Consider the following 227,390-nt stretch of genomic DNA (forward strand, 5'->3'; position numbering starts at 1 on the left):
TCGTGGTCGGCCGCGCCGAAGCGGTGGCCGCCAAGAAGCCGGTCGGCCTCTCGGCGCTGGACGGCATGGCCATCGGCCTTGGCGCCACCGGCGTGATGGTGACGCTGGGCTCGATGCGCGAACTGTTGGGCAACGGTACGCTGTTCGACGGCGCCGACCAACTGCTGGGCGGCTGGGCCAAGTCGCTGCGCATCGAAGTGGTGCATTTCGACAGCCCATTCCTGCTGGCGATGCTGCCGCCGGGCGCCTTTATCGGCCTGGGGCTGCTGCTGGCGGTCAAATATCTGATCGACGAAAAAATGAAGGCGCGCAAAGCCCGCGCCGTGGCGGCGGAACCGCTGCTGGAACAAGGACGTGCTGAGAAGGCCTGATGAACAAGCAGAAGCGACTGGAAATTCTGACCCGGCTGCGCGACAACAACCCGCACCCGACCACCGAGCTGGTGTACACCACCCCGTTTGAACTGCTGATTGCCGTGCTGCTGTCTGCGCAGGCCACCGACGTGAGCGTCAACAAGGCGACCGCCAGACTTTACCCGGTCGCCAACACCCCCGCCGCCATGCTGGCGCTGGGGGTTGATGGCGTCAAGGAGTACATCAAGACCATCGGCCTGTTCAACAGCAAGGCCGAAAACGTGATCAAAACCTGCCGTATGCTGCTGGAGCTGCACGGCGGCGAAGTGCCGGAAGATCGCGCCGCGCTGGAAGCGCTGCCGGGCGTCGGCCGCAAGACCGCCAACGTGGTGCTCAATACCGCCTTCGGCTGGGCGACCATCGCCGTGGACACCCACATCTTCCGGGTGTGCAACCGCACCCACTTCGCGCCGGGCAAGAACGTCGATCAGGTGGAAGAGAAGCTGTTGAAGGTGGTGCCCGCCGAATTCAAGGTCGATTGCCACCACTGGCTGATCCTGCACGGGCGCTACACCTGCATCGCGCGCAAACCGCGCTGCGGCTCCTGCATCATCGAGGACCTATGCGAGTATAAAGAGAAGGTTTATCCAGAATCCTGAGTCTGACGGGTGCGGCAAACCGCACCCGTCGCCGCCACTCCCCCCGCCAGCGCCTCTTTTTTATCGGAAATGTGATATCGCGCAGCAGTAACCCCGGCGTTATCGCGGTTTTCAGTGAAAAACTCAGTGCCGCGTTATTTTCAAGCGAAAAATTAGTCAAAAATTGCGGTGAACGTCACGCTTTCAGGATCACAAGGCGTTCACAAATGCCAGCCCCGTTTTCCTAAATTTCTATAATTTTACAAAACGCTGCATATGCACAACATTCCAATGGATTAACAACCACACATACACTGATGCGCTAAAAAATAGCAATTCAGCAGAATATATCCCTGCTTAAAATCCGTATAGCTTTTAATCAAAACAAAAAATCGGCAAACCATTAAAACCCGAAAGTTAATACTGCATAACATTTGCAACATCGCAGCATAATCCTGCGAGCGTTAAATGTAACCGAATATGACAAACTGCTTGCCACGTTGACAAAGATAGTGAACATTAACCGCCGTCCCCATCCTATAACAACGCAAAAGGATGCCGTTCCGCATCAACTTTTGTACTTTCCCGTCCTCCAAAGACGGGCTGCGAAAAAACAGAGGTACCAGTGTCAACAGCAAACAACCAACACCCGGAGAGCGTTAGCCTTAACGCGTTCAAACAACCGAAAGCGTTCTACCTGATCTTCTCGATCGAACTGTGGGAGCGTTTCGGCTATTACGGCCTGCAGGGCATCATGGCGGTTTATCTGGTCAAGATGCTCGGCATGAGCGAAGCCGATTCCATCACCCTGTTCTCTTCTTTCAGCGCCCTGGTATACGGCTTCGTCGCCATCGGCGGCTGGCTGGGCGACAAGGTGCTGGGCGCCAAACGCGTGATCGTGCTCGGCGCACTGGTGCTGGCCGCCGGTTACGCCATGGTGGCCTACTCCGGCCACGACATCTTCTGGGTTTACATGGGCATGGCGACCATCGCCGTGGGCAGCGGCCTGTTCAAGGCTAATCCGTCCTCCCTGTTGTCCACCTGCTATGAGAAAGATGACCCGCGCATCGACGGCGCTTTCACCATGTACTACATGTCGGTGAACATCGGTTCCTTCTTCTCCATGCTGGCCACCCCGTGGCTGGCGGCGAAATATGGCTGGAGCGTGGCGTTCTCCCTGAGCGTGGTCGGCATGCTGATCACCCTGGTCAACTTTATGATGTGCCACAAGTGGGTGAAGGAAAACGGCTCCAGACCTGACTTCAAGCCGCTGCATCTGCCGAAGCTGCTGATGGTGCTGGTCGGCATCGTGGCGTTGATCGCCGTGTCCAGCTGGCTGCTGCACAACCAGGTGATCGCGCGCTGGGCGTTGGCCCTCGTTTCCGCCGGTATCGTTCTGGTGTTCGCCAAGGAAACCTTCGCCCTGCACGGCGCCGCACGCCGCAAGATGATCGTCGCCTTCCTGCTGATGCTGGAAGCGGTGGTGTTCTTCGTGCTGTACAGCCAGATGCCAACCTCGCTGAACTTCTTCGCCATCCATAACGTGGAACACAGCATCTTCGGCGTCGCCTTCGAGCCGGAGCAGTATCAGGCGCTGAACCCGTTCTGGATCATGCTCGCCAGCCCGATTCTGGCCGCGCTGTATAACAAAATGGGCGATCGCCTGCCGATGCCGCACAAGTTCGCTTTCGGCATGATCCTCTGCTCCTGCGCCTTCCTGGTGCTGCCATGGGGCGCCAGCTTCGCCAACGAACAGGGCATCGTGTCGGTCAACTGGCTGATCCTGAGCTACGCGCTGCAGAGCATCGGCGAGCTGATGATTTCCGGCCTGGGTCTGGCGATGGTGGCACAGCTGGTGCCACAGCGTCTGATGGGCTTCATCATGGGCTCCTGGTTCCTGACTACCGCCGCCGCCGCGCTGATCGCCGGTAAGGTTGCCGGTCTGACCGCCGTGCCAAGCGACATCAACGACGCGCACGCTTCGCTGGCCATCTACAGCCATGTGTTTATGCAGATCGGCATCGTCACCGCCGTCATCGCTATCCTGATGATGCTGACCGCGCCGAAGCTGTACCGCATGACGCTGGACACCACCGAAGACGCCAATCAGAAAGCGCAGGAAGCCACTGCGGCTCGCTGACCGCCGGCGGATTGAGCGTAAGTAAAAGACCACCTCCTGAGGAGGTGGCTTTACACGACGCCCCCTAAAAGGGGGCCATTTTCGAGTTAATCCTGCAACAGCTCCATCTGCTGTTCGATCTCTTGGTCCTTCTTATCCTGATACTTCACGTATCGCCTGATAATTTCTTCGTTTACCCCTACCGTATCGACAAAGTATCCCCTTGCCCAAAAATGATTGCCCCACAACTTCTTTCGTATATGTGGGAAACGATTGTAAAGCCGGATTGCACTGCGTCCTTTCAGGACGCCCATCAACGTCGAAATCGATAGCTTCGGGGGGACTATCACGACCAGATGCACATGATCTGGCTGAATATTTAGCTCAAGAACTTCACAGTCCTTCATGTTGCAGAGGATATAAATTGTTCGGTAGAGCTCTTTGCCCACCTTGTCGCGGAGGATTTTAAATCGATACTTTGGCGTCCAAACCAGGTGGTATTTGCAACGCCAGAACACATGTGATGAACTCCTGTATAAACCCATGTTGGTGATTTCCTTCTTACTTGTGGTGAGTAAGCTGGAATATTCCGGCATGGGTTTCCTTCAGGCTAGAGCCTCACAGGTTCAATCACCACCTCCTTAGGAGGTGGTTTAAGGCTTACAATAAAAACACCGGGGTTAACGCCCCGGTGTTTTTTTATGCCGCAAGAAAAAGGTTTACGCTGACTTGGGTTTGCCGCTCAGGTTGGCCCACATGAATTCGCTTACCAGTGCGCTGTGGAACGCCGCCTGCTGCTTGTCGGCGGCGGCGCTGTGCCCGCCTTCGGTATTTTCATAGAAATAGGCCTGCTGATACCCCATCGCCTGCATGCGCGCGGCCATTTTGCGGGCGTGGGCCGGGTTGACCCGATCGTCGCTGGTCGCGGTATAGAACAGCACCGGCGGATAGGCCGTCTGCGCCTGAATGTTGTGGTACGGCGAGAAGGTCTTGATGTAGGCCCACTCCTCCGGCTTGCTCGGGTCACCGTATTCGGCGATCCACGACGCGCCGGCGGAAAGCTGGGTATAGCGCTGCATGTCCAGCAGCGGCACTTCGCAGACGATGCAGCCGAACAGCTGCGGATACAGCGTCAGCATATTGCCCACCAGCAGGCCGCCGTTGCTGCCGCCGCGCGCCCCCAGATGCGGCGCCGAGGTCACCTTGCGTGCGATGAGGTCTTCGGCCACGGCGGCGAAATCCTCATAGGCGCGATGGCGTTTCTGCTTGAGCGCCGCCTGATGCCACGCCGGACCATACTCGCCGCCGCCGCGGATGTTGGCCACCACGTACACCCCGCCGCGCTCCAGCCAGGCCGGCGCCTTGCCGCCGAGATAGCCCGGCAACAGCGGCACTTCAAACCCGCCGTAGCCATACAGCAGCGTCGGCGTGCTGCCGTCCAGCTTGAGATCTTTGGCGGCGATCTGGAAATACGGCACGCGGGTGCCGTCCTTGGAGCGCGCGAAATGCTGGCTGACCTGATAGCCGGCGGCGTCAAAGTCCTGCGGCGCCTGTTTCAACAGCGTCGCCTCACCGCCGTCCAGATTGCCCATATACAGCGAGGTCGGCTGCAGGAACCCGCTGACGGTCAGGAAATAGGCGTTGCTCTCTTCGTCGATGCCGCCGGCGGAAAGGGTGCTGATGGCGCCGGGGTTGCCTAGCGGGCGACGTTGCCAGCTGCCGCCCTGCGGCGTCAGCACCTCCAGCCGGTTGACCACGTTATCCATGATGCTGAGGATCAGATGATCGCGGGTGCCGCTGTAGCCGCTCAGCGCCTGCTCGGTGGTCGGGGTAAACAGCAGCTGCAGCTCGCGCTTGCCCGCCAGATAGTCGTCGAAGTTAGCCGCCAGCAGTGCGCCGGACGGATAACGCTTGCCGCCCACTTCCCAGTCGCTGCTCGGTTTGATCAGCAGCCATTCCCGATGCGTGTCCAGCTCAGCGTCGGCCGGGATGTCGATTTTTTTCTGCCGGCCGTCCTGAGCCAGCAAGAAATAGTCACGGCGATAGAAGTCCAGGCTGCGGCCGACGAAATCGCGCTCAAAGCCCGGCGTGCGATCGTGATAGGCGAAGACCGCCATGTCCTCGGGCTGCGCTTCGTACAGCGTTTCGGCTGCGCTCAGCGGCGTGCCGCGCCGCCAGCGTTTGGCGATGCGCGCGTAGCCGGACTGGGTCATCGAGCCGGGGCCGAAATCGGTGGCGATGAACAGCGTGTCCCGATCGACCCAGGAAACCCGGCTTTTCGCCACCGGCACGTTGAAACCGTCTTTGACGAAACGTTTGGCAACCAGATCGAATTCGCGGATTTCGGTGGCGTCACCGCCGTCCGGCGACAGCTGCATCAGGCAGTAACGGTATTCCGGCGCCAGCGGTTGCGAGCCCTGATAAACCCAATCCTTGCCCTCCGCTTTGCCCAACGCATCGATATCCAGCACCGTCTCCCAGGCCGGTTTGGCCTTGCGGTACTCGTCCAGCGTGGTGCGCCGCAGCAGACCACGCGGGTTGGCCTGATCCTGCCAGAAGTTGTAATAGTACTCGCCGCGTTTGCTCACCCACGGGATCTGGGTGTCTTTATTGAGGATATCCAGGACTTCGCGCTCAATGCGCTGAAAGTCTTCGCCCTGACCGAAACGTGCCACGGTGCGCTGATTTTCCTGCTGCACCCATTGCAGCGCTTTTTTACCCTGCAGCTCTTCCAGCCACAGGAATTCATCGCCGGCGGCCGCGCCGCCCTCCGCCGCCATCGCCAGGCGGATACTGTTGGGTAATGAAGTCATCGCGAATACGGCTCCTGCGGTTTGCGCACTGAGTTTAATGAACTGACGTCGATTGGTGACCGGCAAAATCAAGCTCCTTTTGAGTCGGCTGCAACGCCGCCCCGTCATGGGCGACAGCCTGTGAAATAAGAGTCATTTTCAACAAGGTAGGCGTTTGGCGGCGCGGAGTCAAAGCCCACGGCCGCCGCGTTGAGTCAGGATTGAGGATAGTGGATCAGATCGTGGATACGCACCGTTTGTGAACCGGCGTTGCGGTAGGCATGCGGCCGATCTGCCTGAAAGCGCATCGCCTCGCCGGCCGCCAGGCTGTGCCACGCGCCGTCTATCGCCAATTCCAACCGGCCGCTGATCACGATCACATGCTCGATCACGCCCGGCTCATGCGGCGACGATTCGCTGAACGCACCCGGCGCGAGATCGATGACGAACATATCGAAACCCAGCTGGCGATCGTAGGGAAACAGCGGCACCACGCGCATGTCGGCGTTGTCCTGATCGTACACCGGCAGATCGCCATAGCGGTGCAACGTCGCCTGCTGCTGCGCGGGTGAGGCCTCAAGAAAGGCGGAAAACGCCACGTTGAAACCGGTGGCGATCTTCCACAGCGTCGCCACCGTCGGGCTGGACTCGCCGCGTTCAATCTGCCCGAGCATCGCCTTGCTGACGCCGGTGAATTCCGCCGCCTGCGTCAGGCTCCAGCCGCGCTGTGCGCGCAGCGTGCGAAGGGTGTGCGCCAAATGGCCGGCAAGTTCCTGCATCCAGTTCTCCTCTGCGTGTCGAGCCCGATTATACCCGCTTGTGCGCTATAGCGCACGATGCTATGCTGATTTCTTGCCGTGCGTTATAACGCACAACCACCGATTGGAGCTGCTCATGCGCCCTGCCGTCACCCTGCGTCATCTGACCCTGCCCGCCGTCATGGCCGGCTTTGTCGCCGTTCTGGTTGGTTACACCAGCTCTGCCGCCATCATTTTCCAGGCCGCCGCCGCCGCAGGCGCTACGCCGGCGCAGATCGGCGGCTGGCTGAGCACGCTTGGGATCGCAATGGGCGTCACTTCCCTCGGGCTGTCGCTTTACCATCGCACCCCGATCCTCACCGCCTGGTCGACGCCCGGCGCGGCGCTGCTGGTCACCAGCCTGCCCGGCACGCCGATCAACGAGGCGATCGGGGTGTTTATCTTCGCTTCCGGTCTGATCCTGCTCTGCGGCATCACCGGGCTGTTCGCTCGCCTGATGGATTATATTCCGCAGGCGATTTCCGCCGCGATGCTGGCGGGGATCCTGCTGCGTTTCGGGCTGGACGCCTTCGCTTCGCTGCAGCTCAATTTCCTCCTCAGCGCCGGTATGGGGCTGACCTATCTGCTCAGCCGCCGTTACCTGCCGCGCTACGCCATCGTATTGACGCTGGCGATTGGGCTGGCGATCGCCACGCTGCAGGGCGATATCCAACTGACGCAACAGACGCCGGCGTTCGCCGTGCCGGAATTTATCGCGCCGCATTTCAGCTGGCCGACGCTGCTCGGCATCGGCGTGCCTTTCTTCGTGGTGACCATGGCTTCACAGAACGCTCCCGGGATCGCTACGCTGCAGGCGGCGGGTTACCGTGTCCCCACCTCACCGCTGATCGCCTGGACGGCGCTGACCGCGCTGCTGCTGGCGCCATTCGGCGGTTTCTCGGTGTGCATCGCCGCCATTACCGCCGCCATTTGCATGGGGCCGGACGTGCATCCCGATCCGCAGCGGCGCTATATGGGCGCGGTGGCCGCCGGCGGCTTTTACCTGCTGGCCGGGTTGTTCGGCGGCGCCATCGGCCTGCTGTTCAGCGCGTTGCCGGTCGCCTTGATCCACACCATCGCCGGGCTGGCGTTGCTCGGCACCATCGGCGGCAGCCTGCAACGCGCGCTGCATGATGAAAAACAGCGCGACGCGGCGCTGATCGCCTTCCTCATCACCGCCTCCGGCGTCACGCTGCTCGGCATCGGTTCTGCATTCTGGGGCATTGTCGGCGGCGCCATCGCTCATCTGCTGCTGTCGCTGCCGCGGCGAACCTCCGAGGCGTAACGGGCGGTCTACATTGACAAGCGACGCCGTGGCGCCTTCACTTTCTCTGTCGTTTGACTGTCAATTCACCTAATAAGTGACGCCGTCACCAAGGAAGCTTATGACTGAGAAAGCCGCGCTGTTGGCTCAGCGCCTGATACGCAATGTCGAACAGGTAGAGATGAAACATGACCGGCGGCCGCCGTTGTATGACAGCGTCGGCGCCCGTCTCGGCACCGGCACCGCCGCCGACAAGCTGGGCGCCTCTTTCGATTGTGTGGCGCCGGGCATGCGTTCCTGCCCCTACCATTTTCACTACGCTCAGGAGGAAATGTTCATCATTCTGGAAGGCAGCGGTACGCTGCGGGTGGCAGGAGAAATGCTGCCGATCGTCAGCGGGGATGTCATTTTCATTCCGCCGGGCCCGGAATACCCGCACCAGATCATCAACACTTCCGATGCGCCGCTGAAGTACCTGTCCGTCAGCACGCGCGAACAGCCGGAGCTGGTGATGTACCCGGATTCCGGCAAATACCAGGCGATGGCGCGCAGCGCAGACGGCGAGCAGGTGCGCTACCTGCAGCGCCCTTCAACCTCGCTCGATTACTGGCAGGATGAACCCTGAATCGCCGTCCGGCAACGGGATATCCAACGCGCGCGCCGCCAGTTCGGCCACGCGAAAGTCAATGTCAGCCGCCTGCCCGTCTTCCATGAACCAGGCGGCGGAGAGCCCCGACCAGGCCAGGATCCATTGCAGCAAGCGCCGGCGATCCAACCCGGCCAACCGGCACACCTGTTCCACGCGGCGCTGGAAAATGGCTGGATCGGTGGCGATACCGTAGTTGGGATTGCAGAAGATATTGGCGTAATCGAAACCCCGTTCACCGTACAAACGCTTGGGGTCGATCGCCAGCCAGCCGCGTTCGCCAAAGTCGAGCACATTGTCATGGTGGATGTCGCCGTGCAGCACGCTTTCTTCTCGCGGGCTGCTGAGCAATTCCGCCGCCGTTGTGGCGCTGAGACGCAGCATGCCGCCGTGCGCCTGCGCCGCCGGCCACAGCGAGCTGAACCACTCCTGCAGCGGGATCAATTCGGGCAGCGGTGCCTCTCGCGGCGCATGCAAGGCGGCGATCGCCCGGCACAGGATCTGCGTGGCCTGCTCATCGTCGCCATCACGCACCAGCTGCGCCAACGAACCTTCGCCCTGCGCGCGCTCCAGCAGAATGCCGTCGTCGTGCCACGCCAGCACCAGCGCGGCGCCTTCCCCGCGCCACCAGCACATGAGCCGGCCACCGAAGCGCTCCTCCTGCTCGCGGGCGATCTTCAACATGGCGGCCTCGCCCCGGTAACGCACCGGCATCAGCAGACTGCTGTGGGTTTCGAAGGCTTTGCCATCCTGTTCCAGTTGCCAGCGTTGCAGGTAGGGAGTAAAAATCGGGTTCATCGTCTCATGCGTCCTTGTGGCCGAGCTGCGCCGCACTGTCACATTCGGGTGAAGACGACGTATAAAATAAAGAGGGATGATACTCTCAAATATCATCGGTGCGCGGCGCCTGGCCGCCGTTTCTTCAGTATCCTAACCAAGTTTGTCGATTTTATTAACCGGTCTTGCGCGGGGTTTGACCATGACATCATTAAAACGCACGAATTATCCGCAGTTGCCGACGCCGGGCGGCCCCTATGTGCATGCGGTGCGCCACGGCGATCGCTTATACGTTTCCGGATTGACGGCCTTCGCCACCGACGCTCAGGGGTTGAGCGCGCCGGAGCAAACGCAGGAGATCCTCGAACAGCTGGCCACCATTGCCGCCAGCGAAGGCGTCAACCTCAAGGCATTGATTAAAATCAGCGTGTTCCTGACCGACATCGCCGATCTGGCGGGCGTGCGCCCGGTGCTGTTTGACTATTTCGATGGCGCGCTGCCGGCCTGTTCACTGATGGCGGTCAGCGCGTTGTTCTCACCCGCGGTGTGTGTGGAAATAGAGGCGGTGATGGCGTTGCAGTAATGCGTGGCTAGAGCGCGCCCTCATCCGGCACGCAGGGGCCGATCTTGAACCAGGCTTTGGCGATCCGCCCCTGTTCCACTTCATAGATGGCGATGACATCCATTTTGCCGCGCCCCTGCGGGAAATTGCGCGTCACCACTTCCTGATCGACCACCATATTGCCTACCGCCATGCGTTTTATCCGTTCGCCATACAGACTCGGCTCCTGGAAACGCACCAGATGCCGTTCACGGATCGCCGCCTTGCCGCTGGCCAGCAGCGTGTCTGGATGCTCGTAATACTGGGCGTCGTCCGCCCAGCAGGCCATAAAGGCCTCGATGTCGCGGGCGTTATAGGCGTCAAGCTGTTGTTGAACCACATCCTGCGGGCGTGCCGTTTTATCGTTCATCACATCCTCCTGCCGAAGTTAACCGCCGCATACGTCGAACCCATCACGTTAACCGCCCAGTGCTGCAGCTTGATGACACGGCGAGATCTGAATAAAAACCCAAAAATAGCGAATAAATAACCTATCACGCCCAATGAACAATTCAAGCGCCCACGCATAAATTTTCTGCGCCGCGCCAGGGGCGGTGAAAACCGCATGACGCCGCGCGTTAATCTTTGCGACGGTGAGGGAAATTCTGCTAATTTAGCGTGAACAGCCTGACGATAACGAAACGCTATGCAGCAAAAACCGGTGTTGGACGAAGCCAGACAGTTAAAACGACTCAACGCCGCCACGCGGCGCCAATCCCATATGTACAAATGGATCGCGCTGATTGCGGCGCTGGATGCGCTGTTGGTGTTTTGGTATGACCGGGATATGCGCAACGTCACCTTCTCGGGAGCGGTTGCGCTGGTGTGCGGCTATTTGTGGATCCGCGATCGCAACAAGGCCCGGGGTTACCGGCGCGAGTTTGATCGCAAATTCGGCAAGCGCAGCGGCGATTAAGGCTGCATCGCCTCCAGCACTTTAGCACTGTCGACGATCTGCACGAACTTCACGATTTTGCCGGCGCGCAGCGTATAAATATGCGCAAAAGAGGCGCTGAAGGATTTGCCGGTGGCCCGGTAGGTGCCGTGATAAAAACCCTGAGCGATCACATTGTCGCCGGCGTCGTAAAAGTGATCGACGTCGGCGCGGTAACCTTGCCATTCGCTGCCCAGGCGCTGATGCACGTTCTTGATGATGTTCTCCGGGCCGATATAGGTACCGGCGTAAGGGAAACCGGCGGCTTCGGTCCACTCGGCATCGGGGGCCAGCGCCGCCAGCAGATTACGGCCGTTTTCTTCGGAGCTGCCTTCATAGGTTGCGCGCACTATTTCAAGAGGGGTTGGCATGTCTCTTCTCCCATGGCTGATGAGGATATTCCGGCCATCCCCGCGGACACAGGCTCTCACCAAGCGGAGACGGCGGAATTCGGCTATTCTAGGTTGCTTGTTTCGCTGCAAAAACCGCAGTTATGACAATAGTGGGTTGCACTTTAGTAAACAATAGCCGTTTTACTGTCATCCTCCCGGCATCCGGCACGGCTATGCTGATTGACCGATTTCCCCCAACAGGAGCTGAACGTGTCTTTACCCTCGCTGACGCAAGAGCTGTTACAACCTTTCTCCCCTTACCAGGCGCTGGCACAAACGTTGCTGCCGCTCACCCTCGAGTCGGACGACGGTTCGCATGACGTCGCGCACCTGCACCGGGTCTGGAAGAACTGCCGTCGGATCAGCAAGCTGGAAGGCGGCGACCAGCGCATTCTCTGCGCGGCGGTGCTGCTGCACGACGCCGTCGCGGTGGAAAAGAATTCGCCGCAGCGCCATCTGGCCTCGCGCATGGCGGCGGAGCAAGCCACGCTGACGCTGGCCCGGCTGGAATGGGCGCCGGCGGACATCGCGGCGGTGGCTCACGCCATTGAAGCGCACAGTTTTTCCGCCGGCATCCCGCCACAAACGCTGGAGGCGAAGATCCTGCAGGATGCCGATCGCCTCGACGCTATCGGCCTTATCGGCGTGGCGCGCTGCTTCTATATCGGCGGCCGCATGCGCAGCGCGCTGTATGACGCCGCCGATCCGCGGGCTGAACATCGCCAATACGACGACAAGCGTTTCTGCCTCGACCACTTCGAAACCAAACTGTTCAAGCTGCAAGACGGCTTCCAGACCGCCGCCGGGCGGCAGATGGCCGAACAGCGCACCGAACGCATGCGGCGCTTTGTCGACGATCTGCTGGAAGAGGTGTAATGCCGGCCTACGGGGCATTTTCGTTATGCCCATAACATTTTCGGTCATATAACGCCGCTAAACTGTAAGTCAACTTCACCGAACGGGCGGCACAGATGAAAAAGTTGACGTTGAAAGAGATGACGGAAAGCGAACAGCGGGAAGTGAAAACCGAATTGGACAAGGCGCGTAAAAGCCATGGCAGGCCGCTGACCAACGCCGAACAGCACAAGGTCAAGGATGAGGCGGTGGCGCGCATCATGGCCGCCAGAGCGAAGCTCGCCAAGGCGGAGCGTGCAGAACGCAAAGCCAACCGCTACCGGCCAAGTGGCGACACTTTCAGTTGGTCTGCCACCATCGGCTCCCGCCCGCCGCGCTGAGCCAACCCTCCCCGCCGCGGCGGGGATTTTTATTTATTAGCCAAACTCATCCTCACCGGCGAATCATGAATAACAATGTTATCAATCTGTTGTAAATTGACAGCCTGATGAAGAATATTCATTATCACCCCACTTCCCCTTTTCGCGAGACTGCCATGGCCTACCCACGCAACGCTGATATTCTGATGACGCCTGCGTTGCCCCTTGGCGGTTTGGCGGCGGTTACATCGAAGAAACAGACGCTCATTTGACCGGGGCGCGCTGTCCCGTCAGATGAGCTGACTGGATGGCACGCAACGCCCCGCCTTCAATTTTCTCATCTGGCTTCTCTGTCGGTCACACAGAAGGAATATTTTATGGCCTCATTTTCGGGTATTTGGGTGGCGATGGTTACCCCTTTCAATCACGATGCCGTCGATCTGCCGGCGGTGCAACGCCTGGCGCGGCACCTGCTCGACGCCGGCATCGATGGTCTGGTGGTCTGCGGCTCCACCGGTGAAGCCGCCGCGCTGAGCAAAGAAGAACAGCTGGCGGTGCTCGACGCCGTATTGGAAGTGGCGCCTGCACGCCAGGTGGTGATGGGCCTTTCCGGCAATAACATGGCCGCCACGCTGCAAATGCAGCAGGCCATTCAGCTGCGCGACATCGCCGGCGTGCTGATCCCGGCGCCTTACTACATCCGCCCTTCGCAATGCGGCCTGATCGACTATTTTACCCAGTTGGCCGACGCCTCCACCGTGCCGGTGATCCTGTATAACATTCCGCAGCGCACCGGCATCGTCATGGAGCTGGCCACGCTGCGCCGGCTCGCACGCCATCCGCGCATCACCGCCATCAAGGACTGCGGCGGCAACCCTGACACCACCATGGCGCTGATCGCCGATGGCGAAATCGATGTGATGACCGGAGAAGACAATCTGATCCTCACCACGCTGTGCCTCGGCGGCACCGGCGCCATCTCCGCCGCCGCGCATGTTCACCCGGAACGTTTCGTCCAGCTGGTGCAGCAGGTCGCCGCCGGCGATCTGGCTGCGGCACGCAGCAACTTCTATGAGCTGCTGCCGATGATCCACCAGATGTTCAGCTTCCCGAATCCGGCGCCGGTCAAGACGGTGCTGGCCCAGCAGGGGCTGATCGCCAACGAGTTGCGTTCGCCGATGCAGGTGGCGCCGCCGGCGCTGCAGCAGCAGATCGCCGCGACGCTGGCGCAGCTGCAGCCCGCCGAGGCGATCGTCGGTTAAATTTGTTAGCTAAGCCGCTGTAATTTTGGTGCTATGGGACTACGATGAGTGGTTAAGCATGCCCGTCATTCGTCATCAACAAGGAGCTTCCGATGAAACTGTTCTATAAAGCCGGCGCCTGTTCGCTGTCCCCGCATATCGTGCTGCGTGAGGCAGGGCTGGATTTTACGGCGGAGAAGGTCGATCTGGCGCAGAAGAAAACCGAGAGCGGCGCCGATTACCTCGCCATCAACCCCAAGGGACAGGTCCCGGCGCTGCTGCTGGATGACGGCAGCCTGCTGACCGAAGGCGTGGCGATCGTGCAATATCTGGCGGACCGTGTGCCGGATCGCAACCTAATCCCGGCGGCGGGCACCCTGTCGCGCTACCACGCGATCGAATGGCTGAACTACGTCGCCACCGAGCTGCACAAAGGGTTCAGCCCGCTGTTCAACCCGAAAACGCCCGAGGAATATAAAACCATCGCGCGCGCCAGGCTGGAGCAGCAGTTCAGCTATCTGGATTCGGTACTGGCGAAGCAGCACTTCCTGTTGGGAAGCCGTTTCAGCGTGGCCGACGCCTACCTGTTCACCGTGCTGCGCTGGGCATTCGCCCTGCAGTTCGATGTGCGCAAGCACGCCCATCTGGCGGCCTGGTTCGATCGCGTTGCGGCACGCCCGGCGGTAGATGCGGCGCTGAACGCCGAAGGATTGAAGTAAGGTTCAGCCCCGGCGGCTCTCGCCGGGGCCCGATGCCGCTTACAGTTTTACCGCTTTGAATTCGCTGCGCGGTTGCACGATCCGATCCTGCGCCGCCACTACTTGCAGCTCGTATTCTTCCATCGCCTGCGTGGTCAGCATCACCTCATACACGGCGGCGGTCACGTGCTCCAGCGCTTTATCCAGCGCCTCGCCCTTCAGCAGATCCACCAGCAGCAGACCACTGGTCAAATCGCCGACGCCGACCGGCTGACGCGCCCCGAAGTCCACCAGCGGCCGGCTGATGTGCCAGGCTTCGTCCGCCGTCACCAGCAGCATTTCAAAACAGTCGGCGTGATAGCCGGCCCGGGCCAGATGCTTGACCAGCACCAGCCGCGGCCCTTTGGCGATCAGCGCGCGGGCGGCCTGCACCGCATCGGCCACGTTGGCGACGGCCATCTGGCTCAGCATCTCCAACTCCAGCAAGTTCGGCGCCATCATGTCGCTGCACGGCAACGCCTGGCGGCAGTGAAACTCGGCCACGCCCGGCGCCACGATGCAGCCTTTTTCCGGATGTCCCATCACCGGATCGCAGAAATACCAGGCATTCGGGTTCGCCTGCTTAACCTGGCGCACGATCTCCAGAATATGGTCGCCCTGCTCCGGCGAACCGATATAGCCACTCAACACCGCATCACAGCGCTTCAGTTGATCGATATTGGCGATGCCCTGCGCGATCTCGGTCAGGTGATTGGCCGGCATGACGCAGCCGGTCCACTGGCCGTATTGCGTATGGTTGGAGAACTGTACCGTGTTCAGCGGCCAGACGTTGACGCCCATGCGGCGCATCGGAAATTCAGCCGCACTGTTGCCGGCGTGACCAAACACCACGTGCGACTGGATAGAAAGAATGTTTTTCATCGGAACAACTGACCTCGCCATGCCGTGTGCATCAGCCCGCGGCGAAATGATAATGGGTGCACAACGCGAAAACGTCATGCCGGCGCTGTTAAAAACAAGAAATAAGAGGAATTTTTATGCTTTCGACGGCGGCATATTGTAGCGAAAACACATCGGCAAAAAAAGCGCATATCCTACAGGTAACCGTACCAACGGCGTATGTGCACTCAAAACAACCGATTTGCTTTTTTGTCATTCTTGGCTGTACTTAAAGTTCACTGAGTCTTGCATTTGGGGAGGAAAAATGAATTTCATTTCATTACAACAAGATACAGCCATTATTTTCTATGCAATCATGGGCCGATATGCAGACAACCAAGAATTGACATACTTTACAAGGCAAATCGAGAAAGCGTTATACGACAATGTATATTTGGCTAACCAGCTTATTGACTCTCCCAGTGGCCATCTTCGCTATAACGGCTTAACTACTGTGCAAAAAGTAGAATATATCTATCATAATGCGACCGGCCAATCTCCTTCACCGACCAAGTTGGACTTGTTAGTCAATCAAGTCAACGCGGGACTCTCTTTAGGTCAGTTAGTCAGTAACTTAATTAACGACACTCGTCATTACATCGGCAACGACCCCACTACAACAGCTCAGCAAAAACACATGTTCGAGACTATTAACGCTACGCTATATCCAACACCAGCGACCTCGGCTACTAGTGCTGCAGCTGACGTACAAGGGATTTATTATACTATTGGCAGTCTATTTAATGCTGATGGCGTCAATTATTGGAGCAAGGCTATTGCGGATGGACGGGTTAGTGTTAATTATGTCGCTAATAACTTTGTAGAATCACGAGCATGGTTGCTTTCATTGAATAATGACGAATTCGTCAAGAGAATATACAAGTGCATTTACGACTTAACCCCCGATACTACAACCGTAGCTAAATACACCTCAGGTCTAAATAACAATAGCGAAACACGAGGCGACGTCATCATCCGTTTAATGACCGACGTTCGCAATGATGTAGATAACAGTATTGCCAAACAAAACTTTCTAAAAGCCACGCACGTCTATGGCTCTGGAGAATTCACGCCATTAAAGATGCAAGAAAATGTAGCGGTATTATTCCAATTACTGACGACAACTACCGGATTAGATGCCAGAGGACTTGACAGTTTTAGTAGAATGTTAGACAGTGGAAAATCTGAACTAGCATTATTGACACTTCTTACGCAGTCTACCTCACATTTTAGTTCCGCCTCAGATTTTAGTTCACTTTATATCAAACTATATGGCCAAGCTTTAACTAATGAGCAAAAAAACGTTATATTGCAACAAGCGGAGAACAACGCCTTACAGGCGACATTAAATATTATAGAGGCATATCGCAATGGGAAATCACCATTGAATGATGGCCCTCTCCCGCTAACCAAAGACATTGCCACACTTGAACAACAGATAGGCGAAAAATTAGGTTACCAGGAGAATGGAAAAATCACACTGGATCGAGACGGCGCATTGATTGGCGATATTAACTCAGGGAGCATTCATAGATTATCACATGCCGAAATTGGCGTCCTTAACTCTGCTTCTCTGGATGTTAATTATGCCAGCGCAATCGATCTTAGATTTGCAAAATCATTAAAAAACTTAACATTACAAGGCGATTACGCCGCCAATGCCATTGTTATTAACTCATTGAGTGGAAGATCGATAACTCTTTACCTCAACAAAAACAATCTGTTAAATGCAGACAATATCATTGAGCTCACCGAACTTGCCAGTAGCCGATTGATAGCCGATCAACTCAATATTGCCGACTCGAAAATAAATATGAGTCTCAGTGGAAACGAACTCACTCGATTGCTATGGAATGGCAATAGTATTGCAGGGGGAGCAAACGCTATCGATAAAGAGTTTCTGGCAACGTTTTTAGCCAAGTCTTCTTCTTCGCAGAGCAGTATTTCTGCTAATTTTATCAGCAAAAACGTATACTTGACATCTAACGGCGGCAATGGATATGACGCCGAAATTATAAGTAATATAAATCAGTTTTTGTATTTTGGCGGTATAGAACTTGGTGGTTATCGTGGTACAGGAAACATCTATCTTAACGGTGAGTTAATCTCAACCGAGGGAAAAAATATTTTTGATTTCGGTCTATTAAACCAAACTGCCAAGGTCTATGGCACTTATCCTCAGCCAATAAAGATTCTGGCTCAAGGTGAACTACCGAAAACACCTACCGATGGAGGTAAAGCCACTGGCTCTTCGGGATTAATCTTGTCCGGTATGGCTGATGATGTAAAGGTAATTAATACCAGTTGGTCCAGTATGCTTACGATAAATGGGGATGCCTCTGCTAGCAGTAAATTGACGCTTGAAATGGCAAAACACCTCGTCGATGATGCTTTCAAAATCAACATAGGCGCTAATAATGGCGGATGGATTAATGCAGGAGAAATAAATATAATTAGTCAAGATAAAACGACACAAGAAAGTCTGAAATTAGAGTCAAGTGGAAACACAATAAATACAATTTCACTCGGGGGAAGCGATAACAATATATCAAATATCACAGTTACCGCCAGTACACGACTATACCTAACCATTAAAGAGGATTTTAGTGATACGCTGCAATCCATAGAATTACCTGAAAATGATCCACGCCACAATGCCGTCATTGATCTTTTCCTCGAGAAAGGTGGTAGTGGTGGTGGCGCTTTCTATTCGCTTCTGTCTTCTCTAAACAACATATCCCCTTACGAGCATGTCATTAGCAGTCTTTTTGGTAACTTATTGGATATAGAAACCTTCAACGGCGGTAACTTTACGGTACATGGCAATACAATCATTGGAAACTCAACAACTGGCGTGCGAAACGTATCCTTCGAAAATAGTAATATAGAGAATTTGGTCACCTTAAATAGATACAGTTACGATCAAATACATGCTGGGTCAGCTGATAGAAAGTGGAATTTTGGGCCGAATGAAAAAGGTAACATTGAAATTTATGGTAACATTAGTCAACCTAATCAAATTAATACGTTATTTAATTCATTGGCAATAAATAACACTGATCGTGCGTTTGATGTTTTAGCCAAGGCAATGTCAAAAATCACCAAAGGTGCCAGTGAAAATAGTTTAGCTGAGGTGGGCGCAGTGGGAATGGGTGACAACATCTATGTTATTATCGACAAAAACCACAATCAGAAATTCGACGAAAATGATACTGTTTTTTCTATCGCAAATGAAAATATCTATTCATTAGCAAATACTCTTCATTATCAAGCTCCTACAATTGATCTTAACGGTTTTGCGCCGGACTATTTTGCTTAAAAAAATGGCCCGGAAATATTTCGGGCCATTCATATGGGACTATTTTATTTACTGCCAATCCACCAGGCAGTAATGCTTTTTGCCGCGACGCAACAGCGTGTAGCGGCCGAACAGACGGTCTGAATCGCTGAAGCGGTATTCGGCATCGGACTGCTTCTCGCCGTTGATGGTTACCGCGTTGGAGCCGATCATGGTGCGCGCCTGGCCGCGTGACGGCACCAGTTCGGCATTCACCAGCGCTTGCTGCAGATCGGCGTCGCGATCCAGTTTGATGGTCGGCATGCCGTCCTGCGCCAGCTGGGCGAAGTCCGCCTCGGTCATGTTGTGCAGCGCACCGGAGAACAGACTCTGGGTGATGCGCTTGGCGGCCGCCAGGCCTTCCGCACCGTGCACCATGCCGGTCACTTCTTCCGCCAGCACGTATTGGGCGCGCGGCGCCTTACCGCTGTTCTTGTCTTCTTCTTCCAGCGCGTTGATGTCTTCCAGGCTCATGAAGGTGAAGAACTTCAGGAAGCGGTAGACGTCGGCGTCGGCGGTGTTGATCCAGAACTGGTAGAACTTGTACGGGCTGGTTTTTTCCGGCGCCAGCCAGACCGCGCCGCCCTCGGTTTTACCGAACTTGGTGCCGTCGGCTTTGGTGATCAACGGCACGGTCAGGCCGAACACCTGCTTCTGATGCTGACGGCGCGTCAGATCGATACCCGAGGTGATGTTGCCCCACTGATCGGAACCGCCGATCTGCAGCTCCACCTGGTGGCGGTTATACAGCTCGGAGAAATCGTAGCCCTGCAGCAGGTTATAAGAGAACTCGGTGAAGGAGATGCCGGAGTCGTCGCGATTCAGACGCTGCTTGACCGCTTCCTTGTTGATCATCTGGTTAACGGAGAAGTGCTTGCCGATGTCACGCAGGAAGGTCAACACGTTCATGCCGCCGAACCAGTCGTAGTTGTTGGCCGCGATAGCGCTGTTGCTGCCGCAGTCGAAATCGAGGAACGGGGAAACCTGTTTGCGGATCTTCTCGACCCACTCGTTCACCGTATCGGTGGTGTTCAGCTTGCGCTCCGCCGCTTTGAAGCTCGGATCGCCGATGAGGCCAGTGGCGCCGCCCACCAACGCTACCGGCTTGTGGCCGGCCAGCTGGAAGCGCTTCAGGCACAACAGAGGAACCAGATGGCCCAAATGCAAGCTGTCAGCGGTCGGATCGAAACCGCAATACAGTGCAATTGGCCCTTGCGCCAGTCGCTCCGCTAACGCTTCCTCATCCGTAACCTGGGCAACGAGGCCCCGCTCTTGCAGTTGTTTAATCAAGTTGCTGCTTGCCATCAATGACTCCATGTATAAACGAATGCACCTTTGCCGGTACACGGCCTTTCGCCCAGTGGCGAAATAAAAATTCAGGGTAACGCATAGAATAAAGCGCCGGCGGCATCAGCACCAGCGCTTAGAGAGGATTTTCCGCCTTCAGGGTGCCAGTCGGTCAATTTTCCAGTCATTCCCGTCCCGCTGATACAGGAAACGGTCATGCAGGCGATGGGCGCCCCCCTGCCAGAACTCGACGGAGTCGAATTTCACGCGGAATCCGCCCCAGAAACTCGGCAACGGCACCTCGCCCTGCTGGAACTTCTGCTTCAGCTCGAGGAATTTGCTCTCCAGCACGCCGCGCGCGGAAATGCGCGACGATTGCTGCGAGACCCAGGCGCCGATCTGGCTGTCCTTCGGCCGGCTGTTGAAATACTTCAGCACGTCGAGCGTCGACAGACGCTCCGCCTGGCCGAGGAAAATCACCTGGCGATCGAGCATGTGCCAGGGGAACAGCAGGCTGATATGCGGGTTGTGCGCCAGCTGTTGCGCCTTGCGGCTGCCGAGGTTGGTGTAGAACACCAGCCCCTGCTCATCGAAATGCTTCAGCAGCACGATGCGTTGATAAGGCTGGCCGTGTTCGTCGACGGTCGCGACGCACATGGCGGTGGGATCCGCCAGGCGCGCGTCGCAGGCCTGTTTCAACCAACGTTCGAACAGTTCGAGCGGGCTGGCGGTCAGATCGTTGCGGCGCAGGCCGCCCCGGGTGTATTCACGGCGCAGGTCCGCAACATCAAACTCATTCTTTTCAATCATCTGGGTTATCGACCAACTGAAAAAATCCGTCGTTACATTCTGCGCCTGCGGCGTCAGGAACTCAATCGCTCCGACGCCGCCGTCAACCCTCACTCCGTCAACACGCAGTCGCTCATGACTACCTTGCCGTTGCGCTCAAGATAGGCGTTACGGTCTTTCGACCAAAAAGTGTATTTGCCGTCGCTGTATTTGGCGCCGGTCAGCGCCAGCACCTGCTTAAGATGCAGCTGCTCGCCATCCATCAGCAGGCTGACTTCACTCGCCTTGCCGTCGAGCGCCACCGTCAGCGGCGTGGTGCCACACTGATAGTGCATCGTCTGGCTGCTCTGCGGCAGGATGTAACTGCAGCCGGACAGCGCCAGCGCGCCGGCGACGAAAATGACTTTTTTCATGCTGTTGCTCCTTAGAAAAATCCTTCACCGGCTATCCTAACAGAGCTAACGGCCCCCCAATGGCAAAACCGGATAAATCCCACCCAGCACCGTTTCACGGCTGGCGCCGGTTACCGAAGGCAGGTTGCCGGCCTGGCCGGACAGCGTACGGAAGGCCAGCCAGGCAAAGGCCAACGCCTCCATGTCGTCACCGCTGACGCCGAAATCGTCGGTCAGCCCAACTTCCGTGCCCGGCAGCAGCGCCGACAAACGCGCCATCAGCAGCGTGTTGCGCGCCCCGCCGCCGCACACCAACAGACGTTCGCACCCGCCGGCCAGCTGCACCTGTTCGCTGATGCTGACGGCGGTCAGTTCCGTGAGCGTGGCCTGAACGTCGACCGGCGCCATCGCCGGCAATCCGGCCAGCTGCCGCTCCAGCCAAGCGATATTGAAATACTCGCGGCCGGTGCTTTTCGGCGCCGGCTGCGCGAAGTACGGATCCGCCAGCATCTGCTGCAACAACGGCAAGCAGACTCGCCCCTGCATCGCCCAGCCGCCGTCCTGATCATAAGGCTGCGCGCGGTGGCGCCACACCCAGGCGTCCATCAGCATGTTGCCCGGCCCGGTATCGAAACCGCGTACCGCCGTACCGGGCAACAGCAGAGAAAGGTTGGCGATGCCGCCGACGTTTAGCACCATGCGCCGCTCGACGGGATGCCCCAGCAGCGCCTGATGAAACGCCGGCACCAGCGGGGCGCCCTGCCCGCCGTACGCCATGTCGCGCCGGCGGAAATCGCCGACGGTGGTGATATTGGTCAGCGCGGCGATGCGGTTGTTATCGCCGAGCTGCATCGAGAAACGCGCGTCGCCTTCCGGCTCGTGCCACACCGTCTGCCCGTGGCAACCGATGGCGGTGACCTGCTCCGCGTCGATGCCGGTTTGCTTTAGCAGGCCGAGCACCGCCTCGCCGAACAGCGTACCCAACTGCGCGTCCAGCCGGCCGACGGCGGCCAACGTAGTTTGCTGCCCCTGGCACATCCCCAGGATCTCTTTTTTCAACGCCATCGGCATCGGATGGCTATAGCTGGCCTGCTGCGCCACCATGCGATCGTCGATCGCGGCCAATACCACATCGATTCCGTCCAGACTGGTGCCGGACATGACGCCTATATAGCGGCCTGACTTCATAGCAACATCCTCTAACCCGCGCAGTAAGCAAAATTTATCCTGACAAATAAACCAGAATTGCCGGATTAACGCCATGAATTATGATGCTTTTTTTACGCACCGTGAGCCAGATGCCTTCTGGCGCCGCTGTGGCACGGGCTATGTGTTAAACCGTGCCATAACAGGCGACGGAATGTCGCCAAGGCTGTCATAAAGGTAAACCGCGGTTTATTATTGGTTGAACAGAGAAAAGTTAAGCTGCATGCAGCGATGAAGCATGGCGGTGTGTCAACTTTCAGCCATACTTTGTCTATCATTTTCACTGAATCTTGCCTGGTGAGCATTGCCAGGCTATGGACTACTACCATCAGGAGTTTTATATGATCAAGCGTCTTCTCGTCGTCGCCGTCGCCGCCGTTACGCTGGCCGGCTGTGCCAATGAATCCATGTCCGGCGATGTCTACTCGTCCTCGCAGGCCAAGCAGGTACAGACCGTCACCTACGGGACGCTGGTTTCCGTGCGTCCGGTTAAAATTCAGGGCGGCGAAGGCTCCAACGCCATGGGGATGATCGGCGGCGCGGTGATTGGCGGGCTGTTGGGCAACACCGTTGGCGGCGGCACCGGTCGTACGCTGGCTACCGCGGCGGGCGCTATTGCCGGCGGCGCGGCAGGTAACAGCATCGGTGAAGTGGCCGGTCGTACCTCCGGCTACGAGCTGGAAATCAAGACCGACCAGAAAGAGAACATCGTGGTGGTACAGAAAGCGGGCGACAGCAAGTTCAGCCCTGGCCAGCGTGTGCGCATGGCGCGCATGGGCGACACCATCACCGTTTCCCCGCTGTAAGTCAGTCGGCGACAAACGGCAAACCGGAGGCAATCGCCTCCGGTTTTATTTCTGATGCTGTGAAACTGTAATCGTAGAAAATAAGAATATTATTATTTGTTCTGCAGTTCGGTGATATTTTGTTCTAACTTGCCAATCAGCCCTACCAACAGATGCACTTCGTCGGCGGTAATGCCGCTTAAAATCTCACTGCGTGTAGACGTGATCACACTGTCCACTTCCCTGATGATCGGATCGGCCGCTTCGGTCAGCTTGATGCGCTTCGCGCGGCGATCGTTGGCACAGGTGTGACGCGTGATCAGCCCCTTCTCCTCCAATTGGTCCAGCGTGCGAACCAGTGACGGTTGCTCGATACCGATCGCCTTGGCCAACTGGATTTGCGACTGCTCCGGCGGCAAACGATTGATATTGTGCAAAGTGACCCAGTGCGTTTGGGTCAGCTCCAACGGCTTGAGCCGATGATCGATGAGCGCGCGCCAAACACGAACTAATCGTGCTAAATCTGAACCTAATGTTGACTCCACTTCCCCCTCCTTATAATTAGCATGCTAACATTACCTCCCAGAGTTTAGACTATTTTGGGTAACTCACATTAAAAACACAAATGTATATAATGTATATTGTGGAAATAGCCACTATTTTCGGCCGTTATCGTTTAATCGTTATGCAAATATTCAACATATTCACCCTTAGGGATTGTTAATGTGAATACATCATGGTTACACACCTCATCCCCCTTACCCGATTTGGTCCTGGGGGCATCGCTTTATTTTCCACCTATATTTAAAGCTTTTTTACTAGGACTCGTCTTATGGCTGCTGATTCATCAACTGCTGAGAGACTGGATGTATTCCGGTGAAATCTGGCATCCCATGTTGATGGACCTGTCCATTTTCGTTCTGACCGTCAGCGGTTCCTTATGGATTTTAGCGAGTTGGTAACCCATGCAGCATAAAACATTAAAATACTTCTCTACGGTGATCGTCTGCGCCATTGCCGTCTGCGCCGGTTGGTGGCTCTGGAATTATTATATGCAATCCCCATGGACCCGTGATGGAAAAGTGCGCGCCGAACTCGTCAATATCACCCCTGAAGTCTCTGGAAGATTAGAGAAAATAAGCGCGAATGACAATCAGTTCGTACCTGCGGGAAGTCTGATTTTTACCCTCGACCCGGTGCCCTACCAGATCGCGCTGGACAATGCCGAGGCCGCGGTGGCAAAAGCGCAATCGGATCTGGCCAAAGCAGACCACGAGGCTGCCCGCCGCCGCGGCTTGCCGCGCAACGTTATTTCCGCTGAAGATTTGGATGAGTCCAATTTAGCCGCTCAGGCAATGAAGGCCGCCTATAAAGCCGCCCTGGCCAACTTGGAACAGGCCAAATGGAATTTGAGCAAAACCAAAATTTACGCGCCGACCGACGGTTATATCACCAATCTGCAGGCGCGGATCGGGAACTACGCCAACGCCGGCACGCCTTTGGTCGCGCTGGTGGATGTCCATTCGTTTTATGTACTCGGTTATTTCGAAGAAACCAAGCTGAAACATATAAAAGAAGGCAATAAAGCCGATATTGTCTTATATAACGGCAACACCCCGCTGCAGGGGGAAGTAGAGAGTATCGGCCGTGCCATTTACGATCAGAGCGTTGACAGCAACAACGATCTATTAATGGACGTTAAGCCTAATGTTCCCTGGGTGCGTTTGGCTCAGCGCGTGCCGGTGCGGATAAAATTGCTCAACGTGCCCGCCGATTTGACGCTGGTTGCCGGCACAACCTGCACCATTTCGATTCATCAGCGGAACTAAAGTGTGAACCTGCCCTTTCTGGAGTGGAGCCGTACCCCCTGGGGTAAGGCGACCGGCGGCCAATGGCGCTATGCGCTGCGCAACTCGCTGGCGATGTGTCTGGCGCTGTGGGTCGCGTTCGTGCTCGAGCTCGACGAACCCTATTGGGCGCTCACCTCCGCCGCGGTGGTGAGCTTCCCCACCATCGGCGGCGTGATCAGCAAAAGCATCGGCCGCATCTTCGGCAGCCTGGTGGGCGCCGCCGCCTCGGTGGCGATCGCCGGGCACTGCCTGAACGATCCCTGGCTGTTTACGCTGTTCATCGCCGCCTGGATCGGGCTATGCACCTACGTCTCCAACCATTACCAAAACAACGTCTCTTATGCCTTCGCGCTGGCGGGCTATACCGCCGCCATCATCGCCTTCGGCACGGTCAACGTCACCGATACCCAGCAGATCTTCGACATCGCCCAGGCGCGGGTTTGCGAAGTGATCACCGGCATTCTGTGCGGCGGGTTGATGATGATGATCCTGCCCAGCACCTCCGACGGCGAAGCCCTGCTGACCTCGCTGCGGCGCATGCAACTGCGCCTGCTGGAGCACGCCGCCATGCTGTGGCAGCCGGAGGTCACCGCGCAGATGCGCACCTCGCACGAAGGGGTCATCGGCCAGATCCTGACCATGAACCTGCTGCGCATTCAGGCATTCTGGAGCCACTACCGGCTGCGGCGGCAAAATAACCTGCTCAACTATCTGCTGCACCAGCAGCTGCGCATTACCAGCGTCATCTCCAGCCTGCGCCGCATGCTGCTGAACTGGCCGGATCGCCCCGTCAATCTGATGCCGGTGCTGACGCAACTGCTGGACGAGCTGCGCGATCCCGCCACCGATAAATATCGCTTGGCGCGCCTGCTCCAGCAGATCGCGCCGCACGATCCCGCGGACTATCGCCATCGCGCCTTCTGGCTGCGGTTGCGCGATTTCTGTTGGCTTTACCTGCGCTGCAGCCGCTGGCTGCGGCGGTTGGAAAGCGCCACGGCGGTCAGCGATCTCCAACCGCCGCGCGCCACTTCGCTGGCGCGCCATACCGACAGCTATGAAGCCGCCTACAACGGCCTGCGCACCTTTTTGTGCATCGTGATCGGCTGCGCCTACTGGATCAACACGCAATGGGACGCCGGCAGCGCGGCGCTGACGCTCACCGCCATCAGCTGCGTGCTCTACTCTTCCACGCCTTCGCCGATCAACAGCGTCAGCACCTTGCTCAAGGCGGTGCTGCTGCTCTCGGTCGCCTGCTTCGTGGTGAAATTCGGTTTGATGATCCAGATTGACGATTTCTGGGTGTTCTGCGCCTTCCTGTTCCCGATCCTGGTGACCATGCAGATGTTCAAGCTGCAGAACCCGCCTTATGCCGCGCTTTGGGGGCAGCTGATCGTCTTTATGGGCTCGTTTCTGACCGTCAGCAATCCGCCGAGCTATGACTACCAGTCCTTTATCAATGACAACATCGCTAAAGTCGTCGGCGTGCTGCTGGCCGGGCTGGCGTTTCAGATCCTGCGTCCCAGCTCGGACAAACGCAAAAGCCGCCGCATTATCCGCGCGCTGCGGCGCGACTTTATCGATCAGTTGAGCAAACGGCCGCAGCAGAACGAAAGCCAGTTCGAATCGCTGATCTACCATCGCATCAGCCAGCTCAATCAAAGTCAGGATCAGGAGGCGCGCACCTGGTTGCTGCGCTGGGGCGTGGTGCTGCTCAACTGCAGCCATATCGTCTGGCAACTGCGCGACTGGCAAACCCGCTCAGATCCGCTGTCGGCGGTGCGCAACGTCTGTATCCACTGCCTGCGCGGCATCATGACGGAGAAAGGCGTGCAGCACAGTTCGCTGGACGCCACGCTGCAGGAATTGCTGCGCATGAGCAACGCCCTGGCGCACCACCCGGAACAGGCGGCGCGCGATCTGGCCGGCCTGATTTGGCGGCTCTACTGCTCGCTGCAGCAGTTGCAACAGGCGATGGGCCAGTCCGCCGCCGCACCGGCCGTTAGCGGCGGGTGATCACTTGATCACGCCGCAGGCGAAGCGCGCACCGCCGCCGCCGAGCGGCTGTGGATGATCCGAGTGGTTATCGCCGCCGGCGTGCACCATCAGCGCCTTGCCCTCAATTTCGCTGATTTTTTTCAGCCGCGGCGCCAACACCGGATCGTTCGCCATGCCGTCGGCGGTTACATAGATGGCCGGCAAATCGCCCAGATGCCCGTCGGCATAGGGTCCGAGGTGTTTCCCGGTTTTTTGCGGATCAAAATGCCCGCCAGCCGCCAGCGCCGCCACCGCCTTGCCGTCCTTCATGCCCGGCTCGCAGCTGCCTTTCTCATGCACATGGAAACCGTGCACCCCGACCGGCAAGGCTTTCAGGCTCGGCGTGAACAGTAAGCCGTAAGGCGTTTCGCTGATGGCCACTTTGCCGATATCCTGACCGATACCCTGCCCGGTCACCAAATTCATCTCAACGTCGACCGTCGCCGCCTGAGCGACCCCGCAGGCCATCAGGCCAAGCGCCGCATACCAATAACGTTTCATCAATCAGTCTCCTTAATGACTATATCGAGTTATCAGTATAGGAGAGCCAACGCCAGCACTGTTAACCAACGCACAATCTCGCCAATTTGATTCGCGGGCCTAATATTTAGCACCAATAATAATTCTACCGATGTTGGTCCTCTGACCAGCTGTCGTTCGGCTAACGTTGTTTCCCTGTTTCCACCGCCGACGCGCGAGAGTTCACTTCCCGGCCAGGCGGCATACTTCATAAGGAACTGATATGGGCATCTTTAGCTATAAGGATCTGGACGAAAACGCGTCAAAGGCGCTGTTTTCCGACGCCTTGGCCATCTCTACCTACGCTTACCACAATATCGATAACGGCTTCGATGAAGGCTATCACCAGACCGGTTTCGGGCTCGGTCTGCCGCTGACGCTGATCACGGCGCTCATCGGTAGCACCCAGTCGCAGGGCGGCCTGCCCGGTCTCCCCTGGAACCCCGACTCCGAACAGGCCGCGCAGGACGCAGTGAACAATGCCGGCTGGTCGGTGATCAGCGCCGCGCAGCTGGGTTACGCCGGCAAAACCGATGCGCGCGGCACCTACTACGGCGAGACCGCCGGTTACACCACCGCGCAGGCCGAAGTGCTGGGCAAATATGACAGCGAAGGCAATCTCACCGCCATTGGCATCTCATTTCGCGGCACCAGCGGCCCGCGCGAGTCGTTGATCGGCGATACCATCGGCGATGTGATTAACGATCTGCTGGCCGGGTTCGGGCCGAAAGGCTACGCCGACGGCTATACGCTGAAGGCGTTCGGCAACTTGCTGGGCGACGTGGCGAAATTCGCGCAGGCCCACGGGCTGAGCGGCGAGGACGTGGTGGTCAGCGGCCACAGCCTCGGCGGGCTGGCGGTCAACAGCATGGCGGCGCAGAGCGACGCCAACTGGGGCGGCTTCTACGCGCAGTCCAACTATGTCGCCTTCGCCTCGCCGACCCAGTACGAAAACGGCGGCAAGGTGATCAACATCGGCTACGAGAACGATCCGGTGTTCCGCGCGCTCGACGGCACCTCGCTGACCGGGGCGTCGTTAGGCGTGCACGATGCGCCGCATACCTCCGCCACCAACAATATCGTTAACTTCAACGATCACTACGCGTCGGACGCCTGGAACCTGCTGCCGTTTTCCATTCTCAACATTCCGACCTGGCTGTCGCACCTGCCGTTCTTCTATCAGGACGGCCTGATGCGGGTGCTGAACTCCGAGTTTTATTCGCTGACCGACAAGGACTCGACCATTATCGTCTCCAACCTGTCGAACGTCACGCGCGGCAATACCTGGGTGGAAGACCTGAACCGCAACGCGGAAACGCACAGCGGGCCGACGTTTATCATCGGCAGCGACGGCAATGATTTGATCAAGGGCGGCAAAGGCAACGATTATCTCGAGGGCCGCGACGGCGACGATATCTTCCGCGACGCCGGCGGCTATAACCTGATCGCCGGCGGCAAAGGCCACAATATCTTCGATACCCAGCAGGCGTTGAAGAATACCGAGGTCGCCTACGACGGCAACACGCTTTACCTGCGCGACGCCAAGGGCGGCATTACGCTGGCGGACGACATCAGCACCCTGCGCAGCAAAGAAACCTCCTGGCTTATCTTCAACAAAGAAGTGGATCATCAGGTAACCGCCGCCGGATTGAAATCGGACTCAGGCCTCAAAGCCTATGCCGCCGCCGCCACCGGCGGCGACGGCGATGACGTCCTGCAGGCTCGCAGCCACGACGCCTGGCTGTTCGGCAACGCCGGCAACGATACGCTGATCGGCCACGCCGGCGGCAACCTGACCTTCGTCGGCGGCAGCGGCGATGACATCCTGAAGGGCGTCGGCAACGGCAACACCTTCCTGTTCAGCGGCGATTTCGGCCGCGACCAGCTGTATGGCTTCAACGCCAGCGATAAACTGGTGTTTATCGGCACCGAAGGCGCCAGCGGCAATATCCGCGACTACGCCACGCAGCAAAACGACGATCTGGTGCTGGCCTTCGGCCACAGCCAGGTCACGCTGATCGGCGTCTCGCTCGATCACATCAGCACCGATCAGGTGGTGTTGGCCTAAAGATCGGCATAAAAAAAGCCGGGCGCTTTCGCCGCCCGGCTTTCCTCTTTCTGCCCGCCTTAAGGCACGTCATACCCCAGCGCCGCCTTGCGAATGCGGAACCACTGCTGGCGGCTCAGCACCAGTTTCTGCGCCTTCAGCGCCGAACGCACCCGCTCAATCTTGCCGGAGCCGATGATTGGCAACGGCGACGACGGCAGGCGCATCACCCAGGCGTACACCACCTGCTCGATGGTCTCCGCGCCGATCTCTTGCGCCACCCACTGCAACTCGTCGCGCAGCGGCTGAAACTCGGCGTCGTTGAACAGGCGGCCGCCGCCCAGGCAGGACCAGGCCATCGGTTTGATGCGCAGCTGCTGGCACTGGTCGAGCGTGCCGTCGAGAATGGCCGGTTGGTGAATCGGCGAGATCTCCACCTGGTTGGTCGCCAGCGTGAACGGCAGACGCGACTGCAGCAGTTGGAACTGCGCGGGCGTAAAGTTGGATACGCCGAAATGGCGCACCTTGCCGCTTTTGTGCAACGCAACGAAGGCTTCGGCTACGTCGTCAGCGTCCATCAACGGATCCGGGCGGTGGATCAGCAGCAGATCGAGGTAATCGGTATGCAGATGGCGCAGCGACTGTTCCGCACTCTGCACGATATGATCGCGGTCGGTGATGTAATGCCCAATCGGGTTACCGGGCTTGGCGGTGGTGGCGATGCCGCACTTGGTCACCAATTCCAGCGACTGGCGTAGCGCCGGCTTCAGACGCAGCGCGTCGCCGAACGCCTGTTCGCAGGCATAGCTACCGTAGATATCGGCGTGATCGGCGGTGGTGACGCCCAGTTCGACATGCTGTTCGATGAACGTCAGCAGCTGCTGCGGTGACATGCCCCACTCCATCAACCGCCAGTAACCGCAAATCATGCGGGAAAATTCAGGCCCCTGCGGCGCGAGACGAATACGTTCTACCATTGCGAAAACCTCATGACATTAGTTGTCAGCCAGCATACACAAGCCGGTGAGGCACAGGGAAGCGGTAAGCCACACGAACGTGCGGCAGATCAGGAAAGGTTAAAACAACGACGGCTGCTCCGGCAGCGGCTCGTCGGGCGCTTTATTGGCGCGCTGCAGCCGCAGGAAGCGTTGACGGCACAGGCGCAGCACCTCGCGCTTTTGCGCATCGCTCATGTTCATCCAGCCGAAACGCTCCTCGCGGCTGCGCAGGCAGCCACGGCAGAACCCACGATCGTCGGCCTGACAAATGCCGCGACACGGGCTGGGGATGTCGAAAAACTCAAGCTGCTGCGCCACGGGGCTCCTCCTGCGTTCTCTTGCTAATTGAAGACGCCATCGCCGCCGCTGGCAAGTCCCTTTTCGCCATTGCGGCGAAAATAGTCGCGCAAATAGCGCAGCGCCTGGCGGCTTTTTTCCGGCACATTGCGTTCGAGCGTCAGCGCGTGCAGTCGCAGCGCCGCCGGCCGCCACTCCGGCAACAGCAGCAACAGTTCGCCGCGCTGCAGTTCGTCGCCAATTTCATACAGCGGCTGAACAGAAATGCCCAGCCCGGCGCGGGTAAAGGCGCGCATCACGTTCATGCTCTCGCTGACGATCTGTCCTTCCGCCAGCCGCAGCTTGACCTGCTGGCCGGACTGGTGCTGCAAATCCAGATGCGCCCCGCTGTAGCCGCTGGAGATCCAGCGGTGCTGTACCAAATCCTGCGGTTTTTCCGGCACCCCATGCTGGCTGAGGTAACGCGGTGCGGCGCACAGCACCATCGGCCACGCGGTCAGCGGATGCGCAATCATATTGGCGTCCGCCAGCTGCCGGTTGGCCCGCAGCGCAATGTCGACCCGCTGTTCTATCATATCGACGATGCGATCGTCCGCCAGCACTCGCAGCGTCAGCTTGGGATGCGCCTGCAACAGCGGCGACAACGCCTCCGCAAGCGATCGGCCGCCGATGCCGACCGGGGTGGCGATGCGCAGCTCCCCCACCAGCGTATCCCGCAGCTCCGCCAACCGCTGCTCCGCCTGCAGCGCCTGTTGCAGCATCGCCTCGCAGCCGGGATAGAACGCCGCTCCCGCCTCGGTCAGCGCCAGACGGCGGGTGGAACGATGCAGCAACGGCACCCCAAGCGCCTTCTCCAGCGAGCGCATGTGCTGGCTGACCGCCGACTGCGTCATGCCCAGCCGCCGTGCCGCACCGGCCAGCGAGCCCTCCGCCACCACGGTGGCGAATACCGCCATTCGATTGAGTTTATCCACGATTATGAAGTTTTACTTAATCAAGAAAGCATGAATATGGCACTAATCACGGCTATTGTTAAGGACTAGAGTAGAAACCACGCGGCAGGCACCTCGGCCTGCCTCACGATACTGAACCTATCCCCGAAGGAGCATACAGATGAAAGTAGCCATTATTGGAGCAACCGGTTTTGTTGGCCGCCGCGTGGTGGATGAAGCGCTGGCTCGCGGTATTCAGGTGACGGCAATCGCGCGCCAGAAAAAAGAGTTGCCGGAGCACGCCAATCTGACCGTCGCACTGGGCGACGTCGCCGATACGGCTTGGCTGGCGGGACAATTGCGCGGCCAGGACGCGGTGATCAGCGCCTACAACCCCGGCTGGGGCGAAGACAACCTGTATGAGAAAACCACCCGCGGCGCCCAGCAGATCCTCACCGCGGTCAAGCAGGCCGGCGTCAAACGCCTGTTGGTGGTCGGCGGAGCCGGCAGCCTGGAAGTGGCGCCGGGCGTTGAACTGGTGGATACGCCGCAGTTCCCGGAAAATATCCGCCCCGGCGCGCAGGCGGTGCGCGATCTGCGCAACAAACTGCGTAACGAGTCGGCACTCGACTGGACCTATCTTTCGCCGGCCGCCCTGCTGGAGCCGGGCAAACGTACCGGCCAGTTCCGCCTCGGCACCACGCAACTGCTGATGAACGGCGAAGCGCCGGCCAGCATTTCGGTGGAAGACCTGGCGGTCGCTATCGTTGATGAGATTGAAAAGCCTCAGTTTATTCGCGCGCAATTCACCGCCGCCTACTAAACCGCCCCGCCGCCAGGCCGCTCGGCCTGGCGTTTTCCGCGTATTCTCCGCCGCCAGTAATCTGAGTTTCTAAGGTTTTCTTAAGTTTCATCCGGTAGATTTCAAGGCATTATCTACTTTCAGGATCCCGATTTGGCAATGTGGTTACGTCAACGCTTACGGTGCAACAGCCTCGGTTTTACCCTCGCCGCCGCCCTGTTCTTCACTTTATTTCAGAACGCCTTATTCCTGCAGCGCGCCTGGTCGTATATCACCTTCGATAGCGCCCACAGCGTGATTTTCGCCGCCAGCATGCCGGTGGTGATCTTCTGTGCGTTGAATATCATCTTCAGCGTGTTGACCGTGCCCTACCTGCGCAAGCCGCTGATCATCTTTTTCTTGCTCGGCAGCGCCGCAGCCAACTATTTCATGTTCAGCTATGGTGTGGTGATCGACGGCAACATGATGCAAAACGCCTTCGAAACCAACCCTCAGGAGGCGACCGCGCTGCTGACGCCGCGCATGGGATTGTGGCTGACGCTGCTCGGCATTCTGCCGGCGGTGGCGGTCTGCTTCACTCAAATTCGCCAAACTCGCCCCTGGTGGTACATGGTCGGACTGCGCGCCGCCAACGTCATGCTGTCGTTGGTGGTGATCCTGATCGTCGCCGCGCTGTTCTACAAAGACTACGCTTCGCTGATCCGCAACAATAAAAGCGTGGTGAAGATGTTGACGCCGTCCAACTTCGTGGCCGGCACCATCAAGTTTACCGAACAGCGTTACTTCACCCGCAATCTGCCGCTGGTCAAGATCGGCGAAGATGCGCGTAAAGGGCCGCTGATCGCCAGGCAGGCCAAGAAAACGTTGGTGATCCTGGTCGTGGGCGAAACCGCCCGCGCCGAAAACTTCTCCCTCGGCGGCTATGAACGCGAAACCAACCCGCGCCTGAAGCAGGACGACGTGGTCTACTTCAAAAACGCCAGCTCCTGCGGCACCGAAACGGCGATCTCCGTGCCCTGCATGTTCTCCAACATGCCACGCAAGGAGTACGACGCGACTCAGGCGACGCACCAGGAAGGCATGCTCGACGTGCTGGCGCATGCTGGCGTCAATGTGCTGTGGCGCGATAACGACGGCGGCTGCAAAGGCGCCTGCGACCGGGTGCCGCACATCGACATGACCAAGCTGAAACCGCAGCAGGACTGCGACGGCGAGGTTTGCATGGACAACGTGCTGTTGTACAAGCTGAACGACTACATCAATAGCCTGAAAGACGACGGCGTGATCGTGCTGCACCAGATGGGCAGCCACGGCCCGGCTTACTACCGCCGCAGCACGCCAGAATTCCAGGCGTTTTCGCCGACCTGCAACAGTAATCAGATCCAGGATTGCAGCCATGAACAATTGGTGAACACCTACGACAACTCAATCCTGTATACCGACGCGATGCTCGATGCCACCATCAAGCTGCTGCGGCAGTATGACGACCGTTTCAATACCGCGCTGGTCTATTTGTCCGATCATGGCGAATCGCTGGGGGAAAACGGCATGTATCTGCACGGCACGCCTTATGTCTTCGCGCCGAGCCAGCAAACGCACGTGCCTTTCCTGATGTGGATGTCGGCCGACTATCAGCGCAATTTCGGCATCGATCGCCAGTGTCTGAATACGCTGGCGGAAAAGGACGAGGTTTCGCAGGACAACCTGTTCCACACCCTGTTGGGCATGCTGAACGTACAAACCCGCGAATATCAATCCCAGTTGGATATCCTGCAACGCTGCCGCAACGCGGCGTAGCGCTTAACTTTCGCGTGCCGCTGGGGCACAATAGTTTGCAGACAACCGGCGTTTTGTGCGCCGGTTTTTTTATTCCCATTGACCTAGACCAATCGGTCTATTATGCTCGGCACCATGATGACCAAATCAACGCATTGCAACGTGGATACACGTGAACATCTGCTCGCCACCGGCGAAACCCTCAGTCTGCGCCTGGGCTTTACCGGCATGGGGCTGAGCGAACTGCTGGCCACCGCGGGCGTGCCGAAAGGCTCGTTCTACCACTATTTTCGCTCGAAGGAAGCCTTCGGCGAAGCGATGCTGCAGCGCTATTTCGCGCATTATGATGCAGAAATGCAGGCGCTGTTTGCCGACAGACGCGGTGATGCCCGCCACCAGCTGCTCGGCTATTACGCCCAGGCTATCAGCTACCACTGCCGCAGCGAATGCCACAACGCCTGCCTGGCGGTGAAGCTTTCCGCCGAGGTGAGCGATCTGTCGGAACCGATGCGCCATGCGCTGGAAACGGGCACCGCTCGCGTGATCGGGCACCTTCAGGAGGCCATCGAGCGCGGTATCGCCGAGGGCTCGCTGTCGGTAGCCATGAGCCCGGCGGCAACCGCAGAAACGCTGTATTCACTGTGGCTCGGCGCCACGCTGCGCGCCAAGATCCGTCGCTCGCTGGCGCCGTTGACCAGCGCGCTGGAAAGCATCGAGTTGCTGCTGCGCCCGCCGCAACCGTAACGGTAACAACTTATTTTTATTGAAAAAATGCAGTTCATGGTTTTTTATCGCCCATTACTAGACGACCGGTCTATTAAATACAGGATGCACTATGAAGACTGAAAAATTGCTCTCTCCGCTGAAGGTTGGCGCCATCACCCTGCCCAACCGCGTGTTTATGGCTCCGCTGACGCGTTTGCGCAGCATCGAGCCGGGCGATATTCCTACGCCGCTGATGGCGGAATATTACGCACAGCGCGCCAGCGCCGGCCTGATCGTGACCGAAGCGACGCAGATCTCCTTCCAGGCGAAAGGCTACGCCGGCGCGCCGGGCCTGCATACCCCGGAGCAGATCGCCGCATGGAAAAACATCACGCAGGCAGTGCATGACAACAACGGCCACATCGCCGTACAGCTGTGGCACGTAGGCCGCATTTCCCACGCCAGCCTGCAGCCAGGCGGGCAAGCACCGGTCGCGCCTTCGGCCATCAACGCCGAAACCCGCACCACCGTGCGTGATGAAACCGGCGCCTGGGTGCGCGTGCCGACCTCCACACCGCGCGCGCTGGAAACCAGCGAGATCCCGGGCATCATCAACGATTTCCGCCAGGCAACCGCCAACGCGCGCGAAGCCGGCTTCGATTTCATCGAACTGCATGCTGCCCACGGCTATCTGCTGCACCAGTTCATGTCACCGGCTTCCAACCAACGTACCGATCAATACGGTGGCAACATTGAGAATCGCACCCGCCTGACGCTGGAAGTGGTCGACGCCACCATCGCCGAATGGGGCGCCGAACACATCGGTATCCGCATCTCGCCGCTGGGGCCGTTCAACGGGCTGGACAACGGCGAAGATCAGGAAGAAGCGGCGTTGTATCTGGTGGAAGAGCTGAATAAGCGCAATATCGCTTACCTGCACATCTCCGAACCTGACTGGGCCGGCGGCAAACCGTATTCCGACGCCTTCCGCGACTCGGTGCGCGCCCACTTTAAAGGGGTGATCGTCGGTGCCGGCGCCTACACCGCCGAAAAAGCCGAAGCCTTGATCGAAAAAGGTTTCATCGACGCGGTGGCCTTCGGCCGCAGCTACATCGCCAACCCGGATCTGGTCGAGCGTTTCCGTCAGCACGCCCCGCTGAACGAACCTAAGCCGGAAACCTTCTACGGCGGCGGCGCCGAAGGCTATACCGACTATCCGTTTCTGGCGAAGTAACCTGTCCTGACCCCAACGGCCACGCAATTGCATGGCCGTTTTTTATGCGTCGCGCGCAAAGCAAAAAGGCCCGCACGAGGCGGGCCGGTGTTCCCTGGTGTTGATCTTTATTGCCGTTCGATTTTTACACGATCGCCGCTGGAATAGATAATTGATTGTGCAGATCAATTACTCTGTATCGATCGGTACACTCGATCAATATTTAGACACCCTCGACGCGAGACCACAAAGTGACATTGTCACCAGTTCGTCACGTTGAATTCCCTTGCGGGACAAGGCTATACTCGCTTGTGCTTCAATCCACCCGCCGTCTGCCACGGCACAGTCAATTCAGAGGAATTATGCGCTTACTCCATACCATGATCCGCGTCGGTGACCTGCAACGCGCCATCGACTTCTACACCAAGGTATTAGGCATGCGCCTGCTGCGCACCAGCGAAAACCCGGAGTACAAATACTCCCTGGCTTTCGTCGGCTATACGGAAGAGAGCGAAGGCGCAGTTATCGAACTGACCTATAACTGGGGCACCGACAGCTACGATATGGGCACCGCCTTCGGCCACCTGGCGCTGGGCGTGGATGACGTCGCCGCCACCTGCGACAGCATCCGTCGCGCCGGCGGCAAGGTCACCCGCGAAGCCGGCCCGGTGAAAGGCGGTACCACGGTTATCGCCTTCGTCGAAGATCCGGACGGCTACAAAATCGAGCTGATCGAAAACAAACACGCCGGTCAGGGTCTCGGCCACTAAGCCTCCCCTTCAGGGCGCGTTGGCGCCCTGCTGATTCTCCGCGCGATAGCGCCTGCAACCGGGCGCAAAATTTGCCATAATGCGCGCTGCATTCGATGAAGATAAGAAACTGATGGCCGAGAAAAGTGATCTTAACGCCCTGAGTGGTCGTTTTCGTGGGTTTTACCCCGTAGTAATAGATGTTGAAACCGCCGGCTTCAACGCCAATACCGATGCGTTGCTGGAGATCGCCGCCGTCACGCTGAAAATGGATGAGGACGGCTGGCTGCAGCGGGACGAAACCCTGCACTTCCACGTGGAGCCTTTCGAGGGCGCCAACCTGCAGCCGGAAGCGCTGGCGTTTAACGGCATCGATCCGCACAATCCGCTGCGCGGCGCGGTCAGCGAATATGACGCGCTGCACGCCATTTTCAAAGCGGTGCGCAAAGGGCTCAAGGATCGCGGTTGCAATCGCGCCATTATCGTGGCGCACAACGCCAACTTCGATCACAGCTTTTTGATGGCCGCGGGCGAACGCGCCGGCCTGAAGCGCAACCCGTTCCATCCGTTCGCCACCTTCGACACCGCCGCGCTGAGCGGCCTGGTGCTGGGGCAAACGGTGCTGGCCAAAGCCTGCATCGCCGCCGGCATGCCGTTCGACAGCAGCCAGGCGCACTCCGCGCTGTACGACACCGAGCAAACCGCCCTGCTGTTTTGCGAGCTGGTTAACCGCTGGAAACGTCTCGGCGGCTGGCCGCTGCCCGCCGGCGATCTCGCCGAATAAAACCAACAAAAAAGGCGGCCCAGTTTGCACTGGCGCCGCCCGTTACGCGATAATCGCAAGCCCGTCGATTAAGACTGCTGGTCTTCCTGCGCTTTATACTTTTCTGCCGTTTCTTTGATCAGTTGCTGCAGTTCGCCGCGCTGATACATCTCGATGATGATATCGCAACCGCCGACCAGCTCACCATCTACCCACAGCTGCGGGAACGTCGGCCAGTTGGCGTATTTTGGCAGCTCGGCGCGGATGTCCGGGTTCTGCAAAATGTCCACATAGGCGAAACGCTCGCCGCAGGCGGACAGCGCTTGTACAGCCTGCGCGGAAAAGCCGCAGCTCGGCAGCTTTGGCGAACCTTTCATGTACAGCAGAATCGGGTTTTCAGCGATCTGGTGCTGAATTTTTTCAAGTGTCGTCGTCATTTATTGCTTCCTCAAGCCACATTTCATGGCTACAACATGCATCACGCGGGCTATTGTAGCGGCTGGAACAGTCGCAAGAAAACGCCATCTTTTGCAAGGATATTCGCCCGCCGCCGATCGCGTTTCACCGGCCACGTCATTCCGGTCAAAACATACGTTGAGAATAACATTTTTAATCCGACCATTTCACTAATATATTGCGCCGCGATGCCGGCGCGGCTTAATTATATCCGCCACCGTCGCCTGGCGCTTTTTTATACATCAACGGGCTGATTTTAAACCAAAAAAAATGTCATTAACGTTTTCTCACAATATGGATTATTATTTATGAGTTCTTCGCTGTTTTATATGGTGAAGTTCGGGAATACTGTAACTCTTTCGATATCCGTTTCGGGGCCAAGGTTGGTGACGTCGACATGCGTTTAATTCTTACGCTCTTTGCGCTGCTGTTTACGCAGCTCTTCTTCAATTTGGCGCACGCTGCGCCACAGGCGCGCGTTGCCGCCGAGCAGCGTAAAAGCCATGCTAATGAAGCGCGGCCCGATGACCGCAGAAAAAAGAAAGCGGATAAAGCCGCCAAAAAAGCCAAAGTGACGGCCCCCGAGAAAAAAACCAAGACCGCCAAGGCCAAAAGCGAGAAAAGCGCGAAAAAGATCGTCAGCGCCAAACCCAAGGCCAAAGCGCAAAAAACCGCCAAGATTAAAGTCACCCCGCCGAAAAAGGGCTATAAAAAAGGCTATGGCCGCCACCGCGACGCCGGTATGGCCACCGCCAAACTGGCGCGTGAAGAAAAGCCGTTAAAACTCAGCCCGGCGCACAAAAAACGTTACCAGCATGCCAAACAGACCGCGATGGCCAAGCTGATGGATCAGATGGGCAAGCCTTACCGCTGGGGCGGCAGCTCGCCGCGCACCGGCTTCGACTGCAGCGGCCTTATCTATTACGCCTATAAGGACGTGGTGAAAATCAAGATGCCGCGCACCGCCAACGAAATGTATCACCTGCGCGACGCGGCGCCGATCAAGAAAAGCGAACTGGAAAGCGGCGATTTGGTGTTCTTCCGCATCAACAACCGCGGCGTGGCGGATCATGTCGGCGTCTATCTCGGCAACGGCAAATTCATCCAGTCGCCGCGCACCGGCGAAGAGATCCGCATCAGCCAGCTCGACAACGATTATTGGCAAAACCATTACATCGGCGCACGCCGCGTAGTGACGCCGAAAACCATTCGTTAATTCCCTGTTCTGCGCGGTTGCGGCCCCGGTCGCAACCGCCTGCTCAAGCTATCGCCCATCGCACTCCCCCACGCGCATTTCTCGCTTTTCCTCCTGTTTTTTATGATGAAAATTGTTAAGATTGAATGACCACAATAAAAAACGGCCCATCTGGCTCCCGCCTGGGCGGGAAGAAAGTGGCGCTGTAAAGGAGGAAGCAATGTCGTTTGAATTACCTGCATTACCGTATGAGAAAAACGCGCTCGAGCCGCACATCTCCGCCGAGACCCTGGAATACCACTACGGCAAACACCACAATACCTACGTGGTTAACCTGAACAACCTGGTGAAAGGCAGCGAGTTCGAGGGCAAATCGCTCGAAGAGATCATCAAGACCTCCAACGGCGGCGTGTTCAACAACGCCGCGCAGGTGTGGAACCACACCTTCTACTGGCACTGCCTGTCGCCACAGGGCGGCGGTGAACCGCAGGGCGAACTGGCGGCGGCGATCGTCAAATCCTTCGGCTCTTTCGCTGCGTTCAAAGAGCAGTTCACCGATGCCGCCGTGAAAAACTTCGGCGCCGGCTGGACCTGGCTGGTGAAAAAACCGGACGGCGCGCTGGCGATCGTCAACACCTCCAACGCGGCAACTCCGCTGACCGGTGAAGATAAACCGCTGCTGACCGTTGACGTGTGGGAACACGCGTATTACATCGATTACCGCAATGCGCGTCCAAAATACCTGGAAAACTTCTGGGCGTTGGTCAACTGGAAATTTGCGGCGGAAAACCTGGCGTAAACGCAGGCCTTGCCTAAGTGATGAGGCGCAGCCAGGCTGCGCCTTTTTTATAACTGGCGGGAGATCAGTTCAACGCGGCGACAAAGCTGAAAGCGATAATCATCGCCAACGCGCCGATGGTAGTGAACAGAGACATCTTCAGATCGGTATCCATGACAACTCCTTTAAAATGGGCTTTCCTAAGGATAAAGGGCGCACAATTAGTACGTCAAATCATTTTCCCACAGTTCGCCGATAAAATCTTGTTATCATTTCCCGGTTTATAATCTCGATTACCTCTTCCACTTTTGTTCAATATGCGACAAAATTCGCAGTTCACAACTGCGTACCGGCATCCATGCCCCTCCTGATTAAGCGCTGAAGACTTCAACACACTAAAAACTCAGTTTTCGCTTCTCTGGAGAAGGATCTACGTAGGCAAACGATTAACATCACACTTACATGCTGTAAACATGTGAGTTCAGGAGTCATTCCTTACATGGCAACGATTAAAGATGTGGCCAAACGCGCGGGCGTTTCCACCACCACCGTTTCGCACGTCATCAATAAGACTCGTTTCGTCGCCGAAGAGACCAAAGCGGCCGTGTGGGCCGCGATCAAAGAGCTGCACTACTCGCCGAGCGCCGTGGCGCGCAGCCTGAAAGTCAATCACACCAAGTCTATCGGTCTGCTGGCCACCTCGAGCGAAGCGCCCTATTTTGCCGAAGTGATCGAGGCGGTGGAAAACAGCTGCTACAGCAAAGGTTACACCCTGATCCTGTGCAACTCTCACAACAATCTGGACAAGCAGCGCGCCTACCTGGCGATGCTGGCGCAAAAGCGCGTCGACGGCCTGCTGGTCATGTGTTCCGAATACCCGGATCAACTGCTGGGCATGCTGGAAGACTACCGTAATATCCCGATGGTGGTGATGGACTGGGGCGCCGCGCGCGGCGACTTCACCGACACCATCATCGATAACGCGTTCGAAGGCGGCTATCTGGCCGGCCGTTACCTGATCGAGCGCGGTCACCGCGATATCGGCGCCATCCCGGGTCAGCTGTCGCGCAACACCGGCGGCGGCCGTCATCAGGGCTTTATGAAGGCGCTGCAGGAAGCGCATATCGACATTCGCGAAGAGTGGATCGTCCAGGGTGACTTCGAGCCGGAGTCCGGCTACAAGGCGATGCACCAAATCCTGTCGCAAAAACAGCGGCCGACCGCGGTATTTTGCGGCGGCGACATCATGGCGATGGGCGCCATCTGCGCCGCTGATGAGCTGGGGCTGCGAGTGCCGCAGGATATTTCCGTGATCGGCTATGACAACGTGCGCAACGCCCGCTACTTCACCCCGGCGCTGACCACCATTCACCAGCCTAAAGAGCGCCTGGGAGAAATGGCCTTCACCATGCTGCTGGATCGCATCATCAGCAAGCGCGAAGAATCGCAGGTGATCGAGGTGCATCCGAAGCTGGTGGAACGCCGTTCGGTCGCCGACGGTCCGTTCATCGACTACCGCCGCTAATCCCCTGAGCCGGAAGCCTGCACGGCTTCCGGCGCCGCCTCGCTCAGCCACTCCTGATTCAGCGTCTCCCCATCGCCCAGATACGCCAGCAGCCAACTCATCGCCGGCGACGGTTTATCCTGCTGCCAGGTCAGGCAGCAAGGGCTGGCGGGAAACGGCTGCTGCAGCTGCAACGCCTTCAGCTCACCGCGCTGCACCAGCGGCAGCGCCCGATGCGCCGGCATCATGCCGACGCACAGTCCGGCGCACAAACAGTCGAGCGCCGACGTCCAGTCCGGCACCACCAGCCGCCGCTGGTTATCCAGCGTCCAGGTGACGCGCTTGGGCAAATTGCGCGAGGTGTCCTCCAGGCAGAGCGAGGGGTACGGCCGCAGTTGATCGTCGTGCAGCGGCCCCGCCAGTTGCGCCAGCGGATGCTGTGGGCTGACTACGCACAGCCAGTTCATGTAGCCCATGTCGCGGAAGGCAAAGCCGCCGCCGACCGGCACCGCGCGCGTGGCGCCGATCGCCATGTCCACCCTGCCGTCCACCAACGCATCCCAAACGCCGTTGAACACTTCGGGTTGCAGCATCAGTTCAACATCGGGGAAATGGCGGTAGAAATCCAGCACCAGCTGGCGGCTGCGCTGGGGTTTGACGATGATGTCGACTGCGATATTCAGCTGGCCGCGCCACCCGTTGGCCACCTGCTGACAGTGGCGACGGGTGTCGAGCATTTTTTTGATAACAACTCGCGCATCCTTGATAAACAGCGCGCCGGCCGGCGTCAACTCCACATCACGGTGACGCCGCTCAAACAGCGGCACCGCCAGCCATTGTTCCAGTTGCCGCACGGTATAGCTCACCGCCGACGGCACCCGGTGCAGCTCCTGAGCCGCCGCGCTGAAACTACCGGTGCGCGCCACCGCGTCAACAACTTCAAGAGAATATTCAGACCACATCGCTTTGCCTTCAATTTTTTTAACAGCACTTTGCAAATATTACCGTTTCACAAGCAGAGATCCAGCCGGATACACTGGCCGGCGCTAAAAACCTGCAACACTAAAATATTAACGAGAAATACCATGCGAAATTCTTTTGGCTTTATGTTCTACCTCGCCGGCCTGAGCATGCTGGGTTATCTGGCGACCGATATGTACCTGCCCGCCTTCGGCGCCATGCGGGAGGAACTGCAAATTTCCGCCGGCGCGGTCAGCGCCAGCCTGAGCATCTTTCTGGCCGGCTTCGCTTTCGCGCAACTGCTGTGGGGGCCGCTCTCCGACCGGCTGGGCCGCAAACCGGTATTATTGATTGGCCTGACGCTGTTCGCGCTCGGCTGCCTGGGCATGCTGTGGGTAGAAAATGCCGTGCAGCTCTGGATACTGCGTTTTATTCAGGCCGTCGGCGTCTGTTCCGCCACCGCCATCTGGCAAGCGCTGGTGGTCGACCGTTATCGCGAAGGCCAGGCCAACCGCGTGTTCGCCACCATCATGCCGCTGGTGGCGCTGTCACCGGCGCTGGCGCCGCTGCTTGGCGCCTGGCTGCTGAACCACGCCAGCTGGCGTGCGATCTTCGCCGCGCTGTTGGTGATCACCGCGCTGCTGCTGCTGCCGACGTTACTGCTCAAAGAGCGCGCCAAAACGCAACCCGCCGCCGACGCGCCGAAAAACGGCGTCAGCTTCTGGCAACTGTTGAAATCTCCGGTGTTCAGCGGCAACGTCGCTATGTACGCCGCCTGCTCGGCCGGTTTCTTCGCCTGGCTGACCGGTTCGCCGTTCATCCTCGGCGATATGGGCTATAGCCCGAGCGACATCGGTCTGAGCTATGTGCCGCAAACGCTGGCCTTCCTGCTGGGCGGCTACGGCTGCCGCGCCGCGCTTAAGCGCATCAATGGCAAAACCCTGCTGCCGTGGCTGCTGGTAGCTTATGGTGTCAGCATGGTGGCGCTGTATCTGGTGGCGACCCTGACCTCCCCGACGCTCACCACGCTGCTGATCCCGTTCTGCGCGATGGCGCTGGTCAACGGCGCCGGCTACCCGATCATGGTGGCGAATGCGCTGATGCCGTTCCCGGAAAGCAGCGGCAAAGCCGCCGCGCTGCAAAATACGCTGCAATTGGGGCTGTGTTTTGTGGCAAGCATGCTGGTGTCGGCGTTTATTGCCCAGCCGCTGTTGGCGACGGTGACGGTGATGGTATCTACGGTAGTCCTGGCCGCGCTGGGTTATTTCCTGCAGCGGGGAAAAGCGGCCGATGCGCAGCAAAAGGCACAGCGGGAACATGCTAACTCAGCGTCATAATTGCCAAGATTAATAATCACTTAAAGAATATGCGTGCCGAGTGCGATTTACAGTTGAGTCAACGCCTCGGCACGCCTATACTCAAAAACAACCTTGTAAAGTAACACCTTATAATCTCTATATCTCAATCAGCTATTGTGTACGCGCCTTGCGTCACACTCTTTTTTTAAAGGGGCGTTTATCCTGCGCCGTTTGCGTCGGGCCGTTTCTTTAAATTTCCTCTGTTCATAGTCGGATATCAGACGCCGCGGGCTTATTTCCCGTTGGTATAGGTATGCACCCGCAGAAATTGTCTAAGCTGTTTCCTAACGGGTCATCAGTCAGAAGAAGGTGATGGAGAAGCTATGAGTTCATCGTGTATAGAAGATCTGAGCATCCAGGATAACCAGTGGTACCGTATCGCGCACGAAATGCTCGGTCTGGCCGGTATCGAAATCAACGGATCGCGCCCTTTCGATATTCAGGTTAAAAATCCCGAATTCTTTAAACGCGTTTTGCAGCAAGGGTCACTGGGCCTGGGCGAAAGCTATATGGACGGTTGGTGGGAGTGCGAGCGGCTGGATATGTTCTTCCAGCGCGTGGTCAGCGCCGGGTTGGAGAAGAAACTCCCCCACCACCTGAAAGATACCCTGCGTATCGCCGCCGCGCGCCTGACCAATCTGCAATCGAAAAAGCGCGCCTGGATCGTCGGCAAAGAACATTACGATCTCGGCAACGATCTGTTTACCCTGATGCTCGATCCTTACATGCAGTATTCCTGCGGCTACTGGAAAGACGCCACCACGCTGGAGGAAGCGCAGGAAGCCAAGCTGCGGATGATCTGCGAGAAACTGCAGCTGCAGCCGGGCATGCGTTTGCTGGACATCGGCTGCGGCTGGGGCGGCCTTTCCGCCTATGCGGCGAAAAATTACGGCGTGTCGGTGGTCGGCGTGACCATTTCCGCCGAACAGCAGAAGCTGGCTCAGGCGCGCTGCGCCGGGCTGGATGTGCAGATCCTGTTGCAGGATTACCGCGATCTGCACCAGCAGTTCGATCGCATTGTCTCGGTCGGCATGTTCGAGCACGTCGGGCCGAAAAACTACCGCACCTATTTCGACGTGGTGGAGCGCAATCTGGCGCCGCACGGCCTATTCCTGCTGCACACCATCGGCTCCAACAAGACCGACATGAACGTCGATCCCTGGATCAACAAATATATCTTCCCGAACGGTTGCCTGCCCTCCGTGAGACATATCGCCGAGGCCAGCGAAGGCCATTTCGTGATGGAAGACTGGCACAACATCGGCGCCGACTACGATCGCACGCTGATGGCCTGGTTCGAGCGCTTCAAACAGGCGTGGCCGCAGCTCGCCGAGCGCTATTCCGAACGCTTCGAACGAATGTTCAGCTATTACCTGAACGCCTGCGCCGGCGCGTTCCGGGCGCGCGATCTGCAGCTATGGCAGGTGGTGTTCAGCCCGAAAGGCGTTGAAGGCGGCATTCGCGTCGCCCGCTAAGCACTTGCCCGACAAAAAAAGCCCCGGCAACCTCATCGCCGGGGCTTTTTTTGCTCTTTCGAACCCTGCGGGTTAACCGCAATAAACGCGAATAATTTTATCGTCGCTGTCGCCAAGGAAGTTCAGGCGGCGCAGGTTGAAATCCATGGTGACGGCAGAGTTGTACGGAATGGCTCTCACCTTGCCGTCGATCCGCACGCCTTCCAGCGAGGTCATCGGTTTGCCGACAAAATTTTGATACTGCGAAGCGCCGCAGGTATCGTCCGCATCGGCCATTTGCGCGCCCGCGCCCTGCTCAGGCGAACTGCTGCAAGCGCTCAGCGCCAGCAACGCGGTTAACAACAACGTTTTCCCATAAAACTTCACGCGTTTCTCCTCTCTGCTTATGATTCGATGCCGGCGGTCACGCCAGAATCGCTGTCAGTCTTTGTGCGCCGGCGCCATCGCCGCGGCCAACGTCGCTTCCCGATTGGCCAGCACGCGCTCGACGGTGTCCACCACCGCCTGCGTTTGCGGATCGATCTCGATGTTCACCTTGTCGCCAAGGCGTTTTTTACCCAGCGTGGTGCGATCCAGCGTTTCCGGGATCAGGTGCACGCAGAAACGGTTATTCACCACTTCGCCGATGGTCAGGCTAATGCCGTCGATGCCGATGAAACCTTTGTGCAGCACATATTTCATCAATTCCGCATCCGGCATGCGCAGCCATACCTGGCGGTTATTTTCCGAGGTATAAATCTTGGCCACTTCCGCCGTGCAGATAATATGGCCGGACATCAAATGGCCGCCAATTTCGTCATTGAACTTCGCCGCGCGCTCGATATTGACGATGTCGCCCAGCGCCAGATCGCCGAGGTTGGTCAGGCGCAACGTTTCTTTGATCAAATCGAAGCTGACGCGGTTGCCTTCCACCGCGGTGACGGTCAGGCAGCAGCCGTTATGGGCCACCGACGCGCCCAACTCCAGCCCCGGCAGCAGCTCGTCAGGCATTTCGATCACGTGGGTGCGGAAATTGGGTTTCTCATCAATGGCGACCAGCGGCGCGGTGCCTTGTACGATACCGGTGAACATATGTGCCTCTTCTTGCTAAATAGGTTAAAACGCTACCGGCAGTTTGCCCCAGTTGGCGCTGAAAACCAAATCCGCGACGGCAAAAAAAGAATGGCTGCGCATTTAATAACTATTTATCTGCGGCGTTTGCTTAACGACGCCGAGCAGGTACAATCTTTTTGACAAAATTCCGCTATTTTAATTGTTGTCCTCTCGCGGCAGCCCTCCCTCCCACATATATAAATAGAAAAGGTGTATGCGTGCAGAAGTACTTAATTGAAGCGCGTAGTTTATTGGCTCTCGCTATCCCGGTCATCATCGCGCAAATATCACAAACCGCCATGGGCGTGGTGGATACCATCATGGCCGGCGCTTACAGCGCCACCGACATGGCGGCGGTGGCGGTCGGCACCTCGATCTGGTTGCCGGCCATTTTGTTCGGCCACGGCCTGCTGCTGGCGCTGACCCCGGTTATCGCCCAGCTCAACGGTGCCGGCCGTCGCGATCGCATCGCCCATCAGGTGCGTCAGGGCTTCTGGCTGGCCTCCGGCGTCTCCGTGCTGCTGATCGTCGTGCTGTATAACTGCAAGTTTGTCATCGACATGATGCACAACATCGATCCGCAGTTGGCGGATAAGGCCGTCGGCTATCTGCACGCCATCATGTGGGGGGCGCCGGGTTACCTGTTCTTCCAGGTGATGCGCAACCAGTGCGAGGGGCTGTCCAAAACCAAACCCGGCATGGTGATCGGCTTCCTCGGCCTGCTGGTGAACATCCCGATCAACTACATCTTTATCTACGGCAAGTTCGGCATGCCGGAACTCGGCGGCGTCGGCTGCGGCGTCGCCACCGGCAGCGTCTACTGGATCATGTTCCTGATGATGCGCTGGTACGTGAAGCGCGCGCCGTCGCAGCGCGACATCAAACGCCAGGCCGGCGATCTCGGCGGCCCGGACTGGGCGGCGCTAAGGCGCCTGATCGGCATCGGCATGCCGGTGGCGCTGGCGCTGTTCTTCGAAGTCACGCTGTTCGCGGTGGTGGCGCTGCTGGTTTCGCCGCTGGGGATCGTCGCGGTCGCCGGCCACCAGATCGCGCTTAACTTCAGCGCGCTGATGTTCGTGCTGCCGCTGTCGCTGGGCGTCGGCGCCACCATCCGCGTCGGTTATCGTCTGGGGGAAGGTTCTGTCGAAGGCGCGCGCGTCGCCGCTTACTCCGCCATCGGCGTCGGCATCACCATGGCCGTCTGCACCGCGCTGTTTACCGCCACTTTCCGCGAACCGATCGCCCTGCTGTACAACGACAGCCCGGCGGTGGTGGCGATGGCCTCGCAGTTGATGCTGCTGGCGGCGCTGTACCAGATCTCGGATTCGGTCCAGGTGATCGGCAGCGGCGTGCTGCGCGGTTATAAAGATACCCGCGCGATCTTCTTCATCACCTTTATCGCTTATTGGGTATTGGGCCTGCCGAGCGGCTATCTGCTGGCGTTAACCGATGCGCTGGTGCCGGCGATGGGGCCAAGCGGTTTCTGGATCGGCTTTATCATCGGCCTGACCTTCGCCGCCATCATGATGGCGCTGCGCATGCGCTGGCTGCAGAAACAGCCGACTGCCGTTATCCTGCAGCGATCCACGCGCTGAATCCGCTCCCGGCCGGTTTCCTCCCCGGCCGGGTTGCGGTTTGCGGAAAAAAACGCCGGACTGCGCACAACCTCAGCAATCGCGTGAAATACCGAATAAAATTGCGCTTTTCCCCTTGCCAGCACGCAGGTAGCTCGTTAATATTCGTCCCCGCTGTCAGCCATGACAGGCAGGAAAAGATGCGTCCGTAGCTCAGTTGGTTAGAGCACCACCTTGACATGGTGGGGGTCGGTGGTTCGAGTCCACTCGGACGCACCAAATTCCTGAAGCAGTACAGTGCGTCCGTAGCTCAGTTGGTTAGAGCACCACCTTGACATGGTGGGGGTCGGTGGTTCGAGTCCACTCGGACGCACCAAATTTCAGAAGCAGCGCAGTGCGTCCGTAGCTCAGTTGGTTAGAGCACCACCTTGACATGGTGGGGGTCGGTGGTTCGAGTCCACTCGGACGCACCATATTGCTGATTCATCTCTCCCTGTCACGTTATACTTCCCGTTGTATCGTCTCTGCCCGACCGTTCGATTTTTCATGTCGATTGCGCCGAACTCCCGCCATCAGCCATCAGGAACGCCACATGACCACCTTCACCGCCAAAACCGCCTTTTTGCCGCTCGACAATGGCCTTGCACGCCGTGAAGGCGTGATGAGCGACGGTTCGCCGGCGGCGGAAGTGCGTTTCGAGGCCGGCGCCTTCGGCCAGCTGCAAAAGCCCGCGCACGCGCTGCAAACCCGGGTGATATCCGGCGAATTCGAGTTCACCCTCGGCGGCGACACCCGGATAGTACGTGCTGGCGAGAGCCTGACCCTGCCGGCCAACGTCGCCAGCGGCTGCTTCTGCCTGAGCGCCGGTGTGCTGCTGGAAATCCCGCAAACGCGCTAAGCCGCATTTACAGCAAGGTTATTTGCGCAACAAGCTGTACGCAACGCGTTGCATTTGCGCCACATTTGCCCTCGTTTTGACATATCCGCCGCACCGCCGCGGTTTTTTATTTTGTTTCCCGCCGCTTAGCCTTTATAATGCGCAACGTCTATCAGTTGAATGGTTTCAGCCCTTGATCTGCGAAAACGCAATAATAACACGATGTGATCTTACCCCGTTGCGCAGCATCCCCGCGCCCCCGCGCGGGCTGAATTTTTCCGCCCCACTTCAACTGTCGTCACCTATCCTTAACTATGTTTTTCACCACCAGGCACGGCCCAAATTCCCTACCGGCGTAAACCGCGCCGGTCAAATTCGTTTTTTTATCCATCACAACTTGTAGAAAACTCCGCCATGAAAAAGACCAAAATTGTTTGTACCATCGGTCCAAAAACCGAATCGGAAGAAATGCTGACCAACCTGCTCAATGCGGGCATGAACGTGATGCGTCTCAACTTCTCTCACGGCGACTATGAAGAGCACGGCAACCGCATCAAGAACATGCGCGCCGTGATGGCGAAAACCGGTATCAACGCCGGCATCCTGCTGGATACCAAAGGCCCGGAAATTCGCACCATGAAACTGGAAGGCGGCAAAGACGCCTCGCTGGTCGCCGGCCAAACCTTCACCTTCACCACTGACCAGAGCGTGATCGGCAACAGCGAGCGCGTGGCGGTCACCTACGCCGGCTTCGCCGCCGATCTGAAGATCGGCAACACCGTGCTGGTTGACGACGGCCTGATCGGCATGGAAGTCACCAACGTGACCGAGAACGAAGTCATCTGTAAGGTGCTGAACAACGGCGACCTGGGCGAGAACAAAGGCGTTAACCTGCCGGGCGTGTCCATCCAGCTGCCTGCGCTGGCCGAGAAAGACAAACGCGACCTGATCTTCGGCTGCGAGCAAGGCGTCGACTTCGTGGCGGCGTCCTTCATCCGTAAACGCTCCGACGTGCTGGAGATCCGCGAGCACCTGAAAGCCCACGGCGGCGAGCAGATCCAGATCATCTCCAAGATTGAAAACCAGGAAGGCCTGAACAACTTCGACGAAATCCTCGAAGCGTCCGACGGCATCATGGTTGCCCGTGGCGATCTGGGCGTCGAGATCCCGGTAGAAGAAGTGATCTTCGCCCAGAAGATGATGATCGAGAAATGCAACCGCGCGCGTAAAGTGGTCATCACCGCCACCCAGATGCTCGATTCCATGATCAAAAACCCACGCCCTACCCGTGCGGAAGCCGGCGACGTTGCCAACGCCATCCTGGACGGCACCGATGCCGTCATGCTGTCCGGCGAGAGCGCCAAGGGCAAATACCCGCTGGAAGCGGTCAACATCATGGCGACCATCTGCGAGCGTACCGATCGCGTGATGCCAAGCCGTATCGACACCCTGAACGATCGTCGCAAGCTGCGCATCACCGAAGCGGTGTGCCGCGGCGCGGTTGAAACCGCCGAGAAACTGGACGCGCCGCTGATCGTGGTCGCCACCAGCGGCGGCAAGTCGGCGAAATCCGTGCGTAAATACTTCCCGAACGCGGTGATCCTGGCGCTGACCACCAATGAGACTACCGCGCATCAGCTGGTGCTGAGCAAGGGCGTCATCCCGCAGATGGTCAAGGAAATCGCCTCCACCGACGACTTCTACCGCATCGGTAAAGAAGCCGCCCTGGCCAGCGGCCTGGCGCAGAAAGGCGACGTCGTGGTGATGGTTTCCGGCGCGCTGGTGCCGAGCGGCACCACCAACACCGCCTCGGTACACGTGCTGTAATATAAAACGTGACATAATTGTCTTGATCAAAACGCCGCTTTGCGGCGTTTTTTTTATCAGCAGTAAACTATTTTTCTCAAAACGCAACCGCGATCCGCTCATTATTTAGCTAATAAAGAATCGGAGTAGTCCCATGGAAGCCGGCTGTTTTCCCTCGTTTTTTTAACTAATTTGTAAAACCAGATGCAAGTTTGAGCGAACGATCAAAATAAAGCACCTCAACACTAAAAAATTATTCTCTTTCGAAAAAAGTTTGTGTAATACTTGTAACGCTACATGGAGATTAACTCAATCTAGAGGGTGTTATAATGAATCGTACTAAACTGGTACTGGGCGCGGTAATCCTGGGTTCCACTCTGCTGGCTGGCTGCTCTAGCAACGCTAAAATCGATCAACTGTCTTCTGACGTTCAGACTCTGAACGCTAAAGTTGATCAGCTGAGCAACGACGTGAACGCAATGCGTTCTGACGTTCAAGCTGCTAAAGACGACGCAGCACGCGCTAACCAGCGTCTGGACAACCAAGCTCACGCTTACAAAAAGTAAGATAGCTTTGGTTATTGAAAACGGCGCACATTGTGCGCCGTTTTTTTTGTCTGTTTGTCAGCCAGGGGGTTTCCTGCACGGCAGGCAAAAAAAAAGAGGTTCAGCACGCTGAACCCCTCTTCGACCGCTCAATCCTGCAAACCTAGTTCACCGAACTGATTGGCGCTGCCTTGAATGGGCTCTTATTCGCCGCAGGAGCCGCTGCAGGCGTCAAACTCACCGCAGACGGACTCTCCCCTACGTTGACCAGCACCGGCATGCCAGAACGGCGTACAACCGCGCTATCGAACACGGCGCGATCGGTCTGACCATCGGCCGCAAAGGCTTTCTCCGCTTTAGACAACGCGATCGGCATGGTCTGTGGATCGTCGCTTTCCACCCGCGACAGCGGTTGGTGCACTTCCACATAGCGTTTGCCGTCCGGCTCGACCGAAATCTTCACCGGATCGTTGATCACTTGCACCCGCGTACCGCGCGGCACCATGTTGAACAGCGCCTCGATATCCGTCGGACGCAGACGAATGCAGCCGGAGCTGACGCGCATGCCGATACCGAAGTTGGCGTTGGTGCCGTGGATCAGGTATTCACCGCGCCCCATCGCCAGACGCAGGGCGAACAGCCCCATCGGGTTCTCAGGGCCGGCCGGCACCACCGCAGGCAGCGTCACGCCCTGGGCTTGATAGCGCTTGCGGATGTTGGCGGTGGGCGTCCAGGTCGGATTAGGGATCTTCTGGCTAATGGAAGTCACCTCCAGCGGCGTGTGCATCCCGGTCTGGCCGATGCCGATCGGATAGACGATCACTTTGTTCTCGCCTTTCGGGTAGTAATAAAGGCGCAGCTCGGCCAGGTTGACGATGATCCCTTCACGCTTAGTGTCAGGCAGCAGCATTTGGGTCGGAATGGTCAGCACCGTACCCGGCTTGGGCAGGAACGGATCGGTGCCGGGGTTGGCTTCCAGCATGCCCAGCAGGCCGATCTTGTAGTCAGCGGCGATGGCTTCCAGCGGGCGGCCGTCGTTTGGCACGGTATAAGTGGTGTTTTCGCCGATCAGACGGCTGTCCGGCGGCGGCAGCGGGTACTCGGTCGCACTGGCGGCCTGCGTGCCGGCCAATACGGTGGCGAAGACCATGCCCATTAAACTCAACGCACGTTTCATTATCATCCCTATATTTTTATGACGGTTCGCCCACAAGGCTAACGAGCGCCAGGTGGTGGGTAAATCAGACAATACCTGATTAATACTAGCAACGCTGGTATCAAAGGCAATAAGTCCTCTAAAAATCAACACGTTATAACGTAATCGCCGTCATTGATTGTCAACGAAACGTCAACAGTTAAGCTGCTGAAATATCACTGAATTGGGCGCGTTGTCCGGAGGAAAATCGTGAATTGTAAAGACTCATTGACAAAGCAAAGGTATCAATGAGTCTTGAGGATGAAGGCGTTATAGTTCAGGCCAGCTGCGCCGCTTTACTGCGAATGGCGCGGATCATCGCCTCCAGCCCCTGCGAGCGCGAAGGCGTCAGATGTTGGCTGAGCGCCAGCTCGGTGAAAAACGGCCGCACATCGAGATCGACGATCTGCTGCGGCGTCAATTGGCGATAAAGAATGAACACCACCGCCAGCAGCCCTTTGACGATCGCCGCGTCGCTGTCGCCGTGAAACTCGACCTGCCCCTGCTCATCGCGGCGCATCACGATCCACACCTGGCTCTGACAACCGGAGATCAGGTTGCCGGCCTGCCGCTCCGCCTCGTCCAGCGGCGGCAATTTAGCGCCGAGTTCAATCACGTACAGGTATTTCTCCTCCCAGTTCAGACAGCGGGAGAAATTACGCACCAATTTATCTTTGTCCGGCAAATTCGCCATGGGGATCCTTTTGTACCGCCGGGGACGCGCCCCGGCCTAACCTAATAACTGATGAATGCGTTGCAGCCCGGCCACCAGCCGGTCCACCTCTTCGCGGGTATTATATAACGCCAGCGAAGCGCGGCACATGCTCGGCACCTGATAAAACGCCATCAGCGGCATCGCGCAGTGATGGCCGGTGCGAATGGCGATACCGTACTGATCGAGGAAGCTGCCGACGTCATAGGCATGGTGCTCTCCCAGATTGAAGGCGATCACCCCGGCGCGTTGCGCCGGACCATAGATTTTCAGCGTCGGCACCTGCTTGAGCGCCTCGAGCGCGTAATGCATCAGCGACTGTTCATAATCGTGGATCGCATTCAGGCTCAAGGCTTCGACGTAATCAAACGCCGCGCCCAGCCCCATGATGCCGGCGGTGTTCGGCGAACCGGCCTCGAAGCGCCACGGCGGATCGGCGAAGGTGGTGCCCGCCGTCAGGCTGACCTGCCGGATCATCGAGCCGCCCCCTTCCCACGGCGGCATCTGCTGCAACAACGCCTGGCGGCCATACAGCATGCCGATGCCGGAAGGGCCATACAGCTTATGGCCGGAAAACACGTAGAAATCGCAGTCCAGCGCCTGGACATCGACGCGCTGGTGCATCACCGCCTGCGCGCCGTCCACCAGCACCGTCAGATCCGGTGACAGGGTTCTGGCACGGGCGATGATCTCACGCACCGGGTTGACGGTGCCCAGCACGTTGGAGACCTCGGTCAGCGCCAGCAGTTTACAGGACGCGTCGACCAGTTCCGGCAACCGCGCCAGATCCAGCGTACCGTCCGGCTGCAGCGGCCACACCCGCAGCTGCAACCCGCGCTCCTGCGCCAGCATCTGCCACGGCACGATGTTGGCGTGGTGCTCCATCTCGGTGATGAGAATCGCATCGCCCGGCTGCAGCAGGTGGCGGCCAAAGCTGTTGGCCACCAGATTGATGCCTTCGGTGGTGCCCTTGACGAACACCATCTCTTCCGCCGAGGCAGCATTGATAAAGCGCGCCGCCTGTTCCCGCACCGCTTCCATCTGCTGAGTCGCCTCGGCGCTCAGGGTGTGGATACCGCGATGCACCGCCGCATACCCGTGGCGGTAGAACTCCAGCTCGCGGTCGATCACCGCCTGCGGTTTCTGCGCGCTGGCGGCGCTGTCGAGATAGGCCAGCGGTTGGCCGTTCACCTCACGCGCCAACAGCGGGAAATCGCCGCGCACGCGTTCAATCGGATAACTCATGCAGCCTCCCCCGGCAGGCGCTGGGCGATGCGCGCCAGCACCCGTTCCCGGATGGTGTCGTTGGCGATGCTTTCGGTTAGCTCGGCGGCGAAGGCGAAGATGATCATCTGCTGCGCCGCGTGCTTGTCGATGCCGCGCGACTGCAGATAGAACAGCTGCTCTTCATCGATGCGCCCCACGGTAGCGCCGTGGCTGCACTTGACGTCATCGGCGTAGATCTCCAGCTGCGGCTTGGTATCCACTTCCGCCACCTTGCCCAACAGCAGGTTATGGTTGGTCATCTGGCCGTCGGTTTTGATCGCGTGCTTGGCCACTTTGATCATGCCGTTGAACACCGCCTTGCCGCGATCGCTGACCACGGTTTTATGCAGCTGGCGGCTTTCGCAATAGCCCTTGTTGTGCTCCAGATAGGTGCGGGTGTCGCAAATCTCTTTGCCCACCGGCAGCACCAGGCTGTTGATCACCAGATTGGCGCCTTCGCCGTTCAACTGCGCGCTGGTGTTGTGCCGCGTCAGGCCGGCGCCCAGCAGGAAGCTGTCGCTTTTCACCCGCGCGTCGCGGCCGATCACCAGATCGTTGTGGGCAAAGTGGTAGCTTGGCTGGCTCTCAAACGCCAGCTTGCAGTGCAACAGCCCGGCGTTGTCCGCCACATTGGCGGTCAGGCGCGCGCCGGTGAAGTGTGCGGCCTCGCCCAGGCTGACATAGTGTTCAATCACGTCCGCCTCAGCCCCGCGCCCGATCTCCAGATGATGGCGGTGATGCACGGTGTTCACTTCCCCGGCGGCGCCGCGTCCGCTGCTGATGTGCAGCAGATACAGCGGGCGTGCAGGGATCTTGCCGGCCGGCAAGCGAATCAGGCTGGTTTCCTGCGCCAGGCTTTCGGTCAGGTGCAGAAAAATCTCCGGCTGGATCGGCTCCGGCAACGCCTGAGGCGTGCCATAGGCGGTCAACTCGAACTGGTAGTCGTCCAGGTCGCCATCGCTCAGCGCGGCGCTGTAGCGGCCGTCGATAAACACCAGCCGACAGGCATCGATGCCGAGCGCCAGCGCATCGAGCTGCTCTGCGCTCACCGGGGCGGGCTGCGGCTCGAGGAATTGCTGCTCCAGCAGGCTCTCCAGCGGCGTGTATTTCCAGTTTTCATGCTTGCGCGTCGGCCAGCCGAGGCGCAGCGCCTGCTGCCAGTGCGCCAGCGCATGCGGCGAACGCTCGCCGCCGCGGCCTTCGAACAGGCGATACAGCTGCTGCAGCGCGTTTGAATTACTGTTGGTCGGTAAGCCAGCCATAGCCCTGCTCCTCCAACTGTTTCACCAGCGAGAAATCGCCGGATTTGACGATGCGCCCCTGGGACAGCACGTGTACGTAATCCGGTTTGATGTAGTCCAGAATGCGCTGATAGTGGGTGACGATGATAAAGGCGCGCTTGCCGTCCCGCAGCGAGTTGACGCCGTTGGCGACGATTTTGAGCGCATCGATGTCCAGGCCCGAATCGGTTTCATCGAGAATGCACAGATCCGGCTCCAGCGCCGCCATCTGCAGAATGTCGTTGCGCTTTTTCTCACCGCCGGAGAAGCCGACGTTGACCGAACGGGTCAGCAGATCGGCCGGCATATCCAGCAGCGCGATTTTCTCTTCGATGAAATCGGCGAAGTCAAAGCGATCCAGCGGCTCCTGCTCGCGGTATTTGCGCACCGCGTTGACCGACGTCTGCAGGAAGAAGTGGTTGCTGACGCCGGGGATCTCCACCGGGTACTGGAAGGCCAGGAACACGCCCTCGCCCGCGCGATCTTCCGGATCCAGCTCCAGCAGATCCTTGCCCTTGAAGGTGACTTCCCCTTCGGTCACTTCGTACTCTTCACGCCCGGCCAGCGTGGCGGACAGCGTGCTCTTGCCCGAGCCGTTCGGCCCCATGATGGCGTGCACTTCGCCCGGTTTGATCTCCAGATCCAATCCCTTGAGGATCTCGTTGCCTTCCACGCTGACTTTCAAATTCTTGATGCTTAACATGCTGTGTCCTCAGATAGCGCCGACGGCGCTAAAAATGCGGCGATTAACCCACGCTGTGTTCCAGGCTGATGGCCAGGAGTTTTTGCGCCTCGACGGCGAACTCCAGCGGCAGCTCGGAGAAAACGTCCTTGCAGAAACCGTTGACGATCATCGAAATGGCGTCATCCTCGCTGATGCCGCGCTGCAGGCAGTAGAACAGCTGGTCATCGCCGATCTTCGAGGTAGTGGCTTCGTGCTCCAGCTGAGCGCTGTTGTTGCGCGCTTCAACGTAAGGGAACGTGTGGGCGCCGCTGTCCGGCCCGATCAGCATCGAGTCGCACTGGGTAAAATTACGGGCGTTTTCCGCCCCCGGCAGGATTTTCACCAGGCCGCGATAGGTGTTCTCGCTGTGGCCGGCGGAGATGCCTTTGGCGATGATGGTCGACCTGGTGTTTTTGCCGATGTGGATCATCTTGGTGCCGGTATCCGCCTGCTGATGACCGCTGGTCAGCGCCACCGAGAAGAATTCGCCGATCGAGTTGTCGCCCTGCAAAATCACGCTCGGGTATTTCCAGGTGATGGCCGAGCCGGTTTCCGACTGGGTCCAGGACATTTTCGAACCGGCGCCTTCGCACAGCGCGCGCTTGGTGACGAAGTTGAGGATACCGCCCTTGCTCTCGCCGCCGGAGAACCAGTTCTGCACCGTCGAGTATTTCACTTCGGCGTCTTTATGCAGGATCACTTCCACCACCGCCGCGTGCAGCTGGTAGCTGTCGCGCACCGGGGCGGAACAGCCTTCGATATAGCTGACGTAACTGCCTTCGTCGGCGATCAGGATGGTGCGCTCGAACTGGCCGGTTTTGGCGGCGTTGATGCGGAAGTAGGTCGACAGCTCCATCGGGCAGCGCACGCCTTTCGGCACATAGACGAAGGTGCCGTCGGAGGCCACCGCGGCGTTCAGCGCAGCGAAGAAGTTATCGTTGGACGGCACCACGCGCCCCAGGTATTGACGCACCAGATCCGGGTATTCCTGGATCGCTTCGCCGAACGAGCAGAAGATCACCCCGCTCTCCGCCAGTTTTTCACGGTAGGTGGTGGCGACCGAGACCGAGTCGAAGATGGCGTCCACCGCCACCTCGCTTCCCTCGCGCACCGGCACGCCGAGCTGGTTGAACGCCAGCTCCACTTCGCTGGTCAGGTAATCTTTTTCCGTCGCCGCGCCCGGTTGCTGCTCGGCGCCGGGCTGCGAACCGCATGCATCGTCGCAGCTGCCGCAGGACGGCGCCGAATAGTAACTGTAGTCCTGGTAGTTCAGGCGTTCGTAATTGGCCTTCAGCCAATGCGGCTCTTCCATCTGCAGCCAGGCGCGATAAGCCTCGAGGCGGAATTCCAGCATCCACTCGGGTTCGTTGCGCTTGGCCGAGATGGCGCGCACCACCTCTTCGTTGATGCCCTTGGCCAACTCATCGGTTGCCAGCTGGGTGAAGAAACCTTCTTTGTAGCGACCTTCGCTGACCCAAGCCTGCACTTCATTAGGCATTTCTACATTGCTTCGTGTCATGTTGATTGCATCGCTCAAACGCCAAAGCTCTCGCCGCACCCGCAGGCATGCTGAGCTTTAGGGTTGTTGAATTTGAATATCTGATTCAGCCCTTCGCGGACGTAATCTACCGTGGTGCCATCGATGAACGGCATGGCCTTCAGCGGCACATAGAGTTTGGCGCCGTCGCGCTCAAACAGCAGATCGTCATCGGCGGGTTCGCGGGTCAGATCCAGCACATAGGCAAAGCCGGCGCAGCCGGATTGTTTCACCCCTAGCTGCAGCCCTTTCACCTGCGGATCCTGCTGCATCAGTTTGGTTATTTGTCGTACGGCGCTGTCGCTGAGCGAAATGCCTTGCCAGACATTTTCATCCAGAGAAAAAGTGCCGACATTTTCCGTTTGCATAGGGTCTACCTCACACTCGTGTTTGGCCACAGCCAATCTGGGTTGCTTATATGTTAGTGATAACGATTATCACTTCAACCGTTTGTTTTGCGGGGGTATCCGCCGCGAGCGCGGTTTTTCGCTGCGGCGTGCGGCAAGCCAGCGGGACATCCGTGGCGGCTTGCGGCGTCTGACGGCAAGGTGTGCATGCTATCCCTATGAATTTGTTCTTTATCCTGCATCACCGTACCGCACTCCCCGGTGGCCCGTCAGCGTTACAGCGCCGCGGTACGTTGCCGATCTAAACATTCATAGAAAATACCTATTTCTGCATTCTGTCTGTCGTAAATGTGCGTTTATCGGCATTTCGTGGCGCAGCGCAAGCGCGCGCCCTCAGGTTAAAGTTTAGTCGCTCAGCATCAAGTTGGGTCGTCGGCGGCGTTTTACACCCCGCGCGATGAAAAAACGCCACGCCGGGGATTGATCGGCAACGCGGCAGTTTATATGATAATGATTATCATTCAATTTGAATTTGAGCGCGAAGCCAATGACTCTTTCGATCAACGCATGGTTGCTGGGCAAGATTGATGACTACAAATTCAGCGTGCGCGACGCCACGGTGGACTTTTACATGGCCGAAGCGGCGCTACGGCGCCCGGAATGCAATATCGACCACCTGAAACGGTACAACAGCGTCAGCCTGACCATGGCCAATTTGTGTCTGGAGAACGGCGACGACGACAGCTACCTGCACGCGCTCAGCAAGCTGCACAACCGGCTGATCGTCGAGATCAACAACCCACAGCGTTGCCAGCTTTTTCGGGTGCAAAGCTACCACTTCGCCCGCCATACGCTGACGCTGATCTGCCAAAAATATGCAATGGAAGGCACCTGGGAGAAGGCGAACGCGTTTCAGAAGGACTTCGTCAAACGCGTGCCGTTTCAGCTGTAAAGCGAAAGGCTCCGCAGGCCGATCGCCTGCGGAAAGCGGCGGGGATCAGTCGATGACCGCCGTGGTCAGACGCGAGGTGCAGCACAACCGATCGCGCGCGTCGAAGATCTCGATTTGCCACACCTGATGGCGACGGCCGACGTGCAGTGCGCGGCACACCCCGCGCACCTGGCCATCGAACACCGCGCGCAGGTGGTTGGCGTTGATCTCCAGCCCCACCACTTTCTGCTCGCCCTCACTGCACAGGTAGCCGGCCATCGATCCCATCGATTCCGCCAGCACCACCGACGCCCCGCCGTGCAACAGCCCGAACGGCTGCCGGGTGCGGCCATCGACCGGCATGGTGGCCTCGAGGAAATCCTCGCCCAATTGGGTAAACTCGATGCCCACATGGCTGACCATGCAGCCGTCGCCGGCGCGGTTCAGCTGCTCCAGCGATGTTTCACGTTTCCACAATTTCACTCAATCATCTCCAGAAGTGCCTGTAATGGGTGGCGCACGCCATTGCCCTCGATGCGTTTCACCTGGCTGCGGCAGGAATAGCCGGTCGCCAGGCAGCGCTGCCGCGGCAAACGCTGTAACGTCGGATGCCATGATAGCTCATAAATGCCGAGCGAGTTTTGCAGGTTCTTGGCTTCATGGCCGTAAGTGCCCGCCATGCCGCAGCAGCCGACGCTGACGTTCTCCAGTTTGGCGCCGAAACGGGCGAAGATCGCCGCCCACTGTTGGCCGCTGGCCGGCAGCGCGGTGGTTTCGGTGCAGTGGCCGAACAGATACCACGGCTCGCCGGTCGCCGGCTGTTCGGCGCGATCCGCGATCCGCTGCTGCAGCCATTCATGCACCAGCTGCACCTGGAAATCGCCGCGCTCGGCGCCGAGGATCTCGCGGTATTCGTCGCGGTAACACAGCACCAGCGCCGGATCGACGCCCACCAGCGGCATGCCTAGCTGCGCCACGCGGTTGAGGAAATCGGCGGTTTTGCGCGCGGTGCGGGCGAAGCGCGTCAGGAAACCTTTCACATGTTGCGCCTTGCCGTTCGGCGAGAACGGCAGCAGCACCGGTTTATAGCCGAGCTTCTCCACCAGCCGGACAAAGTCCGCCACCACTTTGGCGTCGTAATAGCTGGTGAACGGATCCTGGACGATCAACACGTGTTCTGCGCGCTGCTCGGCGCTCAGCCCTTCCAACTGCTCCAGCGTCAGCGTGGTCGCGCGGTGGCCGGACAGCTGCTGACGCAGCGTCGGGCTTGACAACAGCGGCAGATCGACCATGCCGATGGCGTTGCGGCTCATCTTCCGCAGCCACGGCTGGCGGAAGAAGAAGTTGAACACCTTTGGCGCGCGGGCCATCAACGGGGTATAGCTCTCCACGCCGGCGACCATGTAGTCGCTTACCGGGCGCAGATAGCGAGTGTGGTAGAGCTGCAGGAAGCGCGAACGAAATCCCGGCACGTCAATCTTGATGGGACACTGGGTTGAACAGGCCTTACAGGCCAGGCAGCCGGACATCGCCTCTTTCACTTCGTGCGAGAAGTCGTACTCGCCCTTGCCGGCGTGCCAGCTGTTGCGGGTTTTCTCGATCAGGCCGCGCAAGCTGAGGCGCTGCTGCGGCAGCTGTTTCTCCAGCGCCAGCGGATCGACCCCCTGCTCGGCCAACAGACGCAGCCACTCGCGCACCAGCGTCGCCCGCCCTTTCGGCGAATGAATGCGGTTGCCGCTGATCTTCATCGACGGACACATCGGGCTGCGCACGTCGAAGTTGAAGCACAGACCGTTGCCGTTACACTCCAGCGCGCCACGGAACGAGGTGCGCACCTCGACCGGGATCTGGCGATCGAAGGTGCCGCGTTTGACCGCATCCACCTGCATCATCGGCGCATCCACCGCCAGCGGCGAACAGATCTTGCCTGGGTTCAGGCGGTTATCCGGATCGAACGCCGCCTTGATGCGGCGCAGCTCTTCATACAGCGTTTCTCCGAAGAATTCAGGGCTGTATTCCGCGCGGAACCCCTTGCCGTGTTCCCCCCACAGCAGGCCGCCGTATTTGGCGGTCAGCGCCACCACCCGATCGGAGATCTGCTTCATCAGCACTTCCTGCTGCGGGTCGCACATGTCGAGCGCCGGGCGCACGTGCAGCACCCCGGCGTCGACGTGGCCAAACATGCCATAGCTCAGATTGTGGTCATCGAGCAGTTGCCGAAATTCGACGATATAGTCCGCCAGATGTTGCGGCGGCACACAGGTGTCCTCGGCGAACGGAATCGGCTTGGCGCGCCCTTTGGCGTTGCCCAGCAGCCCGACCGCCTTCTTGCGCATGTTGTAAATGCGCTCGATGCCAGCCAGATCGCCGCAGATCTGGTACCCGATCACGCCGCCCTGCCGCTGCGCGATCAATTCGTCCAGCCGTTGGCACAGGGCCTCCATCTGGCCGTCGATCAGCGCCCGATCGTCGCCGGCGAACTCGACGATGTTCAGCCCGAGCATCTCTTTATCCGGCACGTCGGCGATCAGTTCGTTCACCGAGTGCCAAACGATGTCTTCACGCGCCAGGTTCAGCACCTTGGAATCGATGGTTTCCACCGACAGCGCCTTGGCCTCGACCATAAAGGGCGCATTGCGCAGCGCCGAGTCGAAGGAGTCGTACTTCACGTTAACCAGGCGGCGCACTTTCGGCAGCGGCGTGATGTCCAGCCGCGCCTCGGTGATAAACGCCAGCGTGCCCTCGGCGCCGGTCAGAATACGCGTCAAATCGAAGGTTTGCAGATCGTCGCTCAGCACGTGGCGCAGATCGTAACCGGTGAGGAAGCGGTTGAGCTTGGGGAATTTCTCCAGGATCAGCGCGCGCTGCTCGCGGCAGCGGTTGAGCACCGTGCGGTAGATGCGCCCTTCGGCGGTCTCTTCCAGAGCAATCGTTTCCGCCAGCGCCGTCGGCATGGCGCGGGTATCGATCATCTCACCGCCCAGCAGCACCGCCCGCAGGCCCAACACGTGATCGGAGGTTTTGCCGTACACCAGCGAGCCCTGGCCGGAGGCATCGGTGTTGATCATTCCCCCCAGCGTGGCGCGGTTGCTGGTGGACAGTTCCGGCGAGAAGAAGTAGCCGAACGGCCGCAGGTATTGATTCAACTGGTCCTTGATCACCCCGGCTTCGACTTTCACCCAGCCTTGTTCGACGTTGATCTCCAGAATGCGGTTCATATGGCGCGACATATCGACCACGATGCCGGTATTGAGCGACTGGCCGTTGGTGCCGGTGCCGCCGCCGCGCGGGCTGAAGGTCAGCGTGTTGAAGCGCTCTTCTCCGGCCAGACGGGCGATCAGCGCCACGTCGGCGGTGGAACGGGGGAACACCACCGCATCGGGCAGCAGCTGATAGATACTGTTGTCGGTGGCCATCGTCAGCCGGTCGGCATAGCTGGTGGCGGTATCGCCGTTGAATCCGTTTTGCTTCAGTGCTTCCAAAAAGTCGAGCACCCGTTGAACCAGGCCGGGCGCCTGAGAAATCTGTGGGATCATTCGCTTTTTTGACCCTGTCCGTCTATTTTTTATGCGCTGATGTACGCTGAATCGGGCCTTTAATTCAGACCCACCCTATTTTTTAGTGACACTAAAAACTAACATACTCGTTTAGTGAAGGCATTCACATTATTACCGCCCTGCGAGCGCCGCCACAGGCGGCCGCCTAGCGGTGAGAAACCGACCGACAGGCACCCCGATTCGCCGGTGCCAGGGATTTAATTGACCAGGATGAGAACCCACTGATGCCACTCCCGCAATCGCGTTACGACTTACCGCGAATTATTTTCGGCGTGCTGTTTATCGCCATCATGATCGTCGCCTGTTTTTGGGTGATCCAACCGTTTATTCTCGGCTTCGCCTGGGCGGGCATGGTGGTGATCGCCACCTGGCCGCTGCTGCTCAAACTGCAAAAGCTGCTGTGGGGCCGCCGTTCGCTGGCGGTGTTGGTCATGACCCTGCTGCTGATCCTGCTGTTCATTCTGCCTATCTCACTGCTGATCAGCAGCGTGGTGGATAACAGCGCGCCGCTGATCGCCTGGGCCAGTTCGCCGGGCAAACTGCATATTCCCGATCTCGCCTGGCTGCAGTCCGTGCCGATGATCGGCGACAAACTCTATACCAGCTACCACACGCTGGTTAACGCCGGCGGCGCTGCGCTGCTGGCGAAGGTGCAGCCGTACTTTGGCCAAACCGCCACCTGGTTCGTGGCGCAGGCGGCGCATATCGGCCGCCTGCTGCTGCACTGCGCGCTGATGCTGCTGTTCAGCGCCTTGTTGTATGCGCGCGGTGAGCAGGTGGCGCTGGGTATCCGCCACTTTGCGGTGCGCCTCGGTTCCGCGCGCGGCGATGCGGCGGTGCTGCTGGGCGGCCAGGCGATCCGCGCCGTCGCGCTGGGCGTGGTGGTGACGGCGTTGGTGCAGTCGGTGCTGGGCGGCATCGGTCTGGCGGTAAGCGGCATTCCTGCCGCCACCCTGCTGACGATGCTGATCTTCATCTGCTGTGTGGCGCAATTGGGGCCGCTGTTGGTGCTGGTGCCGGCCATCATCTGGCTGTACTGGCACGGCGACACCACCTGGGGCACCGTGCTGCTGGTCTGGAGCTGCGTGGTGGCCACGCTGGATAACGTGCTGCGCCCGGTGCTGATCCGCATGGGCGCCGATCTGCCGCTGCTGCTGATCCTGTCCGGCGTTATCGGCGGTTTGCTGGCCTTCGGCATGATTGGCCTGTTCATCGGCCCGGTGGTGTTGGCGGTATCTTATCGCCTGCTGACCGCCTGGATGGATGAAGCGCCGGAGCCGACCTCCGCGCCGGAGCAAGTCATCGACGATCTGGAAAAACGCTAATTCCCCCTTCCGCCCGCAGCGTCGGGCGGAGCTTTTCACGCCCGTCATTATTTCTACCTCATTCGAGTAATATTTCCGCCCAATATAATGCCGCCCTATATTGATTACGGTACGGCGAATGAAAGATGCAATGTAAATCCCTGTTTGTTGCAAACGGAAAAAAGAGATAACTCCCGCAAATAAAATGTGATGCCGCTATCGATTAGGATGATTCTTAATGACTAGTCGCGTTCAAAAATCTAGTATTATGGCCATCTATTGCTTCAAATCACTGATTTTAAAGCAACCTTTCTGAACAATGTAATGCCATACATGTGAATTGCTGTGTGTAGTCTTTGCCCATCTCCTACGGTGGGCTTTTTTTTATTCTTTTTTCGTCGAATTGATTATTTTACGCGCCGTTATTTACATTCGGAAATAAAAAGGCCGCAGCGTTAACTGCGGCCCGACGTTAATGCCTCAGTGAGGCCGAGACATTATTTCTTTTTCGACAAATTGATCCAGGTCTGCACCACAGTGTCCGGGTTGAGCGACAGGCTGTCGATGCCCTGCTCCATCAGCCACTCGGCGAAGTCTTCATGGTCAGACGGGCCCTGGCCGCAGATGCCGACGTATTTGCCGTGGCGCTTGGCCGCCTGAATCGCCATCGACAACAGCGCTTTCACCGCCTCGTTGCGCTCGTCGAACAGTTCCGACACTACGCCGGAATCGCGATCCAGCCCCAGCGCCAGCTGAGTCATGTCGTTGGAGCCGATGGAGAAGCCGTCGAAGTGCTCGAGGAACTGATCCGCCAACAGCGCATTGGACGGGATTTCGCACATCATGATCACTTTCAACCCGTTTTCGCCGCGTTTCAGCCCCTGACGCGCCAACTCGGCCACCACCGCTTCCGCCTGCGCCACGGTGCGCACGAACGGCACCATGATTTCGACGTTGGTCAGCCCCATATCGTTACGCACGCGTTTCACCGCCTCGCACTCCAGCGCGAAGCAATCGCGGAAACTGTCGGCCACGTAACGGCCGGCGCCGCGGAAGCCCAACATCGGGTTCTCTTCGTGCGGTTCATACTTGTCGCCGCCCACCAGGTTGGCGTACTCGTTGGATTTGAAGTCGGACAGACGCACGATCACGCGCTTCGGCCAGAAGGCGGCGCCCAGCGTCGCGATGCCTTCGGTCAGGCGACCGACGTAGAACTCGACCGGGTGATCGTAACCCTGCATCAGCGCGCGAATTTCATTTTGCAGCGCCGGCGTCTGCTGGTCGAACTCCAGCAGCGCGCGCGGGTGCACGCCGATCATGCGGTTGATGATAAATTCCAGCCGAGCCAGGCCCACGCCTTCGTTCGGCAAACGCGCGAAGTCGAAAGCGCGATCCGGGTTGCCGACGTTCATCATGATCTTCAGCGGCAGATCCGGCAGCTCGGTCACTTCGGAGCTCTGCACGCTGAAGTCCAGCATGTCGCTGTAAACGAAGCCGGTGTCGCCTTCCGCGCAGGAGACGGTGACTTTCTGGCCGTCTTTCAGCACGTCGGTGGCGTGGCCACAGCCCACCACCGCCGGAATGCCCAGCTCACGGGCGATGATCGCCGCGTGACAGGTGCGCCCGCCGCGGTTGGTGACGATCGCGGCGGCCTTCTTCATGATCGGCTCCCAGTCCGGGTCGGTCATGTCGGTCACCAGCACGTCGCCCGGCTGGATGCGATCCATTTCGCTGATGTCGTGGATCACTTTCACCGGTCCGGCGCCGATGCGGTGGCCGATGGCGCGGCCTTCCACCAGCACCGGGCTGGTGCCGTTCAGCTGGTAGCGTTCCATGGTCTGCTCGTTGGAGCGTACGGTCTCCGGGCGCGCCTGCACGATCAGCAGCTTGCCGGTATGGCCGTCTTTCGCCCACTCGATATCCATCGGGCGGCCGTAATGTTTTTCGATCAGGATCGCCTGCTGCGCCAGCGCCTGCACTTCTTCATCCGTCAGCGAGAAACGGCTGCGCTGCGCTTCCGGCACGTCTTCGATGCGCACCTGCTTGCCGTGATCCTGCGACGGCGCGTATACCATGCGGATCTTTTTCGAACCCAGGTTGCGGCGCACGATCGCCGGCTTGCCGTTTTGCAGCGTCGGTTTGTGCACGTAGAACTCATCCGGGTTCACCGCGCCCTGCACCACCATTTCACCCAAGCCGAAAGCGGAGGTGATGAAGACCACCTGATCAAAGCCGGACTCGGTGTCGATGGTGAACATGACGCCCGAGGAGGCCAGATCCGAGCGCACCATGCGCTGTACGCCGGCCGACAACGCCACGCCGCGGTGATCGTAGCCCTGGTGCACGCGATAAGAGATGGCGCGATCGTTGAACAGCGACGCGAACACGTGCTTGATCGCCACCATTACGGCGTCGATGCCCTGCACGTTGAGGAAGGTTTCCTGCTGACCGGCAAAGGAGGCGTCCGGCATGTCTTCCGCCGTGGCGGAGGAGCGCACCGCAAAGGAAGCTTCCGGTTCGCCGTCGGCGAGCTGTTGGTAAGCCTGATGAATTTCACGCTCGAACTCGGCGTGGAACGGCGTGTCGATCACCCATTGGCGGATCTGGGCGCCGGCCTTGGCCAGTTGGGCAACGTCGTCAACGTCAGTCTGATCCAGTAACTGATAGATGCGCTGGTTAACACCGCTTTGTTCGAGGAAATCGTTAAACGCCTGTGCGGTGGTGGCAAAACCGTTAGGCACGGCCACGCCCAAATCGGAAAGATTGGTGATCATTTCACCGAGGGAGGCATTTTTGCCGCCGACACGGTCAACGTCGTGCATGCCAAGCTGGTTGTACCAAAGCACATTACGCAAGTCTGGGCCATTGTTGGACATCGAGACAATCCTTATTGCTATCAGTAGGGTAAAGACGGATTTAATTCGCTTGCTTTACGGCACCGCTAACACGGAGCCGAATCAGACTAGCACACTGATCCGGGGAAAATGGAAAGGTGAATCGATCAACCCACTGAAGAAAGTGGTTTTTAAGAGAATGTCCTAACCGGCTGATTTGCCTGGGAACCGTTCCCAATCGCACGAAAAGCTTAGTTCTCAACAAATTACGCTCTTTTTAAAATTCTGTTTTAATGACCACGCAAACGCTATCGTTTTTGGTGAAAATAGCGGCAAATTTACGTTTCGGCTCGAACAGCGTCGCTGCGCCGCGATTTCTACCGCCGCCAAAGCGCGCTTTTCTTCGCGCGCCGCCGCAAGGCGGTTTACCGCCCCGCCATCACAATTTTTTCCCTCGCCCCTTTACCGGCGAATCGTCTGCGGCTCATGATATTGGCAGTGATGACAGCAGGAACACCGTTTTCAGGTAAGGAGCCTCGGGTGGAAAGAAGCGTTTTTTATATTTCGGATGGTACGGCGATCACCGCCGAAGTGCTGGGGCACGCGGTGCTGTCGCAGTTCCCGGTCACGGCGACCACGTACACCTTGCCGTTTGTCGAAACCGAGGCGCGCGCACGCGCAGTTCGCCAACAAATCGATGATATCTATAATGAAACCGGTGTACGGCCGCTGGTGTTTTACTCCATCATCTCGCCGGAAGTGCGCGACGTGATCGTTCAGAGCCAAGGCTTCTGTCAGGATATCGTGCAGGCGCTGGTCGGCCCGCTGCAGGGTGAGCTGGAGGTGGAGCCGACGCCGGTGCCGAACCGCACCCACGGCCTGACCGCCAGCAACCTCGGCAAATACGACGCGCGCATTGCCGCCATCGACTATACCCTGGCGCATGACGACGGCATCTCGCTGCGCAACCTCGATCAGGCGCAGGTGATCCTGCTCGGCGTGTCGCGCTGCGGCAAAACCCCCACCAGCCTTTATCTGGCGATGCAGTTCGGCATCCGCGCCGCCAACTACCCGTTTATCGCCGACGATATGGACAATTTGCACCTGCCGGCCTCGCTGAAACCGTTTCAGCATAAATTATTCGGCCTGACCATCGATCCGGAGCGCCTGGCGGCGATCCGCGAAGAACGGCGTGAAAATAGCCGCTACGCTTCATTGCGTCAGTGCCGCATGGAGATCGCCGAGGTCGAAGCGCTGTTCCGCAAAAATCAGATCCGCTACCTCAATACCACCAACTATTCGGTCGAAGAGATCTCCACCAAAATCCTCGACATTCTTGGCATGAGCCGCCGCATGTTTTGATCTTTTCCTCGCGGGGCCGCTGTGCCCCGCCGTCTGCCGTTTATTTCAGCAGCAGCTGATTTTTTTGTGCTTTTTTTCGCGGCTTTGATCAACAGAACGCAATCTCTACGGTTGAATTCAGCGCTTTTTGCGTTATTGTGATCGCCATCACTTCCCGGCACTCCTGCCGCAGAGAAGAACAGTTTCCAGGGAACAACATGCACAAAACAGATGAACTGCGGACCGCGCGCATCGACAGCCTCGTCACGCCGCAAGCGTTGGCGGACAAGCTGCCGATCTCGGCGGCCGTCGCCGATAACGTGACAGCGTCACGCAAACGCATTGAAAAAATCCTCACCGGCGAAGACCGCCGCCTGCTGGTGGTGATCGGCCCCTGCTCCATTCACGATCTCGACGCCGCCGTCGATTACGCCGGCCGGTTGAACGCCCTGCGCGAACGTTACCAGGACCGCCTGGAGATCGTGATGCGCACCTATTTCGAAAAACCGCGCACCGTCGTCGGCTGGAAAGGCCTGATCTCCGATCCGGCGCTGGACGGCACCTTCCAGGTGAACCGCGGCATCGAAATGGCGCGCCGCCTGCTGCTGGAAGTGAACCAGCTCGGCCTGCCGACCGCCACCGAATTCCTGGACATGGTGGTTGGCCAATATATCGCCGACCTGATCAGCTGGGGCGCCATCGGCGCGCGCACCACCGAAAGCCAGATCCACCGTGAAATGGCCTCGGCGCTTTCCTGCCCGGTCGGCTTCAAAAACGGCACCGACGGCAACACCCGCATCGCCATCGACGCCATTCGCGCGGCGCGCGCCGGGCACATGTTCCTGTCGCCGGACAAACATGGCCAGATGACCATCTACCAGACCAGCGGCAACCCATATGGCCACATCATCATGCGCGGTGGCAAAACGCCGAATTACCACGCCAGCGACATCGCCGCCGCCTGTGACAGCCTGCGCGAGTTCGATCTGCCTGAACACCTGGTGATCGACTTCAGCCACGGCAACTGCCAGAAAATGCACCGCCGCCAGTTGGAAGTGGCCGACAACGTCTGCCAGCAGATCCGCGCCGGCTCCGCCGCCATCACCGGCGTGATGGCGGAAAGCTTCCTGGTGGAAGGCACGCAGAAGATCGTCGCCGGCCAACCGCTGACCTATGGCCAGTCGATCACCGATCCTTGCCTGAGCTGGTCCGACAGCGAACAGCTGCTGGCGATGCTGGCGGATGCGGTCGATAGCCGTTTCTGACGCAACACAGGCCGGGGCCTCGCCCCGGCTTTCTCCCTTCTGTCCCACTCATCTATACTGATTGCAACGCTTTAGCACCCGCCGAAACGCACTGGGAGCCCCGGCATGATTCACTCTCTGTTATCCATCCCCTGCGTCACGCTGCAGGGCGAGCAAAAAACGCTGGGCGATTTCCCGGCGCGCGCTTACCTGGTGGTCAACACCGCCAGCAAGTGCGGCTTCACCCCGCAATACCGCGGGCTGGAAAATCTGTGGCGATACTATCGCGAGCGCGGCCTGATGGTGCTCGGCTTCCCCTGTAACCAGTTTGGTTCTCAGGAACCGGGCAGCCCGCTGGAGATCGCCAATTTTTGCAGCCTTAACTACGGCGTCAGTTTCCCGCTGTTCAGCAAGATCGACGTTAACGGCCCCGGCGCGCACCCGCTGTTCAATGAGCTGAAACGCCTGGCGCCCGGCATTCTGGGCAGCCGCCGCATCAAATGGAACTTCACCAAGTTCCTGCTCACCGCCGACGGCCAGCGCGTGACGCGCTTTGCGCCGATCACCAAACCCGAACGTCTGTTTGACCGCATCGAAACCCTGCTGAAATAACGCCCCTTTTTTACGGGCCGAGTGCGCTCGGCCCGCCGCAGGATGCCCGTTCGACAAAAAGGTTCCATCGGTAAGAAAATTTTCCTTGATGTCACCTTTCCTTCACATGATAATGATTCTCAGTTTGATATTAATTACCATTTAATAATCTGTTTTTTAAGCACAATGATGATGGATACTGCCAACACGCCAACCCCCGCCGCCGCGGCCCCGAACGAGCACAGCGCAAACGCGCCGCCCAGCTACGACAGCGCACAGCTGCTCGGCGCCGAAGGCATCGCGTTCATTACCCATCAGGGCCAGCGCTATCAACTGCGGCAGACCAAAGCCGGGAAATTGATCCTGACCAAATAACCACAGAATCCTCAAACGCCAGCCACCCCGATCGTTTGATCCAGGCAGCCAGCAAATCTATTGATATGTTTTATTACATACGGAGAGTTGCACCATGCCTCTGACATTTTCCACCCGGCTGCGTTTTTCCGCTTTGAGTCTGGCGATTGCCTGCGCTCTGCCTACGGTGGCCTTGGCACAAAACACCAGCACAACATTTTCTTCCAACGCGGCGCAGGCGAAAAAAACCAAAGCCGCCGACGAGACCATGACCGTGGTCGCCACCGGTAACCAACGCAGCAGCTTTGAAGCGCCGATGATGGTCACGGTCATCGAAGGCAATTCGCCGGAAAGCCAGACCGCCACCTCCGCCGCCGATATGCTGCGGCGCGTGCCGGGCATCACCGTCAACGGCACCGGGCGCAGCAACGGCCAGGATGTGACGATGCGCGGCTATGGCAAGAACGGCGTGCTGACGCTGGTCGACGGCATTCGCCAGGGGACCGATACCGGCCACATCGGCGGCACCTTCCTCGATCCGGCGCTGGTCAAGCGCATTGAAATCGTGCGCGGCCCCTCTGCGCTGCTGTACGGCAGCGGCGCGCTGGGCGGCGTTATCGCTTACGAGACCGTCGATGCCGCCGATCTGCTGCTGCCGGGTCGCGATAGCGGGTTCCGCGTCTACGGCACCGCCGGCACCGGCGATCACAGTCTGGGCATGGGCGCCAGCGCCTACGGCAAGACCGATAACCTCGACGGCCTGCTGTCGTTCGGCACCCGCGATGTCGGCAACCTGCGCCAGGGCAACGGTTTCGACGCCCCTAACGACGAAACCATCAGCAACGTGCTGGCCAAAGGCACCTGGAAGATCGACGACAATCAGTCGCTGAGCGGCGATCTGCGTTATTACAACAACGATGCCCAAGAGCCGAAAAACCCGCAGACGCCGGGCAGCTCAAGCGGCAACCCGATGACCAACCGTTCCACCATTCAGCGCGACGCCGCTCTGAGCTATAAGCTCAAGCCGGTCGGCCAGGATTGGCTGGACGCCACCGCCAGGCTGTACACCTCGGAAGTTAAAATCAATGCGCACAACGCCGGCGCGACCGACGAATTCCGCAAGCAGACCACCAACGGCGGCAAGCTGGAAAACCGCACGCGCCTGTTCGCCGACAGCTTTGCGTCACACTTGCTTACCTACGGCTCCGAGGTCTATGAACAGAAACAGCAGCCGGGAGGCGCCACCACCAGCTTCCCGCAAGCCAAGATCAACTTCGCCTCCGGCTGGCTGCAGGATGAAATTACGCTGCGCGACATTCCGATCACCGTGCTGGCGGGCACGCGCTACGACGATTATAAAGGCAGCAGCCAGGGCCACGAAGACGTCAAGGCTGACAAATGGTCTTCCCGTGGCGCCCTGAGCTACTCGCCGACCGACTGGCTGATGCTGTTCGGCTCCTATTCCCAGGCCTTCCGCGCCCCAACCATGGGCGAGATGTACAACGATTCGCGCCACTTCCCCGGCAACTATTGGGTGCCTAACCCGAATCTGCGGCCGGAAACCACCAGCACCACCGAAGCCGGTTTCGGCTTGCGCTTCGATGATCTGCTGCTGGCGGATGACAGCCTGCAATTCAAGGCCAGTTACTTCGATACCGACGCCAAAGACTACATCTTCATGTATGTCACTCGAACGCAGACCGCCTCAGCGAATATCTCTCGCGCCAAGATTTGGGGTTGGGACACCTCGCTGAACTACCAGACCAAGTGGTTTAACTGGGATCTGGCCTACAACCGCACACGCGGCAAGGACAAGTCTCGCAATGGCGAGCTGAACGCGAAAAGCGGCGATTGGCTGGCCGACATCAGCCCGGATACCGTCACCAGTTCGCTGGACGTGCCGCTGGGCGACACCGGTCTGTCCGCCGGCTGGGTCGCCACCTTCGCGGAACGCGCCACTCGCGTACAAACGGGGACGCCGGAGCAAGGCGGCTATGGCGTCAACGACTTCTATCTGAGCTACAAGGGCCACGATCGTCTGCAGGGCATGACCACCACCGTGGTGTTGGGCAACGCCTTCGACAAAGAATACTACTCGCCGCAGGGCGTCCCGCAGGATGGCCGCAACGCCAAACTGCTGGTCAGCTACCAGTGGTGATCATTTGACTATCAGGCGGACACCCGGTGTGTCCGCCATTCGCATTACAGCGCAGGAGAATCCCGCATGAGCAACACCCTATACGAACGCTACCAACAGGCCAAAATCGACCACCCAGGCAAATACGCCCGCGATCTGGCGGCGATCCTCGGCGTCAGCGAAGCGGAACTGACGCACGCTCGCGTTGGCCACGACGCCCGCCGCCTGCAGGCCGACGCCCGCACGTTGCTGACCGAACTCGAGCAAGTGGGCGTCACCAAGTCCATCACCCGCAACAGCTATGCGGTACATGAGCAGATGGGCCGCTACCGCAACCAGCACCTCAACGGCCACGCCGGGCTGATCCTCAACCCGCGCGAGCTGGATCTGCGCCTGTTCCTCAACCACTGGACCAGCGTTTTCGCCATGAGCGAAACCAACAAGCGCGGCGTGCGCCACAGCATTCAGTTCTTCGACCAACAGGGCGATGCGCTGCACAAGGTCTATACCACCGAAGAAACCGATCTGCCGGCCTGGATGGCGCTGGTGGAGCGCCATCTGAGCGAAGAAAACCCGGCGCTGGCCCTGCAGCCCGCCGAGGCGAGCACCTCGGATGAAACGACGCAAGATCATGCCAAAATCGACGCTGAGTGGCGCGCGATGACCGACGTTCACCAGTTCTTCCAGCTGCTGAGCCGCAATAAGCTCACGCGCCAACAGGCCTTCCGCGCCGTCGGCGACGATCTGGCCTATCAGGTAGACAACAGCGCGCTGTCGCAGCTGCTGGAAGCGGCGCAGCAGCAGCAAAACGAGATCATGATCTTCGTCGGCAACCGCGGCTGCGTGCAGATCTTCACCGGCCAGATCGAACGTTTGATGCCGCAGGAAGGCTGGATCAACGTGTTCAACCGCCGCTTCACGCTGCATCTGATTGAAGGCGCCATCGCCGAAAGCTGGATCACCCGCAAACCGACCAAGGACGGCATCGTCACCAGCCTGGAGCTGTTCGCCGCAGACGGCACGCAGATCGCGCAGCTGTATGGCCAACGCACCGAAGGCCAGCCGGAGCAAACCCAGTGGCGCGAACAGGTTGCTGCGCTCGCCGCCAAGGATATCGCCGCATGAAATCTTCCTTGATCCGCCGCCTGGCGTTGATGATGTCGCTGGCGCTGCCGCTCACCGCCGCGGCGGCACAGCGCATCGTCTCGATCGGCGGCGACGTGACGGAAATCGCCTTTGCGCTCGGCGCCGGCGACGACGTGATCGCCCGCGATAGCACCAGCCTACATCCGGAAGCGGTGAAAAAGCTGCCGGACGTCGGCTATATGCGCCAGCTGAACGCCGAAGGCATTCTGGCGCTGAAGCCGACGCTAGTGCTGACGACCGAGCTGGCACAGCCGGCGCTGGTGCTCAAACAGCTGGCGGACAGCGGCGTCAAAGTGGTCAGCGTGCCGGGTGACACCACCCTGCAGGCGGTGCCGCAGAAGATCGCCGCGATCGCCGCCGCGTTGCAACGCGTTGAGCAAGGCAAGCAGTTGAGCGAGCGCTATCAACAGCAGCTAGCGGCGGTCGATACCACTCCGCTGCCAGTCAAGGTGCTGTTCGTGATGAGCCACGGCGGCATTACGCCGATGGCCGCCGGGCAACACACCGCCGCCGACGCGGTGATCGCCGCCGCCGGCCTGAAAAACGCCATGCAGGGCTTTGACCGCTACCGTCCGCTGTCGCAGGAAGGCGTCATCGCCAGCGCGCCGGATCTGTTGCTGGTCACCACCGACGGCGTGCGCACTCTCGGCGGCGAACAGCAGCTGTGGACGCTGCCGGGCCTGGCGTTGACGCCGGCAGGAAAGCAGCGTCGCGTGCTGATCGTCGATGACATGGCGCTGCTGGGCTTCGGCCTGGAAACGCCGGCGGCGCTGGCCAAGCTGCGCCACGCGGCGGAGCAAAAGTAATGCGCTGCCGCACCTCGCCTCAGTGGGCCATCATCGGTCTGCTGGTGCTGCTGACGCTGCTGGCGCTGGTCGCCGCCAACCTGGGCGCGCTGACGCTGTCGTTTCGCACCCTGTGGCGCGAACCGTTCAGCGACGCCGCCTGGCACATCTGGCTGAATATCCGCCTGCCGCGCGTGCTGCTGGCGGTGGTGATCGGCTGCGCGCTGGCCGTGTCCGGCGCCGTGATGCAGGGGCTGTTCCGCAACCCACTGGCGGATCCTAGCCTGCTGGGCATCAGCAGCGGCGGCGCGTTGTTTGTCGCGCTGTTCATCGTGATGCCGCTGGCGTTGCCGGTGACGATCGCGCTATACGGCCATATGCTGGCGGCGTTCCTCGGCAGCCTGCTGGTATCGTTATTGATCTACGGCATCAGCCGTAGCGGGCATGGCAATCTGTCGCGACTGCTGCTGGCGGGCATCGCCATCAACGCCCTGTGCATGGCGGCCATCGGCGTGCTCTCCTACGTCAGCAGCGATCAACAGCTGCGCCAGTTCTCGCTGTGGATGATGGGCAGCCTCAGCCAGTCGCAGTGGCCGACGCTGGCGGTTTCCGCCTCGCTGATTTTGCCTACGGCGCTGCTGACGCTGCTGCAGGCGCGCCGGCTGAACCTGTTGCAGCTGGGGGATGAAGAGGCCCACTACCTCGGGGTTAACGTCCAGCGCGCCAAGCTGCAGCTGCTGTTGCTGAGCGCCCTGCTGATCGGCGCGGCGGTGGCGATGAGCGGCGTGATCGGCTTCGTCGGTCTGGTGGTGCCCCATCTGGTGCGCATGCGCCTCGGCGGCGATCACCGCTGGCTGCTGCCCTGCTCCGCGCTGGGCGGCGCCTGCCTGTTGCTGGTCAGCGATACGCTGGCGCGCACGCTGGTGGCGCCGGCCGAAATGCCGGTGGGGTTGATGACCAGCCTGATCGGCGGTCCTTACTTCTTGTGGCTGGTGATGCGCCAGCGGGAGCGAACCGGTGGATAACGCCGCCTGCCTGACGGCCCGAGAGCTGCGTTACAGCCTCGGTGCGCGCCGCCTGATCAACGACGTTTCGCTCAGCCTCGCCGGCGGTGAAATGGTGGCGATTATCGGCCCTAACGGCGCCGGAAAATCGACGCTGCTGCGCTTGCTGACCGGCTATCTGACGCCGGACTGCGGCGAATGCAGGCTGCTTGACCGCCCGCTGGAACACTGGGCGCCGCAACAGTTGGCCAAAGTCCGGGCCGTGATGCGCCAGTACAGCGATCTGGCGTTTTCCTTCAGCGTGGAAGAAGTGGTCAGCATGGGGCGGGCGCCGCACGGCAAACGCGACCAGCATCAGGCGATCCAGCAGGTGATGGAACAAACCGACTGCCTGGCGCTGGCGCAGCGCGACTACCGTCAGCTTTCCGGCGGCGAACAGCAGCGGGTGCAGCTGGCGCGGGTGTTGGCGCAGCTGTGGCAACCGCAACCGTCCCCCGCCTGGCTGTTTCTCGACGAGCCGACCTCGGCGCTGGATCTGTACCACCAGCAGCACACCCTGCGCCTGCTGCGCTCGCTGACGCGCCAACAGCCGTTGGGCGTCTGCTGCGTGCTGCACGATCTTAATCTGGCCGCGCTGTACGCCGATCGGATCCTGCTGTTGCATCAGGGGCGCCTGGTGGCGAGCGGCACGCCGCAGGAGGTGCTGCAGACGGAGATCCTCACCCGCTGGTATCAGGCCGATCTCGGCGTAGTACATCATCCCGAAGTGCCGCTGCCGCAGGTCTACCTGCGTCAATAACGTCAAGGGCGCCATTAGGCGCCCTTTTTCATCTCAGCTGGAGCAGGAAATCTCCAGATGCTTGCCCCAGTCCGGCGGCAGCGCGGCGAGATCGTCATACTCCGGCGCCTCGTCGAACGGCCGCAACAGGGCCTGATGCAACCGCCGCAAACGGCCCACGTCGTCTTTCTCCGCATCCTCAATCGCCTGCTGCGCCAGATAGTTGCGCAGGATCAGGCGCGGGTTCACCGCCTTCATCGATCGTTGCCGATCCGCATCGCTCACCTGCTCCTGTTGCAAACGCTGACGATACTGCTGATACCAGGCATCGAACGCCGTACGGTCAATAAACTCGTCGCGCAGCGGCGACTGCGCCTGCTGCTGTTCGGTCTCGCTCAACAGGCGGAACGTGCGGGTATAGTCCCGCCCTTCCTGCGCCATCAGGCTCAACAGGCCGGTGAGCACGTCATTATCCTGCGCCGTCGGCGTGAAGAAGCCGAGTTTGGCACGCATCTGTTCACCGTAAGCGCGCATCAGCGCCGGTTCATACGCCGCCAGCGCCTGCTGCAGCTGTTCAGTGGTCATCAGCCCAGACAAGGTTTGCGCCAGGCGATGCAGGTTCCACAGCGCCACCGCCGGCTGATTATCAAAGGCATAACGCCCTTGATGGTCGGAATGGTTACAGATATAGCCGGGCTGGTAGTCATCGAGGAAGCCGTAAGGGCCGTAATCGATGGTGATGCCGAGAATCGACATGTTGTCGGTATTCATCACGCCGTGGGCGAAGCCGACGGTTTGCCAATGGGCGATCAGGCGCGCCGTGCGTTCGACCACGTCGGTAAACCACAACAGATAGCGATCGGCCTGATCCTGCAGCTGCGGCCAGTGACGGGCGATGACAAAATCCGCCAGCTGCCGCACCTGCTCCGGCTGTTTGCGGTAGTAAAAGTGTTCGAAGTGGCCGAAGCGCACATGGCTTTCCGCCACCCGCAGCAGCATCGCGCCGCGTTCCGGCTGCTCGCGAAATACCGGTTGTTGACTGGTGACAATAGTTAACGCACGCGTGGTGGGGATCCCCAGATGGTGCAACGCCTCAGAGGCCAGAAACTCGCGGATCACCGAACGCAGCACCGCGCGGCCATCACCCATGCGTGAATACGGCGTCAGCCCGGCGCCCTTCAGGTGCCAGTCGCGGTGGCTGCCGTCCGCCATGACCTGTTCGCCCAGCAAAATGCCGCGGCCATCGCCCAGTTGCCCGGCCCACACGCCGAACTGGTGGCCACTGTACACCTGCGCCAGCGGCTGCATGCCCGGCAGCAGCGTTTCTCCCGCCCAAATCGGGGTTTTATCCTGAGTAAACCAACTTTCATCCAGCCCCAGCTCGCGCGCCAGCGGCTCGCTATGGTACAGCAGGCGCGTATCCTTGAGCGGCGTCGGATTCAGAGCGGTGTAGAAACCAGGTAACTGTTGGTAGTAAGCGTTATCGAACTGCGGCATAGGCCCTCCGTTTCAGCGTAGTGTAGAGCGTGAACGGGCGGATTAACACCGAAGGAATGCAGGGAGAACGCATCCGCCTGCCGTCAGGACGGATGCAGGGAGTTTGGCGCTTCCGCCTGGCGGTGGGAACGCGGTTTAACGCTGGCGGACAAACGCGATTATCAGCCCCAAACGAGGTGAATAACGACGGCGGAATCACGTTAACCTCACCCCGCGCATTATTTACCTCATAGGGTGTAGTTTTTTATATCACTTCTTAATTATTGAACTCGCTGGGCATCGTCAGCAAAGCTTGCAGATTATCCACACCAACGCTGGGCCATAAAAAACCTTGCAGGCCTAAAACACCGGCGTATCTGAGTTTATTAAAATACTCTTTTTTCTCTATTCCTCCGACGATCACGCCGTTACATAACAGGTTGATATTCTTTAACAACGAGTCAATGACCACGTCATACCCCTGATGGGTAAACAGCTGCCAGTAAAAACGTTTGTCTATCTTTACGTAGTCAAACAAACCATCGTACAACGCGGTCAACGTGGCCTTACCAGAACCGAAATCATCGAGCCACAGCGTAAACATTTCGCTTAATCGCCGCACGCTCGGGTTGTTCTTACCGGCCGAAAGATTCGGAAAACTCTCACTCATTTCAAATGCAATAAAAGGATATTGCCCGATCCTTTGGCACAACGCCGAATCGGAAAGAATAAGCTCAACGATGGTTTCTTCGATATTGATGGTCAACTGTACGTTGTTATCGGTAAACCAAGCCGCATGCTGCTCCGCAAGTTTCAGTTGCTCATTAAATAACTCAATCCTTTGTTCAGGCGCCAATAAATTAATCCCAATTTCGGCCGGCATGGCTAAATCACCGTCGAGACTGTTGAAACGGCTCAACATTTCCACCGCCAACAGCCCGCCCTCCATTGAGTAAACAGGTTGAAAAACATAGCTACTAATAAAGTCAGCTTCGAGTTGGATGTTCATTTTAATGCCACAGGATGAATGGCTAGCGTATCATCGTATATCAATACATTTTATCGATCAATCCCTCTGGGATTAATCGGAAATATCAATGTAAATACCCATGAAATATCATTTAATTGATAGATTAAAGCTATACGACAATCGTAAAAGGCGCAAAGAAAAGCAGCCGGACTTATGCCAAGGTAGCCGCCAAACGCGTTATGCGAAAAGGTATTTGACTTAAGTTGAATGGATTTATGGCTAAATTTGACTTATCTCCTTTGTTTTATTTAAGAAAAATCCTAAATAAAGTAAAATAATCTTTCCTTCTTAACGCCAATTTTCCCTGCCGTTAACGACGACTGATTAAATTTAATAACGCATCAATTCCGCCCGTTATTCGCGGCATTGAAAACGTAAAAAAATGCCCACCTTGATTTTCAGAAAATCTGCGCTACCACCCTGCAAAACGTCGATTTCAGCGATAAAAAAAGGGATGAGCACGCTCATCCCTTCATCACCAGGCCTGCGCTAGCGGATCGTTTCGCTCAGCCATTGCCGCAGCTCGGCTAATTCGGCCGCCTGCTGAGGATAGTCCGCCATCAGCCGGTCACAGCAAGCGGCAACGGGCTCGCTTCGATACGCGCAGCCCACCAGCATCTCCGCCAACCGCTGCAGCGGGGCGGGATTCAGGCTGTCGGTGAATACCTGCGCGCGAACGATCGCCCCCTTCTCCACATCGAAGAACAGGTCTACGCCGCCCCAGACAAAGCGTTCGTTGAGCAAGTGGCTGAACGCCGGCGCCTTGCCAAAATTCCATTCCCAACTGCTCTGTTTGGCGAACTGCGCGGCAAAATCGGGCAGATCGGGGAATACATCCGGCGAAATGATCTCCGGCTCGGCCGTTTCGCCATAGTGGGCGAAGAAGGCCTGCACGACAGCGTCGCATACCTGCTCATGGCTGATGCCCGGCAAAAACTCCGCCAGGTTGGCGACGCGCGAACGCACCGAAGTGATACCCTTGGCCTGCAGCTTTTTTGGATCCGGGTTCAGGTAGTCCGCCAGCCGTTCCAGATCGGCATTCAGCAGCAGCGTGCCATGGTGGAAACCGCGATCCTGCGTTTCTCGATAGGCCGAGCCGGATATTTTGCGCGGCCCGTCGGCGGTTTCCATCACCAGATCGTTGCGCCCCGACGCGCCGGCTGTGACGCCCAACTGCCGCAGCGCTTGCAGAATGATGTCGGTCGAGACGCTCTTGTCGTAGCCCGGTTTGCCGGCCATAAAGGTGAAGCAGGTATTGCCCAGATCGTGAAATACCGCCCCGCCGCCGCTGCTGCGCCGCGCCAACCGAATGCCGTCCTGCTCCATACGCCGGGTATTGCACTCTTTCCAGGGGTTCTGCGACTGGCCAATCACCACCGTTTCGGCATTGCGCCACAGGAAGAGAATTTTTTGCGTGGTCATTTCGCGGAAGATGCACTCTTCCACCGCCAGGTTGAACCAGGGATCGTAGGAGTCGGAGATCAATAAACGCAGGCTGTTCATGGCAGGCACCGTTCAAAACACGAGATGCCGCCATGATACACCAAATCAACGGGTTAAGGCTAAATGCGTCGCGCCTGCCAGTACACCCGCTTCCAGTAGACGTTATCGAGCGAGGAGCGGATCACCCCGCGGCTGGTCGACGCGTGGATAAATTGGTCGTTGGTATCGTAAATGCCGACGTGCAGGCCGTTCTCACCGCCGCCGGTCTTGAAAAACACCAGATCGCCCGGCATCAGCTCATCGCGTGAAACCTTGGTGCCCAGTGAGGTCTGTTCTTCGGTCGAACGCGGCAGTTGCATGTCGAAGCGATCGCGGAACGTGCGGTAAACAAAGCCGGAACAGTCTACGCCGCCGCGATCCAGACCGCCGTAACGGTATGGCGTGCCGTACCATTGGCGCAACTGTTCGTTGAGCTGGGCCACCACCACGATAGAGTCCGCGAGGCGGCCGCTGGGCGGCGGCGCATGGCTGCTACACCCGGCGAGGATCAAACTGGCTAATAAAAACCACACACGCATCCGCATAATATCCCTTCATTGAACACGTCGCCGCATTATGCCATCCGGTACACCACCACACCGCCTGCGAGGCAAAGCCGGCATCACGTAAGGAGAGCGCCATTTGGCGTTAATTTATCTCCCGCACGGTGAAAAAGGCAAGCGCCATAAGGGAGATAATGGCGGGATCGCCGGTTTTGGCGCTATTCCGGCGATTTTGTCTCGGGTTTGCTGTTAATCAGCCAGACGCCGAACAGAATAAACAGCGTGCCCAACGTTTTCAGCAGCGTAGCGGATTCGTTAAACCACGGCAGGATCACCGCCGCCAGGTAAACCAACGCATAGCTGACGCTCAGCAGAGGATAAGCGCGGTTTAACGGCAGATGGCGCAGCGCAAAGAACCAACACAGCATCGACAGCGCATAACCGAAGATGCCACCGCTCACCGCCAGCAGCGGCAGCCAGTAGTCGCCGATCAGCGCCAACGAGACGTCGGCGAACGACATCAGCGGGATTTGCACCATGCCCCACTTCATCAGCAACTGCGCCAGCGTCACCAGCAACACGCTGGCGGCGCCCCAGGCATAGCCCCTCATGAATGCACGCTCATCAGCAGGATCCCCAGCATAATCGACGCCACGCCGCACCAGTGGCGAACGGTTGTCGGCTCATGAAACAGCCAGCGCGCCGCCAGCGTCACCATCACGAAGTTCAGGCTGAGCATCGGGTAAGCCAGGCTGAGCGGCAGGCGTTGCAGCACATTGAGCCACACCGCCATGCCCAGCCCCAACAGCAACACCGCCAGCGCCAACCAGCGCAGCGTCTGTTTCAGCCGCGCCTCGTCTGCCCGTTCCCAGCAGTGCGCCGCCTGTTTCTGGCACAGCTGCCCACCACAGGTGAGCAGGCTGACCACTATCACCAACAAAAAACCGATCATGGTTGCTGTTTATACCACATCAGCACCAGGCGGTTCATACGATCCACCTTGTCTGCGGCCGGCAGCTCCTGCGGCAGCGCTTCGCCGCGGGACAGCTGCAACACCAGCGACACATTGCCCTGCTTGCGCGCCTGCGCCAGCCACTGCGGGAAGTCGGCATCGCTGATCAGGTGCCCCTTGGCGTCCGGATACTCCAGACCATAGGCCACCTCGCCTTTCTGGCTGTACATCAGCACGTCGCTGCGCTTCAGCTCCCAGGCCAGGCCGGCCGCCAATCCGACGCTGTCGCTCAACACATAGCGGCTGTCGCTCAGTTCGGCCATCGTGGCGCGGACGAAGTTTTGCGGCAGTTTGGAATCGGTCACCTGTTGCGGGATGGCGTAACCGATCACCAGGCACAGCAGCACCGGGCAAGCCGCCGCCCAGCGCCATTGGCGGCCGTTATCGCGCGCAGAAACCAGTGCGAACAGCAGCCAACCACCGAAGGCGATCAGGCCGAGCACCACTTTCGGCCACTCCTGGGGAGTAAACAGATGCGCTTTCGGCAGCAGGCCGGAGCTTAACACCACCAGCGCCACGATGCCGATCCCCCCGAACAGGCCGTTCAACCAGGCGTTGGCCTTGAACAGCCTGGCGCGCAGCGTGGCGGCATAGTCTTCCGCATAAGCGGCCATCAGCAGCGCCAGCGGCGCCATGCACGGCAGAATGTAGGTCGGCAGCTTGCCTTTGGCGATGCTGAAGAAGATCAGCGGCATCAGCGCCCAGCTCAGCAGGAAGAACAGCTCCGGACGCTGTACGCGCTCGCGCCAACCTTTGAGCAGCGCGCCGGGCAGCAGCGCCAGCCAAGGCAGCACCGCCGCCAGCAGAACCGGCAGGTAATACCAGAACGGCGCCTTGTGTTGAGCATTATCTTCGGCGAAACGCTGAATATGCTCGACCCAGAAGAAATAATTCCAGAAATCGGGTTCGCGTTGCGCGATCGCCAGCGCCCACGGCAGGCTGAGCAGCGTAGCGGTCACGATCGCCACCGGGCCATAGCACAGCAGATCCTTGATGCGGCGTTGCTGAATGACGATCGGGATCACCGCGATCACAGGCACCGCCAGCGCCAGGAAGCCCTTGGTCATAAAGCCCATGCCGCAGGCCAGGCCCAGCAAGGCGTAGGCGCCCAGCTTACCCTTGACCGAAGAGGCCTTCAGCGTCAGGTAATAGCTGACCATCGCCGCCGCCAGCCACAGCGAAATCATCGGATCCAACACGCTGTAAGTGCCGATGCTGAACACCAGCACCATCGACAGGAACATCAGCGCCGCCAGGCTGGCGCGGCGCGCATTGCGCCACATCAGCATCGCCAGCGCGAACACCAGCAAGGCGGTCATGCCGGTGCTGAACACCGAGCCGAAGCGCACCGCAAAGTTGTTTTCGCCGAACAGCCATTGGCTGATGTTATTGAACCAGTAACCCGCTACCGGCTTCTCGAAATAGCGCAGCCCCAGCAGATGCGGCACCACCCAATCGCCGCGCTGCAGCATTTCACGGCTGATCTCGGCATAACGCGTCTCGTCCGGCTGCCACAGCAGGCGGCCATTAAGCGGGATCAGGTAAACCAGAGCAAAAAAAACGGCCAGCAGAATGGCCCAGGATCCTTTTAGCGCCTTCATGTAACGTCCTTCACATCGGTTTGACAACCCAGCCAACCTTCGCGGCCGGGGAAAGGAGCGCGCTTGATGCGGCCCAACGGCAGTGACGCCAAATCTTGCGGTAACAGCGCGCTCAGCGGACAGAATTCGATGCCCTGCCGCTGTGCGCGTTGCAATAACTGTTCGAACATCGCCGTCTGCGACATGCCTTCCACTTCGGTGTGAATGGTGTACACCGGCACGCCGCGATCGTTCTCGATGGCGCGCAGAATATAGTCGTTGAAGTCGGCCATACTGACTTCGCTGCCAATCACTTCATCGAAGGTCGGCAACGTCACCGGGATCTGCACCGTACCGTGACGCCCGTCGCTCAGCACCGGACGAAACGGATGGGTGCCGCGGCAATCGCTGTTGTAATGGAAGCCGAAGCGCTGCTTGACCTCCAGCACGCGCGTATCGGCGCGCCAGCCCGCCACGGCGGAGCATTTCACCGGCTGGCCGGTGCAGGCGCTCAGGGCGTCGACGCCCAATTGCACCTGCTCGGTCAATTGCGCCTCGCTCCACTTGCCGACCTTGGCCTGCCAGCCCTGGTGATCCCAGGCGTGCAGCCCGACTTCATGGCCGGCTTCGGCGGTGCGCTTCATCAGCGGCCCCAACGCGCGCGAAATATTGCGCCCCGGCCAGGCGGTCCCGGCCAGCAGAATATCCAGGCCGTACAGCGAGGCGGCGTTCGAACGCAGCATTTTCCACAGAAATTTCGGACGCAAAAGGCGCCAAAGATGGCGCCCCATGTTGTCCGGTCCCACGCTGAAGAAGAAGCTGGCCTGAATGTCGTACTTTTCGAACAGGTCCAGCAACTGCGGCACCCCTTCACGGGTGCCGCTGAAGGTATCTACATCAACCCGCAGACCGACTTTCTTCATGCACCGTTCCCTTCCTGAACGGTTGTGCGCAGGAAGTAGTCCAGCGTATCGGCGACGGTTTGCTTCATCTCGATGGTCGGCTGCCAGCCCAGCAGGCGGTGAGCGTTTTTGATGCTCGGCGTGCGGTGCTCGACGTCCTGGTAACCTTTGCCGTAGTAGCTGCTGCTCTCTACGTCCTTGAAGCCGGCAAACGGCGGGAAGCGATCGCGCAACGGGTGGTTGTTGAAGCTTTCCAGCAGCATTTCCGCCAGCTCGCGAATGCTCGCTTCGTTGGTCGGGTTGCCGATGTTGACGATCTGGCCGTCGCACAGGCCGTCGCGGTTCTCGATGATGCGAAACAGCGCTTCGATGCCGTCGTTGATGTCGGTGAAGCAACGTTTCTGCGCGCCGCCGTCCATCAGTTTGATCGGCGAACCTTCCACCAGGTTGAGGATCAACTGGGTGATGGCGCGGGAAGAGCCGATGCGCGCAGCGTCCAGGTTATCCAGGCGCGGCCCCATCCAGTTGAACGGACGGAACAGCGTGAACTTCAGGCCTTCTTTGGCGCCGTAAGCCCAGATCACCCGATCCAGCAGCTGTTTGGAGACCGAATAGATCCAGCGCTGCTTGTTGATTGGCCCGACGATCAGACGCGAATGGTCTTCGTCGAACTCTTTATCGTCGCACATGCCATACACTTCTGAGGTGGACGGGAAGATGATGCGCTTGTTGTATTTCACGCAGTCGCGAACGATCTTCAGATTCTCTTCGAAGTCCAGCTCGAACACGCGCAGCGGGTTACGGGTGTATTCGATCGGCGTCGCGATCGCCACCAGCGGCAGCACCACGTCGCATTTCTTGATGTGATACTCGATCCACTCGGAGTGGATGCTGATGTCGCCTTCCACAAAGTGGAAACGCGGGTTGTCGAGGAAGCGGCTGATGGCGTCGGAACCGATATCCAGACCGTAGATGTCGTAGCGGTCATCGCGCAGCAGGCGCTCAGTCAGGTGGTTGCCGATGAAGCCGTTAACCCCGAGGATCAGCACGCGGGTGCGGCGTTTCATTACGGCATTCGGCTTGGCGGCCAAACGCACGTCGGTGACGATACCCATTTCCTGCGCCAGGCGGCTGCCCTGCACATACAGACCGCTGTCGTTCTGACCGGCGACGATCTCCAGCGCACCTTCGCCACAAGCGATGACCAGCGGCGAGGTGCTCAGCACGGTGCCCGGCTGTTTATCGTGTTGGGTGTCCAGCACGCGAGAGCGCCAGACGATCAGCTTGCGCTGACCGAGGTAGCTGAAGGCACCCGGGTACGGCTCGGTGACGGCGCGCACCAGGTTGTTGATCTCTTTGGCAGATTTGTGCCACAGGATCTCACCGTCCGCCGGGGTGCGGCGACCGAAGTAGCTGGCCTGAGACTCATCCTGCTTGGTGAAGGTGGCGGTGCCGTTCTTCAGCTTCGGCAGCTGCTCTTTCAACACGATCTGCGCGGCTTCCAGCACTTTTTTGTGCAGCGTCAGCGCAGTGTCGTTGTCTGCGATGGTCACTTTCTGCTGACCGACGATGTCACCGGCGTCCGGGCGTTTCACCATTTTGTGCAGCGTGGCGCCGGTTTCGGTTTCGCCATTCACCAGCGCCCAGTTCACCGGCGCGCGGCCGCGGTAACGCGGCAGCAACGAGCCGTGCAGGTTGAAACCGCCCTGCGGCGCCAGCGACAAGATCTCGTCGCTCAGCATGTGGCGGTAATAGAACGAGAAGATCACGTCCGGCTGCAGTGCGCGAATGCGGTCAACCCACAGCGGGTGATTTACGTCTTCCGGCGCATAGACCGGCAGATCCAATTCGGCGCCCAAACGGGCCACAGAGGAGAAGAAGTTGTTCTCACCAGGGTCGTCGGTGTGCGTGAACACGGCCTGCACGTCATAACCCGCCTCAGTCAGCGCTTTCAGACCTGCGCAGCCAATATCATGGTAAGCAAATACAATAGCTTTCATCATTCTTCTTCCTGAGTATTGTGGTCATGCTGTGCACCGACCACTTTCTGAACAAAATAGCGAGGACGCGCACGCACGTCGGTATAGATACGGCCGATGTATTCACCCAACAGCCCCATGCCGACAAACTGGGCGCCGATAAAGGTGAACAGGACGGCGAAAAGGGTGAACACGCCGCCGGCGGCCCATTCAGGGCCGAGCAGCAGACGCAGCGCAATCAGCACCAGCGCCAGCACAAACCCGGACAGCGCCACGACGCTGCCGACCACGCTGAGCAAACGCAGCGGCGTAGTGGTCAGGCAGGTGATCAGGTCATACATCAGGTTGATCAGCTTCATCAGGCTGTACTTGGAGTCGCCAAACTCGCGCTCAGCGTGGCGCACGTCGATCTCGGTGGTACGGCGGGCGAAGGTGTTCGCCAGAATCGGGATAAAGGTGCTGCGCTCATGACAGTGCAGCATCGCCTCAACGATATGACGACGGTAGGCGCGCAGCATGCAGCCGTAGTCCCCCATCGACTTGCCGGTGGCGCGTTGAATCATCATGTTGATCACGCGCGAGGCGCTTTTGCGGAACCAGGAGTCCTGACGGTTGGCGCGCACGGTGCCCACCACGTCATAGCCCTCTTCCGCCACGCTGACCAAACGAGGGATCTCCTCCGGCGGGTTCTGCAGATCGGCGTCCAGCGTAATCACCAGATCGCCGGTCACCTGGTTGAAACCGGCCATGATCGCCGAGTGCTGGCCGTAGTTGCGGTTCAGCAAAACGGCGATCACGTGGCTGTCCGGCTTTTCCGCCGCCGCGGTCAGCATGTCAGCGGAGTTGTCGCTGCTGCCATCGTCGACGAGGATGATTTCATAAGGTTGAGATAACTGCTTACAGGCGCCAGTAGTACGCTCCAGCAACGCCGGCAGGCTTTCCTGCTCGTTGTATACCGGAATGACTACCGACACTTTTTTAATCGGTTCAACGCGAGACACGTAAAGACTCCACAACAGAAGACAAGGCATTGACCACGCGATCCACGTCGGCGTCGGTCATGTCAGGGAATAGCGGTAAGGTGCACAGCCGCGCCGAGTTCCATTCGGTATTCGGCAAAGAAAGCTGTGGATAACGCTCACGGTAGAATTTCTGGGTGTGCGCGGCGCGGAAATGCAGCCCGGTGCCGACGCCAACCTCTTTCAGGCGCTCCATCAGCTGGTCGCGATCGATGCCGCAACGCGCCGGATCGACGCGGACCATGAACAGGTGCCAGGCGTGGTCATGCGGATAATCCGGCACGCCCAACGGTTGGAACGGCGAGCCTTCCAACGCGCTCAGGTAGCGCTGTGCCAGCGCCTTACGCCGTGCGTTCAGCTCAGCGAAGCGCGACAGCTGCACCACGGCGATCGCCGCGTGAATGTCGGACAGGTTGTACTTGTAACCCGGCTCCACCACTTCGGCCTGCGGTTTGCGGCCTAGCTGCTGGCGATCGAAGGCATCGACGGCCAGACCATGGAACTTCAGACAACGCAGGCGATCCGCCAACGCATCGTCATCGGTGGCGATCAGACCGCCTTCGGCGCAGGTCACGTTTTTAATCGCATGGAAAGAGAAAATCGCCGTGCCGCGTGCGCCGACCCATTCGCCGTTGTAGCGCGTGCCGACCGCGTGGGCAGCGTCTTCGATCAGCGGTAAGCGGTGGCGTTCGGCCACGGCGCGCAGCGCATCCATCTGCAGGGGAGCACCGGCATAATGCACCGGAACAATCGCTTTGGTTTTGGGGGTGATGGCAGCCTCGACATCGGCGGCGCTGACCATCAAGGTCTCACGGTCAACGTCGATCATCACCGGCGTAGCGCCCAGCAGTTCGATCATGTTGAGGGTAGAAACCCAGGTTTGCGAAGGGGTGATGACTTCGTCGCCGGGCCCGATGCCCAGCGCCATCAGCGTGATGTGCATACCCGCCGTGGCGGAACTGACGGCGATGGCGTACTTACAGCCGAAAGTGGAACAGAAGTCATTTTCCAGTTGCTGGTTTTGCGGCCCGGTAGTGATCCAGCCGGAACGCAACACTTTCTCTACCGCGGCGATTTCTTCGTCGCCGATGGCCGGACGAGAGAAAGGCAAAAATTGATCCATAGTTAACCCCAAACGTATCGAACTGCTTTTGATGACACTGTAAATCCCTTTCGTTTAACGAATATTAAACGCCAGAGAAGAATCGTTTCCGTGGATTAACTGCCAATGTAAGGGTGCAAGCTTAACTAAACCTTAAGACGAGGCTTGTCATCAGTAAGAGAACTGATGGATAGGCGCTGTCATCATTAATTTAAATTTATTATGTAAATCAGGTAATTATATTTATTAATAATTATTTACTTATTTTATTTTTGCCGAATCAAGCGTAGCACGTCATTGACGTTTTTCAAGAAAACTCACAAGAAAATGAGAGGCAGCACAATAATAGCCGATGACTACCCGGCTATTTATATTCACTACGTTTAGTTTTCGTTTATATTTATACCCCAGGGCGAATTAAGCCGTGCGGGTCATGATCCAACGCTGGCTCCCCACCCATTGCAGGTGGAAATCCACTTCATAGATCTGCGACAACAGTGCGGGCGCCATCACCTCACGGGTGATGCCCTGCGCGACCAACTGCCCAGCGTGCAGCAACCAAACCCGATCGGCCTGCTGCAGGGTATGATTCAGATCGTGCGCGCACACCAGCGCGCTGCGCCCACTTTGGCAAAATTCGCGCAGCAGGCGATCCAGCGCGACCTTTTGCGCCACATCCAGGCTATTGGTTGGTTCATCCAGCAACAACAATCGGCTGTGCGGGTTAACGCTGGGCCACACCTGCAGCAATACCGCCGCCAGCCGCACCCGTTGCCATTCTCCACCGGAAAGCTGTGTCAGCATGCGTGACAGTTTATCCACCAGCTTCAACCGCTGGCACAGATAGAGGATGGTGTGTTCCACCTCGGTTTGCGCCGCGCCGGCAGGCCGGTGCAACGCCAAATACTGAAACACCGGCATCAGCGACACCGGCGGCTGTTGCTGGCTGAGATAACCGCGTCGGCGCGCCAGCTCGCTCCCCGGATAATCGGAGAGCGCGCGTCCGTCCAGGCAGACTTCGCCCCGCCCCGGCAGCATGCCCGCCACCCGCGCCAGCAGAGTACTCTTCCCTGCGCCATTTGGGCCGATCAGGTGAACCTGCAACCCGCCGTCAATCTGTGCCGAAAAAGGCGCCAGGCGCCCCGCCACCCCAACCTCAACGAGTTGCAGCATCCGTATTATCCTGCCAGCGCTTGTTTCACCGCCGCCACCAGCGCCGGATCCTCAGGTGTGGTGTCCGGCGAGAAGCGCTGGATCACCGTGCCGTCGCGCGCGATAAGGAATTTCTCGAAGTTCCACAGAATATCGCCGGGATGCTTCGGCGCACGCCCTTTGCTGGTCATCCGCGCCAGGAACTCGCTGCCTTCCGGCGCGACGGCCTCCGGCTGTGCGGCAATCAACGCTTGGTACAGCGGATGACGGTGTTCGCCGTTCACCTCAATCTTGGCAAACATTGGGAATTGCACGCCGAAGGTGCCGCGGCAAAACGCCAGGATCTCTTCGTTGCTGCCCGGCTCCTGGCCCAGGAATTCATTGGACGGGAACCCCAGGACTTCCAGCCCCCGATCGCGATAGGTTTCGTACAGCGTCTCCAGCCCTTCGTACTGCTTGGTCAGGCCGCACTCCGAGGCCACGTTGACCACCAGCAGCACCTTGCCCTGATAGGCACCCAGCGTGGTCGTCTGATTTTCGATGGTTTGTAACGGCAGGTTGTCGATTGGCTTGTTCATCGGTTGTCATCCTTTGGTTTTTTAATGGCAGGTGAATGAAGAAAACTACCTTACGCCTTTTGTCCGGGTCAGTAACCAGATAAATAGCGGCGCCCCCAGCGTGGCTGTCACCACGCCGATCGGCAGCTCGGCCGCCAGCAGCGCAACGCGGGCGATCACATCGGCCACCAGCAACACCCCGGCCCCCGCCAGCGCGCAGGCCGGCAGCAGATAGCGCTGGTCTGTCAGGCCGGTGAGCCGCAAAATATGCGGGATCACCAGCCCAACGAAGCCGATCACCCCGGCTAGCGCCACGCTGACGCCAACCAGCCAGCCGATCGCCAGCACCAGCAGGTTACGCCACACATGCAGCGACAGCCCGAGCTGGCGCGCCTGCACCTCGCCCAGCGCCATCAGGTTGAGCGCTCGGCCCTGGCCACACAGCCACAGCAACACCGGCAGCAGCGCCAGCACCAGCCACTTTTGGCGCCAGTCAACGCCGCCGAAACCGCCCATCATCCAGTACATCAGCTGCCGCAGATCGAGGCTGGTGCTGAAATAGACCGCCCAGGTCATCAGCGCGCTGCACACGATGCCCAGCGCCACGCCGACCAGCAACAGCCGTGCATTGGTCAGACGTCGCCGGCGAGCGAAGCCCAGCAGCAAGAAGGTCATCGCCAGCGCACCGGCTATCGCGGCGGCGCTCATCAGCGCCACCGGCAACAAACCGTGCCCCAACAACACCGTCAGCACCAGCGCTACGCCGGCGCCGTTAGCGACGCCCAGCAGACCGGGCTCCGCCAGAGGATTTTCAAACAGCGCCTGCATCACCGCGCCCGCCACCGCCAGGGCGGCGCCGACCAGCATCACCGCCAGCGCGCGCGGCAAACGCAGTTGCCAAACAAACAGTTGCGCTCGATCGCTGAACCACTCTGACGGCCATATCCATTGGTCGCCGGCGCAAAGGCTGACCAGCAACGCCACCGCCACGCCCAGCGCCAACAGACTGAGCTGGCGTTTATCGCGGTAGCGTTGATGTTGCAACAGTAAGGTGAAGGTACGGCTGGTTGGCATGCGCGGCGGTTCCCTGCCGGCCGCTGTCGTGGCCGGATAATTGACGTTTGAGTCGAATATTAGGGGGTTAACGCCGCAAGGGGAAGTCTTGCGTGGATAGTGGCTCAGGAAAGCAGCAGCTGGCCTTGCCCGTCATCGCAACAATGATGGCAAAACCAGCCGCCGATAAACTCAGGGATTAACGATGCGAGCCGGAGTTGCCCGGTGGATAAGGTTGGCCGCGGCCGCCATCGCGGCGGTCATGGTCACCGCGATCGTCATGACGGCGGTCGTGGTCGCCACTATCGCGATCGCCGTGGAATGGATTGCCGCTGCGTTCCGGCCCACGATGCTCATAGCCACGCGGCGGCGAAGGTTGCCAGCGTCCGCCGTCCCAGTACATACCGCGCGCATTGCGCTCACCCAGGCCGCGACCCTGGTGCGCATGCCACCACTGCGGTGGACGCCAGTCGTAGCCATCCCAGTAGTAGCCGCGACGGTCCTGATCCCCCAGATGCAGAGAAACGCCCGGCACGTTGATATCGACGGAGACATCGGCCTTCGCCGCCAGCGGCAGCAACAGCGGGAAACACACCAGCAACAGGATCTTTTTCATTTCACCTTCTCACTCTATTTTCTTGCTGCAGTGGTTATATCAGCGTGCTTATTTAACGACTATCTCACCGATGCCTATTTTCAGATTGTTTTCGACGGCCTTACACAATCCCTACACTGTTTGCAGCCACCTTTAATTATCATAACCACTGACAAGATTTAACGAATAACTGACGTCTCTCAAGCGGCGCGGCAATTATAGTTAAATGGATTTCCACCGGAGGATTATAAGATGATTAAACGTATCGGTATGCTGCTGACCGTTGTAGCCCTGGCCTCAACCCTGAGCGCCTGCTGCTGGGGCCCGCACGGGGGCGGTGGCCACCGCGGCGATGGCCCTGGCCATTATTACGGCCGTTATTGAAACAACAAATATGGCTGCTCACCACATAAAATAAGATATAAGAATACTCCGTAATTGAGATTAAATAAATTTTCGCCGAGGTGATTTAATGAATAATCTTAATTCATGCATTGCCCATTAGGAATGGGCTGAATTTTGTCTCAGAAAAGAAAAAGGCCGCGCAAGCGGCCTTTTTTGATGTCACGTCACTCACCCTTTCGGGCTGGCGTTTTCTACCCGGCTTTTCAGCTTCTGCCCCGGACGGAAGGTCACCACACGGCGCGCCGTAATCGGAATGTCTTCGCCGGTCTTCGGGTTACGCCCCGGACGTTGGTTCTTGTCACGCAGATCAAAGTTGCCAAAACCCGACAGTTTTACCTGTTCGCCATTCTCAAGAGCCCGACGGACCTCTTCAAAGAACAGTTCCACCAGGTCTTTGGCGTCCCGTTTGCTAAGCCCAAGCTTCTCAAACAGGTGTTCTGACATTTCAGCTTTAGTAAGCGCCATAGGTTCAATCCCTCAAGGATGCTTGGAATCGCTGTTTTAGAGCCTCTACGCATTTTGCAACGGTAGCGGCTATCTCCTCTTCTTCCAGTGTACGAGCGGTATCCTGCAATACCAGACTGATAGCCAGGCTCTTGTCACCTTCTGCCACGCCCTTGCCACGGTACACGTCAAACAAGTTTACGCCAACTACCTGATTTGCGCCAACTTTCTTACACTCGGCCAAAATATCTTCTGCGGGGACGTTTTCAGCCACCACAATGGCGATATCACGGCGGTTTGCCGGGAAGCGCGAAATCTCCCGCGCCTGAGGCACGGCGCGGCTCGCAAGCTTGTTCCACTCCAGTTCAAACACCACGGTGCGGCCGTTAAGATCCAGTTTACGTTCAAGTTCCGGGTGAACCACACCGATGAAACCTACGCGTTCGCCGTGCAAATAAATCGCCGCACTTTGCCCTGGATGCAGGGCCGGATTGGCTTCCGCCCGGAACTGAATTTCGGATAATTTACCGGTCAGCTCGAGGACGGACTCCAGATCCCCTTTTAAATCATAGAAGTCGACGGGCTTGCGCGCCAGATCCCAATGTTCATCGTGCGTATGGCCGGCGATCACGCCCGCCAGCATGACATCCTGACGGATACCCAGATCTGCCGCACTATCAGGCACAAAGCGCAGGCCGCTTTCGAACAGGCGCAGACGCGTCTGCTGGCGGTTCTGGTTATACACCACCGCAGACAGCAGGCCGGTCCACAGCGACAGGCGCATCGCCGACATTTCTACCGAAATCGGGCTTGGCAGGATCAGCGCTTCTTCATTCGGGTGCAGCAGCGCCTGCACCTTCGGATCGACGAAGCTGTAGGTGATCGCTTCCTGATAACCGTGATCGACCAGCATGGTCTTCACGCGCTTCAGCGTCAGATCGGCTTCGCGATGCTGGGTCATCACCAGATCGGCGCGCACCGGCACATCCGGGATGTTGTCGTAGCCGTAAACGCGCGCCACTTCTTCCACCAGATCCTCTTCGATCTCCATATCGAAACGCCAGCTTGGCGCGACCGCTTGCCAGCTGTCGCCCTGCTCGGTCACCTGGCAACCCAGGCGGCGCAGAATGTCACTGACCTGCTCGCTTGGCACCACGTGGCCGATCAGGCGATCCAGTTTCTCGCGGCGCAGCGTGATGGTGGCGCGCTTCGGCAGTTCGTTCTCGTGGGTCACGTCGATAATTGGGCCGGCCTGACCGCCGCAAATATCGAGCAGCAGGCGCGTGGCGCGTTCCATCGCTTTGTACTGCAGCGCCGGATCGACACCGCGCTCATAGCGGTGAGAAGCATCGGTGTGCAGGCCGTGACGACGCGCGCGGCCGGTGATCGACAGCGGGCTGAAGAAGGCGCATTCCAGCAGCACGTCCTGAGTTTCCCCGTTGACGCCAGAATGCTCGCCGCCGAAGATGCCCCCCATCGCCAACGCTTTTTGATGATCGGCGATCACTAAGGTGTCGGCGTTCAGTTTGGCTTCACTGCCATCCAGCAGCCTCAGTGTTTCGCCTTCTTCCGCCATGCGCACCACGATGCCGCCGTCGATGCGGCTCAGATCGAAAGCGTGCATCGGCTGGCCAAGCTCCAGCAGCACATAGTTGGTGACGTCAACCACCGCATCGATGGAGCGGATGCCGCAGCGACGCAGCTTTTCACGCATCCACAGCGGGCTTGGCGCCTTGACGTCGATGCCTTTCACCACACGGCCCAGATAACGCGGGCAGGCCTGCGGCGCGTCAACGCGGATCGGCAGCGTGGCGTCGATGGTGGCAGCCACCGGGCTCATATCCGGCTCGGTCAGCGCCACCTGGTTCAGTACGCCCACGTCGCGCGCGACGCCGATGATACCCAGGCAGTCGGCGCGGTTCGGGGTAACGCTGATCTCGATGGTGTTGTCATTCAGTTTCAGGTAGTCACGGATGTCGGTGCCGATCGGCGCATCCAGCGGCAACTCGATGATACCGTCATGATCGTCGGAAATGCCCAGCTCGGAGAACGAGCACAGCATGCCTTCCGAAGGCTCGCCGCGCAGCTTGGCGGCTTTGATTTTGAAATCGCCCGGCAGCACCGCGCCCACGGTGGCGACCGCCACTTTCAGGCCGGTACGGCAGTTCGGCGCGCCGCAGACGATGTCGAGCAAACGATCGCCGCCCACGTTAACTTTAGTGACGCGCAGTTTGTCGGCGTTCGGGTGCTGACCGCACTCGACCACTTCCCCCACCACAACGCCGTTAAACGCGCCGGCAACCGGATCCACGCCGTCCACTTCCAGGCCGGCCATGGTGATTTGATCGGATAATGCTTCGCTGCTGATGGCCGGGTTTACCCACTCGCGCAACCAGAGTTCACTGAATTTCATGTGATATTCCCGCCTTACTTAAACTGTTTGAGGAAACGCAGATCGTTTTCGAAGAATGCGCGCAGGTCGGTGACGCCGTAACGCAGCATCGTCAGGCGCTCCATGCCCATGCCAAAGGCGAAGCCGGAGTAAACTTCCGGATCGATGCCGACGTTGCGCAGCACGTTCGGATGTACCATGCCGCAGCCCAGCACTTCCAGCCACTTGCCGTTCTTGCCCATCACGTCCACTTCAGCGGACGGCTCGGTGAATGGGAAGTAGGACGGACGGAAACGAACCTGCAGGTCTTCTTCAAAGAAGTTGTTCAGGAAATCGTGCAGCGTGCCCTTCAGGTTGGTGAAGCTGATGTCTTTATCGACGATCAGCCCTTCCATCTGGTGGAACATCGGGGTGTGAGTCTGATCGTAGTCGTTACGGTAAACGCGGCCCGGCGCAATGATACGGATCGGCGGCTGTTGGTTCTTCATGGTGCGGATCTGCACGCCGGAAGTCTGGGTGCGCAGCAGGCGTGTGGCGTCGAACCAGAAGGTATCGTGGTCGGCGCGCGCCGGGTGATGCCCTGGAATGTTCAGCGCGTCGAAGTTATGGTAATCGTCTTCAATCTCCGGGCCGGTGGCAACGGAAAAGCCCAACTCGCCGAAGAAGGTTTCGATACGGTCGATGGTGCGGGTCACCGGATGCAGGCCGCCGTTCTCCATGCGACGGCCCGGCAGGGAAACGTCGATGGTTTCAGCCGCCAGGCGCGCGTTCAGCGCGGCGCTTTCCAGCGCGTTCTTACGCGCGTTCAGGGCGTCCTGCACCTCTTGCTTGGCCTGGTTGATCACCGCGCCGGCCGCCGGACGGTCTTCCGCCGGTACGTCACGCAGAGACTGCATCTGCAAGGTGAAATGACCTTTCTTGCCAAAATATTCGACGCGTACCAAATCTAACGCGGCAACATCCTGGGCATCTTCTACGGCTGCCTTGGCATTGGCAACCAGCTCTGCGAGATGTGGCATTGCTTTCCTCTTCCTCTGGCCGGGATGGCCCTAAGTAATTGTTATCTATTATTCGAACACGCCTTTGAGCAATCTTCAAAGACTTTTCAATGCGTTGTCGGCCAAGCGACTCACCTGCGCGGCACAGGGCCGACTGAGTGTCTGCCGCCCTCGCCACAACAATGTGCAAGGCAAGGCGATGGCCAAAAACAAAAAAGCCTCCACGAGGGAGGCTTAGGCGCTACTTTTCGTTTCTTTTCTTACGCGCAAAGCCTCCTGAAATCAGGCGCTAAAGTAAAAAAAGAAACGAAAAATAGCTGCGTGCATGATTGCGGTACCTTGTCGATAATTGTCCACCAGTGATATAGCGGCGGGCAATAAAAGTCAATATTTGTCGCTGAAAACAAAGATTAAAAGAGGGAGCAAGCTCCCTCTTCAACTGACTTACGCCAGAGCTGCTTTCGCTTTCTCAACCAGTGCGCCGAAGGCCACTTTGTCGAAGACTGCGATGTCAGCCAGGATCTTACGGTCAATTTCGATCGAGGCTTTTTTCAAGCCGTTGATGAACTTGCTGTAAGACAGACCGTTCTGACGAGCAGCTGCGTTGATACGTGCAATCCACAGCTGACGGAACTGACGCTTACGTTGACGACGGTCACGGTAAGCATACTGACCTGCTTTGATTACTGCCTGGAAGGCAACACGATATACGCGCGAACGGGCACCGTAGTAACCTTTCGCCTGCTTCATGATTTTCTTGTGACGTGCGCGTGCAATTACACCACGTTTTACGCGAGCCATATGCTCTCTCCTAAAGTCTTATTCTAAATTCAAAAAAAATGGCTTATGCGTACGGCAGGCACGCGGTAACCAGGACCAGATCGTTTTTAGACACCATGCCTTTCGGACGCAGGTGACGTTTACGCTTGGTTGCTTTTTTGGTCAGAATATGACGCAGGTTGGCATGTTTACGCTTAAAACCACCGCTGCCGGTTTTTTTGAAGCGCTTGGCTGCACCACGTACAGTTTTAATCTTTGGCATTTTAATTAAATCCACTTCGCATTGTTAAACAACGAATCAGTTGGGCGAATAAAACCCACACAGCGCAAGCGCCGCGCGGGTTCCATTACTTGTAAGCCTTACTGTTTCTTCTTAGGAGCGAGCACCATAATCATCTGGCGGCCTTCGATCTTCGTAGGGAAGGATTCGACCACTGCCAGATCCATATCTTCACACAGGTCTTTACGGACGCGGTTAAGCACTTCCATACCGATCTGCTGGTGCGCCATCTCACGCCCACGGAAACGCAGGGTGATTTTGGCTTTATCGCCATCTTCCAGAAAGCGAATCAGGTTGCGTAGTTTGACCTGATAGTCGCCATCATCGGTGCCAGGACGGAATTTGATTTCCTTGACCTGAATAACTTTTTGCTTCTTCTTCTGTTCTTTCGTCGACTTGCTCTTCTCGTAGAGGAATTTGCCGTAATCCATGATTCGGCAAACTGGCGGTTCGGCATTTGGGCTGATTTCTACTAAATCAACGCCCGCTTCCTCAGCTTTTTCAAGAGCTTCATTCAGACTGACAATACCAATCTGCTCGCCATCGACGCCGGTTAGGCGAACTTCTTGCGCGCGAATTTCTCTGTTAATGCGATTAGGACGCGCCGGTTGAACTCGTTTTCCGCCTTTAATACTTTATTCCTCCAGTTGATGAAGACTACGGCTGCGAATCTCTTTCAGCAGCTTGTCTACGACTTCGTTTACGTCCAGGCTTCCCAAGTCTTTGCCACGGCGGGTACGAACGGCAACTTTGCCGGCTTCGACCTCTTTGTCGCCGCACACCAACATGTAAGGGACTCGACGTAAAGTATGTTCGCGAATTTTAAAGCCAATCTTCTCATTTCTCAAGTCCGCTTTCACGCGAATACCTGCATCCTGCAGTTTTTTGGTCAATTGCTGGACGTAATCAGACTGGCTGTCGGTGATATTCATCACCACCACCTGCACCGGAGCGATCCAGGTCGGGTAGAACCCGGCGTATTCTTCGGTAAGGATACCGATGAAGCGTTCCATGGAGCCCAAAATGGCGCGGTGAATCATTACCGGCACGACGCGATCGTTGTTTTCGCCAACATACGAAGCGCCCAAACGGCCCGGCAAGAAGAAATCGAGCTGCACGGTACCACATTGCCATGCGCGATCCAAACAATCATGCAGGGTAAATTCAATTTTCGGTCCGTAGAAGGCGCCCTCGCCCGGCTGGTACTCGAACGGAATGCCGTTCTCGGTCAGCGCGGCGGCCAGGTCTTCTTCCGCACGGGTCCACATGTCGTCGGTGCCGATGCGCTTTTCCGGGCGAGTCGACAGCTTGACGGCGATCTTGTCGAAACCGAAAGTGCCGTACACGTCATAGACCATGCGAATGCATTCGTTCACTTCGGCGCGCACCTGCTCTTCGGTACAGAAGATGTGGGCGTCATCCTGCGTGAAGCCGCGCACGCGCATAAGGCCGTGCAGGGAGCCCGACGGCTCGTTGCGGTGGCAGCTGCCGAATTCCCCCATGCGCAGCGGCAAATCGCGGTACGACTTCAGGCCCTGGTTGAAGATCTGCACGTGCCCCGGGCAGTTCATCGGCTTGATGCAGTATTCACGGTTCTCCGACGCGGTGGTGAACATGGCGTCTTTGTAGTTTTCCCAGTGGCCGGTTTTTTCCCACAGCACGCGGTCCATCATGAACGGACCTTTCACTTCCTGGTACTGGTACTCTTTGAGCTTCATGCGCACGAAGGCTTCCAGCTCGCGGAAGATAGTCCAACCGTCGTTGTGCCAGAACACCATGCCCGGCGCTTCTTCCTGCATGTGATACAGGTCGAGCTGTTTGCCGATCTTGCGGTGATCGCGTTTGGCCGCCTCTTCCAGGCGTTGCAGGTAGGCGTTCAGCTGCTTCTTGTCTGCCCAGGCGGTACCGTAGATACGCTGCAGCATTTTGTTTTTGCTGTCACCGCGCCAGTAAGCGCCGGAGGTTTTCTGCAGCTTGAAATGGTGGCAGAAACGCATGTTCGGCACGTGCGGGCCGCGGCACATGTCGATGTATTCTTCGTGGTGATACAGGCCAGGACGATCGTCATGGCTGATGTTCTCATCCAGGATCGCCACTTTATAGATTTCGCCGCGCTCAGCGAAGGTGTCGCGGGCTTCTTGCCAGCTGACCTTCTTCTTGATGACGTCGTAATCCTTATCGGCCAACTCGTGCATCCGCTTTTCCAGCAGATCCAGGTCTTCCTGCGTCAGGGTGCGGTCGATATCCACGTCATAATAGAAACCGTTGTCGATAACAGGACCGATCGCCATTTTGGTATCCGGCCACAGCTGCTTGATCGCATGACCCAGCAGGTGCGCGCAGGAGTGGCGCATGATTTCCAGACCGTCTTCGTCTTTGATGGTGATGATGGCCAGCTGCGCATCCGATTCGATCAGATCGCTGGCATCAACCAGTTCGCCATTGACGCGACCGGCGATACAGGCTTTCGCCAGGCCAGGGCCGATATCGCGCGCGACATCCATCGGGGAAACGGGGTGGTCGAAATGACGCTGACTACCGTCAGGAAGAGTAATAACAGGCATTAATAATTCCTTATCTACAGTGGTGACCCACACGACAGATCACATGCAGTACGAAAATTGGATTTTGGGTTTGGTCAGCCAGGTTTCAGATCTCGCCCACAATTGCCAGATTGAAACCTCACTGGGTATACAGAATGGAACGCATACCTTCTCAGCCGCATTCGGCTAAGCGAATAGTATCACTAAAATTGTTCCGGATAAATAAAGCGCCGCCGCCCTCACACTTCCGCCTCATTCGGCGCAAAAACGGTCTTCATGTAGCTGAGGGTGGCCAGCAGGCACAGGCCGTAGCCCAGCAGTTCGCAGCCCTCTTCCACCATGTTTTTCACCACCCGGTTGTAACCGTCCAGCATCAGCGTTTGCCACAGCGCGCTCATGCCGAACAGGCGTGAAAACACCAGAATGCACAGCAGGCCCGCGCACATCATGCCGTAGCCGGGATGCGTCACGAAATCGGCCAGGCCGCGCACCGTCGCCGCAATGTGCCTGGCGGCATGGCACAGACAGACCAAGGTGACCGCCAGCGCGAACCACACCCAGGCGCCGTGCCACAGCGCATCGAAAGCGAAGTCCATCTCGCGGATCAGCATGCAGAGAAAGAAGCCGCCGACCAGCATCCAGGCGGAGCGGCGTTCCGCCTGCCGCCAGGCCGCGGCGAAAAAACCGCCGGCGATGGCGAGCAGCAACAGTTCCTGCGCCGCTTCGGTCAGCGAGGTTTCATGCACGAAGTTATGCAACCAGTGCACATCGATAAACACCAGACCGACCAATGCCGCCATGAAGGCGGCGGAAAGCGCGAATGCGCTGATTTTCCCCAGTAAAAGTTTCAACTCGTCTTGCATAATCAATCTCATTATCGTTTTAAAGCGCGCCTATGGTAGGCAGCTGAGCCTGCGGGGTGTAGCAATTGATGCTGAACGTCGGCCTTTACCGGCCAATTGCGGCGAAAAAGGCCATAAAACACAAAAATTGTGCGTTTTTTTTCTGAGCGCCGCTCGTTTTTCAGCCTGCGCTCATCATGGGGTGCGAGGTATTAACGACGTTATAGGGGCTGATGCATTTTGGTGCGCGTTCGGCGCCGCGGGCGATTGCGGTCAACGACGCCCCGTTGGGATGTGAGGATGAACCTGAACTCGCCGGCGAGTGCAACGGCAATGATGAAACGCCGGCCGACGGTTAATTAACGTTACGAGCTATCCCCATTGCCGCCAGGCACGCGGCAGGCTAGGCTGTTTAGCTCGTAGGCCGCCGCCTGGCGGCCTGAACGTTGCACAGGGAGTCTACTTTATGACGGGTATTTTGCAGTTATTCCAGGCCATCGGACTGGGTTTGGTGCTGCTGTTGCCGCTGGCCAACCCGCTGACCACGGTGGCGTTGCTGCTCGGCTTGTCCGGCAATATGACGCGCGAAGAGCGCAATCAGCAGTCGCTGATGGCCTCGGTTTATGTGTTCTGCATCATGACGGTGGCGTTTTACGCCGGACAGGTGGTGATGAACACTTTCGGTATTTCGATCCCCGGCCTGCGCATCGCCGGCGGTCTGATCGTCGCCTTCATCGGTTTCCGCATGCTGTTCCCGCAACAAAGCGCCGATGAGGCGCCGGAGGTGGAGAGCAAGTCGCACGAGCTGCGCCACAAGACATCGGCCAACATCGCCTTCGTGCCGTTGGCCATGCCGAGCACCGCCGGGCCGGGCACCATCGCGATGATCATCAGCTCGGCGTCGAGCGTCAAAGCGAACACGCTGGGTTTTGAACCCTGGGTGCTGGCCGTGGCGCCGGTCGCCATCTTCCTGACGGTCGCGGTGATCCTGTGGGGCTGCCTGCTCAGCTCCGGCGCCATCATGCGCCTGGTGGGGAAAAGCGGCATCGAGGCGATCTCGCGCCTGATGGGCTTCCTGCTGGTGTGCATGGGGGTACAGTTCATTATCAACGGCGTGCTGGAGATCATCTCCACCTATACGCCGGCCGCCTGATCACACAAAACGGGCGCGATCGTCGCGCCCGTTGCCGTTATTTCCCCGCCGGCGCCTGCGCGCCCAAAATGCCCTTGCCTTCCGGCACTTCGGTAAAGCGACTGAGGATCTCGCTGTAGGTCTTGGCCGGATCCAAATCCGGGAACTGCGCCGGATAGATAAACTTCGCCAGATACTCCAGCCCCACGATGTTGTACGGGTGGTTGTAGAAGTTATGGTAGATGCCGTAGAACCGCCCTTCCTTCACCGCTGACACCGGCGAGAACCCCGGGCGCTGCTTCATGCGGTTGAAGGCCTCATCCACCTGCTGCTGCGTCACGCCATAGCCGAACGGCACCGCGGCGTTGGTCTTGCTGGCCCACTGCGAGCCGGAAACGATGTAAGCATCCGGTTTCATGCTGATCACTTTTTCCAGCGCCACGTCGCCGGTCGCGCCCGGCAGCAGCGCAGAACCGATGTTGCGCGCGCCGACCGCCTCGACCAACGCCCCCCAGCCGACGTGCGCATGGGTGAAGCAGCAGGACTCCAGCCCATTCAGGCCAGCTTTGGCCTCGAAAAACACCCGCGGTTTGGGTTCCACCGCCTGCGTTTTGGCCAGAATGGCCTGATAATGCTGCTGATAATAATCGGTATATTGCTTGGCTTCGCTTTCGCGGTTGAGGGTTTCCCCCAGCAGCGTCACGCTTTTCGGCGTGTTTTCCACCGGCTTGAGCATGGTATCGATGAACAGCACCGGCACGTTCAGCGCCTTCAGCTTATCCAGCACGCCGGTTTGGCTCAGCGAAGGCTTGGAGCGCAGCTGGGCGATCATCAGATCGGGCCGCTTGGCGATCACGCTCTCCAGGTTCACTTCACCCTTATCGCTGAATCCCATATCGATGATGTTTTTCGCCCCCGGCCATTTGCTCTGCAAGATATCCCAGGTCGCCGCATCGCTTTTCTTCAGCAGGTTATTCCAGGCCACCAGCCGGCCGAACGGATTGGCGCGATCGAGCAGCGCCAGCGTGAGAATGTCGCGCCCGTCCTGCACCACGATGCGTTTCGGCTCTTGCTGGAGGGTGATCGTCTGGCCGGACGTGTCGGTCAGCGTCAGCGGATAAGTGGTGGCCATCGCCGGAGAAGCGAGCAAGGCGGCGCAAACCAGCGCCGGCAAAGTGATTCGACGGTGCACGAAAGACTCCTTAGTCATGAATACATTCAGGAAATACTAATGAGAATGGCTTGCATTATCAAAGATAACGCCCGGCATGCCGGCGATTAATTGCAAAGGGATGTGTAAAGGAAGGATAAGAGGCGCGCCGGAGCCGGCGCGCCCAGGGGATCACATCAGGCCGTAGATCAGCGCCGACAGCGCAATCAGCCCCATCACCAGCACGAAGACGTTGCTCGCCGCGCGATATTGGCGCATGGCCGGCACCGCACGCACGGCGTACATCGGCAAGATGAACAGGATCGCCGCAATCAGCGGGCCGCTGATGGTTTCGATGATATGCAGCGCGCTGGGGTTCCACACCGTCGCCGCCCAGGTGAGCAGGAACAGCGACGCCGCCGAGATGCGGTGCGTCATGCGCGAGCTGAGCGGCTTGCCGACCGCGCGCGTGACGCCGTCGATCAGGCTGGTCGCCCCTTCCGTCACCCCCAGCGAAGTGCCGAGATAGGATTTGGCCATCGCCAGCATCGCCATCACCGGGCCAAGGTAGGCGATCAGCGGGTTGGAGAACTTGTTGGCCAGCGTAGTCAGCACCGTGATGTTCTGCTCTTTCGCCTGCAGCATGTCTTCATGAGACAGGCTCAGCACGCAGCTGAACACGAAGAACAGCACGGTAACGCAGATCAGCACATAGCTATAGCGCATGATGCGCGCGCAGCGGCGTTCCGCCTTCTCGCCGTACAGGCTCTTCTGGGTCGAGGCGAAGGAAGAGATGATCGGCGCATGGCTGAAGGAAAACACCATCACCGGCACGGCCAGCCACAGCGAATGCCACAACCCCGGCGTGTCGAAGCGGGTGGCGGCCAGGCCGTGCACGAAGTTGGCGGTATTCCAGCTCGGCATCAGATAGAGCGAAATGCCCATCAGGAACACCAGCAGTGGGAACACCAGCATGCCCATCGCCGCCACGATGCTGTCTTTGCCGCGCAGCAGCACCAGATTGAGCACCACCACCACGGCCAGGCTCAGCCAGAGGCGCGGCAGCGGCGCCACGTGAAACTGATGGATCAGGAAGCTGTCCAGCGCGTTGGTGATCGAAATGCTGTACACCAGCACGATCGGGAAGAACGCCATCAGATACAGCACCATGATGATTTTGCCGGCCAGCACGCCGAAGTGTTCCACCACCACATCGTGAATGTTGCCGTCGCGGCTGGAGCCGGAAAGCACGAAGCGGCTGAGCGCGCGGTGCGGCAAATAGGTCAGCGGGAAAGCGAACAGCGCCATCAACAGCAGCACCAGCGGGCCGTTCAGGCCGGCGTTGATCGGCAAGAACAACGTACCGGCGCCCACCGCAGTCGCATAGAGACCGAACATCCAGACGGTGTCGGTTTTGTTCCATTTGGCAGTCTGAGCGGCCGTCAGCATGCCTGAATCGGGAGAAATCGTACTCATGAGACAGTCTACCTTAATCTGCGGCGACAACGATTGCGCCTAACGGGATATCCTTCTCCGCGAGTTTTTTAATAATAATCAGTGAATTAAAGCGATATTTCATACTTACGCCTGATGAAAGGACGGCAAAGGATAATGAAAAATCCGCTGCGGGTCTATGTTTTATCGGCTGAACGGACGATTTGCGAACACAATCTGCTGAAAAAGCAGGCGGCAGCAGAAAAACTAAGGGCCCCTTGCGGAGCCCTTAAACGGTTTACTTCTTCGCGTCCGGATGGTCCGGCACCTCGGCGCTGCCCATCTCCTTCTCGTCGCGGATCATCGAGCGGTCTTTGCGCACGTCGGCCACGTCGGAAGCGCTCACCGGTTTGGCGCTGTTGCCCCAGCTGGAGCGGATGAAGTTCACCACGTCCGCCACCTGCTGATCGTTCAGACGCCAGCCAAACGGCGGCATGGTGATGTTGGATACCGCCCCCTGCACCGCCGGCGTAGTGTTGCCGGTCAGCACGATGTGGATCAGCGAAGTCGCGTCCTCGGTCTGCACCACCGGATTGCCCTTCAGCGACGGGAAGGCGCGCTTGTAGCCCACGCCGTCGGTGCGGTGGCAGGCCGCGCAGTTATCGACATACAGCGCCGCGCCGGGCTTGCTGTCGTCGCCGCGCCACAGATCCTTGGCCACGCTGTCTTCGACCGGCGCCGCCTGCTGCTTGCCGTCTTTCGGCGGCAGCGATTTCAGGTAGCGCGCGATGGCGGTCAGATCGTCGTCGCTCAGGTATTGCAGGCTGTGCTCCACAACGTCGCTCATGCCGCCGAACACGATCGCCTTGTCGTTACGGCCGGTTTTCAGGAACTCGGTCAGCTCGGCTTCGCTCCAGCTGCCCAGGCCATCCTTGCGGTCGCCGCGCAGGCTGGAAGCCACCCAACCGTCGATCGGCGCGTTGCTGCCGGACAGGTAGTCGTCGCTTTCGCTGTTGCTCAACGCTTTTTCCTGCATGGTGATGCTGCGCGGGGTATGGCAAGCGCCGCAGTGGCCCAGGCCTTCCACCAGGTAGCGTCCGCGTTCAATCACCGGATCGGCCTTGGCGTCGGCAACGAAGTCCGCCGGCGACGGCGCAAACATGCCGCGCCAGATGCTCAGCGGCCAGCGCATCGACAGCGGCCACGGGATGTCGGAGTCCTTGTTGGCCTGTTCCACCGGCTGCACGCCGTGCATGAAATAGGCATACATGGCGCGCATGTCGTCCTCTTTCACCAGCGCGAACGACGGGTACGGCATCGCCGGGTACAGGGTGCTGCCGTTTTTGGCTACGCCCTTACGCACCGCGTTGTCGAAATCCTCGAAGCTGTAATCGCCGATGCCGGTTTTCTTGTCCGGCGTGATGTTGGTCGAGTAGATGGTGCCGATCGGCGTCTCCATCGCCAGGCCGCCGGCGAAGGTTTTGCCGTTCTTGCCATCGGTATGGCAGGCCACGCAGTCACCGGCGCGCGCCAGGTACTCGCCGCGCTTGATCAGCTCGCTGCTGACGGTGGCATCCTGCGCCCAAACGGAAAAACTCACTGCACTGAGAACCAGTGCCGGTACAAATGCTTTCATCGTTCGCCGTCCTTATGCCTGCACCAATGGGCCTGGGTTTTTCAGATACTGCTCGCGAATGGCGCGGGCAGACCAGTAAGCCAGCGCCGCCACGGTGCCGGTCGGGTTGTAGCCCAGCCCTTGCGGGAAGGCCGATGCGCCGATCGAGAACACGTTGTGCACGTCCCAGCTCTGCAGATAGCGGTTGACCGCGCTGGTCTTCGGATCTTCCCCCATCACCGCACCGCCGTTCATGTGGGTAGTCTGGTAGCTGGTGGTATCGAAGTGGCTGTTGGCGTTTTTCGGGCTGCCGGCGATCAGTTTCGGGTTCATCGCCTTGGCGATCGGCGCCATCTTGTCGTACATGAACTGCGCCATCTTGATGTCGTTTTCCTGCCAGTCGAACGTCATGCGCAGCAGCGGCTGGCCAAAGACGTTCTTGTAGTTGGGATCGAGATCCAGATAGTTGTTGCGGTACGACTGGTGCGCGCCGTGGGCGTCCATCGAGACGTGATGGGTATAGGCATCCGCCACCGCCGCTTTCCACTTGCTGCCCCAGGCCGGGGTGCCCGGCGGGGTCGGCAGGCCGGAGATCGGCTTGGTGCCCGCCTGGTTGACCCAGAATGGCGAACCGCCGACGAAGCCTTCTTTGGCGTGATCGAAGTTGTCGGCGTTGAAGTCATCCACGCCCACGCCGTTGCCGCCGGCGCCGATGAACGGGTTGGTGAACACGTCTTTATCGAAGAACGCCTTGATGGTGGTCATGTTCTGGTAGGCGAAGTTGCGCCCGACCACCCCTTCGCCGGTCACCGGATCGTAAGGCTTGCCGATGCCGGACAGCAGCATCAGGTGCACGTTGTGGAACTGGAACGCGCCCAGGATCACCAGATCGGCCGGCTGTTCAATCTCGCGGCCCTGCGCATCGACGTAGTTCACGCCGGTGGCGCGGGATTTGTCGTCGGTCAGGTTGACCTTCAGCACGTTGGCGTTGGTGCGCAGCTCGAAGCGTTTCTCCATGCGCAGCGCCGGCAAGATGTTGACGTTCGGCGAGGCCTTGGAATACATGTAGCAGGCGTAGCCGCTGCAGAAACCGCAGAAGTTGCACGGGCCCATCTGCGCGCCGTACGGGTTGGTGTAAGAATCCGAGGTGTTGGCGGACGGCAGGTTGTAAGGGTGGTAACCCACCTCCAGCGCCGCTTTCTCGAACAGCTGAGCGGAGTAGGTATTTTTCTGCGCCGGCAGCGGGAAGTCGTCGGAGCGATCCGGCGCAAAGCGGTTACCGCCCTTCTGCGCCACTTTCTGCCCTTTGATGGTCCAGGCGGTGCCGGAGGTGCCGAACACTTTCTCCGCCTTGTCGAAGAACGGCTCCAGCTCGTCGTAAGTCACGCCGAAGTCCTGGATGGTCATGTCCTTCGGAATGAAGTTTTTGCCGTAACGCTCTTCATAATGGCTGCGCATGCGCAGTTCGATCGGATCGACGCGGAAATGCACGCCCGACCAGTGCAGGCCGGCGCCGCCGACGCCGGTGCCCGGCAGGAACGCCGCCAGCTGGCGGTAAGGCACCGCGGTCTGACTGCTGTTATGGCGAATGGTGACGGTGCTTTTCGACAGATCCTGGAACAGCTTACGGCGGATGTTATAGGTCAGCTCGTCGATCACCTGCGGGTAAGAACCGTCCGGATAGGTGTCGCGCATAGGGCCGCGCTCCAGCGCCACCACGTTGAGGCCGGCCTCGGTCAGCTCTTTGGCCATGATCGCGCCCACCCAGCCGAAGCCGACGATCACCGCGTCTACTTTTTTCATTACCGTTGCCATGGTTAGCCCCTCTCCCCACGAATCGAGACCGGCGGGAAGGGATAACGCTCCCCTCGCTCAACCCAGTCCATAAAATCGGCGCGCGCGCCCGGAAAATTAATCAGCTTCCAACCCACCATGTCTTTGTTGCCGCCATGGATAGGATCGCTGAAGAAACCTTCGCGGGTGTTTTGCAGCAGATAGGAGAAGAACAGTTTCGACGGCAGTTGCTGGAACTCCGCCTCGCCGGACTCGAACTTTTGCAGCAGAGCGTCCTGCTGCGCGCCATCCAGTTCGGCGAAGGGCTTGCCGGCGGTTTTCTTGCTGTAGGCGTCGGCGTCTGCGATGCCGAGGTTGTAGATTTGCTTGGGCACCAGCGGCAGCTGATAGCCCATCTCCTTCGGCACATCGGGGTTGAACGGCCCCTGCATGTACCAGATGGAGCCGGTGGCGTACGGGGTATTCATCTGGCGATCGATAAACTCCGGCACGCCGGCTTCCAGCGCGCCGGGGCCGCGATCGTCGGCCGGGATCAGGCGCGCGACGGCTGCCTTGATGAAGGCCCACTCTTCCGGGGTGAAAAAGGTCGGTTGGTAATCGTTCTGCGTTGAGGTGTTCGAGGCTGCGACCGCCGGTGTCGGTGCCGTCAGCGTGCCAACGCCGCTGCCACCAATTACCGCCGCAGGAATTAAGGTCATCGATTTCAACAAGAAATCGCGCCGCGAATTGTTGGTTTTATGATTCGACATGTCACATTCCATCCAAAGATAGTCACAACTATTTAACCGCAACCTTGCGATCGATACGGGTTTTTAAAATAATTTGTTACTTATTTGTCTATTTATTGAAGGTCAGAATGCGTACAAAAGCAAAAATGTTACCGGTAACTTATTGAATGAACGTAAAGATTTATCTGCTAACGTAAATTTAACTTTTTGTGCGGTTTTTCCGATAAGCGGTGAGGAAATAACGAAAAATGAGAGGTGGGTCGCGCGCTGGAACGGTACCGAAAACAAAATCGGCCGCGTTCAGCGGCCGATTCGACAAAAGAGAGGATTACTGCGACATCGCCTGATAGGCGGTGGTCACCTTCCACAAATAGCGCGGCGCCTGCGGTGCCGGGTGCTTTTTCTGGATGTGCTGATAAAACTCATCCGGGCTCATCTGATTGATGCGATTGACCGCCACGCGCTTGTCCGAGGAGAAGGTGCGCAACATGGCGCCCGCCCCGTTCACGTACGAAACGATGGTGGCGTAACGCAAAGTCTGTGGATTGTTGATTCCGGCTAGCTGCTGGCTTTGAAGAATATTGATATAGGCCGTTCCCAGATCAATATTGACCGCCGGATCCTTCAGCTCACGCGAGCTGGGTTGCCCACTTCGTCCCTTCATGCGATAGGCGTCGCGGCCGGCGGTAGAAGCCTTAAGCTGCATCAATCCCACTGCGTTCGAGGTGCTGACCACGTTCGGGTTAAACCCGGACTCCACCTGAATAATCGCTTTAATCAGCGTTTCGTCAACGCCATAGTTGCTGGCCGCCTGACGAATGTAATCGTTATAAGCAACCGGGGTGCCCGTGCGGTTTACCGGTGCCTGCGGAGGGGGTTTTAACCAACCGCCGCGCGTTGTGCCACTGCCTGAAATATTGCTTGCCGTTTGCGGGTCTTTGGCGCACCCCGACAAAAGTAAAATTGCCGTAAGGCAACCTATTTTTGTTTTCACAGAATCCCTCACTCCTTTCAATGAGTTGCGTAGCATATACAACTTGTAAGGACACCTGCAGTAATTTTTTGGGCTAATCTCAAGCTATCCATATACCAAGAGGTGATTTATGAGTCAATCTGCAACAAGCTGCTTTGTGGTGACTTTTCGCTATCAGGAAGAGGGATTAACCGACCTGGCGAAGCTGACCGGGCAATTGACGCGCGAGGGTTTTGTCACGTCGGTGACAGACGAAAATGGCGTTCACCACGAACTCGGCAGCAACAGTTTTGCGTTCATAACCGTGCTGGATCAAGAGGATGTACTGCGCCTGGCGCAGGGGTTCGGGCAGTTGGCATTGGGAAAACAGCCGGAGGTGGCGATATGCAGCTGTGAGGACTACCTTCAGCGGTTACATACTGATACATAAAATGCTATAACTCCCCGGACGGTATTATTTTTCAGTTGGAGAAATACCCCGCCGGCGGTGGGCAAGTGGCGCTTGACTTCGCTTCAATTGATATTGATAATCATTTTCATTTGAACCAGGAGACGTCATCATGCCATTGATAAGTTGCGCTTTTCGTCGCAGTCGCCCTTCCCGCTCTGCCGCATTGTTACGCCCTTTCACGCTCGCCTGCCTGCTGCTCGGCGCCGCCTTGGTCAGCCAAAACGCGCTGGCGGAAAAAAAGCTGCGCGTGGTGACCACCTTCACCATCATTCAGGATATCGCCCAGAACGTGGCCGGTGACGCCGCCGTGGTGGAATCGATCACCAAGCCGGGCGCCGAGATCCACGACTATCAACCGACTCCGCGCGACATCGTCAAGGCACAGCACGCCGACCTGATCCTGTGGAACGGCATGAACCTGGAGCGCTGGTTCCAGCGTTTCTTCGAAAACATCAAGCAGGTGCCGGCGGCGGTAGTCACCGAAGGCATTACCCCGCTGCCGATCCGCGAAGGGCCCTATAACGGCAACCCGAACCCGCATGCCTGGATGTCGCCAAGCAACGCGCTGGTGTATATCGAGAATATCCGCAAGGCGCTGGTGGCGCACGATCCGGCCAATGCGGAAACCTATAACCGCAACGCCAAGGCCTACGCAGAGAAAATCGGCGCGCTGGACGCCCCGCTGCGCGAACGCCTGGCGCGCATTCCGGCCGCACAGCGCTGGCTGGTGACCAGTGAAGGCGCCTTCAGCTACCTGGCGCAGGACTATCAGTTGAAAGAGGTTTATCTGTGGCCGATCAACGCCGATGAGCAAGGCTCGCCGCAGCAGGTGCGCCGGGTGATCGACGCCGTGCGCGCCCACCATATTCCGGTGGTGTTCAGCGAGAGCACCATTTCCGACAAGCCGGCCAGGCAGGTGGCGAAAGAAACCGGCGCCAAATACGGCGGCGTGCTGTACGTGGACTCGCTGTCCACTCGCGATGGCCCGGTGCCGACCTACATCGACCTGCTCAACACCACCGTGCAAACCATCGCCAAAGGATTCGATCAATGACCCATGAACCGTTTGCCCGCCCTGAGTTGAACGTGGACGACGTCACCGTAACCTACAACAACGGGCACACCGCCATCCACAACGCCAGCTTTACCCTGAGCGGCGGTTCGATCTGTGCGCTGGTCGGCGTCAACGGCAGCGGCAAATCGACGCTGTTCAAAAGCATCATGGGCCTGGTCAGGCCCACCGCCGGCCAGGTGTCGCTGAGCGACAAGCCGGTGGCGGACGCGCTGAAAAAGAACCTGATCGCCTACGTGCCGCAGACCGAAGACGTCGACTGGAACTTCCCGGTGCTGGTGGAGGACGTGGTAATGATGGGTCGCTACGGCAAGATGAACTTCCTGCGCATTCCGTCACGTGAGGACAGGTTGCGGGTCGACAAGGCGCTGGAGCGCGTCGGCCTGAGCGAGCTGCGCGGCCGGCAGATCGGCGAGCTGTCCGGCGGCCAGAAGAAGCGCGTATTTCTGGCGCGCGCGCTGGCGCAACAGGGCACGGTGCTGCTGCTGGATGAGCCTTTCACCGGCGTGGATGTGAAAACCGAGAATGCGATTATCGAGCTGCTGCGCGCGCTGCGCGACGAGGGCCATCTCATTTTGGTCTCCACCCACAACCTCGGCAGCGTGCCGGAGTTTTGCGATCGGGTGATCCTCATCAACCGCACGGTGCTGGCCGCCGGCCCGACCGAGACCACCTTCACCCAGAGCAACCTGGAGCAGGCGTTCGGCGGCGTGCTGCGCCATATCAACCTTTCCGGCCCGGATCTGCACGACGACAACGATCCGCGCACCGTCACGGTGTTGACCGACGATGAACGCCCGGCGGTGTTCTACGGCCACACCAAAAGCGATCCGCCGGCCAACAGCCAGGCCAGGGAGAAACAATCCTGATGCTGGACCTTCTGCTGCAACCTTTCAGTTACAACTACATGGTGAAGGCCATCTGGGTCAGCGCCATCGTCGGCGCCGCCTGCGCGTTCCTGTCCGCCTACCTGATGCTGAAAGGGTGGTCGCTGATGGGCGATGCGCTGTCGCACTCGGTGGTGCCCGGCGTGGCCGGCGCCTACGCCCTCGGCCTGCCCTATGCCGCCGGCGCCTTCTTCACCGGCATGCTGGCGGCGCTGGCGATGACGCTGGTGCGCCACATCACCCGGCTGCGCGAAGACGCCATCATCGGCTTTATCTTCTCCACCTTCTTCGCCGTCGGCCTGCTTATCGTGTCGCTCAACCCCACCTCGGTCAACGTACAGTCGATCATCTTCGGCAATATCCTCGGCATCGCCGACGAAGACGTGCTGCAGGTGGAAATCATCATCGGCGTTTCGCTGCTGATCCTGTGCCTGGTGTGGAAAGATCTGCTGGCGGTGTTCTTCGACGAAAGCCACGCGGTGTCGATCGGCCTGTCGCCGCTGAAGCTGAAGATCCTGTTCTTCACCCTGCTCAGCGCCTGCACCGTCGCCGCGCTGCAAACCGTCGGCGCCATTCTGGTAATCGCCATGGTGATCACGCCGGGCGCCACCGCCTACCTGCTGACCGACCGCTTCAGCCGGCTGCTGATCATCGCCATCATCATCGGCGCATTGACCAGCGGCATCGGCGCCTACCTGAGTTTCTTCCTCGACGGCGCCACCGGCGGGGTGATCGTCACCCTGCAAACGCTGGTATTCCTGGCGGCGTTCTTCTTCGCGCCGAAACACGGCCTGCTGGCATCCCGGCGCCGCGTGGCGCATTCGCAAACCGGAGGCCGCTGATGGACACCCTGTATCAACTGCTCAGCGAACCCTTCGCCTACCCGTTCATGCAGCGGGCGATCGTCGCCGCCATCGTTACCGGCGTGGTGTGCGCCGTGCTCTCCTGCTATCTGGTGCTCAAGGGCTGGTCGCTGATGGGCGACGCCATCTCGCACGCCGTCTTGCCCGGCATCGTAGTGGCGTTCGTGGTCGGCATCCCGCTGGCGATCGGCGCCTTCCTCTCCGGCATTTTTTGCGCGGTAGCCACCGGCTACCTGAAAGAGAACAGCCGGGTGAAAGAGGACACGGTGATGGGCATCGTCTTTTCCGGCATGTTCGCCTTCGGCCTGGTGCTGTTCTCGCGCATCGATACCGACCAGCACCTGAGCCACATCCTGTTCGGCAACATGCTGGGCATTACCGACGGCGAACTGAAACAAACCTTGCTGATCGCCGGCATCACCCTGGCGGTGGTGCTGCTCAAGCGCAAAGACTTCATGCTGTACTGCTTCGATCCGCACCATGCGCGGGTGATTGGCCTGCCGGTCAAGCTGCTGCACTACGGATTACTGTGCCTGCTGGCGATGACCATCGTTGCCTCGCTGCAGGCCGTGGGGGTGATCCTGGTGATCGCCATGCTGATCGCCCCCGGCATCATCGCCTTTATGCTGTGCCGCCGCTTCGACCGCATGCTGATGGTGGCGACGGTGGTGTCGGTGTTCTCCTGCGTGCTCGGCACCCTGGTCAGCTTCCACATCGACGGCGCCACCGGGCCCTGCATCGTCATCGTACAGGCCGCGCTGTTCGTTATCGCCTTGTTGTACAGCAAGCTGCGTCCGTTACAGGGTAACCCAAACGCCTCCATTGGCAGTTAAACGCCCCTCTGATGCGGCGGTGCTCCCCGCCGCATCCTATCCTCCCCTCGCTTATCCGTTGTCATCAAGTTGCAACCGGTATTGCACTTAAATTAATCAATAGGGTATATACTTTGAGCTGGCGAGGCGTTGAAAAAATCGCCGCCTTTGACGCCGGCTGTGCGCCGCGTCGTGTTTTCACCACGGGAAAGACGCTAACCTAATGAATTATCAGGCAGCACAGAGGGGGACATACCATGTGGCAAGCCGTTAGCCGTCTGTTAAGTGAACATCTTGGCAGCGCAGAGATACGCGAAAGGATTGAACTGCCCGGGGGCGACATTCACCCGGCGTGGCGCGTGAGTTACGGTGACAACGAGGTGTTCGTGAAATGCGACGCCCGTGAACAACTGCCGATATTCACCGCCGAGGCCGATCAGCTGGCGTTGCTGGCGCGCAGCAAAAGCGTGCGGGTGCCGGAAGTGTACGGCGTCGGCAGCGATCGCGACTACAGCTTCCTGCTGCTGGAGTATCAGCAGCTGAAACCCCTCGACGCTCACGGCGCCTACTGCCTGGGGCAACAGCTGGCGCATTTGCACCAGTGGAGCGAGCAACCGCAGTTCGGTCTCGACTTCGACAGCGATCTGACCACCACCCCGCAACCCAACGCCTGGCAACGCCGCTGGTCGGAATTCTTCGCCGAGCAGCGCATCGGCTGGCAGCTGCAGCTGGCCGCGGAAAAAGGCATGACCTTCGGCGACATCGACGACATCGTCGATCGGGTGTATCTGCGCTTGCAGCACCACCAGCCGCAGCCTTCCCTGTTGCACGGCAACCTGTGGCCGGGCAACTGCGCGATGACCGCCCACGGGCCGATACTGTTCGATCCGGCCAGCTACTGGGGCGACAGAGAGTGCGATTTGGCGATGCTGCCGCTGTATCCGGAGCTGCCGCCGCAGATCTACGACGGCTATCAGAGCGTATGGCCGCTAGGAACCGGGTTTATCGAGCGCCAACCGCTGTATCAGCTGTACTACCTGCTCAACCGCAGCAACCTGTTCGGCGGCCAGCATTTGGTGGCTGCGCAACGTGCGGTGGAGGCACTGTTGCAGCCGGAAGCGTCATGACGTTCCGGGGCGCCGAGCGGCGCCCCGTTCATGGTTCAGGCCGCGCCGGCCAACTGCCCCAACAGGCGGATCACGAACCAGGCGATCACCGCAATCACGATCGGCAGGATGTACAGCGGAAAGTACTGCAGGAAAATGGTGTGGTGCGGCAGCGTGATGCGTTCCTCCAGTTGCTGACGCGTGTGCCCTTCGCTGCCCTTGGCCTGCTCCAGGATCATCTGATCTTCCAGTCCTTCGCGAATGAACTTGACCTGGCGCGACATGCGCGCGCCGGAAGCCTGCAATGCCAGCCCGACGAAGATCAATATATAGATGATGATGAACATCAAATTGGCACCGCTGAACAGGCTTTTATCCACGTCCGGCACCGGCGAGTTGTACCAGAAAAGGTTCAGGAACGGCGTATTGAAACGCACCATGTCCACCATCACGTGGACAAAATCCAGCATCACTGCGTTGATGCCTTTGGTTTTTTCACTGTGCTGATAGATAAAGCCCAGCACGGAAATCAGCGTCGACAGCAACGCCGGGATAAAAACCACCCATCCGAGAATGCGTTTCAAAATGGCGATACGCCCGGCCTGTTGATACGTCATGTGTTCCCCTTGTTAGCGACGTAACCGAATCGGCTAAGTCTACCTGCAGTTGGCGAAACTCGCCCACCGTTTTCTTCATTCCCACTGTGCTACAAGCTTAGCCGAATTCGCCGAAATCAACCGCTTAACGACATCCGGGCACTATCATTGAAGAGATAACGTTATCCGTTTAGCCAGAGGCTGCCATGATTCGACTGATTATCTTATTGCTGGGCGCGCAGGCGCTGCACGGCCAGCGCCGTCTGCTGGTGCTGTTCGGTTGGCTGTGGATAGCCGCAGGGGCGCTGATGCTGTTCGACATACTGCAGGATGGCCGATCGGTGCTGGCGCTGGATGCACTGGCGGTCATCCTGGCGCTGGAGGGGCTGGTGGCGGTATCCGCCGCGCTGGTGATCGGCTCTTCGGCCAGCAGGCCGGTGCTGCTCAAAGGGTTAGGCTTTGTGTTTATGGCCTTTCTGATAGTGGACGTGCCCGCAGACGATAACATCGTCGCTACCGTGGTGTTTGGCAGCGCGCTGCTGCTTGACGGCGCGGTGCGCATCGCCTCCTCCACGGTGATTCAGCACAATCGATGGAAGACCGTGGCGCTGGCGGGCGGCGGCGAGATCCTGCTTTCGTTGATGATTTTTGTCGGCTGGCCGGCGCCGCATCGGATGACGGTGCCCTTTTGCCTCGGCGTGATGATGGTGCTTTCCGGCTGGGCTCTATTGCGTATCGCCCGCAGACTGACAAACTTCTCTCTGAATCAGCACCCCGCGCGGCAGCCATCCTCCCCGGCGGATGAAACCACGCCGCTCACAGTGTATGTCTGGACACCGATTGGGGCGGCTAAAGATCCGCGCCGGCGTTACATCGTCGACCGATACATCGCGGCGGTCGACGGCGGCGGCAATATCTCCACCGGTCACGCCGCCCTGGCGCTCGTGCCGGATGTGTATATCAGCCACTACCCGCTCAACGACATCAGCCATTCCGTTCAGGATTTCCGCCAGTTGTTGCATGCAGGCGAACAGAACAACGTCGACGGGCGTTTCCTGCCCGACCTGGCGGGCGAGATCGCCGCCTGGTGCCCCCCGGACAAGAAAATTCAGTTCTATCGCTATAACCCGGCGGCGCTGCGCGCATTCTGGCTGCGTTATCGGCAGGACGCCACCTACAATCTGACCCGGCGCAACTGCTCCACCACAGTCATCGGCGCGCTCGACAGCGCGTTGGAAGGCGTGCTGGGCGATAAACATCTGTGGCGCCGTTTTCTGCTGCTGGTGCTGGATCCCAACCTGTGGATGCTGGCGGTACTGCGCAGCCGCGGCGAAAGCATGACCTGGACGCCGGGGTTGGTGCTGGATTATGCGCGCATGTTGCAACAGGTCACCGAGCGTCAACACCAGCGCTGGTGGCTAAAATTGCGCGAGGTGTGGAATATCCTGCGTTTTGGCAAAAGCCAAACGCGCAGGCAAAGGTTTTAGTCTCGTCACCGGCGATGATAAAGTGTCGGGCACATTCACCCGCGCCGGCAGGAGTTAACCGCTAATGGCTTATTCGCAACGCATTGAAACCGCAATTTTTGATATGGACGGCTTGTTGATCGACTCGGAACCGCTGTGGCTGCAGGCCGAGCTGGATATCTTCGGCGCGCTGGGCTTGGATCTGTCCGACCGTCACAAGCTGCCGGACACACTGGGGCTGCGCATCGATCTGGTGGTGAAAATGTGGTACCAGGCGATGCCGTGGCAAGGGGTTACGCTTGAAGAGGTGTCGGCGCGGATTATCGAGCGCGCCATCGAGCTGGTGCACGAGACGCGCCCACTGCTGCCTGGCGTCCGGCAGGCACTGGAGCTGTGCCGCAGCCAGGGACTGAACATCGGTCTCGCCTCCGCCTCGCCGCTGCACATGCAACGGCAGGTGCTGAAGATGTTCGATCTTGAAGGCTACTTCGATCAATTGGTTTCCGCCGAATACCTGCCGTACAGCAAGCCGCATCCGGAGGTCTACCTGATCGCCGCCGAACGCCTGGGCAGCGATCCGCTGCGCTGCATCACGCTGGAAGACTCCTTTAACGGCATGATCGCCACCAAGGCCGCGCGCATGCGTTCCATCGTGATCCCGGCCGCCGAATACCGCCACGACCCGCGCTGGGCGCTGGCGGATCACCAGTTGGAGACCCTCGAACAGCTCACCCCTGCCCACTTTGCCTGATTCTGCGGCGCCGGCCACCGGCGCTCTGGGTTTGCCGCTCTGCGACATAAAAGGGATCCGCACCGCAAAATAAACGAAACACCGTTTCATTTTATTGAATTGGCGTGACGTTCTCATTATGCTGCATGGCAGGGAAAGCGACGGCCCGCAGCGCGTTGTCACTGCCACGCAGCGCGCTTCAAGGCCGCCGCTTCCTCCCGCCGCACGCCGTAAAACCGCGCTCGTTGCTTTCCGTTTCACTCTCCCCATTGCCCGCTTTTTGTTCTCGCCCGTCAAAATCGATGATTTGTTACCCACTGCCGTAACAAGCCGTTGTAAAACAGGGGAAAATAAACAATTAGTTACAGGGTAACTGCTTCCACTACTGGGAATTTTCCCATATACTGGATAAATTAACAGTTTACCAGCCGGAATCGCAACAGCATGACCGCGGAAGGACACCTTATATTCTCTGTCGCTTGCGCGATCTTCGCCAAGAAGGCGGAAGTGACGCCAGAGCTGGCTACCGGCGACTGGTGGCACATCATACCCGCCGCGCTGCTGACCTCACTGCTGCCGGACATCGATCACCCCAAGTCGGTGCTGGGCCAGCGCCTGCGCTGGATCGCCCTGCCCATCGCCCGCGCCTTCGGCCACCGTGGTTTCACCCACAGCCTGCTGGCGATCGCCGGTGGCATGGCGCTGTTTCAGCTTGATGTGCCGCGCAGCTGGCCGATCCCGGCCGATGCGCTGCACGCCATGATCATCGGCTACTTCAGCCATCTGTTGGCCGATATGCTCACCCCCGCCGGCGTGCCGCTGTTGTGGCCATGCCGCTGGCGTTTTCGCCTGCCGCTGCTCAACTCGCAAAAAGGCAACCAGCTGGAGCGGGTGCTGTGTCTGTGCCTGGTGGCGTTTGCCATCTGCTGGCAAGGTGATTTCACCCTGCCGGTGCAATCCTATGTCGAGCAAATCAGAAATATCAGACTCTGATCACAAAAAACCGCCTAACCCATCACCTTGAAGTATATAAAACGAACAAAAACACACAAAAAGCTATATCAAATTCCATTTGGATATAAGTAGGCCACTCAGCAAACTGTTACGATATTTACATCGCGACATACGTGATGCGTAGTCGTTTTTATAAGAAAGATTATTGGAGACATTGGGGATGAATCTTCCGCTCGTGATTAACGTGCTGGTGTTTGTCGCGCTCCTTTTGCTGCTGGCGCAAACCCGCCACAAGCAATGGAGCCTGGCGAAAAAAGTGCTGGTCGGCCTGGTGGTCGGCGTGGTGTTCGGTCTGGGCCTGCAGCTGGTGTACGGCGCCGATAACCCGGTACTGAAAGAATCCATCAGCTGGTTCAACATCGTCGGCAACGGCTATGTGCAACTGCTGCAAATGATCGTCATGCCGCTGGTGTTCGCCTCGATCCTGAGCGCGGTGGCCAAGCTGCATAACGCCTCTTCGCTGGGCAAAATCAGCGTCCTCACTATCGGCACGCTGCTGTTCACCACGCTGATCTCGGCGCTGGTGGGCGTGCTGGTCACCAACCTGTTCGGCCTGACCGCCGAAGGCCTGGTGCAGGGCGCGCAGGAAAGCGCGCGCCTGACGGCGATCCAGACCAACTACGTGGGTAAACTGGCCGATCTGACGGTGCCGCAGATGGTGCTGTCGTTCATCCCGAAAAACCCGTTCGCCGATCTGACCGGCGCCAGCCCGACCTCGATCATCAGCGTGGTGATTTTCGCCACCTTCCTCGGCGTGGCGGCGCTGCAGCTGCTGAAAGACGACAAGCCGAAAGGCGAGCGCGTGCTGGTGGCTATCGACACCCTGCAGGCCTGGGTGATGAAGCTGGTGCGTCTGGTCATGAAGCTGACGCCGTACGGCGTGCTGGCGCTGATGACCAAAGTGGTCGCCGGCTCCAACATTCACGATATCGTCAAACTCGGCAGCTTCGTGGTGGCTTCGTATATCGGCCTGGCCATCATGTTCGTGGTACACGCCGCTCTGCTGGCCTTCACCGGCGTTAACCCGATGAAGTTCTTCCGCAAGGTGTGGCCGGTGATCACCTTCGCTTTCACCAGCCGCTCCAGCGCCGCCAGCATTCCGCTGAACGTGGAAGCGCAGACCCGTCGCCTGGGCGTGCCGGAATCCATCGCCAGCTTCTCGGCGTCGTTCGGCGCCACCATCGGCCAGAACGGCTGTGCGGGCCTCTACCCGGCGATGCTAGCGGTGATGGTGGCGCCGACCGTCGGCATCAACCCGCTGGATCCGGTGTGGATCGCCACCCTGGTCGGCATCGTCACCATCAGCTCCGCCGGCGTGGCGGGCGTGGGCGGTGGCGCCACCTTCGCTGCGCTGATCGTGCTGCCGGCGATGGGCCTGCCGGTGACGCTGGTCGCGCTGCTGATCTCGGTCGAACCGTTGATCGACATGGGCCGTACTGCGCTGAACGTCAACGGTTCCATGGCAGCGGGCACCATCACCAGCCAGCTGATGAAGCAAACCGACAAAGCCGTGATGGACAGCGAAGACGAAGTCGAATTGGCGCATCGCTAACGCCGTCTCATAGTAAAAGACCACCTCCTGAGGAGGTGGCTTTACACGACGCCCCCTAAAAGGGGGCCATTTTCGAGTTAATCCTGCAACAGCTCCATCTGCTGTTTGATCTCTTGGTCCTTCTTATCCTGATACTTCACGTATCGCCTGATAATTTCTTCGTTTACCCCTACCGTATCGACAAAGTATCCCCTTGCCCAAAAATGATTGCCCCACAACTTCTTTCGTATATGTGGGAAACGATTGTAAAGCCGGATTGCACTGCGTCCTTTCAGGACGCCCATCAACGTCGAAATCGATAGCTTCGGGGGGACTATCACGACCAGATGCACATGATCTGGCTGAATATTTAGCTCAAGAACTTCACAGTCCTTCATGTTGCAGAGGATATAAATTGTTCGGTAGAGCTCTTTGCCCACCTTGTCGCGGAGGATTTTAAATCGATACTTTGGCGTCCAAACCAGGTGGTATTTGCAACGCCAGAACACATGTGATGAACTCCTGTATAAACCCATGTTGGTGATTTCCTTCTTACTTGTGGTGAGTAAGCTGGAATATTCCGGCATGGGTTTCCTTCAGGCTAGAGCCTCACAGGTTCAATCACCACCTCCTTAGGAGGTGGTTTAAGGCTTACAACGAAAAAACCGGGGATAATCCCCGGTTTTTTTATGCCCCGCGTTCGGTCGTTACGGCCGCTCGCCGTTCGCCAACCGCCGGTTGATGTCGGCGATCGCTGCCGGCAATTGCGCCAGCGTGTCTATCACATAGTGCGCGCCCGCCGCGTACAGCTTATCGGCGGCCGCCGCGCGGCGGCGCTCTATCTCGCCCGCCGTCATCCGGCGATACTCCTGCCAGGTGGCGCCAAACTCGTTACCGGACAGCGCCAGCCCGACGCTCCACATCCCGGCGTTCAGCCCTTCGGCAATGCCCGGCACCGCGTCATCCACCTTCACGCAATGCGCCACCGCATCGATGCCCAGCGCGATCGCGTTCTGCAACGCCATCCACGGCCCCGGTCGGCCGCCGGCTGCAAGATCGTCGGTGGCGACCCAGTAATCCGGCGCGTAGCCGCGCTGTGCGGCGGCGGGCACCAGCACCTCCATCACCGCGCGCGGATAGCCGGAGCAGGAACCGATTTTAATCCCCTGCTCGCGCAAAGCGGCAATCACCTGCGGCACGCCCTCGATGGGATCGGCGAAGTCGATCACTTTAGCGATTTGCAGCGGCATAAACGCCTGATACAGCGCGTCAATGTCCTGATGGCTCATCGAGCGTCCCAGCTTCTGCCGCCAGCGCGCGTCGACCGCCGGCAGCTTGCCCAGCGCCTCGATGTGCTGCCATTTGCCCAGCCCCATCGGAATGCGTGCCTCCGCCAGGCTGATGTCGATATCGAAGGTTTGCTTGAACGACTCGACGAAAATCTGCGTTGGCGCAAAGGAGCCGAAGTCCACCGTGGTGCCCGCCCAGTCGAGGATCACTGCGTTGATCTGTTTCATGGTCAATCCTTATTGATTCCAGTACATCGCCTGCCCGACGGCCGCCAGCAAACGTTCGATATCTTGCGGATAGATTTCACCGATGTTGCCGATACGGAAGCAGTCGCTCTGCGACACTTTACCGGGATAAATCACGAAGCCTTGTTGCTTGAGACGCTGATAAAACTCGGCGAAGCGGTATGTATCAGCCTTTGGCGAATAGAACGCGGTGATGATCGGCGAGTGCAGCGCATCGTCCAGCAGGGTCTCAAAACCCAGCTCGCGCATACCCGCCACCAGCCGCCGCTGATTGGCCTGATAGCGGTGGTGGCGCGCGGCAATGCCGCCCTCTTGTTCCAGCTCTTTCAGCGCCTGCGCGAAGGCCAGCACGGTGTGGGTCGGCGACGTAAAGCGCCATTTGCCGGCCTGATCCTCCATACAGCGCCACTGAGCATACAGATCCAGCGACAGCGAGCGTGAACGGCCGGCACATTTCTCCAGCTCGCTGCGGCGGGCGATGACGAACGCGAAGCCCGGCACGCCCTGAATGCATTTGTTGGCGGAGCTGATCAGAAAATCGATGCCCAGCGCGTCCACATCCAACGGGATGCCGCCAAAGCTGCTCATGGCGTCGACGATAAAGGTCTTGCCATTGCGCGCCGCCAGACCAGCGACCTTCTGCAGCGGATTGAGCATGCCGGTGGTGGTTTCACAGTGCACCATGGCGATATGGCTGATGCGCGCATCGCTTTTCAGCACCGCCTCCATCGCCGCCACGTCCGGTTCATTCACCTCGCCGCAGTCAAAGGCGTGGTGGTCGATATCCATCAGCCGCGCCATTTCGATCATCCGCGCCCCGTAGGCGCCGTTGTTGACGATCAGCAGCTTGTCGTGCGGGCCGATGACCGTACCCAGCACGCCCTCTACCGCGAAGCTGCCGCTGCCTTGCAGCAGCACCGAGGTATAACCGGCAGACGGCGTCGCCAGCGCCACCAGCCGTTGGCGAATGCGCTGCACCACGCCGAGGTTGTAATCTTCATCCCAGGTGCAGCTGTCATACAACATCGCCTCTTTCACCGTTTTCGACGTGGTCAACGGGCCGGGGGTCAACAGCAGGTAGTTACGATCGGACATGTTATTCACCTATTGGTCTATACCAGATTGCGCTCATTGTGGCGGCAAATTCCAGCCCCGGTCAAACGACAAAGCGCGGTGAAACAAAAAATTCATCTGGCTATGTATAATAAGCGCGTGCCGGAATGTCGGGCCGATGCCATAGCGAGATGAAATGAAAGAACATCAGGGCGATATGCCTCACTACCTGCAGATCAAGGATCAGCTCCAGGCGCGCATCACCCGCGGCGCGCTGCAGGCCGGCGATAAGCTGCCTTCGGAGCGCGAGCTGTGCGCCATCTTCTCCACCACCCGCGTCACCATTCGCGAAAGCCTGGCGCAATTGGAAGCCACCGGCGCCATCTACCGCGCCGATCGCCGCGGCTGGTTCGTCACGCCGGAACGGCTGTGGCTGGATCCGACGCAGAACACCAACTTCCACCGTCTCTGTCAGGAGCAAGGGCGCACGCCGCGCACCGCGCTGCTGTCCGGCGAAAAAACCACGGTGCCGCTCGACGTCATGCAGCCGCTGGCGCTCGAACCATTCGATCAGGTGTATCTGCTGCGCCGCGTGCGCTATGCCGACGGCCGCGCCATCTGCTATTGCGAGAACCACTGCCTGCCGCAGCGGGTGCCGGAACTGCTCAGGCACGATCTCAACGGCAGCCTGACCGAGGTTTATCAACAGCATTACGATTTGATTTACAGCAACATGCACCTGTCGTTCTACCCGACCGCCCTGCCTTACCGCGCCGCCAACGCGCTCGGCGCCATGGTCGGCCTGCCCGCGTTGCTGCTGCGTCGACTGAATTACGATCAGCACGGCCGCATCCTCGATTTCGATATTGAATACTGGCGCCACGACAGCCTGCGCATCGAAGTCGATACGCTCTAACCTCGATTATCACGGGGCCGGCGCCCGCGGCCCCGCCTTCCTCACCCACGCTCGATCCCCCTTTTAAGGCAAATATATTTTGCCGCTTTCATTTGTTTGTCATATTTGCCGATTAGCTTGGCCGCATATCTGGTGTATACCAGTTTCGCATTAACCCGCAACAGTGAGGCTGAAGCTATGAAATTTTCTCGTCTGGTCGTGATGACCGCCATCGCACTCGGCGCCGCGCCGGCCTGGGCCGCCGATGCGGTGGTGACCGTCTACTCCGCCGATGGTCTGCACGACGGCGATCACAGCTGGTATCAAACCCAGTTCGACGCCTTCACCCAGGCGACCGGCGTCAAGGTGCAGTACGTCGAAGGCGGCTCCGGCGCCATCGTGGAGCGCCTGTCGAAGGAGCGCAGCAACCCGCAGGCCGACGTGCTGGTGACGCTGCCGCCGTTCATCCAGCGCGCCGCCGCGGAAAAACTGCTGCAGGACTTCACCCCGCAGGATGCGGCGCAGATCGCCGACGCCCATCCGCAGTTCGTGCCACTGGTGAACAACTACCTGAGCTTCATCTATAACGCCAAACTGCTGCCGCAGGCGCCTGCCAGCTATCAACAGCTGCTGGACGCGCAGTTCCGCAATAAGCTGCAGTACTCCACGCCGGGCCAGGCGGGTGACGGCACCGCGGTGATGCTGCAGGCGTTTCACAGCTTCGGCAGCAAAGACGCCGGTTTCGACTACCTCGGCAAGCTGCAAAGCAACAACGTCGGCCCTTCGGCCTCCACCGGCAAGCTGACCGCGCTGGTCAATAAGGGGGAGCTGCTGGTGGCCAACGGCGATCTGCAGATGAACCTGGCGCAGATGCGCAGCAACCCGAACGTGAAGGTGTTCTGGCCGGCCGGGCCGGACGGCAAACGCAGCACGCTGGTGCTGCCTTACTACATCGGCCTGGTGCAAGGCGCGCCGCAAAGCGCCAACGGCAAAAAGCTGATCGATTTCCTGCTGAGCAAAGAAGCGCAGAGCAGCGTCAGCGCCATTTCCTACGGCATGCCGGTGCGTAAGGATGTCACCCCGACCGACGATAACTTCAGGCAGTCGCAGGCCGCGCTGCAGGGTGTAGAGATCTGGGCGCCGGACTGGAACCAGGTGGTGAGCAGCCTGTCCGCCGATATCTCCCGCTGGCACAAGGTGACAGAATGACGCTGACCATGCCTTCTACCCTCACTTCCCGCGCCGAGGCGCGGGATAGCAGCCTCGACATCGCCGGGCCGTCGGGCATTCAGCTCGACCGCGTCAGCGTGTCGTATCGCGGCACCGAGGTGCTGAAACCCCTGACGCTCACCATCGCCCCCGGCGAAGTGCTGGCGCTGATCGGCCCCTCCGGCTCGGGTAAAACCACCGTGCTGCGAGCGATCGCCGGCTTCGTGCAGCCCTCCGCCGGGCGTATTGCCATCGGTGACGTCGATGTCACCGACGTGCCGCCCTATGAGCGCGGCCTGGGCATGGTGGTACAGAACTACGCGCTGTTTCCGCATATGCGCGTCGAGGACAATGTGGCGTTCGGCCTGCGCGCGCAGGGCAAGCCGCGCGGCCTGACCGCCGAGCGCGTCGAAGAGGCGTTGGCCATCGTCGGCATGTCCGCCTACGCCAAGCGCTATCCCAACCAGCTCTCCGGCGGCCAGCAACAGCGGGTGGCGATCGCTCGCGCCATCGCGGTGCGCCCCAAAGTATTGCTGCTGGATGAGCCGCTGTCGGCGCTGGACGCGCAAATCCGCCACAGCATGGTGGAAGAGATCGCCCGCCTGCACCGCGAGCTGCCGGATCTGACCATCCTGTACGTCACCCACGATCAGGGCGAAGCGCTGACGCTGGCGGACAAGATTGGCATCATGCGCGACGGCCATCTCATCGCCCACGGCGAAACCCGCGCGCTGTACCATCATCCGACGAACCGCTTCGCCGCCGAGTTCCTCGGCCGCGCCAACCTGCTGCCGGCTACCGCCCTGGAAACTACCGCGCAGCAAGGCATGACCACCGTCAGCTGCGCCGGCAAAGTGATCGGCTGTTTCACTTACGGCGCACAACGCGGCTTCGACAAGCTGCTGTGCATCCGGCCACAGCACATTGCGCTCGATGCCGATGCCCAGCGCAGCAACTGCATCATCGGCACGCTGCATGATATTCATTGGCAGGGAGAGTTGACGCACCTGCAGTTCGACGCGGAAGGCCATCCGCTGCGCGTGGTCACCACTCATCGCAGCCGGATGCCGCAGATCGGCGAGCGCGTGCCGCTCTACTTCGCCCCCGACGATGCGGTACTGATCGAGGACTGACATGACCGACTCTACGCTTATTCGCCCGGCCCTGCGGCTGCGTTTGCCGCGCCGCCTGTGGATCCTGTTGCCGCTGCTGGTGCTGGCGACGCTGTTTTTCTACCCGTTAGCGCTGATCGTCAAACAGGCGTTTACCGACGATCAAGGGCTATTCAGCGCCGCCGCGCTGCAACAGGTGTTCGAATCCCGCCGCTTTGTCGGCGCTCTGCTCAACACGCTGCAGATTGCGCTGCTGGCGACGCTGGGCTGCCTGGTGCTCGGCACCCTGCTGTCGCTGCTGCTGGTGTTCACGCCGTTCCCCGGCAGCCGACTGATCGCCCGGGTGATCGATACCTTTATCGCCATGCCGACCTTCCTCATCACGCTGGCCTTCACCTTTATCTACGGCTCCGCCGGCCTGCTGAACGGCACGCTGATGGCGACCTTTGGTTTCACCCTGCCGCCGGTGGACTTTCTTTACTCCATCTGGGGCGTGATCCTGGCGGAAATCACCGTGTTTACGCCGCTGGTGATGCGCCCGCTGATGGCGGCGCTGTCACAGATCGACCGCAGCCAGCTCGAGGCCGCCAGCATCCTCGGCGCCCGGCCGGGGCGCGTGGTGCGCCAGGTGATTTTACCGGCCGCGCTGCCGGCCTTGCTGGCCGGCGGCAGCCTGTGCCTGCTGTTGACCACCAATGAGTTCGGCATCGTGCTGTTTATCGGCGCCAAGGGCGTCACCACGCTGCCGATGATGGTCTACGCCAAAGCGATTCTGGAGGCGGATTACGCCGTCGCCTGCACCATCGCCGTGGTGAATATCGCGCTGTCGCTCGGGCTGTTCTCCCTTTACCGCTACGCCGCGGCGCGCGCCGGGCTGAGGAACTGACGATGTTGATTTGGTCTCGCACCGGCCGCACCCTGACCTGCACGCTGACGGTCACGCTGTTCGCCCTGTTCTTCTGCCTGCCGCTGGCGGTGATCCTGATGTCCAGCCTCAGTGAACAGTGGAACGGCGTGCTGCCGAGCGGCTTCACCCTCAACCACTTCCGCCAGGCGTTCAGCGGCGCCTCCTGGGACGCGCTGGTCGCCAGTCTGGCTATCGGTTTCAGCGCCAGCCTGTTCGCGCTGCTGTGCGGCACCTGGGCGGCGCTGGCGCTGCGCCACCATCAGGGGCGCGGCCAGCGGCTGCTGGGCACGCTGTTTTTCATTCCCAGCGCGGTGCCTTCGGTCTCTATCGGTTTGGGGATGCTGGTGGCGTTCAGCCAGGGGCCGCTGCAGATGAACGGCACCTTCCTGATCGTGCCCGCCGCCCACTTCGTGCTGATTTCCGCCTTTACCTTCGGCAACGTGATGGCCGGGCTGACCCGGCTGCCTGGCGACTACGAGAACGTCGCCGCCAGCCTGGGCGCTTCGCCGCTGTTCCGCCTGCGTCACGTCACCCTGCCGATGATCGCCCCCTACATGATCTCCGCCTTCGCACTCAGCCTGTCGCTGTCGATGGGGGAGCTGGGCGCGACCATGATGATCTACCCGCCGAGCTGGGCGACGCTGCCGGTCACGATCTTCAGCCTGACCGATCGCGGCAGCATCGCCAACGGCGCGACGCTGACCATGATCCTGGTGGCGGCCACGCTGTTGCTGATGCTGATGCTGGAGCGGATTTCTCAGCGGCTGACGCCCGGCGCGAAATAACAACAAGGCGCTGCCATGGCAGCGCCTCGCTCATCGAAATGACGGTCAGAACGGGTAGTCGTGATAGCCCTGCTGCTCGGAAATGCGCCGGGCGGCGACGTGCAGCAACGCCACATACTCCTCCCGCGCCGCGTCGGAAAAGCGCAGCGTCGGGAAAGAGATGCTCAGCCCGGCGATCGCCACCCCGAACCTGTCAAAGACCGGCACCGCGATGCAGCGGATCCCCGCCTCCTGCTCTTCGACATCTTCGCCGAATCCCTGCTCACGCACCCGCTCCAGCACCAGCAACAGTTCGGCGGCGCTGGTCAGGGTATGCTCGGTGCTGCGGATAAATTCAATCTGCGACAGGATCTGCGCTACCTCCTCCCGATCGCGCCAGGCCAGCAGCACTTTACCGATGGCGGTGCTGTGCAGCGGGTTGCGACGACCGATGCGCGAATACATGCGCAGGTTGTACATCGCGTCGATCTTGTGGATATAGACAATGCCGTCCTCATCCAGGGCGCCGAGGTGGATGGTTTCGCGGGTGCGGTTCGACAGTTCGCGCATCTGCACGTCGGCGCTGCGGATCAGATCGACGTTCTGCAACGATTTGGCGCCCAGTTCGAACAGCTTGAGCGTCAGCGCATACTTTTCCGTCTCGCCTTCCTGCGAGACGTAGCCCAGCGCTTTCATGGTTTGCAGAAAACGGTAGACGGTGCTTTTGGACATCATCACCCGCTGGGACAGTTCGGTAATGCCAATCTCGCGCTCATCGCCAAGCGCCTGCAAAATGCCGAACACCTTCATCACGGATGAGACGGCATCCGGTTGCTTGTCTGAATCTGCGTTAGCCATGGTGAATGCCCTACTTAACGGTTTTGTTTCAGGAAATTTAAACAAGGGTTTCAGTATAATCGGAACAGATCGCGGCGCGCAACGCGGCTGAACGCTAAGCGATTGAAGCCAAATGGATAACCCCGGCCCGCTCACCGCTATTTACAATTAAGCGGGCAACGGGCATGCAATCACGGGCGAATATGATTAGCATGATAATACTCCCCTGAATAAATACCGCTGAGACCAACATGCGTCCTTGTTCCGACGGCCTCCCCGTCCCGCAACGCTATGGGGCGATCCTCGCCATCGCCCTCGGCGTTACCGTATCGGTGCTCGACGGCGCGATAGCCAACGTGGCGCTGCCCACCATCGCGCGCGATCTCAACGCCAGCCCGGCCAGCTCCATTTGGGTGGTCAACGCCTATCAGTTGGCGATCACCGTCTCTCTGCTGTCGCTGGCCTCGCTCGGCGATCTGGTCGGCTATCGCCGCATCTATCAGGCCGGATTGCTGGTGTTCAGCATCACCTCGCTGTTTTGCGCCCTGTCCGACTCGCTGCTCACGCTGACCATCGCCCGCGTATTGCAAGGCTTTGGCGCCGCCGCCATTATGAGCGTCAACACCGCGCTGATCCGCATCATCTACCCGCAGCGTTTTCTCGGCCGCGGCATGGGCATCAACTCGCTGATCGTCGCCTGCTCCTCGGCGGCCGGGCCGACGGTGGCGGCCGCTATCCTGTCGGTCGCGTCCTGGCAGTGGCTGTTCGCCATCAACCTGCCGATCGGCATCGTCGCGCTGCTGCTGGGGATGAAATTCCTGCCGGCCAACGGCCAGAAAAGCGATAATCGCCGTTTCGATCCCGCCAGCGCGGTGCTGAACGCGCTGACTTTCGGCCTGCTGATCACCGCCATCAGCGGCTTCGCCCAGGGCCAGAGCCTGACGCTGATCTTCAGCGAGATTGCCGCGCTGCTGGCGATTGGCGCGGTGTTCGTGCGCCGCCAGTTGCGCCAGGAATTTCCGTTGCTGCCGGTCGATCTGCTGCGCATCCCGATCTTCGCCCTGTCGATGGGCACCTCAATCTGCTCGTTCGCCGCGCAAATGCTGGCGATGGTGTCGCTGCCGTTCTTCCTGCAAAGCGCGTTGGGCCGCGACGAAGTGGCGACCGGGCTGCTGCTGACGCCGTGGCCGCTGGCGATCGTGGTGATGGCGCCGATCGCCGGCCGGCTGGTGGAGCGCGTGCACGCCGGCCTGCTGGGCTGCATTGGACTGGCGGTGTTCGCGCTCGGGCTGTTCTCGCTGGCGCTGCTGCCGGCGGCGCCGTCGAATATGGACATCATCTGGCGCATGGTGCTGTGCGGCGCCGGTTTCGGTCTGTTCCAGTCGCCCAACAACCACACCATCATCTCCGCCGCGCCGCGCAACCGCAGCGGCGGCGCCAGCGGCATGCTGGGCACCGCCCGCCTGCTGGGGCAAACCTCGGGGGCCGCGCTGGTGGCGCTGATGTTCAACCTGTTCCCTACCTCCGGCACCCACGCTTCACTGATCCTGGCTGGGGTGTTCGCCACCCTGGCTGCGGCGGTCAGCGGCCTGCGCATCACCCAATCGACCGCGCAAACGGCGCAGCCCAGCCGCGAGGTGAAATAGCGGGCATAGAAAGAGCCGGGCCCCAATCCGATGTGGCCTGCCTGAGCCGGGCCACGTCGAGCGCGATGCAGGCCTGGCGTCAGTCGCCGCTCCTCAAAGGGCTGCGGCCCTGTCGTAGACATGCTAAATAGGCGTCGTCATCCGGATACCAGCCAACAATGCGTTGGCCGTCGTTATCCACCCCCTCGAAGTCCTTCAGTAAGCCAGGGGCGAACATGCGCTTGATCAGATCTTCGGCCTGAGCGCTGTCGATGCGGCAATCGCAGCGCGTGTTTCCGTCAACCTGAACGAAGTTCTGCAACGAAGCGAGACACCGCGCATCGAGATCGCCATGGACATGGATAAACTCCCCCGTCTCTACCAGGGTGAGCGCGGTCAGATCTCCCCCCACCACGAACGCACCGTCGTTTCCTGAGCTGCAATAGGCATGGCGTATGCGGACATCATCACGCACGACCAGTCCGCCCCAGCAAATCAGCGTATCCGCCTGCAGCCGCCCCAGCACGACAATGCCGCCGTCCTCGCGCTGCGGCGATACCGCCAGGCATCCTTCCACGATCATATCGCCGTCCACGATCAGGTAATCGTAATCGTGGCTGTCGTGCTCGTCGGGGAAAAATGCCGGGAGGTGAAGATCGCCTGAATGCCAGCGAATAGCTGGCCGTTCAGCATCGTCATCATGCCGGTTGAACAGTTCCGCAACCGCATCGGCGATACCGCCTGTCAATTCCGCCAGGCGCGCCGGTAGCTCATCACCGTTGAGCAAGGGAAGGTGGTTGATTTTCATAGGGCCTCAGGGACAAATGTCATTGCGCCAAAGCATATAACATGCGCTTCCAAAGCCAAACAGCCGGTCGTCACTCAGCCAGGATGCGGCTTACCCTCTTTCATGGTCGTCTCGCTCCGCGGCGGTAAACGCACAGAGAGGCCGACAGGCGTTATTCGAAGGCGGGCTTTATGGACTCGGGGGGTTCTTGCACCGCGTTAACCCCCGTCGACGCTGAAAAAGCGGTTCAGGCATGCCATAAAAAAACCCCGGCAAGCCGGGGTTTTTCATTTCATTCAGCCGATTACTTCAGGTACTGGCCGGTACGCAGCGCTTCGATACGCTTGTCGAGCGGCGGGTGCGACATGAACAGCTCGCTGAACGACTTGGATTTACCATTAATGCAGAACGCCATCATGCTGCCCGCTTCCTGCGGTTCATAGCTGGTTTTCAGACGCTGCAAGGCGGCGATCATCTTCTCGCGGCCCACCAGTTTGGCGGAGCCGGCGTCGGCATAGAACTCGCGGTGACGCGAGAACCACATGGTGATGATGCTCGCCAGGATGCCGAACACCAGTTCCAGCACCATCGACACGGCGAAGTAAATCATCGGGTTGCCGTTGCCTTCCCCTTCACCATCACCGTCGCGGTTGCCGAGGAAACCGGCAGCGACCTGCGCGATCAGGCGTGAAATGAAGATGACGAAGGTGTTCACGATGCCCTGAATCAGGGTCATGGTCACCATATCGCCGTTGGCGACGTGGCTGATTTCGTGCGCGATGACCGCTTCCGCTTCGTCACGGCTCATGCTCTGCAGCAAACCGGTGCTGACGGCGACCAGCGAGGCGTCGCGGCGGGCGCCGGTGGCGAAGGCGTTGATGTCCGGCGCGTGGTAGATAGCGACCTGCGGCATGGCGATGCCCGCCTGCTGCGACTGACGGCGTACCGTTTCCAGCAGCCAGTTTTCGGTTTCGTTACGCGGTTGTTCAATCACTTCCCCGCCGACGGAGCGCAGCGCCATCCACTTGGACATCAGCAACGACACGAAAGCGCCGCCGAAGCCGAACAGACCGGCCATGATCATCAGGCCCTGAACGCTACTGGATTGGATTCCTGTCAGGCTGAGCACCAGCCCGAAAACCAACATCACCGCCAGGTTGGTGAGCAGGAACAGAGCTATACGCATCATAAAATGTTTACTTCCTCATAAATGTTAACAAAACGCTGTCCAAGATACCCTAGATCGTATGGGCATTCGTCACAGTTTCAAGAGTCGCGCGCCATTAACCTACTAAAAATACGAAACTTTACAAAAACGACGCGCGACCGGGATTTGGCAAATTGTAAACGATTGTTGCGCAAGGCGGAGGGATTTTGCAGAAAAATTTCTTTGCCCGCACGCCATGACAACGAGAAACGTTATCCTCACGCTTTATAGGCCAATATCCGCTCGGCGCGCTTCATCATGCCCCGCCTGATCCAGCGGCGACGAAAGTTTGAATCTCGCGATTAATTGTTACATTATAACACCACAATTAATCGTAAAGGGATGTCAATCATGTTATCGCGTATCGTCTGGATGCTGGCGACGTGGCTGCTTTTCTGCCAGGTCGCGCACGCGGAAATTCACCTCACCGACGTTGAAGGACGCCAGGTTACCCTGGCCGCCCCCGCACAGCGCGCCTATATCGGCTTTTACTACGAAGATTTTCTGGCGGTGAACGGCCCGGAGAGTTATCAACAGGTCGTCGCCTTCTCCAAAAGCGACTGGGCGTTGCGTGCCAGCCAATGGGCGCGCTATCAGGCGGCGCTGCCACGGCTCGCTCAGCTGGTCGATGTCGGTTCGCTCTATAACCAGAGCTTCGATTTTGAACGCCTGCTGACCACGCGGCCAGATCTGCTGATCCTGGCGAAGTGGCAGCTCGACGGCTTCGCCAACTTCCTGCCGGTGCTGCAACGGCTCAACATTCCTTACATCGTCGTCGACTTCAATCAGGGCGTTGAAGTCAAGCTCGCCAGCATCCGGTTGATGGGCCAGGCGATGGGCCACGCCGAGCGAGCGGAACGGCTGGCCGACGAATATCGCCAAAGCCTCGAGGATACCCGGCGGCGCATCCGCCAGGCGCAGCTGCCGCCGCCGGTCACCTACATTGAGCTGGGGGACAAGGGCCCCGGCGAGTACGGCAGCAGCTATGGCGCATCGATCTGGGGGCCGCTGCTGCAGCTGGCCGGCGCCGACAATATCGCCGCCGGCGTCGTCGGCAGCCCTTCCCCCTTGCGCGCCGACTATGTCCTGACCCAACGGCCCGAGGTGATTTTTCTCGCCGGTGGCGACTGGGAAAACATGCCGAACGCCGTGCCGATGGGCTACGGCACGCAGGCAGCCCCCCTACAGACGCGCCTGACGCAATACGCCCGGCGGGCGGGATGGCCGCAGCTGCCGGCGGTAAAAAATCAGCGTCTTTATGCGCTTTACCATGGCGGCGCGCGCACGATATACGACTTTATTTTTGTCCAGTATCTGGCGAAAGCGCTCTATCCCGCCGCGTTTGCCGATGTTGATCCCGCGCGCAATCTGGCGCAGTTCTACCATCAATATTTGCCGATAGAGGCGGACGGCGTCTTCTTGCAACGCTGGCAAGGAGAATAACCGTGGCCCACACAGGACGTGCGTTTTTGCGACGGCGCAGGCTGCGCCGCGGGCTATTGACGCTGGCGCTGCTCGGCGCGCTGCTGGCGGCGACCGCCATCGACCTCACCGTCAGCGCCGCGCAACTTGGCCTCACGGATATCGTGCGGATGCTTTGGCCTGGCTCTGCGCCTGGCAACGAGCTGCATCAGGTGGTTTTCTGGTCGATTCGCTTGCCGATGACGCTCACCGCCCTGGTGGTCGGCGCCAGCCTGGCGCTGGCGGGCCTGCTGATGCAGACCGTGCTGGCCAATCCCCTCGCCAGCCCCTATACGCTGGGGATCTCTGCCGCGGCGGGGTTCGGCGCGGCGCTGGCGATCCTCACCGGCTTCAGCCTGGGCGGCGCGTTGGCGCTGGGCACGCCGCTGCTGGCTTCGCTGATGGCGTTGCTCGCCTGCGTGCCTGTCTATCTGCTGGGACAACGCCGCGGCATGACGCCGCAAATATTGGTGTTGAGCGGCATCGTGGTGCTGTTTTTCTTTCAGTCGCTGCAATCGCTGCTGCTGTTTCTGGCCTCGCCGGAAGCCATGCAGCAAATTGTCTTTTGGCTGTTTGGCAGTCTGCTCAAAGCCAATATGCACGGCGTGGCGATCACCGGCGTCGTGTTGCTGTGCGCGCTGTTCGTCAGTCTGCGGCTCGCCTGGCGGCTGACGGCGCTGTCCGCCGGCGAAGAGCAGGCCCAGGGGCTGGGCATCAATGTCAGCGCCTTGCGCAAGCTGGCCTTTCTGCTGGCGACCTTGCTGACGGCCGCCTCGGTCTCGTTTGTCGGCACCATCGGGTTCGTCGGGCTGATCGCCCCGCATTTCGCCCGCTTTCTGGTGGGTGAGGATCAGCGCTACCTGATCTGCATTTCCGCCCTCTGCGGCAGCCTGCTGCTGCTGTGCGCCTCGATCGTCGCCAAGCTGGTGATGCCGAACGGCGTGGTGCCCATCGGCATCGTTATCGCCCTGATCGGCGTACCGGTGCTGTTTTACTTCGTCACTCGACAGGTTAAACGCCCATGACTCAACTGACCCTCGCCCGCGTCGGCGTCTCGCTGCATCGCCGCTCGCTATTGGCAGACGTTTCATTGAGCTGGCCGGAGGCGCAGCTCGGCGGCATCATCGGCCCCAACGGCGCCGGCAAATCGACGCTGCTCAAAGCGATTAACCGCATGGTGCCATGCAGCGGCGAGATCGCTTACCGCGAACGCCCTCTCGATCCGAAAACCAGCCGTATCGCCTATGTGCCGCAGCTTAATCGCTGCGATTCGGCATTGACCGCTTTTGACATGGTGCTGCTGGGCAAGGTACGCCAGTTGAGCTGGCGCGTCAGCGCCGCCCAGGCCGATGCGGTCGAGCAGGCGCTTACGGAATGCGGCATTTCCGCGCTCGCCGATCGCCCCTTCAACCGTCTCAGCGGCGGGCAGCGGCAGTTGGTGATGCTGGCTCAGGCCTTCGTCTCTCAGCCGCAGATCATTTTGCTCGACGAACCCACCAGCGCGCTGGATATCCACCACCAGCTGCGCGTGCTCAATCAGATCGCCGACTATGGCCGGCGTCACCGCTGCATCACGCTGTTGGTGATCCACGATCTGGGATTGGCGCTGCGCTATTGCCACTCACTCACGCTGCTCGCGCACGGACGCGTCGTTTGCCACGGCGATACCCATCAGATGATGGGACATCCGATGGTGTCTCGCGTATTTGGCGTCGGCATCGAAAACGGCGTCAGCCCGCAGGGCTACCCCTATCTGCTGCCGACACAGCTGTTACACGCACACGGAGAATCCCCATGTACACTCTGACCAAGGCGGACATGCTGGCGCAACTCGCCGGCTTGCAACAGGAAATTCACCAGCTACACCGCTCCGCCCGGCAAGATCGGCGCCATTTTTCCCTGCTGGAACGCCGTTTCAGCCGCCTGCAAGCCTTTAACGACGAACCACAGCTGCAGGCCTACCGTCGAAAACTGGAAAACGACCGTTTGATAACGGCGCAGATCGCCCAACTGCGGGCGACAGCCAACGCCGCGTTGTGCGACTACGAGAAACATCGCGTCTCGGCGCTGTGCCGGGAACCGGCGCAAACCAACGCCTACCTGAACAGTTTCGACCGCGCGCTGCAGCTGGAGATCGCGGCCGCCGACATTAAACCCGGCGAACGGGTGCTGCTGGTGGGCAGCGGCGCATTGCCCACCACGGCGCTGGCGCTGGTCGCCAGGCTCTCCGCCACCGTCATTTGCTACGATTGCGATCCGGGGGCCCAGCGTTTTGCCCGCCGGCTCACGCGCCACCTGGGGCTGGTGCAGCAGATGCCCTGCATCGACAAGCTGAACGGCCTGACGCGAAACGATATCGATCACATCATCATCGCCTCCCTGGTGGCGGACAAGCAGGGTTTGCTGAAGGCGCTGCGGCCTTTGCTGCCCCAGTGCGGCAAATTGCTGGTGCGCTATGGCAACGGCCTCAAGTCGATCTTCAACTGCCCTTACCACCACCAGGCCGCCGGCTCGCCCTGGCGCGTCAGCGGTAAACCGCTCGCCACCCCGCTGTACGATCTGTTGATTTTGGAGCCCCACCGCCATGAATAATGCCTTTCCCACCCTGATCCTCGGCGCCGGCCCGGCGGCGATCCAACTGGCTGCGGACATCAAGGCCGCGGCCAATGCGCGCATCGGCCTGTACAACCGCCCCAGCGAAAAAGGGCGCCGCCTGAAGCAACATCTGGCGCACACGCCCAGCCTGTGGCTGACGGGCGCCGGTAAGGCGCAGCGCACCCAAGACGATGCGCAGGTGACGATTGATCGCTATTACGATGATCTGTCACTGGTCGGCGGCGCCTGGCGCAGACTGATCCTTGCCGTCCCCGCCGATCAATACCATGACGTGCTGCGACAGGTGCCATGGGCGGCGTTGCCCCAACTGCGCTCACTGATCCTGCTCTCTCCCTCCATCGGCTCCGGCCTGATGGCGCAAAGCCTGCTGCAGGACGCCGGACAATCCCACGTCGAGGTCATCAGCCTGTCGAGCTACTACGCCGATACCAAGTACCAGAACGCCGAGCAGCCTTACCGCGCCTACACCAAGGCGTTCAAGCAGCGGATTTATCTGGCCGGTGCAGGCGCAAGGTCAGACTGCGCCGAACTCGACTGGCTTTGCTCGCTGCTGGCGCGTCACGGCATTGACGCCCAACGCGGCGACAGCCTGCTCGCCGCCGAGCGCTTCAGCATCACCAATTATGTTCATCCTCCGCTGGCACTGGCCGATACCACGCTGCAGGCGATATTCCAGCCGCAGGGGCCGATCCAGTACCTGTATAAAACCCACCCCGAGGGCCCCATCTGTCCCGAGGCGATCGCCGACATGCTGGCGCTCTCGCAGGATTACCAGCAGTTGCTCAACCGGCTCGGCATCGAGGCCATTAACCTGCTGCGCTTTTTGAATGACGACAACTACCCGGTTCCGCCCCGTATGGTGAGCCGCCGCTGGATTGACCAATTCCCGCAGCTCGCGCCGACGGAGCAATGCTATGCGCTGTTTACGCGTTATACCGCGCTGCTGGTCGACCCCTATTCCGAGCCGGACGCGCAGGGCCGCTACTATGATTTTTCCGCCGTCAGGGTCGCCCGCGTCTTCCAGGATGCCCAGGGGCGCTGGCGCCTGCCGCGCGTGCCGCAAGAGGACGTGTGCAAACTGCGCGTCCTGGTCTTGCTGGCGCAGCGGCTTGACGTCGAGATGCCCGCCGCCCAGCGTCTGTTGGCGCGCTTTCAGCAGGCGCTGCAGCGCTTCGTCACCCGGATCGGCGCCGAGCATTGCCATCCTTCGTTGCTGGACGATACCTGCGACGAGCAGGCGGACATCATTTACCGACAATGGCGGAGGCAAGCATGAATCAGGGTGCGTTACTGGCCATTTTTGCCTCGTTGATTTTCAGCGTCATGAACGCGCTGGTTAAAACCATCTCCGATGCTATTCCCACCGGTGAAATCGTGTTCTTTCGCAGCAGCATCGGCTGTCTGCTGGTTCTGCTGCTGATGTACCGCCACCGCATCGCCTTCAGCCGCGCAGACCGGCCGCTGCTGGTGTTGCGCGGCACCATGGGCGGGCTGTATCTCATTTGTTATTTTTACAGCATCGCCCATCTGACGCTGGCCGACGCCAGCATGCTGGCCTATCTGTCGCCGTTTTTCTCCATTTTGCTCTCCTTGCTGGTGCTGCGTGAACGGGTCAACGCCAATACCGCATTTTGGCTGGCGATGGTCATCATCGGCGCCGTGCTGCTGGTGCGGCCGTGGCACTTCTCGGCCTATACCCTGGCGTCGCTGGTCGGCGTGATGAGCGCGGTGTTCGCCTCGATCGCCTATCTGTCGGTCAACAAACTCAGCAAGCGCCACCATAACTACGAGATCGTGTTCTATTTCCTGTTCATCGCAACGCTGATCTCGCTGCCGCTGATGTGGAACGCATTCGTTTGGCCCAACGCCTATCAGTTCGCCATTCTGCTCGCCATCGCCCTGGTGTCGCTGTTGGGGCAGGTCGTCTTAACCCAGGCCTTTTCTTCCGATAACCTGATCGTGGTCTCGGTGGTGCGCTATATCGGCATCGTGTTCAACATCGCCTGGGGTTGGCTGTTCTGGCATGAGATCCCGCTGCTGCTGTCGCTGTTCGGCTGCCTGCTGGTGGTGGTTTCCTGCATTCAGCTCGGGCTGCGTCACCGCAAGAAACCGGCTTAAGCCGGGCTTGCCGCAACCCCAAAAAAAACGCACCCGAGGGTGCGTTTTTCATCCTGCCAGACGCGGCCTTACTTAGCCGGCGTTGGCTGCTGAGCGGGCTGATCCTTTTCCAGATGAGCCAGGTCCAGCGCGATATGCACGGTTTCATCCAGGTACGGATCCGGTTCCTGGTAATCCTTCGGCAGATCGTCGAGCGATTTCAGCGGCTTCTTACCCGCGCGCTCCAGACGCTCGTTGATGCGTTTCAGACGGGTCGCATCGTCATCGTGGTTCTCTTTCTCGCGCACCGCCAGATTGAGGGACACGATGTTGCGTTTATCCTTCAGCGCCTTGTAATGCGCGATATCCTGCGCGATGTACTGGAACTCCGGATTCTGCGCGATGCGCTGTTGGTGATCTTTCAGCAGTTCCGGCTCGAACGGCGCCATATCGCCGGTCTTGCTGTAGGTCGCCGCATTGATGCTGTCCCACGGCATGGCGTTGTCTTCAAACGCTTCGCCGGTTTCCGCCGGATCAACGCCGGTCGGCATCAGAATATCCGGCGTCACGCCCTTGCGCTGGGTGCTGCCGCCGTTGACGCGGTAGAACTTCTGAATGGTGTACTGCACCGAACCGAGCGCCGGCCACTCAGGGCGCAGCATCTGGTCGTAGATGCGGTTCAACGAACGGTACTGCTGCACGGTGCCTTTACCGAAGGTCGGTTCGCCGACGATCAGCGCGCGGCCGTAATCCTGCATCGCCGCCGCGAAGATCTCGGAAGCGGAGGCGCTGAAGCGATCGACCAGCACCACCAGTGGGCCTTTGTAGTAGGTCACGCCGTCGGTGTCGGCGTCTTCACGCACTTTGCCGTTGTTGTCGCGCACCTGCACCACCGGGCCGCTCGGAATGAACAGGCCGGACAGCGACACCGCTTCAGTCAGCGCGCCGCCGCCGTTGGTGCGCAGATCGATGATCACGCTCTTGACGTTCTGCTTGGCCATCTTCTGCAGCTGCACTTTCACGTCATCGGTCAAGCCGACGTAGAAGCCAGGGATGTCGAACACCGCCACCTTCTCTTTGCCGACGGTCTTGATGGTCATTTTCACCGCGCGGTCTTCCAGGCGGATGCGCTCGCGGGTCAAGGTGACCACGCGGGTTTTGGTGCCCTTGCCGGCCGGCAGGATCTCCAGGCGCACCTTGCTGCCCTTCGGCCCTTTGATCAGCGACACCACGTCGTCCAGACGCCAGCCGATCACGTCCACCATCGGTTTGCCGGCCTGGCCGACGCCGACGATGCGATCGCCTACGGTGATCGCCTTGCTCTTCGCCGCCGGGCCGCCCGGCACCATCGAGTTGATCAGGGTGTAGTCATCATCCATCTGCAGCACCGCGCCGATGCCTTCCAGCGACAGGCTCATCTCGGTGTTGAACTGCTCGGTATTGCGCGGAGACAGATAGTTGGTGTGCGGATCGATTTCATGCGCAAAGGCATTCATCGCCAGCTGGAAGACATCTTCGCTGTTGCTTTGCGTCAGGCGCTTGATGGCGAACTGATAGCGTTTGGTCAGCGTGTCGTGGATTTCTTTGTCGGTCTTGCCGGTCAACTTGAGGTTCAGCTCGTCATAGGTGACTTTCGCATCCCACAGGCTATCCAGCTCAGCCTTGTCTTTCGGCCACGGCGCTTTGCTGCGGTCGAGATCGATAGTGCCGTTGCCGGTAAAGTTCATCGGCTTGTCCAGCAGCGACAACGCATAGGTGTAACGCTCGAAACGACGTTTCTGCGCCAGATTGAACAGCGCGTAGAAGGTGTCCAGCTTACCGGTTTTCAGCTCTTCGCCAACCTGATTACGTTTGCCGGCGAACTGCGCCACGTCGGCAGCCAGCAATACGTTATGGTTGTAGTCCAGCATGTTCAGGTAGCGATCGAAGATCTTGCCTGAAAACTCCGCGTCAAGGGCGAACTGGCGGTAATGAGAGCGAGTGAAGCGCGAGGTAACGCGTTCACTCACCGTAGCGTGCTGGGGTTCCTGTTGCAGTTGGGGCAGTTGGCCGATACGGATGTTGGCTGTTTCCGCGCCGTAACTGACACCCGCCCACAGCAGCCCTGCAATCGCTGTTAATCTGACGAATTTGTTCATGCCTGGGTTGGCCTCCGTATCAGAACTGCAAGTGTTCTGCGCGCACAATCATCGCCAGACCGGAAGAGAGCTGCACACGTACGCCATCTTTAGCGATTTCGAGTACGGTAGCATCCATCGCGCTCTTGCCTGCTCTGACTTTGATTTCCTGGCCAATTTGCAGTTTAGAGATATCCGTGACTGGCGCATAACGCGGCTGGCTTTCCTCTTTGGCTGCACGAGGTTGGCGAGCGGGCTGTGGGCGAGTTTGTGGGCGCGGCTTGCGGTTTTCCGGCGCGGCTCCGCCTTCGCGACGTGCAGCGGGCTTTTTACCGGCTGGACGCGGACGGCGTGGCGCAGCATCGGCGGATTCACCGGCGGCTTCACGTTTTTTGGCGTTTTGTTCGGCACGCTGTGCCTGAACGCGCGCTTTGGCTTCTTCAAGCTGCTGGCGAGCATGATCGACATGCTGCTGTTCCAGTTCACCGCACGGATTGCCGTCCAGATCGACGCGCTGCGCGCCGACTTTAACGCCGTACAGGTAACGCCAGCTTGAGGTGTACAGGCGCAGGGCAGAACGCAATTGCGTTTTGCTGAGATTCTCTTCCCCCTGCACGCGCTCTACCAAATCCTGAAAAATACCGATTTTCAGCGGACGAGCTTCGCCTTCGGCGCTAAAGCAGAGCGGAAAACGCTCGGCAAGAAAAGCAATGACTTCTTTACTAGAGTTCAACTTAGGTTGATTTTCCATGAAATTTCCTGATTACAACGGTATTGCCAACAAGCCACAGGCATGAACAGGCGTCATTATAATGACGCCATCGGTAATTGCCACGTTAACCGTCGATCAACTTGCCGCCACAGTCACATATTTCGCACTGTCGCACTGTTCCAGTTGCTCACAAAGCCCCGCCACCACTGCTTTCAGGCCCGCTTCGTCCCGTTCGTCGAAGCGTTGATAAACCGTGCTATCGATGTCCAAAACGCCGATCGCTCGGCCGCCAACCGCCAGCGGCAGCACGATTTCCGCGTTGCTGGCCGCATCGCAGGCGATATGGCCCGGGAACGCATGCACGTCGCCGACGCGCTGCACGCGATTTTCCGCCACCGCCGTGCCGCACACGCCCTTGCCCACCGGGATGCGCACGCAGGCGATCTTGCCCTGGAACGGCCCCAGCACCAGCTGAGCGCCATCCATCAGATAGAAACCGACCCAGTTCACGTCATCCAGACGCTCGTTGAGCAAGGCGCTGGCGTTGGACAGCGCCGCGATAAAGTTGGTCTCCCCGCCGAGCAACGCGCTCAGATCACGTTTTAATTCCGCGTAGAATTGTTCTTTTGTCATGTGATAACCATTGAAACAGTGAAGATGGCCAGAAGCCCAAAGCTTAGGCCCTATAAAATAAGCATTAAATGCGTATAGCCACAAGGTTAATCATCTGTTGCTTCACAAAACCCCGTCGCTCGGGGTATGTTTGCCGCTCAGAATCCCGGTTTACCTCGTTTTACCGTCCGGCGCCCGATCGCCGGTGACGCGGCCGGTTTATTTTTCAGCTACGCTGACAGTTCCGGCGGGCTCAAGGGCAGCTACTTGTCAAAAATGAAAATACACGCGATCACCGCCCCCCTTTCCAAAGCGCGCCACCAACGCTGCTGCGAGTGCGACCTGCTGTTCATGCTGCCGCCGCTCAGCGGCAATCAGGCCGCTTATTGCCCGCGCTGCAACGCCAAGGTGGTGCACGGCCGCGACTGGTCGATGACGCGTCTGACCGCCATGGCGATCACCATGCTGCTGCTGATGCCGTTCGCCTTCACCGAACCGCTGATCAGCATCCGCCTGCTCGGCACGCGCATCGACGCCAGTTTGCTGGAGGGCATCTGGCAGATGAGCCGCCAGGGCGATCCGCTCACCGCCAGCATGGTGGCGTTTTGCACCATCGGCGCCCCGCTGACGCTGGCGCTGTCGTTGCTGTACCTGCGCTTCGGCCACGCGCTCGGCATGAACCTGCGCCCGGTGCTGCTGATGCTGGAGCGGCTCAAAGAGTGGGTGATGCTGGACATTTATCTGATCGGCATGGCGGTGGCGGCGATCAAGGTGCAGGATTACGCCGACATCCAGGCGGGCAGCGCGCTGATCGCCTACCTGTCGCTCACCCTGCTCAGCATCCTGACGCTGATCCACGCTAACCTGGAGCAGCTGTGGGAGCGTTACTATCCGCAGGAACAGCCGGAAGGCCCGCCGGCGGCGCTGCATATTTGCCTGTCCTGCCACTATACCGGCTACCCTGACGCGCGCGGCCGCTGCCCGCGCTGCCATGTGCCGATGTGCCACCGCCAGCCCTACAGCCTGCAGAAAACCTGGGCGGCGCTGATCGCGGCGATGATCCTGCTGATACCGGCCAACCTGCTGCCGATTTCCATCATTTACGCCAACGGCGTGCGGATGGAAGACACCATCTTCTCCGGCGTGGTCTCACTGGCCACCTCCGGCAATGTGCCGATCGCCGCCATCGTGTTCATCGCCAGCGTGCTGGTGCCTTTTACCAAGGTGATCGTGCTGATCACGCTGTTGCTGAGCATCCACCTCAAAACCTCGCACAGCCTGAAGACACGCATTCGTCTGCTGCGTCTGGTCACCTGGATCGGCCGCTGGTCGATGCTCGATCTGTTCGTTATCGCCTTGATGATGTCGCTGGTAAACCGCGACCAGCTGTTATCTTTTACTATGGGACCGGCCGCGTTTTACTTTGGCTCGGCGGTCATTTTGACTATTCTTGCCGTTGAGTGGCTCGATAGCCGATTGATTTGGGATGCACATGCAACAGGAAACGCCGACTACACCGACTGAAGCGCGGGTCAAGAACAAACGCCGCATTTCACCGTTCTGGTTACTGCCGTTCATCGCCCTGCTGATCGCCGGGTGGCTGGTCTATAACAATGTCCAGGAACGCGGCACCACCGTCACCATCGATTTCCAATCGGCGGCGGGCATCGTCGCCGGCCGCACGCCAGTGCGCTACCAGGGCGTTGAGGTCGGCACGGTGCAAAAAATCAGTCTGAGCAAAGATCTGCGCAGCATCGTGGTGGAAGCCAGTATCAAAAGCGATCTGGAAGACTCGCTGCGCGAAGGTACCCAGTTCTGGCTGGTGACGCCCAAGGCCTCGCTGGCCGGGGTATCCGGGCTCGATGCGCTGGTCGGCGGCAACTATATCGGCATGATGCCCGGCAGCGGCAAGGAGCAAACCCACTTCACCGCGCTCGATACCCAGCCGAAGTACCGCCTGAACACCGGCGAGCTGATGATTCACCTGCACGCCGACGACCTGGGTTCGCTCAACAGTGGCTCGCTGGTCTATTACCGTAAAATCCCGGTCGGCAAGGTGTATGACTACACCATCAGCGAAGGCAACAAGGGCGTGACCATCGACGTGCTGATCGACCGCCGCTTCGCCAACCTGGTGAAGAGCAACAGCCGCTTCTGGAACGTTTCCGGCTTCAAGGGCGATTTCAGCCTGTCCGGTGCCACGGTGCAGATGGAGAGCCTGGCGGCGCTGGTCAACGGCGCCATTGCCTTCGATTCTCCTGCCGATGGCCAGCAGGCCAAGGGCGATCAGAGCTATACCCTTTACCCGGACCTGGCCCACAGCCAGCGCGGCGTCAATATTCTGCTGGATCTGCCGAGCGGCAACAATTTGAGTGAAAACCGCACGCCGCTGATGTACCAGGGGCTGCAGGTCGGCACCCTGACCAAACTGACGTTGCAACAGGACAGCAAGGTCATCGGTGAACTGACCATCGATCCTTCGGTGGTCGATCTGATGCGCAGCGGCACCCGCATCGTGATGCGCAGCCCGCGCATCAGCCTCAACGACGCCAAGCTCAGCCAACTGCTGACCGGCACCACGCTGGAACTGGTGCCGGGTGAAGGCGAACCGCAGCAGCGCTTCAACGTGCTGGACAGCAGCGAAACGCTGTTGCAACAGCCGGGCGTGTTGACCGTCACGCTGACGGCGCCGCAAAGCTACGGCATCGACGTCGGGCAGCCGCTGGTGGTGCACGGCGTGAAAGTCGGCCAAATCCTGAGCCGCACCTTGACCGCCGGCGGCGTGGTGTTCACCGCCGCCATCGATGCGCAATATCGCGGCCTGCTGCACAAAGACAGTAAATTCGTGGTCAACAGCCGCCTCGACGTCAAGCTGGGCATCGACGGCATGGAAGTGCTCGGCGCCAGCGCGCAGGAGTGGGTAGACGGCGGCGTGCGCATTATCCCCGGCAGCAAAGGGGAGCCTGGCGGCCAGTACCCGCTGTACGCCAACAGCGAAAAAGCCGAGGAAGGCATCGTCGGCAACGCCCCCGCCACCACCCTGACCCTCAGCGCTACCAGCCTGCCGGACGTGCAGGCCGGCTCAGTGGTGCTGTATCGTAAATTCCAGGTGGGCGAGATCGTCAATGTTCGGCCGAAGGCCAACGAGTTTGAGGTGGATGTCTACATCAGCCCGGAATACCGCAAGCTGCTGACGCGCGAAAGCATCTTCTGGGCCGAAGGCGGCGCCAAGGTGCAGCTCAACGGCAGCGGCCTGACGGTGCAGGCTTCGCCGCTCAACCGCGCGCTGAAAGGCGCCATCAGCTTCGATAATCTACAGGGCGTGACGCTGAACAAAGGCGCCAACCGCGTGCTGTACGCCAGCGAAACCGCCGCCCGCGCGGTGGGCAGCCAAATCACGCTGAAAACCTACGACGCCAGCAAGCTGTCGGCGGGTATGCCGCTGCGCTACCTCGGCATCGACGTCGGCCAGGTAGAGTCGTTGCAGCTGGCGCCGGAGCGCAACGAAGTGTTGGCCAAGGCGGTGCTGTATCCGGAATACGTGCAGACCTTCGCGCGTCTCGGCAGCCGCTTCTCGATCGTCTCGCCGGAGATCTCCGCCGCCGGCGTCAGCAACCTCGACACCCTGCTTCAGCCTTATATCAACGTGGAGCCGGGGCGCGGCCGCGAGCTGCGCACCTTCGAGCTGCAGCAGGCCAGCATCACCGACTCGCGCTATCTGGACGGCCTGAGCGTGGTGCTCGACGCCGCCGAAACCGGCTCGCTGCAGATCGGCACGCCGGTGCTGTTCCGCGGCGTGGAGGTCGGCACCATCACCGGTTTCTACCTTGGCGCCATGTCCGACCGGGTGCACGTCGCGCTGCGCATCAGCAAGAAGTATCAGCATCTGGTGCGCAACAACAGCGTGTTCTGGCTGGCGTCGGGTTACAACCTGCAGTTCGGCCTGACCGGCGGCGTGATCAAGAGCGGCACCTTCCAGCAGTTCATCCGCGGCGGTATCGCCTTCGCCACCCCGCCGACTATTCCGCTGGCACCGAAAGCGACGCCGAACAAGCACTTCCTGCTGAATCCGGAAGAGCCGAAGGACTGGAAAACCTGGGGCACCGCCATTCCGCGCGATTAACTTTCGCGTTTCCCTCAGGGCCCGGCAACGTCGGGCTCTGTTTTTTTCCGCTTTGTGATAAACTCTCGCCCTTGTCTTTATTGCACCCTGAGAGTTCGCCCCGTGGCCAAATCCACCGCCGTTTTTCTGCCCCCCGCTTTCCTTGACGCCACCCGCGCCATCATGCCCGCCGAGCTGGCGATGGAAGATTTTATCGCCGCCTGTCAGCGCCCGCTGCGCCGCAGTCTGCGCGTCAACACGCTGAAAATCAGCGTCGCCGACTTCCTAGTGCTGGTGCAGGATTACGACTGGCGACTGGAGCCCATTCCCTGGTGCGCGGAAGGGTTCTGGATCGAACGTGACGATGAGGAACTGCGCCTCGGCAGCGCCGCCGAACACCTGAGCGGCCTGTTTTACATTCAGGAGGCCAGTTCGATGCTGCCGGTCAGCGCGCTGTTCGCCGGCGCCGCGGCGCCGAATCGCGTGCTGGACGTGGCGGCGGCGCCAGGATCCAAAACTACCCAGATCGCCGCGTTGATGGGCAACCAGGGCGGCATCGTCGCCAACGAATACTCCGCCAGCCGGGTGAAAGTGCTGCACGCCAATATCAGCCGCTGCGGCGTGAAGAACACCGCGCTGACCCACTTCGACGGCCGGGTGTTCGGTGCCGCGCTGCCGGAGAGCTTCGACGCCATTCTGCTCGATGCCCCCTGCTCCGGCGAAGGCGTGGTACGCAAGGATCCGGACGCCATGAGCAACTGGTCGCCGGACAGCGTCGCCGAAATCGCCGCCACCCAACGCGAGCTGATCGACAGCGCGTTCCATGCGCTGGCGCCGGGCGGCGTGATGGTTTACTCCACCTGTACCCTCAATGCGCAGGAAAATCAGCAGGTGGTGCGTTGGCTGCTGGACACCTACGGCGACGCGGTCAGCGTCGAGCCGCTGGGTTCGCTGTTCCCCGGCGCCGACAAGGCATTGACCGCCGAAGGTTTTCTGCACGTCTTCCCGCAGATTTACGACAGCGAAGGCTTTTTCGTCGCCCGTCTGCGCAAACAGCACGCCGTGGCACCGTTGGCGAAGCCGACCTATAAAGTCGGTAAGTTTCCGTTCAGCCCGCTGTCCGGCAAAGAGACGGCGCTGGTCGCCCAAGCCGCCGCCGCATCCGGCTTAACCTGGGGCGATGACAGCCGGCTGTGGGAGCGCGATAAGGAAATCTGGCTGTTCCCGGCCGAGCTGGAGCCGCTGTTCGGCAAGGTGCGCTTCTCGCGCATCGGTCTCAAGCTGGCGGAGCGTTTCCCGAAAGGTTTCCGTTGGCAGCACGAAGCGGCGATCGCCCTCGCGGGCGCCGGCGGCAAACAGCATTTCGAGCTGGACGCCGCGCTGGCCCAGGAGTGGTATCACGGCCGCGATCTCTATCCGCAGCAGCCACCGGCGGGCGACGAGTGCATCGTCACCTATCAGGGGCAACCTCTGGGCATCGCCAAGCGCATTGGCAGCCGTATCAAGAATAACCTGCCGCGCGAGCTGGTGCGGGATGGCGCACTGGATTTCCACCTGTAAACAATACCGCGCCGGGGAATGAAACTCCCCGGCGATAAAATAACGCTAATAATATTCCCATCGCCGTTCGTTATTATTCTAATCATTTCACTTTATCGGCATACCTCGCCTGAAAGCCCCGCCAGCCGGGGAATGAGAATAAAAAGTTTCTCGTTTTCATCAAGACAATTCCCGATTCTTATTCTATTAATTAAAGTGCAGCTAAATGAATACGTTCAACCCACCTCTGGGTGGCGTCTTTGCGGGCTTTCTCTCATACGGCAAGGAATATAAGATGAAAAAAACTCTGATGGCATTGACCTCGGTAGCAACCCTGCTGTGCGCCAACGGCGCGGCTAACGCAGCAGGCACCATTCAAGGCACGTTAGGCGTGACGCTGACCATCGGCGCCGGTTGCGTCGTGGGAGGCGGCAACAGCAGCGGTTCCGTCAACGACTTCGGCTCTATCAGCTTCGGCACTTACTCTTCACTGGCCAACATCATCGACGCCAGCGCCACCGGCGCAGGGGGGGCCGGTACGCTGTCATTGACCTGCACCACCGGCACAGACTACACGGTGGCGCTGGACAACGGGCTCCACGTCACTTCAGGCACCCAACGCCGCATGGCCAGCACGGCAGGCGCATTCATCAGTTATAACCTGTACCAGGATGCCGCACGCACCACCGCCTGGGGCAGCGGCGCCAACGCGCGAACCGGCACCGGCACCGGCGCCGCCGTTCCGCTGATCGTCTATGGCCGCGTACCGGCGGCCGGATCTACCCCGGCGGCGGACACCTATAACGACACCGTCACGATGACGGTCACCTGGTAACGGTGCGGCGCGCGCTTTGCTGCTGCGGATTATGGGCGTGCAGCCTGTTGGCGCAGGCCGACAGTAAAACCGCGACCCTCGGCGTCAGCGCGACCTTGCTCAGCGCCTGTGAGGCCGGCAGCAGCTCAGGTGGCAACGTCAGCTTCGGCACGCTGAATTTCGGCACGCTGTATTTTCTCAGCACCGCAACCAGCGTCGCCGGGCAGCAAAACGCCGGCGCCATTCGGGTGAAATGCACCAACGGCACCAGCTACAGCGTTCTGCTTGGCGGCGGGCAAAGCGGCAATACCGCTGCCCGCTACCTGCAAAGCGCGGCAGGCCAACGGGTGAATTACAACCTGTACACCAACGCCGCCCACAGCACCATTTGGGATAATCTGACGGGCGTGTCACAAACCGCCAACGGTACGGACAACTGGCTGCCGGTCTATGGCATGATCCCGGCGCAGTCCACACCCCCGACAGGCAGCTACACCGATACGGTACAGGTCACGATCAATTGGTAATGACGATGCGCGCTTCCATTTGCGGTTTGCTGTTCTGCCTGCCGCTCTCCCCGGCCCAAAGCGATACCGGCGTCAACGATTTGACCAAAAGCCAGCCGTTCACCGTCAATGCAACCGTGGTAAAAGGCTGCGTATTGGGCAGCGGCGTCAGTGACGTGACCACCTTCGGCACCCTGAACTTCGGCCAGTTGTCCTCGCTGAGCAACGCAGTCAGCATCGTCTCCAGCAGCGGTGCCGGTTCGGTGCTGTTTCGCTGCAACCCGGGGCTGAGCGTTACGCTGGCCCTCGGCGTCGGCAATCACGTGACCGGATCCATCGCCGGCGGCAGAAAATTACAAAATGCCGTCACGGCGGAAACGCTGCTGTATCAACTTTATCAAGACAGCAACTACGCCACCCTTTGGGGAGATGGCGCCAACGGCGGTGCGGCGCAGACCGTCGCCGCCACCGGCAGCACGCAAGAAATCAAGGTTTACGCCCGTCTGTTTTCGACCAGTACCCTGCCCACCAGTGGCGTTTACAGCGATACGGTCTTGTTGACGGTCACTTATTAAGTTTTTTGCAATAAGGATTGAGTTATGCGCATACCCTTCCGACTGCCGTTAACGGCAGCCTTGCTCCTGGCAAGCCAACAGCACGCCCTGGCCGCGGCTTCCATTCTCATTTGGCCGATCGATCCGGTGATTGAAGATCAACAGCAGGCCACCGCGCTGTGGCTGGAAAATCGCGACAGCAAACCGGTCTATATGCAAATTCGCGTGCTGGGTTGGCAGCAAACCGCCAGCAAAGACGATTACAGCAACCAAAGCGACGTGATCGCCAGCCCGCCGGTGGCGTCGATAGCGCCAGGCAAACGCCAACTGATACGCCTGATCAAACAGTCGGCCCCGGCGGCGGGACAGGAGCGCGCCTACCGCATTTTGGTCGATGAAGTGCCGGTGAAAGAACCAGCGTCGAGCGCCGCTCCCGGCGGCGCGGAGATGGGGCTGAAATTCCAGATGCGCTACTCGGTGCCGCTGTTCGTCAGCGGCAAAGGCATTTGGACCAAACAGGACAGCGAAAAACCGCGCGATTACGCGACCGCCAGCCAACCCCAGCTCAGCTATCGTCTACAGCAGCAAAGCAGCGAACGCTGGCTGGAGGTGCGAAACCAAGGCGCAGTGCATGCCCGTATCTCGAAAGTGACGCTGCAAGGCCGCAGCCTGAATCCTGGCCTGATGGGATACGTGCTGCCCGGTTCACAGATGCGCTTCGCCTTGCCGCCCGCAGGCGCTTTCAGCAGCGGCAAGCTGATGGCCACGGTCAATGACAACAAACAGCCCGTAGTCATTCCGTCTTATTGAGGCCCAGGTGCAGCCGACAGGGAGGCTATCGACGCGGCGCTTCAGCCTTAAGCCGCTGGCGTTTGCCATGCTGAGCATGGCGGCCGGCGGCTGGCTGCCGTTTGCGCTCGGCGACGATCTGCCGCCGCCGCCCAGCGCCGTCAGCATGCCGGACACCACGCTGTATCTGGAGCCGGTCGTCAACGGGCGCCAAACCGGCAACGTCGTGCCGGTCAACTACCGCGGCGGCCATTACTACATGACACCCCAACAACTGCTCGACGCCGGGCTGCCGGTAGCGGATAAACAGGCGAAAGAAATCGCCGTCGATCGGCTGGAGAAGGTGGATGTCAGCTACAGCGGCGAGAGCCAGCAGTTGCTGATCAACGTGCCCAACGACTGGTTGCCGCAGCAAACCATCAGCGCCCGTTCACCGTTGCAGCGCTTGCCGGCGCAAAGCAGCCTCGGTTTGCTGTTCAACTACGACATCTACGCCAGCCAAAGCAACGGCAATGGCCGGCCGGGCTACCTGTCGGCGTGGAGCGAACAGCGCCTGTTCGACGGGTTCGGCGTCGTCGCCAACACCGGCATCTACCGCAGCGGGTTTAACGGCGGGCCAAACGACGATGGCGGTCGCTATATTCGGTACGACAGCTACTGGCGTTTCAACGATGATCAACGGATGCTGAGTGTGATCGCCGGTGACCTTACCACCGGCTCGCTCCCCTGGAGCAGCGCCGTGCGCATCGGCGGCTTGCAATTGGCGCGCAATTTCGCGGTGCGCCCGGATCTTATCACCTACCCGTTGCCGCAGTTTTCCGGCCAGGCGGCATTGCCCAGCAGCGTCGATTTATACATCAACAGCTATAAAAACAGCACCACCAACATTAATCCCGGGCCGTTTACCCTCAACAGCGTGCCCTACATTAACGGCGCGGGTCAGGCCACCGTCGTCACCACCGACGCCCTCGGCCGCCAGGTCAGCACCACGGTACCGTTCTACGTGGCCAGCAACCTGCTGCAGACCGGCATGAGCGATTTCAGCATTTCCACCGGCTTGCTGCGACGCAACTACGGGTTGAATTCTGCCGATTACGGGCAATGGGTAGGCAGCGCCAGTTTACGTTACGGCGTCACTGATTGGTTAACCCTGGAAGGGCGCGCCGAAGGCGCAGCCGAGTTGGCGGTCGGCGGCGGCGGCGCCGACATTCGCGTCGGACAATGGGGGGTTCTCAACGCGTCCTACAGCGTCAGCCAGGCCAGCGACGACGCGTTTAACGGCGGCCGGCCGATACCATCCCCCGCCTATTATGACCCGCTGACCGGCAGGCCGTTGCAGCAGCCAGATCCTCAGCCCGTCTATCGCTACACCGGCAACCACGGCGATCAGAGCAGCTTTGGCTACACCTACAGCAACCCACGTTTCAGCCTCAACGCGCAACGCATCCTGCGCAGCGCCGATTTTGGCGACATTTCCGTGTATAAAAGCGACTACCGTCTGAGCCGTCGCACCGATCAGTTGACCGGCAGCGTCAGCCTGGGCCGGCTAGGCAGCCTCGGCGCCGGTTATTTTGACGTTCGCGACGCCATCGCTCAACGGACCCGCCTGGTGAACCTGTCCTACAGTGTGTCGCTTTGGCGCAACAGCAGCCTGTACGCCTCCCTCAACCGGGAAATCGGCAGCAGCGGTTACAGCGCCCAACTGCAGCTCTCCATTCCGTTTGACAGCTGGGGCACGGCCAGCCTCAGCGCCGCGCGCGACAACAACAACCGCTGGAGCGAACGCGTCAGCTACAGCCGCGCCGCGCCGACCGATGGCGGTTTCGGCTGGAATCTGGCCTACGCCAATAACCCGAGCGGCGGCGATTACCGCCAGGCGGATCTGACCTGGCGAACCCGCAGACTCGAAGCCCGAGCGGGCGTATACGGCACCCGCGATGAAACCAACCACTGGGGCGAAATCAGCGGTTCGCTGGTGGCGATGAACGGCGGCGTATACGCCACCAACACCATCAACGATGCCTTTGCGCTGGTGTCCACGCAAGGATACGCCGACATTCCGGTGAGCTATGAGAACCAGCCGATCGGCAAGACCGATGCCCAGGGCTATTTACTGGTGCCTACCGTCACCTCTTACTACCATGCGAAATTCCAGATTGATCCGCTTAGCCTGCCCGCCGACGTCGCGCTGCCGACGGTGGAAAAAACCGTCGCCATTCGCGATCACAGCGGTTTTCTGGTTGAGTTCCCCATCCAACCCATCTCCGCCGCCGACGTCGAACTGGTTGACGAGCAAGGCAAACCGCTAGCCAACGGCAGCCAGGTGGCGGTGGTTGGCGGCAATCAGCAAAGCTATGTCGGTTGGGACGGCATGACCTATATCGACCCGGTGCAACAACACAATCGTCTGAGCGTGATCCCGGCCGACGGCAGCCCGCCGTGTCAGGCGGAATTCAGTCTGGCGAAGCCTCAGGGCATCCAGCGCGTCGGCCCGGTTGTCTGCCGCTAATTCAACGACGGAGAGTCACTATGTTTCGGGGATTGAAAGCCTTATTGCTAACCCTCTCGCTGCTGCTCTGTCAGCGCGCATTCGCCGACTGCGCCACCACCAACGGCACCGTCACCTTACCGGGAAGCAGCTCTTTCGTGGTCTACAACGGGCAGATTAACGCCCAGGGCACTGCCGGCCTCAACTGCACCGGGCTTGGGCTCAGTTTGCTGTCGCAAAACACCGTCACGGTTAAAATCGCCTCCACCACCAACAATATGGCGGTTGCCAACACCGACGGTTCCGGCGATAAAATCGCTTACCTGATCTATCCCGACGCCAACTACCAATATCCTTACAGCATCGGCCAAACCATCGACTACAGCTCGCTCAACCTACTGTCGCTGATCCTGATTTCCTCCAACGTCAACTTTCCGCTGTATATCAAAACCACCGCCGGCGCCAACGTGCGCGCAGGAACCTATACCGACAGCATCAACCTGATCTGGAATTACCATATTTGCGGTCTGGGCGTGCTCGGCCTGTGCGTTTGGTGGGACGGCGTCGATAAACCCAGCACGGTCAGCGTCAGCGTCACCATCACCAAAGATTGCCTGATCGGCACCGCGCCCAACGTCAACTTCGGCAGCATGGCGTTGGTCGGGCAGTTCAATCCTGTCAATCAGAGCATCACCCTGACCTGCACCAAAACCGAGGGATACAACACCTATTTCACCAACGGCAATAACCCGGTCACCGGTTGGCGGCGCATGAAAAGCGGCACCAGCAACTTCATGCAGTACCAGATTTACTTGCCTAACACGACGACCGTTTGGGATAGCACCAACAAACAGAGCGGCGCCGGCACCGGGCTGGCGCAAAGCATCCCGTATAAGGCGGCGGTCAATGCGGCGCAGACGGAAGTGGCGGTCGGCAGCTATCAAGACAACCTCAGTTTTGTGGTGGAGTACTAGGCGTTGTGTTTTGCCGGCGTGGAAATTGTTTCCAAAATGTAATTTTTATGTGGCATTTTTTGCTCATTTGGCTATGCTCTTACCGATGACCGAACTGGTCTAACCTCCTACCACACCATTGAGCAAGGAGTTCCCATGAGCAAAACCGTCGTAAAAATTGGCAGCTTCGAGGTCGATGACGCGCATCTTCACGCCGGCGCCGACCGTGCCGGCACCCTGAGCATTCCCTGCAAGTCCGATCCGGATCTGTGCATGCAGCTGGACGGCTGGGATGAACACACCAGCATCCCGGCGATCCTCGACGGCAAACAGTCGCTGCTGTACAAGCAACACTACGATCGGCAGGCGGACGCCTGGGTGATGCGGCTGGCATGATAGTGCATCAGAACGGCTGACAACGCGCTGTTTTCATCGGAAACAGCGCGTTTTTTTATGCGATGGCGATGCCGCGGCCGGCAAAGAAAGCGGCGAAGCGGCTGAGCGGCAGGCATACCCGCTCGCGCGTCGCCGGGCTGTCGCCCGAAGGGTTGTGGAAGGTCACGCTTTGCGCATCGGCGGCGGTGATCAGCACCAGATGCCCGCCCCTGTGCGGCGGTGTGCTCTCCGGCCGGCGAATGGCGGGATGCACCGAAGCGATAAAGTAGCGGCATTCGCTGAGCAGCGCCGGCACGTCGGCAGCTTCCAGCCCCACCTTCACCTCCGCGTGCAGCGCGAACTGCTCGCGCACGTACTCGACGAACGGCGCGTAAATCAGGCCCTTTATCCGTTCACCCTCGCGCACATAGGCGCCGTAGGGCAGGCTGCAGCGCGCCAGTTCCAACAGCGGCGGCGTTTCGCCGTCGCGATGGCCCAGCACCATTTTCAGGCAGGCCATGCCGCACACGTGGTTGGCCCACTCGATGTACTCTGCCCGATCGCGGGCGCCGCTGCGCGCCCAATTTTCGTCTTGTGCCAGCGTCGCGCGGCCGGCTATCAGATCGGCGGCCAACTCCGGGCTCGCCCACTGGCACTCGTAGGGAACGGCGCGCATAAGATTAGAATTTGTCGACGACTTTGAAATTCATCAACACCAGCGTCATGTCCGGCGAGAACAGATCGTACTCTTCGAAGAAGCGCTGCAGCTCTTTGCGCCAATGCGCCAGCGAGCGATCGCCCTCGCCTTCGGCAAAGGCGTGCGTTTCATCGACCTGATCGTAAGTTTTCATTTCCACCGCGGTCAGCTCAACCGCGCAGACCGGTTTCCCCTTGCCGTCCACCACCAGGAACAGATCGCCGGCCTGCGGGATCCCCTCGCCGTCCAGGTTGGAACAGGTGGCCGTTTTGGTGCCATTGAGGATCAATTGCACCACTTCATCGGCCTGCTGCTCGGTATCGCCGAATGCCCAACGCTCAAGGTGTTCGTATTTCTGTGGAATTGCCGTCGCCATGATTATACCTTTTGGAAAAATGCCTCAATGCAGACAGGATAGTACAACGTATTGCCGGCCGTCTGCATCCGTCGCAGGCGCGACTGCGCGTTCCGCCACCGCCACCTTTACGCGTTTTTACCGTTCTTCGCTGTGCCTGTCGCGCGGCGGGGGGCATACTGTGAACATTATTCACCCAATGGCGTCCGCCAGGCGGTAACATGCGGCAAAATGACATCGATGCTGACGATACGTTCAGCGACTTACTCAACGGCGTCGCGTTAGTGACGCTTTTCCTCATCCTCCTCGCCGGCGGGTGGTATTTCAGCTAAAAGGGAGGACAGCGTGGCAACAAAGCGCATGGGCAATAAGCTCGGTAAAATGGTGGTGGTGCTGCTGCTGATCTGCCTAGCGCTGCTGCTGTTGCGTTGGGCGGCGATCGCCTTCGGTTGATCCCGCGAAATGACGCCGGCAACGCCGGCGCCCTGTTCACCGCCGCCGTGGCGCGGTCGGCTCCAGCAACTCCCGCAAATAGGCCAAACGCGCCTCCCCCTGAAGCAACCAGCGGCGACACAGCCAATGCTGCGTTTCACCCGTGCGGCTCAGGCGGTAGTACTCCGCCAAGGTTTCGACCCAGTTCATGATGTTTTCTCCTGCTTTTCGACACCGCAAGTATTGAGCGTAAAAACCAGAAGAAATACTGATGGCTTGTTTTTTATATTTCCTGTTTTATGCGGCGGGTAGCGAAGCCGCAGCTCAGCTGCTACATTGGGCAGAAATCAACCAGCCGAGGTAGACCATGACGTTCTCGGAACAGGAGATTAAACCCGTATGGGATGAGGTCGCACGCCTGATCGGCGACGGCGTGATGCAGCTGCGTCATCGCGGCGAAGCGCTGTCGGTGGAAACGCTGGAAAAACATCTGGCGCGGCAGCTGGCGGACAGCAACGATATCGAACGGCGCATCCTGCTCGGCGCCGCCATCAACATGCTGAAAGGCGGAAAATGAATCGCCAACCGAAGAAGGTTGGCGATCCGACAGAAGCCCGAGGTATGCAAGCCCGGCCTTCTGCGCGCTACTATGTCACGCTAATATGACGTAATTAATAGGAATTGTCGGGTTTTTGCCCAAAGTGCCCTATTTTTGTTGTCTGCATCAGGCCAGCACGAAATCACCCGCATCCAGCGGCTGTCCCACCACTTTCACCAGGAAATCGCTGCCGTCAAAGGCGCCGCCCAGGTTGATCGCCACGTCACTGACGTGATTTTGCGCATCGTAGCTCAGCGTCGCCTCGCCCGCCTTGCCGCTGAACTGATCGACGAAGCGAATGCCGTCGGCGCTGCCGGTGTTGAACAGCGTCAGATCGATCTTGTCCTCGCCGCGCACGAAGTCGCGGATCCAATCCGGCGCCGCCGCCGTTGACTCTTCCGCCGCGAAATAGACGAAGGTGTCCTTGCCGGCGCCGCCCCACAGCTGATCCGCCCCCTTACCGCCGTACAACACGTCATCGCCCGCGCCGCCCTTGAGCACGTTATCGGCGGCGTTGCCCACCAGCACATCGTTACCCGACCCGCCGATGGCGTTTTCAATCGTTACGCCGGCAGCGATAGACACGTTGCCTTTCAGGCCGCCGACGTCCGAGAACGCCTTTTCATTCAGGTTGATGCGCTGATTCTGGCCAAAGCCGGAGAAATCGAAGGTGTCGTTGCCGCCGGCGTCCCAGGCGGTGAAGATTATTTTGTCCTGCGCGCCGGTGGCGGTGAGGAAGTCGCGATCGGTGTTGGAATTGAAACCGTAAACCGTATCGCCGGTGCGGGTGGTCATGTTGGCGCCGTAGAAATGCTGGATCGCCGTGATGTCGTTGAGCAACGGCCCGGAAGAGTACGCGCCTTTAAAGTCCTGCCCGGTGTTGCTTTCGCTGAAATAGCTCATCAGGCTGTGCGCGCGGCTGTCCTCAAAGTAGGTCGCGTCTTTAGCGTAGGTGATGCTGACGCCCGGTGCGGCGTTATAGTCGCCCGGGTGCTGCAGCCCCAACGCATGGCCGATTTCATGGGTGAAGGTCTGGCGGCCGTACTCGTTCTCATGGATCTGGTTGTTGACGAAGGTGTGGTTCTTGGCGTTATACCAGGTCTGCCCGGCGACCGAAGGCGAGGTGTCCGGGTTATACGCGAAGGCATAGGAGCCGCGCGAGCTGTAGTCGAACAGGCCGAATTTGATGTTGGCGGCGGCGGTGTTGCTGGTTTCGGTGAAGGTGATGTTAGCCACGTCTGACCATGACTGCAGCGACAGTTTAGCCTGCTCGCGCTGTTCGGCGTTAAAGCTGCTGAAGCCGCTAATGCCCATGCTCGACATGTTGCCCGGCGCCTTTTCCCAGAAGCTGTAGGTCAAAGAGACCGGCGTGTCGGTCACGCTCTTGTCGTGCCAACTGCGATCGCCGCGCACCAGCTCCAGGCCGGCGTTTTCGAACGTTTTCGACGGATGAAGCACGGTAATGGTGTCGTCTTCATCGGGTTTATAAGCGCCCAGCAGGGCTAATACGCCTTCGGCCTTAACGGAAGCATTGCTTGATGACATAACCTTATCTCCATATTCGTCAATTCAATCGGGGGGATGCCCCAACTGGCGGATTGCCTGAACGGCAGCGGCCCGGTGTTGAATCAATACGGGGATATCGGTAATGCGATGGCGCCTTCCCTCGGCACTCTGAATGAGAACGATAATCCCTTAAGAGAAAAGAATAGACACATTTTCACCGATTACAGAATTTTCTTAGATAAAGTACGGCTATGCATTTGCGCCACACGAATGATTTTCAAGGCAATAATCAGCACTATCACGATAAGCGAAAAAAAACGCATAAAAAAACCGGGGCAATCCAACCCCGGTTATCCATAAGATACTCTGGACTCAGACTAACCAACCAAGCAGCAGCGTCGCGCCGATGACCGTGGAAGCGCCGCCGATGCGCGTGGCGATTTGGGCGAACGGCATCAGCCCCATGCGGTTCGACGCCGACAGGATCGCCACGTCACCGGTGCCGCCCAGGCCACTGTGACAACAGGTGACGATCGCCGCTTCCACCGGAAACATCTTCAGGTAAGGCGCAATCAGAAAACTGACCAGCCCCATCGACAGCACTACCGAGCCGCAGACCACCACATAACCGACCGAGAACACCGCCACCACGCTTTCCAGCGGCACGTACAGCATACCCAGACCGATCATCAGCGGCCACACCAGCGCGGTGGAGACGAACTTGTAGAAACTGTGCGCGCCGGTTTCCATCGAAGCCGGGATCACCCGGCAGTACTTGCACAGCACCGCGAACAGGATCATCAGCACCGGGCCGGGAATATGCACGATGTGTTCGAACAGGCCGCCGACGATAAAGAAGGCGCAGATCACCAGCAGCCCGCCGCCCATCAGTTGGAAATCGACGTTGCCGCCTTGCTCCTTGATGGCGAACATCGCGTTCTCCTGCGCCGAACGGATCAGCATGCCGTCGCCGCTCAGCGCCTTGCGCTGCATGCCGATGCGCGCCAGCACCCCGGCGGTCACGATGGCGAAGATGTTGCCCAGCACCGCCGCCGGCGCCAGCTGCGCGACATAGACGTCCGGCGTCGAGCCCAGGATCGCCGAATAGGCCAGCGACAGCGGTAAAATCCCCTCGCCGATGCCGCCGCCGATGATCGGCACGATGATAAAGAAGAAGGTGTGATAGAAGGTAAAGCCGAACAGCTTGCCCACCAGCAGCCCGGTGATCACCGCCGTGATCGTGCCCACCACCAGCGGCACGAACATGCGAATCATCCCCTGGATCAGGATCACCCGGTTCATGCCGAGAATGCTGCCGACCACCAGACTGGCGATGACGAAATAGAGCAGGTTGGCGTCTTTCATCAGCAGATGGACGGTGCCCATGACGTTAGGCTGGAAGACATTGAAATAGACCAGCACCGACGGCACCATCAAACACAGAATGGCCGGCCCGCCGATATCGCGCAGCACGGGAATACTTTTTCCCAACTGCGCCAGCGCGAAGCCCAGCGTCATTATCACCGCCAGGCCGCCGATCATATTCTTCGGCAGGAAGTTGGCGTAGGCGGAAATCGCTACGATCGCGCAAATCGTGATAAACAAGGCGATCGGTACCGCGCCGATATCCATTTGACGAAGTTGATTAATTAACCCTGAGGATTCGGACGATGCCGTATTTTTATCACAGGCCAGTTCTGCATTTATCTGTTTCATTATTCACCCTGCTGACAAGCGTACAGTACGGTTAGATTCACCTGGCGCAAAAACTCTGCCATAGCCAAGCAAAAACAAATGATTACGAAAAATCCTATTGTGGATTTCGCTTTTTCTAATAAGAAATAAAACAGTAGACAGCCCTGACAATATGATAAAAAATAAAAATGCAAAACTAAATTACGCCGGCGAAATTCAATATTGTGACCCTCCGCCAAGGTTGGTTTTAATTAATTATCGTCAGCATTTTGTAATTAAAGTAAGCAGGCTTAAATTCGCTGCTATGCTATAGGAGGGCGAAAAAGCCCCCTGTTTTATTAATAAAGAACCGGAAACGCATTAGCTGAATCCGGTCAGCTTGATCCGAATCTCAATCCTGCGCGCGGCACCGCACGGGAAAGAGGCATAATATGACTCATAAGGAAGTAGAATATGTCTTCACGCGCTGTTACCCCACAAACCCTCGCTCGCTACGGCATCCATCAGGCCGCCGACATCGTCTATAACCCCAGTTATGAATTGCTGTTCGCCGAAGAGACCCGCGCCGACCTGCCGCCGCTGGAGCGCGGCACCCTCACCCAACTGGGCGCGGTCAACGTCGCGACCGGTGAATTTACCGGCCGTTCGCCGAAGGACAAATACATCGTGCGCGACGACACCACGCGCGATACCGTCTGGTGGTCGGACAACGGCACCGGCAAGAACGACAACCAGCCGCTCTCGCCGGAAGTCTGGCAGCATCTAAAGACGCTGGTGGGCAATCAGCTCTCCGGCAAGCGTCTGTTCGTGGTGGACGCGTTCTGCGGCGCCAACGCCGACACGCGTCTGAAAGTGCGCTTCATCACCGAGGTGGCCTGGCAGGCGCACTTCGTGAAAAACATGTTTATCCGCCCGAGCGACGAAGAGCTGGCTGACTTCGAGCCGGACTTCGTGGTGATGAACGGCGCCAAATGCACCAACCCGGACTGGCAGCAGCAAGGGCTGCACTCGGAGAACTTCGTCGCCTTCAATCTGAGCGAGCGCATGCAGCTGATCGGCGGCACCTGGTACGGCGGCGAAATGAAGAAAGGCCTGTTCTCGATCATGAACTATCTGCTGCCGCTGCAGGGCATCGCGTCGATGCACTGCTCGGCCAACGTCGGCGAGCAAGGCGACGTGGCGGTATTCTTCGGCCTGTCCGGCACCGGCAAAACCACCCTCTCCACCGATCCTAAGCGTCAGCTGATCGGCGATGACGAGCACGGCTGGGACGACGACGGCGTGTTCAACTTCGAAGGCGGCTGCTACGCCAAAACCATCAAGCTGTCGCCGCAGGCGGAGCCGGAAATCTATCAGGCGATCCGCCGCGATGCGCTGCTCGAAAACGTCACCGTGCTGGCCGACGGCAGCATCGACTTCGACGACGCCAGCAAAACCGAGAACACCCGCGTCTCTTACCCGATTTATCACATCGAGAACATCGTCAAGCCGGTGTCCAAAGCCGGCCACGCGCGCAAAATCATCTTCCTGACCGCCGACGCCTTCGGCGTGCTGCCACCGGTATCGCGCCTGACGCCGGAGCAGACTCAATACCACTTCCTGTCCGGCTTCACCGCCAAGCTGGCCGGCACCGAACGCGGCATCACCGCGCCGACGCCGACCTTCTCCGCCTGCTTCGGCGCCGCGTTCCTGACGCTGCACCCGACGCAGTACGCCGAAGTGCTGGTGAAACGCATGGAGGCCGCCGGCGCCCAGGCTTACCTGGTGAACACCGGCTGGAACGGCAGCGGCAAACGCATCTCGATCAAAGATACGCGCGGCATCATCGACGCCATCTTGAATGGCGACATTGAGCAGGCCGAGACCTTCACGCTGCCGATCTTCGGGCTGAACGTGCCGACCGCACTGCCGGGCGTCGATCCGTCGATCCTCGATCCGCGCAAAACCTACGCCGACGAATCGCTGTGGCAGGAGAAGGCGCAGGATCTGGCACAGCGCTTTATCGACAACTTCGCCAAATATACCGTCACCCCGGCGGGCGAAAAGTTGGTGAAGGCCGGGCCTAAGCTGTAAAGCAACCAGGGCGCCGCAGCGCCCTTCATACCTGTCTGCAAGGGCCGAACCCTCGGCCCTTTTCTCACGCCGCCGACGGCACGAAAACGCCGCGAAAACGCATGTTGCCAGAGGCAAGCCGCTCATAAGCCTCCGTGGCTTGATCCAGCGTGAAAGTCTCGACCATCGGCTTCACTTTGCCTTTCGCCGCCAGGTTCAGCACCTCACTCAGGTAGTGCTGCCCGCCGTGGGTCGATCCGATCACCCGCTGACGCATCATATGGAACGGCACCCCTTCGGAAGAGATCGCGAACGGTTTACTGAAGTCCAGCCCGCACAGCACCACGCGGCCATCGACCCGCAAGCCGCTCATCGCCTCCTGCGCGGAGTCGAAGTCATTGGTGGTCACCAGCAGAATGTCCGCGCCGCCGTTCTCCCGCAGCGCCTGGCCGGAGGCGACGATGCGATCGGCGCCCAGTTGCTTCGCCAGCGCGTGCTTGTCCGGCGAATGGGTGATGGCAACGGTATCGAAACCGCAGGCTTTCGACAGTTGCAACGCGACGTGCCCCAGCCCGCCAATGCCTAACACCGCCACCGTCTCATGCGGCAGCGGCGCCGCGTCGCGCAGGCCGCTCCAGGTGGTATACCCCGCACACATCATCGGCGCGGCGTCGATGTAAGACAGCCCGTCCGGCAGCAACACCGTGCCTTCAGCGGCGATGGCGATATACTCGGCGTGGCCGCCCTGGGCGGCAAAACCGGTGGTGCGCGGCGCCGGGCAGTTCATCGCCGTTTGCCCGGTTAGCGGCCGATTCTCGCGGCAGTACGGACAGCGGCCGCAGGCCGATTGCACCCAGGTGGTGCCGACGCGATCGCCAATCTGCCGCGTATGCACGCCGGCCCCCACCTCAACCACTTCCCCCACCACTTCATGGCCGGGCGTTTGCGGATAAATATCGCCGCCATATCCTTGCGTCGCCCATACGTCGGTATAACACATGCCCGAGGCGTGCACTTTGACCAGGACCTGCCCCGGTTCCGCCCGGGGCATCGGTACCTGTCTGATTTCCCAGGGCCGATTGGCGCCGGTCATAACCACCGCTTTCATCTTCTTTTCCATCATCAACTCCTCGCAGCAGGGTGGCGCCCGGCGGTTGCCCGGCGTCTCCTCATGAGCGTAAGGCAGGCTCCGCGCCGCAACAATGCAGGCGAACCTCACTGTGGAGATGAAGGCGGCTCACTAATTGGCGTAGCCAAAAGCAGAACGCGAACGCATCAGGACTGCGCCGCGCGCAGATACTCGATCAACGCCTTCAGCGCGCCCGACACGTGGCGATGGCCGGAGTAGTAGAGGCACAGCCCCGGATAAGCCGGACACCACGCGTCCAGCGCGCGCTCCAGACGCCCGTCGTGCAGCGCTTCCAGCGCCAAATGCTCAGGAACGAAAGCGATGCCGATACCGTCGATGGCGGCGTCCACCATCAGAGGCTGATCGGTCAGCGTCAGCGAGCCGGTAACGCCGATCGACTCGCTCACGCCATCACGTTCGAATTCCCAGCGGTAAATCGTGCCGCTGTCGAAGCGAAAGCGGATGCAGTTATGATGCAGCAAATCCTGCGGCGTCGCCGGGCGCCCATGGACGGCGAAATAGCCGGGCGCGGCGATGGCGGCGAAACGTACGGGCGGGCTGACGCGCATCGCGATCATGTCCTGCGGTACGGCTTCCGCCAGCCGAATGCCGGCATCAAACCCCTCGGCGACGATATCGCTCAGCTTGCCGTCGCAAACGATGTCCAGATGGATATGGGGGTACTCGCGCAGGAAATCGGCCAGCAACGGACGCAATACCAGCCTGACTGCCCCTTCGCTGGCGTTGATGCGTACGGTGCCGCTCGGCGTGGCGCGCCATTCATCCACTTCGTGCAGCGCCTGCGAAATAGACGACAGCGCCGGGCGCAGCTGCGCCGCCAAACGCTCACCCGCTTCGGTCGGCGCCACGCTGCGCGTGGTGCGGTTGAACAACCTCACCCCAAGCCGCTGTTCCAGGTTTTTTATCGAGTGGCTGACCGCCGACGGCGTCACCTCCAGCTCCACCGCCGCCGCGTGAAAGCTGCGATGGGTGGCGACGGCCAGAAAAACGGTCAAGGCGAACAGATCGCCCTGTTTGAACGGGTAAGCAGCATTCATGGGGGCATCGCAAAATAGTGACATAAATTGAACAATTAACATGCCACAGATGAATGCGGCTCACAATGCGGCGCAATCCGCGTTTTCGCCGCGCAGCAACCCCGGCATCACCAGCGCCACCGCCGCCGCGATGCGTTCGTCGATCGCGCTGCCTGGCGGCAGCAGCCCCAACGTCATCTGGCGCAGCGGTTCGGCGATGGTCATCGCCAGCAGCAGATCGCTGGTTTGCGCCCAGTCGCGCGCAAGCAACCAGCCGTATTGCTGCTGGCGCCGCAGCCAATCCGCCACCGTCGCTCGCCCGCGCTGAATGCCGTTGCGCTGGTAGCTGTCCAGCAGCGCCTCACGCCCCGGGAAATCGCTCTGCAGCAGCCGAAACATGCCCACCGCTTCGGCGCTCAGCACCTGCTGCGCCACCGCCTTCAGTCCCGTTTCCAACAGCGGCGCAACCGCCTCCCGCCGCCCGGCATCCTGTGCGAAGGCCGGCTGAAACGCCTCGGTCCAGCCGCTCACCGCCTGCGCCACCAGCTCATCGCGATTGGCGGCAAAGCGATACAGGGTTTTTTTAGCTACCCCGGCGCGTTTCGCCACTGCATCCACCGTTGCCGCGGCGTATCCGCCGTCGAGCAGCAGCGCCAGCGTCGCCTGCGTCAGCGCGGCGCGCAGCGCCGTTTCCGGCGTGGCCGGCCGGCCGCGATCGCGCAGCGGTTCTTCATTCGGGTTCGCCATAATTGTTCCTCACAAGCGTTGACAGACTCAGCATAACGACATAGCTTTATTTTGGAAACACATTTAGTTTCCAAAATAAAACAGGAACCCATTATGACACACCCTTCCCTGCTGGCGCCCTGGGGCGTCAACGATATCAACGAGTTGCTCAGGCCCGAGCCGCTGCGGCTGGAAATGGGGCTGAGCCGCAGCGCCGACGGCCTGCTCACCGTAGCGGTTCGAACCGATCTGCACGGTTGTAAAGGGCGCATGCTGGACTGGTGGTTCACCTTCTTCGAGAACACCCAGCACATCAACTGGTGGCACCCGCACGATCACGTCGAACATCGCGGCTGGGATCGCCACTGGAAAAAAGGGGAAAGCTACGTCGGCGCCAGCATCGAAGCGGTCGAATGGCTGGCGGAGCTGCCGCCGGTTGCGGCGCGCCTCAAGTTTCACGCCGCCGAGGACTTCTTCGCGCCGCAGCCGCTGCGCCAGGCGCGCGACGCGCAGGCAATCTCCGCCGCCGTTTGCGCGCGCATCGGCTTCGGCGATCAGGTGGCGTTGGATGACAACGGCGATCCCTGTGACGGCGAGATGCTGCATCTGGTACGTGATACGCCCTATGGGTGCGTGCTGCGCAGCCGCTTCCTGCTAGGTAAAGCCTGCGCCAACGCCCACGACGAACTGGCGGACGACATCGGGTTTAACCTGATGCGCCACTGCTACAACGAGTTCAGCTATCTGGCGCAGTTCCTGCCGTCGCTGTACTACGCCGAAAATGGCCGTGAGCCAGCGCCGTTGCTCTGGTGAATCGCGCCTCACAGTTCCCGCTGAAATCAATTGATTGTTTTGTCGTATAAATTTAGAACAGATGAACAATAATTCAAAAGTATGGGAACGGGGATGAATCAACAGACTCTCGACGCGCGCCGCTCGCGTCAGGCGTTGCTGGCCGGATCGGTCGGCAACTTTATCGAATGGTATGAGTTCGGGGTATACGGTTTTCTGGCCACCGTCATCGCCGCCAATTTTTTCACCCTGCAGGGTGAAAATGAAATCACCAGCCTGATCCTCACCTACGCCGCCTTTGCGCTGGCGTTTTTCTGCCGACCGATCGGCGCGGTGATCTTCGGCCGCATCGGCGATCGCATCGGCCGCCGGCCGACGCTGATTGCGGTTCTGCTGCTGATGACGCTGGCCACCGCGCTGATCGGCGTCATGCCGACCTACGCCTCGATCGGCGTCGCCGCCCCGCTGCTGCTGACGCTGCTGCGCATGTTTCAGGGGTTGTTCGCCGGCGGCGAATTCGGCGGCGCGGTATCACTGATGACCGAGTTTGCTCCCAAGGGCAAGCGCGGGCTGTTCGGCGCCTGGCAATCGCTGACCGTCGCGCTCGGCCTGCTGGCCGGGGCCGGACTGGTGGCGCTGCTGGCCGCGCTGCTCAGCGCACAGCAGTTGCATGACTGGGGCTGGCGTATTCCCTTCCTGCTGGCGCTGCCGATGGGCGCCGTGGCGCTGTGGCTGCGGCTCAAGCTCGAGGAAACGCCCACGTTCACCCAGGCGCAGCAACGTGCGGAACACGCCGCCCCACCGCCGGAAGCGAAGCTGGGCGGCGTGGTGAAAACCATTCTGATCGGCATCGGCCGCATGATGGGTTGGTCGGCCGCCGGTTATACCTTCCTGGTGGTGATGCCTTCCTATTTGCAAACCTCGCTGCACGCCACCTTCCAACAGGCGCTGGTGGCGACGGTGCTGGCCAACGTCGGTTTCGCCCTGACCATTCTGCCGGCGGGCATCATCAGCGACAGGCTGGGACGAAAAACGGTGATGCTGACGGCGGTGACGGCGGTGATCCTGTTCACCTTTCCGCTGTTGCACCTGTTGCAGGATGCGCAAAGTTCACTGTGGGTCAAAGGGCTGGCGGTGATGATCGCCGGCGCCGTGGTCGGCCTGCTGGCCGGTCCCGGCCCGGCGATGCTGGCGGAGATGTTCCCGACCCGGGTGCGCTATACCGGTTTGGGGCTGGCTTACTCACTTTCCAATGCGGTGTTTTCCGGCTCTGCCGGATTGATTATCACCGGCCTCATCAAACAGACCGGCAATATCGATATTCCCGCCTACTACGTGGTCGCCACGTCGGTGGTCAGCCTGTTTGCGCTGATGACGCTGCGCCGTGACGATCACCTGCGTTCGCTGAGCGAACGTTAATCTCGCTACAGGGGGCGACGCCGCCCCCTCAGCGCGGCGCGGCGTTCGGCGCTGAAGCCGCGCTTTGCACTGCCCCAGGCAATGCTCCACCCCACCAGCAACAGGGAAAAAACCATCCAGGGGATGGCGTTAGCGCCGACGTTTGCCAGCAGAATTCCGCCCAACGCGCCGCTGACGGCAAAAGCCAGATTAAAGAAAGTGACCAGCAGCGACTGGGCGAGATCGGCATGCTCACCCGCGGCATCCGCCAGTGATGTCTGCAACAGCGTCGGCGCACCGCCGAAACTCAATCCCCATGCCACCATGCCAACGTAAACCGCCCCGGCGGGCAAACCGTCCACGCCAAACGCCAGCGCCACCAACGCGAAGGCCGCCAGGCTGAACAGCACCAGCGCACGCAGCCAGCGATCCACCCATAAGCCGGTCAGCGCAATGCCCGCAACGGCGGCGATGCCGAACGCCAACAGCGCCAAATCCACCCTGGCCGCCAGGCCGCGCGCGGCAAGATAGGGCGCAAGATAGGTATACAGCGTGTAATGAGCCAGGATCCAACACGCCAATACGGCAAGGATAGGCCGCACGCCGGGAAGACAGAAAACCTCACGCAAATGCGCATTGCCTGGCGTTCGGCGACCGTAAAATTCGGGCAGCGTCAGCCGGATCCACACTAGCAGCAACGCGCTCAAGCTCGCCAGCACGGCAAAAATCCAGCGCCAATCCAACAGTTCGCCAAGCCAGGCGCTCATCGGTACGCCCAACGCCAACGCCAGCGGGATCCCCAGCATGGCGATCGCCATCGCCCGCCCTTGCAATGAGACGATGGCCAGACGGCGCGCGTAACCCGCGAGCAGACTCCACGTCACCCCGGTAGCGATGCCGACCAAAAAGCGCGCCCCCAGCGTCACGCCAAAACAGGGTGACAACGCCGTCACCGCGTTGCAGATCAAAAAGATGCCGATCGCCAACAGCAGCAGTCGGCGACGCGGCCACCCGCCCAGCGCCAACGTCAGCGGGATCGCCGCCGCCCCGGCGCCCAGCGCGCACAACGTCACCATTTGCCCCGCCCACGCCTCGCTGATGCTCATGCCTCGGGCTATCTGCGGCAGCATGCCGGCCGGCACAGTCTCATTAGCGGTCGCGATGAAGCTGCTCATCGTCAGCGCCAGCAATGCTTTCAGCGGCGGCAGCGCGCCATGCGCATTATCGCTATCGGTGGAAACAGAGTGAACATTCATTACCAACAACTCCCATGGTCAATTGCAGAGTCATCAGCGTCTCACCTTGCATACGGATTGATAATTAGCCTACCATTTGAATTATTTTCAAATCCAGATTGATAAAAATGGCAACGGACAGACTGGGCGACATGCGTTTATTTGCCGAAGCGGCGGCATCGGGCAGCCTTTCTGCCGCCGGCCGCAAACTCGGCCTTTCCCCCGCCGCCGCCAGCGCGCGGTTGTTCAAGCTGGAAGCGGCGCTGCACAGTAAACTCTTCGATCGCACCACTCGCCGCCTGCGTCTCACTGAAGAAGGGCGCATTTATCTGCAACACTGCACCCTCGCGTTGCAGGCGATTGCCGACGGCGAGGCGGCTCTGCAGGCCAGCCAAAGCGGCGTGTGCGGTAAACTTCGCCTCTCGGCCTCCGCCGATTTCGGGCGCAACCTTCTCAATCAGTGGATTGAAGAATTTTGCGCCGAACACCCCCGGCTGCAGATCGCGCTGACACTGTCGGACTCCCTATCCAACCTGCTGCAGGACGATCTGGATATCGCCATTCGTTTCGGCGCGCCGCGCGAAGAAACGCTCATCGCGCGGCGCCTGGCCGCCAGCCGACGCGTGCTGTGCGCCTCTCCGGCGTATCTGGCGCAATATGGCGAGCCGCGCACGCCGGCCGATCTCACCGGCCATCGTTTTATCGTACTGGTGACCGCAGCCGGCCCGCTGAATACGTTCCATTTCTCCCTGGACGGCCAGGCCTGGAGCCACACGGTGCCGCTGGAGAGCGCCTGGGAGACCAATGACGGCGCGCTGGCGCGCCAGTGGGCTTTAGCGGGGCACGGCATCGCGCGTAAAACCATCTGGGATGCGGCGGACGATATCCGCCGCGGGCGTCTGAAAGTCATTCTTCCCGACTTCACCCCGCATGAAGCCGGGATCTACGCCGTGTTTCGCCGCTCGCCCTATCAGCCGCCGCGCGTGCGCCTGCTGTTGGATTTCTTGATCGCCCGCTTTGCGGCCGCCAGCCAATCGCCGCCGTTTCATGTCCCCCCGCAGGATGAGTAACCACGCTCGTTAATCCGCGTCTCTGCGTGAGAAACATCACAAATCAATGATGTTAACGTTAACTTTTGTGATTAACATCGCATGTGTGATATCGGACAGCTTCATCCCTTCGCGAGTTAACGTTAACAATAAAGCTTATTTCACTCACCGGGACCTTATCCATGAACCGCGAAACGAAAAAATATTACGTGCTGCTCAGCAGCCTGCTGTTCTTCTTTTTCTTCACCTGGTCTTCCAGCTTTTCACTGATCTCACTCTGGCTGAATCAGAAGATCGGCCTGAAAGGCGCCGAGACCGGCCTGATCTTCTCCGCTATCTCGCTGGTGGCGCTGTGCGCACAGCCGCTGTACGGCTTTATTCAGGACAAACTTGGGCTGCGCAAGCACCTGCTGCAGTTTCTCGGCGTGATGCTGCTGCTGACCGGCCCGTTCTTTATCTACGTTTACGCCCCGCTGCTGGCGAGCAGCCTGCCGCTGGGTGCGTTGGTCGGCGGGCTGTTCATCGGTGCCACTTTCTTCGCCGGCATCGGCGCGCTGGAATCTTATACCGAGCGCGTCAGCCGCATCAGCGGTTTCGAATTCGGCCGCGCCCGCATGTGGGGCTCGCTCGGCTGGGCCAGCGCCACCTTTCTGGCCGGTTTTATCTTCAATATCGATCCGAACATCAATTTCTGGCTGGCCTCCGCCGCCGCCGTGGTGTTTCTGTTGCTGCTCAGCCAGGTGCGCGAGCTGAAGCCGAACGCCATGGCCGGCCTGGCGTTCGGCAAACCGGAGAACCTGCGGCTGCAGGACGCGCTGGCGCTGCTGCGCATGCCGGGCTTCTGGGCGTTGGTGGTGTTTGTGCTCGGCATCAGCGTATACAACGTTTTCGATCAACAATTTTCGGTCTACTTCGCCTCACAGTTCGCGTCACGCGAACAGGGCAACGAGATGTACGGTTTTCTCAACTCGCTGCAGGTCTTCCTCGAAGCCGGCGGTATGTTTCTGGCTCCGCTGCTGGTGAACCGCATCGGCGCCAAGCAGGGGCTGTTGCTGGCGGGCAGCGTGATGGCGCTGCGCATGTTCGGCTCCGGCTTGGTCAGCGGCGCCTTGATGATCTCCGCCATGAAACTGCTGCACGCCGTAGAGTTGCCGATCCTGCTGATCGCTATCTTCAAATACATCGCCAGCCGCTTCGACAGCCGCCTCTCCTCCACGCTGTACCTGGTGGGCTTTCAGTTTATCACCCAGGTGATGGCCAGCTTCCTGTCGCCGCTGGCGGGCTACGGTTATGACCGCATCGGCTTTGCCGACACCTATCTGCTGATGGGCTGTGCGGTCGCCGCCACGACGCTTGTTTCCTGTTTCCTGCTGCGCGGCGAACGTTCCGCCACGGCAGCGCCCTTTCCATCCGCCATTAAATCAAGTGAGTCTGTCCAATGAACACTGCCTTAGCTCAAGCCGACCATGCGGTCGAGGCCCTGCGCGCAGAGCGCCGAGATGATTACTACCCGCAGTTCCATCTCGCGCCGCCCGCCGGCTGGATCAACGATCCCAACGGCCTGATCTGTATTGACGGCGTCTATCATGCGTTCTTCCAGCATCACCCCTATAACGAACACTGGGGGCCCATGCACTGGGGGCACGCGACCAGCCGCGATCTGATCCGCTGGCAGCACCAGCCCATCGCCCTGGCACCCGATGCGCCCTATGACCAAGACGGTTGCTTTTCCGGCTGCGCCGTGGATGACAACGGCGTGCTGACGCTGATTTACACCGGCCACGTGTGGCTGGGCGAGCCCGGCGACGACAGCCAGGTGCGGGAAGTGCAATGTCTGGCCACCAGCGAAGACGGCATACGCTTCGTCAAGCACGGGCCGGTGCTGGCCCCACCGGACGGCATTCAGCATTTCCGCGATCCGAAAGTCTGGCGCGAGAACGGCGAATGGTGGCTGGTGGTCGGCGCTAAAGAAAACGGCCTGGGCCAGGTACGCCTGTACCGTTCTGCAGACCTGCGCGCCTGGCGCTTCGATCGGGTGCTGGCCGGCGCGCAAACGGCGCATCAAGGGTATATGTGGGAATGCCCGGATTTCTTCCCGCTGGGGGAACAACACCTGCTGCTGTTTTCGCCGCAGGGCCTGGCGGCACAGGGCTACCGCTACCGCAATCGCTTCCAGAGCGGCTATCTGCTCGGCCACTGGCGACCGGACGGCGACTTCAGGGTGACCCAACCCTTCTGCGAGCTGGATGCCGGCCACGATTTCTATGCGCCGCAGACCTTCACCGCCGCCGACGGCCGTCGGCTGCTGTTTGCCTGGATGGATATGTGGGAATCACCGATGCCCAGCAAAGCGCACCGTTGGGCCGGCGCCCTCACCCTGCCGCGCGAGCTGACGCTGGCCGCCGACGGCAGCGTCCGCATGAACCCGGCGCGTGAACTGGCGGCGCTGCGCCGAGCGTCGCACTCGTTTTTGGCGCAGACGCTGACCAATCAGCATTTACCGCTGGCGAACGATGTGCAGGAACTCACTCTGACATTGAGACCGGCCGACAACGACGCCGAGCGTTACGGGCTGGCCATCGGGAGTGCGGCGCGGCTGTTCGTCGATAATCAGGCGCACCGACTGGTACTGGAACGTTTTCATGAAAACCCCGCCCTGAGCACCTGCCGCAGCGTGCCGCTGCCGGAGGGTGACATCCTGTCGCTGCGGATCTTTATCGACCGTTCATCGCTGGAGATTTTCGTTAATCAGGGATTGGCCTGCCTGACCAGCCGCATTTATCCGACGGAGGGGGATCGCCGCCTCAGCCTGTTTGCCGAGGGCGGACGGGCTGAGTTCGAGCCCATCACAGGATGGCGGCTGGCTAGCATCTGGGGGTAGTGGAAATGAGCACCGGGCGCGCAGCGACGCACCCGGTGCGGTTACAGCGAACCACGCTCCAACAGCGGGCAAGGCACTTTCACCGTATCACGCTGTTCCCGCTGCTCGATCACATGCAGCGCCGCAAGGCGGCCCAGCTCGTAGTGCGGCAATTGCACCGTCGTCAACGCCGGCAGGAACAGCTCGCCGATGCCAACCATGTTGTCGTAGCCCAGCACCGCCACCTGTTGCGGTATCCGCCATCCTTGCGCCAGCAATACCTGATACACCAGAAAGGCTATCCGATCGTTCCCGCATACCACGACATCGCAATCGCGCCGGCCGGCAGAGAAATGCCGCGCCAGCAGCGCGACGCAGCCGCGATAGCCTTGATCGCCGCCGCTCAGATCGAGATGATACTGCCGCAGCTGTTCAACATCGCGCCCAGCTTCGCGCCAGGCGCGCTCCAGACCGCGGCGGCGCAGCCCCGCCGCCAGCGTATCCGCCGGTAAATGTATGCACAGCGGCGTACGATAGCCTTTGGCGATCAGCGTGCGCATCGCGTCATACTGGCCTTGCTCGTCATCAGGAATGTAGCTGGCGATCGCATGCGCCGGGCTGACGCAGTTGGCCAGCACCAGCCTTTTGTCCAACAGTTTGGCCGGCACATCCACCTGACGCAGCCCCATGGTGGTGAAGATCACGCCGTCCGGGCGATGCGCCAGCAGCAGATCGACGGTCTGTTCGGCGTTGTCGTCGGCAAACAGATTGACGACGAAGCTGTTCCAGCCGTGCTCGCGCGCGGTTTTTTCAATCGACAGGATCATGTCCACCGAGAACGGCGTCGTGGCGGTGTCCAGCGCCAGCACGCCGAGCGTCTGTACGCGATTTCCGTCACCACGAATACGCCGCGCCGACAGATCCGGCACATAGTCCAACTGGTCGATAGCCTGTTTGACGCGCCGATAGGTTTCCGGCCGCAGCTTGCCGGGCTCATTGATGGCGCGGGACACCGTCATCAACGAGACTCCGGCAAGTTTTGCGACGTCTTTCAGCGAAGCCATGCGCCCTTCTTTATGATTAATGAGGAAAAGTGAATAATCCCATAACCAGGCGCAGGACTCTACTCCGCGTTAGCAGGCTGTGATGTCCGCCCACAGAATAGCGCCGTCGGCCGTCAGCGGCCTCACCTCGCCGCTCACCGCCTGCGCCGCCCACCAGACGCCCTCGCGCGCGCTCAGTTCGCCGCCCCCCGGCAGCGACCAGACCCCGCTCAGCACATACAGCACGCCTGCCCGGTTGGGTAGCAGGGTGACGGGCGCCGTGCTGCGCCGCACCTCGGCCGCCTGCCGGCCGCGGCGCGTCATGATGTTGAAATCCTGACTGGCGTCGCCCAGCAGCGTCGCTTCCAGCGCCACGTCGCCGGAAAACGCGAACGGCTCCCCGACGCGCGCCAACTGATGGTCGATATGCCCAGCGCTGAACAGCCGCACGCCGTCGCCTTCCAGCAGGGTGATCGAACGATCGATGCCCGCAAAGGCGGAAAACGGCCCGTCCTGCGCGATGGTGGCGATGCTGGCGCGCCAGTCAAAATCCTGCGCGCCCGGCGGCCAGCTGACGATTTCGCGGGTTTCCCCACCGCCGTTGCGCCACGGGCTGACCGGCAGCGCGGCGAAGTTAAAACGGGTCAGGCTCATTACGCCTCCTGCTGAAAGGTTTTCAGCACCTGCAGGAACTCGGCGCTGCTCTGCTGCTGCAGCGCGTGCCGTCCCTGCTCGATCACCTGCCGGCCGCCGACGAATACGTCGCGAATTTGCTCTTTGCCGCCGGCGAACAGCCAGCGGTTAAGGATCGAGGCGTCCGGCGCCGCCGCCAGATACGGATCGTCGCCGTCCAGCACCAGCCAGTCGGCGCGATAGCCGCTCTGCAGCCGACCGATCGGCGCGCCGCACGCCTGCGCGCCGCCCTGCAGCGCCTGCGAGTACAGCACATCGCCCACCGCCGACTGTTCCGGCGTCGTCAGGCGATTGCGACGCTGATCGCGCAGCCGCTGGCCGTATTCAAACCAGCGCAGCTCTTCCACCACGTCGAGCGAAACGTGGCTGTCGGAACCGATGCCCCAACGCCCCTGCTGCTGCAGGTACGCGTCGCCGGGGAAAATACCGTCGCCGAGGTTGGCTTCGGTGGTCAAACACAGGCCGGCCACCGCACGGCTGCGCGCCAGCGCTTCCAGCTCGTCGCGATCCAGATGGGTGGCGTGCACCAGACACCAGCGCTGATCCACCGGCAGATGGTCATACAGCCAGGCCACCGGGCGCTGCCCGCTCCACGCCAGGCAATCGTTCACCTCTTTTTGCTGCTCGGCGATATGAATATGCACCGGCAAGGTGCGATCCGACGCGGCCAAAATCTGCTGCATCTGCCCCAGCTCCACCGCACGCAGCGAGTGGAAGCACAGCCCCTGATTCTGCAACGGGCGATCCGCCAGCTGGCGGGCAATCACCTGCTGCTGATGCAGATAGCTTTCGGTGTCCTGGATAAAACGTTTCTGCCCCGGCTGGGCCGGCTGGGCGCCGAAACCGGCGTAGCTGTACAGCACCGGCAGCATCGTCATGCCGATGCCGGCCTGATGCGCCGCCTCGCTGAGCCGGCCGGTCATCTCACCGCGATCGGCGTAGGGCTTGCCGTCGGCGTCGTGATGCAGGTAGTGGAATTCGGCCACCTGGGTGTATCCGCCCTTGAGCATTTCGATATACAGTTGACGGGCGACCACCTCCACCTGCTCCGGCGTCAGACGCTGCACCAGGCGGTACATCAGATCGCGCCAGGTCCAGAAGCTGTCCTGCGGGTTGCCCGCCACTTCCGCCAGCCCCGCCATCGCGCGCTGGAAAGCGTGGGAGTGCAGGTTCGGCATGCCCGGCACCGCGTCGCCGTGCAGCCGGGTGCAGCCTTGCGGTTCAGCGTCGGCGGTAACTTGAGTCAGATAACCTTGCGCATCGACGTCCAGCCGGACGTTATGCGCCCAGCCCTCAGGGAGCAAAGCGCGTGGGGCAAAATAAGCAGGCATGGCAGTATTCCACGGTTGATGTAACGGTGAATGAGGCGCGGCGATGGCGCGCATTCAGGAATTTTTGGCGGCCGCCGGCAAGTTTCTGGCGCGACGGCCACTAGTTGTATATACATATACATACGCCGACATCAACAGTAAACTGGTGTTATTATTTTTTTATTTGACGAGGTTAACGTCGTGGCTGAACAACAGACCGTGTTACAACTGGCGGCTGCAATGAGCGATGCCCCCGCCCCGATCTACCAACGGGTCAAACAGGCGATCGTGAATCAAATCCGTGCGGGGCATTGGCAACCGCACCAGCGCGTGCCCTCCGAAAGTGAACTGGTGGCGGAACTGGGCGTCAGCCGCATGACCATCAACCGCGCGCTGCGCGAGCTGACCAGCGAAGGTTTTTTGATCCGCATGCAGGGCGTCGGCACCTTCGTCGCCGAAGCCAAGGCGCATACCGCACTGCTGGAAGTGCACAACATCGCCGATGAGATCGCCGCGCGCGGTCATCGCCACGGCAGTAAAATCCTCGAGCTGAAGGCCCGCCCGGCCAGCGAGGAAGAAGCGACGGCGCTGGGCATTCAGCCCGGCCAACGGCTGTTCTACTCCCAGATCGTGCATTACGAAAACGACGTGCCGGTGCAGGTGGAAGACCGCTGCGTCAACCCGCTGGTGGCGCCGGATTACCTGAAGCAGGATTTCGACCGCGTCACCCCTTACACCTACCTGACGCAGGCCGCGCCGCTGACCGCCGGCGAACACATCGTCGAAGCGGTGATCCCCACCCGGCGCGAGCGCGAGCTGCTGCAGCTGGAGGACCACGAACCCGGCCTGCTGATCCATCGCCGCACCTGGTCCGGCAAAACCGTGGTCACCTCGGCGCGGTTGCTGTACCCCGGCAGCCGCTATCAGCTGTTCGGCCGCTTCACCAGCGAAGTCTGAACCCCGGCGGGCGCGCCCTGCGCCCGCATCTCCGCTGTCGATCACATCCTGATAACAAAATCTCGCCCGCCTCTTGTGACATCCCGGTGAATGCGTTAGGTTGTTTTTAATTGTATATACAACCATGTGGGAGCTGCGGCTCCGGCGGAGGAAAGCAATGACGTCTGAGATCCACTGTGACAGCCTGTGGCACGGCGCCGATATCGTCACCATGCGCGACGGTAAATATCACACCCTGACCGACGGCGCGATCGCCGTACGCGACGGCAAGATTGTCTGGATTGGCGAACATGCGGCGCTGCCGCCCGATCTTATCGCGGACGAAACGGTGAAATTCGACGGCGGCATCATCACCCCCGGCTTTGTTGACTGCCACACGCACCTGGTGTTCGGCGGCAACCGCAGCGGCGAGTTCGAACAGCGGCTGAACGGCGTAAGCTACGCCGACATCGCCGCGCAGGGCGGCGGCATCATCTCCACCGTGAAAGCCACCCGCGAGGCCGACGAAGAGTTGCTGCTGGAGCAGGCGCTGTTCCGCCTGCGGCCGCTGCTGGCGGAAGGCGTCACCTGCGTGGAGATCAAATCCGGCTATGGCCTCAGCCCGGAGAGCGAACTGAAAATGCTGCGGGTGGCGCGCAAGTTGGGCGAGCTGCTGCCGGTCGAGGTGAAAACCACCTGTCTGGCGGCCCATGCGCTGCCGCCGGAATACGCCAACCGCGCCGACGACTACATCAATCTGGTCTGCGACACCATCATCCCGCAGGCGGCGGCCGCCGGTCTGGCGGATGCGGTCGACGCCTTCTGCGAGCATCTGGCGTTCTCACCGGCGCAGGTGGAGCGCGTCTTCGCCGCCGCCGAAGCCGCCGGTCTGCCGGTCAAACTGCACGCCGAACAGCTCTCCGCCCTCGGCGGCAGCACGCTGGCGGCGCGCCATCACGCGCTCTCCGCCGACCATCTCGAATACGCTACCGAGCAAGACGCCCGCGCCATGGGCGACGCCGGCACCGTGGCGGTGCTGCTGCCGGGCGCTTACTACCTGCTGCGTGAAACCCAATGCCCGCCGGTAGCGCTGTTCCGCAAACACCACGTGGCGATGGCGATCGCCAGCGACGCCAACCCCGGCACGTCGCCGGCGCTGTCGCTGCGCCTGATGATCAACATGGCCTGCACGCTGTTCCGCCTGACGCCGGAAGAGGCGCTCGCGGGCGTCACCACCCACGCCGCCAAAGCGCTGGGGCTGCAGCACAGCCACGGCACGCTGGAAACCGGAAAGGTGGCGGACTTCGTTCACTGGCCGCTGTCGCGGCCGGCGGAACTGGCTTATTGGTTGGGCGGCCAGCTGCCCTGTACGGTGATTTTCCGAGGAGAAGTACGTCAATGACCATTCGCGATCCTTTTAGCTTCCAGACCGGCAGCCTGCCGCTGCTGATCAGCATCCCACACGCCGGCACACAACTGACGCCGGCGGTCGAGGCCGGGCTGACCGACGATGCCCGTCCGCTGCCCGATACCGACTGGCACATTCCGCAGCTGTACGACTTCGCCCGGGCGATGGGCGCCAGCGTACTGGTCGGCAACTATTCGCGCTTCGTCATCGATTTGAACCGCCCGGCGGACGACAAGCCGCTGTACACCACCGCCACCACCGGTCTGTATCCCGACGTGCTGTTCGACGGCCGCCCAAGCTTCCTGCCGGGCAAAGCGCCGACGGACGAAGAACGCGCCGTCTACCTGCAGCAAATTTGGCAACCTTATCATCAGCAGTTGCAGAACGAACTGGCGCGCCTCAAAGCGCGCCACGGCTATGCGCTGCTGTTCGACGCGCACTCGATCGCCTCGGTGATCCCGCGGCTGTTCGACGGCCAGCTGCCGGATCTCAATCTCGGCACCAACGGCGGTGAAAGCTGCGCCCAGGCGCTGAGCGATCGGCTGGTCGCCTGCTGCGAGCAGCAACAGCAGTACACCCACGTGCTGAATGGCCGCTTCAAGGGCGGTTATATCACCCGCGCCTATGGTCAACCGCAGCAGCAACAGCATGCGATCCAGCTCGAACTGGCGCAGGTCAACTACATGTCCGAACAGTATCCTTTCGCGTTCGAGCCCCAGCGCGCCGCCTCGCTGCAGCGCCTGCTCAAGCAGATGATTGAAAGCCTGTTGGACGGTGCCGCCAGACTGAATTGAACCCCCTTTACAGGCGCCGCCGGGCGCCTGTTTTTCTCCTGCCTCTAACCGCAACGCCAGCAGCAATCTGCGCGCTATATCAAAGTTTCGCGTGATTCCCCGCTAACTGGTCCAAACAGCGCACAAAACGGCGGCCGACGAAAAACGCACTGCGCCACAATCAGCCCAAAAGCCCGCGCTCAGCGCCGGGCGGCGTGTGGCCGAGCTGGCCCGTTTCGAATACTCTCTGGAGGCCCTATGTCTGTAACACCGTTAAACTGGCGCGCTGCCGGCGCCTTGGCCGAACAACTGCTGGCCGGCTGGCAACGGCATGGCGAACCCGGCGGCGCCATCACCCTGTTTGACGCCCAACAACGCCGCGCCACCGCCTGCGCCGGCCTGGCCGATCTGGCGCAGAACACCCCCTTCACCGCCGACAGCGTGGTGCGTTATGCCTCAGTGACCAAGCATATCTTTGCCGCGCTGGCGCTGAACGCCACCGAGCGCGCCATTCGGCTGGAGCAACGCCTGGGTGAACTGCTCCCCGCCCTGCAGCCCGCGTTGGCGGACGTTACCGTCGGCCAGGCGCTGGACATGACCGGCGGCCTGCCCGACGTGCGCGAGACGCTCGGCCTGCTGGGCATCTCGCTGCACGCCGTCAGCGAGGCGCAGCCGGTGATGCAGTTTGTCGAGGGGCTGGAGAAATTGAACTACGAAGCCGGCAGCGAGATCGCCTACAGCAATACCGGCTATCGGCTGCTGGAGGCCGCGCTGCGCAGCAAAGGGTATGATTTCGACCAACTGGTGCAACAGCACATCGCCCGGCCGCTGCAGGTGCAGATGCGGGCGCCGGAAAGCTGGTTCGACGTGGTGCCGGGGTTGGTGCCGGGTTACTGGCGTGCGCCGCAGGGCTGGCAACACGCCAGCGCCGGCCTGCACCTTTCCGCCTCCGGCAGCCTGACCGGCAGCCTCAACGCCCTCACCCGCTGGCTGCAGACGCTGTTGGCGGACGAAGGCCCCGGCCAGGGCGTGCTGGCGCAACTCGGCGCACCGCGCCGCCTTAATCAGGGCCAGCTCAGCGCCTATGGCCTGGGTCTGGCGCAAACCCCGCTGGGCCGCCGCCGCTTGCTCGGCCACGGCGGTTCCCACGCCGGTTACAAAACCTATTTCCTGCTGGAGCCCGACCGTCAGGCCGGCGTCGCGCTGGTGGCCAACCGAGAAGATTGCGACAGTTTCGGTATGGCCCTGCAGGTGATGGCCGCGCTGCTGGGCGAACCGCTGCCGCAGCGCAGCGCCGCGATCCCCGACGGCCTCTACGCCACCCTGGCGGAGCCGCACTGGCTGGAGGTCAAAGATGGCAACCTGGCCTATCTGGGCAGCGATGAACCACTGTATCAGGGCGAGGATGGGTACGCGGTGTCGCTGTCCGCCCATATGCCGATCAAATTGAAATGGACTGGCGAAGCGATCGAGGGCGAAGTCGGGCATGTGGCGCGCCGTTTCCTGCCGGTCACGGCCAACGGCGACTGCCTGAAGCATGTACAGGGGCTGTGGTATCACCCGCACTATCGCACCGCCTTTGAAATTCGCGGCAATCGGGTGCATATCGGCGTCGGCCCGGCGGCGCAGACCGGCACGCTCAGCCCGCTCGGCCAGGGCCGCATGCTGGTGGAGTGCCAGGACGGCCCGTGGTTAAAACGCTTTTGCCTCTATTTCCGCGGTTACAACGTGGATCTCATCGCCAACCGCAGCCGGATGCTGACCTTCCGCCGCAGCACCGTCGGCCGCGACTGACGCTCAGCGTGCGCTGCCGGTTTTGACCGCCAGCAGCGCATCCGCCAGCCGCCGTTTGTCGGCGTCGCTGAGATTCACCTGATCCACCGACGCCATAAACGCCGCCCGATCCGCCTCGCCGAGCGGGCCGGCACGCAGCCGCTCCGCCAACCGTTGCAATATCTGGCTGCTCAGTTGCGCGATCTGCGGGCGCACCTGCGCCAACGGGCGCGGCTGCCAGCCGGATCCCGGGCTCGCCAGCCAGTCGGCGCGATAGCGGTACTGAATCGCCTTGGCGGCGTCCATCTGCGCGGCGATAAAAGGCCGCACCGACGCCGGCTCCAACCCCAAACGCCCCGCCTCCGCCTGCGCGCTGGCCAACACCTTCGCCTCCTGCGCCAGATCTTCGATCGGCAAATGCTGCTGCGCCTTGTAACCGGCCACGTCTTTCATCAACGACAGCCGTTGGTTCACCAGCTCGCCGATAGCGGCGCCGCCGCCCGCCAACGCGGGAAAACTGGTCAGGCAACACGCTATCAATAACGCCCTGAACATGGCGCCTCCCTTATGATGCAGTGAAAACGTAAGGCCCAAAGTTCACCACGTCCGCCCCGCGCTGGCAAATAAAAAGGCCCCGCCGCAGCGAGGCCCGATAACGCTCGACAAACGTTAGTCGAAAACGCCATTGATCACGGAGGCCACAATCGCGGTGCTGAGTGCGACCAGCACCAGATCGTCGCCGGCGATACGCCACTCATAACCCGGGTACTGCGGCAACTCACGCAGCATCGAGTAAGGCACCACTTTTTTGGCGATGCCCGGCGGCAGCGGTTTACCGCGCGCCAGATTTTTGGCGATGCCCGGTGGCAGCGAGCTGTAGCCGGTCAAGCCATAGTTGTGCGCCAGCGAACGGGCGCGGTCGCGCGAGAGGCTGACTGATACCAGATTATCGTCGTTCCTATAGCCGCCTTTATCTTTATTGCCTTTGTTGCCGTGATTGCCGTTGTTACCGTTGTTGCCATGGTTACCGTTATTGCCGTTGTTGCCATGGTTACCGTTATTGCCGTGATTGCCGCTGTTGCCATGGCCGTTTCCGTTGCCGTTACCATTGCCGCCTTTGTCGGCCAAGGCCGGGGCGGATGACAACCCCAGCGATGCAATCAGCGCCAACACCGTGAGAGTCGTACGACGTTTGTTCATGTTGTGTATTCCTGCGTGGGTGACTCTGTTGACTATAGCTGGCCTTTTCCAGACAAAGTATAAGGAAAAATCCGAGATAACGGCGCGCTTTTACGGCATTCGCTTTCAAACCTTGTCTCAACGCAAAACGCCTCGAAAATGCCGATGCTTGTTTCAGATTTTTCTTGAAGAAAAATAAGCCTTACGCTAGCGTGGGAAGGTAACAAAAAAGAGTTAGCGTGCTCTTTTTCGTCGCACCTCAAATCTTATTCTTATCATCCATAATGATAATAGCGAACATTTCCCGCCTCTCCGTGCGGGATTCTTTTTCCCGCCGCTGTCGCCCCAATCTGGTGCTTTATGTTGAGATTTCGTTGCCGATAATTTACATTCGCTGTCTGAGAAACCTCAACCTCCCGCGGTGGCCAGGCTGGCAACGGGTGGGCGTTCAGGAGCAAAAGACGTGCAAATGACCCTCATGGAATACATCACTCGGCACTTTAACGGCGATCTTCATCAGTACGCGCAGTCGGAAGGCGTCAGCCGTGAACAAATCATTAGTTGGATAAATAATGAATGTCACGTGATCAAAGGCAGACTGTTTATGCCGGTGAAGCATCTCCCGGTTGAACAAGCCCAGTGATGACGAAAAAAAACCCCGCCAGGCGGGGTTTTCTGTTTCTGATAGCACGGAAAATCAGAAGTTATAGCCGACCACGAGGTAATAACCCCAACCGGTAGACTTGATCGGGCCCTGCGGGGTGCCGATATCCGCGCCATCCTGCCACTGGCCGCCGTTATGGAAATAACGCGCCACGAAAGAATAGTGCCAGTGATCGTAGTTCAGCGCCAAAATGTGGCTGGAGGCGATAGAGTTGCTGGTGCGCACCTGTTTGCCGGTGCCGTCAACCCAATGGCTGTCCTTGCCCAGATCGGAGCCGAAGTCGAAGTTGGTGAAGCCGATGTAGCTCAGGTTGCCGCCCCACACCTGGGTCAGCGGCACGAAGTATTTCACCTTGAAGCGGTAACCGTCCCAGCTGTTCTCGTTGGCGGCCTGGTAGTTTTCCCACTGGTATTTGGCATAGATGTTCATCGACAGGCTCATCGGCAGACCGGTGTCGATATCGGTGCCCAGACCCATGTACCAGGTGTTTTGACGGCCGTCGGCGTTGTGGCCCAGATCATAGATGTAGTTGTTGGCGAAGTACCACTCTTTGAACGGACCGAAGCTCAGATCGGTGCCGGTCAGTTTGTCGATGGAGAAACGTGGTTCAATCTCCATAAACAGTGGGGAGCCTTTGTCCCAGATGCCGCGATCCGGGGTATTGCCTACGCCGAAGAATTTCGGCACGTCAACGTAACCGTAGAAATCGAACCAGTCTTTCTTGGCGAAGGCTTCGTATTCGAGATACACGTCGTTATTCAGCTGCGGCCCGAAACGGGTGTGGTAGCTGCCCACCACGTTGACGCTCTGGTGCCACCAGTCGGAGACATATTGACTGTCTTTGCTATCAGCCATTGATGATGCACTGTAAGACGCTGCGAGCAGTACACCTGCTGCGAGAGCTATTTTTTTCATTTTATTACCACATGCTTAAAGGGCCATTTCCTGCCCGTTTAGAAAAGATGACAATGAGTCTGCCGACACCTGGCGTTGTCTTCACACAGAAACTCGGATGACGCGCGCATTATAGAAACCACTGACTGTAAGAATCTGTGATCCAGTTACGCATTTCGCGAATAGGTAATCGATTGCGTTCACATTTGTCAAATTATGTTTCATGCAAATTCACATTCGCTGTGATTTTTGTCATGCACCGCGTTTTTTAGCGCAGTTTTTGAGCCAAATGACATCAGGGCGTGATCACGCCCTGGAAAAGAAAAAGCCGACGCGCCAGCGTCGGCCTTCATCAGAATCAGGAGAAAGTGCGGAACGTAAAATCAGTTCACCGCCGGCACCGCTTTGGCGATGTTTTCCTGGCGGAACGCCACCTCTTCGCCGTTTTTCACCTCCCAACTGGCGACAGGAATATCGGTCTTGGGCGCCGCCGCGACGACCGAGCCGTAAATCAGCTTGTCGTCGCGACGCAAAATATAAACGTCGAGCTGATATTCATGTCGCAAATTCGCCGTGGTCAGGCGAACGGTATCGCCGCGCTCATAGTGATGCACGTCGATTTCAGGCTGTTGAATAAATTGAATGTCGCTTCTCATCGTCGTCGTTCCTTCAGGCAACATGGCTAGTTAAATTCTAGTTCAACATTGCGACGACAGCGGATAATTTCCGTTAATTTCCGCGAGTTGCCCGCCAACAGATCAGCGAACCGAGAGTGACCATCGCCACGCCCTGCCAGAAATTGACGGTCAGCGAGGTGTGCAACACCAACGCGGCGAACACCGCCGACAGCACCGGGGTAAAATAGGAGACGGTGGCCAGCAGCGTCATGTTGCCGTGCAAGATGCCGACGTTCCAGGCGGCATACCCCGCCCCCATCGCCACCCCGGCGCACAGCAGCGTTACGGTCACGCCGAGGCTGAACTGCATGCCGCTTTCCGCGCTGAAGGCATACTTCAGCCACAGCGCCAGCGCGGTCAGCACGATGAACAGCACCACGCCGTTGCTGCCCTGGGCGATCTTCTTGGTCAGGTTGCAATACAGCGCCCAGATCACCGCGCCGCTGAAGGCCAGCGCGTAGCTGAGCGGGTTGCTGCGCACGTTGGCCAGCATCTGCGCCGGCGACCAGCCGCCCTCGCCGCTCATGATCCAACCGATGCCGAACAGCGACAGCAGCAGCCCCGGCAGCAGCCACCATTTCGCTCTTTGGCCGTTAAGCACCAACGCCATCAGCACGGTGAAACAGGGCCACAGGTAGTTGATCATGCCCACTTCTATCGCCTGCAGGCGGGTATTGGCGTAGCCGAGCGACAGCGACAGGCAGATCTCGTAACTGACGAACAGCAGGCTGCCGACGATGAGATAAGGCCGCGGAAAGCTGCGCCATTTCGGCACGCCGAGCGCCACCAGCAAAAACACCGCGCTGACGCTGTAGATCATCGCCGCGCCGCCGATCGGCCCCAGCCCTTCGCTGACGCTGCGGATCAGGCCGACGACGCTGCTCCACAGCACGATGGCCAACAAACCGAGCAACGTGGCGCGGGTACGCAAGGGCAAAGCGGGCATAAGGCAGGTCCAATAGGTTATTTTTTATCAGTTTTTTCACTCTACTGCCGCACGCGCCAAAAAGAAAGGCGGGAAACTCCCGCCTGTGAATTTATTGCTGCGGTTGCCGCTCCAACTGCGGCGGCGGCTGACGAAAACGTCGGGTCAGCCAGGCCAAATAGCCGAAACCCAGCGTCGCCCAGATAAGCCCCATGGTCAGCGAGCTCTTCTCCAGGTTCAGCCACAGCACCCCCACCGTCAACGCCCCCACCAGCGGCAGGAACAGGAAGTTGAAGCGATCCTTCCAGCTTTTGTTGCGCCCTTCGCGAATAAAGAAGTGGCTGATCACCGACAGGTTAACGAAGGTAAAGGCCACCAGCGCGCCAAAGTTGATCAGCGCCGTAGCGGTCACCAGATCGAACGACAGCGCCGACAACGCCACCAGCCCGACCATCAGTACGTTCAGCGCCGGCGTGCGCCATTTGGGGTGGATATAGCCGAAGAATTTCTCCGGGAACACGTTGTCACGCCCCATCACATACAGCAGGCGCGACACGCTGGCGTGCGACGCCAGGCCGGAAGCCAACGTGTTGATAAAGGTCACGCACAGGAAAATCGACTGGAACAGCTTGCCGCCGACGTACAGCGCGATCTCCGGCAGCGCGGCGTCGGGTTGGTGAAAGCGTTGAATGGTCGGGAAAAACAGCTGGATAAAGAACGAAACGCTAATAAAGATCACCCCGCCGTACAGCGCAGTCAGGAAGATGGCGCGCGGAATAACCTTGGCGGCGTCGGGCGTCTCCTCGCACAGCGTGGTGACCGCGTCAAAACCGAGGAACGAGAAGCACAGGATAGTCGCGCCGGTAATGATCGGCAGCAGGTGGGCATTCTCGCTGAGGAACGGCCGCAGGCTCCACACCGTGCCCACCCCCTCGCCGTTGTGCAGGCCGCGCACCACCAGGTAGATAAATACCAGAATGATCGCCACCTGCGCCAGCACGAACAGGGTATTGAAGTTGGCCACCAGATTGACGCTTTTCAGGTTGATGGCGGTGATCAGGATGACGAAGCCCACCACCCACACCCAGGGCGGCACTTCCGGGAACAGCGCGGTCAGGTAAATCTTCGCCAGCAGCGTATTGATCATCGGCAGGAACAGATAGTCCAGCAGCGACGACCACCCCACCAGAAAACCGACGTGCGGGTTGATCGCCTTCTGCGCATAGGTGTAAGCGGAACCGGCGGTGGGAAACTGGCGCACCAGTTTGCCGTAGCTGATGGCGGTGAACAGCACGCCGGCCAGCGCCAGCAAATAGGAGGTCGGCACATGGCCGTCGGTGAGGCCGGAGACAATGCCGAAGGTGTCGAACACTGTCATCGGGGTCAGATAGGCCAGGCCCATCATCACCACCTGCCACAGCTTGAGGGATTTGCGCAGCTGTGGTTTGCCCGCCGGGCCGCTGTCGATGGCTTTAATCGTCATGGCAGTTCCCCTTTTGGTCCTCTGCTGTCAACCGTGCAATGTCATTCAGAGAGGCCGCGGGGAAACTGCTGTTCAGGCGGCGGGAAAAACGATTTGGGGTCACTGTCGGGCGGCCGGCGACCGGCCCGTAGGCACTGCGGCACAGGCAAACGCCTGCGCATGGGGATGACTGAGTCATGGTTATTTCCTCGTCGGCGTCCTGTACGCCGTGATAGAAGAAATTCTTTACCGCAGCGCGCAGCCTCACCGGCCACAGGAGAGCCGATGAAATGCGCCGGACGCGCGCGGTAGTCGCAGGGTGAGCGGGATCAGGCGTTTTTCAGCATCCACTCGATTTCGGTTTCGGTGATCAGGCGCTCGAACTGCACCAGCTCGTCGGTTTTGCAGGCCAGGTAGACATGGCTGAAGCGTTCGCCCAGCAATGCATTGAGCACCGGCTGATGTTCAAACTCGTACAGCGCGTCGCTCTGGCGGATTGGGAACGGCAGCCCGTCCTGCTCCAGCCCGTTGCCGGTCACCGGCTCAGGCAGCGACAATGCGGTTTCCAGGCCGTAGACAATGCCGGCCAGAATGGTCGCCATCACCAGATAAGGGTTAGCGTCGGCGCCCGCCACGCGATACTCCACGCGGTGGTTGTCGCGATCGCCGCAGGGAATGCGCAGCGCCACGGTGCGGTTGTTATGCCCCCAGGAAGCCTGGGTCGGCACATACATGCCGGGCTGGAAACGGCGATAGGCGTTGACGTTCGGCGCCAGCAGCGCCATCGAGGACGGCATCAGGGCGATCATGCCCGCCAGCGCCTGTTTCAGCAGCGCCGAATCTTCGCCGTCGTCGTCGGCGAACACATTGTCGCCTTGCGCATTCAGCATGCTGATGTGCACGTGCATGCCGCTGCCGGCGTGCTCCTCATACGGCTTGGCCATAAAGGTGGCCTGCATATTGTGGTTCTCGGCCACCATGCGCACCAACCGTTTCAGCGCCAGCGCATGGTCGCAGGCCTGCAGCACATCATCGGTATGGTGCAGGTTGACTTCGAACTGCCCCGGCGACGCCTCCGCCACCGCGCCGTCCGCCGGAATGCCCTGCAAACGGGCCAGCTCGTCGATTTCGCTCAGCACATCGGCGAAATGGTTCAGGTTATCGACGGAGTACACCTGGCTTTGGGTGTTGCGCTCCTGGGTTCCCGGCGCGCAAGGCGGCTGCAGATAGCCCTCCGCATCGCGTTGACGATCGATGAGATAGAACTCCAACTCTACCGCTACCACGGGGGAAAGCCCGCGCTGACGCAAACGCTGCCACACTCGGTTCAGCACATTGCGCGGTTCAACGTCAAAGGGAGTGCCATCTTCATCCAGCATGGTGAGCAGCACCTGCGCGATATATTGCGGGTCCGCGGCCGACGGCGTCAGCGTGCCCGGCACCGGCACGCACACGTGATCCGGCTCGCCCAGCTCCTGCCCCAGCCCGGCCTCTTCTACGACGTTGCCGAGAATATCCATCGCAAATACCGACGCGGGGAAATAACAGCCCTTCTCCAGTTTGTTCAGGCCGCCGACCGGGATGCGTTTGCCGCGGAAGCTGCCGTTCAGATCGGTCAGCAGTACGTCGACATGTTGGGTTAACGGATAACGTTCCAGGTACTTCTTCACTTCGCGCTGGAACGCGCTACTTCGTCTCTCTTCACTGTGCTGAACAAAGTTTTCCACTTCTACGATGTTGGTCTGCATGGTTCACCCGCCGTTTGTGTTTTGCTGTCGTCGATGTTTATTGACCGTTTTGTTCAATATAATGCCCACAAATGAAACGTAGATGAAACAAATTTGTTTTGCAAGTGTTACTTTTGGTTTGAATATTGCCCAATCGACTGCTAGATTTATAGAATATTGAACGAAATCGGCGGTGGAGAAGCTTATCGTTCATAATTTCGAACGTACCAAGGGGATAGCATGGACAATATATTTAACAGACCAGTCATCGGCGTCGTCATGTGCAGGTATAGGTTAAACGGGCACCTCACACAGACCTTGCAAGAAAAGTACCTGAATGCCGTTATCACCGCCGGCGGCTTGCCGATCGCCCTGCCGCACGCGCTGGCGGAGCCGGAAATGCTGGCGGAACTGTTGCCGCGCCTCGACGGCATTTTGCTGCCGGGCAGCCCCAGTAATGTGCAGCCGCACCTTTATGGTGAAAACGGCGATGAGCCTGACGCCGATCCCGGCCGAGACGCGTTGAGCCTGGCGCTGCTTCGCCAGGCGTTCGACAGGCGCATTCCCCTTTTCGCCATTTGCCGCGGCATGCAGGAGATGGTGGTCGCCACCCAAGGCACCCTGCATCGCCGCCTGTACGAACTGCCCGAGCTGCTGGAGCATCGTGAAGATCACGACCTGCCGCTGGAACAGCAATACGCCCCCGCCCATGAAGTCATCGTTCAGGAAGGGGGGCTGCTTTCGCAACTGATACCGGATTGCAACAGATTCTGGGTGAACTCGCTGCACGGCCAGGGCGCCAAAACTCTGGGCGCGAGCGTTCGCATCGAGGCGCATGCCGCCGACGGACTGGTGGAGGCGATCAGCGTGCGCGATCAGCCCTTCGCGCTCGGCGTGCAATGGCACCCGGAGTGGAACAGCGACGAGTACGCCCTGTCGCGCCTGTTGTTTGATGGTTTCATCACCGCCTGTCGGAACTATCAAAAGGAAAAACGCCCATGAGCGACGTCAGCTTGGCACCGGGAAAACGTCTGTCGCAGATCCGTCAACAATTGGGGTTGTCGCAGCGCCGGGTCGCCGAACTGTCTGGGTTAACCCACAGCGCCATCAGTACTATCGAGCAAGATAAGGTCAGCCCGGCCATCAGCACGCTGCAAAAACTGCTGACGGTATACGGTCTGTCGCTGTCGGCGTTTTTCGCCGAGCCGGAAAAACCGGCGCAGCCGCAGATCGTGATAGGCAGTGACGATCTGATCGAAATCGGCAGCCAGGGCGTTTCGATGAAGCTGATCCACAACGGCGATCCGAACCGCACGCTGGCAATGATGATCGAGACCTACGAACCGGGCACCACCACCGGCGAGCGCATCAAACACCAAGGGGAAGAGATCGGCACGCTGCTGGAGGGCGAAGTGGTGCTGCAGGTCAACGGCCAGAGCTATCACCTGCTGGCCGGGCAGAGCTACGCCATCAATACCGGCATTCCCCACAGCTTCAGCAACACGTCGGCGCGCATTTGCCGGATTATCAGCGCCCATACGCCGACGACATTCTGATCCAACGGAGCCAGGCATGAACTTTCACCATTTGCAGTATTGGCAACAACGGGCGCAGGCCCTGAAGATTGAGCACCAGCTGTTTATCGACGGCCGCTACCAGCCGGCCGCCGCGGGGAAGCGTTTCGCCGTGGAAGATCCCGCCGGCCGCCGTGAGCTGGCGCAGGTCGCGCGCGGTGAAGCCGCCGACATCGATCGGGCGGTCAGCGCGGCGCGCGCCGCCTTTGAACGCGGCGACTGGGCGCAGGCCGCGCCGGCGCAACGCAAAGCCACGCTGCTGCGCTTCGCCGATCTGATGGAGCAGCATCACGAAGAGCTGGCGCTGCTGGAAACGCTGGACACCGGCAAACCGATTCGCCACAGCCTGCGCGACGACGTGCCGGGCGCTATCCGCTGCATCCGCTGGTACGCCGAAGCGATCGATAAGGTGTACGGCGAAATCGCCCCCACCGGCCGCGATGCGCTGGCGCTGATCGAGCGCGAACCGATCGGCGTGGTCGGCGCCATCGTGCCCTGGAACTTCCCGCTGCTGCTGGCCTGCTGGAAACTCGGCCCGGCGCTGGCCGCCGGCAACAGCGTGGTGCTCAAACCCTCCGAAAAATCGCCGCTGAGCGCCATCCTGCTCGGCAAACTGGCGCAACAGGCCGGGTTGCCGGACGGCGTGCTGAACGTGGTGCCCGGCTATGGCCACGACGCCGGCAAGGCGCTGGCGCTGCACCGCGACGTCGATGCCCTCACCTTTACCGGCTCTACGCTGGTGGCGAAACAGCTGATGATTTACGCCGGCGAATCGAACATGAAACGCGTCTGGCTGGAGGCCGGCGGCAAAAGCGCCAACATCGTCTTCGCCGACTGCCCGGATCTGGATCAGGCCGCCCGCAGCGCCGCCGCCGGCATCTTCTACAATCAGGGTCAGGTGTGCATCGCCGGCACTCGCCTGCTGGTCGAGGCGAGCATTCAGCAAGCGTTCCTGCAGGCGCTGCGCAAACATGCGGCGGCCTTCATCCCCGGCGACCCACTCGATCCCGCCACGGTGATGGGCACGCTGATCGACAGCGGCCACTGCGAGAAAGTGGCCGGCTATATCGAGCGGGGGCTGAGCCAGGGCGCCGCACTGTTCCTCGACGGGCGCGACCATCCACAGGGCGACCACGCCGGCTATCTGGGGCCGACCATCCTCACCCAGGTGGACAATGCCATGAGCGTGGCGCGCGATGAAATCTTCGGCCCGGTGTTGGCGGTGACCGCCTTCGACGACGAGCAACAGGCGCTGCAACTGGCCAACGACAGCGACTACGGCCTCGGCGCCGCGGTCTGGACCCGCGATCTGGCGCGGGCGCACCGCATGGCGCGCCAGCTGAAAGCCGGCACAGTGTTCGTCAACAACTACAACGACGGCGACATGACCGTGCCGTTCGGCGGCTATAAGCAGAGCGGCAACGGCCGCGACAAATCGCTGCATGCGCTGGACAAATTCACCGAATTGAAAACCACCTGGATCTCGCTGGAATAAGGGCTTACATCATGACTGAACACGTAAAAAGCTATTATGCGGCCACGGCCAACGCTCATCAGCCCTATCCGCAACTGAATGAATCGATCGAATGCGACGTCTGCGTGATCGGCGGCGGCTATACCGGCCTCTCCTCCGCGCTGTTCCTGGTGGAAGCCGGTTACGACGTGGTGGTGTTGGAAGCGGCGCGCATCGGTTTCGGCGCCAGCGGCCGCAACGGCGGCCAGTTGGTCAACTCTTACAGCCGCGACATCGATGTGATTGAAGAGCGTTACGGCGCGGAAAGCGCCCGCCTGCTCGGCAGCATGATGTTTGAAGGCGCGGAGATCATTCGCAGCCGCATCAGCCGCTACGCCATCGACTGCGACTACCGCCCCGGCGGCATCTTCGCCGCGCTGAACAACAAGCAGTTTCATGCGCTGATCGAGCAAAAGCGCAACTGGGAGCGCTACGGCAATACCCAGCTCGAGCTGCTCGATGCGGACCGGGTGCGCCAGGAGGTCGCCAGCGATCGCTACGTCGGCGCGCTGCTCGATCACAGCGGCGGCCACATCCATCCGCTCAATCTGGCGCTGGGCGAGGCCGAGGCGATTCGCCTGCAGGGCGGGCGCATCTTCGAGCAATCGGCGGTGACGAACATCCGCCACGGCGAACCGGCGCTCATCAGCACCGCCAACGGCCAGGTGAAGGCGCGCTTCGTCATCGTCGCCGGCAACGCCTACCTGGGCGATAAGCTGGAGCCGCGGCTGGCCAAACGCAGCATGCCGTGCGGCACTCAGGTGGTGACCACCGAACCGCTGGCGCCGGAGATCGCGCAGGCGCTGATCCCGCAGAACTACTGCGTGGAAGACTGCAATTACCTGCTGGATTACTACCGCATCACCGCCGATCATCGCCTGCTGTACGGCGGCGGCGTGGTGTACGGCGCGCGCGATCCGGACGACATCGACAACCTGATCCGGCCAAAGCTGCTGAAGACCTTCCCGCAGCTGAAAGGGGTGCGTATCGACTATCGTTGGACCGGCAACTTCCTGCTGACGCTGTCGCGCATGCCGCAGTTCGGCCGGCTGGAGAATAACGTGTACTACATGCAGGGCTACAGCGGCCACGGCGTGACCTGCACCCATCTGGCGGGCAAGCTGATCGCCGAGCTGATGCGCGGCGACGCCGAACGCTTCGACGCCTTCGCCAAGCTGCCGCACCTGCCGTTCTTCGGCGGGCGCAACCTGCAGATCCCGTTCACCGCCATCGGCGCGGCCTACTACACGCTGCGCGACCGCATCGGCGTCTAAAACAGCAGGCCCGGTCATCCTGACCGGGCCTGTGCGTTAACGCTTAGACGATCTTCGGTTGGCCGTCCGAGGCGGTCGCCCCGCCATCGACCGGAATATTGGCGCCATTGATAAAGCTGGCGTCGTCGCTGGCCAGGAACGCCATCACCGCCGCCACTTCTTCCGGCTCCGCCGCGCGCCCCAGCGCGATGCGCTCATTGAACTTATCGCGGATCTCCTGCGGCCAGCCGTTGGTCATGTTGGTTTTGACCAGGCTCGGGCAGACTGAGTTGATGCGCACGCCGTCACCGCCGTGATCGAGCGCCATGGCGCGCGTCAGGTTGACCACCGCGCCTTTCGCCGCGCAGTAATAGGCCGCGCCCCAGTCACCGCCCAGGCCGGACACCGACGCGGTATTGACGATGCAGCCCTTGGTCTTCAGCAGGTGCGGCAAGGCGAATTTGGAGCAGAACACCACGCCGTCAATATCAACCCCGGCGATGCGACGCCAGTCGTCGACGCTGGTTTCCAGCACGCTGCCCGCCACGTGCACGCCGGCATTGTTCAGCAGGACGTCGATGCGGCCCAGTTTTTCCACCACCTCGTTCATCATTTTTTCAACCGCGACGTGATCGGACACATCGATATGCACCGCCATCGCCCGGCCCTTCGGCAGCGAAGCGGCGACCTTGTCCACCGCTTCCTTGGCCCAGTCGGCCAGCACCACAATGGCGCCCTCGGCGGAGAAACGCCGCGCCGCCGCTTCCCCCATGCCATTGCCCGCACCAGTGATAACCACGACTTTATTGTCAAAACGCATGAGACCTCCTCCATGTGAACGTATTTATATAAGTCATACAAATCTCATTACCCCGAGGATAAGACGCCTCTTCGCGGAGAGCCAGTCAAAACGTGCGGTTTATTAACCAAAAAGAGGTATGGCAGTGATTTCAATGCGCTGGATTAACCTTTATCGGATTTTGGCCAACATATTGATGGAGAAAATAAAATTCCAGGCAGTCACTATTTTTCGTGCGGATTGTCAGCAAGCGAAATTATTGCAGGTATGCGGTTATCTTCACCCAGAGATAAGCGATGCGAATGGAAAACGGCAGCCGCCCGCAGGCGGCCGCGACTATTTTTTCTCGATGGGAACAACCAGCAGATCAACGTTCAGCTCGTTGATCGCCTGACGCGCCGAAGAGACCAGTCGGCTCCAGACATCATGATGATGGCCGAAGATCACCAGATCGAACCCTTTTTCCTTCGCCACCCGGTTCAGCTCTTCCGTCAACGCGCCGCGGCTGACGATCACCTCTTCCACCGGATACGACGACTGCCCTTTGATCGCATTGAGCATATTCTTCACCCGCTCCGAAAAGGTGCGATCGGTGTAGTTGTAATCGCCCACGCCCAGATCGACGTAATAGCCGGCGCGGTGGATGTCGATATAGATCAGGGAAAGTTTGGCATTGAGCGCGGCGGCCAGTCTGGCGCCCTTGCCCAGCAGGAACTCGGCGTCTTCGCTGAGATCCGTGGCGACAACGATATGCCGGTAAGCCATGATGGCGGCCCTCCTCGTCAGATCCGTAAACAGGATGGCGCTCCTTGCCGCATGTTTCTTATGCATCTTAAGTTTAGCCCAGCGCCGGTTCCCTCGCCTGCCCCCTCGGCAAACGGTCGACGAGCGCCATCGCCTCGGTGTCCCAGACATTCACCGGAATGTGCCGCATGCGTAATTCTTCCCGGCCGTCATCGGAGCGGCGGCGCGATCGGTCGGGTGGATTCTGTGCGGGATTCGTTATAAAACTAACGGTACTCTTGTTGTAACAGGCAATCTTCCATGATCGATATGTCCGCCGTACTCGCCGTTTTCACCGTGTATATTGTCGGCGTGGTGATCCCCGGCCCCAATTTCGTCGCTGTCGCTCACAAAGCCGTTTCAGCACGCCGGACAGAGGCGTTTGCCTTGGTGGCCGGCATCGTGCTGGTCAATCTGTTCTGGGCGAGCAGCGCCCTTCTTGGCATCGGCGTGGTTTTCGCCCTGTTCCCCTGGTTGGCTATGGCGATTAAAATCGCCGGCGCCGGCTATTTAATGTGGTTCGGCTATCGGCTTATCGCCCAGGCGGCGCCCTCTTCCGGCACCCCTGCGGCCACCGGAAAAAGCGGTTTTCGCGCCGCCTTTCTACAGGGTATTGCCACCAACATCGCCAACCCCAAATCCATTGCGTTTTACGCCGCCGTCTTCTCATCAGCGGCGCCCAGCCATGTTTCTACACCGACTTTCCTCGCCATGCTGCTGGAGGTCGCGGTGATAGCCAGCTTGTGGTACGGGCTGGTGGCGCTGGTATTGTCGCACGCGCCTGTCGCCGGCGCCTACCGCCGCAGCAAGGCTTGGATCGATCGCGCCTGCGGCACCTTGATCATCGCACTGGGACTGCGGCAGTTACTCAGCCGATGATCGCGATCCCCAGCCGCTCCAGCAGTTGAGCGGCCTGGTGACTGTCCATTTTAACGCCCTGCAGAGCGGTGGTGCGTAAATCCAACTCGCCCAGTTCCGCGTTGCTCAAATCACATTGGGTGACATCGGCGGCGCGCCAGTCGAAACCGGAGAATTCACCGCCGGACAGATCGGAACCGCTGAAACTGGCGCCGAGCACCTGCGCCCCGTGCCAGCGGTTTTCCCACAGCTCGCATTTCTCCAGCACCACCTTGGCGAAGTTGGCATAGCTCAGGTTGCTTTTGGTGATATAGGCGCTGCAAAACCAGGTGCGGCTGGTGATCATGTTCATAAAGCTGGCGCCGCGAAAATCGGCGCCCTGCGCGCGGCATTCGCGGATCTCCACCCCCAGCGCGCTGGCATGGCGGAAATCGGCCATCGACAAATCGCAGCTTCTGAAGCTGGCGTCTTTCAGGATCGCGCGGCTGAAATTACCGCCCTGTCGGCTGTCGCGATCGTAAAACTGGCAGCCGATAAACTCGGTGCCGGTCAAATCGGCGCCTGAAAAATCGCACAGCATAAAGCTGCCGTTTTCAATTTTTTCGCCGGTAAAGCGGTTACGGTCAATCTTTTCACCCTTCAACATCAGACTCATCGCAGCACACCTGTTTATTTATACAGTCAGTGCGCATTTAATCCTATTCCGGCGCGGTTGGCAATCGTCGTCGATCAGCGGCCATCCGCTGCGGCCGGCTCGAACGTCACCTTGACGATACTGAACGTCTTGGTACTTTCCGCCTGAGCGACGTCGGCAAACAGCCGGGGGTAACGGGAGTTGACGACCCACACCTCGCCATCGCGCAGCGCGGCGCCGGTCGGCCCATCCAATCCCGGCGGTGCGGCGACCGCGGCGACACGCGCACTCGCCCAGCCGTCGGTCGAGGAGAGCAGCGTCACGTCACCGGACATGCTCCCCTTTTCACCCGGAAAAGACTGTACGATCACCAATTCATGGGCGTTTTTGAGCCGCAACCCGTCCGGCCCTTTTAAGCGTTGCGGCAACCTGATTGCACTTACCGCAGGCGCGTTATCCAGCGTCACCTTCCACAGCAGCCCGCGGGTGTAGTCCGCCGCAATCAGGAAGCCGTCCGGGTGATACACGACGCCATTGAGATAGGGCCGCGTGCCCTGCGCAGCGGCGGGTGCGTCTGCCGGCATCAAGCGCGCTGAGCGCACCAAAATCGACACCTGGTGCGTTGCCCGATCAATCTTGTAAATCTGCGGCTGGAAGCTGTCGGTGACGTAGATATTGCCCTGCGCGTCGAGCGTCAGATCGTTGGCCAGCGTCGGCCCATGGCTTAGCGATGAAAGGTCGTACGTCTGCTGCAGCACGCCGGTATCGAGATTGAACTCCAGCACCTGCGCCACGCGATTGCGCGTGCCGGCGGCAGAGTTGCGGGACACGCCCACGTCTTCGTTGCACACCAGCACCCGGTTGCGTTCGGCGTCCACCAGCATGCCGGAGGTGGTGATAAGCCCCTTGCCGGTGGAAAACCGCCGATAGCGGCCATCCGGGTAGACCAGGCCAAGCTGCCCGCCGCGCAGGGAGGAGATAAGGAACGCACCGGCGCGTGCATTCCAGGCAATGCCCTCAGGGTAGGCGCCGGCGGGGTCCGGTGAAAACTCGATGCGTTGCGTGGCCTGCGCCTGCATAACGCCGCAGAGCAACAGCGCAGCGCCGGCCAACTGGGTGACGCATCGGCGGCACGGCAATAAGAAAGAAAAGAAGCTGAAGCGGAACATGAGCATGACCCTGATGAGGACTCGGATCGCTAGAGTAGGATCGCGCCGCTCGTGGCACCAGCCGGGAAAAAGGCAATGCGCCACTAAAAAAATCGCAGTAATCGGCGCAAAAAAAAACCGCCCGATACGGGCGGTTGACGTGACGGCGAACCGTTACTTCAGGGCTTCCTGAATGGCGTCGGCCATCGGACCGATGTGCTTCTCCGCCGCCTTCAGCTGGAAGTCCACGCCGTTGCCATCGTTGGTGTCTGACAGCGTGGCCTTGATCAGTTCCAGCGCCGCCTGCACCGCCACCAGCCGTTTGTGCTGTTCGTCCGTGACCGGTTCGGCGCCCATATTGGCCGGATAGTAATGTTCTAACATCGCGATCTCCTTTTGATGACGTTAACCTCTAACCTACCAGAAAACCGTGCATTTACTAAGGAAACCAGACCGGGTGCGGCCGAGTGACGATAAATTGCACTATACTGGGCAAACACCCTCCCCTGTTACAGGATCATCGCCATGTCATTCCAGGGAAGCTGCCACTGCGGCGCCGTCACCTTCTCCGTAGACGCCGAACTGCCGACCGAAGCCCTCAGCTGCAACTGCTCGATCTGCCGCCGCAAAGGCCTGCTGCTGTCTTTCTTTCCCATCAGCGCGTTCACGCTCAGCAGCGGCCAAGACCAGCTCAGCACCTACACCTTCAATCAGCACAAGATCCGCCATCAGTTCTGCCGAGTCTGCGGCGCCCAGCCCTTTGCCTACGGCACCGCGCCGGACGGCGCCGCGATGTGCGCCGTCAATCTGCGCTGCGTGCCTGACGTCGCGCTCGATGCGTTACAGATCCACAGCTACGACGGGGCCAGCGTCTGAGCGAATCGCGCGCTCAGTCGAAGGCGACCCAGCCGGCGTCGGTTTCGGCGGATTGCACGCAGCGCGCCACCCACTTCACGCCCAGCGCGCCGGCCTGCACGTCCGGGTACCAGAAGTCGGCCAGGAAGGCCGCGTCGCGCCGATCGGTGGCGTCCATCGCCAGCGCGAAGCGGCGGTAGAGATTCGACCAGGCTTCAAACAGCCCCTCCGCATGGCCGCCGCCGATGCGATCGTCCGCCAGCGCCGACGCGGCGAGATACGGCATACCGCGCTCCAGGATCCGCACCGGCTCGCCCTGCACTTCGAAGCGCAGCTGATTGGGTTGTTCATCCCACCACTCCAGGCTGGCCTTTTCACCGACAATGCGCACCTTTTGGCCGTGCATCGAACCGCAGTTGACCGCCGAAGCCCACACGGAGCCGATGGCGCCGTTGTGATACTCCATCAGCACATAGGCGTTGTCCTCCAACGGCGCGCGCGACGGCACAAAGCTTTGTCGGCTGCAGATCAGCCGCCGGATCTTCAGCTGCGGCGCCATGGTTTCCGCCAGGAACAGCGTGTGGGTCGCCAGATCGCCCAGCACATAGCTGGGGCCGACAAAGCGCGGATCGACCCGCCAGCGAGTGCTGGGATTATCCTGCTCCACCGCCGCGGCGTGAAAGCCGTGGGCGAACTGCATATTCACCAGCCGAATTTCCCCCAGCCGGCCATCGGCAATCATCTGCCGCGCCTGCAAAATCATCTGGTGCCCGGCATAGCCGTAGGTCACGCCGATGACTTTGCGCTGCCGCTCGCACAGCGCCGCCAGCGCCTGCGCCTCTTCGACGCTGAAACACAGCGGCTTCTCGCACACCACGTGCAATCCCGCCTCCAGCGCCGCCCGGCAAATGGCGTAATGGGTGTTGTTCGGCGTGGCGATCGAGACCGCTTCGATGCCGTCCGCCCGCGCGGCTTCGGCGCGGAACATCTCGGCATAATCCGCATAACAGCGCTCCGCCGCCACGCCCAGACTCCGGCCAAAATCACGCCCGCGTTCGGCGTCAATGTCGAACGCGCCGGCCAACAGAGTAAACGCGCCGTCGCGCAAGGCCGCCGAACGGTGGATGTAACCAATCTGGCTGGTGCCGCCGCCGCCGACCATGCCCAGCGCAACGATCTCGCCAAAGGTTTGCTGCCGTTGATCATCGTGTTTCTCCTGGTTAAAAGCCGAGGCCGCGCAAGTAGCGCAAGCTGGCGGTGACGTCCTGCAGGCTGCCCTGCACATTGCGCGGATCGCGCTCCTGCTCGATAGTGATCCAACCCCGGTAACCGCGCTCGGCCAACAGCGCGCGCAGCTGCGGATAATCGATCGCCCCGCTGCCCAACGGGCACATGACGCCCTCAGCGCAGGCGGTGAAAAAATCGACGCCGCGCGCCAGCACCTCGCGGAACACCTGCGGATCGACGTCTTTGAAGTGCAGATAATCAAGACGTTCAAAGTGCTTGCTCAGCCAGGCAGCCGGGTCCAGCCCGGCGTAATACAGATGGCCGGTATCCAGGCACAATCCGGCGGTGTGATGCGGAATGTCCGCCGCCAACCGGTCGATTTCGTCGGCGAACTCGATACAGCCGCCGGCGTGCGGATGCACCACCGGCCGCACGCCGTATTCCCGCCAGGCCAGTTCGCTGATGCGCGTAATGTGCCCGATCATCCTCTGCCACTCCGCCTGCGACAAACGCGGTGCTAAATCTGAACGCCCGGCGAATCTGGCGCGTTGCGGATTGCCGAAATCGATAATTACCAGGAACGGCGGCGCGGCGCGATCGCCCTCGCTCGGCTCTGCCCTGGGCGCCCGCGAGAGGTTGCGGCAAATCCGATGCGTCAGATCCAGCAGGCGCTCAATGTTCGCCTCGCTGACCAGATCGTCAAAAATCGTGCCGGCCACCAGCGACAGACGATGCTGCTCCAGCGCGGCGCACAGCGCCTCGCTCTGCGTCGGCAGATAGCCCCACGGCCCCAGCTCGATGCTGCGGTAGCCGGCCGCCGACGCTTCTTGCAGAACCGTGGCGTAGGGCGGCAAATGGGGGTTGTTCGGATCATCTACGCCCCAACTGCAGGGCGCATTGGCGATAGGCAAAGTCATGGCGACGGCTCCTTTTTTGCAGGGAATGCCGGCAGTATCAAACAAAAATTCCAAAACCATCAATAATGAAAATTTTATTTTTTGATAGAGATCGCGCTATTTTTGATAAAATATTTGATGGTTTTTAATCAAATATAGGCGGCGCCTGGTTGCGCGCTGCTCTCGGCAACCACCACTCATCGGCCGTCAGAGGTTTTCTTTGGTGATCACATCGAAGCGATTAATGATGTGCCGTAATCCCGGTTGTTCATCGGCGGCGAGCAACGTCTCGACGATCGTGGCGGCCAATTCGGGAATGCGGTGGCACAGCAGCAGATCCACCGTGCCGTCGAGCAGCGCCATTTCACCGCCCTGCACCGGGCCGTGGCACACCAGCGTGATGTCGCGCTGCCGGCCGCTCTCTCGCAACGCCTGAATAATGCCCTCCACACCGCCGCTCGGCGCGTACAGCGCCGCCAGCTCCGGGTGGCTCGCCAGCAGTTCACGCGTGACCCGGCGCGCCGTTTCCGCGTCCTCGAGGCTGCGCACCGGCTCCAGCACACGCTGGCCGCTCATCTGCTCACGCAGGTAGGAGCGGAAACCGATCTCGCAGGCCTCCTGACACGTAAAACGGTTGTCGCCGATGATCACGCCGACGTCGCCCTGCCGCCGGCACAGACGATCCACCGCCCAGCCGGCGGTGCGGCCCGCTTTTTGATTATCCAGACCGATGTAGCCGGCGCGGCTGGGCACCGATAAATCCGACAGCAGCGCGAAAACGTTGATGCCCGCCTGGGCGGCTTCTTCTACGGCATAGTGGATCAGGGGGTGATCCAGCGCCAACACGCCGATCGCTTCCACCTGGCGGCTCAATTGGCTAATGGCGGCGGCGGTGTCGCCGATGGCATTGAGAGAGTGAAAGATAAACTGCGGCGGCTGACCCGGCTCATGATACGGCGCCGCTTGCGCCATCAGTTCATCAGCCAGTTGCGCATAGAAAGAGTGTTCGCGCCGCAGCAGGATGAACCCCATTCTCAGGCGGCGTTCCGGCCTGCCCAGCACCGCCGACAGGCAGTGGGACTTCTCCAACGCGAACCCCAACTTTTTCGCCGCCTCAATCACCCGGCGCTGGGTGACGGGCCGCACCGACGCGCGTTGGTTGATCACCCGATCGACGGTGGCGATGCCGACCCGCGCCTCTCTGGCGATGGCCGCCATGGTGGTTTTCTTGCCGCTCATGTTCATCTCCATCAACGATTTGATGGAAAAATATCATAGCCGTTGCCGCCCCTGATGTGATGCCGTTCGCGATTAACGGTAGACGGAGAACTTCTTGGTGAGCGGCTTAAGCTGTTCAGTGTCGCCGTAGAGCGCCACCGCCACGAAATCCAACTGCTCGTAAGGGGTATTGGCGGTGTCGGCGATCTGCTGCTCGGCGGAGTGCGACAGCATGGTGGTGGTGAAGAAGTTGGACAGCACGCCCTCCTCCTTGCATTTGAGGATCAGGTTGCTGAGCTGGCTGCTGTTTTTAGCCTGCAGGATGACGATCGGGTAGTGGCTCATATTGGCGCTGATGCCGTCGAGGCTGCTCGGATAGTGGTGAAACTCGCGCTGCTCGATAAGATCGGTGATGCCCGCCGTCAGATGGCAGGAGGCGTTAAACAGCGTGGCCGGTTCGTGATTGCGGTTGAGGATGATATAAAACTTTTTCTCGTTGTCGCTGTACATACTCTTCTCCTTGAATAGACAGCCAGTTTTACCCAACCGGCGCACGGTTTCAAGGCGCGATAAGGGGCCGCGTCCGGCCCCGTGATAGCACTGCCGGCTCAGACCGCGCCTTCGCCAGGCCCCAGCGGCTGGGCCACCTGATGCAGCACGGTGATGTTCTGCAAAATAGTGCCGCCGTCGATCGGTTTCATCTGGCCGTCGCGATCTTTATAGTGCGTCGGCTTGGCGCCGTGGAAGAACAGCCCGGCGTTGACCTGCACGCCCAGATAGCCCGCGCTGGCCGGCAGGCGCTGCACGTCGGTCCAGGGGTTAGAAACCGGCACATACTGGAAGCCTGCGCTGGTCTTGGCATACAGCGGGCGCAACAGCGTGACAAAGGCCATCATCGGCGACAGCGCCTCTGTAAAGATCTGCACCGGCCGATCGACCGTCATCAAGAAACCCTGCGGCTGCTCCTCAACCGTGTCGAGGCTCAGGCTGCTGCTGATATCATCGCCCCGGCCGCCATAGCTCCATTCAATGGCCGGCGCCCTACTCTCGTTCATCATCTCTGACATACACTGCTCCTTATAAAGTGAATTCAACACGCCTGCTGCGTGCCGGAACAGTAAACCGCTGCAGGGGGGCGAGCGTCCACGCCGGGCGGCACGCTGGCGCACCAAACAACGAGGCGCGCAAATTAAAGCTCGAAATGAATAATTTTCCCACGTGACAGCGCAGCATTTGAACGACTTCTGTCGTAGCGCAGACGCATAGTGAGGGCGTTACCGCCACTGGAGAGTGTTATGACTGCGATTAGACCGGACGCCATCGACCGCATTTCCCCCGCCGCCACGCCCTGGCTGGCCGTCATCAACGTGCTGTTCGCCGGCATCGCCGCAGCACTGCACGTGGGCAAGGCCACCATCGCGCTGCCGGCGCTGCAGGCCGAGTTCGGCCGCTCGCTGGAGGCGCTCAGCTGGGTCATTTCGGCCTTTCCCTTCGTCGGAGTGTTCGGCGGCATCGCCGCCGGGCTGCTGGTGCGCCGCTGGGGCGACCGGCGCCTGCTGGCGTTCGGGCTGCTGATCATCAGCGCCGCCAGCTTCGCCGGCACCACGCTGCACGACTTCAGCGGGCTGATCGTCAGCCGCTTTGTCGAAGGCCTCGGCTTCGTGATCGTAGTGGTTGCCTCGCCGGCGGTGCTGAACCGCATCGTCGCCCCGGCACAGCGCAACCTGGTGTTCGGCATCTGGAGCACCTTCATGCCGGCGGGCATCGCCATTTCACTGTTTTTCGGCCCCCATCTGGCCGACTGGCAGCAGAGCTGGCAGGCCGGTGCGGCGTTGACGCTGCTGGCCGCCCTGCTGCTGCCGCTGACCACGTCCCGCCGCGCCGCCAAGGCGCACGTTCCGCCGTTGCCGCTGCGACAAGCGCTGGGCGCGATGCTGCGGGCACGCCAGCCGCTGTTGCTGGCGCTGATGTTCACCGCTTACAACCTGCAGTTTTTCTCGGTAATGACCTTTTTGCCGATCTTTCTGATGCAGCGCATCGGCCTGTCGCTGGCGGCCGCCGGCGGCATCAGCGCGGCGGCGGTGGCGGCCAACATCATCGGCAACCTCGCCGCCGGCGTGCTGCTGTCGCGCGGGCTGCCCGCCAGAACGCTGCTCGCCGCCACCAGCCTGTTGATCGGGGTCTTCGGCGTCGGCATTTTCCTGCCGATGACGCCCAACGGCTTGCTGATCCCGCTGTGTTTCCTGTTCTGCGCCATCGCCGGCATACTGCCCGCCACCATTCTGGCCGCCACGCCGGCGGCGACGCCGGAACCGACGCTGCTGCCGCTGAGCCTCGGGCTGGTGATGCAGGGAAACTACCTCGGCCAGGTGATCGGCCCGGTCGCGCTGAGCGCCATCGTGGCCGCAGCCGGCTGGGCGGCCCCGGCGTGGCTGGTGCTGGCTGCGGCGGTGTCTGGAGCGGTATTGGCGCTGGCGGCTACGCTTGCGTCAGGAAATCGATGAATTTCCGCACCTTCAGCGGGACAAAGCGCGCATAGGGGTAAAGCAGGATGAAGGGACGCGAGGCGCCGGCATAATCTTTCAATACCTCGACCAGCGCCCCGCTGCTCAACTCTTGTTCGACGGTAAAGCGATACACCTGCATCAGTCCGGCGCCGCTTTTCACCAGCGTCAGCGTAGCGAGGTAATCTTCCTGGCAAAGCCAGCGCCCGGCAGTATCCACGTTGCTGTTTTCGCCCTGAACCTTAAACGTCCAGGCGGTTTTTCTGCCGGTGCTGGGCAACGCATACTGAATGCAATCGTGCCGGGCCAGATCCGCCGGCGTGAGCGGCGCAGGGTGGCGTTGCAAATAGCCCGGCGTCGCCACCACGATCAGTTCAGCCTCCTCCAGACGCCGCGCCACCAGGCCGGAGTCGTTCAGCTCGCTGCCGCGAATGGCGACGTCGAATTTATCTTCGGAGAAATCGATATTCTGATTGCTGACGTGCAGATTCAGCTTGAGATCGGGATAGCGTTGCGCAAACTCGGGCAAACGCGGCAACAGCCTAAAATGAGCGTACAGCGTCGGCGCGCTGATGCTGAGCGTGCCCACCGGTTTGTCCCGTTCGCCGGAAATGCTCGCCTCGGCCTCCATCAGCTGGCTCAGCGCCCGGCGACATTCCAGGTAATAACGCTGGCCGGCATCCGTGACGCGCATCTGGCGCGTGGTGCGGATAAACAGCTTCGCCTGCAATCGCGTCTCCAGGCGCGCGACCGAGCGGCTGACCGCCGCAGGGGTTATCCCGGCGGCATTGGCCGCTGCGGTGAAGCTGCCGGTTTCTACCGTCAGGCAAAACAGCTCAATGCTGCCCACCTGAACGTCGTCAAAATGGCGTTGCATGTCTCTCCCTGCCAATTCATTACATAAGGTATAAATTAAAGTTCTTTCCCCCTCATTTTTCAATCATCAGGTATGGATTACCGTTCACGTACGATCAATCCCTATCCTGTCGAGGAGAGAAAATGAGCAAAGTAAAAACGGTCATCGTCACGGGCGCATCGAGCGGCTTGGGCTTCGCCATCGCGCAAGCCTACCTGGCGCGCGGCTATCAGGTTGTCGCAAACGCCCGTTCGCTTGTACGGCTGCAGGCGGCGGCGGACAAACTCGGCCGCCCGGCCAATCTGCTGCTGGCGCCGGGAGACATCGCGCTGCCGGAAACCGCCGAACGGTTGTTCAGCCTGGCGATACAGGCTTTTGGTCAGGTAGATATTCTCATCAATAACGCCGGTATATTTATCGCCAAGCCGATCGCCGACTATACGCCGGAGGAGGTCGACGCGATGGTGGCAACCAATCTGAAAGGCTTCTTCTACCCGGCGCAGGCCGCCGCCCGGCATATGCAGCAACGCGGCGCCGGCCACATCGTCGCCATCACCGCGTCGATCGCCATGCAGCCCAACAGCAAAGTGCCCGCTTTGCTGCCGGTGCTGATTAAAGGCGGCCTTAACCACGCCGTGCGCGAGCTGGCATTGGAGTTAGCGCCGCACAACGTGATGGTCAACGCCGTGGCGCCCGGCATCATCGCCACGCCGATGCATCAAAATGATGAACAGAGCCTGGCGCAGATGCGGCAACTGGCTCCAACCGGCCGCGTCGGCCAGCCGCAGGACATCGTCGATGCGGTGCTGTATCTGACCGATGCCAATTTCGTTACCGGCGCGGCGCTCGCGGTTGACGGCGGCGCCACCGCCGGCGTCTGGTGAAACCGGGGAGAAACGCCATGCCATACGTCAACATTAAAGTGACCGACGAAGGGGTCAGCGCCGCGCAAAAGCGCATGCTGATCGAAGGAGCCACCACGCTGCTGGAGCGGGTGCTGAATAAGCCACGCCACACCACTTTCGTGGTGATTGACGAGGTAGCCACCGACAACTGGGGCGTCGGCGGAGAGAGCGTCACCGCCCTGCGCGCCAAAGAACGAGGCGAATGACGGGTGATTTATTCTGGGGATCCAGTGTCGTAGGGTACAGCCGCTAGTTATCGTTATCGGGTCTGCGTGGTGAGATCAATCACGCTCAGCGCGAAGGATAAGGCCAGTGATGGTCCAGACCCGATAATGACAAGGCGCCGGTCGCGGCAAGATAAACCAGCACGCCGGCGAAAGCGATCAGCAGCACCTTTTCGATAACGGCAAGTCGTTTGTGTTCAGTCATTTGCATACTCCTTCGTGGTATCGGGCGAACGGCCGCCCTCCTAAAAACTAGGAAAGCCTGGCGCAGGCGGCAAGCGCGGCTCACAAAATGAAACACAATCGATAAATTTTGTTAATTATTTAGCCCTCTTTCTTTTCTCACGCCGCCGCCTGTTCACCGTGCGGCGCCCGCCTTGCCCTTAATAACCCTATGGAATACGCCACTAAAAATCCCCTACCGGTTAAGCAAAGGTGATGATAGTGTTGTTTTCATTCAGTTCATCTATGCTGAAAATTCATCTTTTGAGGGACGACTATGATGTCTAAAGGCATTTCCAAGGGATTCTTTATTCTGATCCTGTTCATCGTTACCGCCGCTTTTCTCGACGTGCTGGGGCCTTATTACTCCTCGGTGCTGTGGGCGGTTATTCTGGCGGTGATTTTCCATCCGGTGAAAAAGAAGTTGAAGCAGTACGTCGGCGAACGCAACGGCGTGGTGTCGCTGCTGACGGTGGCGCTGATTTGCCTGATCGTGTTCACGCCGTTGGCGATCATCGCCTCGTCGCTGGCGATGGAATTCAACGTGATCTACACCAAGCTGCAGACCAACAACAGCCAATTGCCGACCATGCTGGCGGACTTTATGCGCCACCTGCCCGGCTGGGCGCAGCGCTTCCTGGCGGAGCATAACCTCAACAGCGCCGCCGAGATCCAAAAGCAGCTTTCCGAGGTGGCGCTCAAGGGCGGGCAATATCTGGCGGGCAGCGTGTTCCTGATCGGCAAGGGCACCTTCAACTTCGTCGTCGGCTTCGGCGTGATGCTCTATCTGCTGTTCTTCCTGCTGAAAGACGGCCCCTATCTGGTGAACCTGGCGCTCGAAGCGCTGCCGCTCTCCCAGCACGTGAAACACCACCTGTTCGTGAAGTTCGCCGCCGTTTCCCGCGCCACCGTCAAGGGCACGGTGGTGGTCGCCGTGGTGCAAGGCGCGCTCGGCGGGCTGGCGTTTTACTTTACCGGCATCGACGGCAGCCTGCTGTGGGGCGCGCTGATGGCATTCCTGTCGATCATCCCGGCCGTGGGCTCCGCCATCATCTGGGTGCCGGCGGTGATCTACTTCTTCGCCACCGGCATGCTGTGGAAAGGCATCTTCCTAGTGGTGTTCTTCGTGGTGGTGATCGGCCTGGTGGACAACATCCTGCGCCCGCTGCTGGTGGGCAAAGACACCAAAATGCCGGACTACCTGATCCTGATCTCCACCCTGGGCGGCATGGAGATCTACGGCATCAACGGCTTCGTCATCGGCCCCTTGATCGCCGCGCTGTTCATCGCCTGCTGGAACATCCTGTCCGGCCGCGACAGCGAGGAGAACATCGAAGAGATCGACGAAGAATTTATCGAGGAAGGCAAAAACCATCCCGACGCGGTGGAGTAAACCTCCCGCAGCGAATCACGCAGGGGCCCGTTTGGGCCCCTTTTTTTGTCTGTGGTATCCTTGCCAGGCTCACAAGGAAGAACGGGTTTCGTTATGCTTATTTTCTACGCCACGCTGGCCATCGCCTTCACCCTGCTGTGCCTGCTGGCCTTTATCTCTTGCGCTTACCAGCTTTCGAAGCACGGCGACGTCAAATTTTTGGCCTCGCTTTCGGTGCTGATCTTCGCGCTGCTGGCCTTCTATGCCGCTTATGGCTACGTCAGCACCTGGCTGCAACAGCAGGCGGTCGATGTCCGACTGTATTAGCGCAGCGGGGTAAAAAAGACCTGCTCCGGATCGCCGTCATCGAGATTGTCAATCTGGCCGCTGGCGACAAATCCGGCGTTCAGCAGCAGCCGCTGCATCGGCAGGTTGGAACGATTGGTGGAAGTGAACAGCTTCGGGTGTCGGCAATGGGACTTCAATGCCGTAATCAACGCCTGCCCGACGCCCCGGCGGCGATAGCGCTCGCCGACCATCAGCATCTCGATAAAGCCGCAGCCGAAGAAGTGATAGTGCAGCACACCGTATCCCATCACCACGTCCTGTTCCTCGGCAAGATAGCAATCCCCCTGCCCGCACCAGGCGCGGATCTGCGCCGCACGCTGCGGTTCGTGTTCGGCGACGCTGTCGAGGGCGATCAGGGCTGCGACATCGCTGTCAGTGGCCTGGCGAACAAACATGTTTTAATCCTCATGCTGATGGATACGGCGACACCGCTTCAACGAAACGGCAACCGAAGCGGGATAATTTTTACATCCCCGCCGAATTTTGTAATCCTATTATAGAGTTACTAAAACACACGCCAAGGAAGGAAAGCTTTTCCCGATGAGCATACCGCAAATACCCGCCGCCCTGCTGTTTACCCTGCTGCTGGCGGGCTGCCAGTTCCACAAAACCGTGTTCCCGCCGCCGTATATCGGCACCCCGCAAGAGATCAGCACCTACGAAGTGAAAGGGCTGACGTTCGTCACCACCGTCACCTTCAGCGGCCTGTTCGCCGAAGATCTGGTGCGCGAATACGCACAGAAACATCACTATCGCTACTATGTGGTCACGATGCGCAGCAACGGTTTTAAAGACCGAAGCGAGCGCGTGAGCGCGATGATGTATCGGTAAGAGCCCCGGTCCTGATTTGCAAACCTGCATCAGGGTTCTACTTCAAAACCCCATCTCGCTCGATGCCGCCGCAGGTAAGCTCTGTTCTTTTCAGACAACCCGCTAATGTTCGCATCCAGCGGGATCTTTAACTCATCTAACAAGCTGCTCTTCGTCTGTGGATACAGCAGACGTCCATCATCGGCAAAACTAATCGTGCCGCGATCGAACAGCTTGTCCAGATTGGGGATTAACGGCAGACCATTGTGCGGATCCACTTTCTCTTCTGGGGTCGCAATCGACCAGGCAACGATGTGAGAGGCAATGAGAATGGACGGCTCAGCAATCCCCGTGACGGCGCACCGATTTCCCCACCGCTTAAACATTTTATCGCGATAGGGACCATGCCCAATCCGCGCCTGAATCACCCTTTCTTGCTCACCACCGACCTCTCTGGTGATTTCGACGGTATCCGCATGGAGGTTGATAGAGAGATTTTCCGAGATAAAACCGGCGATCAACGCGGCTGCCGGCGCGGGGATCTCGCACATATAGTTTTCGGTGCATCCGCCTTTCTTATTAAAAACGCGCGGAAGGCAAGCCTGGTTGTGCATGCGTATGAACGCCTGATTAAAAAGGGAAACATCAATAGGGAGTTCAAGACGCGTCAGTTCCAAATCGACTTGGGTACCCGCAATATGCGGCGGTCCCGCGACCCGATGCTCAGGCCGCGGTGCAGAGTAAGCATCGCGTACCGCTGTCGCCACGCCGATAATCTTCCTACCTTTGTGGCAAAAAATCAGGTCACCCTCTTTGACTTTTTTGACCGTTTCCCACCCGGCAGGTTTAAACATGTTCCCAGTCTTATTTATTCCATATTGCGGCGCCCATAGGAATTCGCCCTTCAAAACTTCCGCGACGCTGCCACCGATGTTGACCCAGAAAAAACGCATGGCCACTCTTTTATAATCAGGAGTTTTAAGGGTTATCGTCACCATTCATCAAGGGCTTTAGTGATTTTCACCCATTAACGCAGGGTGACGGCAATAAAAAATCCCGGCCTTGACCGGGATAGCGTTGCACGGAAACAGTGTTGTTTATTCACTGCGGGCGAAATTCCAACGTGCTGCTTTTGACCGCTTCGTAAACCGCGGCCGTTGGCGGCTTAGGCAGACGCGCATTGGCGATTGCTTTGATCGCGGCCTGGCAAAGTTCCGGTTCCCCTTGTTCAGCCCGAATGCTGATCAGCATACCATCCGGCGCCAGCTTGATGCTCAATGTGCAACGCTTGCCTGAGTAGGCTTCGGCATCTTTCAAATGGCTTTGAATCGCGGCCTGCAACTGGGCGATATAGTGTTCTTTCTCTTTTCCCGGCGCCGGCTTCTTTGGGTCGCCAAGGTTGGTGAAAAGATCGTCAACCTCTTTATTTACCGGATCGGTTTGGCTGGGGGCCGTGCTCTTGGCACACCCCGTTAATGCCAGCGCGGTCATCGCCGCCAATACTGTGGCAACGCCGGTTTTATAGCCTGAATGCGTTCTTTTCATATCCCTGTCCTTATGGATAATTCTCAGTAGTGAAATCAGTTGACGCTGGGCCACGCAAAGAGCCCCGGCCAATACGTTATACAGGATCAATATACACCGCAACTGACCTTAAAACTTTCGCCAGGGGCTGTGAAGTCCGTCACTACACCAGCAGTGACGCACCAATTTTTGACAGAATAACGTATGAATAGACAGCGGCGGCATACACGTTTTCACTCATCCTTTGTAAGCACTACACATAAATTTCAACACGGTCTTTTGGCTCACAATGCTGAGATAAACCGGATCGCTGGATGCCATGTTCACGAACACCCAGCTGGTTACGCCGTCACATGCCTTTAACGGCCAGAATCAGCCGCTTCTAATCAATTGCCACAACAACGGTTTCTGCATACTTTCCCTGTTGGCGGTCAATTTCTTTGGTTCTGCCATACCGATCGCCGTTTTCTCGGCGTTAAGCAGCTATAATCCAAAAAGTGGAGTTTTTTGAAAACGATAAGGAGGGTGTATGTACAAAACTATTTTGGTTCCCGTGGATATTACCGAACCGGAATTAACACAGCAGGTCATCCCGCATGTCAACGCGCTCGCCAGGCTCGAAGACTCCCACGTCCATTTCCTGGCGGTGATCCCGTCGCGCGCCACCTATGCCGCTTTCGGCTTTGCCGCCACGGCGGCGATAGAAACCAAAGACGAAATCATTGCGGTAGCAACCGAGGGGCTGGCAAAAGCGGCCAAAGAATTCAGCGTGCCTGAAGATAGAGTGACCACGCACGTTGCCGTCGGCGATCCTAAAGATCAGATCCTGGAGCTCGCCGATGCGCTCAACGCGGAGATTATCGTGATGGGTTCCAACCGCCCTTCTGCGATCACTTATCTCCTCGGCTCCAATGCCACCGCCGTCGTCCGCCACGCCAATTGCCCTGTGCTGGTGGTGCGTGAATCGGCTAACGCCGCGCGGTGATCTTGTCCGATACCTTGTGCATTCGGACAGTAGACAGTCAAAGACCACCTCCTGAGGAGGTGGCTTTACATGAAGCCCCTTAAAAGGGGGCAATATTCGAGTTAATCCTGCTACAATTCCATCTGCTGTTCGATCTCCTGGTCTCTTTCATCCTGATGCTTTACGTATCTCTGATAATTTCCTCGTTTATCCTTACCGTATTCCCTTGCCCCAAAATGGTTGCCTCGCAGCTTCTTGCGTATGTGCGGAAAACGACTGTAAAGGCGGATTGCACTGCATCCTTTTAGGACGTCCATCAACGTATAAGTCGATAACTTCGGTGGGACAAATGCTCGTGAGTTGGTGAATATTTAGCTCCAAAACCTCACAGACCTTCATGTTGCAGAGGATGGAAATTGTTCAATAGAGCTCTTTCCCCACCTTGTCGCAAAGTATTTGAAGTCGATACTTCGGCGTCCAGACTTGGTGGTATTTGCAACGACAGAACACATGTGATGAACTCTTGTATAAACCCATATTGGTAATTTCCAGCTTACTAGTGGTGAGTAAGCTGGAATATACCGGCATGGGTTTCCTTCAGACTATAGCCTCCCAAGAATAATTGCCCCCCAGCTTTCCAGCATAAATTTTTGTAAATCAGGTAGAATTGCAGCAAGGGCTTTTAATGTTTAAATTGGACTTCCGGAGAATAAACGGTAAACTCTCCCAGCCCCCGTTTTCAGAACACCTTAGAGGCAAATTCATTTAATTTCAGGAATCTTAAAAGGCATACTCGCCCCATAAAAAAACCGCGCATGGCGCGGCTTTCTTGTCGAATAAGTTTTATTTAGCAAGCCAGTATTTTAACCTTTTTACAAACTCATCTTGAACAGCTTTAGGGAGTTTGTATTTAATGTATGTGATATCTGATTGATGCTCACCAAAAATATAAGAATCACGACTTGAATTTGATATTGATTTGATTTTATTAGCTAATTTCATCACCTCACTGTCATTTAGTGTTGAACTATCATCTTCTGATAGCAATAAATTATGATCAAATCCATAAAATGAGAACTTGTTTTCTTTCTGTACTTTCAACTGAACCGATACATCACTACCGCAATGCTTGCATTTTATTGCTTCAGGATTTATTTCTTCAGCACAGAACGGGCATTTTACATATACATTGGTTGCCTTAGACGACGATTTCCCAAAGATGATCATCAAAATGGCGCAAATAGAAATAACTGATGATATCAGCAAGTGATTCTGTTTAGATGCGATCAAACCAATGTTATTGACACGTTCACCATACCCAGTAAAAACATAGGTGTCCATGTTAAAAGCTATCAGCAGCCAAACGACACCTACTGCCAGCAATAAAAAACCAAACTCTCTCATTTAATCCTTTTCCTATAGAATAATAATCCCCTTTAATGTTAACAGTTGAAGTCAAGAAGTTCACCCGTTAAAACGCAAAATCGTGATTGTTCGTTCCTGCCAATATCACTCGTAAGGGACACGATTACTTAGCTGACCGTACATGTGATGGAGCATCACGCCCCCAGCGAGTGCGCACCGGCATGGTTCAGTTCATCCGCTCTCACTGACATTATGATGACGTCGCCGATCAGCAACTTTCCTGAGATCAGTACAAATCCAGCCTCCGCACAGCGTGCCATGTAAAGGTTTTCACCACGATTCCATCAGCCGTCTGTCCGGGAATAATGAGGTAACTCTCCCCTTGTTCGAGCTGATATCAATCTCGCGCAATTGCATAACAGCCCTGCTCTGTTGGCTCCGGCGCCGGATTGCGGCAGCGCAATAACCCATGCAATTGGAACAGTAAAAGACCACCTCCTGAGGAGGTGGCTTTACACGACGCCCCCTAAAAGGGGGCCATTTTCGAGTTAATCCTGCAACAGCTCCATCTGCTGTTCGATCTCTTGGTCCTTCTTATCCTGATACTTCACGTATCGCCTGATAATTTCTTCGTTTACCCCTACCGTATCGACAAAGTATCCCCTTGCCCAAAAATGATTGCCCCACAACTTCTTTCGTATATGTGGGAAACGATTGTAAAGCCGGATTGCACTGCGTCCTTTCAGGACGCCCATCAACGTCGAAATCGATAGCTTCGGGGGGACTATCACGACCAGATGCACATGATCTGGCTGAATATTTAGCTCAAGAACTTCACAGTCCTTCATGTTGCAGAGGATATAAATTGTTCGGTAGAGCTCTTTGCCCACCTTGTCGCGGAGGATTTTAAATCGATACTTTGGCGTCCAAACCAGGTGGTATTTGCAACGCCAGAACACATGTGATGAACTCCTGTATAAACCCATGTTGGTGATTTCCTTCTTACTTGTGGTGAGTAAGCTGGAATATTCCGGCATGGGTTTCCTTCAGGCTAGAGCCTCACAGGTTCAATCACCACCTCCTTAGGAGGTGGTTTAAGGCTTACAATAAAAAACGGGAGCCCTAAGGCTCCCGTTCTCATTTAACGCTTTAACACCATTACATGTGTTTTACGATAGCGTCGCCAAACTCTGAACATTTCAGCAGTTTAGCGCCTTCCATCAGGCGTTCGAAGTCATAGGTCACGGTCTTGGCGGCGATGGCGCCTTCCATGCCCTTAACAATCAGGTCAGCCGCTTCGAACCATCCCATGTGACGCAGCATCATCTCTGCAGACAGGATGATGGAGCCTGGGTTCACTTTGTCCTGGCCGGCGTACTTCGGCGCGGTGCCGTGAGTCGCTTCGAACAGGGCGCAGTCGGAGCCGATGTTGGCGCCCGGCGCGATGCCGATGCCGCCGACCTGGGCCGCCAGGGCGTCGGAGATGTAATCGCCGTTCAGGTTCATACAGGCGATCACGTCGTATTCCGCCGGGCGCAGCAGGATCTGCTGCAGGAAGGCGTCGGCGATCACGTCTTTAACCACGATCTCTTTGCCGGTGTTCGGGTTCTTGATCTTCAGCCATGGGCCGCCGTCGATCAGCTCGCCGCCGAACTCTTCGCGCGCCAGCTCATAGCCCCAATCCTTGAAGGCACCTTCGGTGAACTTCATGATGTTGCCTTTGTGAACCAGGGTCACGGAGTCACGGTCGTTGGTGATGGCGTATTCGATCGCCGCACGCACCAGACGCTTGGTCCCTTCTTCGGAGCATGGCTTCACGCCGATACCGCACTGCTCCGGGAAGCGGATTTTCTTCACGCCCATTTCGTCGCGCAGGAATTTGATCACTTTGTCCGCTTCGGCGGAACCGGCTTTCCACTCGATGCCGGCGTAGATGTCTTCGGCGTTTTCGCGGAAGATCACCATGTCGGTCAGCTCAGGCTGTTTCACCGGGCTTGGGGTGCCCTGGTAGTAACGCACCGGGCGCAGGCACACGTACAGGTCCAGCTGCTGGCGCAGGGCCACGTTCAGAGAACGGATGCCGCCGCCGACCGGGGTGGTCAGGGGGCCTTTGATGGCGACGCGGTAGTCGCGGATCAGGTCCAGAGTTTCGTCCGGCAGCCACACGTCTTTACCGTAAACGTGGGTAGATTTTTCGCCGGTGTAGATTTCCATCCAGGAGATTTTACGTTCGCCGTGGTAAGCCTTTTTAACGGCCGCATCAACCACGTGGATCATGGCAGGAGTCACGTCAACGCCGATGCCGTCGCCTTCGATGAACGGAATGATCGGGTTATGAGGAACAACCAGTTTACCCTGGGCGTCAACCGTGATTTTTTTACCTTCTGCCGGAACAACTACTTTGCTTTCCATCAACCTCTCCTTCAAGCGCAATTTTGTTAATGCTTTGTAAGATGCGTGTAGATACTACTTGAATATTCGGTCCGCGCCAATCCGAAACGGATTCGGTTATAATGCGCTTATCATCCGTAATCTCAACCGTTATGAAAAAATTCTCTGTTAGAAATCACAACGTTAAACGATTCAGCAAGCCGAATGCCGCCAAACCCGCCGCGCCGAAGGGGCCGCGCCGCATTGTGTTATTCAACAAGCCCTTCGACGTGCTGCCGCAGTTCACCGACGAAGCCGGCCGCGCCACGCTGAAAGAGTACATCCCCTTCCCCGACGTTTACGCCGCCGGGCGCCTGGATCGCGACAGCGAGGGGCTGCTGGTGCTGACCAACGACGGCCAGCTGCAGGCGCAGCTCACCCAGCCTGGCAAACGCACCGGCAAAATTTACTATGTGCAGGTCGAGGGCGCGCCGCAGGAGAGTGATTTGGCGCCGCTGCGCAGCGGCGTCACGCTGAAAGACGGGCCCACGCTGCCCGCCGGGGTGGAATTGGTGGCCGAGCCGCAGTGGCTGTGGCCGCGCAATCCGCCGATCCGCGAGCGTAAATCCATCCCCACCAGCTGGCTGAAAATCACCCTGTTCGAAGGGCGAAACCGCCAGGTGCGCCGCATGACAGCGCATATCGGGTTCCCTACCCTGCGCCTGATTCGCTACAGTATGGGTAATCTTTCGCTGGGTTCACTGCAGCCCGGTGAATGGAAAACCATCGATTCCCTGTAGACCGATAACTGATGGAGGCGCCATGAAACACGTTCCGATCGCGCTGCTGCTCGCCGCTCTGGCGGCCCCGTTCGCCGCCCCTGCCGCCAGCTTCGACTGCGCCAAGGCGGCAGGCAGCGATGAACGCGCCATCTGCGCCAACCGCACGCTGAACGATCTGGACGTGCAAATGGCCACCAAATATCAATTTCTGCGCGGCCTGTTCGCCATGGGCGCGCGCGGCGCGATGCAGGACAGCCAGCAAGCCTGGCTGACCAAGCGCCAGCGGTGCGGCGGTGACACCGCCTGTCTGCTCAAAAGCTACCGCACCCGCATCGCCGAGCTGGACGATATCTATCGGCGCATCGACAAACCGCTGTAAGGAGACCGCATGTTCAAACCGCACGTCACCGTCGCCTGCGTGGTGCACGCCGCCGGCAAATTTTTAATTGTCGAAGAAACCATCAACGGCAAAGCGCTGTGGAATCAGCCGGCCGGCCATCTGGAGGCCGACGAGACGCTGGTGCAGGCCGCCGAGCGCGAGCTGTGGGAAGAGACCGGCATCCGCGCCACGCCGCAGGCGTTCCTGCGCCTGCACCAATGGATCGCGCCGGATCGCACGCCGTTTCTGCGCTTCTGCTTCGTCATCGAGCTGGAACAGCCGCTGCCGACCGAGCCGCACGACAGCGACATCGATCGCTGCCTGTGGCTGAGCGCCGACGAGATTTTGCAGGCGCCCAACCTGCGTTCCGCGCTGGTGGCGGAGAGCATTCGCAGCTATCAGCAGCCGGAGCGCTACCCGCTGTCGCTGGTCGGCAGCTTCGCCTGGCCGCATTAAGGGCGCCGGGCAGCACAAGATGAACAGTGCGCCGGCGCGGCCAACGTGGTAAAATCCTGCGCTTGTTTTTATCAGCACGGTTCGTGTTCAAGTTCGTGAGATCCCCATGTCAGACAACAGCCAGAAAAAAGTAATCGTCGGTATGTCCGGCGGCGTCGACTCTTCCGTTACCGCCTATCTGTTACAGCAACAGGGCTATCAGGTCGCTGGGCTGTTCATGAAGAACTGGGAAGAAGACGACGACGAAGAGTACTGCTCCGCCGCGACCGATCTGGCCGACGCGCAAGCGGTCTGCGACAAGCTGGGCATCGAACTGCACACGGTGAACTTTGCGGCGGAATACTGGGACAACGTGTTTGAGCTGTTCCTGGAGGAGTACAAGGCCGGCCGCACGCCGAACCCGGACATCCTGTGCAATAAAGAGATCAAATTCAAAGCCTTCCTGGAGTTCGCCGCCGAAGATCTGGGGGCCGATTTCATCGCCACCGGCCACTACGTGCGCCGCCAGGACGTGGGCGGCAAAAGCCGCCTGCTGCGCGGCGTCGACGGCAACAAAGATCAGAGCTACTTCCTCTATACCCTGAGCCACGAGCAGGTGGCGCAGAGCCTGTTCCCGGTCGGCGAGCTGGAGAAGCCGGAGGTGCGCCGCATCGCCGAGCAACTGGAGCTGGTCACCGCCAAGAAGAAAGACTCTACCGGCATCTGCTTTATCGGCGAGCGCAAGTTCCGCGACTTCCTCGGCCGCTACCTGCCGGCCCAGCCGGGCCCGATCGTCAGCGTTGACGGCCAGACCGTCGGCGAACACCAGGGCCTGATGTATCACACCCTGGGCCAGCGCAAAGGGCTGGGCATCGGCGGCCTGAAAGACAGCAGCGAAGATCCGTGGTACGTGGTGGATAAAGACGTGGCCAACAACGTGCTGGTCGTCGCGCAGGGGCACGATCACCCGCGCCTGATGTCCGTAGGCCTGATCGCGCAGCAGCTGCACTGGGTGGATCGTCTGCCGCTGAGCGGCCCGTTCCGCTGCACGGTGAAGACCCGCTATCGCCAGCAGGATATCCCTTGCACCGTGACCCCGCTCGACGACGAACGCATCGAAGTGCGTTTCGACGAGCCGGTCTCCGCCGTCACCCCCGGTCAGTCGGCGGTATTCTACCAGGGCGAAATCTGCCTCGGCGGCGGCATCATCGAACAGCGCCTGGCGTAATTCGCCTGCCGCCCAAGAAAAACGCTGCGTTTACCGCAGCGTTTTTTTATTCAAAATTCCACCTGCGCTCCCAGCTCAATCACCCGGTTCGGCGGGATTTCGAACAGATCCGGCGCCCGCAGCGCGTTGCGCTGCAACAGCTGGAACACCTTGCCGCGCACGCGCAGATACCAGGGCCGTTTGCCCAGCACCAGCGTATCGCGCGACATGAAGAACGAGGTCTCATTCATGGTGAAGCTCATCCCCTCCAGCCCGCAGCGGTAAAGAATGTCCGTCACGTTGGGCGTCTCGCGCCAGCCGTAGCTCGCCACCACCCGCCAGAAACTCGCCGACAGCTGTTCGATCGCCACCCGCTGCACGTTGTGCACGTACGGCATGTCGGTGGTGACGATGGTCAACAGCACCACGCGCTCGTGCAGCACCTTGTTGTGTTTCAGGTTATGCAACAGCACCAGCGGCACCGCATGCGGCGTGCGCTCCATAAACACCGCGGTGCCCGGCACCCGCTTCGGCGGCGCCTTCTCCAGCGACTCGATCAGCGCGCTCAGCCCTTCCTGATTGTCGCGCAATCGGCGGATCAGGCGCGAACGCTCGGTCTTCCAGGTCAGCATGATCAGCAGAATGATTAGCCCGAGCGCCACCGGCAACCAGCCGCCGGTCGCCAGCTTGATCAGGTTGGCGCCGAACAGCGGCACGTCGATGCACAGCATGACCAGCAGCATCAGCCCGCCCAGATAGCGCGGCCAGCCCCAGTTTTTCACCGCCACGATGCTCAGCAGAATCGACGACAGCAGCATGGTGCCGGTTACCACGATGCCGTAGGCCGAGGCCAGGTTGCTGGAGTGTTTGAAGCTGACGATCACGATCAGCACCGCCGCGAACAGCAGCCAGTTCACCACCGGAATGTAGATCTGCCCGGACTCCTGATCGGAGGTATAGATGATACGCATCGGCGGCAAGTAGCCCAGCCGCACCGCCTGCCGCGTCAGCGAGAACACGCCGGAGATCACCGCCTGCGAGGCGATCACCGTCGCCAGCGTAGCGATCACCAGCAGCGGGATCAGCGCCCAGGTCGGCGCCAGCAGGAAGAACGGGTTATTGATCGCCGCCGGGTTGGCCAGCAGCAGCGCCCCCTGACCGAAGTAGTTCAACACCAGCGCCGGCGCCACCAGCGTAAACCACGCCAGACGGATCGGTTTTTTACCGAAGTGGCCCATATCGGCGTACAGCGCTTCGGCGCCGGTGACCGACAGCACCACCATGCCCAGCGCAAAGAATGACACCGCCTTGTATTCGAGGAAGAAATTCACCGCCCAGTAAGGGTTCAGCGCCCGCAGCACGCCGGGGTGATGCAAAATGCCGCCGAGGCCCAGCAGCGCCAGCGTCAGGAACCAGATAACCATCGCCGGGGCGAACAGTTTGCCGACGCTGCCGGTGCCGCGTTTTTGGATCGCGAACAATGCCGTCAGCACCAGCAGCGACAGCGGTACGATAAAGCTATCCAGCTCGGGGGCGATAATCTGCAGCCCCTCGATGGCCGAGAGCACCGAAATGGCCGGGGTGATCACCCCATCGCCGTAAAAGAAGCTGCCGCCCACCAGCCCGATCAGCACCGCCGCCGGCACCCAGCGCGCATCCAGCTTGCGGATCGCCAGCGACATCAGCGTCAGAATGCCTCCCTCGCCGTCGTTGTCGGCACGCATCACGAAACAAATGTATTTAATCGACACCACCAGCGTCAGCAGCCAGAAAATCAGCGATAAAAAGCCGTAAATCGAGGCCGGCGTCAGGGTGATGCCCTCCTCCGCCGTCAGGCATTCGCGCAGGGTATACAGCGGGCTGGTGCCGATATCGCCGTACACCACGCCGATGGCCGCCAGCGTCACCGCCGGCAGTGGCTGCTTGTTTTTTACGTGCATATAAAGGTCTTTATTTGAGGGTTCACGTTGGCAGTATAGATGCAGCCGCCGCACTTTATTTGCCGCAGCAACAATAAGTTCGCGCCGCCGCGTCGGCGATTTTCCTCGCCTATTTGCGCAGTTCTGCGCCGCACGGCGCTTCCGCCTCACCGCAGACGTATTAGACGCTGGGTTTACCCTCGATTTTGTGGCATGATCCGCGGCATTCGTTGTCATCGTTGTTACAGCCACGCCCGATCGTTACCGTTCGCGGCCGCCGCCGTTACCCCTGCGATACACACAACCTTATGCAGTAAGCCATGTACCGTTCACCGCGTTTACAGGAGTCATCGTGGCGAAGAATTATTATGACATCACGCTGGCCATGGCGGGCATCAGCCAGTCGGCGCGTTTGGTTCAGCAGTTGGCCCATGAAGGGCAATGCAACCGCGAAGCGTTTCAGACCTCGCTGAAAAGCCTGCTGCAAATGGATCCGCCCTCCACGCTGGCGGTGTTCGGCGGCGAAGAACGCAATTTGATGGTCGGCCTCGAAACCCTGATGGGCGTGCTGAATGCCAACAACAAAGGGCCGGGCGCGGAACTGACCCGCTACACCATCAGCCTGATGGTGCTGGAGCGCAAGCTCAACGCCAACAAACAGGCGATGAACACGCTCGGCGAACGCCTCGGCCAGCTCGAGCGCCAGCTGGCGCACTTCGATCTTGAGTCGGACACCATCATCAGCGCGCTGGCCGGCATTTACGTCGACGTGGTCAGCCCGCTCGGGCCGCGCATCCAGGTGACCGGTTCGCCGGCCATCCTGCAGAATCCGCAGGTGCAGGCCAAGGTTCGCGCCACGCTGCTGGCCGGCATTCGCGCCGCCGTGCTGTGGCAACAGGTCGGCGGCAGCCGCCTGCAGTTAATGTTTTCCCGTAATCGTCTGTTCAAACAGGCGCAAAATATCGTTGCTCATTGTTAATCGATCCCAGGAGTTGCTACCGATGGAATTATCCTCACTGACCGCCGTTTCCCCCGTTGATGGACGCTACGGTGATAAAGTCAGCGCACTGCGCCCCATTTTCAGCGAATACGGTCTGCTGAAATTCCGCGTACAGGTTGAAGTACGTTGGCTGCAAAAACTGGCCGCCTGCGCAGAAATCAAGGAAGTTCCCGCTTTTGACGCCGACGCAAACGCTTTCCTCGACAAAATCGTCGCGGAATTCAATGAAGAAGACGCACAGCGCATCAAAACCATCGAGCGCACCACCAACCACGACGTGAAAGCGGTCGAGTATTTCCTGAAGGAAAAAGTGGCGGCGGTGCCTGCGCTGCACGCGGTGTCCGAGTTCATCCACTTCGCCTGCACCTCCGAAGACATCAACAACCTGTCGCACGCGCTGATGCTGCAAAGCGCCCGTCAGGACGTGGTGCTGCCTTACTGGCGCAAGATCATCGACGCGCTGAAAGGGCTGGCGCAGGAATACCGCGATATCCCGCTGCTGTCGCGCACCCACGGCCAGCCGGCGACCCCGTCGACCGTCGGCAAAGAGTTCGCCAACGTGGCTTACCGCATGGAGCGCCAGTACCGCCAACTGGAGCGCGTGGAGATCATGGGTAAAATCAACGGTGCGGTCGGCAACTACAACGCCCACATCGTCGCCTACCCGGAAGTGGACTGGCATCAGTTCAGCGAAGCGTTCGTCACCTCGCTCGGCATCACCTGGAACCCGTACACCACCCAGATCGAACCGCATGACTACATCGCCGAACTGTTCGACTGCGTAGCGCGTTTCAACACCATTCTGATCGACTTCGACCGCGACATCTGGGGCTACATCGCCCTGAACCACTTCAAGCAGAAGACCATCGCCGGCGAAATCGGTTCTTCCACCATGCCGCACAAGGTCAACCCGATCGACTTCGAAAACTCCGAAGGCAACCTGGGGCTGGCCAACGCCGTGCTGGGCCACCTGGCGGGCAAACTGCCGGTTTCCCGCTGGCAGCGCGACCTGACCGACTCCACCGTGCTGCGTAACCTGGGCGTGGGCCTGGGTTACGCGCTGATCGCCTATCAGGCCACCCTGAAGGGCATCAGCAAGCTGGAAGTCAACCAGGCGCACCTGCTGGACGAACTGGATCACAACTGGGAAGTGCTGGCCGAGCCGATCCAGACCGTGATGCGCCGCTACGGCATCGAAAAGCCTTACGAGAAGCTGAAAGAACTGACCCGCGGCAAGCGCGTGGACGCCGCCGGCATGCAGGCGTTCATCGATGGCCTGGCGCTGCCGGAAGAAGAGAAAACCCGTTTGAAGGCGATGACCCCGGCCAACTATATCGGCCGCGCCACCACCATGGTCGACGAGCTGAAGTAAGCGCGTTAGACCCACAACGACAAGGCGGCCCACGGGCCGCCTTTTTGCTTATTCGCCGCGCAACACCTGCAGCCGGGCAATCTGCCGCCCCTGCGCATCGAAGTTGTCCGCACTCAGCCAACGCGCCAGCGCCTGCCGCACCGCCGGCCAACGGTCAATGGTGATGGCGAACCAGTCGGTATCCCGGCTGCGCCCCTTGACGATCACCGCAAAGCGGAAGTTGCCCTCGTAACGGAAGCCAAAGCGCAGCGCGGCCTGGCGCGACGGCGCGTTGTGGCTGTCGCATTTCCACTCGCAGCGGCGATAGCCCAGCGTGTCGAAGGCATAACGCAGCAGCAGCGCGATGGCTTCGGTGGCGCTGGAGCGCTGTTTCATCAACGGCGACCAGCTGACGTGGCCGATCTCCAGCACGCCGTTGGCCTCGTCGATGCGCATCAGCGCCACCGTCCCCACCGGCGCGTCGCTGGCGGCGTCGAACACCGTCAGATTGACCAGCGTCGGGTTGGCCTGCAGCGTCTCCAGGTGCTGCAACATCGCCGCCGGTGTGTCGGGCCGTTCGATAGACAGATAGGTCCAGTCGCGGCCGTCCGGCGCCAGCTGGAAAGCGTCATACAGCGCGGCGTAATCCCGCTGCGGATCGAGCGGCGCCAGTGAACAGAAACGCCCGCCGAGCGTTGCGCCGCCCGGGCGGCGAGCCGGCTGCCAATCCGGCATCGGTTCGCCAATCGGCTGACCATAACGATTCATTGCCATACGCGCCTCCTGCGGTTAACGGGTATACACGATAAACGAGCTTCTTCTGCCGATTTTGTCGTACAGCGAACGCGCCGGCGCGTTGTACTCCTGGGTCATCCAATAGACCCGATCGCTGCCGCGCGCCTCCGCCAGCCGATACGCCTGTTCGAACAGTTTTTCCGACACTTTATGGCCGCGCGCCTGCGGCGACACATAGAGATCTTCGATATAACAATAGCCCACCGCGCTCCAGGTGGACGGATGGAATACCAGGTTCATCAGCCCCAGCAGCCGGCCGTCGGCATCCTCCGCCACCAGCCCGTACACCTGTTCATCCTGCCCCAAGCGTTCGAAGGTGCGATCGGTCACCTGCGGCGCCACCTCGGCGCGGTAAAAGTCGAGATAGCCCTGCCACAACGCCAGCCATTGCGCTCTGTCGTCGCCATTGATTCTGCGGATGGTCACTTCACGATTTGATGGGTTCATAGCGCCTCACGGGTTAAGATATTATTTCCATTAGGGAAATAACCGAATAGCGGCAGAATACACCGCGCAGCGACGGCGTAATACGGACCAATTCAAAACGGCGAGCAGACCAATTTTAACCGCCGTTTTCCCGCGGCAGCGCGTTGAACACCTGCGCCAGCGTGGCGATAAAACGCACGATCTCGTCCGGCGTGTAGGCCGAGAAACCGAGCACCAGCGCCCCGCGCTGCGGCGCGCCGGTGTAGAAGTCCGCCAGGCCGTACAGCCGGATGCCCCGTTCGGCCGCCGCCGCCACCAGCCGCCGCTCCGTCGCCGCATCCGCCAACGGGCAAACCAGCTGCAGCCCACCCTGCGGCAAGGCCGGGCGCGTCCAGGGTGCGAGATGGCGTTGCACCGCATCGTACAGCACATCCAGCCGCGCCTTGTAAAGCGTGCGCATATTGCGCAGATGCTCGGCGTAGCCGCCCTCGTGCAGGCAGTGGAACAGCGTCATCTGCGCCAGCGCCGAGGTGTAGCCGTCCTGAAACTGCCTGGCGGCGACCAATGGCCGCACCAGCTGCGGCGGCGCAATCATGAAGCCGATGCGCAGCCCCGGAAACAGCGTCTTGCTGAAGGTGCCGATGTACAGCGTGCGCCCGCCGCTGTCCAGCCCCTGCAGCGCCGCCTTGGTTTGTCGATCGTAGTTGAACTCGGCGTCATAATCGTCTTCGATGATCCAGGCCCGCCGACGCTGGGCCCACTGCAACAGCGCCAGACGCCGCTCGAGGCTCAGCGAGTACCCCAGCGGGTAGTGATGGGACGGCGTGATGTAAACGCCCCGCCCGCCGCCCGAAGCCTGCATCAGCTGCCCGACGTCCAGCCCCTGCTCATCAATGCCGATCGGCCGCGCCTGCAGCCCCGCCGACTGCACCAGTTTTTTCGCCCCCTGGTAACCCGGCTCTTCGACGAATACCGCATCGCCGGGATCGAACAGCACCTGCGTGCACAGCGCCAGCGCCTGCTGAGAGCTGGTGACCACGATCACCTGCTCCGCCGTCGCCTTGACGCCCCGCTCCCGCTGCAAATAGTGCGCGATCTCCGCACGCAGCTCCGGCAAGCCCTGCGGATCGGCATAACCCAACAGCCGCTCGCCGTGCCGCCGCAGCGCCTGCTTTTCCCACTGCAGCCATGAATCGATGGGAAACGCCCGCAGATCCGCCAGCGAGGGCGTCAACGAGGCCTGGCGGCTGGTGTGCGGCGTATGGCTGACCGCCAGCAACGCCCGGCCGCGATCGCTTAACTCGCGTTCCGCCAGCCGCGCCTCCTGGCCTGCCTGCGTCGCCAGCAGTTCACGGCCGAGCAGCGTATCGCAGCGATAACGCACAAAGCTGCCGCGCCCCACCGTTCGGCTGATGAACCCCTCCGCCTCCAGCCGCGCGTAAGTCTGTTCCACCGTGTCACGCGCCACCGCCAGCCGGGCCGCCAACGCGCGGCTCGGCGGCAGCTTCGCCCGCCACGGCAGTTCCCCGGCGGTGATGAGCCGCAACAGGGCCTGGTGCAGCGCCGAACGTCGGGTCAGCCCCTGCTGACGCTGCTGGGTGAAGGCTGCCAGGATTGCCGCGTCGTCCGCGTGTCGTGGGGTGTCACTCATGGGCAGTCTGTTTCTCCGAGCCTGGGGCGATAGCACACTACTCTACCTCATTTCTCCCAGCGGCGGCGGCAGTTGCGCTGCCCGGCGAAATCCCCTTAAATAAGCCATCGCATTGCGGCTACAGGACTTCCGTCAGCTATGAGCAAGGAGATCAACCAGCGTCTGCTGGAAAAACTGCTGCAGGATCTGGCCAGCGCGGGCGCGATGCCGTTGTATCTGCGCTTTAACGCCTCGGTGCGCCAGGCTATCGAGCAAGGATTGCTGAGCGCGGGGCATTTCCTGCCTAGCGAGCGCCTGTTCACCGAACAACTCGGCATCTCGCGCATCACGGTGCGCAAAGCGCTGGCCTGCCTTGAGCAAGACGGCATCATCGGCCGTTCACGCGGCTACGGCACCTTCATCCAGCCGCAACGGCCCGCGCCGAAGCTGCGCTATTCCTTAGCGGACATCAAAGGGTTCTCGCGCGAGGCGGCGCAACAGGGGCGTCAGCCGGACACGCAATGGATCAGCCGCGAGCGGGTGCCGGCCAGCGCCGCACTGGCGGAAAGGCTCCAGCTGGCGGTTGGAGCGCCGATCTACCAACTCAAACGCATTCACTTTATCGATCGGCGGCCGATGTCGGTGGCGGTGTCCTACGTGGTGGCGGCGGCGATTGCCAACATCGACGAGATTGGCATCTCGCTCTACGATTACTTCCGGCGCAATAATGTGGAGATGGGCTCGCTGCGCAGCCAGGTCAGCGCGGCGATGGCCGACGACGATATCCGCCGGACGCTGCAGCTATCAGAACCGATGCCGCTGCTGATCGTGCGCCAGACGCTGTTCGACCACCGCAAGAAGCCTGTCGAATACAGCGAAAGCTTCTGCCGCAGCGACATGTATGAGTTTACCAGCGAAAGCTGATCCGTTACGCCTCGCCCTGTCGGCGGCGGCGAAAACGCACGAACGCCTGGGCATACGCCTCAACGTCCAGCGGATTCACCCGTTTTAACTCCGCCAGCAATCCGGGTTCGATCGCTTCTGCACCGTGCAGCGCACCGCAGACAGCGGTGGCCATCGCGCCGATGGTGTCAGTATCGCCGCCCAGGTTGGCGCACAGCACCGCGCAACGGGTAGGATCGGTTTGCGCCAGCTGCACCATCGCCAGCGCCGCCGGCACCGACTCGATGGTGCTCACCCCGGCGCCGATCAGTTGATATATCCGCTCAGAGGCCTGCTCGGGATCGGCGGCCTCATCCACCACCTGAAACGCCAACTCGATGCGCGCCGCCAGCGAGGGGCTGAACGTCGTCTCCTGCCGGCGCTGGGCATACTCCGCCACGCCCGGCAGCGCCAGACGAATCGAGACCCAGTCCGCGCCCTCCACCGCTCGCGCGACGGCCCAGGCGATCGCCACCGCACCGGCGACGGCGATGTCGGATTTGTGCGTCGGGCTGGAGGCCAGCCACACCTGCTGGCAGAAATCCTCCAGCGGCGCGGACGGCAGCACGCAGCCCAAAGGCGAAATGCGCATCGCCGCGCCATTGGTGATGCCGTTGTTTTCCAACTCGGCGATCGGCGTGCCCGCTTTCTGCTCGCTCAACGCCAGTTTGGAACTGGGGCCGAGAATGTTCTTGTTGAAGGCGTCAAAACTGTCCACCCAGCGGATCACGTTGCGGGCGATCAGTTCCGGCACCACCTCGCCTTCCGCTTCCCGCAGCGCATCGGCCAGCGCTAACGCCATCGCGGTATCGTCGGTATATTGCCCGGCTTTGAAGTAACAGGCGGCGGTGTTCTCCGCCGGCCCATCGAGAAAGCCGTCTATCCAGCCGAAATGGCGCTTAACCCGCTCGCGCGGCCACAGCTCGGAAGGCATGCCGAGCGCGTCGCCCAGCATCTGTCCGTAAAGTGCGCCCGCTATGCGTTCTGCCTGGGTTAACTGCTTCATCCGTCGCTCCTGAGAAAATGTACCGTTGCCTCAATAATACCTTATTAGTACCTTTAAAGCTTATCAAGCGCCCCGGCTCACACTTCCCTTTCGCGGGCAATGCCCGGGGCGTTTAAGTTGCGTTTAATGTTGCCCCGCCGCTGTTTATCCGACGTTTATCAGAGCTTGTCGATAATGTCGGCGAACAAATTGATAACGCTTATTTTAATACATTGCTTCGGCTCTCTTGCGAGCCGGGCGGGTTATACCTACCATAGCCTCAGCACTTTTTGTCAAAATGGTTCAGGTGGCCGCGTTATTCCCTGACACGCCGCAGAGCGTGTTCCCTTTTATCGCGTGGGTGACAGGACGTTCACCCGCATAGTCACAGGAGTTCGCCATGCGAGTACTGGTTGTTGAAGATAATGGTTTGCTGCGTCACCACCTTTCCGTTCAGATGCGCGAGATGGGCCATCAGGTCGACGCGGCCGAAGACGCCAAGGAAGCCGATTATTTCCTGCAGGAACACGCGCCGGATATCGCCATCGTCGATCTCGGCCTGCCGGGTGAAGACGGCCTGAGCCTGATCCGCCGCTGGCGCGCCCATCAGACCAAGCTGCCGATCCTGGTGCTGACCGCCCGCGAAAGCTGGCAGGACAAAGTGGCGGTGCTGGAAGCCGGCGCCGACGACTATGTCACCAAGCCGTTCCACCTGGAAGAAGTGATCGCCCGCATGCAGGCGCTGATGCGCCGCAACAGCGGCCTGGCTTCGCAAGTGATCGTGCTGCCGCCGTTCCAGATCGATCTGTCGCGCCGCGAACTGAGCGTCAACGATCAACAGATCAAGCTGACCGCCTTTGAATACACCATCATCGAGACCCTGATCCGCAACGCCGGCAAGGTGGTGAGCAAGGATTCGTTGATGCTGCAGCTCTACCCGGACGCCGAACTGCGTGAAAGCCACACCATCGACGTGCTGATGGGCCGTTTGCGCAAGAAAGTGCAGGCGGAATACCCGCATGAAGTGATCACCACGGTACGTGGCCAGGGCTATCGTTTTGACGCGAAGTGAACATGATGTTCAACAAGAATAAAAAACCGTTTTCGCTGCGTGCCCGCTTCCTGATGGCGACCGCCGGGGTGATCCTGGCGCTGTCGCTCTCTTACGGTTTGGTGGCGGTCGTCGGCTATATCGTCAGCTTCGACAAAACCGCCTTCCGTCTGCTGCGCGGCGAGAGCAACCTGTTCTTCAGCCTGGCGCAGTGGAAAGACAACAAGCTCACCATCGCCATTCCCCCCGATCTCGATCTCAACTTCCCGACGCTGGTCTTTATCTACGACGATAAAGGCAACCTGCTGTGGAGCCAGCGCAAGGTGCCGGAACTCGAGAAGCTGATCAACAAGGAATGGCTGCAGGAGTCCGGCTTCTACGAAATTGACACCGATACCCGCATCAGTAGCGAAGTGCTGGGGGATAACCCCAAAGCGCAGGATCAGCTGAAGAATTATGACGATACCGATCAGAACGCGCTGACCCACTCGGTGGCGGTCAACACCTATGCCGCCACGCCTCGCCTGCCGGCGCTGACCATCGTGGTGGTCGACAGCATTCCGCAGGAGCTGCAGCGATCCGACGTGGTGTGGGAGTGGTTCAGCTACGTGCTGTTGGCCAACCTGCTGCTGGTGGTGCCGCTGCTGTGGCTGGCGGCCTACTGGAGCCTGCGGCCGATCAAGGCGCTGGTCAATCAGGTGGGCGAGCTGGAGAACGGCGAGCGCGATCAGCTCGACGAAAATCCGCCCAGCGAGCTGCGCGGGCTGGTGCGCAATCTGAACATTCTGGTGCGCAACGAGCGCCAGCGCTACACCAAATATCGCACCACCCTGTCGGATCTGACCCACAGCCTGAAAACGCCGCTGGCGGTGCTGCAAAGCACCCTGCGCTCGCTGCGCAGCGGCAAGCAAACCACCATCGAAGAAGCCGAGCCGATCATGCTGGATCAGATCGGGCGCATCTCGCAGCAGATCGGTTACTACCTGCACCGAGCCAGCATCAACTCCGGCCAGACGGTGTTGACGCGCGAGATCCACTCGGTGCCGGCGCTGCTCGACAGCCTGGTGGTGGCGCTGAACAAGGTTTACCAGCGCAAAGGGGTGGCGATCACGCTGGACATCTCGCCGGAAGTGACCTTTATGGGCGAGAAGAACGATTTTATGGAAGTGATGGGCAACGTGTTGGAAAACGCCTGCAAATACTGCCTGGAGTTCGTGGAGATCACCTCGCTGCACTCCGAGAAAAACCTCACCATCGTTATCGACGACGACGGCCCGGGCATCCCGGAAAGCAAGCGCCAGCTGATTTTCCAGCGCGGCCAGCGGGTGGATACCCTGCGCCCCGGCCAGGGCCTTGGCCTGTCGGTGGCGGCGGAGATCATCGAGCAATACGACGGCGAAATCGTCATCAGCGACAGCCCGCTCGGCGGCGCGCGCATGCAGGTCACCTTCGCCCGCCAGCACGACACCCACCACAACGAGTAAATTATGCCGCTGCGGCCCCGATCCACGGGGCCAAACTT

224 protein-coding genes, 3 tRNA genes, 1 other RNA gene, 2 pseudogenes and 1 other annotated feature (1 of these 231 only partly in view) are annotated in these 227,390 nt (G+C 59.7%); of the genes and pseudogenes, 116 read left to right on the forward strand and 114 right to left on the reverse strand.

Annotated features, from left to right (window positions below):
* From JL05_RS17360 to dtpA, 3 genes are all read left to right on the forward strand, one after another.
* Window positions 1–371 carry the 3' portion of an electron transport complex subunit E gene (locus tag JL05_RS17360; RefSeq protein ID WP_004938409.1) on the forward strand. It extends 328 nt beyond the left edge of the window, so 371 of the gene's 699 nt are visible here — the last part of the coding sequence; its start codon lies off the left edge, out of view; the stop codon is at window positions 369–371.
* Window positions 371–1,012 carry an endonuclease III gene (gene nth / locus JL05_RS17365; protein ID WP_004938407.1) on the forward strand — a complete coding sequence of 214 codons (642 nt, stop codon included), beginning with the start codon at window positions 371–373 and terminating at the stop codon, window positions 1,010–1,012. The genes JL05_RS17360 and nth overlap by 1 nt, the downstream gene beginning before the upstream one ends.
* A 604-nt stretch (window positions 1,013–1,616) precedes the next feature.
* Window positions 1,617–3,131 (forward strand): dipeptide/tripeptide permease DtpA, encoded by a 1,515-nt coding sequence (dtpA, locus tag JL05_RS17370; protein ID WP_004938405.1) that lies wholly within the window; start codon window positions 1,617–1,619, stop codon window positions 3,129–3,131.
* An 86-nt stretch (window positions 3,132–3,217) separates the two neighbouring features.
* Here dtpA and tnpA (JL05_RS17375) read toward each other — a convergent pair whose 3' ends face one another.
* The 3 genes from tnpA (JL05_RS17375) to JL05_RS17385 all read right to left on the reverse strand — a co-directional run bounded on the left by tnpA (JL05_RS17375) (window position 3,218) and on the right by JL05_RS17385 (window position 6,681).
* Complete coding sequence (gene tnpA, locus JL05_RS17375) at window positions 3,218–3,655, reverse strand: IS200/IS605 family transposase (protein ID WP_033633558.1); 438 nt, start codon at window positions 3,653–3,655, stop codon at window positions 3,218–3,220.
* A 174-nt stretch (window positions 3,656–3,829) separates the two neighbouring features.
* Window positions 3,830–5,923: a prolyl oligopeptidase family serine peptidase gene (locus JL05_RS17380; protein WP_033633164.1), complete on the reverse strand. Its 2,094-nt coding sequence runs from the start codon at window positions 5,921–5,923 to the stop codon at window positions 3,830–3,832.
* Between the two features lie 194 nt (window positions 5,924–6,117).
* Window positions 6,118–6,681 carry a helix-turn-helix domain-containing protein gene (locus JL05_RS17385; protein ID WP_033633165.1) on the reverse strand — a complete coding sequence of 188 codons (564 nt, stop codon included), beginning with the start codon at window positions 6,679–6,681 and terminating at the stop codon, window positions 6,118–6,120.
* Between the two features lie 115 nt (window positions 6,682–6,796).
* Here JL05_RS17385 and JL05_RS17390 point away from each other — a divergent pair, with 115 nt between their 5' ends.
* On the forward strand, window positions 6,797–7,984 hold the full coding sequence (locus JL05_RS17390; protein WP_033633166.1) for a benzoate/H(+) symporter BenE family transporter: 1,188 nt from the start codon (window positions 6,797–6,799) through the stop codon (window positions 7,982–7,984).
* Window positions 7,985–8,084: 100 nt separating this feature from the next.
* Window positions 8,085–8,588, forward strand: coding sequence for a cupin domain-containing protein (locus JL05_RS17395; protein ID WP_004938395.1), 504 nt, complete (start codon window positions 8,085–8,087; stop codon window positions 8,586–8,588).
* Here the strand turns inward: JL05_RS17395 and JL05_RS17400 are convergent.
* Window positions 8,553–9,398: an aminoglycoside phosphotransferase family protein gene (locus JL05_RS17400; RefSeq protein WP_370456260.1), complete on the reverse strand. Its 846-nt coding sequence runs from the start codon at window positions 9,396–9,398 to the stop codon at window positions 8,553–8,555. The genes JL05_RS17395 and JL05_RS17400 overlap by 36 nt on opposite strands.
* A gap of 190 nt (window positions 9,399–9,588) precedes the next feature.
* Between JL05_RS17400 and JL05_RS17405 the strand changes: the two genes are divergently transcribed.
* On the forward strand, window positions 9,589–9,969 hold the full coding sequence (locus tag JL05_RS17405; RefSeq protein WP_028128181.1) for a RidA family protein: 381 nt from the start codon (window positions 9,589–9,591) through the stop codon (window positions 9,967–9,969).
* 7 nt (window positions 9,970–9,976) lie between these two features.
* Here the strand turns inward: JL05_RS17405 and JL05_RS17410 are convergent, their stop codons facing one another.
* Window positions 9,977–10,357, reverse strand: a complete 381-nt coding sequence (locus JL05_RS17410; RefSeq protein ID WP_015377744.1) for a nuclear transport factor 2 family protein — start codon at window positions 10,355–10,357, stop codon at window positions 9,977–9,979.
* Window positions 10,358–10,633: 276 nt separating this feature from the next.
* On the opposite strand from JL05_RS17410, the gene JL05_RS17415 reads away from it, so the two are divergent.
* A complete protein-coding gene (locus tag JL05_RS17415; RefSeq protein ID WP_004938382.1) occupies window positions 10,634–10,903 on the forward strand; it encodes a hypothetical protein in 270 nt (89 codons plus the stop codon).
* Here JL05_RS17415 and JL05_RS17420 read toward each other — a convergent pair.
* Window positions 10,900–11,292, reverse strand: a complete 393-nt coding sequence (locus JL05_RS17420; protein WP_004938379.1) for a nuclear transport factor 2 family protein — start codon at window positions 11,290–11,292, stop codon at window positions 10,900–10,902. The genes JL05_RS17415 and JL05_RS17420 overlap by 4 nt on opposite strands.
* 201 nt (window positions 11,293–11,493) lie before the next feature.
* Here JL05_RS17420 and JL05_RS17425 point away from each other — a divergent pair, with 201 nt between their 5' ends.
* From JL05_RS17425 to gstA, 4 genes are all read left to right on the forward strand, one after another.
* Complete coding sequence (locus tag JL05_RS17425; protein ID WP_081877844.1) at window positions 11,494–12,189, forward strand: HD domain-containing protein; 696 nt, start codon at window positions 11,494–11,496, stop codon at window positions 12,187–12,189.
* Window positions 12,190–12,284: 95 nt separating this feature from the next.
* On the forward strand, window positions 12,285–12,548 hold the full coding sequence (locus JL05_RS17430; protein ID WP_019455965.1) for a YjbD family protein: 264 nt from the start codon (window positions 12,285–12,287) through the stop codon (window positions 12,546–12,548).
* A 356-nt stretch (window positions 12,549–12,904) separates the two neighbouring features.
* Window positions 12,905–13,789, forward strand: a complete 885-nt coding sequence (gene dapA / locus JL05_RS17435; RefSeq protein WP_033633167.1) for a 4-hydroxy-tetrahydrodipicolinate synthase — start codon at window positions 12,905–12,907, stop codon at window positions 13,787–13,789.
* A 92-nt stretch (window positions 13,790–13,881) separates the two neighbouring features.
* Complete coding sequence (gstA, locus tag JL05_RS17440) at window positions 13,882–14,487, forward strand: glutathione transferase GstA (RefSeq protein ID WP_033633168.1); 606 nt, start codon at window positions 13,882–13,884, stop codon at window positions 14,485–14,487.
* Between the two features lie 39 nt (window positions 14,488–14,526).
* Here gstA and pdxY read toward each other — a convergent pair whose 3' ends face one another.
* The gene (gene pdxY, locus JL05_RS17445; protein WP_033633169.1) at window positions 14,527–15,387 is read right to left on the reverse strand and encodes a pyridoxal kinase PdxY; all 861 of its coding nucleotides are present in this window, start codon (window positions 15,385–15,387) and stop codon (window positions 14,527–14,529) included.
* 283 nt (window positions 15,388–15,670) lie between these two features.
* Here pdxY and JL05_RS17450 point away from each other — a divergent pair, with 283 nt between their 5' ends.
* The gene (locus JL05_RS17450) at window positions 15,671–18,724 is read left to right on the forward strand and encodes a hypothetical protein (RefSeq protein ID WP_033633170.1); all 3,054 of its coding nucleotides are present in this window, start codon (window positions 15,671–15,673) and stop codon (window positions 18,722–18,724) included.
* A gap of 48 nt (window positions 18,725–18,772) precedes the next feature.
* Here JL05_RS17450 and tyrS read toward each other — a convergent pair whose 3' ends face one another.
* The 4 genes from tyrS to anmK all read right to left on the reverse strand — a co-directional run bounded on the left by tyrS (window position 18,773) and on the right by anmK (window position 22,398).
* Entirely contained in the window at window positions 18,773–20,047 is a 1,275-nt protein-coding gene (gene tyrS, locus JL05_RS17455) for a tyrosine--tRNA ligase (RefSeq protein WP_033633171.1), read from the reverse strand.
* Between the two features lie 138 nt (window positions 20,048–20,185).
* The gene (gene pdxH, locus JL05_RS17460) at window positions 20,186–20,839 is read right to left on the reverse strand and encodes a pyridoxamine 5'-phosphate oxidase (RefSeq protein WP_004931292.1); all 654 of its coding nucleotides are present in this window, start codon (window positions 20,837–20,839) and stop codon (window positions 20,186–20,188) included.
* 89 nt (window positions 20,840–20,928) lie between these two features.
* Window positions 20,929–21,231, reverse strand: coding sequence for an MliC family protein (locus JL05_RS17465; protein ID WP_004931294.1), 303 nt, complete (start codon window positions 21,229–21,231; stop codon window positions 20,929–20,931).
* A gap of 45 nt (window positions 21,232–21,276) precedes the next feature.
* Entirely contained in the window at window positions 21,277–22,398 is a 1,122-nt protein-coding gene (anmK, locus tag JL05_RS17470; RefSeq protein WP_033633173.1) for an anhydro-N-acetylmuramic acid kinase, read from the reverse strand.
* A gap of 359 nt (window positions 22,399–22,757) precedes the next feature.
* On the opposite strand from anmK, the gene JL05_RS17475 reads away from it, so the two are divergent.
* Window positions 22,758–23,222, forward strand: coding sequence for an outer membrane lipoprotein (locus JL05_RS17475; protein WP_004931299.1), 465 nt, complete (start codon window positions 22,758–22,760; stop codon window positions 23,220–23,222).
* A gap of 92 nt (window positions 23,223–23,314) precedes the next feature.
* Here the strand turns inward: JL05_RS17475 and slyA are convergent, their stop codons facing one another.
* A complete protein-coding gene (gene slyA / locus JL05_RS17480; protein WP_004931301.1) occupies window positions 23,315–23,746 on the reverse strand; it encodes a transcriptional regulator SlyA in 432 nt (143 codons plus the stop codon).
* 180 nt (window positions 23,747–23,926) lie between these two features.
* Here slyA and JL05_RS24950 point away from each other — a divergent pair, with 180 nt between their 5' ends.
* The 3 genes from JL05_RS24950 to JL05_RS17490 are packed head-to-tail and all read left to right on the forward strand — an operon-like array spanning window position 23,927 to window position 27,064.
* Window positions 23,927–24,163: a DUF1656 domain-containing protein gene (locus tag JL05_RS24950; RefSeq protein WP_004931303.1), complete on the forward strand. Its 237-nt coding sequence runs from the start codon at window positions 23,927–23,929 to the stop codon at window positions 24,161–24,163.
* A gap of 3 nt (window positions 24,164–24,166) precedes the next feature.
* Window positions 24,167–25,030, forward strand: a complete 864-nt coding sequence (locus JL05_RS17485) for an efflux RND transporter periplasmic adaptor subunit (protein ID WP_033633174.1) — start codon at window positions 24,167–24,169, stop codon at window positions 25,028–25,030.
* A gap of 3 nt (window positions 25,031–25,033) precedes the next feature.
* Window positions 25,034–27,064 carry an FUSC family protein gene (locus tag JL05_RS17490; protein ID WP_033633175.1) on the forward strand — a complete coding sequence of 677 codons (2,031 nt, stop codon included), beginning with the start codon at window positions 25,034–25,036 and terminating at the stop codon, window positions 27,062–27,064.
* On the opposite strand, the gene sodC is transcribed toward JL05_RS17490, so the two are convergent.
* On the reverse strand, window positions 27,065–27,586 hold the full coding sequence (gene sodC, locus JL05_RS17495; protein WP_033633176.1) for a superoxide dismutase family protein: 522 nt from the start codon (window positions 27,584–27,586) through the stop codon (window positions 27,065–27,067).
* 241 nt (window positions 27,587–27,827) lie between these two features.
* Between sodC and JL05_RS17500 the strand changes: the two genes are divergently transcribed.
* A complete protein-coding gene (locus tag JL05_RS17500) occupies window positions 27,828–29,672 on the forward strand; it encodes a polyurethane esterase (RefSeq protein ID WP_033633177.1) in 1,845 nt (614 codons plus the stop codon).
* A 59-nt stretch (window positions 29,673–29,731) separates the two neighbouring features.
* Here JL05_RS17500 and JL05_RS17505 read toward each other — a convergent pair whose 3' ends face one another.
* From JL05_RS17505 to JL05_RS17515, 3 genes are all read right to left on the reverse strand, one after another.
* On the reverse strand, window positions 29,732–30,628 hold the full coding sequence (locus tag JL05_RS17505) for an aldo/keto reductase (RefSeq protein WP_033633178.1): 897 nt from the start codon (window positions 30,626–30,628) through the stop codon (window positions 29,732–29,734).
* A gap of 99 nt (window positions 30,629–30,727) precedes the next feature.
* On the reverse strand, window positions 30,728–30,967 hold the full coding sequence (locus JL05_RS17510) for a DUF1289 domain-containing protein (protein ID WP_015377731.1): 240 nt from the start codon (window positions 30,965–30,967) through the stop codon (window positions 30,728–30,730).
* A gap of 23 nt (window positions 30,968–30,990) precedes the next feature.
* Complete coding sequence (locus JL05_RS17515) at window positions 30,991–31,920, reverse strand: LysR substrate-binding domain-containing protein (RefSeq protein WP_193786318.1); 930 nt, start codon at window positions 31,918–31,920, stop codon at window positions 30,991–30,993.
* A gap of 139 nt (window positions 31,921–32,059) precedes the next feature.
* Between JL05_RS17515 and JL05_RS17520 the strand changes: the two genes are divergently transcribed.
* From JL05_RS17520 to rnt, 6 genes are all read left to right on the forward strand, one after another.
* Window positions 32,060–32,701: an NAD(P)-dependent oxidoreductase gene (locus JL05_RS17520; protein ID WP_033633181.1), complete on the forward strand. Its 642-nt coding sequence runs from the start codon at window positions 32,060–32,062 to the stop codon at window positions 32,699–32,701.
* A gap of 138 nt (window positions 32,702–32,839) precedes the next feature.
* Window positions 32,840–34,477 (forward strand): phosphoethanolamine transferase EptA, encoded by a 1,638-nt coding sequence (gene eptA / locus JL05_RS17525; protein WP_033633182.1) that lies wholly within the window; start codon window positions 32,840–32,842, stop codon window positions 34,475–34,477.
* Window positions 34,478–34,579: 102 nt separating this feature from the next.
* Window positions 34,580–35,200, forward strand: a complete 621-nt coding sequence (locus tag JL05_RS17530) for a TetR/AcrR family transcriptional regulator (protein ID WP_033633183.1) — start codon at window positions 34,580–34,582, stop codon at window positions 35,198–35,200.
* Window positions 35,201–35,291: 91 nt separating this feature from the next.
* Window positions 35,292–36,395: an alkene reductase gene (locus tag JL05_RS17535; protein WP_033633184.1), complete on the forward strand. Its 1,104-nt coding sequence runs from the start codon at window positions 35,292–35,294 to the stop codon at window positions 36,393–36,395.
* 341 nt (window positions 36,396–36,736) lie between these two features.
* The gene (gene gloA, locus JL05_RS17540) at window positions 36,737–37,144 is read left to right on the forward strand and encodes a lactoylglutathione lyase (protein ID WP_004931325.1); all 408 of its coding nucleotides are present in this window, start codon (window positions 36,737–36,739) and stop codon (window positions 37,142–37,144) included.
* Between the two features lie 79 nt (window positions 37,145–37,223).
* Complete coding sequence (rnt, locus tag JL05_RS17545; RefSeq protein ID WP_033633185.1) at window positions 37,224–37,907, forward strand: ribonuclease T; 684 nt, start codon at window positions 37,224–37,226, stop codon at window positions 37,905–37,907.
* 68 nt (window positions 37,908–37,975) lie between these two features.
* Here rnt and JL05_RS17550 read toward each other — a convergent pair whose 3' ends face one another.
* The gene (locus JL05_RS17550) at window positions 37,976–38,323 is read right to left on the reverse strand and encodes a Grx4 family monothiol glutaredoxin (RefSeq protein WP_004931329.1); all 348 of its coding nucleotides are present in this window, start codon (window positions 38,321–38,323) and stop codon (window positions 37,976–37,978) included.
* A gap of 416 nt (window positions 38,324–38,739) precedes the next feature.
* Here JL05_RS17550 and JL05_RS17555 point away from each other — a divergent pair, with 416 nt between their 5' ends.
* Together JL05_RS17555 and sodB are read left to right on the forward strand one after the other, a co-directional pair.
* Window positions 38,740–39,558: a C40 family peptidase gene (locus tag JL05_RS17555; protein WP_004931330.1), complete on the forward strand. Its 819-nt coding sequence runs from the start codon at window positions 38,740–38,742 to the stop codon at window positions 39,556–39,558.
* Between the two features lie 199 nt (window positions 39,559–39,757).
* Window positions 39,758–40,336: a superoxide dismutase [Fe] gene (gene sodB, locus JL05_RS17560; protein WP_021505464.1), complete on the forward strand. Its 579-nt coding sequence runs from the start codon at window positions 39,758–39,760 to the stop codon at window positions 40,334–40,336.
* A gap of 64 nt (window positions 40,337–40,400) precedes the next feature.
* Here the strand turns inward: sodB and cydH are convergent, their stop codons facing one another.
* Window positions 40,401–40,490: a cytochrome bd-I oxidase subunit CydH gene (gene cydH, locus JL05_RS25425; RefSeq protein WP_099032796.1), complete on the reverse strand. Its 90-nt coding sequence runs from the start codon at window positions 40,488–40,490 to the stop codon at window positions 40,401–40,403.
* A gap of 324 nt (window positions 40,491–40,814) precedes the next feature.
* Between cydH and purR the strand changes: the two genes are divergently transcribed.
* Window positions 40,815–41,840, forward strand: a complete 1,026-nt coding sequence (gene purR, locus JL05_RS17565) for an HTH-type transcriptional repressor PurR (protein WP_004931336.1) — start codon at window positions 40,815–40,817, stop codon at window positions 41,838–41,840.
* Here the strand turns inward: purR and punR are convergent.
* Window positions 41,837–42,781 (reverse strand): DNA-binding transcriptional activator PunR, encoded by a 945-nt coding sequence (gene punR / locus JL05_RS17570; protein WP_033633186.1) that lies wholly within the window; start codon window positions 42,779–42,781, stop codon window positions 41,837–41,839. The genes purR and punR overlap by 4 nt on opposite strands.
* A gap of 123 nt (window positions 42,782–42,904) precedes the next feature.
* Between punR and punC the strand changes: the two genes are divergently transcribed.
* On the forward strand, window positions 42,905–44,116 hold the full coding sequence (gene punC, locus JL05_RS17575; protein ID WP_033633187.1) for a purine nucleoside transporter PunC: 1,212 nt from the start codon (window positions 42,905–42,907) through the stop codon (window positions 44,114–44,116).
* A gap of 344 nt (window positions 44,117–44,460) precedes the next feature.
* Window positions 44,461–45,612: a cyclopropane fatty acyl phospholipid synthase gene (gene cfa / locus JL05_RS17580; RefSeq protein WP_004931341.1), complete on the forward strand. Its 1,152-nt coding sequence runs from the start codon at window positions 44,461–44,463 to the stop codon at window positions 45,610–45,612.
* Between the two features lie 72 nt (window positions 45,613–45,684).
* Here the strand turns inward: cfa and JL05_RS17585 are convergent, their stop codons facing one another.
* Both JL05_RS17585 and JL05_RS17590 read right to left on the reverse strand, forming a co-directional pair.
* On the reverse strand, window positions 45,685–45,978 hold the full coding sequence (locus JL05_RS17585; protein ID WP_004931344.1) for an I78 family peptidase inhibitor: 294 nt from the start codon (window positions 45,976–45,978) through the stop codon (window positions 45,685–45,687).
* Window positions 45,979–46,032: 54 nt separating this feature from the next.
* Window positions 46,033–46,683 carry a riboflavin synthase gene (locus JL05_RS17590; RefSeq protein ID WP_033633188.1) on the reverse strand — a complete coding sequence of 217 codons (651 nt, stop codon included), beginning with the start codon at window positions 46,681–46,683 and terminating at the stop codon, window positions 46,033–46,035.
* A 239-nt stretch (window positions 46,684–46,922) separates the two neighbouring features.
* Between JL05_RS17590 and JL05_RS17595 the strand changes: the two genes are divergently transcribed.
* The 7 genes from JL05_RS17595 (at window position 46,923) to JL05_RS17625 (ending at window position 51,527) form a co-directional block, all read left to right on the forward strand.
* Entirely contained in the window at window positions 46,923–48,299 is a 1,377-nt protein-coding gene (locus tag JL05_RS17595) for an MATE family efflux transporter (protein ID WP_033633189.1), read from the forward strand.
* A gap of 181 nt (window positions 48,300–48,480) precedes the next feature.
* Window positions 48,481–48,557: transfer RNA gene (locus JL05_RS17600), tRNA-Val, on the forward strand.
* 20 nt (window positions 48,558–48,577) lie between these two features.
* Window positions 48,578–48,654 (forward strand) — tRNA-Val (locus JL05_RS17605).
* Between the two features lie 20 nt (window positions 48,655–48,674).
* Window positions 48,675–48,751, forward strand: a tRNA-Val gene (locus JL05_RS17610).
* Window positions 48,752–48,870: 119 nt separating this feature from the next.
* Window positions 48,871–49,176 carry a cupin domain-containing protein gene (locus tag JL05_RS17615; protein ID WP_033633190.1) on the forward strand — a complete coding sequence of 102 codons (306 nt, stop codon included), beginning with the start codon at window positions 48,871–48,873 and terminating at the stop codon, window positions 49,174–49,176.
* A gap of 393 nt (window positions 49,177–49,569) precedes the next feature.
* Complete coding sequence (gene pykF / locus JL05_RS17620; protein ID WP_004931353.1) at window positions 49,570–50,982, forward strand: pyruvate kinase PykF; 1,413 nt, start codon at window positions 49,570–49,572, stop codon at window positions 50,980–50,982.
* 308 nt (window positions 50,983–51,290) lie between these two features.
* Entirely contained in the window at window positions 51,291–51,527 is a 237-nt protein-coding gene (locus tag JL05_RS17625) for a major outer membrane lipoprotein (RefSeq protein WP_004931354.1), read from the forward strand.
* 142 nt (window positions 51,528–51,669) lie between these two features.
* Here JL05_RS17625 and JL05_RS17630 read toward each other — a convergent pair whose 3' ends face one another.
* The 7 genes from JL05_RS17630 to sufA all read right to left on the reverse strand — a co-directional run bounded on the left by JL05_RS17630 (window position 51,670) and on the right by sufA (window position 58,588).
* Window positions 51,670–52,683: a L,D-transpeptidase family protein gene (locus tag JL05_RS17630; protein WP_033633191.1), complete on the reverse strand. Its 1,014-nt coding sequence runs from the start codon at window positions 52,681–52,683 to the stop codon at window positions 51,670–51,672.
* Between the two features lie 295 nt (window positions 52,684–52,978).
* The gene (sufE, locus tag JL05_RS17635; RefSeq protein ID WP_004931358.1) at window positions 52,979–53,395 is read right to left on the reverse strand and encodes a cysteine desulfuration protein SufE; all 417 of its coding nucleotides are present in this window, start codon (window positions 53,393–53,395) and stop codon (window positions 52,979–52,981) included.
* 36 nt (window positions 53,396–53,431) lie between these two features.
* Complete coding sequence (gene sufS, locus JL05_RS17640; RefSeq protein WP_033633192.1) at window positions 53,432–54,658, reverse strand: cysteine desulfurase SufS; 1,227 nt, start codon at window positions 54,656–54,658, stop codon at window positions 53,432–53,434.
* Window positions 54,655–55,941: a Fe-S cluster assembly protein SufD gene (gene sufD / locus JL05_RS17645; RefSeq protein ID WP_033633193.1), complete on the reverse strand. Its 1,287-nt coding sequence runs from the start codon at window positions 55,939–55,941 to the stop codon at window positions 54,655–54,657. Before sufD ends, sufS begins: the two co-directional genes overlap by 4 nt.
* Entirely contained in the window at window positions 55,916–56,662 is a 747-nt protein-coding gene (gene sufC / locus JL05_RS17650) for a Fe-S cluster assembly ATPase SufC (protein ID WP_004931365.1), read from the reverse strand. The genes sufD and sufC overlap by 26 nt, the downstream gene beginning before the upstream one ends.
* A 43-nt stretch (window positions 56,663–56,705) precedes the next feature.
* Window positions 56,706–58,202 (reverse strand): Fe-S cluster assembly protein SufB, encoded by a 1,497-nt coding sequence (sufB, locus tag JL05_RS17655; protein WP_004931367.1) that lies wholly within the window; start codon window positions 58,200–58,202, stop codon window positions 56,706–56,708.
* 14 nt (window positions 58,203–58,216) lie between these two features.
* A complete protein-coding gene (gene sufA / locus JL05_RS17660) occupies window positions 58,217–58,588 on the reverse strand; it encodes a Fe-S cluster assembly scaffold SufA (RefSeq protein WP_004931368.1) in 372 nt (123 codons plus the stop codon).
* Window positions 58,589–59,114: 526 nt separating this feature from the next.
* Between sufA and JL05_RS17665 the strand changes: the two genes are divergently transcribed.
* Window positions 59,115–59,519, forward strand: coding sequence for a hypothetical protein (locus tag JL05_RS17665; protein WP_004931369.1), 405 nt, complete (start codon window positions 59,115–59,117; stop codon window positions 59,517–59,519).
* A gap of 45 nt (window positions 59,520–59,564) precedes the next feature.
* Here JL05_RS17665 and menI read toward each other — a convergent pair whose 3' ends face one another.
* Entirely contained in the window at window positions 59,565–59,981 is a 417-nt protein-coding gene (gene menI / locus JL05_RS17670) for a 1,4-dihydroxy-2-naphthoyl-CoA hydrolase (RefSeq protein WP_016927938.1), read from the reverse strand.
* A complete protein-coding gene (gene ydiJ / locus JL05_RS17675) occupies window positions 59,978–63,034 on the reverse strand; it encodes a D-2-hydroxyglutarate dehydrogenase YdiJ (protein ID WP_033633194.1) in 3,057 nt (1,018 codons plus the stop codon). The genes menI and ydiJ overlap by 4 nt, the downstream gene beginning before the upstream one ends.
* Before the next feature lie 245 nt (window positions 63,035–63,279).
* Between ydiJ and ydiK the strand changes: the two genes are divergently transcribed.
* Window positions 63,280–64,380 (forward strand): AI-2E family transporter YdiK, encoded by a 1,101-nt coding sequence (gene ydiK, locus JL05_RS17680; RefSeq protein WP_033633195.1) that lies wholly within the window; start codon window positions 63,280–63,282, stop codon window positions 64,378–64,380.
* Between the two features lie 257 nt (window positions 64,381–64,637).
* Window positions 64,638–64,747, forward strand: an RNA gene (rprA, locus tag JL05_RS24465) — antisense sRNA RprA.
* 109 nt (window positions 64,748–64,856) lie between these two features.
* On the opposite strand, the gene ppsA is transcribed toward rprA, so the two are convergent.
* Window positions 64,857–67,235 carry a phosphoenolpyruvate synthase gene (ppsA, locus tag JL05_RS17685; RefSeq protein ID WP_004931376.1) on the reverse strand — a complete coding sequence of 793 codons (2,379 nt, stop codon included), beginning with the start codon at window positions 67,233–67,235 and terminating at the stop codon, window positions 64,857–64,859.
* Window positions 67,236–67,694: 459 nt separating this feature from the next.
* On the opposite strand from ppsA, the gene ppsR reads away from it, so the two are divergent.
* The 9 genes from ppsR to JL05_RS17735 all read left to right on the forward strand — a co-directional run bounded on the left by ppsR (window position 67,695) and on the right by JL05_RS17735 (window position 76,594).
* Window positions 67,695–68,555: a posphoenolpyruvate synthetase regulatory kinase/phosphorylase PpsR gene (gene ppsR / locus JL05_RS17695; protein WP_049239973.1), complete on the forward strand. Its 861-nt coding sequence runs from the start codon at window positions 67,695–67,697 to the stop codon at window positions 68,553–68,555.
* 197 nt (window positions 68,556–68,752) lie between these two features.
* Complete coding sequence (locus tag JL05_RS17700; protein ID WP_004931381.1) at window positions 68,753–69,799, forward strand: 3-deoxy-7-phosphoheptulonate synthase; 1,047 nt, start codon at window positions 68,753–68,755, stop codon at window positions 69,797–69,799.
* Window positions 69,800–69,904: 105 nt separating this feature from the next.
* Window positions 69,905–70,390, forward strand: coding sequence for a glutathione peroxidase (locus tag JL05_RS17705; protein WP_015377714.1), 486 nt, complete (start codon window positions 69,905–69,907; stop codon window positions 70,388–70,390).
* 171 nt (window positions 70,391–70,561) lie between these two features.
* Window positions 70,562–70,744: a hemin uptake protein HemP gene (gene hemP / locus JL05_RS17710; RefSeq protein ID WP_033633196.1), complete on the forward strand. Its 183-nt coding sequence runs from the start codon at window positions 70,562–70,564 to the stop codon at window positions 70,742–70,744.
* Between the two features lie 94 nt (window positions 70,745–70,838).
* On the forward strand, window positions 70,839–72,881 hold the full coding sequence (locus JL05_RS17715; protein WP_033633197.1) for a TonB-dependent hemoglobin/transferrin/lactoferrin family receptor: 2,043 nt from the start codon (window positions 70,839–70,841) through the stop codon (window positions 72,879–72,881).
* Between the two features lie 66 nt (window positions 72,882–72,947).
* On the forward strand, window positions 72,948–73,985 hold the full coding sequence (locus tag JL05_RS17720) for a hemin-degrading factor (protein ID WP_015377711.1): 1,038 nt from the start codon (window positions 72,948–72,950) through the stop codon (window positions 73,983–73,985).
* Window positions 73,982–74,812 carry a heme/hemin ABC transporter substrate-binding protein gene (locus tag JL05_RS17725; protein WP_033633198.1) on the forward strand — a complete coding sequence of 277 codons (831 nt, stop codon included), beginning with the start codon at window positions 73,982–73,984 and terminating at the stop codon, window positions 74,810–74,812. Before JL05_RS17720 ends, JL05_RS17725 begins: the two co-directional genes overlap by 4 nt.
* Window positions 74,812–75,816, forward strand: coding sequence for a FecCD family ABC transporter permease (locus JL05_RS17730; RefSeq protein WP_004931394.1), 1,005 nt, complete (start codon window positions 74,812–74,814; stop codon window positions 75,814–75,816). Before JL05_RS17725 ends, JL05_RS17730 begins: the two co-directional genes overlap by 1 nt.
* Complete coding sequence (locus JL05_RS17735; protein WP_033633199.1) at window positions 75,809–76,594, forward strand: heme ABC transporter ATP-binding protein; 786 nt, start codon at window positions 75,809–75,811, stop codon at window positions 76,592–76,594. Before JL05_RS17730 ends, JL05_RS17735 begins: the two co-directional genes overlap by 8 nt.
* Window positions 76,595–76,627: 33 nt before the next feature.
* On the opposite strand, the gene JL05_RS17740 is transcribed toward JL05_RS17735, so the two are convergent.
* The 15 genes from JL05_RS17740 to JL05_RS17810 all read right to left on the reverse strand — a co-directional run bounded on the left by JL05_RS17740 (window position 76,628) and on the right by JL05_RS17810 (window position 92,036).
* The gene (locus tag JL05_RS17740) at window positions 76,628–78,070 is read right to left on the reverse strand and encodes a protein adenylyltransferase SelO (protein WP_033633200.1); all 1,443 of its coding nucleotides are present in this window, start codon (window positions 78,068–78,070) and stop codon (window positions 76,628–76,630) included.
* Between the two features lie 256 nt (window positions 78,071–78,326).
* Entirely contained in the window at window positions 78,327–79,058 is a 732-nt protein-coding gene (locus JL05_RS17745; RefSeq protein WP_004931399.1) for an EAL domain-containing protein, read from the reverse strand.
* A gap of 510 nt (window positions 79,059–79,568) precedes the next feature.
* A complete protein-coding gene (gene lplA, locus JL05_RS17750; protein WP_033633202.1) occupies window positions 79,569–80,582 on the reverse strand; it encodes a lipoate--protein ligase in 1,014 nt (337 codons plus the stop codon).
* 59 nt (window positions 80,583–80,641) lie between these two features.
* Window positions 80,642–81,106 (reverse strand): NlpC/P60 family protein, encoded by a 465-nt coding sequence (locus tag JL05_RS17755; RefSeq protein WP_016927954.1) that lies wholly within the window; start codon window positions 81,104–81,106, stop codon window positions 80,642–80,644.
* 176 nt (window positions 81,107–81,282) lie between these two features.
* Window positions 81,283–81,675: a 4-amino-4-deoxy-L-arabinose-phosphoundecaprenol flippase subunit ArnF gene (gene arnF / locus JL05_RS17760; protein ID WP_033633203.1), complete on the reverse strand. Its 393-nt coding sequence runs from the start codon at window positions 81,673–81,675 to the stop codon at window positions 81,283–81,285.
* Entirely contained in the window at window positions 81,672–82,016 is a 345-nt protein-coding gene (gene arnE / locus JL05_RS17765) for a 4-amino-4-deoxy-L-arabinose-phosphoundecaprenol flippase subunit ArnE (RefSeq protein WP_004931404.1), read from the reverse strand. The genes arnF and arnE overlap by 4 nt, the downstream gene beginning before the upstream one ends.
* Window positions 82,013–83,677 (reverse strand): lipid IV(A) 4-amino-4-deoxy-L-arabinosyltransferase, encoded by a 1,665-nt coding sequence (gene arnT / locus JL05_RS17770; protein ID WP_033633204.1) that lies wholly within the window; start codon window positions 83,675–83,677, stop codon window positions 82,013–82,015. The genes arnE and arnT overlap by 4 nt, the downstream gene beginning before the upstream one ends.
* Window positions 83,674–84,579 (reverse strand): 4-deoxy-4-formamido-L-arabinose-phosphoundecaprenol deformylase, encoded by a 906-nt coding sequence (gene arnD / locus JL05_RS17775; protein ID WP_004931406.1) that lies wholly within the window; start codon window positions 84,577–84,579, stop codon window positions 83,674–83,676. The genes arnT and arnD overlap by 4 nt, the downstream gene beginning before the upstream one ends.
* Window positions 84,576–86,558, reverse strand: a complete 1,983-nt coding sequence (gene arnA / locus JL05_RS17780; RefSeq protein ID WP_033633662.1) for a bifunctional UDP-4-amino-4-deoxy-L-arabinose formyltransferase/UDP-glucuronic acid oxidase ArnA — start codon at window positions 86,556–86,558, stop codon at window positions 84,576–84,578. Before arnA ends, arnD begins: the two co-directional genes overlap by 4 nt.
* On the reverse strand, window positions 86,558–87,538 hold the full coding sequence (gene arnC / locus JL05_RS17785; RefSeq protein WP_033633205.1) for an undecaprenyl-phosphate 4-deoxy-4-formamido-L-arabinose transferase: 981 nt from the start codon (window positions 87,536–87,538) through the stop codon (window positions 86,558–86,560). The genes arnA and arnC overlap by 1 nt, the downstream gene beginning before the upstream one ends.
* Window positions 87,525–88,679, reverse strand: a complete 1,155-nt coding sequence (arnB, locus tag JL05_RS17790) for a UDP-4-amino-4-deoxy-L-arabinose aminotransferase (protein WP_033633206.1) — start codon at window positions 88,677–88,679, stop codon at window positions 87,525–87,527. Before arnB ends, arnC begins: the two co-directional genes overlap by 14 nt.
* A gap of 396 nt (window positions 88,680–89,075) precedes the next feature.
* A complete protein-coding gene (gene btuD / locus JL05_RS17795) occupies window positions 89,076–89,831 on the reverse strand; it encodes a vitamin B12 ABC transporter ATP-binding protein BtuD (RefSeq protein ID WP_033633207.1) in 756 nt (251 codons plus the stop codon).
* 5 nt (window positions 89,832–89,836) lie between these two features.
* Window positions 89,837–90,388, reverse strand: a complete 552-nt coding sequence (locus tag JL05_RS17800; protein WP_033633208.1) for a glutathione peroxidase — start codon at window positions 90,386–90,388, stop codon at window positions 89,837–89,839.
* A gap of 45 nt (window positions 90,389–90,433) precedes the next feature.
* Complete coding sequence (gene btuC / locus JL05_RS17805) at window positions 90,434–91,441, reverse strand: vitamin B12 ABC transporter permease BtuC (protein WP_033633209.1); 1,008 nt, start codon at window positions 91,439–91,441, stop codon at window positions 90,434–90,436.
* 178 nt (window positions 91,442–91,619) lie between these two features.
* Window positions 91,620–92,036 carry a DUF2502 domain-containing protein gene (locus JL05_RS17810; protein ID WP_033633210.1) on the reverse strand — a complete coding sequence of 139 codons (417 nt, stop codon included), beginning with the start codon at window positions 92,034–92,036 and terminating at the stop codon, window positions 91,620–91,622.
* A 231-nt stretch (window positions 92,037–92,267) separates the two neighbouring features.
* Here JL05_RS17810 and JL05_RS25845 point away from each other — a divergent pair, with 231 nt between their 5' ends.
* A complete protein-coding gene (locus tag JL05_RS25845; protein ID WP_015377698.1) occupies window positions 92,268–92,399 on the forward strand; it encodes a hypothetical protein in 132 nt (43 codons plus the stop codon).
* Window positions 92,400–92,588: 189 nt separating this feature from the next.
* Here JL05_RS25845 and ihfA read toward each other — a convergent pair whose 3' ends face one another.
* The 9 genes from ihfA to JL05_RS17855 all read right to left on the reverse strand — a co-directional run bounded on the left by ihfA (window position 92,589) and on the right by JL05_RS17855 (window position 100,720).
* Window positions 92,589–92,885: an integration host factor subunit alpha gene (gene ihfA / locus JL05_RS17820; RefSeq protein WP_004931414.1), complete on the reverse strand. Its 297-nt coding sequence runs from the start codon at window positions 92,883–92,885 to the stop codon at window positions 92,589–92,591.
* 4 nt (window positions 92,886–92,889) lie between these two features.
* A complete protein-coding gene (gene pheT, locus JL05_RS17825; protein WP_033633211.1) occupies window positions 92,890–95,277 on the reverse strand; it encodes a phenylalanine--tRNA ligase subunit beta in 2,388 nt (795 codons plus the stop codon).
* Window positions 95,278–95,291: 14 nt separating this feature from the next.
* Window positions 95,292–96,275 (reverse strand): phenylalanine--tRNA ligase subunit alpha, encoded by a 984-nt coding sequence (pheS, locus tag JL05_RS17830; RefSeq protein WP_004931416.1) that lies wholly within the window; start codon window positions 96,273–96,275, stop codon window positions 95,292–95,294.
* A gap of 187 nt (window positions 96,276–96,462) precedes the next feature.
* Window positions 96,463–96,585, reverse strand: a sequence feature (Phe leader region).
* Complete coding sequence (pheM, locus tag JL05_RS25655; RefSeq protein ID WP_121626058.1) at window positions 96,537–96,581, reverse strand: pheST operon leader peptide PheM; 45 nt, start codon at window positions 96,579–96,581, stop codon at window positions 96,537–96,539. (Overlaps the previous feature by 45 nt.)
* A gap of 113 nt (window positions 96,586–96,698) precedes the next feature.
* Window positions 96,699–97,055: a 50S ribosomal protein L20 gene (rplT, locus tag JL05_RS17835; protein WP_004931417.1), complete on the reverse strand. Its 357-nt coding sequence runs from the start codon at window positions 97,053–97,055 to the stop codon at window positions 96,699–96,701.
* A gap of 43 nt (window positions 97,056–97,098) precedes the next feature.
* Window positions 97,099–97,296: a 50S ribosomal protein L35 gene (rpmI, locus tag JL05_RS17840; protein ID WP_004931418.1), complete on the reverse strand. Its 198-nt coding sequence runs from the start codon at window positions 97,294–97,296 to the stop codon at window positions 97,099–97,101.
* 98 nt (window positions 97,297–97,394) lie between these two features.
* On the reverse strand, window positions 97,395–97,946 hold the full coding sequence (gene infC / locus JL05_RS24955; protein ID WP_048233542.1) for a translation initiation factor IF-3: 552 nt from the start codon (window positions 97,944–97,946) through the stop codon (window positions 97,395–97,397).
* Between the two features lie 3 nt (window positions 97,947–97,949).
* On the reverse strand, window positions 97,950–99,878 hold the full coding sequence (thrS, locus tag JL05_RS17850) for a threonine--tRNA ligase (protein ID WP_015377696.1): 1,929 nt from the start codon (window positions 99,876–99,878) through the stop codon (window positions 97,950–97,952).
* Window positions 99,879–100,096: 218 nt separating this feature from the next.
* Window positions 100,097–100,720: a hypothetical protein gene (locus JL05_RS17855; RefSeq protein ID WP_033633212.1), complete on the reverse strand. Its 624-nt coding sequence runs from the start codon at window positions 100,718–100,720 to the stop codon at window positions 100,097–100,099.
* Between the two features lie 445 nt (window positions 100,721–101,165).
* On the opposite strand from JL05_RS17855, the gene JL05_RS17860 reads away from it, so the two are divergent.
* Window positions 101,166–101,852: a MarC family NAAT transporter gene (locus JL05_RS17860; RefSeq protein WP_004931428.1), complete on the forward strand. Its 687-nt coding sequence runs from the start codon at window positions 101,166–101,168 to the stop codon at window positions 101,850–101,852.
* Between the two features lie 37 nt (window positions 101,853–101,889).
* Here JL05_RS17860 and JL05_RS17865 read toward each other — a convergent pair whose 3' ends face one another.
* The 6 genes from JL05_RS17865 to JL05_RS17890 form a co-directional block, all read right to left on the reverse strand.
* Window positions 101,890–103,023, reverse strand: coding sequence for an ABC transporter substrate-binding protein (locus JL05_RS17865; protein WP_033633213.1), 1,134 nt, complete (start codon window positions 103,021–103,023; stop codon window positions 101,890–101,892).
* Window positions 103,024–103,173: 150 nt separating this feature from the next.
* Complete coding sequence (locus JL05_RS17870; RefSeq protein WP_033633214.1) at window positions 103,174–104,457, reverse strand: SLC5/6 family protein; 1,284 nt, start codon at window positions 104,455–104,457, stop codon at window positions 103,174–103,176.
* 256 nt (window positions 104,458–104,713) lie between these two features.
* Window positions 104,714–106,051 carry a c-type cytochrome gene (locus tag JL05_RS17875; RefSeq protein WP_004931431.1) on the reverse strand — a complete coding sequence of 446 codons (1,338 nt, stop codon included), beginning with the start codon at window positions 106,049–106,051 and terminating at the stop codon, window positions 104,714–104,716.
* 12 nt (window positions 106,052–106,063) lie between these two features.
* The gene (locus JL05_RS17880) at window positions 106,064–107,845 is read right to left on the reverse strand and encodes a GMC family oxidoreductase (protein ID WP_004931432.1); all 1,782 of its coding nucleotides are present in this window, start codon (window positions 107,843–107,845) and stop codon (window positions 106,064–106,066) included.
* Between the two features lie 2 nt (window positions 107,846–107,847).
* Complete coding sequence (locus JL05_RS17885) at window positions 107,848–108,573, reverse strand: gluconate 2-dehydrogenase subunit 3 family protein (protein WP_004931438.1); 726 nt, start codon at window positions 108,571–108,573, stop codon at window positions 107,848–107,850.
* A gap of 307 nt (window positions 108,574–108,880) precedes the next feature.
* Complete coding sequence (locus tag JL05_RS17890; RefSeq protein ID WP_004931439.1) at window positions 108,881–109,546, reverse strand: transglycosylase SLT domain-containing protein; 666 nt, start codon at window positions 109,544–109,546, stop codon at window positions 108,881–108,883.
* 109 nt (window positions 109,547–109,655) lie between these two features.
* On the opposite strand from JL05_RS17890, the gene ghoS reads away from it, so the two are divergent.
* The 6 genes from ghoS (at window position 109,656) to JL05_RS17920 (ending at window position 114,737) form a co-directional block, all read left to right on the forward strand.
* Window positions 109,656–109,955 carry a type V toxin-antitoxin system endoribonuclease antitoxin GhoS gene (gene ghoS / locus JL05_RS17895; RefSeq protein ID WP_015377688.1) on the forward strand — a complete coding sequence of 100 codons (300 nt, stop codon included), beginning with the start codon at window positions 109,656–109,658 and terminating at the stop codon, window positions 109,953–109,955.
* Window positions 109,956–110,085: 130 nt separating this feature from the next.
* Window positions 110,086–111,030, forward strand: coding sequence for a metal ABC transporter substrate-binding protein (locus JL05_RS17900; RefSeq protein ID WP_033633215.1), 945 nt, complete (start codon window positions 110,086–110,088; stop codon window positions 111,028–111,030).
* Entirely contained in the window at window positions 111,027–111,917 is an 891-nt protein-coding gene (locus JL05_RS17905) for a manganese/iron ABC transporter ATP-binding protein (protein WP_033633216.1), read from the forward strand. Before JL05_RS17900 ends, JL05_RS17905 begins: the two co-directional genes overlap by 4 nt.
* A complete protein-coding gene (gene yfeC, locus JL05_RS17910) occupies window positions 111,917–112,777 on the forward strand; it encodes an iron/manganese ABC transporter permease subunit YfeC (RefSeq protein ID WP_033633217.1) in 861 nt (286 codons plus the stop codon). Before JL05_RS17905 ends, yfeC begins: the two co-directional genes overlap by 1 nt.
* Window positions 112,777–113,631, forward strand: a complete 855-nt coding sequence (locus JL05_RS17915) for a metal ABC transporter permease (protein WP_033633218.1) — start codon at window positions 112,777–112,779, stop codon at window positions 113,629–113,631. Before yfeC ends, JL05_RS17915 begins: the two co-directional genes overlap by 1 nt.
* A 236-nt stretch (window positions 113,632–113,867) precedes the next feature.
* The gene (locus tag JL05_RS17920) at window positions 113,868–114,737 is read left to right on the forward strand and encodes a fructosamine kinase family protein (RefSeq protein ID WP_033633219.1); all 870 of its coding nucleotides are present in this window, start codon (window positions 113,868–113,870) and stop codon (window positions 114,735–114,737) included.
* A 35-nt stretch (window positions 114,738–114,772) separates the two neighbouring features.
* Here JL05_RS17920 and JL05_RS17925 read toward each other — a convergent pair whose 3' ends face one another.
* A complete protein-coding gene (locus JL05_RS17925; protein ID WP_004931453.1) occupies window positions 114,773–115,333 on the reverse strand; it encodes a YniB family protein in 561 nt (186 codons plus the stop codon).
* Window positions 115,334–115,518: 185 nt separating this feature from the next.
* Here JL05_RS17925 and JL05_RS17930 point away from each other — a divergent pair, with 185 nt between their 5' ends.
* The 4 genes from JL05_RS17930 to JL05_RS17945 all read left to right on the forward strand — a co-directional run bounded on the left by JL05_RS17930 (window position 115,519) and on the right by JL05_RS17945 (window position 120,074).
* A complete protein-coding gene (locus JL05_RS17930) occupies window positions 115,519–116,799 on the forward strand; it encodes an HdeD family acid-resistance protein (protein ID WP_033633220.1) in 1,281 nt (426 codons plus the stop codon).
* Window positions 116,800–116,863: 64 nt separating this feature from the next.
* The gene (gene hxpB / locus JL05_RS17935; protein WP_004931455.1) at window positions 116,864–117,529 is read left to right on the forward strand and encodes a hexitol phosphatase HxpB; all 666 of its coding nucleotides are present in this window, start codon (window positions 116,864–116,866) and stop codon (window positions 117,527–117,529) included.
* 423 nt (window positions 117,530–117,952) lie between these two features.
* On the forward strand, window positions 117,953–118,501 hold the full coding sequence (locus JL05_RS17940) for a metal-dependent hydrolase (protein ID WP_004931456.1): 549 nt from the start codon (window positions 117,953–117,955) through the stop codon (window positions 118,499–118,501).
* A 181-nt stretch (window positions 118,502–118,682) separates the two neighbouring features.
* Window positions 118,683–120,074 (forward strand): L-cystine transporter, encoded by a 1,392-nt coding sequence (locus JL05_RS17945; RefSeq protein ID WP_033633221.1) that lies wholly within the window; start codon window positions 118,683–118,685, stop codon window positions 120,072–120,074.
* 77 nt (window positions 120,075–120,151) lie between these two features.
* On the opposite strand, the gene tnpA (JL05_RS17950) is transcribed toward JL05_RS17945, so the two are convergent.
* From tnpA (JL05_RS17950) to phnW, 3 genes are all read right to left on the reverse strand, one after another.
* Entirely contained in the window at window positions 120,152–120,589 is a 438-nt protein-coding gene (tnpA, locus tag JL05_RS17950; RefSeq protein WP_033633663.1) for an IS200/IS605 family transposase, read from the reverse strand.
* 171 nt (window positions 120,590–120,760) lie between these two features.
* The gene (phnX, locus tag JL05_RS17955) at window positions 120,761–121,570 is read right to left on the reverse strand and encodes a phosphonoacetaldehyde hydrolase (RefSeq protein WP_033633222.1); all 810 of its coding nucleotides are present in this window, start codon (window positions 121,568–121,570) and stop codon (window positions 120,761–120,763) included.
* 9 nt (window positions 121,571–121,579) lie between these two features.
* On the reverse strand, window positions 121,580–122,683 hold the full coding sequence (gene phnW / locus JL05_RS17960; RefSeq protein ID WP_015377681.1) for a 2-aminoethylphosphonate--pyruvate transaminase: 1,104 nt from the start codon (window positions 122,681–122,683) through the stop codon (window positions 121,580–121,582).
* A 154-nt stretch (window positions 122,684–122,837) separates the two neighbouring features.
* On the opposite strand from phnW, the gene phnR reads away from it, so the two are divergent.
* From phnR to JL05_RS17985, 5 genes are all read left to right on the forward strand, one after another.
* The gene (gene phnR / locus JL05_RS17965) at window positions 122,838–123,557 is read left to right on the forward strand and encodes a phosphonate utilization transcriptional regulator PhnR (protein ID WP_033633223.1); all 720 of its coding nucleotides are present in this window, start codon (window positions 122,838–122,840) and stop codon (window positions 123,555–123,557) included.
* Between the two features lie 177 nt (window positions 123,558–123,734).
* The gene (locus JL05_RS17970) at window positions 123,735–124,745 is read left to right on the forward strand and encodes a 2-aminoethylphosphonate ABC transporter substrate-binding protein (protein WP_033633224.1); all 1,011 of its coding nucleotides are present in this window, start codon (window positions 123,735–123,737) and stop codon (window positions 124,743–124,745) included.
* A gap of 2 nt (window positions 124,746–124,747) precedes the next feature.
* Window positions 124,748–125,878 (forward strand): 2-aminoethylphosphonate ABC transport system ATP-binding subunit PhnT, encoded by a 1,131-nt coding sequence (gene phnT / locus JL05_RS17975; RefSeq protein WP_394854528.1) that lies wholly within the window; start codon window positions 124,748–124,750, stop codon window positions 125,876–125,878.
* A 1-nt stretch (window position 125,879) separates the two neighbouring features.
* Window positions 125,880–126,743, forward strand: a complete 864-nt coding sequence (gene phnU / locus JL05_RS17980; protein ID WP_033633226.1) for a 2-aminoethylphosphonate ABC transporter permease subunit — start codon at window positions 125,880–125,882, stop codon at window positions 126,741–126,743.
* A gap of 2 nt (window positions 126,744–126,745) precedes the next feature.
* Window positions 126,746–127,549, forward strand: coding sequence for an ABC transporter permease (locus JL05_RS17985; protein WP_033633227.1), 804 nt, complete (start codon window positions 126,746–126,748; stop codon window positions 127,547–127,549).
* Between the two features lie 45 nt (window positions 127,550–127,594).
* On the opposite strand, the gene kdgR is transcribed toward JL05_RS17985, so the two are convergent.
* Window positions 127,595–128,386, reverse strand: coding sequence for a DNA-binding transcriptional regulator KdgR (gene kdgR / locus JL05_RS17990; RefSeq protein ID WP_033633228.1), 792 nt, complete (start codon window positions 128,384–128,386; stop codon window positions 127,595–127,597).
* Window positions 128,387–128,616: 230 nt separating this feature from the next.
* Between kdgR and JL05_RS17995 the strand changes: the two genes are divergently transcribed.
* Window positions 128,617–130,011, forward strand: a complete 1,395-nt coding sequence (locus JL05_RS17995; RefSeq protein WP_033633229.1) for an MFS transporter — start codon at window positions 128,617–128,619, stop codon at window positions 130,009–130,011.
* Window positions 130,012–130,090: 79 nt separating this feature from the next.
* Here the strand turns inward: JL05_RS17995 and JL05_RS18000 are convergent, their stop codons facing one another.
* On the reverse strand, window positions 130,091–130,798 hold the full coding sequence (locus JL05_RS18000) for a hypothetical protein (RefSeq protein ID WP_033633230.1): 708 nt from the start codon (window positions 130,796–130,798) through the stop codon (window positions 130,091–130,093).
* A 283-nt stretch (window positions 130,799–131,081) separates the two neighbouring features.
* Window positions 131,082–131,966, reverse strand: a complete 885-nt coding sequence (gene htpX, locus JL05_RS18005) for a protease HtpX (RefSeq protein WP_004931482.1) — start codon at window positions 131,964–131,966, stop codon at window positions 131,082–131,084.
* Between the two features lie 369 nt (window positions 131,967–132,335).
* Here htpX and JL05_RS18010 point away from each other — a divergent pair, with 369 nt between their 5' ends.
* Genes JL05_RS18010 through JL05_RS18035 form a run of 6 tightly spaced genes read left to right on the forward strand, consistent with a single transcriptional unit; the run spans window position 132,336 to window position 138,179 of the window.
* Window positions 132,336–133,427: an ABC transporter substrate-binding protein gene (locus tag JL05_RS18010; protein WP_033633231.1), complete on the forward strand. Its 1,092-nt coding sequence runs from the start codon at window positions 132,336–132,338 to the stop codon at window positions 133,425–133,427.
* 2 nt (window positions 133,428–133,429) lie between these two features.
* On the forward strand, window positions 133,430–134,470 hold the full coding sequence (locus tag JL05_RS18015; RefSeq protein WP_050501256.1) for a FecCD family ABC transporter permease: 1,041 nt from the start codon (window positions 133,430–133,432) through the stop codon (window positions 134,468–134,470).
* The gene (locus tag JL05_RS18020) at window positions 134,467–135,252 is read left to right on the forward strand and encodes an ABC transporter ATP-binding protein (RefSeq protein WP_033633233.1); all 786 of its coding nucleotides are present in this window, start codon (window positions 134,467–134,469) and stop codon (window positions 135,250–135,252) included. Before JL05_RS18015 ends, JL05_RS18020 begins: the two co-directional genes overlap by 4 nt.
* Window positions 135,240–136,037 carry a nicotianamine synthase family protein gene (locus JL05_RS18025; protein WP_033633234.1) on the forward strand — a complete coding sequence of 266 codons (798 nt, stop codon included), beginning with the start codon at window positions 135,240–135,242 and terminating at the stop codon, window positions 136,035–136,037. Before JL05_RS18020 ends, JL05_RS18025 begins: the two co-directional genes overlap by 13 nt.
* Window positions 136,030–137,337: an opine metallophore biosynthesis dehydrogenase gene (locus JL05_RS18030; protein WP_033633235.1), complete on the forward strand. Its 1,308-nt coding sequence runs from the start codon at window positions 136,030–136,032 to the stop codon at window positions 137,335–137,337. The genes JL05_RS18025 and JL05_RS18030 overlap by 8 nt, the downstream gene beginning before the upstream one ends.
* A complete protein-coding gene (locus tag JL05_RS18035; RefSeq protein ID WP_033633236.1) occupies window positions 137,334–138,179 on the forward strand; it encodes a DMT family transporter in 846 nt (281 codons plus the stop codon). Before JL05_RS18030 ends, JL05_RS18035 begins: the two co-directional genes overlap by 4 nt.
* Before the next feature lie 68 nt (window positions 138,180–138,247).
* On the opposite strand, the gene prc is transcribed toward JL05_RS18035, so the two are convergent.
* The 3 genes from prc to JL05_RS18050 all read right to left on the reverse strand — a co-directional run bounded on the left by prc (window position 138,248) and on the right by JL05_RS18050 (window position 141,620).
* On the reverse strand, window positions 138,248–140,296 hold the full coding sequence (gene prc / locus JL05_RS18040) for a carboxy terminal-processing peptidase (protein WP_015377670.1): 2,049 nt from the start codon (window positions 140,294–140,296) through the stop codon (window positions 138,248–138,250).
* 19 nt (window positions 140,297–140,315) lie between these two features.
* The gene (proQ, locus tag JL05_RS18045; protein ID WP_004931497.1) at window positions 140,316–141,026 is read right to left on the reverse strand and encodes an RNA chaperone ProQ; all 711 of its coding nucleotides are present in this window, start codon (window positions 141,024–141,026) and stop codon (window positions 140,316–140,318) included.
* 96 nt (window positions 141,027–141,122) lie between these two features.
* The gene (locus JL05_RS18050) at window positions 141,123–141,620 is read right to left on the reverse strand and encodes a GAF domain-containing protein (protein WP_033633237.1); all 498 of its coding nucleotides are present in this window, start codon (window positions 141,618–141,620) and stop codon (window positions 141,123–141,125) included.
* 255 nt (window positions 141,621–141,875) lie between these two features.
* Between JL05_RS18050 and yebS the strand changes: the two genes are divergently transcribed.
* From yebS to JL05_RS18100, 10 genes are all read left to right on the forward strand, one after another.
* Window positions 141,876–143,123, forward strand: a complete 1,248-nt coding sequence (yebS, locus tag JL05_RS18055) for a membrane integrity lipid transport subunit YebS (RefSeq protein WP_033633664.1) — start codon at window positions 141,876–141,878, stop codon at window positions 143,121–143,123.
* Window positions 143,092–145,722 carry a PqiB family protein gene (locus JL05_RS18060; RefSeq protein WP_033633665.1) on the forward strand — a complete coding sequence of 877 codons (2,631 nt, stop codon included), beginning with the start codon at window positions 143,092–143,094 and terminating at the stop codon, window positions 145,720–145,722. The genes yebS and JL05_RS18060 overlap by 32 nt, the downstream gene beginning before the upstream one ends.
* A gap of 102 nt (window positions 145,723–145,824) precedes the next feature.
* The gene (gene rsmF, locus JL05_RS18065) at window positions 145,825–147,261 is read left to right on the forward strand and encodes a 16S rRNA (cytosine(1407)-C(5))-methyltransferase RsmF (protein ID WP_033633238.1); all 1,437 of its coding nucleotides are present in this window, start codon (window positions 145,825–145,827) and stop codon (window positions 147,259–147,261) included.
* A gap of 274 nt (window positions 147,262–147,535) precedes the next feature.
* Window positions 147,536–148,075, forward strand: coding sequence for a Csu type fimbrial protein (locus JL05_RS18070; RefSeq protein WP_015377665.1), 540 nt, complete (start codon window positions 147,536–147,538; stop codon window positions 148,073–148,075).
* A gap of 2 nt (window positions 148,076–148,077) precedes the next feature.
* The gene (locus JL05_RS18075; RefSeq protein WP_033633239.1) at window positions 148,078–148,581 is read left to right on the forward strand and encodes a Csu type fimbrial protein; all 504 of its coding nucleotides are present in this window, start codon (window positions 148,078–148,080) and stop codon (window positions 148,579–148,581) included.
* Between the two features lie 5 nt (window positions 148,582–148,586).
* Entirely contained in the window at window positions 148,587–149,135 is a 549-nt protein-coding gene (locus tag JL05_RS18080; protein ID WP_162837984.1) for a Csu type fimbrial protein, read from the forward strand.
* A gap of 24 nt (window positions 149,136–149,159) precedes the next feature.
* Window positions 149,160–149,924 carry a fimbrial biogenesis chaperone gene (locus tag JL05_RS18085; protein ID WP_033633241.1) on the forward strand — a complete coding sequence of 255 codons (765 nt, stop codon included), beginning with the start codon at window positions 149,160–149,162 and terminating at the stop codon, window positions 149,922–149,924.
* A gap of 67 nt (window positions 149,925–149,991) precedes the next feature.
* Window positions 149,992–152,412: a fimbria/pilus outer membrane usher protein gene (locus tag JL05_RS18090; RefSeq protein ID WP_174435784.1), complete on the forward strand. Its 2,421-nt coding sequence runs from the start codon at window positions 149,992–149,994 to the stop codon at window positions 152,410–152,412.
* A 20-nt stretch (window positions 152,413–152,432) separates the two neighbouring features.
* A complete protein-coding gene (locus JL05_RS18095) occupies window positions 152,433–153,365 on the forward strand; it encodes a Csu type fimbrial protein (RefSeq protein WP_004931514.1) in 933 nt (310 codons plus the stop codon).
* 135 nt (window positions 153,366–153,500) lie between these two features.
* Window positions 153,501–153,740: a DUF1480 family protein gene (locus JL05_RS18100; protein WP_004931517.1), complete on the forward strand. Its 240-nt coding sequence runs from the start codon at window positions 153,501–153,503 to the stop codon at window positions 153,738–153,740.
* A gap of 55 nt (window positions 153,741–153,795) precedes the next feature.
* On the opposite strand, the gene JL05_RS18105 is transcribed toward JL05_RS18100, so the two are convergent.
* Both JL05_RS18105 and JL05_RS18110 read right to left on the reverse strand, forming a co-directional pair.
* Window positions 153,796–154,395 carry a C39 family peptidase gene (locus JL05_RS18105; RefSeq protein ID WP_033633242.1) on the reverse strand — a complete coding sequence of 200 codons (600 nt, stop codon included), beginning with the start codon at window positions 154,393–154,395 and terminating at the stop codon, window positions 153,796–153,798.
* A gap of 4 nt (window positions 154,396–154,399) precedes the next feature.
* The gene (locus JL05_RS18110) at window positions 154,400–154,792 is read right to left on the reverse strand and encodes an ASCH domain-containing protein (RefSeq protein ID WP_033633243.1); all 393 of its coding nucleotides are present in this window, start codon (window positions 154,790–154,792) and stop codon (window positions 154,400–154,402) included.
* Between the two features lie 339 nt (window positions 154,793–155,131).
* On the opposite strand from JL05_RS18110, the gene yniD reads away from it, so the two are divergent.
* Window positions 155,132–155,224: a small membrane protein YniD gene (yniD, locus tag JL05_RS25790; RefSeq protein ID WP_021505513.1), complete on the forward strand. Its 93-nt coding sequence runs from the start codon at window positions 155,132–155,134 to the stop codon at window positions 155,222–155,224.
* A gap of 36 nt (window positions 155,225–155,260) precedes the next feature.
* Here yniD and JL05_RS25605 read toward each other — a convergent pair whose 3' ends face one another.
* A complete protein-coding gene (locus JL05_RS25605; protein WP_004931524.1) occupies window positions 155,261–155,413 on the reverse strand; it encodes a hypothetical protein in 153 nt (50 codons plus the stop codon).
* Between the two features lie 157 nt (window positions 155,414–155,570).
* On the opposite strand from JL05_RS25605, the gene JL05_RS18115 reads away from it, so the two are divergent.
* Window positions 155,571–155,780: a hypothetical protein gene (locus JL05_RS18115; protein ID WP_004931526.1), complete on the forward strand. Its 210-nt coding sequence runs from the start codon at window positions 155,571–155,573 to the stop codon at window positions 155,778–155,780.
* A gap of 147 nt (window positions 155,781–155,927) precedes the next feature.
* Here the strand turns inward: JL05_RS18115 and JL05_RS18120 are convergent, their stop codons facing one another.
* Together JL05_RS18120 and JL05_RS18125 are read right to left on the reverse strand one after the other, a co-directional pair.
* Window positions 155,928–157,346 (reverse strand): serralysin family metalloprotease, encoded by a 1,419-nt coding sequence (locus JL05_RS18120; RefSeq protein WP_033633244.1) that lies wholly within the window; start codon window positions 157,344–157,346, stop codon window positions 155,928–155,930.
* A 333-nt stretch (window positions 157,347–157,679) separates the two neighbouring features.
* Window positions 157,680–159,023 carry a 2-hydroxycarboxylate transporter family protein gene (locus JL05_RS18125; protein WP_015377657.1) on the reverse strand — a complete coding sequence of 448 codons (1,344 nt, stop codon included), beginning with the start codon at window positions 159,021–159,023 and terminating at the stop codon, window positions 157,680–157,682.
* 432 nt (window positions 159,024–159,455) lie between these two features.
* Between JL05_RS18125 and pckA the strand changes: the two genes are divergently transcribed.
* Window positions 159,456–161,075, forward strand: a complete 1,620-nt coding sequence (pckA, locus tag JL05_RS18130) for a phosphoenolpyruvate carboxykinase (ATP) (protein WP_015377656.1) — start codon at window positions 159,456–159,458, stop codon at window positions 161,073–161,075.
* A 64-nt stretch (window positions 161,076–161,139) separates the two neighbouring features.
* On the opposite strand, the gene JL05_RS18135 is transcribed toward pckA, so the two are convergent.
* The 3 genes from JL05_RS18135 to JL05_RS18145 form a co-directional block, all read right to left on the reverse strand.
* Window positions 161,140–162,162, reverse strand: a complete 1,023-nt coding sequence (locus tag JL05_RS18135) for an alcohol dehydrogenase catalytic domain-containing protein (RefSeq protein WP_099032637.1) — start codon at window positions 162,160–162,162, stop codon at window positions 161,140–161,142.
* Between the two features lie 167 nt (window positions 162,163–162,329).
* Window positions 162,330–163,241: a LysR family transcriptional regulator gene (locus JL05_RS18140; protein WP_033633246.1), complete on the reverse strand. Its 912-nt coding sequence runs from the start codon at window positions 163,239–163,241 to the stop codon at window positions 162,330–162,332.
* A 60-nt stretch (window positions 163,242–163,301) separates the two neighbouring features.
* Window positions 163,302–163,967, reverse strand: a complete 666-nt coding sequence (locus tag JL05_RS18145; RefSeq protein ID WP_033633247.1) for a TetR/AcrR family transcriptional regulator — start codon at window positions 163,965–163,967, stop codon at window positions 163,302–163,304.
* A gap of 93 nt (window positions 163,968–164,060) precedes the next feature.
* Here JL05_RS18145 and JL05_RS18150 point away from each other — a divergent pair, with 93 nt between their 5' ends.
* Window positions 164,061–164,759, forward strand: coding sequence for a DAPG hydrolase family protein (locus JL05_RS18150; RefSeq protein WP_004941325.1), 699 nt, complete (start codon window positions 164,061–164,063; stop codon window positions 164,757–164,759).
* Window positions 164,760–164,852: 93 nt separating this feature from the next.
* Window positions 164,853–166,157 (forward strand): MFS transporter, encoded by a 1,305-nt coding sequence (locus JL05_RS18155; protein ID WP_033633248.1) that lies wholly within the window; start codon window positions 164,853–164,855, stop codon window positions 166,155–166,157.
* 5 nt (window positions 166,158–166,162) lie between these two features.
* On the opposite strand, the gene JL05_RS18160 is transcribed toward JL05_RS18155, so the two are convergent.
* Complete coding sequence (locus JL05_RS18160) at window positions 166,163–167,392, reverse strand: MFS transporter (RefSeq protein WP_033633249.1); 1,230 nt, start codon at window positions 167,390–167,392, stop codon at window positions 166,163–166,165.
* 107 nt (window positions 167,393–167,499) lie between these two features.
* On the opposite strand from JL05_RS18160, the gene JL05_RS18165 reads away from it, so the two are divergent.
* The 3 genes from JL05_RS18165 (at window position 167,500) to JL05_RS18175 (ending at window position 171,301) form a co-directional block, all read left to right on the forward strand.
* Window positions 167,500–168,441: a LysR family transcriptional regulator gene (locus tag JL05_RS18165; RefSeq protein ID WP_033633250.1), complete on the forward strand. Its 942-nt coding sequence runs from the start codon at window positions 167,500–167,502 to the stop codon at window positions 168,439–168,441.
* A 161-nt stretch (window positions 168,442–168,602) separates the two neighbouring features.
* Window positions 168,603–169,862 carry an MFS transporter gene (locus JL05_RS18170; RefSeq protein WP_033633251.1) on the forward strand — a complete coding sequence of 420 codons (1,260 nt, stop codon included), beginning with the start codon at window positions 168,603–168,605 and terminating at the stop codon, window positions 169,860–169,862.
* The gene (locus JL05_RS18175) at window positions 169,859–171,301 is read left to right on the forward strand and encodes a glycoside hydrolase family 32 protein (RefSeq protein WP_033633252.1); all 1,443 of its coding nucleotides are present in this window, start codon (window positions 169,859–169,861) and stop codon (window positions 171,299–171,301) included. The genes JL05_RS18170 and JL05_RS18175 overlap by 4 nt, the downstream gene beginning before the upstream one ends.
* A gap of 41 nt (window positions 171,302–171,342) precedes the next feature.
* Here the strand turns inward: JL05_RS18175 and JL05_RS18180 are convergent, their stop codons facing one another.
* From JL05_RS18180 to JL05_RS18190, 3 genes are all read right to left on the reverse strand, one after another.
* Window positions 171,343–172,344, reverse strand: a complete 1,002-nt coding sequence (locus JL05_RS18180; protein WP_033633253.1) for a LacI family DNA-binding transcriptional regulator — start codon at window positions 172,342–172,344, stop codon at window positions 171,343–171,345.
* Window positions 172,345–172,413: 69 nt separating this feature from the next.
* On the reverse strand, window positions 172,414–172,977 hold the full coding sequence (locus JL05_RS18185; RefSeq protein ID WP_033633254.1) for a HutD/Ves family protein: 564 nt from the start codon (window positions 172,975–172,977) through the stop codon (window positions 172,414–172,416).
* On the reverse strand, window positions 172,977–174,347 hold the full coding sequence (locus JL05_RS18190) for a formimidoylglutamate deiminase (RefSeq protein WP_033633255.1): 1,371 nt from the start codon (window positions 174,345–174,347) through the stop codon (window positions 172,977–172,979). Before JL05_RS18190 ends, JL05_RS18185 begins: the two co-directional genes overlap by 1 nt.
* A 180-nt stretch (window positions 174,348–174,527) precedes the next feature.
* Here JL05_RS18190 and hutC point away from each other — a divergent pair, with 180 nt between their 5' ends.
* From hutC to JL05_RS18210, 4 genes are all read left to right on the forward strand, one after another.
* Window positions 174,528–175,283: a histidine utilization transcriptional repressor HutC gene (gene hutC, locus JL05_RS18195; RefSeq protein ID WP_033633256.1), complete on the forward strand. Its 756-nt coding sequence runs from the start codon at window positions 174,528–174,530 to the stop codon at window positions 175,281–175,283.
* A gap of 157 nt (window positions 175,284–175,440) precedes the next feature.
* Entirely contained in the window at window positions 175,441–176,664 is a 1,224-nt protein-coding gene (gene hutI / locus JL05_RS18200) for an imidazolonepropionase (RefSeq protein WP_033633257.1), read from the forward strand.
* Complete coding sequence (hutG, locus tag JL05_RS18205; RefSeq protein WP_033633258.1) at window positions 176,661–177,464, forward strand: N-formylglutamate deformylase; 804 nt, start codon at window positions 176,661–176,663, stop codon at window positions 177,462–177,464. Before hutI ends, hutG begins: the two co-directional genes overlap by 4 nt.
* 237 nt (window positions 177,465–177,701) lie before the next feature.
* Window positions 177,702–179,237, forward strand: a complete 1,536-nt coding sequence (locus tag JL05_RS18210; protein WP_033633259.1) for a serine hydrolase domain-containing protein — start codon at window positions 177,702–177,704, stop codon at window positions 179,235–179,237.
* Between the two features lie 3 nt (window positions 179,238–179,240).
* Here JL05_RS18210 and JL05_RS18215 read toward each other — a convergent pair whose 3' ends face one another.
* Window positions 179,241–179,771 carry a chorismate mutase gene (locus JL05_RS18215; protein ID WP_033633260.1) on the reverse strand — a complete coding sequence of 177 codons (531 nt, stop codon included), beginning with the start codon at window positions 179,769–179,771 and terminating at the stop codon, window positions 179,241–179,243.
* Window positions 179,772–179,885: 114 nt separating this feature from the next.
* The gene (locus JL05_RS18220) at window positions 179,886–180,416 is read right to left on the reverse strand and encodes an anti-virulence regulator CigR family protein (protein ID WP_033633261.1); all 531 of its coding nucleotides are present in this window, start codon (window positions 180,414–180,416) and stop codon (window positions 179,886–179,888) included.
* Between the two features lie 442 nt (window positions 180,417–180,858).
* On the opposite strand from JL05_RS18220, the gene JL05_RS18225 reads away from it, so the two are divergent.
* On the forward strand, window positions 180,859–181,038 hold the full coding sequence (locus JL05_RS18225) for a hypothetical protein (protein WP_031300509.1): 180 nt from the start codon (window positions 180,859–180,861) through the stop codon (window positions 181,036–181,038).
* A 54-nt stretch (window positions 181,039–181,092) separates the two neighbouring features.
* Here the strand turns inward: JL05_RS18225 and JL05_RS18230 are convergent, their stop codons facing one another.
* The 5 genes from JL05_RS18230 to JL05_RS18250 all read right to left on the reverse strand — a co-directional run bounded on the left by JL05_RS18230 (window position 181,093) and on the right by JL05_RS18250 (window position 186,765).
* Window positions 181,093–181,974 carry a nucleoside-specific channel-forming protein Tsx gene (locus JL05_RS18230; protein WP_004941293.1) on the reverse strand — a complete coding sequence of 294 codons (882 nt, stop codon included), beginning with the start codon at window positions 181,972–181,974 and terminating at the stop codon, window positions 181,093–181,095.
* A gap of 362 nt (window positions 181,975–182,336) precedes the next feature.
* Window positions 182,337–182,609, reverse strand: a complete 273-nt coding sequence (locus tag JL05_RS18235) for a hypothetical protein (RefSeq protein ID WP_004941292.1) — start codon at window positions 182,607–182,609, stop codon at window positions 182,337–182,339.
* Between the two features lie 73 nt (window positions 182,610–182,682).
* A complete protein-coding gene (yddG, locus tag JL05_RS18240) occupies window positions 182,683–183,576 on the reverse strand; it encodes an aromatic amino acid DMT transporter YddG (RefSeq protein WP_021505526.1) in 894 nt (297 codons plus the stop codon).
* A gap of 91 nt (window positions 183,577–183,667) precedes the next feature.
* On the reverse strand, window positions 183,668–185,038 hold the full coding sequence (locus JL05_RS18245) for an APC family permease (RefSeq protein ID WP_033633262.1): 1,371 nt from the start codon (window positions 185,036–185,038) through the stop codon (window positions 183,668–183,670).
* 308 nt (window positions 185,039–185,346) lie between these two features.
* Window positions 185,347–186,765: a glutamine synthetase family protein gene (locus tag JL05_RS18250; protein WP_033633263.1), complete on the reverse strand. Its 1,419-nt coding sequence runs from the start codon at window positions 186,763–186,765 to the stop codon at window positions 185,347–185,349.
* A 219-nt stretch (window positions 186,766–186,984) separates the two neighbouring features.
* On the opposite strand from JL05_RS18250, the gene puuD reads away from it, so the two are divergent.
* Genes puuD through JL05_RS18270 form a run of 4 tightly spaced genes read left to right on the forward strand, consistent with a single transcriptional unit; the run spans window position 186,985 to window position 191,105 of the window.
* On the forward strand, window positions 186,985–187,746 hold the full coding sequence (puuD, locus tag JL05_RS18255; RefSeq protein WP_004941285.1) for a gamma-glutamyl-gamma-aminobutyrate hydrolase: 762 nt from the start codon (window positions 186,985–186,987) through the stop codon (window positions 187,744–187,746).
* Entirely contained in the window at window positions 187,743–188,300 is a 558-nt protein-coding gene (puuR, locus tag JL05_RS18260) for an HTH-type transcriptional regulator PuuR (RefSeq protein WP_015377636.1), read from the forward strand. Before puuD ends, puuR begins: the two co-directional genes overlap by 4 nt.
* A 16-nt stretch (window positions 188,301–188,316) precedes the next feature.
* On the forward strand, window positions 188,317–189,813 hold the full coding sequence (gene puuC / locus JL05_RS18265) for an aldehyde dehydrogenase PuuC (RefSeq protein WP_033633264.1): 1,497 nt from the start codon (window positions 188,317–188,319) through the stop codon (window positions 189,811–189,813).
* A gap of 11 nt (window positions 189,814–189,824) precedes the next feature.
* A complete protein-coding gene (locus tag JL05_RS18270) occupies window positions 189,825–191,105 on the forward strand; it encodes an NAD(P)/FAD-dependent oxidoreductase (RefSeq protein ID WP_033633265.1) in 1,281 nt (426 codons plus the stop codon).
* A gap of 43 nt (window positions 191,106–191,148) precedes the next feature.
* Here the strand turns inward: JL05_RS18270 and budC are convergent, their stop codons facing one another.
* Complete coding sequence (gene budC / locus JL05_RS18275; RefSeq protein ID WP_033633266.1) at window positions 191,149–191,904, reverse strand: meso-2,3-butanediol dehydrogenase; 756 nt, start codon at window positions 191,902–191,904, stop codon at window positions 191,149–191,151.
* Window positions 191,905–192,219: 315 nt separating this feature from the next.
* Window positions 192,220–192,648, reverse strand: coding sequence for a universal stress protein (locus tag JL05_RS18280; RefSeq protein WP_033633267.1), 429 nt, complete (start codon window positions 192,646–192,648; stop codon window positions 192,220–192,222).
* A gap of 279 nt (window positions 192,649–192,927) precedes the next feature.
* On the opposite strand from JL05_RS18280, the gene JL05_RS18285 reads away from it, so the two are divergent.
* On the forward strand, window positions 192,928–193,545 hold the full coding sequence (locus JL05_RS18285; protein WP_033633268.1) for a LysE family translocator: 618 nt from the start codon (window positions 192,928–192,930) through the stop codon (window positions 193,543–193,545).
* Here the strand turns inward: JL05_RS18285 and JL05_RS18290 are convergent.
* From JL05_RS18290 to JL05_RS18300, 3 genes are all read right to left on the reverse strand, one after another.
* A complete protein-coding gene (locus JL05_RS18290; RefSeq protein WP_033633269.1) occupies window positions 193,535–194,179 on the reverse strand; it encodes a Qnr family pentapeptide repeat protein in 645 nt (214 codons plus the stop codon). The genes JL05_RS18285 and JL05_RS18290 overlap by 11 nt on opposite strands.
* Window positions 194,180–194,253: 74 nt before the next feature.
* Complete coding sequence (locus JL05_RS18295; protein ID WP_050501281.1) at window positions 194,254–195,327, reverse strand: SMP-30/gluconolactonase/LRE family protein; 1,074 nt, start codon at window positions 195,325–195,327, stop codon at window positions 194,254–194,256.
* 153 nt (window positions 195,328–195,480) lie between these two features.
* Window positions 195,481–195,690: a hypothetical protein gene (locus JL05_RS18300; protein WP_004941260.1), complete on the reverse strand. Its 210-nt coding sequence runs from the start codon at window positions 195,688–195,690 to the stop codon at window positions 195,481–195,483.
* A gap of 141 nt (window positions 195,691–195,831) precedes the next feature.
* On the opposite strand from JL05_RS18300, the gene JL05_RS18305 reads away from it, so the two are divergent.
* Window positions 195,832–196,182 carry a GFA family protein gene (locus JL05_RS18305; protein ID WP_015377628.1) on the forward strand — a complete coding sequence of 117 codons (351 nt, stop codon included), beginning with the start codon at window positions 195,832–195,834 and terminating at the stop codon, window positions 196,180–196,182.
* A gap of 13 nt (window positions 196,183–196,195) precedes the next feature.
* On the opposite strand, the pseudogene JL05_RS18310 reads toward JL05_RS18305, so the two are convergent.
* The 5 genes and pseudogenes from JL05_RS18310 to JL05_RS18330 form a co-directional block, all read right to left on the reverse strand.
* Window positions 196,196–197,367 (reverse strand): annotated as a pseudogene (locus JL05_RS18310) (Gfo/Idh/MocA family protein).
* Window positions 197,368–197,381: 14 nt separating this feature from the next.
* Window positions 197,382–198,305: a TIM barrel protein gene (locus JL05_RS18315; protein ID WP_033633271.1), complete on the reverse strand. Its 924-nt coding sequence runs from the start codon at window positions 198,303–198,305 to the stop codon at window positions 197,382–197,384.
* Window positions 198,306–198,491: 186 nt separating this feature from the next.
* The gene (locus JL05_RS18320) at window positions 198,492–199,523 is read right to left on the reverse strand and encodes a LacI family DNA-binding transcriptional regulator (protein ID WP_033633272.1); all 1,032 of its coding nucleotides are present in this window, start codon (window positions 199,521–199,523) and stop codon (window positions 198,492–198,494) included.
* Window positions 199,524–199,595: 72 nt separating this feature from the next.
* A complete protein-coding gene (locus tag JL05_RS18325) occupies window positions 199,596–200,012 on the reverse strand; it encodes a DUF2000 domain-containing protein (RefSeq protein ID WP_033633273.1) in 417 nt (138 codons plus the stop codon).
* Between the two features lie 98 nt (window positions 200,013–200,110).
* Window positions 200,111–200,569, reverse strand: a complete 459-nt coding sequence (locus tag JL05_RS18330; protein ID WP_015377624.1) for a hypothetical protein — start codon at window positions 200,567–200,569, stop codon at window positions 200,111–200,113.
* Window positions 200,570–200,797: 228 nt separating this feature from the next.
* Here JL05_RS18330 and JL05_RS18335 point away from each other — a divergent pair, with 228 nt between their 5' ends.
* A complete protein-coding gene (locus JL05_RS18335) occupies window positions 200,798–202,006 on the forward strand; it encodes an MFS transporter (RefSeq protein WP_033633274.1) in 1,209 nt (402 codons plus the stop codon).
* Here the strand turns inward: JL05_RS18335 and JL05_RS18340 are convergent.
* On the reverse strand, window positions 201,981–202,883 hold the full coding sequence (locus JL05_RS18340) for a LysR family transcriptional regulator (RefSeq protein ID WP_033633275.1): 903 nt from the start codon (window positions 202,881–202,883) through the stop codon (window positions 201,981–201,983). The genes JL05_RS18335 and JL05_RS18340 overlap by 26 nt on opposite strands.
* Window positions 202,884–203,005: 122 nt before the next feature.
* Between JL05_RS18340 and JL05_RS18345 the strand changes: the two genes are divergently transcribed.
* Window positions 203,006–203,746, forward strand: a complete 741-nt coding sequence (locus JL05_RS18345) for an SDR family NAD(P)-dependent oxidoreductase (RefSeq protein ID WP_033633276.1) — start codon at window positions 203,006–203,008, stop codon at window positions 203,744–203,746.
* 17 nt (window positions 203,747–203,763) lie between these two features.
* A complete protein-coding gene (locus tag JL05_RS18350) occupies window positions 203,764–203,973 on the forward strand; it encodes a tautomerase family protein (protein WP_033633277.1) in 210 nt (69 codons plus the stop codon).
* Between the two features lie 85 nt (window positions 203,974–204,058).
* Here JL05_RS18350 and JL05_RS25610 read toward each other — a convergent pair whose 3' ends face one another.
* The gene (locus JL05_RS25610) at window positions 204,059–204,196 is read right to left on the reverse strand and encodes a hypothetical protein (RefSeq protein WP_004941229.1); all 138 of its coding nucleotides are present in this window, start codon (window positions 204,194–204,196) and stop codon (window positions 204,059–204,061) included.
* 294 nt (window positions 204,197–204,490) lie between these two features.
* Here JL05_RS25610 and JL05_RS18355 point away from each other — a divergent pair, with 294 nt between their 5' ends.
* Together JL05_RS18355 and JL05_RS18360 are read left to right on the forward strand one after the other, a co-directional pair.
* Window positions 204,491–205,606 carry an AI-2E family transporter gene (locus JL05_RS18355; protein ID WP_016928057.1) on the forward strand — a complete coding sequence of 372 codons (1,116 nt, stop codon included), beginning with the start codon at window positions 204,491–204,493 and terminating at the stop codon, window positions 205,604–205,606.
* Window positions 205,607–205,699: 93 nt separating this feature from the next.
* Window positions 205,700–205,912 (forward strand): hypothetical protein, encoded by a 213-nt coding sequence (locus JL05_RS18360; RefSeq protein ID WP_004941224.1) that lies wholly within the window; start codon window positions 205,700–205,702, stop codon window positions 205,910–205,912.
* Here JL05_RS18360 and JL05_RS18365 read toward each other — a convergent pair.
* On the reverse strand, window positions 205,909–206,328 hold the full coding sequence (locus JL05_RS18365) for a GNAT family N-acetyltransferase (RefSeq protein WP_033633278.1): 420 nt from the start codon (window positions 206,326–206,328) through the stop codon (window positions 205,909–205,911). The two genes, JL05_RS18360 and JL05_RS18365, sit on opposite strands and share 4 nt — an antisense overlap.
* Window positions 206,329–206,473: 145 nt before the next feature.
* On the opposite strand from JL05_RS18365, the gene JL05_RS18370 reads away from it, so the two are divergent.
* The gene (locus tag JL05_RS18370) at window positions 206,474–206,764 is read left to right on the forward strand and encodes a hypothetical protein (RefSeq protein WP_015377616.1); all 291 of its coding nucleotides are present in this window, start codon (window positions 206,474–206,476) and stop codon (window positions 206,762–206,764) included.
* Between the two features lie 29 nt (window positions 206,765–206,793).
* On the opposite strand, the gene JL05_RS18375 is transcribed toward JL05_RS18370, so the two are convergent.
* Window positions 206,794–207,696 (reverse strand): HNH endonuclease, encoded by a 903-nt coding sequence (locus JL05_RS18375; RefSeq protein WP_015377615.1) that lies wholly within the window; start codon window positions 207,694–207,696, stop codon window positions 206,794–206,796.
* A 148-nt stretch (window positions 207,697–207,844) separates the two neighbouring features.
* Window positions 207,845–208,288, reverse strand: a complete 444-nt coding sequence (gene tolA, locus JL05_RS18380) for a cell envelope integrity protein TolA (protein ID WP_033633279.1) — start codon at window positions 208,286–208,288, stop codon at window positions 207,845–207,847.
* A 508-nt stretch (window positions 208,289–208,796) separates the two neighbouring features.
* Between tolA and uspF the strand changes: the two genes are divergently transcribed.
* Complete coding sequence (gene uspF / locus JL05_RS18385; protein WP_033633280.1) at window positions 208,797–209,252, forward strand: universal stress protein UspF; 456 nt, start codon at window positions 208,797–208,799, stop codon at window positions 209,250–209,252.
* Window positions 209,253–209,362: 110 nt separating this feature from the next.
* Here uspF and tnpA (JL05_RS24970) read toward each other — a convergent pair.
* The 4 genes and pseudogenes from tnpA (JL05_RS24970) to icd all read right to left on the reverse strand — a co-directional run bounded on the left by tnpA (JL05_RS24970) (window position 209,363) and on the right by icd (window position 213,008).
* Window positions 209,363–209,768 (reverse strand): annotated as a pseudogene (gene tnpA, locus JL05_RS24970) (IS200/IS605 family transposase).
* A gap of 306 nt (window positions 209,769–210,074) precedes the next feature.
* Entirely contained in the window at window positions 210,075–210,635 is a 561-nt protein-coding gene (locus tag JL05_RS25435; protein WP_134942528.1) for a zinc ribbon domain-containing protein, read from the reverse strand.
* Window positions 210,636–211,144: 509 nt separating this feature from the next.
* Window positions 211,145–211,582, reverse strand: coding sequence for an IS200/IS605 family transposase (gene tnpA / locus JL05_RS18400; RefSeq protein WP_033633558.1), 438 nt, complete (start codon window positions 211,580–211,582; stop codon window positions 211,145–211,147).
* 172 nt (window positions 211,583–211,754) lie between these two features.
* Window positions 211,755–213,008, reverse strand: coding sequence for an NADP-dependent isocitrate dehydrogenase (gene icd, locus JL05_RS18405; protein WP_015377612.1), 1,254 nt, complete (start codon window positions 213,006–213,008; stop codon window positions 211,755–211,757).
* 131 nt (window positions 213,009–213,139) lie between these two features.
* On the opposite strand from icd, the gene rluE reads away from it, so the two are divergent.
* From rluE to mnmA, 4 genes are all read left to right on the forward strand, one after another.
* On the forward strand, window positions 213,140–213,766 hold the full coding sequence (rluE, locus tag JL05_RS18410; protein WP_033633281.1) for a 23S rRNA pseudouridine(2457) synthase RluE: 627 nt from the start codon (window positions 213,140–213,142) through the stop codon (window positions 213,764–213,766).
* Between the two features lie 22 nt (window positions 213,767–213,788).
* Entirely contained in the window at window positions 213,789–214,127 is a 339-nt protein-coding gene (locus JL05_RS18415) for a lysozyme inhibitor LprI family protein (protein ID WP_033633282.1), read from the forward strand.
* A 9-nt stretch (window positions 214,128–214,136) separates the two neighbouring features.
* The gene (locus JL05_RS18420; RefSeq protein ID WP_004941205.1) at window positions 214,137–214,583 is read left to right on the forward strand and encodes an NUDIX hydrolase; all 447 of its coding nucleotides are present in this window, start codon (window positions 214,137–214,139) and stop codon (window positions 214,581–214,583) included.
* A gap of 106 nt (window positions 214,584–214,689) precedes the next feature.
* The gene (gene mnmA / locus JL05_RS18425; protein WP_033633283.1) at window positions 214,690–215,790 is read left to right on the forward strand and encodes a tRNA 2-thiouridine(34) synthase MnmA; all 1,101 of its coding nucleotides are present in this window, start codon (window positions 214,690–214,692) and stop codon (window positions 215,788–215,790) included.
* 50 nt (window positions 215,791–215,840) lie between these two features.
* On the opposite strand, the gene kup is transcribed toward mnmA, so the two are convergent.
* Window positions 215,841–217,709: a low affinity potassium transporter Kup gene (kup, locus tag JL05_RS18430; protein ID WP_015377607.1), complete on the reverse strand. Its 1,869-nt coding sequence runs from the start codon at window positions 217,707–217,709 to the stop codon at window positions 215,841–215,843.
* Between the two features lie 331 nt (window positions 217,710–218,040).
* On the opposite strand from kup, the gene hflD reads away from it, so the two are divergent.
* Together hflD and purB are read left to right on the forward strand one after the other, a co-directional pair.
* Window positions 218,041–218,667, forward strand: a complete 627-nt coding sequence (gene hflD, locus JL05_RS18435) for a high frequency lysogenization protein HflD (RefSeq protein ID WP_004941196.1) — start codon at window positions 218,041–218,043, stop codon at window positions 218,665–218,667.
* A gap of 22 nt (window positions 218,668–218,689) precedes the next feature.
* Window positions 218,690–220,060, forward strand: coding sequence for an adenylosuccinate lyase (purB, locus tag JL05_RS18440; RefSeq protein WP_004941193.1), 1,371 nt, complete (start codon window positions 218,690–218,692; stop codon window positions 220,058–220,060).
* A gap of 48 nt (window positions 220,061–220,108) precedes the next feature.
* Here purB and JL05_RS18445 read toward each other — a convergent pair whose 3' ends face one another.
* From JL05_RS18445 to pdxR, 3 genes are all read right to left on the reverse strand, one after another.
* Window positions 220,109–220,813: a GNAT family N-acetyltransferase gene (locus JL05_RS18445; protein WP_033633284.1), complete on the reverse strand. Its 705-nt coding sequence runs from the start codon at window positions 220,811–220,813 to the stop codon at window positions 220,109–220,111.
* Between the two features lie 15 nt (window positions 220,814–220,828).
* Window positions 220,829–221,281 carry a GNAT family N-acetyltransferase gene (locus JL05_RS18450; protein ID WP_015377605.1) on the reverse strand — a complete coding sequence of 151 codons (453 nt, stop codon included), beginning with the start codon at window positions 221,279–221,281 and terminating at the stop codon, window positions 220,829–220,831.
* A 115-nt stretch (window positions 221,282–221,396) separates the two neighbouring features.
* Window positions 221,397–222,911 (reverse strand): MocR-like pyridoxine biosynthesis transcription factor PdxR, encoded by a 1,515-nt coding sequence (gene pdxR, locus JL05_RS18455; protein WP_015377604.1) that lies wholly within the window; start codon window positions 222,909–222,911, stop codon window positions 221,397–221,399.
* Window positions 222,912–223,049: 138 nt separating this feature from the next.
* Between pdxR and JL05_RS18460 the strand changes: the two genes are divergently transcribed.
* Entirely contained in the window at window positions 223,050–223,814 is a 765-nt protein-coding gene (locus JL05_RS18460) for a GntR family transcriptional regulator (protein WP_033633285.1), read from the forward strand.
* A 4-nt stretch (window positions 223,815–223,818) separates the two neighbouring features.
* Here the strand turns inward: JL05_RS18460 and JL05_RS18465 are convergent, their stop codons facing one another.
* On the reverse strand, window positions 223,819–224,838 hold the full coding sequence (locus JL05_RS18465; RefSeq protein ID WP_021505544.1) for an ADP-ribosylglycohydrolase family protein: 1,020 nt from the start codon (window positions 224,836–224,838) through the stop codon (window positions 223,819–223,821).
* A 379-nt stretch (window positions 224,839–225,217) separates the two neighbouring features.
* On the opposite strand from JL05_RS18465, the gene phoP reads away from it, so the two are divergent.
* The gene (gene phoP, locus JL05_RS18470; protein ID WP_004941169.1) at window positions 225,218–225,889 is read left to right on the forward strand and encodes a two-component system response regulator PhoP; all 672 of its coding nucleotides are present in this window, start codon (window positions 225,218–225,220) and stop codon (window positions 225,887–225,889) included.
* Between the two features lie 5 nt (window positions 225,890–225,894).
* A complete protein-coding gene (gene phoQ / locus JL05_RS18475) occupies window positions 225,895–227,352 on the forward strand; it encodes a two-component system sensor histidine kinase PhoQ (RefSeq protein ID WP_033633668.1) in 1,458 nt (485 codons plus the stop codon).
* Window positions 227,353–227,390: the final 38 nt, after the last annotated feature.

It is taken from the genome of Serratia nematodiphila DZ0503SBS1 (genome assembly GCF_000738675.1).
Taxonomy (GTDB): domain Bacteria; phylum Pseudomonadota; class Gammaproteobacteria; order Enterobacterales; family Enterobacteriaceae; genus Serratia; species Serratia nematodiphila.

Coding starts and splice junctions, on each gene's coding strand:
- nth (WP_004938407.1), top strand. CDS start 371: ATGAACAAGCAGAAGCGACTGGAAATTCTGACCCGGCTGCGCGACAAC.
- tnpA (WP_033633558.1), bottom strand. CDS start 3,655: ATGGGTTTATACAGGAGTTCATCACATGTGTTCTGGCGTTGCAAATAC.
- JL05_RS17380 (WP_033633164.1), bottom strand. CDS start 5,923: ATGACTTCATTACCCAACAGTATCCGCCTGGCGATGGCGGCGGAGGGC.
- JL05_RS17385 (WP_033633165.1), bottom strand. CDS start 6,681: ATGCAGGAACTTGCCGGCCATTTGGCGCACACCCTTCGCACGCTGCGC.
- JL05_RS17390 (WP_033633166.1), top strand. CDS start 6,797: ATGCGCCCTGCCGTCACCCTGCGTCATCTGACCCTGCCCGCCGTCATG.
- JL05_RS17395 (WP_004938395.1), top strand. CDS start 8,085: ATGACTGAGAAAGCCGCGCTGTTGGCTCAGCGCCTGATACGCAATGTC.
- JL05_RS17405 (WP_028128181.1), top strand. CDS start 9,589: ATGACATCATTAAAACGCACGAATTATCCGCAGTTGCCGACGCCGGGC.
- JL05_RS17410 (WP_015377744.1), bottom strand. CDS start 10,357: ATGAACGATAAAACGGCACGCCCGCAGGATGTGGTTCAACAACAGCTT.
- JL05_RS17415 (WP_004938382.1), top strand. CDS start 10,634: ATGCAGCAAAAACCGGTGTTGGACGAAGCCAGACAGTTAAAACGACTC.
- JL05_RS17420 (WP_004938379.1), bottom strand. CDS start 11,292: ATGCCAACCCCTCTTGAAATAGTGCGCGCAACCTATGAAGGCAGCTCC.
- JL05_RS17430 (WP_019455965.1), top strand. CDS start 12,285: ATGAAAAAGTTGACGTTGAAAGAGATGACGGAAAGCGAACAGCGGGAA.
- dapA (WP_033633167.1), top strand. CDS start 12,905: ATGGCCTCATTTTCGGGTATTTGGGTGGCGATGGTTACCCCTTTCAAT.
- gstA (WP_033633168.1), top strand. CDS start 13,882: ATGAAACTGTTCTATAAAGCCGGCGCCTGTTCGCTGTCCCCGCATATC.
- pdxY (WP_033633169.1), bottom strand. CDS start 15,387: ATGAAAAACATTCTTTCTATCCAGTCGCACGTGGTGTTTGGTCACGCC.
- JL05_RS17450 (WP_033633170.1), top strand. CDS start 15,671: ATGAATTTCATTTCATTACAACAAGATACAGCCATTATTTTCTATGCA.
- tyrS (WP_033633171.1), bottom strand. CDS start 20,047: ATGGCAAGCAGCAACTTGATTAAACAACTGCAAGAGCGGGGCCTCGTT.
- pdxH (WP_004931292.1), bottom strand. CDS start 20,839: ATGATTGAAAAGAATGAGTTTGATGTTGCGGACCTGCGCCGTGAATAC.
- JL05_RS17465 (WP_004931294.1), bottom strand. CDS start 21,231: ATGAAAAAAGTCATTTTCGTCGCCGGCGCGCTGGCGCTGTCCGGCTGC.
- anmK (WP_033633173.1), bottom strand. CDS start 22,398: ATGAAGTCAGGCCGCTATATAGGCGTCATGTCCGGCACCAGTCTGGAC.
- JL05_RS17475 (WP_004931299.1), top strand. CDS start 22,758: ATGATCAAGCGTCTTCTCGTCGTCGCCGTCGCCGCCGTTACGCTGGCC.
- JL05_RS17485 (WP_033633174.1), top strand. CDS start 24,167: ATGCAGCATAAAACATTAAAATACTTCTCTACGGTGATCGTCTGCGCC.
- sodC (WP_033633176.1), bottom strand. CDS start 27,586: ATGAAACGTTATTGGTATGCGGCGCTTGGCCTGATGGCCTGCGGGGTC.
- JL05_RS17500 (WP_033633177.1), top strand. CDS start 27,828: ATGGGCATCTTTAGCTATAAGGATCTGGACGAAAACGCGTCAAAGGCG.
- JL05_RS17505 (WP_033633178.1), bottom strand. CDS start 30,628: ATGGTAGAACGTATTCGTCTCGCGCCGCAGGGGCCTGAATTTTCCCGC.
- JL05_RS17520 (WP_033633181.1), top strand. CDS start 32,060: ATGAAAGTAGCCATTATTGGAGCAACCGGTTTTGTTGGCCGCCGCGTG.
- eptA (WP_033633182.1), top strand. CDS start 32,840: ATGTGGTTACGTCAACGCTTACGGTGCAACAGCCTCGGTTTTACCCTC.
- JL05_RS17530 (WP_033633183.1), top strand. CDS start 34,580: ATGCTCGGCACCATGATGACCAAATCAACGCATTGCAACGTGGATACA.
- JL05_RS17535 (WP_033633184.1), top strand. CDS start 35,292: ATGAAGACTGAAAAATTGCTCTCTCCGCTGAAGGTTGGCGCCATCACC.
- gloA (WP_004931325.1), top strand. CDS start 36,737: ATGCGCTTACTCCATACCATGATCCGCGTCGGTGACCTGCAACGCGCC.
- rnt (WP_033633185.1), top strand. CDS start 37,224: ATGCGCGCTGCATTCGATGAAGATAAGAAACTGATGGCCGAGAAAAGT.
- JL05_RS17550 (WP_004931329.1), bottom strand. CDS start 38,323: ATGACGACGACACTTGAAAAAATTCAGCACCAGATCGCTGAAAACCCG.
- JL05_RS17555 (WP_004931330.1), top strand. CDS start 38,740: ATGCGTTTAATTCTTACGCTCTTTGCGCTGCTGTTTACGCAGCTCTTC.
- sodB (WP_021505464.1), top strand. CDS start 39,758: ATGTCGTTTGAATTACCTGCATTACCGTATGAGAAAAACGCGCTCGAG.
- cydH (WP_099032796.1), bottom strand. CDS start 40,490: ATGGATACCGATCTGAAGATGTCTCTGTTCACTACCATCGGCGCGTTG.
- purR (WP_004931336.1), top strand. CDS start 40,815: ATGGCAACGATTAAAGATGTGGCCAAACGCGCGGGCGTTTCCACCACC.
- punR (WP_033633186.1), bottom strand. CDS start 42,781: ATGTGGTCTGAATATTCTCTTGAAGTTGTTGACGCGGTGGCGCGCACC.
- punC (WP_033633187.1), top strand. CDS start 42,905: ATGCGAAATTCTTTTGGCTTTATGTTCTACCTCGCCGGCCTGAGCATG.
- cfa (WP_004931341.1), top strand. CDS start 44,461: ATGAGTTCATCGTGTATAGAAGATCTGAGCATCCAGGATAACCAGTGG.
- JL05_RS17590 (WP_033633188.1), bottom strand. CDS start 46,683: ATGTTCACCGGTATCGTACAAGGCACCGCGCCGCTGGTCGCCATTGAT.
- JL05_RS17615 (WP_033633190.1), top strand. CDS start 48,871: ATGACCACCTTCACCGCCAAAACCGCCTTTTTGCCGCTCGACAATGGC.
- pykF (WP_004931353.1), top strand. CDS start 49,570: ATGAAAAAGACCAAAATTGTTTGTACCATCGGTCCAAAAACCGAATCG.
- JL05_RS17625 (WP_004931354.1), top strand. CDS start 51,291: ATGAATCGTACTAAACTGGTACTGGGCGCGGTAATCCTGGGTTCCACT.
- JL05_RS17630 (WP_033633191.1), bottom strand. CDS start 52,683: ATGAAACGTGCGTTGAGTTTAATGGGCATGGTCTTCGCCACCGTATTG.
- sufE (WP_004931358.1), bottom strand. CDS start 53,395: ATGGCGAATTTGCCGGACAAAGATAAATTGGTGCGTAATTTCTCCCGC.
- sufS (WP_033633192.1), bottom strand. CDS start 54,658: ATGAGTTATCCGATTGAACGCGTGCGCGGCGATTTCCCGCTGTTGGCG.
- sufD (WP_033633193.1), bottom strand. CDS start 55,941: ATGGCTGGCTTACCGACCAACAGTAATTCAAACGCGCTGCAGCAGCTG.
- sufC (WP_004931365.1), bottom strand. CDS start 56,662: ATGTTAAGCATCAAGAATTTGAAAGTCAGCGTGGAAGGCAACGAGATC.
- sufB (WP_004931367.1), bottom strand. CDS start 58,202: ATGACACGAAGCAATGTAGAAATGCCTAATGAAGTGCAGGCTTGGGTC.
- sufA (WP_004931368.1), bottom strand. CDS start 58,588: ATGCAAACGGAAAATGTCGGCACTTTTTCTCTGGATGAAAATGTCTGG.
- JL05_RS17665 (WP_004931369.1), top strand. CDS start 59,115: ATGACTCTTTCGATCAACGCATGGTTGCTGGGCAAGATTGATGACTAC.
- ydiJ (WP_033633194.1), bottom strand. CDS start 63,034: ATGATCCCACAGATTTCTCAGGCGCCCGGCCTGGTTCAACGGGTGCTC.
- ydiK (WP_033633195.1), top strand. CDS start 63,280: ATGCCACTCCCGCAATCGCGTTACGACTTACCGCGAATTATTTTCGGC.
- ppsA (WP_004931376.1), bottom strand. CDS start 67,235: ATGTCCAACAATGGCCCAGACTTGCGTAATGTGCTTTGGTACAACCAG.
- ppsR (WP_049239973.1), top strand. CDS start 67,695: ATGACAGCAGGAACACCGTTTTCAGGTAAGGAGCCTCGGGTGGAAAGA.
- JL05_RS17700 (WP_004931381.1), top strand. CDS start 68,753: ATGCACAAAACAGATGAACTGCGGACCGCGCGCATCGACAGCCTCGTC.
- JL05_RS17705 (WP_015377714.1), top strand. CDS start 69,905: ATGATTCACTCTCTGTTATCCATCCCCTGCGTCACGCTGCAGGGCGAG.
- hemP (WP_033633196.1), top strand. CDS start 70,562: ATGGATACTGCCAACACGCCAACCCCCGCCGCCGCGGCCCCGAACGAG.
- JL05_RS17715 (WP_033633197.1), top strand. CDS start 70,839: ATGCCTCTGACATTTTCCACCCGGCTGCGTTTTTCCGCTTTGAGTCTG.
- JL05_RS17720 (WP_015377711.1), top strand. CDS start 72,948: ATGAGCAACACCCTATACGAACGCTACCAACAGGCCAAAATCGACCAC.
- JL05_RS17725 (WP_033633198.1), top strand. CDS start 73,982: ATGAAATCTTCCTTGATCCGCCGCCTGGCGTTGATGATGTCGCTGGCG.
- JL05_RS17730 (WP_004931394.1), top strand. CDS start 74,812: ATGCGCTGCCGCACCTCGCCTCAGTGGGCCATCATCGGTCTGCTGGTG.
- JL05_RS17740 (WP_033633200.1), bottom strand. CDS start 78,070: ATGCCGCAGTTCGATAACGCTTACTACCAACAGTTACCTGGTTTCTAC.
- JL05_RS17745 (WP_004931399.1), bottom strand. CDS start 79,058: ATGAACATCCAACTCGAAGCTGACTTTATTAGTAGCTATGTTTTTCAA.
- lplA (WP_033633202.1), bottom strand. CDS start 80,582: ATGAACAGCCTGCGTTTATTGATCTCCGACTCCTACGATCCCTGGTTC.
- JL05_RS17755 (WP_016927954.1), bottom strand. CDS start 81,106: ATGCGGATGCGTGTGTGGTTTTTATTAGCCAGTTTGATCCTCGCCGGG.
- arnF (WP_033633203.1), bottom strand. CDS start 81,675: ATGAGGGGCTATGCCTGGGGCGCCGCCAGCGTGTTGCTGGTGACGCTG.
- arnE (WP_004931404.1), bottom strand. CDS start 82,016: ATGATCGGTTTTTTGTTGGTGATAGTGGTCAGCCTGCTCACCTGTGGT.
- arnT (WP_033633204.1), bottom strand. CDS start 83,677: ATGAAGGCGCTAAAAGGATCCTGGGCCATTCTGCTGGCCGTTTTTTTT.
- arnD (WP_004931406.1), bottom strand. CDS start 84,579: ATGAAGAAAGTCGGTCTGCGGGTTGATGTAGATACCTTCAGCGGCACC.
- arnA (WP_033633662.1), bottom strand. CDS start 86,558: ATGAAAGCTATTGTATTTGCTTACCATGATATTGGCTGCGCAGGTCTG.
- arnB (WP_033633206.1), bottom strand. CDS start 88,679: ATGGATCAATTTTTGCCTTTCTCTCGTCCGGCCATCGGCGACGAAGAA.
- btuD (WP_033633207.1), bottom strand. CDS start 89,831: ATGCTGCAACTCGTTGAGGTTGGGGTGGCGGGGCGCCTGGCGCCTTTT.
- JL05_RS17800 (WP_033633208.1), bottom strand. CDS start 90,388: ATGAACAAGCCAATCGACAACCTGCCGTTACAAACCATCGAAAATCAG.
- btuC (WP_033633209.1), bottom strand. CDS start 91,441: ATGCCAACCAGCCGTACCTTCACCTTACTGTTGCAACATCAACGCTAC.
- JL05_RS17810 (WP_033633210.1), bottom strand. CDS start 92,036: ATGAAAAAGATCCTGTTGCTGGTGTGTTTCCCGCTGTTGCTGCCGCTG.
- JL05_RS25845 (WP_015377698.1), top strand. CDS start 92,268: ATGATTAAACGTATCGGTATGCTGCTGACCGTTGTAGCCCTGGCCTCA.
- ihfA (WP_004931414.1), bottom strand. CDS start 92,885: ATGGCGCTTACTAAAGCTGAAATGTCAGAACACCTGTTTGAGAAGCTT.
- pheT (WP_033633211.1), bottom strand. CDS start 95,277: ATGAAATTCAGTGAACTCTGGTTGCGCGAGTGGGTAAACCCGGCCATC.
- pheS (WP_004931416.1), bottom strand. CDS start 96,275: ATGCCACATCTCGCAGAGCTGGTTGCCAATGCCAAGGCAGCCGTAGAA.
- rplT (WP_004931417.1), bottom strand. CDS start 97,055: ATGGCTCGCGTAAAACGTGGTGTAATTGCACGCGCACGTCACAAGAAA.
- rpmI (WP_004931418.1), bottom strand. CDS start 97,296: ATGCCAAAGATTAAAACTGTACGTGGTGCAGCCAAGCGCTTCAAAAAA.
- thrS (WP_015377696.1), bottom strand. CDS start 99,878: ATGCCTGTTATTACTCTTCCTGACGGTAGTCAGCGTCATTTCGACCAC.
- JL05_RS17855 (WP_033633212.1), bottom strand. CDS start 100,720: ATGCAAGACGAGTTGAAACTTTTACTGGGGAAAATCAGCGCATTCGCG.
- JL05_RS17860 (WP_004931428.1), top strand. CDS start 101,166: ATGACGGGTATTTTGCAGTTATTCCAGGCCATCGGACTGGGTTTGGTG.
- JL05_RS17870 (WP_033633214.1), bottom strand. CDS start 104,457: ATGAGTACGATTTCTCCCGATTCAGGCATGCTGACGGCCGCTCAGACT.
- JL05_RS17875 (WP_004931431.1), bottom strand. CDS start 106,051: ATGAAAGCATTTGTACCGGCACTGGTTCTCAGTGCAGTGAGTTTTTCC.
- JL05_RS17880 (WP_004931432.1), bottom strand. CDS start 107,845: ATGGCAACGGTAATGAAAAAAGTAGACGCGGTGATCGTCGGCTTCGGC.
- JL05_RS17885 (WP_004931438.1), bottom strand. CDS start 108,573: ATGTCGAATCATAAAACCAACAATTCGCGGCGCGATTTCTTGTTGAAA.
- ghoS (WP_015377688.1), top strand. CDS start 109,656: ATGAGTCAATCTGCAACAAGCTGCTTTGTGGTGACTTTTCGCTATCAG.
- JL05_RS17900 (WP_033633215.1), top strand. CDS start 110,086: ATGCCATTGATAAGTTGCGCTTTTCGTCGCAGTCGCCCTTCCCGCTCT.
- JL05_RS17905 (WP_033633216.1), top strand. CDS start 111,027: ATGACCCATGAACCGTTTGCCCGCCCTGAGTTGAACGTGGACGACGTC.
- yfeC (WP_033633217.1), top strand. CDS start 111,917: ATGCTGGACCTTCTGCTGCAACCTTTCAGTTACAACTACATGGTGAAG.
- JL05_RS17915 (WP_033633218.1), top strand. CDS start 112,777: ATGGACACCCTGTATCAACTGCTCAGCGAACCCTTCGCCTACCCGTTC.
- JL05_RS17920 (WP_033633219.1), top strand. CDS start 113,868: ATGTGGCAAGCCGTTAGCCGTCTGTTAAGTGAACATCTTGGCAGCGCA.
- JL05_RS17925 (WP_004931453.1), bottom strand. CDS start 115,333: ATGACGTATCAACAGGCCGGGCGTATCGCCATTTTGAAACGCATTCTC.
- JL05_RS17930 (WP_033633220.1), top strand. CDS start 115,519: ATGATTCGACTGATTATCTTATTGCTGGGCGCGCAGGCGCTGCACGGC.
- hxpB (WP_004931455.1), top strand. CDS start 116,864: ATGGCTTATTCGCAACGCATTGAAACCGCAATTTTTGATATGGACGGC.
- JL05_RS17940 (WP_004931456.1), top strand. CDS start 117,953: ATGACCGCGGAAGGACACCTTATATTCTCTGTCGCTTGCGCGATCTTC.
- JL05_RS17945 (WP_033633221.1), top strand. CDS start 118,683: ATGAATCTTCCGCTCGTGATTAACGTGCTGGTGTTTGTCGCGCTCCTT.
- tnpA (WP_033633663.1), bottom strand. CDS start 120,589: ATGGGTTTATACAGGAGTTCATCACATGTGTTCTGGCGTTGCAAATAC.
- phnX (WP_033633222.1), bottom strand. CDS start 121,570: ATGAAACAGATCAACGCAGTGATCCTCGACTGGGCGGGCACCACGGTG.
- phnW (WP_015377681.1), bottom strand. CDS start 122,683: ATGTCCGATCGTAACTACCTGCTGTTGACCCCCGGCCCGTTGACCACG.
- phnR (WP_033633223.1), top strand. CDS start 122,838: ATGAAAGAACATCAGGGCGATATGCCTCACTACCTGCAGATCAAGGAT.
- JL05_RS17970 (WP_033633224.1), top strand. CDS start 123,735: ATGAAATTTTCTCGTCTGGTCGTGATGACCGCCATCGCACTCGGCGCC.
- phnU (WP_033633226.1), top strand. CDS start 125,880: ATGACCGACTCTACGCTTATTCGCCCGGCCCTGCGGCTGCGTTTGCCG.
- JL05_RS17985 (WP_033633227.1), top strand. CDS start 126,746: ATGTTGATTTGGTCTCGCACCGGCCGCACCCTGACCTGCACGCTGACG.
- kdgR (WP_033633228.1), bottom strand. CDS start 128,386: ATGGCTAACGCAGATTCAGACAAGCAACCGGATGCCGTCTCATCCGTG.
- JL05_RS17995 (WP_033633229.1), top strand. CDS start 128,617: ATGCGTCCTTGTTCCGACGGCCTCCCCGTCCCGCAACGCTATGGGGCG.
- JL05_RS18000 (WP_033633230.1), bottom strand. CDS start 130,798: ATGAAAATCAACCACCTTCCCTTGCTCAACGGTGATGAGCTACCGGCG.
- htpX (WP_004931482.1), bottom strand. CDS start 131,966: ATGATGCGTATAGCTCTGTTCCTGCTCACCAACCTGGCGGTGATGTTG.
- JL05_RS18010 (WP_033633231.1), top strand. CDS start 132,336: ATGTTATCGCGTATCGTCTGGATGCTGGCGACGTGGCTGCTTTTCTGC.
- JL05_RS18020 (WP_033633233.1), top strand. CDS start 134,467: ATGACTCAACTGACCCTCGCCCGCGTCGGCGTCTCGCTGCATCGCCGC.
- JL05_RS18025 (WP_033633234.1), top strand. CDS start 135,240: ATGTACACTCTGACCAAGGCGGACATGCTGGCGCAACTCGCCGGCTTG.
- JL05_RS18030 (WP_033633235.1), top strand. CDS start 136,030: ATGAATAATGCCTTTCCCACCCTGATCCTCGGCGCCGGCCCGGCGGCG.
- JL05_RS18035 (WP_033633236.1), top strand. CDS start 137,334: ATGAATCAGGGTGCGTTACTGGCCATTTTTGCCTCGTTGATTTTCAGC.
- prc (WP_015377670.1), bottom strand. CDS start 140,296: ATGAACAAATTCGTCAGATTAACAGCGATTGCAGGGCTGCTGTGGGCG.
- proQ (WP_004931497.1), bottom strand. CDS start 141,026: ATGGAAAATCAACCTAAGTTGAACTCTAGTAAAGAAGTCATTGCTTTT.
- JL05_RS18050 (WP_033633237.1), bottom strand. CDS start 141,620: ATGACAAAAGAACAATTCTACGCGGAATTAAAACGTGATCTGAGCGCG.
- yebS (WP_033633664.1), top strand. CDS start 141,876: ATGAAAATACACGCGATCACCGCCCCCCTTTCCAAAGCGCGCCACCAA.
- JL05_RS18060 (WP_033633665.1), top strand. CDS start 143,092: ATGCAACAGGAAACGCCGACTACACCGACTGAAGCGCGGGTCAAGAAC.
- JL05_RS18070 (WP_015377665.1), top strand. CDS start 147,536: ATGAAAAAAACTCTGATGGCATTGACCTCGGTAGCAACCCTGCTGTGC.
- JL05_RS18080 (WP_162837984.1), top strand. CDS start 148,587: ATGCGCGCTTCCATTTGCGGTTTGCTGTTCTGCCTGCCGCTCTCCCCG.
- JL05_RS18085 (WP_033633241.1), top strand. CDS start 149,160: ATGCGCATACCCTTCCGACTGCCGTTAACGGCAGCCTTGCTCCTGGCA.
- JL05_RS18090 (WP_174435784.1), top strand. CDS start 149,992: ATGCTGAGCATGGCGGCCGGCGGCTGGCTGCCGTTTGCGCTCGGCGAC.
- JL05_RS18095 (WP_004931514.1), top strand. CDS start 152,433: ATGTTTCGGGGATTGAAAGCCTTATTGCTAACCCTCTCGCTGCTGCTC.
- JL05_RS18100 (WP_004931517.1), top strand. CDS start 153,501: ATGAGCAAAACCGTCGTAAAAATTGGCAGCTTCGAGGTCGATGACGCG.
- JL05_RS18105 (WP_033633242.1), bottom strand. CDS start 154,395: ATGCGCGCCGTTCCCTACGAGTGCCAGTGGGCGAGCCCGGAGTTGGCC.
- JL05_RS18110 (WP_033633243.1), bottom strand. CDS start 154,792: ATGGCGACGGCAATTCCACAGAAATACGAACACCTTGAGCGTTGGGCA.
- yniD (WP_021505513.1), top strand. CDS start 155,132: ATGGGCAATAAGCTCGGTAAAATGGTGGTGGTGCTGCTGCTGATCTGC.
- JL05_RS25605 (WP_004931524.1), bottom strand. CDS start 155,413: ATGAACTGGGTCGAAACCTTGGCGGAGTACTACCGCCTGAGCCGCACG.
- JL05_RS18115 (WP_004931526.1), top strand. CDS start 155,571: ATGACGTTCTCGGAACAGGAGATTAAACCCGTATGGGATGAGGTCGCA.
- JL05_RS18120 (WP_033633244.1), bottom strand. CDS start 157,346: ATGTCATCAAGCAATGCTTCCGTTAAGGCCGAAGGCGTATTAGCCCTG.
- JL05_RS18125 (WP_015377657.1), bottom strand. CDS start 159,023: ATGAAACAGATAAATGCAGAACTGGCCTGTGATAAAAATACGGCATCG.
- pckA (WP_015377656.1), top strand. CDS start 159,456: ATGTCTTCACGCGCTGTTACCCCACAAACCCTCGCTCGCTACGGCATC.
- JL05_RS18135 (WP_099032637.1), bottom strand. CDS start 162,162: ATGAAAGCGGTGGTTATGACCGGCGCCAATCGGCCCTGGGAAATCAGA.
- JL05_RS18140 (WP_033633246.1), bottom strand. CDS start 163,241: ATGAATGCTGCTTACCCGTTCAAACAGGGCGATCTGTTCGCCTTGACC.
- JL05_RS18145 (WP_033633247.1), bottom strand. CDS start 163,967: ATGGCGAACCCGAATGAAGAACCGCTGCGCGATCGCGGCCGGCCGGCC.
- JL05_RS18150 (WP_004941325.1), top strand. CDS start 164,061: ATGACACACCCTTCCCTGCTGGCGCCCTGGGGCGTCAACGATATCAAC.
- JL05_RS18155 (WP_033633248.1), top strand. CDS start 164,853: ATGAATCAACAGACTCTCGACGCGCGCCGCTCGCGTCAGGCGTTGCTG.
- JL05_RS18160 (WP_033633249.1), bottom strand. CDS start 167,392: ATGAATGTTCACTCTGTTTCCACCGATAGCGATAATGCGCATGGCGCG.
- JL05_RS18165 (WP_033633250.1), top strand. CDS start 167,500: ATGGCAACGGACAGACTGGGCGACATGCGTTTATTTGCCGAAGCGGCG.
- JL05_RS18170 (WP_033633251.1), top strand. CDS start 168,603: ATGAACCGCGAAACGAAAAAATATTACGTGCTGCTCAGCAGCCTGCTG.
- JL05_RS18175 (WP_033633252.1), top strand. CDS start 169,859: ATGAACACTGCCTTAGCTCAAGCCGACCATGCGGTCGAGGCCCTGCGC.
- JL05_RS18180 (WP_033633253.1), bottom strand. CDS start 172,344: ATGGCTTCGCTGAAAGACGTCGCAAAACTTGCCGGAGTCTCGTTGATG.
- JL05_RS18185 (WP_033633254.1), bottom strand. CDS start 172,977: ATGAGCCTGACCCGTTTTAACTTCGCCGCGCTGCCGGTCAGCCCGTGG.
- JL05_RS18190 (WP_033633255.1), bottom strand. CDS start 174,347: ATGCCTGCTTATTTTGCCCCACGCGCTTTGCTCCCTGAGGGCTGGGCG.
- hutI (WP_033633257.1), top strand. CDS start 175,441: ATGACGTCTGAGATCCACTGTGACAGCCTGTGGCACGGCGCCGATATC.
- hutG (WP_033633258.1), top strand. CDS start 176,661: ATGACCATTCGCGATCCTTTTAGCTTCCAGACCGGCAGCCTGCCGCTG.
- JL05_RS18210 (WP_033633259.1), top strand. CDS start 177,702: ATGTCTGTAACACCGTTAAACTGGCGCGCTGCCGGCGCCTTGGCCGAA.
- JL05_RS18215 (WP_033633260.1), bottom strand. CDS start 179,771: ATGTTCAGGGCGTTATTGATAGCGTGTTGCCTGACCAGTTTTCCCGCG.
- JL05_RS18220 (WP_033633261.1), bottom strand. CDS start 180,416: ATGAACAAACGTCGTACGACTCTCACGGTGTTGGCGCTGATTGCATCG.
- JL05_RS18230 (WP_004941293.1), bottom strand. CDS start 181,974: ATGAAAAAAATAGCTCTCGCAGCAGGTGTACTGCTCGCAGCGTCTTAC.
- JL05_RS18235 (WP_004941292.1), bottom strand. CDS start 182,609: ATGAGAAGCGACATTCAATTTATTCAACAGCCTGAAATCGACGTGCAT.
- yddG (WP_021505526.1), bottom strand. CDS start 183,576: ATGCCCGCTTTGCCCTTGCGTACCCGCGCCACGTTGCTCGGTTTGTTG.
- JL05_RS18245 (WP_033633262.1), bottom strand. CDS start 185,038: ATGACGATTAAAGCCATCGACAGCGGCCCGGCGGGCAAACCACAGCTG.
- JL05_RS18250 (WP_033633263.1), bottom strand. CDS start 186,765: ATGCAGACCAACATCGTAGAAGTGGAAAACTTTGTTCAGCACAGTGAA.
- puuD (WP_004941285.1), top strand. CDS start 186,985: ATGGACAATATATTTAACAGACCAGTCATCGGCGTCGTCATGTGCAGG.
- puuR (WP_015377636.1), top strand. CDS start 187,743: ATGAGCGACGTCAGCTTGGCACCGGGAAAACGTCTGTCGCAGATCCGT.
- puuC (WP_033633264.1), top strand. CDS start 188,317: ATGAACTTTCACCATTTGCAGTATTGGCAACAACGGGCGCAGGCCCTG.
- JL05_RS18270 (WP_033633265.1), top strand. CDS start 189,825: ATGACTGAACACGTAAAAAGCTATTATGCGGCCACGGCCAACGCTCAT.
- budC (WP_033633266.1), bottom strand. CDS start 191,904: ATGCGTTTTGACAATAAAGTCGTGGTTATCACTGGTGCGGGCAATGGC.
- JL05_RS18280 (WP_033633267.1), bottom strand. CDS start 192,648: ATGGCTTACCGGCATATCGTTGTCGCCACGGATCTCAGCGAAGACGCC.
- JL05_RS18285 (WP_033633268.1), top strand. CDS start 192,928: ATGATCGATATGTCCGCCGTACTCGCCGTTTTCACCGTGTATATTGTC.
- JL05_RS18290 (WP_033633269.1), bottom strand. CDS start 194,179: ATGAGTCTGATGTTGAAGGGTGAAAAGATTGACCGTAACCGCTTTACC.
- JL05_RS18295 (WP_050501281.1), bottom strand. CDS start 195,327: ATGTTCCGCTTCAGCTTCTTTTCTTTCTTATTGCCGTGCCGCCGATGC.
- JL05_RS18300 (WP_004941260.1), bottom strand. CDS start 195,690: ATGTTAGAACATTACTATCCGGCCAATATGGGCGCCGAACCGGTCACG.
- JL05_RS18305 (WP_015377628.1), top strand. CDS start 195,832: ATGTCATTCCAGGGAAGCTGCCACTGCGGCGCCGTCACCTTCTCCGTA.
- JL05_RS18315 (WP_033633271.1), bottom strand. CDS start 198,305: ATGACTTTGCCTATCGCCAATGCGCCCTGCAGTTGGGGCGTAGATGAT.
- JL05_RS18320 (WP_033633272.1), bottom strand. CDS start 199,523: ATGAGCGGCAAGAAAACCACCATGGCGGCCATCGCCAGAGAGGCGCGG.
- JL05_RS18325 (WP_033633273.1), bottom strand. CDS start 200,012: ATGTACAGCGACAACGAGAAAAAGTTTTATATCATCCTCAACCGCAAT.
- JL05_RS18330 (WP_015377624.1), bottom strand. CDS start 200,569: ATGTCAGAGATGATGAACGAGAGTAGGGCGCCGGCCATTGAATGGAGC.
- JL05_RS18335 (WP_033633274.1), top strand. CDS start 200,798: ATGACTGCGATTAGACCGGACGCCATCGACCGCATTTCCCCCGCCGCC.
- JL05_RS18340 (WP_033633275.1), bottom strand. CDS start 202,883: ATGCAACGCCATTTTGACGACGTTCAGGTGGGCAGCATTGAGCTGTTT.
- JL05_RS18345 (WP_033633276.1), top strand. CDS start 203,006: ATGAGCAAAGTAAAAACGGTCATCGTCACGGGCGCATCGAGCGGCTTG.
- JL05_RS18350 (WP_033633277.1), top strand. CDS start 203,764: ATGCCATACGTCAACATTAAAGTGACCGACGAAGGGGTCAGCGCCGCG.
- JL05_RS25610 (WP_004941229.1), bottom strand. CDS start 204,196: ATGACTGAACACAAACGACTTGCCGTTATCGAAAAGGTGCTGCTGATC.
- JL05_RS18355 (WP_016928057.1), top strand. CDS start 204,491: ATGATGTCTAAAGGCATTTCCAAGGGATTCTTTATTCTGATCCTGTTC.
- JL05_RS18360 (WP_004941224.1), top strand. CDS start 205,700: ATGCTTATTTTCTACGCCACGCTGGCCATCGCCTTCACCCTGCTGTGC.
- JL05_RS18365 (WP_033633278.1), bottom strand. CDS start 206,328: ATGTTTGTTCGCCAGGCCACTGACAGCGATGTCGCAGCCCTGATCGCC.
- JL05_RS18370 (WP_015377616.1), top strand. CDS start 206,474: ATGAGCATACCGCAAATACCCGCCGCCCTGCTGTTTACCCTGCTGCTG.
- JL05_RS18375 (WP_015377615.1), bottom strand. CDS start 207,696: ATGCGTTTTTTCTGGGTCAACATCGGTGGCAGCGTCGCGGAAGTTTTG.
- tolA (WP_033633279.1), bottom strand. CDS start 208,288: ATGAAAAGAACGCATTCAGGCTATAAAACCGGCGTTGCCACAGTATTG.
- uspF (WP_033633280.1), top strand. CDS start 208,797: ATGTACAAAACTATTTTGGTTCCCGTGGATATTACCGAACCGGAATTA.
- JL05_RS25435 (WP_134942528.1), bottom strand. CDS start 210,635: ATGAGAGAGTTTGGTTTTTTATTGCTGGCAGTAGGTGTCGTTTGGCTG.
- tnpA (WP_033633558.1), bottom strand. CDS start 211,582: ATGGGTTTATACAGGAGTTCATCACATGTGTTCTGGCGTTGCAAATAC.
- icd (WP_015377612.1), bottom strand. CDS start 213,008: ATGGAAAGCAAAGTAGTTGTTCCGGCAGAAGGTAAAAAAATCACGGTT.
- rluE (WP_033633281.1), top strand. CDS start 213,140: ATGAAAAAATTCTCTGTTAGAAATCACAACGTTAAACGATTCAGCAAG.
- JL05_RS18415 (WP_033633282.1), top strand. CDS start 213,789: ATGAAACACGTTCCGATCGCGCTGCTGCTCGCCGCTCTGGCGGCCCCG.
- JL05_RS18420 (WP_004941205.1), top strand. CDS start 214,137: ATGTTCAAACCGCACGTCACCGTCGCCTGCGTGGTGCACGCCGCCGGC.
- mnmA (WP_033633283.1), top strand. CDS start 214,690: ATGTCAGACAACAGCCAGAAAAAAGTAATCGTCGGTATGTCCGGCGGC.
- kup (WP_015377607.1), bottom strand. CDS start 217,709: ATGCACGTAAAAAACAAGCAGCCACTGCCGGCGGTGACGCTGGCGGCC.
- purB (WP_004941193.1), top strand. CDS start 218,690: ATGGAATTATCCTCACTGACCGCCGTTTCCCCCGTTGATGGACGCTAC.
- JL05_RS18445 (WP_033633284.1), bottom strand. CDS start 220,813: ATGGCAATGAATCGTTATGGTCAGCCGATTGGCGAACCGATGCCGGAT.
- JL05_RS18450 (WP_015377605.1), bottom strand. CDS start 221,281: ATGAACCCATCAAATCGTGAAGTGACCATCCGCAGAATCAATGGCGAC.
- pdxR (WP_015377604.1), bottom strand. CDS start 222,911: ATGAGTGACACCCCACGACACGCGGACGACGCGGCAATCCTGGCAGCC.
- JL05_RS18460 (WP_033633285.1), top strand. CDS start 223,050: ATGAGCAAGGAGATCAACCAGCGTCTGCTGGAAAAACTGCTGCAGGAT.
- JL05_RS18465 (WP_021505544.1), bottom strand. CDS start 224,838: ATGAAGCAGTTAACCCAGGCAGAACGCATAGCGGGCGCACTTTACGGA.
- phoP (WP_004941169.1), top strand. CDS start 225,218: ATGCGAGTACTGGTTGTTGAAGATAATGGTTTGCTGCGTCACCACCTT.
- phoQ (WP_033633668.1), top strand. CDS start 225,895: ATGTTCAACAAGAATAAAAAACCGTTTTCGCTGCGTGCCCGCTTCCTG.